At 57.5% G+C, this 167,178-nt stretch carries 148 protein-coding genes, 3 tRNA genes, 1 pseudogene and 2 riboswitches; of the genes and pseudogenes, 97 read left to right on the top strand and 55 right to left on the bottom strand.

Going from position 1 to position 167,178, the window contains the following annotated elements:
- Positions 1 to 319: 319 nt before the first annotated feature.
- From ACESYO_RS03140 to rpmH, 17 genes are all read right to left on the bottom strand, one after another.
- Positions 320 to 2,359 (bottom strand): KUP/HAK/KT family potassium transporter, encoded by a 2,040-nt coding sequence (locus ACESYO_RS03140; RefSeq protein ID WP_373209319.1) that lies wholly within the window; start codon positions 2,357 to 2,359, stop codon positions 320 to 322.
- Between the two features lie 173 nt (positions 2,360 to 2,532).
- Positions 2,533 to 3,375: a DUF368 domain-containing protein gene (locus ACESYO_RS03135; protein WP_373209320.1), complete on the bottom strand. Its 843-nt coding sequence runs from the start codon at positions 3,373 to 3,375 to the stop codon at positions 2,533 to 2,535.
- A gap of 99 nt (positions 3,376 to 3,474) precedes the next feature.
- Positions 3,475 to 3,549: transfer RNA gene (locus ACESYO_RS03130), tRNA-Glu, on the bottom strand.
- Positions 3,550 to 3,645: 96 nt separating this feature from the next.
- Positions 3,646 to 3,722 (bottom strand) — tRNA-Met (locus tag ACESYO_RS03125).
- A gap of 160 nt (positions 3,723 to 3,882) precedes the next feature.
- Positions 3,883 to 5,178 (bottom strand): serine--tRNA ligase, encoded by a 1,296-nt coding sequence (gene serS / locus ACESYO_RS03120; protein ID WP_058963445.1) that lies wholly within the window; start codon positions 5,176 to 5,178, stop codon positions 3,883 to 3,885.
- Between the two features lie 18 nt (positions 5,179 to 5,196).
- Positions 5,197 to 6,063 (bottom strand): ParB/RepB/Spo0J family partition protein, encoded by an 867-nt coding sequence (locus ACESYO_RS03115; protein ID WP_058963444.1) that lies wholly within the window; start codon positions 6,061 to 6,063, stop codon positions 5,197 to 5,199.
- Between the two features lie 14 nt (positions 6,064 to 6,077).
- Positions 6,078 to 6,839, bottom strand: coding sequence for a ParA family protein (locus tag ACESYO_RS03110; protein ID WP_058963548.1), 762 nt, complete (start codon positions 6,837 to 6,839; stop codon positions 6,078 to 6,080).
- Positions 6,840 to 7,166: 327 nt separating this feature from the next.
- Positions 7,167 to 7,976, bottom strand: a complete 810-nt coding sequence (locus ACESYO_RS03105) for a ParB/RepB/Spo0J family partition protein (RefSeq protein ID WP_283128946.1) — start codon at positions 7,974 to 7,976, stop codon at positions 7,167 to 7,169.
- Positions 7,977 to 8,271: 295 nt separating this feature from the next.
- The gene (gene rsmG, locus ACESYO_RS03100) at positions 8,272 to 8,979 is read right to left on the bottom strand and encodes a 16S rRNA (guanine(527)-N(7))-methyltransferase RsmG (RefSeq protein ID WP_373209321.1); all 708 of its coding nucleotides are present in this window, start codon (positions 8,977 to 8,979) and stop codon (positions 8,272 to 8,274) included.
- Complete coding sequence (gene mnmG, locus ACESYO_RS03095; protein WP_373209322.1) at positions 8,976 to 10,892, bottom strand: tRNA uridine-5-carboxymethylaminomethyl(34) synthesis enzyme MnmG; 1,917 nt, start codon at positions 10,890 to 10,892, stop codon at positions 8,976 to 8,978. Before mnmG ends, rsmG begins: the two co-directional genes overlap by 4 nt.
- A 19-nt stretch (positions 10,893 to 10,911) precedes the next feature.
- Positions 10,912 to 12,279: a tRNA uridine-5-carboxymethylaminomethyl(34) synthesis GTPase MnmE gene (gene mnmE / locus ACESYO_RS03090; protein WP_058963440.1), complete on the bottom strand. Its 1,368-nt coding sequence runs from the start codon at positions 12,277 to 12,279 to the stop codon at positions 10,912 to 10,914.
- 139 nt (positions 12,280 to 12,418) lie between these two features.
- Complete coding sequence (locus ACESYO_RS03085) at positions 12,419 to 12,988, bottom strand: GNAT family N-acetyltransferase (protein WP_373209323.1); 570 nt, start codon at positions 12,986 to 12,988, stop codon at positions 12,419 to 12,421.
- Positions 12,989 to 13,202: 214 nt separating this feature from the next.
- Positions 13,203 to 14,201 (bottom strand): RNA-binding cell elongation regulator Jag/EloR, encoded by a 999-nt coding sequence (gene jag, locus ACESYO_RS03080; protein ID WP_373209325.1) that lies wholly within the window; start codon positions 14,199 to 14,201, stop codon positions 13,203 to 13,205.
- A 3-nt stretch (positions 14,202 to 14,204) separates the two neighbouring features.
- The gene (locus ACESYO_RS03075) at positions 14,205 to 15,230 is read right to left on the bottom strand and encodes a YidC/Oxa1 family membrane protein insertase (protein ID WP_058963437.1); all 1,026 of its coding nucleotides are present in this window, start codon (positions 15,228 to 15,230) and stop codon (positions 14,205 to 14,207) included.
- Between the two features lie 128 nt (positions 15,231 to 15,358).
- Positions 15,359 to 15,619: a membrane protein insertion efficiency factor YidD gene (gene yidD / locus ACESYO_RS03070; RefSeq protein ID WP_058963436.1), complete on the bottom strand. Its 261-nt coding sequence runs from the start codon at positions 15,617 to 15,619 to the stop codon at positions 15,359 to 15,361.
- On the bottom strand, positions 15,616 to 15,948 hold the full coding sequence (rnpA, locus tag ACESYO_RS03065; protein WP_087181387.1) for a ribonuclease P protein component: 333 nt from the start codon (positions 15,946 to 15,948) through the stop codon (positions 15,616 to 15,618). Before rnpA ends, yidD begins: the two co-directional genes overlap by 4 nt.
- 93 nt (positions 15,949 to 16,041) lie before the next feature.
- Positions 16,042 to 16,176, bottom strand: a complete 135-nt coding sequence (gene rpmH, locus ACESYO_RS03060; RefSeq protein WP_058963434.1) for a 50S ribosomal protein L34 — start codon at positions 16,174 to 16,176, stop codon at positions 16,042 to 16,044.
- Between the two features lie 351 nt (positions 16,177 to 16,527).
- Between rpmH and dnaA the strand changes: the two genes are divergently transcribed.
- Positions 16,528 to 17,850, top strand: coding sequence for a chromosomal replication initiator protein DnaA (gene dnaA / locus ACESYO_RS03055; protein ID WP_058963433.1), 1,323 nt, complete (start codon positions 16,528 to 16,530; stop codon positions 17,848 to 17,850).
- 82 nt (positions 17,851 to 17,932) lie between these two features.
- Here the strand turns inward: dnaA and ACESYO_RS03050 are convergent, their stop codons facing one another.
- Positions 17,933 to 18,142 carry a hypothetical protein gene (locus ACESYO_RS03050; protein WP_346671937.1) on the bottom strand — a complete coding sequence of 70 codons (210 nt, stop codon included), beginning with the start codon at positions 18,140 to 18,142 and terminating at the stop codon, positions 17,933 to 17,935.
- 205 nt (positions 18,143 to 18,347) lie between these two features.
- On the opposite strand from ACESYO_RS03050, the gene dnaN reads away from it, so the two are divergent.
- From dnaN to ACESYO_RS02990, 12 genes are all read left to right on the top strand, one after another.
- Complete coding sequence (gene dnaN / locus ACESYO_RS03045) at positions 18,348 to 19,454, top strand: DNA polymerase III subunit beta (RefSeq protein ID WP_373209326.1); 1,107 nt, start codon at positions 18,348 to 18,350, stop codon at positions 19,452 to 19,454.
- Positions 19,455 to 19,752: 298 nt separating this feature from the next.
- Entirely contained in the window at positions 19,753 to 19,968 is a 216-nt protein-coding gene (locus tag ACESYO_RS03040; protein WP_058963431.1) for an RNA-binding S4 domain-containing protein, read from the top strand.
- 4 nt (positions 19,969 to 19,972) lie between these two features.
- Positions 19,973 to 21,061, top strand: coding sequence for a DNA replication/repair protein RecF (recF, locus tag ACESYO_RS03035; RefSeq protein WP_373209327.1), 1,089 nt, complete (start codon positions 19,973 to 19,975; stop codon positions 21,059 to 21,061).
- 432 nt (positions 21,062 to 21,493) lie between these two features.
- The gene (gene remB / locus ACESYO_RS03030) at positions 21,494 to 21,760 is read left to right on the top strand and encodes an extracellular matrix regulator RemB (RefSeq protein ID WP_373209328.1); all 267 of its coding nucleotides are present in this window, start codon (positions 21,494 to 21,496) and stop codon (positions 21,758 to 21,760) included.
- Between the two features lie 87 nt (positions 21,761 to 21,847).
- On the top strand, positions 21,848 to 23,791 hold the full coding sequence (gene gyrB, locus ACESYO_RS03025; protein ID WP_058963428.1) for a DNA topoisomerase (ATP-hydrolyzing) subunit B: 1,944 nt from the start codon (positions 21,848 to 21,850) through the stop codon (positions 23,789 to 23,791).
- Between the two features lie 19 nt (positions 23,792 to 23,810).
- Positions 23,811 to 26,366 carry a DNA gyrase subunit A gene (gyrA, locus tag ACESYO_RS03020; protein ID WP_373209330.1) on the top strand — a complete coding sequence of 852 codons (2,556 nt, stop codon included), beginning with the start codon at positions 23,811 to 23,813 and terminating at the stop codon, positions 26,364 to 26,366.
- A 251-nt stretch (positions 26,367 to 26,617) separates the two neighbouring features.
- On the top strand, positions 26,618 to 27,085 hold the full coding sequence (locus ACESYO_RS03015) for a DUF2975 domain-containing protein (RefSeq protein ID WP_058963426.1): 468 nt from the start codon (positions 26,618 to 26,620) through the stop codon (positions 27,083 to 27,085).
- A 16-nt stretch (positions 27,086 to 27,101) separates the two neighbouring features.
- The gene (locus ACESYO_RS03010; protein ID WP_058963425.1) at positions 27,102 to 27,320 is read left to right on the top strand and encodes a helix-turn-helix domain-containing protein; all 219 of its coding nucleotides are present in this window, start codon (positions 27,102 to 27,104) and stop codon (positions 27,318 to 27,320) included.
- A 32-nt stretch (positions 27,321 to 27,352) separates the two neighbouring features.
- On the top strand, positions 27,353 to 27,697 hold the full coding sequence (locus tag ACESYO_RS03005; RefSeq protein ID WP_346671935.1) for a hypothetical protein: 345 nt from the start codon (positions 27,353 to 27,355) through the stop codon (positions 27,695 to 27,697).
- A gap of 39 nt (positions 27,698 to 27,736) precedes the next feature.
- Positions 27,737 to 29,518 (top strand): DUF4153 domain-containing protein, encoded by a 1,782-nt coding sequence (locus ACESYO_RS03000; RefSeq protein WP_373209331.1) that lies wholly within the window; start codon positions 27,737 to 27,739, stop codon positions 29,516 to 29,518.
- A 232-nt stretch (positions 29,519 to 29,750) separates the two neighbouring features.
- The gene (locus ACESYO_RS02995; RefSeq protein WP_373209332.1) at positions 29,751 to 30,944 is read left to right on the top strand and encodes a hypothetical protein; all 1,194 of its coding nucleotides are present in this window, start codon (positions 29,751 to 29,753) and stop codon (positions 30,942 to 30,944) included.
- Between the two features lie 22 nt (positions 30,945 to 30,966).
- Positions 30,967 to 32,223, top strand: a complete 1,257-nt coding sequence (locus ACESYO_RS02990; protein WP_373209333.1) for a hypothetical protein — start codon at positions 30,967 to 30,969, stop codon at positions 32,221 to 32,223.
- A gap of 62 nt (positions 32,224 to 32,285) precedes the next feature.
- Here the strand turns inward: ACESYO_RS02990 and ACESYO_RS02985 are convergent, their stop codons facing one another.
- Positions 32,286 to 32,831: an NUDIX hydrolase gene (locus tag ACESYO_RS02985; protein ID WP_373209334.1), complete on the bottom strand. Its 546-nt coding sequence runs from the start codon at positions 32,829 to 32,831 to the stop codon at positions 32,286 to 32,288.
- Between the two features lie 3 nt (positions 32,832 to 32,834).
- Positions 32,835 to 33,827: a hemolysin family protein gene (locus ACESYO_RS02980; protein WP_346671930.1), complete on the bottom strand. Its 993-nt coding sequence runs from the start codon at positions 33,825 to 33,827 to the stop codon at positions 32,835 to 32,837.
- Between the two features lie 346 nt (positions 33,828 to 34,173).
- On the opposite strand from ACESYO_RS02980, the gene nifJ reads away from it, so the two are divergent.
- The 12 genes from nifJ to ACESYO_RS02920 all read left to right on the top strand — a co-directional run bounded on the left by nifJ (position 34,174) and on the right by ACESYO_RS02920 (position 45,583).
- Entirely contained in the window at positions 34,174 to 37,722 is a 3,549-nt protein-coding gene (gene nifJ / locus ACESYO_RS02975) for a pyruvate:ferredoxin (flavodoxin) oxidoreductase (protein WP_276870416.1), read from the top strand.
- A gap of 277 nt (positions 37,723 to 37,999) precedes the next feature.
- On the top strand, positions 38,000 to 38,863 hold the full coding sequence (locus ACESYO_RS02970; protein WP_242868315.1) for a YitT family protein: 864 nt from the start codon (positions 38,000 to 38,002) through the stop codon (positions 38,861 to 38,863).
- 251 nt (positions 38,864 to 39,114) lie between these two features.
- Positions 39,115 to 39,306, top strand: coding sequence for a hypothetical protein (locus ACESYO_RS02965; protein WP_373211192.1), 192 nt, complete (start codon positions 39,115 to 39,117; stop codon positions 39,304 to 39,306).
- Positions 39,307 to 39,338: 32 nt separating this feature from the next.
- Positions 39,339 to 39,989, top strand: a complete 651-nt coding sequence (locus ACESYO_RS02960; protein ID WP_346671947.1) for a rhomboid family intramembrane serine protease — start codon at positions 39,339 to 39,341, stop codon at positions 39,987 to 39,989.
- 138 nt (positions 39,990 to 40,127) lie between these two features.
- Complete coding sequence (locus ACESYO_RS02955) at positions 40,128 to 40,451, top strand: cyclic-di-AMP receptor (RefSeq protein ID WP_058963416.1); 324 nt, start codon at positions 40,128 to 40,130, stop codon at positions 40,449 to 40,451.
- Complete coding sequence (locus ACESYO_RS02950; RefSeq protein WP_373209335.1) at positions 40,451 to 41,350, top strand: hypothetical protein; 900 nt, start codon at positions 40,451 to 40,453, stop codon at positions 41,348 to 41,350. The genes ACESYO_RS02955 and ACESYO_RS02950 overlap by 1 nt, the downstream gene beginning before the upstream one ends.
- 101 nt (positions 41,351 to 41,451) lie before the next feature.
- Positions 41,452 to 42,300: a PSP1 domain-containing protein gene (locus ACESYO_RS02945; protein WP_058963414.1), complete on the top strand. Its 849-nt coding sequence runs from the start codon at positions 41,452 to 41,454 to the stop codon at positions 42,298 to 42,300.
- 156 nt (positions 42,301 to 42,456) lie between these two features.
- A complete protein-coding gene (locus tag ACESYO_RS02940) occupies positions 42,457 to 42,627 on the top strand; it encodes a DUF362 domain-containing protein (RefSeq protein ID WP_058963413.1) in 171 nt (56 codons plus the stop codon).
- A 162-nt stretch (positions 42,628 to 42,789) separates the two neighbouring features.
- The gene (locus tag ACESYO_RS02935) at positions 42,790 to 43,494 is read left to right on the top strand and encodes a tRNA1(Val) (adenine(37)-N6)-methyltransferase (protein WP_283128911.1); all 705 of its coding nucleotides are present in this window, start codon (positions 42,790 to 42,792) and stop codon (positions 43,492 to 43,494) included.
- 39 nt (positions 43,495 to 43,533) lie between these two features.
- Positions 43,534 to 44,379 carry a 16S rRNA (cytidine(1402)-2'-O)-methyltransferase gene (gene rsmI, locus ACESYO_RS02930; RefSeq protein WP_058963411.1) on the top strand — a complete coding sequence of 282 codons (846 nt, stop codon included), beginning with the start codon at positions 43,534 to 43,536 and terminating at the stop codon, positions 44,377 to 44,379.
- A complete protein-coding gene (locus ACESYO_RS02925; RefSeq protein ID WP_058963410.1) occupies positions 44,376 to 44,864 on the top strand; it encodes a metallophosphoesterase family protein in 489 nt (162 codons plus the stop codon). The genes rsmI and ACESYO_RS02925 overlap by 4 nt, the downstream gene beginning before the upstream one ends.
- Positions 44,858 to 45,583, top strand: coding sequence for a biotin--[acetyl-CoA-carboxylase] ligase (locus ACESYO_RS02920; RefSeq protein WP_373209336.1), 726 nt, complete (start codon positions 44,858 to 44,860; stop codon positions 45,581 to 45,583). Before ACESYO_RS02925 ends, ACESYO_RS02920 begins: the two co-directional genes overlap by 7 nt.
- A 680-nt stretch (positions 45,584 to 46,263) precedes the next feature.
- On the opposite strand, the gene ACESYO_RS02915 is transcribed toward ACESYO_RS02920, so the two are convergent.
- Both ACESYO_RS02915 and ACESYO_RS02910 read right to left on the bottom strand, forming a co-directional pair.
- The gene (locus ACESYO_RS02915; protein ID WP_373209337.1) at positions 46,264 to 46,884 is read right to left on the bottom strand and encodes a nuclease-related domain-containing protein; all 621 of its coding nucleotides are present in this window, start codon (positions 46,882 to 46,884) and stop codon (positions 46,264 to 46,266) included.
- Positions 46,885 to 47,044: 160 nt separating this feature from the next.
- Positions 47,045 to 47,121 (bottom strand) — tRNA-Arg (locus ACESYO_RS02910).
- Positions 47,122 to 47,829: 708 nt separating this feature from the next.
- Here ACESYO_RS02910 and ACESYO_RS02905 point away from each other — a divergent pair.
- From ACESYO_RS02905 to ACESYO_RS02865, 9 genes are all read left to right on the top strand, one after another.
- The gene (locus ACESYO_RS02905; RefSeq protein ID WP_058963407.1) at positions 47,830 to 48,747 is read left to right on the top strand and encodes an ABC transporter permease; all 918 of its coding nucleotides are present in this window, start codon (positions 47,830 to 47,832) and stop codon (positions 48,745 to 48,747) included.
- 15 nt (positions 48,748 to 48,762) lie between these two features.
- Positions 48,763 to 49,815 (top strand): ABC transporter permease, encoded by a 1,053-nt coding sequence (locus ACESYO_RS02900; RefSeq protein ID WP_443983735.1) that lies wholly within the window; start codon positions 48,763 to 48,765, stop codon positions 49,813 to 49,815.
- 18 nt (positions 49,816 to 49,833) lie between these two features.
- On the top strand, positions 49,834 to 50,838 hold the full coding sequence (locus ACESYO_RS02895; protein WP_058963406.1) for an ABC transporter ATP-binding protein: 1,005 nt from the start codon (positions 49,834 to 49,836) through the stop codon (positions 50,836 to 50,838).
- Positions 50,835 to 51,848, top strand: coding sequence for an ABC transporter ATP-binding protein (locus tag ACESYO_RS02890; RefSeq protein ID WP_058963405.1), 1,014 nt, complete (start codon positions 50,835 to 50,837; stop codon positions 51,846 to 51,848). The genes ACESYO_RS02895 and ACESYO_RS02890 overlap by 4 nt, the downstream gene beginning before the upstream one ends.
- A gap of 172 nt (positions 51,849 to 52,020) precedes the next feature.
- A complete protein-coding gene (locus ACESYO_RS02885) occupies positions 52,021 to 52,206 on the top strand; it encodes a hypothetical protein (RefSeq protein ID WP_373211190.1) in 186 nt (61 codons plus the stop codon).
- Entirely contained in the window at positions 52,203 to 53,876 is a 1,674-nt protein-coding gene (locus ACESYO_RS02880; protein WP_283129461.1) for a peptide ABC transporter substrate-binding protein, read from the top strand. The genes ACESYO_RS02885 and ACESYO_RS02880 overlap by 4 nt, the downstream gene beginning before the upstream one ends.
- Before the next feature lie 440 nt (positions 53,877 to 54,316).
- A complete protein-coding gene (locus ACESYO_RS02875; RefSeq protein ID WP_077138498.1) occupies positions 54,317 to 56,161 on the top strand; it encodes a peptide ABC transporter substrate-binding protein in 1,845 nt (614 codons plus the stop codon).
- Positions 56,162 to 56,317: 156 nt separating this feature from the next.
- Positions 56,318 to 56,563 (top strand): hypothetical protein, encoded by a 246-nt coding sequence (locus tag ACESYO_RS02870; protein WP_373211188.1) that lies wholly within the window; start codon positions 56,318 to 56,320, stop codon positions 56,561 to 56,563.
- Between the two features lie 16 nt (positions 56,564 to 56,579).
- Positions 56,580 to 58,388 carry a peptide ABC transporter substrate-binding protein gene (locus ACESYO_RS02865; protein ID WP_373209338.1) on the top strand — a complete coding sequence of 603 codons (1,809 nt, stop codon included), beginning with the start codon at positions 56,580 to 56,582 and terminating at the stop codon, positions 58,386 to 58,388.
- 66 nt (positions 58,389 to 58,454) lie between these two features.
- Here the strand turns inward: ACESYO_RS02865 and ACESYO_RS02860 are convergent, their stop codons facing one another.
- The 3 genes from ACESYO_RS02860 to ACESYO_RS02850 form a co-directional block, all read right to left on the bottom strand.
- Positions 58,455 to 59,498 (bottom strand): hypothetical protein, encoded by a 1,044-nt coding sequence (locus ACESYO_RS02860; protein ID WP_373209339.1) that lies wholly within the window; start codon positions 59,496 to 59,498, stop codon positions 58,455 to 58,457.
- The gene (locus ACESYO_RS02855; RefSeq protein ID WP_283129568.1) at positions 59,495 to 59,971 is read right to left on the bottom strand and encodes an RNA polymerase sigma factor; all 477 of its coding nucleotides are present in this window, start codon (positions 59,969 to 59,971) and stop codon (positions 59,495 to 59,497) included. Before ACESYO_RS02855 ends, ACESYO_RS02860 begins: the two co-directional genes overlap by 4 nt.
- Before the next feature lie 143 nt (positions 59,972 to 60,114).
- Positions 60,115 to 62,259 carry an N-acetylmuramoyl-L-alanine amidase gene (locus tag ACESYO_RS02850; RefSeq protein ID WP_373209340.1) on the bottom strand — a complete coding sequence of 715 codons (2,145 nt, stop codon included), beginning with the start codon at positions 62,257 to 62,259 and terminating at the stop codon, positions 60,115 to 60,117.
- Between the two features lie 350 nt (positions 62,260 to 62,609).
- On the opposite strand from ACESYO_RS02850, the gene ACESYO_RS02845 reads away from it, so the two are divergent.
- Genes ACESYO_RS02845 through ACESYO_RS02835 form a run of 3 tightly spaced genes read left to right on the top strand, consistent with a single transcriptional unit; the run spans position 62,610 to position 64,609 of the window.
- A complete protein-coding gene (locus ACESYO_RS02845; protein WP_373209384.1) occupies positions 62,610 to 63,434 on the top strand; it encodes an MYG1 family protein in 825 nt (274 codons plus the stop codon).
- Between the two features lie 27 nt (positions 63,435 to 63,461).
- The gene (locus ACESYO_RS02840) at positions 63,462 to 64,373 is read left to right on the top strand and encodes a GNAT family N-acetyltransferase (protein WP_058963399.1); all 912 of its coding nucleotides are present in this window, start codon (positions 63,462 to 63,464) and stop codon (positions 64,371 to 64,373) included.
- A gap of 5 nt (positions 64,374 to 64,378) precedes the next feature.
- On the top strand, positions 64,379 to 64,609 hold the full coding sequence (locus ACESYO_RS02835) for a DUF1653 domain-containing protein (protein WP_058963398.1): 231 nt from the start codon (positions 64,379 to 64,381) through the stop codon (positions 64,607 to 64,609).
- Between the two features lie 55 nt (positions 64,610 to 64,664).
- Here ACESYO_RS02835 and ACESYO_RS02830 read toward each other — a convergent pair whose 3' ends face one another.
- Positions 64,665 to 65,366, bottom strand: a complete 702-nt coding sequence (locus tag ACESYO_RS02830) for an ATP-binding protein (RefSeq protein ID WP_058963397.1) — start codon at positions 65,364 to 65,366, stop codon at positions 64,665 to 64,667.
- 313 nt (positions 65,367 to 65,679) lie between these two features.
- Between ACESYO_RS02830 and cysK the strand changes: the two genes are divergently transcribed.
- On the top strand, positions 65,680 to 66,618 hold the full coding sequence (cysK, locus tag ACESYO_RS02825; RefSeq protein ID WP_058963396.1) for a cysteine synthase A: 939 nt from the start codon (positions 65,680 to 65,682) through the stop codon (positions 66,616 to 66,618).
- Between the two features lie 142 nt (positions 66,619 to 66,760).
- Here cysK and ACESYO_RS02820 read toward each other — a convergent pair whose 3' ends face one another.
- On the bottom strand, positions 66,761 to 68,863 hold the full coding sequence (locus ACESYO_RS02820; protein ID WP_283129174.1) for a sodium-translocating pyrophosphatase: 2,103 nt from the start codon (positions 68,861 to 68,863) through the stop codon (positions 66,761 to 66,763).
- A 340-nt stretch (positions 68,864 to 69,203) separates the two neighbouring features.
- Here ACESYO_RS02820 and ACESYO_RS02815 point away from each other — a divergent pair, with 340 nt between their 5' ends.
- The 8 genes from ACESYO_RS02815 (at position 69,204) to ACESYO_RS02780 (ending at position 79,317) form a co-directional block, all read left to right on the top strand.
- Positions 69,204 to 70,367: a patatin-like phospholipase family protein gene (locus tag ACESYO_RS02815; protein WP_058963544.1), complete on the top strand. Its 1,164-nt coding sequence runs from the start codon at positions 69,204 to 69,206 to the stop codon at positions 70,365 to 70,367.
- Positions 70,364 to 71,992 carry a phosphoenolpyruvate--protein phosphotransferase gene (ptsP, locus tag ACESYO_RS02810; protein ID WP_373209341.1) on the top strand — a complete coding sequence of 543 codons (1,629 nt, stop codon included), beginning with the start codon at positions 70,364 to 70,366 and terminating at the stop codon, positions 71,990 to 71,992. The genes ACESYO_RS02815 and ptsP (ACESYO_RS02810) overlap by 4 nt, the downstream gene beginning before the upstream one ends.
- 210 nt (positions 71,993 to 72,202) lie before the next feature.
- Complete coding sequence (locus ACESYO_RS02805; RefSeq protein ID WP_373209342.1) at positions 72,203 to 72,958, top strand: DeoR/GlpR family DNA-binding transcription regulator; 756 nt, start codon at positions 72,203 to 72,205, stop codon at positions 72,956 to 72,958.
- The gene (gene pfkB / locus ACESYO_RS02800) at positions 72,955 to 73,857 is read left to right on the top strand and encodes a 1-phosphofructokinase (protein ID WP_058963392.1); all 903 of its coding nucleotides are present in this window, start codon (positions 72,955 to 72,957) and stop codon (positions 73,855 to 73,857) included. Before ACESYO_RS02805 ends, pfkB begins: the two co-directional genes overlap by 4 nt.
- Before the next feature lie 84 nt (positions 73,858 to 73,941).
- Positions 73,942 to 75,912 carry a PTS fructose transporter subunit IIABC gene (locus ACESYO_RS02795; protein WP_058963391.1) on the top strand — a complete coding sequence of 657 codons (1,971 nt, stop codon included), beginning with the start codon at positions 73,942 to 73,944 and terminating at the stop codon, positions 75,910 to 75,912.
- Positions 75,913 to 76,002: 90 nt separating this feature from the next.
- A complete protein-coding gene (locus ACESYO_RS02790; RefSeq protein ID WP_058963390.1) occupies positions 76,003 to 76,266 on the top strand; it encodes an HPr family phosphocarrier protein in 264 nt (87 codons plus the stop codon).
- An 89-nt stretch (positions 76,267 to 76,355) separates the two neighbouring features.
- Complete coding sequence (gene ptsP / locus ACESYO_RS02785) at positions 76,356 to 78,065, top strand: phosphoenolpyruvate--protein phosphotransferase (RefSeq protein WP_058963389.1); 1,710 nt, start codon at positions 76,356 to 76,358, stop codon at positions 78,063 to 78,065.
- 112 nt (positions 78,066 to 78,177) lie between these two features.
- The gene (locus ACESYO_RS02780) at positions 78,178 to 79,317 is read left to right on the top strand and encodes a pyridoxal phosphate-dependent aminotransferase (RefSeq protein WP_346672724.1); all 1,140 of its coding nucleotides are present in this window, start codon (positions 78,178 to 78,180) and stop codon (positions 79,315 to 79,317) included.
- A gap of 96 nt (positions 79,318 to 79,413) precedes the next feature.
- On the opposite strand, the gene ACESYO_RS02775 is transcribed toward ACESYO_RS02780, so the two are convergent.
- The 6 genes from ACESYO_RS02775 to ACESYO_RS02750 form a co-directional block, all read right to left on the bottom strand.
- Positions 79,414 to 80,346 carry an ABC transporter ATP-binding protein gene (locus ACESYO_RS02775; protein WP_058963387.1) on the bottom strand — a complete coding sequence of 311 codons (933 nt, stop codon included), beginning with the start codon at positions 80,344 to 80,346 and terminating at the stop codon, positions 79,414 to 79,416.
- 2 nt (positions 80,347 to 80,348) lie between these two features.
- A complete protein-coding gene (locus ACESYO_RS02770) occupies positions 80,349 to 81,428 on the bottom strand; it encodes an ABC transporter ATP-binding protein (RefSeq protein WP_346672723.1) in 1,080 nt (359 codons plus the stop codon).
- An 11-nt stretch (positions 81,429 to 81,439) separates the two neighbouring features.
- A complete protein-coding gene (locus ACESYO_RS02765) occupies positions 81,440 to 82,504 on the bottom strand; it encodes an ABC transporter permease (protein WP_058963385.1) in 1,065 nt (354 codons plus the stop codon).
- A complete protein-coding gene (locus ACESYO_RS02760; protein ID WP_132587361.1) occupies positions 82,501 to 83,499 on the bottom strand; it encodes an ABC transporter permease in 999 nt (332 codons plus the stop codon). Before ACESYO_RS02760 ends, ACESYO_RS02765 begins: the two co-directional genes overlap by 4 nt.
- A gap of 197 nt (positions 83,500 to 83,696) precedes the next feature.
- The gene (locus tag ACESYO_RS02755; protein ID WP_283128667.1) at positions 83,697 to 85,388 is read right to left on the bottom strand and encodes a peptide ABC transporter substrate-binding protein; all 1,692 of its coding nucleotides are present in this window, start codon (positions 85,386 to 85,388) and stop codon (positions 83,697 to 83,699) included.
- A 314-nt stretch (positions 85,389 to 85,702) separates the two neighbouring features.
- The gene (locus ACESYO_RS02750) at positions 85,703 to 86,806 is read right to left on the bottom strand and encodes an amidohydrolase (RefSeq protein ID WP_058963383.1); all 1,104 of its coding nucleotides are present in this window, start codon (positions 86,804 to 86,806) and stop codon (positions 85,703 to 85,705) included.
- Between the two features lie 137 nt (positions 86,807 to 86,943).
- Positions 86,944 to 87,114, top strand: a riboswitch (Lysine riboswitch).
- Between the two features lie 101 nt (positions 87,115 to 87,215).
- Here ACESYO_RS02750 and dapA point away from each other — a divergent pair.
- From dapA to ACESYO_RS02735, 3 genes are all read left to right on the top strand, one after another.
- On the top strand, positions 87,216 to 88,103 hold the full coding sequence (dapA, locus tag ACESYO_RS02745; RefSeq protein ID WP_373209343.1) for a 4-hydroxy-tetrahydrodipicolinate synthase: 888 nt from the start codon (positions 87,216 to 87,218) through the stop codon (positions 88,101 to 88,103).
- 77 nt (positions 88,104 to 88,180) lie between these two features.
- On the top strand, positions 88,181 to 88,873 hold the full coding sequence (gene dapD / locus ACESYO_RS02740) for a 2,3,4,5-tetrahydropyridine-2,6-dicarboxylate N-acetyltransferase (RefSeq protein ID WP_058963381.1): 693 nt from the start codon (positions 88,181 to 88,183) through the stop codon (positions 88,871 to 88,873).
- A gap of 86 nt (positions 88,874 to 88,959) precedes the next feature.
- The gene (locus ACESYO_RS02735) at positions 88,960 to 89,502 is read left to right on the top strand and encodes a flavodoxin family protein (protein ID WP_373209344.1); all 543 of its coding nucleotides are present in this window, start codon (positions 88,960 to 88,962) and stop codon (positions 89,500 to 89,502) included.
- A gap of 63 nt (positions 89,503 to 89,565) precedes the next feature.
- Here the strand turns inward: ACESYO_RS02735 and ACESYO_RS02730 are convergent, their stop codons facing one another.
- From ACESYO_RS02730 to pyrB, 5 genes are all read right to left on the bottom strand, one after another.
- On the bottom strand, positions 89,566 to 90,435 hold the full coding sequence (locus tag ACESYO_RS02730) for a DegV family protein (RefSeq protein ID WP_058963379.1): 870 nt from the start codon (positions 90,433 to 90,435) through the stop codon (positions 89,566 to 89,568).
- Positions 90,436 to 90,620: 185 nt separating this feature from the next.
- Complete coding sequence (locus ACESYO_RS02725; protein ID WP_058963378.1) at positions 90,621 to 91,322, bottom strand: TVP38/TMEM64 family protein; 702 nt, start codon at positions 91,320 to 91,322, stop codon at positions 90,621 to 90,623.
- Positions 91,323 to 91,355: 33 nt separating this feature from the next.
- The gene (locus tag ACESYO_RS02720; protein ID WP_058963377.1) at positions 91,356 to 92,078 is read right to left on the bottom strand and encodes an RsmE family RNA methyltransferase; all 723 of its coding nucleotides are present in this window, start codon (positions 92,076 to 92,078) and stop codon (positions 91,356 to 91,358) included.
- Between the two features lies 1 nt (position 92,079).
- Positions 92,080 to 93,003, bottom strand: coding sequence for a 50S ribosomal protein L11 methyltransferase (prmA, locus tag ACESYO_RS02715; protein WP_346671806.1), 924 nt, complete (start codon positions 93,001 to 93,003; stop codon positions 92,080 to 92,082).
- Positions 93,004 to 93,123: 120 nt separating this feature from the next.
- The gene (gene pyrB / locus ACESYO_RS02710) at positions 93,124 to 94,191 is read right to left on the bottom strand and encodes an aspartate carbamoyltransferase (RefSeq protein WP_082669522.1); all 1,068 of its coding nucleotides are present in this window, start codon (positions 94,189 to 94,191) and stop codon (positions 93,124 to 93,126) included.
- A gap of 153 nt (positions 94,192 to 94,344) precedes the next feature.
- Between pyrB and spoVAC the strand changes: the two genes are divergently transcribed.
- From spoVAC to ACESYO_RS02685, 5 genes are all read left to right on the top strand, one after another.
- Positions 94,345 to 94,791, top strand: a complete 447-nt coding sequence (spoVAC, locus tag ACESYO_RS02705; protein ID WP_373209345.1) for a stage V sporulation protein AC — start codon at positions 94,345 to 94,347, stop codon at positions 94,789 to 94,791.
- Positions 94,792 to 94,818: 27 nt separating this feature from the next.
- The gene (locus ACESYO_RS02700; protein WP_058963374.1) at positions 94,819 to 95,844 is read left to right on the top strand and encodes a stage V sporulation protein AD; all 1,026 of its coding nucleotides are present in this window, start codon (positions 94,819 to 94,821) and stop codon (positions 95,842 to 95,844) included.
- Entirely contained in the window at positions 95,844 to 96,200 is a 357-nt protein-coding gene (gene spoVAE / locus ACESYO_RS02695) for a stage V sporulation protein AE (RefSeq protein WP_058963373.1), read from the top strand. The genes ACESYO_RS02700 and spoVAE overlap by 1 nt, the downstream gene beginning before the upstream one ends.
- A 191-nt stretch (positions 96,201 to 96,391) precedes the next feature.
- Positions 96,392 to 98,014, top strand: coding sequence for a Na/Pi cotransporter family protein (locus tag ACESYO_RS02690; protein WP_058963372.1), 1,623 nt, complete (start codon positions 96,392 to 96,394; stop codon positions 98,012 to 98,014).
- Between the two features lie 150 nt (positions 98,015 to 98,164).
- On the top strand, positions 98,165 to 100,036 hold the full coding sequence (locus ACESYO_RS02685; RefSeq protein ID WP_373211186.1) for a leucine-rich repeat domain-containing protein: 1,872 nt from the start codon (positions 98,165 to 98,167) through the stop codon (positions 100,034 to 100,036).
- 126 nt (positions 100,037 to 100,162) lie between these two features.
- On the opposite strand, the gene rpsT is transcribed toward ACESYO_RS02685, so the two are convergent.
- Complete coding sequence (rpsT, locus tag ACESYO_RS02680) at positions 100,163 to 100,426, bottom strand: 30S ribosomal protein S20 (protein ID WP_058963370.1); 264 nt, start codon at positions 100,424 to 100,426, stop codon at positions 100,163 to 100,165.
- A 179-nt stretch (positions 100,427 to 100,605) separates the two neighbouring features.
- On the opposite strand from rpsT, the gene gpr reads away from it, so the two are divergent.
- The 7 genes from gpr (at position 100,606) to ACESYO_RS02645 (ending at position 110,752) form a co-directional block, all read left to right on the top strand.
- Positions 100,606 to 101,412, top strand: a complete 807-nt coding sequence (gpr, locus tag ACESYO_RS02675) for a GPR endopeptidase (protein WP_373209348.1) — start codon at positions 100,606 to 100,608, stop codon at positions 101,410 to 101,412.
- A gap of 66 nt (positions 101,413 to 101,478) precedes the next feature.
- Positions 101,479 to 102,630: a stage II sporulation protein P gene (spoIIP, locus tag ACESYO_RS02670; protein ID WP_373209349.1), complete on the top strand. Its 1,152-nt coding sequence runs from the start codon at positions 101,479 to 101,481 to the stop codon at positions 102,628 to 102,630.
- A 367-nt stretch (positions 102,631 to 102,997) separates the two neighbouring features.
- Positions 102,998 to 104,383, top strand: a complete 1,386-nt coding sequence (gene asnS / locus ACESYO_RS02665; protein WP_058963367.1) for an asparagine--tRNA ligase — start codon at positions 102,998 to 103,000, stop codon at positions 104,381 to 104,383.
- A gap of 256 nt (positions 104,384 to 104,639) precedes the next feature.
- Positions 104,640 to 106,235 carry a WD40/YVTN/BNR-like repeat-containing protein gene (locus tag ACESYO_RS02660; RefSeq protein ID WP_373209350.1) on the top strand — a complete coding sequence of 532 codons (1,596 nt, stop codon included), beginning with the start codon at positions 104,640 to 104,642 and terminating at the stop codon, positions 106,233 to 106,235.
- Positions 106,236 to 106,334: 99 nt separating this feature from the next.
- A riboswitch (Lysine riboswitch) is annotated at positions 106,335 to 106,513 on the top strand.
- A 136-nt stretch (positions 106,514 to 106,649) separates the two neighbouring features.
- The gene (locus tag ACESYO_RS02655) at positions 106,650 to 108,131 is read left to right on the top strand and encodes an alanine/glycine:cation symporter family protein (protein ID WP_283128931.1); all 1,482 of its coding nucleotides are present in this window, start codon (positions 106,650 to 106,652) and stop codon (positions 108,129 to 108,131) included.
- 73 nt (positions 108,132 to 108,204) lie between these two features.
- Positions 108,205 to 109,824, top strand: a complete 1,620-nt coding sequence (locus ACESYO_RS02650; protein WP_283128930.1) for an amidohydrolase — start codon at positions 108,205 to 108,207, stop codon at positions 109,822 to 109,824.
- A 103-nt stretch (positions 109,825 to 109,927) separates the two neighbouring features.
- Positions 109,928 to 110,752, top strand: a complete 825-nt coding sequence (locus ACESYO_RS02645) for a DUF4422 domain-containing protein (protein ID WP_373209351.1) — start codon at positions 109,928 to 109,930, stop codon at positions 110,750 to 110,752.
- Positions 110,753 to 110,812: 60 nt separating this feature from the next.
- Here the strand turns inward: ACESYO_RS02645 and ACESYO_RS02640 are convergent, their stop codons facing one another.
- The gene (locus ACESYO_RS02640) at positions 110,813 to 111,973 is read right to left on the bottom strand and encodes an MFS transporter (protein WP_373209352.1); all 1,161 of its coding nucleotides are present in this window, start codon (positions 111,971 to 111,973) and stop codon (positions 110,813 to 110,815) included.
- Positions 111,974 to 112,248: 275 nt separating this feature from the next.
- A complete protein-coding gene (locus ACESYO_RS02635; protein ID WP_058963362.1) occupies positions 112,249 to 113,043 on the bottom strand; it encodes a hypothetical protein in 795 nt (264 codons plus the stop codon).
- Positions 113,044 to 113,345: 302 nt separating this feature from the next.
- On the opposite strand from ACESYO_RS02635, the gene ACESYO_RS02630 reads away from it, so the two are divergent.
- The 20 genes from ACESYO_RS02630 (at position 113,346) to ACESYO_RS02535 (ending at position 133,716) form a co-directional block, all read left to right on the top strand.
- Positions 113,346 to 114,350: a LacI family DNA-binding transcriptional regulator gene (locus tag ACESYO_RS02630; RefSeq protein WP_373209353.1), complete on the top strand. Its 1,005-nt coding sequence runs from the start codon at positions 113,346 to 113,348 to the stop codon at positions 114,348 to 114,350.
- A 73-nt stretch (positions 114,351 to 114,423) separates the two neighbouring features.
- Positions 114,424 to 115,788, top strand: a complete 1,365-nt coding sequence (locus tag ACESYO_RS02625; RefSeq protein ID WP_346672336.1) for an ABC transporter substrate-binding protein — start codon at positions 114,424 to 114,426, stop codon at positions 115,786 to 115,788.
- 204 nt (positions 115,789 to 115,992) lie between these two features.
- The gene (locus tag ACESYO_RS02620) at positions 115,993 to 116,835 is read left to right on the top strand and encodes a carbohydrate ABC transporter permease (protein ID WP_058963359.1); all 843 of its coding nucleotides are present in this window, start codon (positions 115,993 to 115,995) and stop codon (positions 116,833 to 116,835) included.
- Positions 116,835 to 117,671 (top strand): carbohydrate ABC transporter permease, encoded by an 837-nt coding sequence (locus ACESYO_RS02615; RefSeq protein WP_283128187.1) that lies wholly within the window; start codon positions 116,835 to 116,837, stop codon positions 117,669 to 117,671. Before ACESYO_RS02620 ends, ACESYO_RS02615 begins: the two co-directional genes overlap by 1 nt.
- A gap of 24 nt (positions 117,672 to 117,695) precedes the next feature.
- A complete protein-coding gene (malQ, locus tag ACESYO_RS02610) occupies positions 117,696 to 119,162 on the top strand; it encodes a 4-alpha-glucanotransferase (protein ID WP_346672337.1) in 1,467 nt (488 codons plus the stop codon).
- Positions 119,163 to 119,332: 170 nt separating this feature from the next.
- Positions 119,333 to 120,067 carry a lysophospholipid acyltransferase family protein gene (locus tag ACESYO_RS02605; protein ID WP_242868312.1) on the top strand — a complete coding sequence of 245 codons (735 nt, stop codon included), beginning with the start codon at positions 119,333 to 119,335 and terminating at the stop codon, positions 120,065 to 120,067.
- 4 nt (positions 120,068 to 120,071) lie between these two features.
- A complete protein-coding gene (locus tag ACESYO_RS02600) occupies positions 120,072 to 120,875 on the top strand; it encodes a hypothetical protein (RefSeq protein ID WP_346672338.1) in 804 nt (267 codons plus the stop codon).
- On the top strand, positions 120,872 to 121,045 hold the full coding sequence (locus tag ACESYO_RS02595; RefSeq protein ID WP_346672339.1) for a hypothetical protein: 174 nt from the start codon (positions 120,872 to 120,874) through the stop codon (positions 121,043 to 121,045). The genes ACESYO_RS02600 and ACESYO_RS02595 overlap by 4 nt, the downstream gene beginning before the upstream one ends.
- Positions 121,046 to 121,153: 108 nt before the next feature.
- On the top strand, positions 121,154 to 122,215 hold the full coding sequence (locus ACESYO_RS02590; protein WP_373209354.1) for a prephenate dehydratase domain-containing protein: 1,062 nt from the start codon (positions 121,154 to 121,156) through the stop codon (positions 122,213 to 122,215).
- A gap of 29 nt (positions 122,216 to 122,244) precedes the next feature.
- A complete protein-coding gene (locus ACESYO_RS02585) occupies positions 122,245 to 123,267 on the top strand; it encodes a 3-dehydroquinate synthase (RefSeq protein ID WP_346672341.1) in 1,023 nt (340 codons plus the stop codon).
- 4 nt (positions 123,268 to 123,271) lie between these two features.
- A complete protein-coding gene (gene aroC, locus ACESYO_RS02580; RefSeq protein WP_373209355.1) occupies positions 123,272 to 124,405 on the top strand; it encodes a chorismate synthase in 1,134 nt (377 codons plus the stop codon).
- Positions 124,390 to 125,658: a shikimate kinase gene (locus tag ACESYO_RS02575; RefSeq protein WP_373209356.1), complete on the top strand. Its 1,269-nt coding sequence runs from the start codon at positions 124,390 to 124,392 to the stop codon at positions 125,656 to 125,658. The genes aroC and ACESYO_RS02575 overlap by 16 nt, the downstream gene beginning before the upstream one ends.
- Positions 125,624 to 126,073 carry a type II 3-dehydroquinate dehydratase gene (gene aroQ / locus ACESYO_RS02570; RefSeq protein WP_058963350.1) on the top strand — a complete coding sequence of 150 codons (450 nt, stop codon included), beginning with the start codon at positions 125,624 to 125,626 and terminating at the stop codon, positions 126,071 to 126,073. The genes ACESYO_RS02575 and aroQ overlap by 35 nt, the downstream gene beginning before the upstream one ends.
- A gap of 48 nt (positions 126,074 to 126,121) precedes the next feature.
- Positions 126,122 to 127,153 carry a 3-deoxy-7-phosphoheptulonate synthase gene (aroF, locus tag ACESYO_RS02565; RefSeq protein WP_058963349.1) on the top strand — a complete coding sequence of 344 codons (1,032 nt, stop codon included), beginning with the start codon at positions 126,122 to 126,124 and terminating at the stop codon, positions 127,151 to 127,153.
- A 24-nt stretch (positions 127,154 to 127,177) separates the two neighbouring features.
- Positions 127,178 to 128,452, top strand: a complete 1,275-nt coding sequence (aroA, locus tag ACESYO_RS02560; RefSeq protein WP_373209357.1) for a 3-phosphoshikimate 1-carboxyvinyltransferase — start codon at positions 127,178 to 127,180, stop codon at positions 128,450 to 128,452.
- Positions 128,445 to 129,311 carry a prephenate dehydrogenase gene (locus tag ACESYO_RS02555; RefSeq protein WP_058963347.1) on the top strand — a complete coding sequence of 289 codons (867 nt, stop codon included), beginning with the start codon at positions 128,445 to 128,447 and terminating at the stop codon, positions 129,309 to 129,311. The genes aroA and ACESYO_RS02555 overlap by 8 nt, the downstream gene beginning before the upstream one ends.
- Before the next feature lie 3 nt (positions 129,312 to 129,314).
- A complete protein-coding gene (locus tag ACESYO_RS02550; RefSeq protein WP_346672346.1) occupies positions 129,315 to 130,316 on the top strand; it encodes a helix-turn-helix transcriptional regulator in 1,002 nt (333 codons plus the stop codon).
- 252 nt (positions 130,317 to 130,568) lie between these two features.
- A complete protein-coding gene (locus tag ACESYO_RS02545; RefSeq protein WP_283128196.1) occupies positions 130,569 to 131,735 on the top strand; it encodes an efflux RND transporter periplasmic adaptor subunit in 1,167 nt (388 codons plus the stop codon).
- Positions 131,732 to 132,445, top strand: a complete 714-nt coding sequence (locus ACESYO_RS02540) for an ABC transporter ATP-binding protein (protein ID WP_283128197.1) — start codon at positions 131,732 to 131,734, stop codon at positions 132,443 to 132,445. The genes ACESYO_RS02545 and ACESYO_RS02540 overlap by 4 nt, the downstream gene beginning before the upstream one ends.
- Positions 132,442 to 133,716 (top strand): ABC transporter permease, encoded by a 1,275-nt coding sequence (locus ACESYO_RS02535; protein ID WP_283128198.1) that lies wholly within the window; start codon positions 132,442 to 132,444, stop codon positions 133,714 to 133,716. Before ACESYO_RS02540 ends, ACESYO_RS02535 begins: the two co-directional genes overlap by 4 nt.
- 59 nt (positions 133,717 to 133,775) lie before the next feature.
- Here ACESYO_RS02535 and ACESYO_RS02530 read toward each other — a convergent pair whose 3' ends face one another.
- On the bottom strand, positions 133,776 to 135,566 hold the full coding sequence (locus ACESYO_RS02530; protein WP_373209358.1) for a M56 family metallopeptidase: 1,791 nt from the start codon (positions 135,564 to 135,566) through the stop codon (positions 133,776 to 133,778).
- A gap of 11 nt (positions 135,567 to 135,577) precedes the next feature.
- On the bottom strand, positions 135,578 to 135,949 hold the full coding sequence (locus ACESYO_RS02525) for a BlaI/MecI/CopY family transcriptional regulator (RefSeq protein ID WP_373209359.1): 372 nt from the start codon (positions 135,947 to 135,949) through the stop codon (positions 135,578 to 135,580).
- A 186-nt stretch (positions 135,950 to 136,135) separates the two neighbouring features.
- Here ACESYO_RS02525 and ACESYO_RS02520 point away from each other — a divergent pair, with 186 nt between their 5' ends.
- Positions 136,136 to 136,888 (top strand): nitroreductase family protein, encoded by a 753-nt coding sequence (locus tag ACESYO_RS02520; RefSeq protein ID WP_373209360.1) that lies wholly within the window; start codon positions 136,136 to 136,138, stop codon positions 136,886 to 136,888.
- 76 nt (positions 136,889 to 136,964) lie between these two features.
- Here the strand turns inward: ACESYO_RS02520 and ACESYO_RS02515 are convergent, their stop codons facing one another.
- The 4 genes from ACESYO_RS02515 to pth form a co-directional block, all read right to left on the bottom strand.
- Positions 136,965 to 137,378, bottom strand: coding sequence for a hypothetical protein (locus ACESYO_RS02515; protein WP_373209361.1), 414 nt, complete (start codon positions 137,376 to 137,378; stop codon positions 136,965 to 136,967).
- Between the two features lie 204 nt (positions 137,379 to 137,582).
- A complete protein-coding gene (locus ACESYO_RS02510; RefSeq protein WP_373209362.1) occupies positions 137,583 to 138,956 on the bottom strand; it encodes a D-alanyl-D-alanine carboxypeptidase family protein in 1,374 nt (457 codons plus the stop codon).
- Between the two features lie 89 nt (positions 138,957 to 139,045).
- Complete coding sequence (locus ACESYO_RS02505; protein ID WP_283128201.1) at positions 139,046 to 140,050, bottom strand: WG repeat-containing protein; 1,005 nt, start codon at positions 140,048 to 140,050, stop codon at positions 139,046 to 139,048.
- A 64-nt stretch (positions 140,051 to 140,114) separates the two neighbouring features.
- Positions 140,115 to 140,705 (bottom strand): aminoacyl-tRNA hydrolase, encoded by a 591-nt coding sequence (gene pth / locus ACESYO_RS02500; RefSeq protein ID WP_283128202.1) that lies wholly within the window; start codon positions 140,703 to 140,705, stop codon positions 140,115 to 140,117.
- A 321-nt stretch (positions 140,706 to 141,026) separates the two neighbouring features.
- Between pth and ppdK the strand changes: the two genes are divergently transcribed.
- Positions 141,027 to 143,678: a pyruvate, phosphate dikinase gene (gene ppdK / locus ACESYO_RS02495; protein ID WP_373209385.1), complete on the top strand. Its 2,652-nt coding sequence runs from the start codon at positions 141,027 to 141,029 to the stop codon at positions 143,676 to 143,678.
- Positions 143,679 to 143,774: 96 nt separating this feature from the next.
- On the opposite strand, the gene ACESYO_RS02490 is transcribed toward ppdK, so the two are convergent.
- The 5 genes from ACESYO_RS02490 to ACESYO_RS02470 form a co-directional block, all read right to left on the bottom strand.
- A complete protein-coding gene (locus tag ACESYO_RS02490) occupies positions 143,775 to 145,553 on the bottom strand; it encodes a recombinase family protein (protein ID WP_373209363.1) in 1,779 nt (592 codons plus the stop codon).
- Positions 145,554 to 146,198: 645 nt separating this feature from the next.
- A complete protein-coding gene (locus ACESYO_RS02485; protein WP_373209364.1) occupies positions 146,199 to 146,576 on the bottom strand; it encodes a helix-turn-helix domain-containing protein in 378 nt (125 codons plus the stop codon).
- A gap of 89 nt (positions 146,577 to 146,665) precedes the next feature.
- Positions 146,666 to 147,730, bottom strand: a complete 1,065-nt coding sequence (locus ACESYO_RS02480) for a toprim domain-containing protein (RefSeq protein ID WP_373209365.1) — start codon at positions 147,728 to 147,730, stop codon at positions 146,666 to 146,668.
- A 21-nt stretch (positions 147,731 to 147,751) separates the two neighbouring features.
- The gene (locus ACESYO_RS02475) at positions 147,752 to 148,210 is read right to left on the bottom strand and encodes a single stranded DNA-binding domain-containing protein (protein WP_373209366.1); all 459 of its coding nucleotides are present in this window, start codon (positions 148,208 to 148,210) and stop codon (positions 147,752 to 147,754) included.
- Positions 148,211 to 148,371: 161 nt separating this feature from the next.
- Positions 148,372 to 148,545 carry a hypothetical protein gene (locus ACESYO_RS02470; RefSeq protein ID WP_373209367.1) on the bottom strand — a complete coding sequence of 58 codons (174 nt, stop codon included), beginning with the start codon at positions 148,543 to 148,545 and terminating at the stop codon, positions 148,372 to 148,374.
- Positions 148,546 to 148,936: 391 nt separating this feature from the next.
- On the opposite strand from ACESYO_RS02470, the gene ACESYO_RS02465 reads away from it, so the two are divergent.
- From ACESYO_RS02465 to ACESYO_RS02400, 14 genes are all read left to right on the top strand, one after another.
- Entirely contained in the window at positions 148,937 to 149,776 is an 840-nt protein-coding gene (locus tag ACESYO_RS02465; protein WP_373209368.1) for a tyrosine-type recombinase/integrase, read from the top strand.
- 363 nt (positions 149,777 to 150,139) lie between these two features.
- Entirely contained in the window at positions 150,140 to 152,452 is a 2,313-nt protein-coding gene (locus tag ACESYO_RS02460; RefSeq protein ID WP_373209369.1) for a Helicase associated domain protein, read from the top strand.
- 21 nt (positions 152,453 to 152,473) lie between these two features.
- Positions 152,474 to 153,265, top strand: a complete 792-nt coding sequence (locus tag ACESYO_RS02455) for a sugar transferase (RefSeq protein ID WP_373209370.1) — start codon at positions 152,474 to 152,476, stop codon at positions 153,263 to 153,265.
- Positions 153,266 to 153,278: 13 nt separating this feature from the next.
- Positions 153,279 to 154,391: a glycosyltransferase family 4 protein gene (locus tag ACESYO_RS02450; RefSeq protein WP_373209371.1), complete on the top strand. Its 1,113-nt coding sequence runs from the start codon at positions 153,279 to 153,281 to the stop codon at positions 154,389 to 154,391.
- Positions 154,392 to 154,418: 27 nt separating this feature from the next.
- Entirely contained in the window at positions 154,419 to 155,327 is a 909-nt protein-coding gene (locus ACESYO_RS02445; RefSeq protein ID WP_373209372.1) for an ATP-grasp fold amidoligase family protein, read from the top strand.
- On the top strand, positions 155,324 to 156,412 hold the full coding sequence (locus tag ACESYO_RS02440; RefSeq protein ID WP_373209373.1) for a CapA family protein: 1,089 nt from the start codon (positions 155,324 to 155,326) through the stop codon (positions 156,410 to 156,412). Before ACESYO_RS02445 ends, ACESYO_RS02440 begins: the two co-directional genes overlap by 4 nt.
- 65 nt (positions 156,413 to 156,477) lie before the next feature.
- Entirely contained in the window at positions 156,478 to 157,446 is a 969-nt protein-coding gene (locus ACESYO_RS02435; RefSeq protein ID WP_373209374.1) for a glycosyltransferase family 2 protein, read from the top strand.
- A gap of 16 nt (positions 157,447 to 157,462) precedes the next feature.
- Positions 157,463 to 158,359, top strand: coding sequence for a glycosyltransferase family 2 protein (locus ACESYO_RS02430; RefSeq protein ID WP_373209375.1), 897 nt, complete (start codon positions 157,463 to 157,465; stop codon positions 158,357 to 158,359).
- 18 nt (positions 158,360 to 158,377) lie between these two features.
- Positions 158,378 to 159,493, top strand: a complete 1,116-nt coding sequence (locus ACESYO_RS02425) for an EpsG family protein (protein WP_373209376.1) — start codon at positions 158,378 to 158,380, stop codon at positions 159,491 to 159,493.
- A 5-nt stretch (positions 159,494 to 159,498) separates the two neighbouring features.
- Complete coding sequence (locus tag ACESYO_RS02420) at positions 159,499 to 160,599, top strand: glycosyltransferase (protein ID WP_373209377.1); 1,101 nt, start codon at positions 159,499 to 159,501, stop codon at positions 160,597 to 160,599.
- Positions 160,596 to 161,132, top strand: coding sequence for an acyltransferase (locus ACESYO_RS02415; protein ID WP_373209378.1), 537 nt, complete (start codon positions 160,596 to 160,598; stop codon positions 161,130 to 161,132). The genes ACESYO_RS02420 and ACESYO_RS02415 overlap by 4 nt, the downstream gene beginning before the upstream one ends.
- Entirely contained in the window at positions 161,129 to 162,550 is a 1,422-nt protein-coding gene (locus tag ACESYO_RS02410) for a lipopolysaccharide biosynthesis protein (protein ID WP_373209379.1), read from the top strand. Before ACESYO_RS02415 ends, ACESYO_RS02410 begins: the two co-directional genes overlap by 4 nt.
- A 13-nt stretch (positions 162,551 to 162,563) precedes the next feature.
- Entirely contained in the window at positions 162,564 to 163,625 is a 1,062-nt protein-coding gene (locus ACESYO_RS02405; protein ID WP_373209380.1) for an NAD-dependent epimerase/dehydratase family protein, read from the top strand.
- Between the two features lie 2 nt (positions 163,626 to 163,627).
- Complete coding sequence (locus ACESYO_RS02400; protein ID WP_373209381.1) at positions 163,628 to 164,860, top strand: nucleotide sugar dehydrogenase; 1,233 nt, start codon at positions 163,628 to 163,630, stop codon at positions 164,858 to 164,860.
- 11 nt (positions 164,861 to 164,871) lie between these two features.
- On the opposite strand, the gene ACESYO_RS02395 is transcribed toward ACESYO_RS02400, so the two are convergent.
- The 3 genes and pseudogenes from ACESYO_RS02395 to ACESYO_RS02385 form a co-directional block, all read right to left on the bottom strand.
- Positions 164,872 to 166,389 carry a hypothetical protein gene (locus tag ACESYO_RS02395; protein WP_373211185.1) on the bottom strand — a complete coding sequence of 506 codons (1,518 nt, stop codon included), beginning with the start codon at positions 166,387 to 166,389 and terminating at the stop codon, positions 164,872 to 164,874.
- Positions 166,386 to 166,820 (bottom strand): DUF3846 domain-containing protein, encoded by a 435-nt coding sequence (locus ACESYO_RS02390; RefSeq protein WP_132587433.1) that lies wholly within the window; start codon positions 166,818 to 166,820, stop codon positions 166,386 to 166,388. Before ACESYO_RS02390 ends, ACESYO_RS02395 begins: the two co-directional genes overlap by 4 nt.
- A pseudogene (locus tag ACESYO_RS02385) lies at positions 166,813 to 167,178 on the bottom strand (VirB4-like conjugal transfer ATPase, CD1110 family); the annotation flags it as partial. The gene ACESYO_RS02390 and the pseudogene ACESYO_RS02385, both read right to left, overlap by 8 nt.

Here is a 167,178-nt window from a genome sequence, read left to right as displayed (position 1 = left end):
GTGATTTTCCATCACGATAAGGTTCCGTTCAAGCTTCGATATTGTTCAATTTTCAAGGTCCTGTGCCGCTCTCCCTCGCGGGACAGCTTGTTTATTATATCTCATCAAGTTCTTTTTGTCAAGCACTTTTTTGAAATATTTTTTATCAGCTTTTCAGCGGCTCGCTGTCTCTCGCGACAGCTTGATTATAATACCACACAAGGAAACACATGTCAACACTTTTTTCGAAATTTATTTCATATTTTCTTTCCCTCAAACAGCCTCTCTGCTCCCCTATATATAAAGGAAGGGACGGGGCGTTTCCCCCGTCCCTTCTTCTTTACATCTGCCCCGGCAGAGCGGATTCTTCTTTCCTGCCCCAACCTGCTTTTCTGCAAATGGGAGCTGTCTCCTTCATTCTCACAAACAGAGGCAGATACTCCACCGCCAGCACCGAGTTCTCCAGTCCGTACCAGCGGGCCGGAGATCCGGCCACATGGCGAATCGCATATTTCACAGTCAGAATCCCCTGATCGGAAGCCGGGAGATCACTTTCAGGCACAACACGCTTGCGGATGATACAGAACTTGAATCCGCCCACATCACCCGGTTCTTCCACCGCGTAACGCTGTTTTTGCAGGGGAAGTTCTCCATCCTCCATCAGCTCCTGCACAATCTGGCGCAGATACACATTGATCCGCTGGTTTTCCTTAAACCCCAGATTGAGCCGAACCCGGAAGATATAATCGGTTCCGAAGTTCTCCACCTCATATTCCCGTTTATAAGGCACATCCTCCACATGAATGCTCACAAACCAGTAGGCCTTCGCCCGCTTGGGTCCTTTTTCCAGAATGGAATACAGAATGTCCCGCTCCACGAAATTGTGGTAATGGCTCTTGGTCAGATAAATCAGATTATCCGTAAAACATGGAATGCTTTCGTCATCACGCAGCTGACCCAACACCTCTTTGTAGGTATCCACGTTCAGATAGATGGCCTGGGTATCCTCCACCTGTGTGCCCCGATGCCAGATGTACATGATGAAGAGCAGCACCGCTGCCAGTGCCACGGCCACATAACCGCCTTCCACAAACTTGGTCAGGCTGGACAGCAGGAACATCAGCTCCAGCCCGCCAAACAGGAGCAGAAATCCCCACGCAACAGGCCCACGGCGCTTTTTGTCATGCAGGAACACAAACAGCAGCATGGTGGTCATGAGCATGGTCACCGTAATGGCCAGACCATAGGCCGCCTCCATTCGATGGCTGGATCGGAAGTACAGCACCAGCAGCGAACAGCCTACCCACAGGCAGGTATTCACCAGCGGGATATACAGCTGCCCCATGGTACGAGACGGATAGATGATCTGCATGTGGGGCATCAGATCCAGCTTACAGGCTTCGGACACCATGGTGAATGCTCCGGTGATCAACGCCTGGGAAGCGATAATAGCTGCCAGTGTACCCAGCAGCACTGCCAGCAGCCGCAGCTGAGGCGGCACCATTTCAAAGAACGGATTCATATCCTGTATCCTGCCCAGCTCCTTGTCCTGCCGATGAGCAATGAGCCAGGCTCCCTGCCCCAGATAGTTCAGAATCAGGCAGATCTTTACAAAGGGCCAGCTGATATAGATATTGCCCTTGCCCACATGACCCATATCCGAATACAAAGCTTCTGCACCGGTGGTTGCCAGAAACACGCTGCCCAGAATGAAAAAGCCCATTCTGTTATAAGGACTCACCAGCACACGCAACGCCAGCATCGGATTCAGTGCCTGCAGCACCGTCCAATCTCCTGCCATGTGGTAAAGGCCCATTCCCCCGAGAAACAGAAACCAGATGGTCATAATTGGGCCGAACGCCTTGCCGATGGAACTGGTTCCTGCCCTCTGGATCAGGAACAGCACTGCCAGAATCACCAGTGTGATCTGTATGATCCTTCCCTGCCCCGGTCCCAACAGAATTTCCAGTGCCGGAATACTGCGCAGGCCCTCCACAGCGGTTGTTACGGTTACTGCAGGTGTGAGCACGCCGTCCGCCAGCAGCGCGGCCCCGCCCACCATCGCCAGCACCACCAGATGCTTTCGGCTGCGGCGCACAATGCTGTACAGCGAAAAGATACCACCTTCCCCATGGTTATCCGCCTGCATGGCCACCAGCACATATTTTACGGTGGTCAGAAGGGTCAGCGTCCAGATCACCAGCGACAGTGACCCCAGAATCAGCTGCGGGTCTGCATTCTGAATCCCTCCGTTGCCTGCTACAATGGATTTCATCACATACATGGGCGAGGTTCCAATATCGCCGTATACCACACCAATGGCCACCAGCGCCGCTGCGGGGCTGATCGGGATCGCTGGTCGTTTTTCTGCTGCCGTCATGTTGACTCCATTCTCCTCTGTCTTGATACTGTTTGGCCCCGGCTGAATCCTGTCAGCCGGGGCACCTGTTTGGGTCGTTCTTTCTATTTACACGCTTTTTCCTGCCTTGTCAACAGGTTTTTCCGTGTTTCCGCAAAAAAGCATTACTTTTATATGTTTTTGTGTCCTTTTTCTCACTCTTTGGGAAAACGGGCATTGAACCGGTCCAATGCAAGCGCCAGCACAATACCCACAGCCAGGCAGATGAGATCACTGAACAGCGCCGCAAACGAGGATGCCATATCCCGGAACGGAATAATGACCAGCGTAGCTGCTGATACCACACCCACAATGGCATGAAATGCAATGGAGTAGTGCCGTTCAAACAGCCGATCCACCGCCTTTGCCAGCAGCACAATGGTAACCACTGCGCCAAGCACCCCCGGCACCAGAACCGAAGGCCGCAGCCGGCCCAGCCCTTCCACAAAGGGCGTATAGAGACCCAGCGGCATCAGCAGAGTGGAAAAACTCATGCCCGGTGCAATCATGCTGAGGGCCAGGCAAAAGCCACAGAACAGATACCAGAGCACCGAAGGCGTTACCTGCACGGAGAACAGCTCCAGCCCAACCAGCAGCCCTAATACCACCGTAAACGCCACAAGCAGCGAGATCCAGGATCCTTTACTCCGTCCCTTTTCTCCTGCCTGTTTCATCAGCGAAGGAAGCATTCCGCCGATCAGGCCTACGAACAGACAGACCGACTGATTGGGATACCGCTCCAGAAAAAAGGCCAGCAGATTGGCTACACCCAGAAAGCCGATTCCCATGCCCAGAAAGACCGGGGCAAGCCTGGGCAGGTGGGTTTTATAATGTTTCTTCGGGTCAGACAGCAATTCCATCACCGGCCGGTAGATTCCAAAAATCACACAGAGCACCCCACCGGAAATTCCCGGCAGCACCGCGCCCAATCCGATGAGTGCTCCCTGCAGCAACCGCAGAAGCATCATGGCAGGCGACTGCTTTTGTTGTTTTTCCATATAATTATTCTCCTTGTTTTCTTACGTGGAACATCCATTTTTCTTAACCTGTTATAGTAAGAAAAAACCCGAACCTGCTGAAAAACAGATCCGGGCTTCTGGTGACCCATCCGGGAATCGAACCCGGGTTACCGCCGTGAAAGGGCGATGTCTTGACCGCTTGACCAATGGGCCTTATAAAAATACAAAGTTTAGCTAAAACAGCAAGCATACTTCATCACCCACTATTGCGGGTAACCCCCAAGTATTCTAGCTAAACCTTGTATTTGTTGGTAGCGGTAACTGGATTCGAACCGGTGACACTTCGGGTATGAACCGAATGCTCTAGCCAACTGAGCTATACCGCCATATAAAATTGCGCCGTATGTAGGGCGCTTTTATATTATATTAAACAGACAATGACTTGTCAACAGTTTTTTCATCTTTTTTTTAAAAAATTTCTTCCATTTTTTACCATTGCAAAAAACCAGCCTCCGAACCAGTGTCCGGAGGCTGCCTGATTGTTATTTACTTGCCGCGCTTGGGAACCAGCAGTTCCTTTCCGCCCATATAGGGACGCAGCACCTCGGGGATCTTCACGGTGCCGTCTGCCTGCAGGTTGTTCTCCAGGAAGGCGATCAGCATACGCGGAGGAGCCACACAGGTGTTGTTCAGGGTGTGGGGCAGATAGTTGCGGCCATCCTCGCCCTTCACACGGATCTTCAGGCGGCGGCTCTGAGCGTCGCCCAGGTTGGAGCAGCTGCATACCTCGAAGTACTTCTTCTGACGGGGGCTCCAGGCCTCGATGTCGCAGCTCTTGACCTTCAGGTCAGCCAGGTCGCCGGAGCAGCACTCCAGCTGACGCACGGGGATATCCAGGCTGCGGAACAGCTCCACGCTGTTATGCCACATCTTGTCGTACCACTCCATGCTGTCTTCCGGCTTGCAGACCACGATCATCTCCTGTTTCTCGAACTGATGGATGCGGTATACGCCGCGCTCCTCCAGACCGTGTGCGCCCTTCTCCTTGCGGAAGCAGGGGCTGTAGCTGGTCAGGGTCTGGGGCAGCTTGGCCTCGGGGATCAGCTGATCCACAAAGCGGCCGATCATGGTGTGCTCGCTGGTGCCGATCAGATAAAGATCCTCACCCTCGATCTTATACATCATGGCATCCATCTCAGGGAAGCTCATAACACCCTGCACCACGCTGCCGTGCATCATAAAGGGAGGAATCACATAGGTAAAGCCCTTGTTGATCATGAAGTCGCGGGCATAAGCCAGCACCGCCTCATGCAGACGGGCAATGTCGCCCAGCAGGTAGTAGAAGCCGTTGCCGGCCACGCGGCGGGCGCTGTCCAGATCGATGCCGTCGAAGCTCTCCATGATCTCGGTGTGGTAGGGAATCTCGAAATCCGGTACCACAGGCTCACCGAAGCGCTCCACTTCCACGTTGTGGCTGTCGTCCGGGCCAATGGGCACACTGGGATCGATCATGTTGGGGATGACCAGCATGATATTGCGGATCTTCTCCTCCAGCTCGGTCTCCTTGGCCTCCAGCTCCTTCAGACGGTCTGCCTGAGCGGCCACCTGAGCCTTCACGGCCTCGGCCTCCTCAAACTTCTTCTGACCCATCAGAGCGCCGATCTGCTTGGAGAGCTTGTTGCGCTCGCTGCGCAGATTGTTCGCCTCGGTAACGGTGTTGCGGTTCTCGGTATCCAGAGCGATAACCTCATCCACCAGAGGCAGCTTGGAATCCTGGAATTTCTTTTTGATGTTTTCCTTGACCAGCTCCGGGTTCTCCCGTACAAAACGCAAGTCCAGCATAAGTTTCTATCCCCTTTTTCAGATTGTTTCCTTTTGATAACCGCCCAGCAGATTGGCAAAGGCGGTAAGTTGCTCGTCCGAATAAAAATGAACCGTCAGGCTGCCCCGACCGTTTTTGTAGGCCACCTTGACCTCATTGCCCAGCACCTCGCGCAGGGCAAGCTCCACCTCGTCCGGCAAAGCAGGCCGCACCGGCTGGCTGGCCTGCGGCTTTTCCGGCCGGGAAAGCTTTTTGCACAGCGCCTCAGTCTGGCGCACGTTCAGCTCGTTTTCCACCACCATCTGGGCCGCCTGCTCCTGCAGTTCTTCATTTTCCAGACCCAGAATTACCTTGGCGTGGCCGGTGGTCAGATGACCGGTTTGCAGCCATTCCAGTGCCCGCTGGGGCAGATTCAACAGCCGCAGGCTGTTGGCCACTGAGCTTCTGCTCTTGCCCAACCGTTTTGCGGCCTGCTCCTGGGTCAGCCCACAGCGTTCCATCAGCTGTTTGTAGCCAAATGCTTCCTCCACCGGATCCAGATCCTCCCGCTGAAGGTTTTCGATGAGTGCCATTTCCATGGCTTCGCTCTCGGTCACATCCTTAATAATGACCGGAATCTCGGAAAGCCCCGCCAGACGGGCAGCACGCCAGCGCCGCTCACCGGCAATGATCTTGTAGCCGCCGCTGTTGCAGGGGCGCACCGTGATCGGTTGCAGCACACCATGCTCGGTAATACTGGCCGCCAACTCCGACAGGGGCTCCTCGGAAAAGTCCTTACGGGGCTGATCCTTATCAGGCTCAATGTCCCGCAGCGGGAGGGTACTCACCTCCCGGCCCACATCCCGGGCTGTTTCCTCAAACAGACTTTCCAGCCCGCGGCCAAGGCCGCCTTTTTTTTGTGCCATCTGCCGCCCTCCTTTTATCGGTTATTGCTCAGCAATTCTTTGGCCATGGCCTGATAGGCCTCGCAGCCCTTGCTGGCCGGGTCATAGTAATTGATGGGCTGCCCATAGCTGGGCGCCTCGGAAAGGCGCACATTTCGGGGCACAGTGGTCTTATAGACCTTGTCCCCGAAGAATTTTTTCACCTGATCCACCACCTGCAGGGTCAGATTCAGCCGGCCCGCATACATGGTGAACACCACGCCTTCAATTTCCAGATACCGGTTGTACATCTTGCGCACGGTTTTCAGGGTGCTCATCAGCTCGGAAAGGCCCTCCAGTGCGTAGTATTCACACTGGATGGGAATGAGCACCGAATCACTGGCGCACAGACCGTTCAAAGTGAGCAGGTCCAGACTGGGCGGGCAGTCAATAAAGATATAGTCGTAATTTCCGGCCACCGAAGCCAACGCCTGACGCAGCCGGCTTTCCCGCCGTTCCAGATTCACCAGCTCGATCACCGCGCCGGAAAGCTGAATGTTGGACGGGATCACATCCACCATAAACTCCGTGGGCACAATGGCCTGCTGGGCCTGTGCCTCGCCGATGATCAAATCGTACACGCTGGTTTCCACATTCCGTTTGGAAATTCCGTAGCCGCTGGTGGTGTTGCCCTGAGGGTCCAGATCCACAATCAGTACCCGTTTCCCCTCTGCCGCCACACAGGACGCCAGATTCACAGCGGTGGTGCTTTTCCCCACGCCGCCTTTCTGGTTTGCAACTGCGATTACTTTTCCCACCGCTTGTGCCTCCAATTCATCAGATCTGCATCCGCGAAACCCCTTCGCGGCAGGCATCGGTGTTATTATAGCATAGATTTCGACGTGATTACACCCATCTCACTGGATTTTCCTCAGATTTCTCTCTTTTCTGTACTTTTGAAAAGCAAAAATGTTCCACATGGAACATTTTTGCTTTTTCATTCTCAAAAACATCAGGGGGAATGTTCCACGTGGAACATTCCCCCTGACTCCCTTTTTCACGTTTTCCCCATATCGCTGAACCCAATCTCCGCACAAAACGGAGTGGAGAACTGGCATCTATTTTAAATGTTCCACGTGGAACATTTAGCCGGTCCTGCTCACCGGTCTTTCCTGCTCTGTGGGGATTCGCACCGTGTATTCCACAAAGCCATCCCCTTCCACCCGTCGAGTGGAGGCATTCACCCCCGCGTCCACCATCAGGCGCACCGCCTTATTGATGGTGTTCACAAAGATGCGCACATCCCGCACCATGGGAATGGATTTTTTTCTGGGTGTGCGCTGCACAAGGCGCTGTACATATTCATCCGCCTGGCGGGCATTCATTCCCTGCTTTGCAAATGCTTCCAGCGCCGGAAGACGCTGCGCCTCCTCCAGCCGCAACACCGCCCTGGCATGCCGTTCGGTCAGATGATTGTTCCGGCAGAAGGCCTGCTGTTCATCACTGAGCTGAAGCAACCGGAGCTTATTGTTCAAAGTAGGCTGCGCCATCCCCAGCCGGTTTGCCGCTTCCTCCTGGGTGCAACCCCACAATGCAATCACATCCTGAATGCCCCGGGCCTGTTCAAAGGCGTCCAGATCCTGCCTTTGCAGATTTTCCAAAAGCCCCAGTGCAGCAGTGGCCTGATCCTGATACTCGCAAAGAATCGCCGGAATTTCCTTCAGCTGCGCCAGCTTGCAGGCGCGAAGCCGACGTTCCCCTGCCACCAGCTGGTATCGATCTCCATAGCGGCGAACGGAAACCGGCTGCAGCAGACCGTTTTCCAGAATGCTTACCGCCAGCTGCGCGATCTCCTTTTCATCAAAATGCCTGCGCGCCTGAAAGGGCGACGGGTCGATCAGCTCTGTGGGAATGGCAAGCACCTTCCCCTTCACTTTCATTTTACGGGGCAGCATTCCGGTTTACCTCCTTTTTGTTGCGGAAAATTCTGCGGCCCCCAGCAGGCAGGAGCCCTGGGGCAGCACCCCGCCCAACAGCCCGGAAAACATTGCCGCCGCTTGCATGGCGGCTTTTGCCCTGTTATCTGTTTATGTATCCGAACCGGGCCGCAGAAATGATCCCATCCTTTTTGGAAAACAAAGAAGCGCGCCGTGCGGCTCCCTCTGCTTCCAGCAAAAGTATACCACAGGCGCGCTGCGTAATCCAGAAATTTCCATTTTCAAAATTCTCTGGATTCTTCTCTTTTTCTTCTTATTTCAACGGGGATTTTGCAATTTTTCCGCCGTTTCTGGGGTAAGCGGTCGGAGTTTGCGATATTTTTTCACACACCACCAGGCTGCGGGCATCGCCGCCGGGCAGCTGGAAGGAGCGGGTCTCCCGGTAGCTGCCACCCAGTTTGGCAATGGCCCCCTTGGCGCTGGCCAGCTCCTGCTCGGCGCCCGCTCCCTTCATGGCGATGAATACACCGCCTACCCGGGTCAGGGGCAAACAATACTCCGCCAGAATCTGCAAAGCTGCCACCGCACGGGCACTTACCACATCGGCAGTCTCCCTCCACTGCTTTCGGGCCGCTTCCTCCGCCCGCTCCTTGGCAAATTCCACGCCGGTCAGGCCCAGTTCCGCACAAACATATTTCAAAAACTCCATCCGCTTGCCAGTGGGCTCCATCAGGGTAAGCTCCAGCTCGGGCTTGTAGATCTTAGTCACAAGGCCCGGAAAGCCCGCACCACAGCCCACATCGATCATCTTCCCCGTCACTTCCGGCTGACTGGCAAAGAGCAGGCTGTCCAGAAAATGCTTGTCCTCAATGCCCTCCGGATCTGTGATGGCAGTCAGGTTCACCTTCTGGTTGTACTCCACCAGCAGCCGGGCATAGTGATTCAGCTGATCCAGCTGGATGCCAGTCAGCTCGATGCCCTGCCGGGCGCATTTTTCCTGCAAACGCTGTGTATCGATCATTCCGTCGCCTCCCTGTTCGCGGCTTTCTCACCGCCTGTTTTCCGGACCCGATTAGCAGCTTCCACCGCCACACTGAGCACCGCCATATCCGCCGGGCTCACACCGGGAATTCGGCCCGCCTGGGCCAGACTCACCGGCCGGATGCGTGCCAGCTTCTCCCGGGCTTCCAGCCGCAGACCGTTCAGCGGCGCGTAGTCAAAATCCTCCGGGATGGGGGTATTCTCCAGCCGCTTCACATCCTTGATGGCCCGCTGCTGCCGGGCAATGTATCCGGCATATTTGATCTCGGTGGTAATGCGGGCCGCCATTCGCCGGTCCACACCCTCGCCCCAGCCAATCACCTGGGCAAGAATGGAATAATCCAGCTCGGGCCGTCGCAGCAGCTCTGCCGCCGGGCCTCCCTTTTCCACCGGTGCAATTCCCTTTTCTTCCAGCACCCGGTTCAGCTCTGCCGCCTTTACGCTGGTCTGCTCCAATCGTCTGGTTTCCCGGGCCTTGATCTCCATGGCCTGTTCAAAGGCCTGCCAGCGGGCATCGTCCACCAGACCGGCCTTGCGGCCAATGGGGGTAAGCCGCTCGTCAGCGTTATCCTGCCGGAGGGTCAGCCGGTATTCACTGCGGCTGGTCATCATGCGATAGGGGTCCATGACGCCCTTGGTCACCAGATCATCCACCAGCGTACCCAGATAGGAGGAATGCCGGGGCAGGATCACCTGCTCTTTGCCCAGCACTGCCAGACCGGCATTCATGCCGGCCAGCAGCCCCTGGGCCGCCGCTTCCTCATAGCCGGAGGTACCGTTGAACTGGCCCGCACCATACAGTCCCTTCACCGCACGGGTCTCCAGTGTCAGCTGCAGGGCGGTGGGGTCGATGCAATCATATTCAATGGCATAGGCCGGCCGCAGGATCTCGATGTTCTCGAAACCTTTGATGGTCCGGTACATGGCATTCTGCACATCCTCCGGCAGGCTGCTGCTCATACCCTGCAGATACATCTCTTCGGTATCCAGCCCGCAGGGCTCCACGAAAATCTGATGGCGTTCCTTATCGGAAAAACGCACTACCTTATCCTCAATGCTGGGGCAGTACCGGGGGCCAACGCCTTCGATCATACCGCCATACAGGGGGGAACGATGCAGGTTGTCCAGAATGATCCGGTGAGTTTCCGGGTTGGTGTATGCGATGTGGCAGTCCACCTGATTTTTGATCCCACCCTCCGGGGTCAAAAAGCTGAAGGGCTCCGGCGGCTCCTCACCGGGCTGAGGTTCCAGCACCGAAAAATCAATGCTCCGCCGGTGCACCCGGGCCGGGGTACCGGTTTTGAACCGGCGCAGAGGCAGCCCCGCCTGACGCAGTCGTTCACTCAGCAGGTTTGCCGCCTGCTGACCGTCCGGGCCGCTCTCCACGCTGGCGTCGCCCACAAAAATTCGTCCGCCCAGATTGGTGCCGGTACACAGCACCACCGCCTGGGCCCCGTAAAAGCCGTTCAGTCGGGTGTATACGCCGGTCACCCGGCCATCCTCCAGCGCAAGATCCACGATCTCGCCCTGTTTAATGTCCAAGTTATCGGTCTTTTCCAGAAAATGCTTGGTGAAGTCATGGTAAGCCCGCCGATCAATCTGGGCCCGCAGAGAATGCACCGCCGGGCCCTTGCCCCGGTTGAGCATCCGGCTTTGCAGGGTGGTGGCGTCCGCCGCCAGACCCATCACGCCGCCCAGTGCATCCACCTCCCGCACCAGATGGCCCTTGGCGGTGCCGCCGATGCTGGGGTTACAGGGCATATTGCCGATGCCGTCCAGGCTGAGGGTAAACAGGGCGGTCTTTGCGCCCAGAGTTGCCGCCGCATGGGCCGCTTCAATGCCCGCGTGACCAGCACCCACCACAATCACCTGATAATCTCCCAAATGGTTCATGCTTTGTTGTTTCCTTCCTTTACTTACCCACACAGAACTTGGAGAACACTTCCTCGATCACGCTCTCGCTGGCATCCTCGCCGGTCAGTCGGCAGAGCGCCGCCAGCGCGTCGTCCACGCAGACGCTCACCGCGTCCAATCCGAAGCCGCCGTCCAGCGCCTGCATACCCTCCTGCAGGGCGTCTCGGGCAGATACCGCCGCCGCCAGCTGACGCTGACTCACCAGACAGGGGGCGCCCGGGTCCAGATTGGCCACACCCAGCAGCTCCCGTACCGCCTGCTCCAGCTCCGGCATTCCGCCACCCTGGCCCGCCGCAATGCGCAGCACCCGGAAGAATCTGCCCTCCAGAATGCCCTCATCAAACTGCTGCTCCAGATCGTTCTTGTTCACCAGCGCAATGGCCGGCCGCCCGGCGCACAGCTGCGCCAGCTCCTTATCCTCTTCGGTGGCGGGGGTGGAGCCGTCGAATACCGCCAGCACCAGCCCGGCCTCCTCCAGCTTGCGGCGGCTGCGGCGGATGCCCTCGGCCTCCACCACATCGCCGGTCTCCCGCAGGCCTGCGGTATCAAACAGGTTCACCCGCACGCCGCCCAGCATCACCGCCTGCTCCACCACGTCCCGGGTGGTTCCGGCAATGGGGGTCACGATGGCCCGGTCGAATCCGGCCAGCAGATTCATCAGGGTGCTTTTGCCCACGTTGGGGCTGCCCACAATGGCCGCGTCCACACCCTGCCGCAGCACCGCACCGCCGCCGTAGCTGCCGATCAGCCCACGCACGCCGGTGCATACCTGCTCCAGTGTACCGCGCAGCGTATTTTCTTCCAGGTCCGGCACATCCTCCTCGGGAAAATCCACCCAGGCGGCCAGATGCCCGGCCAGCGCCACCAGCTGATTTTTATATTCCTCGATCTGCCGGGCCAGTGCGCCGCTCAGCGCGCTCTCGGCCAGCGCCGCACCCTGGCGGCCTGCTGCGCCGATCAGATCCATCACCGCTTCCGCCTGGGTCAGGCTCATCCGGCCGTTCAAAAAAGCCCGCTTGGTGTATTCACCGGGCCCGGCCGGTTCCGCACCCGCCGCAATGCAGGCGGTGATCAGCTCCTGGGCGATCACCATACCGCCGTGGCAGCTCAGCTCCACCACATCCTCGCCGGTGTAGCTGCGGGGAGCCCGGAAGAAGAGGGCCACACCCTCGTCCAGCGTCTTCCCCCGGGCGATAAAATGCCCGAACATCGCAGTGTATCCCTTCGCTTCGCTCACCTTTTTCTCCGGATTCATCGGCCGGAATACCTGCCCGGTTACCCGGTAGCTTTCCGGGCCGGACAGACGCACCACTGCAATTCCGCCCGCGCCGGGCGGCGTTGCCAGCGCCACGATGGTGGTTTCCATCTTCACTCCCCCATTCTCAAAACAGCATAGTTCATTTTATTGTAGCACAAGGGCCCCGGCCAGGGCAAGGCAAGCCGGGCGCAGAGCAAAGGCCACCCGACTTCTTCCGGTCATCGGGCGGCCTTTGCTTATTATCCAATCAGTCGAATTTTAAAATATTCTCCCAATTGTTATTAAATTTTGCTTCGCTGTACTCCATCACCACGTCCCGCATAAAACGGCGGAAGCCCTGATAAACTTCTTCGCTGATCGGCTCCGGCCAGGTCATCACCACCAGCGGGTGGGGTACATCGTCTTTTTTGTAAGGAATATGCTGGTAATCGTAGGGGTTTGCACAGAAGCCGTTCCGCTCGTAAAAGCCCTTGCGGCGGATCGAAATCTCGTCCTCCGGCGGGTCAATTTCCAGCAGCACCGGCTGGCCCTTTTCCTTCAGGGCGGTCAGTACCCTGGAACCATAACCTTTGCCCCGCCCGCAGGGGAACACCGCAAAGTGCTCCACATACAGGTAGCCGTCCGCCTGCCAGTACATCACAAATCCCTGCCACTGATCCTCTTCGTAGATCAGGTCCACATGATAGCGCTCGTCCTCCATGGCCCGCTTCTGGTCCGGCAGGGTGCGGTTTTCGTATGCCGGGAAGCTGGCTTCATACAGCTCCCACAGCCCTTTAAATCGGGCATCCTGCCAACCGGTCATTCGTTCCAAACGCATTTTATCCTTCCTTTCCTGTCGGGAACAGTCTTGTGTTTCTATCCTAGCATGCGAAGTTTAAAAGTGCAACCGGCGGCTATGCCATCGCAGAATTTGTAATATTTCATCAATTATTACTTTCAGTATTTTATTCAGGCATTAAAAAACCGCGGCGCAGCTTCCCGAACAGGGCCGCACGCCGCGGTTTTTATGTATCAATCAGCTTGCGCCACGTTTACAGCTCAATCTTGCCATACAGGGCAAAGCCTTCGGCATCGTCAATCAGCTGCGTGCGCTTGGGGGCAACGGGCGCTGCACCCTCGCTGCGCTGCGCATTGGCAAACTCCCGGCCGGGCACACTGCTGCGCCGCTCGCCCTTGGGGCCGCCCTTGCGGTCACGGCCGCCGCGCTGACCGCGGCCACCACGCTGACCGCGGCCACGGCTGCGGTTCTGGGCGTTGGGGTCGGTGGAGTAGATCACCACGCGGCGATCTGCACCCTCACCCTTGGACTCACTGCGCAGACCCTCCATGGTGCTGATGGTGCTGTGAATGATGCGCCGCTCGTAGGGGTTCATGGGATCCATGGCGTAGCTGCGGCCGGTCTTGGCCACCTTAGCGCCCATACGGCGGGCCAGAGCTTCCAGATCCTTTTCCCGTTTGCCCCGGTAGCCGGCCACATCCAGGCCCAGCTTCAGGTAGTCGCCACCCAGGCGGTTTGCCGCAAGGCCCGCCAGATAGGAAAGGCTCTCCATGGTCTCGCCCCGATGGCCGATCAGAACGCCAACGTCCTCACCTTCCACCTTCACGATGTGGGCCTCGCCCTGCTTCTCCACATGGATCTCCACGTCGCCGGCGCCCATCAGGGTAAAGATCTCCTTCAGGTAGGCAACGGCGGCCGCCAGCTTTTCGTTGCTGTCAATCTCCACCTGCTCGACGGTTTCCGCCGACTGGGGCTGGGCAGTCTTTTCCTCTTCTTCGGTGGCCTTTTCGGGGGCAGCCGGCTCTTCCTTGGGCTCAGCTGCCTGCTCGGGTTTCACCTCAGGTTCAGCCGGGGTTTCCACCTCCGGCTCCTGCACGGTGGCACGCACCTTGGCAGGAATCTTTTTGAACAACCGGTGCACCGGCATCTCCAGAATTTCGATGCTCACTTCCTCCCGGGGAAGGCCCAGCTGGGCGCAGGCGGCCTCGGTGGCCTCCTCCACGGTTTTCCCGGTAACGATCACTTCACGCATGACTCATTCCTCCTTGTTCAGCTGGCTCAGGGGCACGGTCCGCTCGTCCTTGTATTTTTCCTCATCCAGCTTGCGGGCCATTTCCAGACGCAGCCGGTTCAGTTCCGCTTCATTGACCGAACGGGTGGTTTCCTTGCCGTTCTCCACAATGGTCACCTGTTTTTTTGCCTTGCGCTCCAGCTTCTTGGCCTCGATCTCCGCCGCAATTTCCACCTTCAGTTTCTCGGGGTCATACATCTTGCGAAGGATTACGCTCTGGATAAACATAAACAGGTTAGACACAGTGTAATACAAAGAGAAGCCCACAGGTACCTGGAAGGCGAACCAGACAAACATCAGGCTGGTGATCCAGGGCATCCACTTCATGCTGCCCTGCATCTGCTGGCCGCTCATCTTCATGGTGATCACGTTCAGCATGGCCATGGTGATGATGCTCAGGATGGGGAAGATCAGCAGGGTGTTCAGCGCAAAGCCGGGCTTATCCATCAGGTTGATGCCAAAGAAGTTCACATTGAAGTTCTGCATGGCTTCAATCTGCTCGGCGGTAAAGATGTTGCCGAACACATTGGGATCCAGCTGAACCTGCTTGATGATCTCGCTCTGGGCCATGTAGTTGTTGGCCGCCATGCCCAGCTGCTCGGCCGCGGCGTTCAGCGCCTCGGCAGGCAGGTGCATGATGTACTTCAGCGGGCGGTACACCACCTCGATGATGCCGAAGATCACCAGGAAGTTGATCAGCATGGGCGCACAGCCGGCGGCAGGGTTATAGCCGTACTCCTGCTGCATGCGCATCAGCTCTTCGTTCTGCTTTTCCTTGTCCTTGGCGTACTTTTTCTGGATCTCCTGGATCATCGGCTGGTACGCAGCCATCCGGGCGGTGCTCTTCTGCTGCTTGATCTGCAGCGGGAAGGACAGCAGGCGCACGATCACTGTGAACAGGATGATGGACCAGCCGTAGTTGCCCACAAACTGGTAGATCCACTGCAGCACATAACCAAGGGGCGTGCCGAGAATGCCTAAAATTCCCATAATTCTTGTTTCCTATCCGCCCCGTTTGCGCGCCAGGGCTTTTGTAGATTTTTTCGTAGGACACGTCCCCGGCGCAAAACGGGGCGCGTCACAAGGGGCAAAATAGAAGAAAGGTGTGCAGCCCGCAGTCAATGGCCGCGGAACAGGCGGCGGTCATCGTTTTTCCATCGGCCCTTCGGGGGAACCGGATCATAACCGCCTTTGCACAGAGGATTGCAGCGCAGAATGCGCCATGCCGCCAGAATGCTTCCCTTCACCGCGCCGTGGGTGAGCAGCGCCTCCATGGCATATTCGCTGCAGGTGGGAAGAAAGCGGCAATTGGTGCCCAGATGGGGCGAGATGTATTTCTTATACCACTTTATGGGTAGCACTAAAACGCGGGCGATCATCTGACCAGGCCCGCGTTTTTCAGCAGCTGTTCGGCAGCCTTCTGCACCTCGCCGCTTTTGCAGCGGGTGGTCTGGCCCCGGGCCACAAACACCAGGTCAAGCCCGCCCACATCATAGGGCAGCGTCTGGTACAAGGCGGCACGGATAACTCGCCGTGCCCGGTTCCGGTGCACGGCGTTGCCGATTTTTTTGGTTGCAGTAATGCCAACCCGGGTGTGCCCCAGGCGGTTTTTCATCACATACAACACCAGTTTAGGATGCACAAAGGCCTTTCCCCGGGCATAGGCCCGGGCAAACTCCTTGTTGCGGGTGATCGGCCGATAGCGCATGGATCTTCCCCCGTATGGAAAAACAAGGCCACTAACAACTCAGTGGCCTTGCAAGCTTGCCCGCTTAAAGAAAGCGGGGCTTTGTTTTAACACTCAGGCAGACAGCTTGGCGCGGCCCTTGGCACGACGGGCAGCGATCACCTTGCGGCCGTTCTTGCTGGCCATTCTCTTCAGAAAGCCGTGCACACCACTGCGCTGACGCTTCTTGGGCTGAAAAGTTCTTTTCATGACGATATCCTCCAAAAGGCCCCGCAATGGGGCAGATTTTATTGATTTTCTCTGTGTAGATACACAGATGACCTTGCATCATAAAAGTATAGCGGATGATTTCCGCCTTTGTCAACACTTTCCGCAAAGTTTTTTGCTTTACAGGCTGTTTTGGCCCTGTTTACCCTGTTTTGCCCTGTAAACGCCGCACCGGCGGGCCTTTGTGCCCCCTTTGCCCGCTGGCCGAAAAGCGTTTTTAGCCCCCTTCCAGCCCGTATTATAGCTATAGTATAATAAATAACATTGTAAAGGTCGTTTTTTTATGATATAATCAATCAGATACTAATTTTCAACAATGGAGCGTTTTTGCCTATGGATTCCTTTAACGACGTTTTAAGCGCAGCGAAGGCCTACTGCAAGGAGCGCCTGGTGGACGCCACCTACAACCTGTACATCGACGGGCTGGAGGCGGTGAGCTTCGAGGGCAGCGGCAAGGTTGTGCTGGCTGTGCGCAATGATTTTATCTGCACCATCGTGCGGGATCGCTATACGCCTCTGCTGAAGGAAGCTCTGGCCGCCGTGCTGGGCTTCGACGTGGAGGTGGAGCTCGTCGTGCCCGCAGCCGCCCCGGAAAAGCCTGCCCCGGAACCGGAAAAACCTGCTCCGGTAAGCGCACCCAGCGGCAAATACGACTTCACCTTCGAAAACTTCATCAAGGGCCCCTCCAACCAGTTCGCCTATGCGGCTGCTCAGGCCGTGGCCTCCAATCCCTCCGGGGCCTACAATCCCCTGTTCATCTACGGTCAGTCCGGCCTCGGTAAAACGCACCTGCTCAACGCCATCCAGGTGGAGATCAAGAAAAACCACCCGGACTTTAATATTGTATATGTGGACTGCGAAAAGTTCACCAACGAGATCATCACCGCCATCCGGGAGGGCAACACCGAGAGCTTCCGCCAGAAGTACCGTGCGGCAGACGTGCTTCTGGTGGACGATATCCAGTTCATTGCCGGTAAGGAAAGTACTCAGGAGGAGTTCTTCCACACCTTTAACACACTGCACAACGCCGGCAAGCAGATTGTGCTGGCCAGCGATCGCCCCGCCAAGGAGATCAAGAGCCTGGAGGAGCGGCTGCGCACCCGTTTCGAGTGGGGCCTCACCGCGGACATTCAGCCGCCGGACTTCGAGACCCGAGTAGCCATCATCCGCCGCAAGGCCGAGCTGTTCAATCTGGACATGCCGGACGACGTGGCCGAATTCATCGCAAACCATCTGAAAAACAACATCCGTCAGCTGGAAGGCGCGGTGAAAAAACTGAACGCCTACTACATGCTGGAGGGCATCCAGCCTGTGATCGGCGTGGCCCAGAACGCCATCAAGGATATTCTGAATGAAACCCAGCCGGTGCCGGTGACCATCGAGAAGATCATCGGCGAGGTTGGCCGCACCTATAACGTGACCCCCGCGGAGATCCGTGGCATGCGCCGCACCGCCAACATCTCCTCCGCCCGCCAGACCGCCATCTATGTGGTGCGCGAAATCACCGGCATGAGCATGGAGGACATCGGCAAGGAATTCGGCGGCCGGGATCACTCCACCATCGTGTACTCCCTGAAATCCATGGAGAACAATCTGAACAACGACCGCCACCTGAAGGAAACGGTGGAGGATATCATTAAAAACGTCCGCTCCTAAAGGCCATACGAGCGGGCCGCCCCTTTCGCACATCGGGTACAGCATGGCGCACCTGCCGGCTGTACCTGTTTTTGGCCGCTGCTTATCTTTCTTTTTTCATCTCTTTATAACGCTTCACCGCGCCCTGCGCCTTTTGCAAAAATTGGCTCTCTGCGCGGTTTTTCCCATACCTGCCGCGACACGTTTCGTGACTTTCTAAATTATACAAACTGCAATATTTCCTTAAAACAGTGCCCTGCGCAGGCAAAAAGTTTTTCTGTTTGTTTTCAACATTCAACAAAGGCTTTTTCACAGGGCCTGTGTAAAACTTTTCATTTTTCGCTTATCCACAATTTTTAAACAAAGCGGGCTCACCTTTCCACAGCCCACAAACCCGGTCTTCAAAAGGCTTCGCGCCGTTTTTCCACAGTTTTCACACCCCCTATTACTACGTCTACCTGAAACTATGCTATTTGAAGACCAAAATCACTTTTCCATCGCAAGAAAGGAGCATCTCCATGAACATTGTTTGCGACAAAGCCCTTCTGTCCAGTGCCATTGATGGTGTGTCGAAAGCCGTCACACTTCGATCCTCAATTCCCGCTCTGGAAGGCATCCTTCTGAAAGCGGAAGGTTTTCAGCTCACCCTTACCGGCTATGATCTGGAAATGGGCATCACCACCACCATCGAGGCCAACGTTCGCCAGGCCGGTGAAATCGTTCTGTCTGCAAAGCTGCTGAGAGACATGGTTCGCCGCCTGCCCAGCGGTGAGGTAAGCATCTATACCAATGAATCCGGCAATGCCACCATTAAGGGCGGCGTGGCGGAATTCGACATCTTAGCCATGAGCGCATCCGATTATCCGGATCTGCCCACCCCCGGTGCAGACCATACGCTGACCATCAAGGCCGGTATACTGCGGGGCATGATCGAAAAAACTCTTTACGCCGTAAGCCAGGACGACAAAAAACCTGCTCATACCGGCGAGCTGTTCGCCATTGAAGAAGACAAACTGACCGTCGTTGCACTGGACGGTTACCGGCTGGCCATTGTGGAGCGTCCGGTTCAGGCGGAAAAGCACATCCGCATCATCATTCCCGCCAAAACGCTCACCGAGGTGAACAAGCTGCTGGGTGATGACGAGGACGACGTGCGCATCTCCGCCAACCGTCGTTTTGTGGTCTTCAATTCCGGGAACTATACCATTCTCTCCCGCCTGATCGAGGGCGAATTCCTCAATTATGCCAATGTGATCCCGAACGGCTGCAAGACCCGGGTGGTTCTGGAGACCAGAGATTTCATCGATACCATCGAGCGCGCCAGCCTGATCATCACCGAGCGGCTGAAAAACCCGCTGCGCATCCTCTTCGATGCTTCCGGCAAGGTGACCGTGCGCTGCCAGACCAACCTGGGCAAGGTTGTGGACGAATTTTCCGCCCAGGTGGAAGGCGATCCGGTGGAGATCGGCTTCAACAACCGCTATCTGCTGGATGCCCTGCGCAACGCCCGCTGCGAAAAAGTGGTACTGGAGCTGAGCGGCCCGCTGAGTCCGGTGAAAATTCTGCCTGAGGAAGGCGAAGATTTCATCTATCTGGTATTGCCGGTACGCTTTAAAAATGACTGATCTGGACAATTGTTGCCTGCTGGATGAGACTGTGCATATCCGGATGTATAAATAAACGGTCTCGAAACAGCGTACGCTGCCAAGCCGGCAGGGTGTTTGAGGACTGCTGGCAAAACCGGGTCCCCAACGCATCCTCCGCTTCTGTGCGTATTCAAGCGGTTTTCGCTTCGATAAGGATTTTTCCCTTGAACAGGTCAAAAAACGTTTTTAGACCTGTTTGCAGGGCGCTGAAGCCTGAAAACAGGCAATGAGGCAAAAAACTCACACATTCAACCCAAAATGCAAAGGAACTGATACGATGGAACGAATTCTGATCCATACGGAATTTATCAAACTGGACGCGCTGCTCAAGCTGGCAGGTATGGTGGAAACCGGCGGTGAGGCCAAGGTGCTGATCCAGGCCGGCCAGGTGCTGGTGAACGGCGAGGTATGTGAAATGCGGGGCAAAAAGCTGCGCCCAGGCGATACCGTAACGCTGGAAGGCCGCACTGTAACCGTGGCCGACGGACAGTAAGCCCATGCGGCTGAAGGAGCTTTCGCTGCAGAATTACCGGAATATCCGGCAGGCGGATTTCACTCCATGCCCGGAGCTTACGGTGATCTGCGGCAAAAACGGTCAGGGCAAGACCAATCTGCTGGAGGCAGTGTGGCTGCTCACCGGCGGCAAGAGCTTCCGGGGTGCAAAGGACGCGGAGCTGATTGCCCGGGATCAGCCGTTTTCGGTGCTGCAGGCCCAAACCGAAACCAGTGAGGGGCAGGAAAACCAGATTTATCTGACCATCGGCGGGCGGGATACTCCCCGCCCGGGCCGGACGGCCAAACGCAACGGGGTGGATCTGGGCCGCGCCTCGGCACTGGCGGGCAGCTTTACGGCGGTGGTGTTCGAGCCGGGCAATCTGAGCCTGGTGAAGGGCAGCCCGGAGGGACGGCGGCGCTTTCTGGATGCGGCGCTGTGCCAGTTGTATCCGGGATATCTGGCAGCATGGCGGCGGTATGCCCGTCTGCTGACTCAGAAAAATGCCCTGCTCAAGCATTATGACCGCACACCGGGCGCCGCCCAGATGCTGGATGTGTTCGACGAGGAGCTGGCCCGCTACGGGCAGGAGCTTACGCTGCGCCGGATGGAGTATATGAAGCGGCTGCGGCCGCTGGTTACCGCCAATTACCGGGATATTTCCCAGGGCAGCGAGGAGCTGGAGCTGGTGTATCAGCCCAGCTTCGATGAAAAAGGCCTGCTGGAAACCCTGCGGGAAAGCCGGAAAGCTGATCTGAAGGCGGGCTTTTCCACGGCAGGCCCGCACCGGGAGGATTTCTCGGTGCTGATGGACGGTCAGCCGGCAAAGCTGTTTGCCAGCCAGGGCCAGCAGCGGAGTGCGGTGTTGAGTTTGAAGCTGGCAGAGGCCAGCTGCGCGCAGGAGATCACCGGGGAGCACCCGGTGATGCTGCTGGACGACGTGCTCAGCGAGCTGGACGCCACCCGGCAGGAATACCTGCTCACCCGGATGCGCCAGAAGCAGACTATCGTGACGGCCTGCGATTCCAGCCTGTTCCACAAAACCGAGGGCGAATTGTTCCGGATGGAGGGCGGCGTGCTGGAAAAGCTATAAAAAACGCACCTTTTACATCCAGCCGGAAAAATACCGGATGCTCTTCCCTGCTTCGCAGGCTTATCGAAAAAGCAGACAGAAAAGAATCTGCCGCGGCCTGATTGAGGCTGCCGGGGACGGATTCGAAAGAACATGACTCTGTGCCGAAGATCGGGGCAACAGGACGGTCAGCGGCCCTTGCTGAGAAGAATCGGGTGCGAAAGGATAAACGAATCGGTACAAGTGACCGGTCGGGTCCGCTAAAAAGGCAGCCGGCGTTTTTTGCTGAGGAAAACCGGGTGCGAAAGGATAAACGGATCAGTACGAGTATCCGGTCGGGTCCGCTAAAAAAGGCAGCCGGCGGTTTTTGCTGAGGAAAACCGGGTGCGAAAGGATAAACGGATCGGTACGAGTATCCGGTCGGGTCCGCTAAAAAAGTCGGGTAGGTAAAAAATGTATTTGCATTTAGGGCAGGACTATGTGGTCCATACAAGGGATATCATCGGGATTTTCGATCTCGAAACCACCTCGATCTCCAAGCATACGCGGGCGTTTTTGCGGCACGCGGAAACCGAGGGCGCGGTGGTCACTTTGAGCGACGAGCTTCCCAAGAGCTTCGTGGTAACGGACTTCCCGGACGAAACGGTATTTATCAGCCCCATCTCGTCCAAAACACTGGAAAAACGCTGCGGCCGGCTGGACCAGCTGGGCAGTGTGTGACGGGGCATTTTTCAAGCAAAAGGAACGAGCGCGCACGGCGCGCACCGGGCGACTGAAACCCGCCCAGAAACAACAGGAGGCAAAACAATGGCAGAAGAATTGAACAAGCAGCCGCAGGAGGGCGCCGACCAGTACGACGGCAGCCAGATCCAGGTGCTGGAAGGGCTGGAAGCGGTGCGCAAACGGCCGGGCATGTACATCGGCTCCACCGGCCCCAAGGGCCTGCACCATCTGGTCTACGAGATCGTGGACAACGCCATCGACGAGGCGCTGGCGGGCTTCTGCGACCACATCGAAGTCACCATCAAGAAGGGCGACGTGATCGAAGTCACCGATAACGGCCGCGGTATTCCCGTGGATATCCAGCCCAAGCTGGGCATCCCCGCCGTAACCGTTGTTCTCACCGTGCTGCACGCCGGCGGCAAGTTCGGCGGCGAAAATTCCGGCTATAAGGTGGCCGGCGGCCTGCACGGCGTGGGCTCCAGCGTGGTAAACGCCCTGAGCGAGTGGCTGGAGGTCATCGTCCGCAAGGATGGCTATGAATACTACCAGCGGTTCCAGCGGGGCGTGCCGGATGCACCCCTGAAAAAGCTGGGCCCCGCCGCCTCCACCGGCACCACCGTGCGCTTCAAGGCGGATCCGGTGATGTTCACCGAAACCACCGTCTATGATTACGAGACTCTGCTGATCCGCCTGCGGGAGGAGGCCTTCCTGAACGCGGGCGTCCGTATCACCTTCACCGACGAACGGGGCGACGAGGTGGTGCGCGAAAGCATGCACTACGAGGGCGGCATTGCCAGCTTCGTGGAATATCTGCAGAAGAAGCGGGACAATACCGTGCTGCATCCCCAGGTCATCCACCTGAAGGGCCAGAAGGACGACATTATCGCCGAGGTGGCCATGCAGTACAACGACAGCTTTAACGAGCTGATTCTGTCCTTTGCCAACAACGTGAACACTCCGGACGGCGGTACCCATGAGGAAGGCTTTAAAAATGCCCTCACCCGCGTGATCAATGATTTCGGCCGGGAAAAGGGCTATCTGAAGGACAAGGACGACAACCTGACCGGCAACGACGTGCGCGAGGGCCTGACCTGCGTGATCAGCGTCAAGCTCACCGAGGCCCAGTTCGAGGGCCAGACCAAGGCCAAGCTGGGCAACACCGAGGTGCGCAGCCTGGTTTCCGGCATGGTCTACGACAAGCTGAAGGAATTCCTGGAAGAGAACCCCGGCGTGGCCAAGGCTATCTACGAGAAGGCCACTCAGGCCGCCCGCGCCCGGGAAGCTGCCCGAAAAGCCCGGGATCTGGTTCGCCGCAAGAGTGCGCTGGAAACCAGCCGTATGCCCGGCAAGCTGGCCGACTGCCGGGAAAAGGACCCCTCCAAGACCGAAATCTTCATCGTCGAGGGTGATTCCGCCGGCGGCAGCGCCAAGATGGGCCGTGACTCCAACATTCAGGCCATCCTGCCGCTGTGGGGCAAGATGCTGAACGTGGAAAAGGCCCGCCTGGACAAGGTCTACGGCAACGAAAAGCTCATGCCCGTGGTCACCGCACTGGGCTGCGGCATCGGCGAGGAATTTGATATCGAGAAGCTGCGCTACCACAAGGTCTTTATCATGGCCGATGCGGACGTGGACGGCAGCCATATCTGCACCCTGATGCTCACCTTCTTCTTCCGGTTCATGCGCCCGCTGATTGAGGGCGGCTATGTGTACATCGCACAGCCTCCCCTGTTCAAGCTGACCAAGGGCAAGGACGTGCGCTATGCCTACAACGAGCCGGAAATGACCCAGATGAGCGCCGAGATGGGCCAGGGCGTGAAAATCAACCGCTATAAGGGCCTTGGTGAGATGAACCCCGAGCAGCTGTGGGAAACCACCATGAATCCGGACAACCGGGTCATCGTGCAGATCTCCATCGAGGACGCGGAAAAGGCCGACGAGGCCTTCACCATCCTGATGGGCGACAAGGTGGAGCCGCGCCGCCAGTTCATCGAAAAGAACGCGGAATACGCCAATCTGGATGTGTAATGGAAAGGAAACGGAAACTATGATCGAAAACAGCGTAACCCCGGGCACGCATCTCATCGTCCGGGACGTAAAAGACGAGATCGAACGGGCCTTTCTGGACTATTCCATGTCCGTTATCGTATCCCGTGCTCTGCCGGATGTGCGCGACGGCCTGAAGCCGGTGCACCGCCGCATCCTTTACACCATGTACGAGCGCGGCAACGACCCCAGCCACCCCTACCGCAAGAGTGCGGATACCGTGGGCGCCGTGCTGGGCTCCTATCACCCCCATGGTGACGCGTCGGTTTATGACGCCATGGTTCGTCTGGCGCAGGATTTCTCCATGCGCTATCCGCTGGTGGATGGCCAGGGTAACTTCGGTAGCGTGGATGGCGACCCCCCGGCTGCCTACCGTTACACCGAGGCCCGCATGAGCAAGATGGCGGTGGATCTGCTCACCGACATCGAGAAAGACACCGTGGACTTCGGTTTGAACTTCGACGAAACCAAGAAGGAGCCCACCGTGCTGCCCAGCCGGTTCCCCAACCTGCTGGTAAACGGTTCCACCGGTATTGCCGTGGGTATGGCCACCAACATCCCGCCCCATAACCTGACCGAGGTCATCGAGGGCGCGGTGGCCCTGATCGACGATCCGGACATCGACCTGGCCGGCCTGATGGAGCACATCAAGGGCCCCGACTTCCCCACCGGCGGCATCATCATGGGCCGCAGCGGCATCCGTGCCGCCTACGCCACCGGCCGCGGCAAGATCACCCTGCGCGGCCGCGCCGAGATCGAGGAGAAGAAGAACGGCCGGTTCCAGATCATCGTCACCGAGATCCCCTACATGGTCAACAAGGCCCGCCTGATCGAGAACATCGCGGACCTGGTGAAGGAAAAGCGCATCGAGGGCATCAGCGATCTGAACGACGAGTCCAACCGCCACGGCATGCGGATCGTCATCGAGCTGAAAAAGGACGCGAACCCTCAGGTGGTGCTGAACCAGCTGTACCGCTACACCCAGCTGCAGGACACCGTGGGTGTGCACCTGCTGGCGCTGGACGGCGGCGTGCCCAAGACCATGACACTGAAAACCATGCTGGAACGCTATGTGGCGTTCCAGGCGCAGGTCGTGCGCCGGCGCACCGCCTTTGATCTGAAGAAGGCCGAGGAGCGCGCCCACATTCTGGAAGGTCTGAAGCGTGCCACCGACATCGTGGACGAGATCATCGCCACCATCCGCGCCTGCAAGGGCGGCCAGGCCGAGGCCCGCGCCGCCATCATGGAGCAGTTCGGCTTTGATGAAGTGCAGGCTGCCGCCATCTGCGCCTTCCGTCTGGGCCAGTTGGCCGGTCTGGAAATTTTGAAGATCGAGAGCGAGCTGGCCGAGCTGCAGGGTCATATCACCGAGTGGCGCGCCATTCTGGCCAGCGACGAAAAGGTCTATGCCATTGTAAAAGAGGAGCTGACCGCCCTCAAGGAGAAGTATGGCGACGACCGCCGCACCGAGATCGCCCATGTGTCCGGCGAGGTGGATATCGAGGATCTGATCCCGGTGGAGCAGTGCGTGTTTACCCTCACCCACGAGGGCTACATCAAGCGCCAGCCTCAGGACACCTATCAGGTGCAGAAGCGCGGCGGCCGCGGTATTTCCGGCCTGTCCCACAAGGACGAGGACTTTGTGGAGGAGCTGTTCATCGGTTCCACCCACGACTTCGTGCTTTTCGTCACCGATCAGGGCCGCGTTTACCGGCTGAAGGGCTACCAGATCTACGAGGGCAGCCGCACCTCCCGCGGCACCAACATCGTGAACCTGCTGCCGCTGCAGAACGGCGAAAAGGTCACCAGCATGCTGCGTATGCCCGCCGAAAATGCCGAGGGCTATCTGGTCATGGTCACCCGTCAGGGCGTCATCAAGCGTACCCCCATCGAGGCCTACGCCAACATCCGCAAGAGCGGCCTGCTGGCGGTGAGCATGTACGAGGGCGACAGCCTGGCCTGGACCCAGATCACCACCGGTGAGGATGAGCTGATCGTGGCCACCCACGACGGCCTGGCCATCCGCTTCAACGAGCAGGACGCCCGCAGCATGGGCCGACTGGGCCATGGCGTGCGCGCCATCCGGCTGGACGAGGGCGACTACGTGGTGGGCGTTGGCGTGGTACATCCCGGCGCCACCGTGTTCACCGTGACCGAGAACGGCAAGGGCCGCCGCAGCCGCATCGATGACTACCGCCTGCAGAGCCGCGGCGGTAAGGGCATCCGCAACTACGGCAAGGGCGAGGTTGCCGGCATCAAGGTGCTGGAGGAAGAGGACGATATCATCCTCATCAGCCAGGAGGGTATCATCATCCGCATGCACGCGGCGGACATCAACATCCAGAGCCGCTATGGCAGCGGTGTGCGCGTGATGCGTCTGGGCGAAGGCGACCGGGTGGTCACCGTGGCCCGCACCGAGCATTCCGATGACGCTGAGGTGGAAAAGCCGGAGAATGAGCCGGAGGAAGCTCTGAGCGAGGAGGAGCTGGCCGCACTGGCCGCTGAGGAAGCCGCCCAGGCGGAGGAACCCGTTGCGGCAGACGACGAGGAAGAATAAGCCCTTCCCTGCTGTCTGATCTAATTTAATCGAAACACCCGTTTGCTGTTCAAAAGCAGACGGGTGTTTTTTTGCAGAAAATGCCGGAATAAGAAAAGAACATGTTCCACATGGAACACTGTTCTCTTGAAAAACAATTAAAAAATATCGAAAAACGATAAAAAAGACTTGAAAATCAATAAAACCTGTGGTAGAGTGGTAGCAACAAAACGGCCCCGGCTATTCGCCGGGCGAAATGGAGGAAACGGGATATGAAACAGCAAAACGACGCCGTGGGCAGTCTGGCCATCTCCCAGCTGCTGGTGAAGGTCTTTCTGGGTGTGCTGGTGGGCGTGGATGTGGCGGCCTACTGGCTGGTGGAATGGTTCTTGAGCTGGACCCGCTACCGGTTGACGGCTGATCTGCCCTGGCAGGCGCTGTTCCTGCTCACCCTTTACGCGGCCAGCATTCCGGCCTATTTCGCGCTGTACCGGCTGTACCGGCTGCTGGCCAATCTGGACAAGGGGCAGGTGTTTGTGGAGCAGAATGTCACCTGTCTTGCCGTGCTCAGCCGCTGCTGCTGGGTGGTGGCGGCCATCTGTCTGGCCAGCGCCCTCTATTATCTGCCCTATCTGCTGGTGATGGTGGCGGCAGCCTTTATGGCGTTGATTCTGCGCATTGTGCAGAACGTGTTCCGGCAGGCCTGCGAAATGAAGGACGAACTGGACCTGACGGTGTGAGGAGGCGAAGAAAGCAATGCCGATTGTGATCAATCTGGATGTGATGATGGCCAGGCGCAAGATCAGCGCGGGCGAGCTGGCCGAGCGGGTGGGCATCACCCCGGCCAACCTGTCCATCCTGAAAAACAACAAGGCCAAGGCGGTGCGGTTCTCCACGCTGGAGGCGCTGTGCAAGGCGCTGGACTGCCAGCCGGCGGACCTGCTGGAATATGTGCCGGAGGACGGCACGCAGTAACAAACACGATCACCGAGCAAAGGAGGAGCTTTATGCAGCATCCGGAATGGTGGAATTTGATGAGTATTTTCCTGGGATTGGCAGCACTGGTGCTTCCGCCGCTGGGCGGCGCACTGCTGGCCCGCAAAGGCAGGCGCTGGCACTGGTGCATCGCGGTCAGCCTGGCCGCCTGCGCGATCAGCCTTTACGGCTGGATTGCCTATACCCGATATCTGGTGGAGATTCAGAATTTCAGCGCCCTGCTGGATACCCAGCCCGCCGGGCAGATGGTTTCAGGGGCGCTGCTGCTGGCGGTGCTTCTGGTGAACGGCGTCACGGCGGCAATTCTGGAAACCCGCCCCGGGGCATCCAATGCCCCCAAACGGCCGGAGCTCTGAGCCCGGCGAAAACAAGAAACGAAACAGGAGGGATGATCCATGGAAGAACGGACCCGTCCGGAGGGCGCAGTGATGCCGGAACCCGGCACGGTGAACGGCCAGACCACCGACCGCCCCGTGGGCGTACAGCCCGTATACACAGCGAAACCGGTCCAGCCCTTCCGGGCAAGCCGGCTGCAGCTGGGCGCGGCGGTTTACAGCTATCTGCTGGGCTGGTTTTATTTCTGCGGCCTTGTGCTGGGAGCGCCGCTGATGCCCTTTTCCAACTGGCACGCGGGCGGAATGAACCCGGCCACGCTGGGGGTGTTCTGTGTGCTGTTTTTCGGCGGCGCGGAATTCTTTCTGCGCCGGGCGGGCCGTAAGGCCCCGGCGGAGAGCTGGTGGTGGCTGGGCTTTGCCGCCCTGCTGCTGGCGAACCTTCTGATTCTGCGCCCTCTGCTTTATGGCGCGGGCTACTGGCATGATTATGAATATGGCTACTACGGCTGGCAGGTTCTGGCGCTTCATCTGGGGGCCATGTACTGGCTGGTCTGCCGGGCGGGCCTGCTCATTGGCGGCGGACGCACCGGCTGCTTTGCCCCGCTGGACGCGGTTCTTTGCCTGCTGGGCCGCCCCTTCTTCTGGTTCTTTTTGCGCATTCGGGTAATGTGGTACGGCTGCCGGCGTGTCTGGGAAAAGCTGCGGGCGGCGCGGCAGCACAAAAAGCGGGATTTATTGGGCGCGGGGCTTGCGCTCTGCCTGCTGGTTCCCCTGTTTCTGCTGGCGCTCATGCTGCTGGCCGGGGCGGATGCGGGCTTTGCCTCTCTGCTGGAAAACTTCGCGCAGCTGCTCACAGTGCCGGAATGGGTGGCGGGCCGACTGCTGCTGTTTGCGGCCTCGCTGCCGGTGGGCGCTTATCTGTACGGCGCGCTGGGCAGCGTGCTGCGCCAGAAGCCGGACCCGGACAGGCAGAGCCGCTGGCTGGCGGCGCTGGAAAAACAGCGCTGTCTGCCCCAAAGCGCCATGACCTTGGGGCTGGTGGCCTTCTGCGTGCTGTATCTGCTCTTTTTCGCGGTGCAGGCGGGCTATCTGTTCGGAGCCTTCTTTGGGCACCTGCCTGAAGGGTTCACCGCTGCGGAATATGCCCGGCGGGGCTTCTTTGAGCTGTGCGCGGTGGCTGTGCTCAACTTCGGGCTGCTGCTGGCCGTTACTGCCCTGTGTAAGGGCAGGCCGGAGAGCAATCCCCTGCTGCGGGGCCTGACCGCCGCCCTGATGGCGGCAAACCTGCTGTTTGTGCTGGTGGGAGCCTCCAAGATGGGGCTGTATGTGACCCGTTTCGGGTTTACCGAAAAGCGCATCCTGTCCAGCTGGTTCATGCTGGTGCTGGTGGTGGTCAGTGTGCTGGCGCTGCTGGCGGTATTCCGCCGGCTGGACTGGATTCGTCTGGGCACCTTTGCGGCGGCAGGGCTGTTCCTGGCGCTGTGCCTGTGCCAGCACCAGCGCCTTGCCTACCGGGCGAATCTGGCGATGTATCAAAACGGCGTGATCACCCAGCTGGATCCCTGGACCCTGCATCTGCAGTCCGCCGGGATAAGCGAGTATGACCTGGCCGACGATCTGATCCGGGCAGGCTGGGGCGTGGGCGAAACGCCGGAGGATGTGATGCGTGCGGTGAAAGGCTATTCCGGCGACAATGCGCTGCACTATGGCCGGGACGGCGAGGGCAACCGACAGCTGTGGTTTTACCTTTACGACAAGGCGGAGGAGAATTCAGGCAGCCTGACCATGACGCTGGACGAAAACGGTGAAGCGGTTACCGCGCTGGAGCTGAATAAGAGATGAAACATCAGACGATCTCCCGAATGGAATTATCCGTCCGGGAGGTCGTTTTGTGTCTGTGCGATCAAAATCTTTTGACCGGATGGGGGCCAGGCAGGTATAATCAAAAGCGTACGATGGCTGAAGTCGGCCGGCAGGCGAAGAAAGTAGCCGCATGAAAAGTATAAAATTTAAAAAAATTACGAATTGTATTTTGAACGAGCGATAAATTCAGAAAATCGAAGGAGGGAGACGTTTGCCCGCATCCAAATCCTCATTTTCCCGGGCGCATGGGGCTGCGCTGGCCGGAACGCTGGCACTGTTTGCCTTTGCAATTTTGCTGTTCCATTCGCTGGCAGGGGGAACACTGCTGGCCCAGAATCCCTATGACAGTTACCTGCTTCAGGCGAAAAACTGGCTGCAGGGCAGCATGGCCATCCAGAATGGAGAACAATACCCATGGTTGGAACTTGCGATATTTAACAATCAGTATTATCTTTCCTTTCCACCGGTTCCCTCTGTTCTGGCATTGCCCTGGGCACTGTGGGGCGGTGCGGTGACCTCCAATCTGATTGCTGCCTGTTATGGGCTGGCTGTGGCGGCAGGTGTGTATCTGATGTTCTGGCAGGGAGGAAAAACACCGGAAACCTGTGCGTTTTTTGCCCTTTTTGTGAGCCTTGGCAGCAATACCTTCTGGCTGAGTACCAGCGGCGGAGTTTGGATGCTGGCCCAGCTGCTTGCGCTTGCCTTTTGCGTCTGGGGCTGTTTTTTCTGGTTGGCCGGGCGGGAGATTCCCGCCTTCTTTCTGCTGGCACTGGCGGTGGGCTGCAGGCCCTTTTCTGCTTTGCTGGCGGTACTTCTGTTTCTGCGGCCGCTGTGGGGAGCGGTGCGGCAGGGCCGGTGGAAGCATCTGGCGGCAGTGAGCGTACTGCCCGTACTGGTGGCACTGGCTCTGGGCTGGTACAACTGGGCGCGCTTCGGAAACCCTCTGGAATTCGGCCACAATTATCTGCCGGAATTCATGCGGGAGGAAAACGGCCAGTTCAGTCTGACCTACTTCTGGCCCAACCTGAAAAATCTGCTGCGTCCGGTGCTGCTGACCAAAGCGCTGGATCTTTCCTTCCCGGTGTTCAACGGCTTTCTTCCCTTTGTGGCAAATCCGCTGCTGCTGCTCTGGCTGCTGGCGCTGTTTGCCCGCCTGCGCAAAAAACAGCTGGAATGGGCGGACGGGATTCTGGTGGCCTGTTATCTCGCCACGGTGGTGGTGCTGTGCCTGCACCGCACGCTGGGCGGCTGGCAGTTCGGCGCCCGGTATCTGGTGGATCCCTTCCCCTTCTGCCTTTTATTTTTTGCCCGCCGTCACTTTGAGGCAGGCCCTGCTGCCCGGGGGCTTTTGCTGGCGGCAATCCTGTTTAATTTCTATGGCGCGGTATATATGCTGAGCGCATAAACCGTGCGGCAAGGAGGATACGATGGCTCAGATCATTGGCTGGCTGGGCGGCGGAGGAATGATCGCCTTTGTTCTGCTTCTGGCGGTTCGCTGCCTGGCGCTGCTGGGCTGGATGCCGGTTCGGCTGCCGGAATGGCGGATGTTCCACAGGGAGGATCCGCTGCCCCGCCCGGCCTGTTTTTCCCGGCGGGAGTACATTGCCGCCTTTTTTGCAATGCTGGCAGTGCAGTGGGCGGTGCTCTTTTTCGCCTGGCTCACCCTGAACCAGAGCGGAGGGGCAGAGGCTTTCCTTGCTCACTTCTGGCAGAGATTCACACAGGCAGGCGACAGCCCCCATTACCTGTTCATTGCCCAAAACGGTTATCTGCCCCAGGGGGAGGATGCCAAATGGATCGTCTTTTACCCGTTGTATCCCCTGTGCATCCGATTGGTGAGTCTGTTCACAGGAGGCGATTTTGCACTGGCAGGCCTTCTGGTCAGTCAGCTGTGCTGGGGTGGCTGCGGCGTTGTGGCACTGAGCCTTGCAGGGCGCTGGCTGCCCCGGGTGCAGGCTGTGTGGGCGGTGGCGTTTCTGGCAGTGTATCCCTTTTCCTTTTTCAGCATGGGCATCTATACCGAAAGCCTGTTTCTGCTGCTCTGCCTCTGCTGCATGCGAATGGCCCTGACCGGTCATTGGGGCTGGGCCGGGCTGCTGGGGGGGCTTGCAGCCCTTTGCCGTACCCAGGGAATGGTTCTGCTGCTGCCGGTGCTCTGGCTCTGGCTGCGGGCACGCCAGAGCGGCCGACAGGGGCTGAAAAGTTTCGGATTGCTGCTGATCCCGGCGGGCTGGGGCGGTTACCTGCTGTGCAACCGGCTGGTGTTCGGGGACTGGTTCGCCTTTCTGGAATTTCAGGCAGCGCCTCCCTGGTATCAGACCACCCGGTGGATCAGCGAGAATCTGACCCAGCACTGGAATCTGGCACTGCAGTATCCGGGGCTTGCGGGCTTTATTTACTGGCCGCAGATTCTGCTGTATTTCGCGGTGCTGGGGCTGCTGGCCTGGGGCCTGTTTGCCGGGGTGCGCACCGAGTGGCTCATCTGGGGCGGGGCCTATCTGGGCATGACCTATCTGGCGGGTTGGATGATCAGCGGCCCCCGGTATCTGTTTGCCTGCCTTCCGGCCTTTTTCCTCATGGCCCGTATTCGTGTGCTCTGGCTGCGGGTGGCACTGTGTGTGATAAGCGGAATGGCTCTGTGCGCCTACGCGGCGCTGTATCTGCAGGGGCAGGCCATTATGTAAAAAGAAAGCCGTATGTTCGAACCAACAACGAACATACGGCTTTTTGATGAATTGAAAACGCTTTACAGCTTGCCTGCATCCCGCAGGGCTTTGATCTTCAGCAGAGCAGCCACGGTTTTGCCGTCCCGGATCTCGCCGGAGAGCACCATTTCCACCGCCTTGTCGAAGGGAACCTTTTCCGGGGTGAGGAACTCGTCCTCGTCCAGATGCATGTCGCAGGGAGCAAGGCCGATGGCAGCCCAGCAGTAGATGATCTCGCTGCAGTAGCCCACGGTGGGATACACCGGGCCCAGATCCACAAAGTGCTCGGCGGTCAGGCCGCATTCCTCGCCCAGCTCCCGCCTGGCGGCGGCAAAGGGGTCCTCCCCTTTTTCCAGCTTGCCGGCGGGCAGCTCCCACAGCTCCTGCCCGAAGGCGTAGCGGAACTGCCGGACCAGATAGACCTCGTTCTCATCGGACAGAGCGGCGATGCAGGCGCCGCCGTGGTGATGCACCACCTCGCGGGTGGAGGTGCGGCCGTTTTCCAGCTCCACCTTGTCCACGGTCACGGTGAATACCCGGCCCTCAAACCGGGTCTCGCTGCTCAGGGTCTTTTCAAAATGTGCCACGATTCAACGCTCCTTTTCCTCGCTTTGTGCGTCGGGCTCTTCCAGCCGGGTGCAGCGCACCCGCTGGATGCGGCGGTCGCGTACCTCCAGGCAGGTGAAGCTCAGCCCGCCCCACTGGACGGTGGCCGGTTCACCGTTTTCCGGAATGCGGCCCAGCCGGTCGGCGATCAGGCCGCCCACCGTGTCGAATTCCTCCTCGTCGGTGCGCTCGGGGCACTCCATGCCGAAGGCCTCGAACACGTCCTCCAGATCCAGCGAACCTTCGACCAGAAAACCACCCTCGCAGGGGGTCAGTTCGGCTTCTTCGGTGTCGTACTCGTCCTGGATGTCGCCCACGATCTCCTCCAGAATGTCCTCCATGGTCACAAGACCGGCGGTGCCGCCGTACTCGTCCACCACGATGGCGATCATGGTGTGCTGTTTTTTGAAGTCCATCATCAGCTCACCGGCGGGGCGGCTTTCCGGCACATACATGGCCTTGCGGGCAAATTCACTCACCTGACGCTCCAGCACGCCGGGATCGTCGAACAGCCGCAGCAGATCCTTCACATACAGAATGCCGGTCACATTGTCCAGGCTTTTGCGGTACACCGGCAGCCGGCTGTTTCCGGTGGAAAGGGCCAGCTCCACCGCCTCCCGGCAGGAGGCGTGCTCGTTCACCGCGTTCACCTCGGTGCGGTGGGTCATCACATCACCGGCGCTCACATCCGAAAGGTCGAAGATATTGGTGATCATGGTTTTCTGGGCGGTGTCGATCAGATCCTGTTCGTCCGCGTCGTCCACCAGCTCGAACAGGTCCTCTTCGGTTACCGTCTCGTCATTGCCCAGCCCGGCGGGAGCAAGCAGGCGGGAAAGCCATCCGGGCAGCCGCATCTCCTTTTTGGCGGCAGCCCAGCCGCCCAGCAGGCCGGCGGCCAGAAGCAGAAGCCCCACCACACAGCAGACTGCAAGGGCGGCAAGGCTGGAAAAGCCGGGAAAAATACCCGGGGTGTCCATCGTTCAAAACTCCTTTTTTCGGGGCGGCTCCGAAGGGGTCGCAGCCCGGTTTTTCTGGCCGGCACAAAGGTGTGCAGACCGGTTAATTACCATATTAAAGCAATCAAAACCCCTTGTCAACGCGCACCGGACGGCGCCGGATAAAGCTTTTGTAAAAAAATGGGTGCACCGCCCTGTGCAGGGGGCTGAAAATGCAAGGATAAAAACCGAATCTGACCGAAAAAGCTGCCCGAAAACAGTTTACTTTGCCATTTTGATTTGCTAGAATATAGTTAAGTAATAGCGCCCATTCCCCCGATCCCCGGGGCCAGGACGTTAAATACTGAATTGTTATGGAGGAAGAAAAATGCCTAGAGCAAAACAGTCTATGGATGGCAACACCGCTGCCGCTCACGTAGCGTATGCGTTCAGCGAAGTTGCTGCTATCTACCCCATCACCCCGTCTAGCCCCATGGCCGACTACGTGGACCAGTGGTCCGCTGCCGGCCGCAAGAACATCTTCGGTACCCAGGTTAAGGTAATGGAGATGCAGTCCGAGGCCGGCGCCGCCGGCGCTGTGCACGGCAGCCTGGCTGCCGGCGCCATGACCACCACCTTCACCGCTTCTCAGGGCCTGCTGCTGATGATCCCCAACATGTACAAGATCGCCGGCGAGCTGCTGCCCAGTGTGTTCCATGTGTCTGCCCGTTGTGTGGCCAGCCACGCTCTGAACATCTTTGGTGATCACAGCGACGTTTACGCCTGCCGTCAGACCGGTTTCGCCATGCTGGCCGAGACCAATCCTCAGGAAGTTATGGACCTGGCCGCTGTAGCCCATCTGGCTGCCATCGAGGGCCGCGTTCCCTTCATCAACTTCTTCGACGGTTTCCGTACTTCTCACGAGATCCAGAAGATCGAGAAGTGGGACTACGCCGATCTGGCTGAGATGGTTAACTGGGACGCTATCAACGAGTTCCGCGCTCACGCTCTGAACCCCGAGCATCCCTCCATGCGCGGTTCTCACGAGAACGGCGACATCTTCTTCCAGCATCGTGAGGCCTGCAACAAGTACTACGACGCTCTGCCCGCTGTGGTTGAGAAGTACATGGCCAAGGTCAACGAGAAGCTGGGCACCGATTACCAGCTGTTCAACTACTACGGTGCTCCCGACGCTGAGCGCGTGATCGTAGCCATGGGCTCCATCTGCGACGTTGCCGAGGAAGTTATCGATTACCTGACCGCCAAGGGCGAGAAGGTTGGCCTGGTAAAGGTTCGCCTGTACCGTCCCTTCGTTGCCGAGAAGCTGCTGGCTGCCATCCCCGCTACCGCGAAGAAGATCGCTGTGCTGGATCGCACCAAGGAGCCCGGCAGCCTGGGCGAGCCCCTGTACCTGGACGTTGTTGCTGCTCTGCGTGAGGCCGGCAACACCGCTACCGTTGTGGGCGGCCGTTACGGTCTGGGTTCCAAGGATACTCCTCCTTCCAGCGTGTTCGCCGTATACGACGAGCTGGCTAAGGACGCTCCCAAGGCCCGCTTCACTCTGGGCATCGTGGACGACGTGACCAACCTGAGCCTGGAAGAGAAGCCCGCTCCCAACACCGCTGCAGAAGGCACCAAGGAGTGCAAGTTCTGGGGTCTGGGCGGCGACGGCACCGTTGGCGCTAACAAGAACAGCACCAAGATCATCGGTGACCACACCGACAAGTACATCCAGGCTTACTTCCAGTACGACTCCAAGAAGACCGGCGGCGTGACCATCAGCCACCTGCGCTTCGGCGACAAGCCCATCAAGAGCCCCTACTACATCAACAAGGCTGACTTCGTGGCCTGCCACAACCCCAGCTACGTTGTTAAGGGCTACAAGATGGTTCAGGACGTAAAGCCCGGCGGCGTGTTCATGATCAACTGCCAGTGGACCGATGAGGAGCTGGCTCACCACATGCCTGCTGAGTCCAAGCGCTACATCGCTCAGAACAACATCCAGCTGTACACCATCAACGCCATCGACAAGGCTGTTGAGATCGGTCTGGGCAAGCGCACCAACACCATCCTGCAGTCTGCTTTCTTCGCTCTGGCCGGTGTTCTGCCTCGCGAGGATGCCATCAAGTACATGAAGCAGGCCGCTGAGAAGACCTTCGCCAAGAAGGGCCAGGCCATCGTTGAGATGAACTGGAAGGCCATCGACGCCGGCTTCGACGCCTACCACAAGGTTGAGGTTCCCGCTGACTGGGCCAACGCTGTGGACGAGGCCAACGACGTTCAGCTGACCGGCAACGCCGACACCGTGAAGATGGTTAAGAACATCATGGAGCCCGTTGCCAAGATGGACGGCGACAGCCTGCCTGTTTCCGCCTTCGTGGATTACGTGGACGGCCAGTTCGCTCAGGGCGCTGCCGCTTACGAGAAGCGCGGTGTTGCCGTGATGGTTCCCGAGTGGAATCCCGACAACTGCATCCAGTGCAACCAGTGTGCTTACGTTTGCCCCCATGCCACCATCCGTCCCTTCGCTCTGACCGACGAGGAAGTTGCTAACGCTCCCGAGGCTCTGAAGAGCAAGAAGATGACCGGCAAGGGCTGCGAGAACTACAAGTTCGCCATGACCGTTTCTCCTCTGGACTGCATGGGCTGCGGCGTTTGTGTAAACGTCTGCCCCGCTCCCACCAAGGCTCTGACCATGGTGCCTCAGGAGAGCCAGGCCGCTCAGCAGGATGTGTTCAACTACTGTGTTGAGAACATCCGCAAGAAGGACGGCATGATGGCCGAGACCACCGTGAAGGGCAGCCAGTTCAACCAGCCCCTGCTGGAGTTCTCCGGCAGCTGCGCCGGCTGTGCCGAGACTGCTTACGGCCGCCTGATCACTCAGCTGTTCGGCGAGCGTATGTACATCTCCAACGCTACCGGTTGTTCCTCCATCTGGGGCGGCCCCGCTGCTACCTCTCCGTACACCACCAACAAGGAGTCCGGCTTCGGTCCCGCCTGGGCCAACAGCCTGTTCGAGGACAACGCCGAGCATGGTCTGGGCATGTACCTGGGCCAGAAGGTGATCCGCGAGTCTCTGGCTGCCAAGCTGCATGAGCTGGCTGAGGCTACCACCAACGCCGACAAGAAGGCTGCCATCGACGAGTACTTCGCCACCTACGAGGACGGCAAGGCCAACGCGGAAGCCACCAAGAAGCTGGTTGCTCTGCTGGAGGCTGAGCCCGACTGCCAGTACAGCCAGGCTATCCTGCCCAAGAAGAACTACCTCTCCAAGAAGAGCGTGTGGATCTTCGGTGGTGACGGCTGGGCTTACGACATCGGCTTCGGCGGTCTGGACCACGTTCTGGCTTCCGGTGAGGATGTCAACGTGATGGTATTCGACACCGAGGTTTACTCCAACACCGGCGGACAGGCTTCCAAGGCCAGCCAGATCGGTCAGGTTGCTCAGTTCGCAGCCGCCGGTAAGGCCATCGGCAAGAAGAGCCTGAGCGAGATCGCCATGAGCTACGGCTACGTTTACGTTGCTCAGATCGCTATGGGCGCCGACATGAACCAGACCATCAAGGCTCTGACCGAGGCCGAGAGCTACCATGGTCCTTCTCTGGTGATCGGCTACGCTCCCTGCGAGATGCACGGTGTTAAGGGCGGTATGACCAACTGCCAGGCCGAGATGAAGAAGGCTGTGGCTGCTGGCTACTGGAACATGTTCCGCTTCGATCCTCGCAAGAAGGCCGAAGGCAAGAACCCCTTCACTCTGGACTCCAAGCCCGCTACCGCGGATTACAAGGAGTTCATCTCCAACGAGACCCGTTACAGCCGCCTGAAGCTGGCCTTCCCCGAGCGTGCTGAAGAGCTGTTCGATCTGGCCGACAAGAAGGCTAAGGAGCGCTACGCTTACCTGCAGAAGCTGGTTAAGCTGTACTCCACCGAGGAGTAATTCTCCCCGCAAGGGTCACGGCATGATCTGCTGAACCTCGCGCCCCCGCACTGTGCGCACAGTGCGGGGGCGTTTTTTTTGCCTGTTTCCCATCTTTTTACAAAAGAATTTTTGCCTTTTGGCCCGGCTTCGGCTATAATAAAGGTAGGAAAAGATAACGGCTTTTTGAGCAAAGCGTTTGAGCAAAGCGTGTTGTGAAAAAAGCCGTTTTTGTTTTATCCGGTGTTCAGAGCGGACCGAAACATCTCTCTGTACCGGTTTAAAGGAGGAACTCAGTGTGACGGAAAAACGCAAGGAATTCTTGATGGATGTGCTTTTTGAAACGGTGGGCAGTATTCTGTTCGGCGTGGGTGTGTATACCTTTGCGGCGAAGGGCGGGTTCGCTCCCGGCGGGCTTTCGGGTCTGGCGCTGATCATCAACTTTCTTACCGGGTTACCCATTGGTACCATGACCCTGGTACTGAATATCCCCATCATCCTGTGTACCTTCCGGATTCTGGGCAGGCGTTTCTTTTTGAAAAGCCTGCGTACCATGATCATCAGTACCATCATCATCGACGGCATCCTGCCTCATTTTCCTGTTTATGACAGCAACCGGCTTCTGGCGGCGGTGTTCAGCGGCATTCTGATGGGCGCGGGCCTCGCCATCATCTATATGCGCAACTCCTCCACCGGCGGCGCCGACTTTTTGATTCACGCGGCCAAGCGGAAGGCTCCCCATTTCAGCTTCGGCCAGATCAGTATGATCATGGATGCGGTTATCATCTTTCTGGGTGTGCCCGCCTTCGGTGACATTGACTCGGCGCTGTACGGTATGATCTCGGTGTTTGCGCTTACCATTGTGATGGATAAGATCATGTACGGCGCCGGCAGCGGCAAGCTGGCCATGATCATCACCGATTATGGCCGGGAGGTGGCGAGAGAGATCGATCAGGCAGTGGAGCGCGGCGCCACGCTGGTGGATGTGACCGGCAGCTACTCCGGAGCCAAAAAGGATATGGTTCTGTGCGCCTGCTCCAATAACGAGGTGTTCAAGGTGCGCCAGGCGGCCCATCGGGTGGATCCCCGGGCCATGGTGATGATCTGTGAGGCAAACGAGGTCTTTGGTGAAGGTTTCCATGCCCTGGAGGAAAAGCACTGACCGGAAAGCGGCAGTGTTCCCGGTAAATCCGTGCTTTGCGGACTGCTTTTTTCGCGATTTTATGTGGAAAGAAGCAGTCCGCTTTTTTGTGCAAAAAAAATCGCCGCCATGCGCGAAAATGCGCGAAAAATCCATTCCATAAGACCGGAAACAGGATTTTCATCAAAGAATAAACATAGTTTTCCCCATGAGTTATACGAGGAGTTTTTCAATTGTATGTTGAAAAGTATGTTGAAAGTGTTTAAAACCCCGTGAAAAGCGGGAAGTTTTCAACAAATCGGGTGGAAAACGCCGTTGAGTTCAACGTTTCGTTGAATGGAGCGGTGAGGAATGTTGGGATCTCGGTGGAAAACGTTGAAAACTTTTCGACGCGCACCGAAACAACAAAAACAAATCATTCGCCGCAAAAGGCTTTTCAAATGGATTATTTTCTGGTAAAGTAAACGAAACTGAGCAAAAAGGAGCGTGCTGCGCGATGAACTGGCTTTATAAACTGGAGCGGCGGTTTGGCCGTTTCGGGATCCCGAATCTGATGTTATATGTGGCGGCCGGTCAGGCCATTGTCTGGCTGGTGGTCATGTTTGCATACTATCCGCTGTATTTCCTTCTGGATCTGAACCGGACCGGACTGTTTGCCGGGCAGGTGTGGCGGCTGGTAAGCTTTGTGTTCCTTCCCCCGCTGACCACCAGCCCCATCTATGTGGTACTGGAAATTTATCTGCTGTACTGGCTGGGTTCCGCACTGGAACGAACCTGGGGCAGCTTCAAATTCACCGTCTATTTTCTGCTGGGTATGATCGGCGCCTGGCTGGGCTGCCTGATCACCGGTTCGGCCGGAAATACGGCGCTGTATTATTCCCTCTTCTTCGCCTTTGCCTATCTTTATCCCGAAACTCAGCTGCTGCTGTTCTTTGTGCTGCCGGTCAAGGTGAAATGGCTGGGCTGGATCTCCGCGGCATTGTACCTGTTCCAGTGGATCACCGCGCCTCTTGGCCAGAAGCTGGCCATGCTGGCGGGCCTTCTGGGCTTCTGGGTGTTCTTCGGCAAGGGCGGCATCGGGCGGATTCGCCAGAAGATCACCGACTACCGCCGCCGCAAGGCCTGGCAGAACCAGTGGCGGCAATAAAAGCGGCAAAAACTGAGGCTGCTTTTGTGGTAATTTGAAAAACGTCGTGCTATAATTAGAAAAACAGGCCCATGTTTTATGCGCCGGGTGGAATCGCTGCCCAAACTGCGCGGGCCTGCCGAAAGGGGAACTGCTGTTATGAAAATGATCACTGCCATTGTAAATAAAGAGGACTCCAAGAACGTATGTAACGAGCTCATCAAGGCGGGCTTCTCCGTTACCCGTTTGTCCACCACCGGCGGATTTCTGATGGCTGGCAATATGACCCTGATGATCGGTACCGATGACGAAAAGGTGGACGAGTGCATCGGCCTGATCTCCAAGTGCTGCAAGCAGCGCACCGAGGTTGTGCCCAGCACCGCCAGCTATGGCATCGGCGTGGCCACTGCGTATCCGCTGCAGGTCACCGTGGGCGGCGCCACCGTCTTTGTGACCAACGTGGAGCGCTTCGAAAAGCTGTGATGCTGGATGCGTTTCGGGGCAATCAGGCCCTGAAAGAAAGTTTGCAGGCCGCCCTGCGCGCAGGGCGGCTTTCTCATAGTATTTTGCTGTGCGGCGAGGCGGGCTGCGGTGCGGGGTTTGCTGCCCGCTGCCTTGCTGCCGATTACCTCTACCCGGAGGGCGGTGCTCAGGCGGATGCCGTGCTGGAAGGCCGGGCCGCCGAGTGCATCGAGGTGCGGGGCGAAGGTGCTTCCGGCGAGATCCGCATCGATGCGGTGCGTCAGGTGCGCCGCAAGGTGTTCGAGACCGCGCTGTCTGCCAACGGGCGGGCGGTGATTTTTTACGGCGCGCAGAAGATGAACGCCTCCAGTGCCAATGCGCTGCTGAAGGTGCTGGAGGAACCCCCGGAGGGGGTGCTGTTTGTGCTCACCGCCACCAGTGCGGCGGCAGTGCTGCCCACCATCCGCAGCCGGTGCGCCATCTATCCCATCGCCCCGGTCACCCGGCAGGAATGTGTGAGCTGGCTGCAAGAGAACTGCCCGGACTGTAAGGACCCGGAGCTGCTGGCTGCCGTGTACGATGGCCACATCGGACGGGCCGCGGCTGCCGCCCGGGAGTCGCAGGCGGCCCAGAGCTTCGAGACTGCCTGCCAGCTGGCTCAGGCAGTGGCAAAGGGCGACCATTACCGGCTGATGCAGCTCCTGGCCGGATACGAAAAGGACAAACCTGCCGCTGCCCGCTTGCTGGCAGATCTGGCCAGCGTAGCCGCCGCCGAGCTGGCGGGGGCCGGGCGCTTTGGTATGAGCGCCCACCAGGCAGCCCGCACTGCCAGTCAGTGCGGGGAAGCGCTTCAGAATATGAACCGCAACCTGAATCAGAAGCTGCTGCTCACCCTGCTGGCGGCGCGCATCGCCCGGTGAGCTCTTCCCTACCCTTTTGAACCTTTTGCCCAAACCAAAGCCGCAGGCAAAAGACGTGACACCATCCGCCCGGCGCGGCAGGGCAAAGTGAGAAACCGACTATGAAAAAAGTGATCTCCGTTCGTTTTAAAGCAGGCGGAAAGGCCTACTATTTTGACCCGGCGGATCTGGATGTAAAGACCGGCGACCATGTGATCGTGGAAACTGCCCGCGGCATTGAATGCGGCGAGGTGGTGGCCGGCCCCAAGGATATTCCGGACAGCCAGGTGGTGCGGGAGCTGAAAACCGTCAAGCGCATGGCCGACGCGGTGGACATCCGCCGTATGGAGAAAAACCGGGCCGACGAAAAAACCGCCTTCGAGATCTGCACCCAGCGCATCGCCGCCCACAAGCTGGAGATGAAGCTGGTGGAAGCCGAGTACAATCTGGATCGCACCAAAATCGTATTTTATTTCACTGCGGACGGCCGCATTGATTTCCGGGATCTGGTCAAGGATCTGGCGGGCGTGTTCCACACCCGCATCGAGCTGCGCCAGATCGGCGTGCGTGACGAGAGCAAGATGCTGGGCGGTCTGGGCATCTGCGGCCAGCCTTTCTGCTGCAGCCGCTTTCTGAAGGATTTCCAGCCGGTGAGCATCAAGATGGCCAAGGAGCAGGGCCTGAGTCTGAATCCCACCAAGATCAGCGGCAGCTGCGGCCGGCTCATGTGCTGCCTGGCCTATGAGCAGAAGGCCTACGAATATCTGAACAGCATCACCCCCATGAACGGCAGCGTGGTGCGCACCCCGGAATTTGAGGGTGTTGTGGTGGAGGCAAACCCGGTGAGCGGTATGCTGAAGGTGCGGCCGCTGAACGAGTCGCTGGCGCCCAAGTATTTCCGGCGCAGCGAATGCGTCTATCTGCGGGGCGGAAAACGGGCTCCCAAGGCGCCGGATCCGGAGCAGGACTGAGTCTGAAAATCCAGGGCAACCACTTGAACTTTTGTAAATTTATGCTACAATAAACCCAAGAAAGAGTTCGCTCTTTCAGGGCCGCGCTGCATTCTCTGCACGGATGGGGCGCACCGCGCCTGAGGAAAAAGTGCAGAGATAAAGGAGAGATAAAACATGGCTTACTCTATCAACGATTCTTGCGTTTCTTGCGGCACCTGTGCCGGCGAGTGCCCTGTCAGCGCTATCAGCGAGGGCGACGGCAAGTACGTGATCGACGCTGACAGCTGCATTTCCTGCGGCACCTGCGCCGGCGCTTGCCCTGTTGGTGCGATCGAAGAGGGCTAATCTGCTCTTTTTGCACTGGCAAAGAACAAAAAGTGGCGTGGCTTTTTGGCCCGCCGCTTTTTTGTTGTGGGCCATGTTTTTAAAAAGCAGGGGAAAACCGCCGGCTTCATGTGTCGAACCGGCGTACACTCCCCTTATTTTTGTTTCAGGGAGCGTTTTTCTATGGCACATTCCGCCGAAACTTTGTATAATGGGACCAAGGTGTTTATCAGCGAAAATCATCGCTTCGGAACGGACGCCATGCTGCTGTCCGGCTTTTGCCGGCCCCGGCGGGCAGAACGGGCGGTGGATCTTTGCAGCGGCTGCGGCATCGTGGCGCTGCGCTGGCACGATCTGGGCCACCGGGGGGAATGCCTGTCGGTGGAGCTGGATGCCGAGGGCACCGATCTGCTGGAGCAGGCGGTGGCGGAGCAGCCGGAATGCGGCCATATCCGCCCGCTGAACCGGGATCTGAACGAGCTGAAGGCGGATGGCGGCTATCATCTGGTGGCGGCCAATCCTCCCTATTTCACCGGGGGCTATGTGAGCCCGGAGGCCGCCCGCGCCACGGCCCGTCATGAGGGTGGTTGTACGCTGGAGCAGGTGGCAGCCGCGGCGGCACGCCTTCTGCGGGATGGCGGGCGCTTTGCGCTGTGCAACCGGCCGGAGCATCTGGCCCGCACCTGTTGCATCCTCAGTGCGGCAGGGCTGGAGCCAAAGCGGCTGGTGTTTGCCAAGCAGACCCCGAAGGATGCCCCCTGGCTGTTCCTGCTGGAAGCACAGAAAAACCGAAAACCCGGCCTTCGTTTTGAGCCGGATATCTATATGGCGGACGAAACCGGCCGCCCCAGCCTGCAGCTGCAGGCCATCTACCGGCAGGGCATGTGATCACATCGCCGCCGGATGCAACCCAAGGAGGAGCCAGTTATGGCCGGAACACTGTATATTGTGGCAACGCCCATCGGAAATCTGAATGATATGACCCCTCGGGCGGCCGCTACCTTCGGCAGCGTGGATTTTGTTGCCGCCGAGGATACCCGCGTTACCCTGAAGCTGCTGAATCATCTGGGGCTGAAAAAGCCGCTGGTGAGCTATTATGAGCACAACAGCAAGGAAAAAGGCCAGTATATTCTGGATCGTATTGCCGCGGGCGAAAGCTGCGCCTTGTGCAGCGATGCGGGCATGCCTGCCATTTCGGACCCGGGCGAGGAGATCGTGCGGGACGCGCTGGCCCAGGGCATCCCGGTGGTGCCGGTCCCGGCGGCTTCCGCCTGTGTCACGGCGCTGGCGGTTTCCGGTCAGGATACCAGCCGCTTTGTGTTTGAGGGTTTTCTGCCGGTGGCGGCAAAGCCCCGCAAGCAGCGGCTGGAAAGCCTTGCGGGCGAGACGCGCACCATGATTTTTTACGAAGCGCCCCACAAGCTGCGGGGCACGCTGGAGGATCTGGAAAAGACCTTTGGCGGGCAGCGAAGCATTACCCTGACCCGGGAGCTGACCAAGCTGCATGAGGAGATCCGCAAGACTACGCTGGAGGAGGCCTGCGCCTACTATCAGGAGAATGCGCCCCGGGGTGAGTATGTGCTGGTGGTGGCAGGCGGTGAGGCCGAGACCACGCCGCAGGAGCAAATTACGCTGGAACAGGCCGCGCAGGCAGCGCGCAGACTGATGGAAGAAGGCATGCCCCCCAGCGCGGCGGCCAAAAAAGCAGCTCAGGGCACGGCCTTTTCCAAAAGCCAGGTCTATCGCCTGCTGATCAAGGAGGATGAGGAATGAAAGAGATTCTGATTTTATCCGACAGCCATGGCTGTTATCCGCTGGTACAGAAAGCGGTGGAGGCGCAGCCCCACGCCAGCGGAATCATTTTTCTGGGCGACGGGTTAAAGGATATTGAGCGCCTGCAGGCCGAGGGCTGTACGCTTCCGGTGTATGCGGTGCGGGGAAACTGTGATTTCTCTTCGCTTTACCCGGCGGAGGCACTGGAGGTATTTGAACACAACCTGATCTTCTTCTGCCATGGGCATCATTACGGGGTCAAGTATACGCTGGATGATTTTGCCCGGGCGGTGAAGGATCGGGGCGCGGCCATCGGTTTGTTCGGCCATACGCATCTGCCCACGCTGGAAGAGCGGGACGGCGTGACCCTGTTCAATCCGGGCAGCATTGGCGCACCCCGGTTTGGCGGGCCCAGCTACGGTCTGCTGCAGCTGTATGAAAACGGAGAAGTTAAACTTCAGCACAAGGAACTGATTATATGGTAACCGCTCCCCTCTTTGTTTCCCAGGCGGACAGCACCAACAGCTGGTGCCGCCGAAAGCTAGAGCAGCTGCCGGATGGCTTCGCGGTGTATACCACCTGTCAGACTGCCGGACGTGGCCGCCGCGGCCGGGCCTGGGCAAATGCGCCGGGCCAGGGGCTGTATTATACGGTGGTGTGCAAACGACCGATGGCAGACCCGGCGGCGCTTCCGCTTGCAGCCAGTCTGGCTGCAATGAATGCGCTGGAAGAACAGGTGGGAATACGCTGTCAGGTGAAATGGCCCAACGATCTGATCTGGCAGGGCAAAAAGCTGGGTGGCATTCTGTGCGAAGCGGCCCAAGGGGCGATTCTCTGTGGCATCGGGATCAACCTGATGCAGGATGAGGCGTATTTTGCCCAGAATGGCCTTGCTCACGGTGTTTCGGCGGTGCAGATTCCGGGATGCAGGATGAATGAGAACACCCCTGAGGCGCTGGCACAGGCGCTGAGCGAGGTGTTTTCCGATGGGATGGAACTGTTTTACCGACAGGGCTTTGCGGCGATCCGGCGGGAATATCTGGCCCGATGCGCCAATCTTGGCCGGCATGTGAATTTTGACGGCGGAGAAGGCCGGGCGGTGGATGTGGACGAAGCGGGCCGGCTGGTGGTAAAGACCGAAGCGGGCACCCAGGCGGTATTCACCGGCGAGGTGACCGTGCAGGGCATCTACGGCGCAGAATAAAGGAAAAAGACAGCCCATGGATGGGCAGCAGGAAAACGTGCTGCCCATCCATGGGCTGTTTTGTTTTTGGTATGAGGTTTGTATTTGTCGGCCCGAGGGGCGGAAAAGGCAACTGGAGGTGTTCGCTGAGGAAAACCGGGTGCGAACCAGCAAACGTGTGTAATTTCGCTGCCGGTCGGGTAGGCAAAAAGGGTGCTGGCGGTACTTGCTGAGGAAAACCGGGTGTCAATCAGCAAACATGTGTAATTCCGCTGCCGGTCGGGTGGGCAAAAAGGGTGCTGGTGATACTTGCTGAGGAAAACCGGGTGCGAATCAGCAAACGTGTGTAATTCCGCTGCCGGTCGGGTAGGCAAAAAGGGTGCAGGCGGTACTTGCTGAGGAAAACCGGGTGCGAATCAGCAACCGTGTGCGATTCCGCTGCCGGTCGGGTAGGCAAAAAAATTCCCCTCCGTGCTTGCGGACCACGGAGGGGTGTAAGGGGTATCGCTTTGGTGTGAGGAGGAATCATGTACAGAACATCGGTTGCGGCTCCGCTGTTCTGTGATTCTTAGTATACCCACAAGTTGCGGAAGAAGTTTTAAAGCACTATGAACATTTTGTAAATTGCGGTACAGCCAAAATTTGGGCAGAAAAAGAAAAGCCGGCACGCAACTGCGCACCGGCTGAAGGAGCTGCTGAACTTACTTTACGCTGAGCGCGGCGGCCACCGGCTCCACCTCGACCTTTTTGTCCTCTTCAAAATGAACGGACTTTAAATAGGTGGAGAACTGCTCGATGGTGTAATGCCCGCAGGACCGGGGCAGCGCCAGCTGGGTCTTTTTGCCGGTGAATACAACCACGGTCTCCACCGGAACATTCTTGATCTTTGCCTCAAACAGCGCCTGGCGCACAGCGCGGGCGCTCTGTTCGGCACGCTTCAGGGGGTTGGTAAATACCCGGCGCTGGCCGTTCATTTCCTGTACCCACTCGGAATCGGAAACCTGACCGTAAATGGTTCCGCCGTATCCCAGGCATTTCACACCCAGAACACCGAACCAACCTACCAGCAATGCGTCCAGATCTGCGCTGATCTTGTCGTTGCCGATCTGTACCGGCTCCACCACACGGAATTCATTGGTGGCTGCATACCGACGCAGCTGCCGCAGCACCGCCTCGGCGTTTTCGTGCTCATCGTCCGGAATGGGGCCGGCCTTGGCCGCTTTTTCGGTTTTGCGCGCGGGGCTCAGCAGATATACGGCAACGCCGAAAATCACCACTACCACCAACACCGCGGCGATCTGAATGATCAGTTCAGGGGTCATGATCGAAACACTCCTTTTTCATGGCACGGTTCGCCGCGCCTAATGTTTCTATTGTAGCAAAGCCGCGCCCCAATTGCAACGGCCCCTGTCCCCGGCGGATGTCTGCGCAATAACCGGAAAAACAAAAGAACCTGCAAGCTTTTCAGCCTGCAGGTTCTGATGGTGCGCTGGAAGGGATTCGAACCCCTGACCTTCTGATTCGTAGTCAGACACTCTATCCAACTGAGCTACCAGCGCATCTCGTTTGCAACCGTCTTGTGCGGTGCAAGAAATATATTATCAGATTCCTTTTCGATTGTCAACGCTTTTTTTGAAATTTTTTAAATTTTTTTGCGGGGTCTCAATTTGGGCCCTTTTGCTCTGCCCTTTCCTCTCTGTTTTCGGATCAACGGCCTCCTTATATCAGATCAAGAAAGCGGCCCCGGCCAAAACTGCTTCGGAAGTTTTTATGGAAGCGGGAGGGCTGAGAAAGAAAGGAATGTGGGTTTTCATCCTTTTTTCACATTTTTGCCCGTTCCGCGCGGCAGGAACTGTCGTCAGCAAGCAAACACCTCGCTTTTTGTGCAGAATGAAAAAATATGTACTTCACATGAATACAAATTCTGCTCTTATGCTACTATAATAAAGACAAAAAGATATGCAGTGGCTGGGAAAATGGCCTTGGAATGGGAAAAGAAGGCCTGATTTTCAAAGAAATACAGCGAAAATTTGAAAAAGAGCGTTGACAAATTTAGTAGAATAAAGTAGTATATATTTTGTATCTGTGTACGCGCAGTCCCCGAGATCATCGAACAAACAACACGGCGTTCTCAGCAAACGCACAGCCAAAAGGCTGTGTGCCGGGGGCGCTTGTTTTTGAGAGACGGTCAGTTCTGCGCGTATTTTGATTCGAGCGTTTACCCGCAGCGCGCGGGCAAAGGTTAAAGATGATAAGGAGTGAAAGAGATGGTAAAATACGCCATCAAGCGCATCGCCATGGGTCTTCTGAGCCTGTTCATCGTGGCGACCCTCACCTTTTTCCTCATGCAGGCCGTTCCCGGCGGTCCCTTCATGTCGGAAAAAGCCATCAGCGCCCAGGCTATGGCCGCGCTGGAAGCAAAATACGGCCTTGACCAACCGGTCATGGTGCAGTACAAGAATTACCTGGTCAACGCCCTGCATGGCGACTTCGGTCCCAGCCTGAAGCAGCGCGGCCGTGACGTGAGCGACATCATCGCCACCAAGTTCCCGGTCTCTGCCCGTCTGGGCGGCGCCGCTGTGGTGGTTGCTCTGGTTGTCGGCATCCCCATGGGCTGTCTGGCTGCCTATCACCGCGGCAAGTGGGCCGACAACCTGATCATTTTCTTTGCCACCTGCGGCATCGCGGTACCCAGCTTTGTTACCAGCTCGGTGCTGATCTATACATTCGGTTCAAAACTTAAGCTATTGCCAACCATCGGCCTGGACTCGCCGGCTTCTTACATCATGCCGGTGACCGCTCTGGCCTTCTATCCCACCGCCTACATCGCCCGCCTGATGCGTTCCAGCCTGCTGGATGTTATGGGCCAGGATTACATGCGTACCGCACGCGCCAAGGGTGTTTCCGGCTTCAAGACACTGTTCAAGCACGCTCTGCGTAACGCCATCCTGCCCGTTGTCACCTACGTGGGCCCCATGCTGGCCGGCCTGCTGGTTGGTTCCTTTGTTGTGGAAAAGATCTTCACCATCCCCGGTCTGGGCCGTGAGTTCGTTTCCGCCATCACCAACCGCGACTACATGATGATCATGGGCACCACCATCTTCCTGGCGGCTCTGGTCATCGCCATCAACGTGGTCGTCGATATCCTGTACAAGATCATCGACCCGCGCATCAAGCTGAAGTAAGGAGGATACAGAAAAATGGATATGAAAAAGAATCCTTTGAGCTTTCAGCTGGACCTGAAGCCGGAAGATTTTCTGCCCGCCTCCAAGGATGAGCAGGAAAGCCTGGTGGTCATGCGCGAAAGCGTGAGCTTCTGGAAGGACGGCCTGCGCCGTTTCCGCAAAAACAAGATCGCCATGGTAAGCCTGGTGGTCATCCTTATCATCATGTTCTTCGCCTTTATCGTGCCCATGTTCTACCCCTACAGCTACGAACAGCAGGTGCGCGGCAGCGAGAACCTGGCTCCCATGGAGTATTCTGCCCAGGAGCTGGAGCGCATCGCCGCCGGTGAGAGCGTGTTCCCCCACATCGCGGGTACCGACAAGCTGGGCCGTGACTACGCCATCCGGCTGATGATCGGCGCCCGGATCAGCCTGCTGGTTGGTATCGTGGCCAGTGCCATGATCCTGGTTATCGGCTCCATCTATGGCTCCATCTCCGCCTTCTTCGGCGGCTGGGTGGATATGATCATGATGCGTATCACCGATATCATCTACACCATCCCCGATATTCTGCTGATTATTCTGCTGGGCTTCGCCCTGAAAGCGCCTCTGGAGAGTCTGGCTGCGATGCCCGGCTTCGGCTGGCTGCAGACCCTGGGCCCCAACCTGGTCAGCATCTTCATCGTGTTTGCGCTGCTGTACTGGGTCAGCATGGCCCGTATCGTGCGCAGCCAGATCCTGACCCTGAAGGAAGCGGAATACGTCACCGCTGCCCGGGCTCTGGGCGCCTCCAATGGCCGCATCATCAAAAAGCACCTGCTCACCAACTGCATCGGTACCCTGATCGTTACCACCACCCTGCAGATCCCCTCGTCCATCTTCACCGAGAGCTTCATGAGCTTTTTGGGCATGGGCGTTGCGGTTCCCCTGCCCAGCCTGGGCAGCCTGGCTACTGATGCGCTGAAGGGCATGAACACCTATCCTCACCTGCTGTTCCTGCCTGCTGCCATCATCAGCATCATCATCCTGAGCTTCAACCTGCTGGGCGACGGCCTGCGTGACGCCTTCGACCCGAAGCTGAAAAACTAACGAAAGGAGAAGCGAACCATGAGTGATCTTTTGCTTGATATCAAAAACGAACGCCTCTCCTTCTTCACCCCCGCGGGCGAGGTGAAGGCACTGAACAATGTGTCCTTCTCCATGAAGCAGGGCGAGGTTCTGGGCATCGTGGGCGAGTCCGGTTCCGGTAAGTCCGTTACCGCTTACTCTCTGATGGGCCTGACCGCTTACCCCGGCAAGCTGATCGGCGGTGAGCTGCGTTTCAACGGCCACGAAGTGGAAAAGATGACCGAGAAGGATTTCCGCAAAATGCGTGGTGAAGAGATCTCCATCATCTTCCAGGACCCCATGACCAGCCTGAACCCGGTGTACACCATCGGCAATCAGATTGTGGAAATGGTGCGCCTGCACACCAACAAAAACAAGAAGGAAGCCTATGCCCGCGCCAAGGAGCTGCTGGAGCTGGTGGGTATCAACGAGCCCGAACGCCGCCTGAAGCAGTATCCGCACGAGCTGTCCGGTGGTATGCGTCAGCGCGTGATGATCGCCATCGCTCTGGCCTGTGAGCCCAAGCTGCTGATCGCCGACGAGCCCACCACCGCGCTGGACGTGACCATCCAGGCCCAGATTCTGGAGCTGATGATGGAGCTGCGCAAAAAGCTGGGCATGAGCATCATCATGATCACCCACGACCTGGGCGTCGTGGCCAGCATGTGCGAGAAGATCGCCGTTATGTACGCCGGTAAGATCGTGGAATACGGTACCACCGACGAGATCTTCTACAATCCCAAGCACGAGTACACCAAGGGCCTGATCAACTCCATTCCCAAGCTGAACCAGAAGGAGAAGGAGCGTCTGGTGCCCATCGAAGGCAGCCCTGTGGACCTGCTGAATCCTCCGGCCGGCTGCCCCTTCGCGCCCCGCTGCAAGAGCTGCATGAAGATCTGCCTGCGTCAGATGCCTCCGCGCACCGACCTGAGCGATACCCATTACACGCAGTGCTGGCTGCTGCAGAAGGCCGAGTTTGAAGCCAAAGGAGGGAAAGCCGAATGAGCGAGCAGAAAAAACTGGTTGAGGTTCAGCATCTCCAGCAGTACTTCAATGCCGGCGGCTTCGGTAAAAAGCGCCGTTACGTCCAGGCTGTGGACGATGTGAGCTTCTTCATCAACAAGGGCGAGACCCTGGGTCTGGTAGGTGAGTCCGGCTGCGGCAAGACCACCACCGGCCGTACCCTGCTGCGCCTGTATGAGCCCACCGATGGCCGTATCATCTATGACGGCAACGTGATCTACGATTCCGGCAAGCTGCCCGATTCTGAAAAGAAGATCGCGGTGGACATGCTGCCCTATCGCCGCAAGATGCAGATCGTGTTCCAGGATCCCTATGCTTCTCTGGACCCCCGTATGACCATCGGCGATATCGTGGGCGAAGCCATTGACATCCACAAGCTGGCTGCCAACGACAAGGATCGCCACGACCGCATCATCAGCATGCTGCAGCGCGTTGGCCTGAACTCTGAGCATGCCAACCGCTACCCGCACGAGTTCTCCGGCGGTCAGCGTCAGCGCGTGGGTATCGCCCGCGCTCTGGCGGTGAACCCTGAGTTCATCGTGTGTGACGAGCCTGTTTCTGCGCTGGACGTGTCCATCCAGGCTCAGGTTGTCAACATGTTCGAGGATCTGCAGAGCGAGATGGGTCTGACCTATCTGTTCATTGCCCACGATCTGAGCATCGTGAAGCACATTTCCAACCGCATCGGTGTTATGTATCTGGGCAAGCTGGTGGAGCTGGCCGACAGCTACGAGCTCACCTTCCACAGCGTGCATCCCTATACCCGCAGCCTGATTTCTGCCATTCCCATTGCGGACCCCAAGGCCGCACGGGAATCCAAGCGTATCGTGCTGGAGGGCGATGTGCCCAGCCCGCTGAATCCCCCTTCCGGCTGCCGTTTCCGCACCCGCTGCCCCTATGCGGATGAGCAGTGCGCCTGCGAGGTGCCCGAGTTCAAGGAGGTTTCCTCCGGCCACTGGGCTGCCTGCCACCACCTGGATCGGGTGAAATAAGTGCATTTCAAGAATCCCCACTGCATTTGCAGTGGGGATTCTTTTTTGTACCCGCGCTTATTGCGGCGAAAAAGTTACAAATGATTTTGCAAAAACCGGGAGTTTTTGTCCAAACAGGGAGAAACTGTCGCGCAATTGCTGCAAAAAGATGTGGCAATCCCGTGAAAAAATCATGAAAAAAGACAAAATTTTTACAAAGACAAAAATACACTTGCACTTTTTTGGGATAAAGTGCTACAATGTTACCAAGCCAATCGCAGCGGACACAATTGTTCGCAGTGAAAAAACACTTCGCTCCGGCCCTTGCGGGGCAGAGCGGAAAAGGGTAAAACCAAATTCAGGAGGAAAGCAACCATGAAAAAGATGTTAGCTCTCGTGCTGGCTGCCGTGATGGCGTTCAGCATGGCTGCCTGCGGCGGCGGCTCCGGCTCCACTGCAACCAGCGGCGCTACCAGCACCGATTCCACCGCGGCCAGCGGTTCTGCCACTGCCGCTACCGGCGTTACCGTTCAGGTAGGTCCCAACCCCGAGACTCTGGACCCCGCGCTGAACAGCGCCATTGACGGCGCCAACATGCTGATCACCGCTTTCGAGGGCCTGCTGATTGTGGACGAGAACAACCAGGTTCAGCCCGGCCAGGCCGAGAGCTATGAGGTCAGTGAGGATGGCCTGACCTGGACCTTCCACCTGCGTGAGGGCCTGAAGTGGTCTGACGGCACCGATCTGGATGCCAACGACTTCGTGTATACTTACAAGCGCGTTGCGGATCCCAACACCGCTGCTCCCTATTCCGCCACTGCCGTGGGCATGATCGCCGGCTATGAAGAGGCCATGAACGGCAATCCCGACGCTCTGCAGGTTGAAGCTCCCGATGCTCTGACCTTCGTGGTACACCTGAGCTACCCCTGCACCTACTTCGATAAGCTGGCTGCCTTCGCTACCCTGAGCCCCGTGCAGCAGGAGACCATCGAAGCCAATGGCGATTCCTGGGCCACCGCTCCCGAGACCTACGTCTCCAATGGCCCCTACTACATGACTGAGTGGACCGTTGGTCAGCAGATCGTGTTCAGCAAGAACCCCTACTACAAGGGCGGCTGGGACACCAGCAAGATCGTTTCCGAGACCATCACCTTCCTGCTGATGGAAGACTCCACCGCTGCTTACACTGCCTATACCACCGGCCAGGCCCAGCTGATCAAGGACGTTCCCACTGAGGAAATCCCCAGCCTGACCAAAGCCGAGGATGGCGGCGACTTCTATGTTGATCCCATCATGGGCACCTACTACCTGAGCATGAACGATCAGGTCGAGCCCTTCAACGATGTGAATGTACGTAAGGCTCTGAGCCTGGCCATCGACCGTGAGTATGTTGCCAACACCCTGATGCAGGGCACCTACTCCCCCGCTTACAAGCTGACCGGCCCTGGCATCACCGATGCTGACGGCAGCTCCTACATGGATAATTCCGATTACGATGTGATCCCCACCGATTACGAGGAAGCCAAGAAGCAGGCTCAGGAGGCTCTGGCTGAGGCCGGTTACCCGAACGGCGAAGGCTTCCCCACCATCACCTACTCCACCAACGATTCCGGCTACCACAAGGCCGTGGCTGAGTACCTGCAGCAGTGCTACAAGGATGTTCTGGGCATCAACCTGGAGGTTGAGGTTGTAGAATGGTCCTCCTTCACCCCGCAGCGTCGTGCTGGTGACTACCAGATGGCCCGTAACGGCTGGGTATTCGACTACAACGATCCCTCCAGCATGCTGGAGCTGTTCATGACCGGCAACGGCAACAACGATGGTAAGTACTCCAACGCCGAATACGACGAGATGATGGAGAACACCAAGATCGCCGATAAGGACGAGCGTTTTGCCAACCTGCACGCCGCTGAGAAGATCGCCATGGAAGATTACGCAATGATCCCCCTGGCCTTCTACAATGACTTCTGGCTGCAGAGCTCTTCCCTGAAGGGCAGCTGGCACAGCCCCTACGGCTACTGGTACCTGCAGTACGCCTACGTTGAGTAAGGCTGTATGAGCTTCGGCTCTTCCAGAGAGCAAAGTTTCTCTGTTCAACACACAGAAGAAAAAGACCCCGGATGCTTCCGGGGTCTTTTTCTGTTGTGAAGCAGGATTGTAGCCTTTGTCCATTTGGACAAAGGATTGTGAAAGGTGCATAAGTTAGAACATGTTCTGAAACATAGAAAATACAGGTTGACGAACAAAAGAAACAAAAAAGTTACAAACCGCACATACCCATTGCACTTTTTTGGGGTAAAGTGCTACAATCCGAATAAACACCCAAGAAATTTGAATATTTATTCAAACATTCAATGGGGAAAGGCTGCTGCCCGCATCTGGAATCTGCGGGAAAAACAGCAGCCCGCAGCCGGAAAACGAGCTTACCGCGGAGCGCGTAACCGGCCGCAGGAGAAACTTTGCAAACTGCTTGAGGAGGAATACCAATTATGAAAAAAGCCTTGTCTCTGGTGCTGGCTGCCGTGATGGCATTCAGCCTGGTGGCTTGCGGCGGCAGCAGCTCTTCCACTGCCAGCGCCGGCAACGCCGGCTCCGCTTCCGGAAGCGCCACCGCCAGCAATGTGACCGTACAGATCGGCCCCAACCCCGAATCCATCGACCCGGCGCTGAACAGCACCATCGATGGCGGCAATATGCTGATCACTGCCTTTGAGGGCCTGCTGATCGTGGACGAGAACAATCAGGTTCAGCCCGGTCAGGCCGAGAGCTGGGAGGTCAGTGAGGACGGTCTGACCTGGACCTTCCACCTGCGCGAGGGCCTGAAGTGGTCCGACGGCACGGATCTGGACGCCACCGATTTTGTGTATACTTATAAGCGCGTTGCCGATTCCGACACCGCTGCTCCCTACTCGCAGACCGCCGTGGGCATGATCGCCGGTTACGACGAAGCCATGGCCGGCAATCCGGATGCTCTGCAGGTGGAAGCGCCTGATGCCAACACCTTCATCGTGCACCTGAGTTACCCCTGCACCTACTTCGACAAGCTGGCTGCCTTCGCTACCTTGAGCCCCGTGCAGCAGGAGACCATTGAGGCCAACGGCGACGCCTGGGCCACCTCTCCCGAGACCTACATCTCCAACGGCCCCTACTACATGACCGAGTGGACTGTGGGCCAGCAGATCGTGTTCAGCAAGAACCCCTACTACAAGGGCGGCTGGGACAGCGATAAGATCGTGACCGATACCATCACCTTCCTGCTGATGGAGGACTCCACCGCTGCCTACACCGCTTACACCACCGGTCAGGCCCAGCTGATCAAGGATGTTCCCACCGAGGAAATCCCCAGCCTGACCAAGGCCGAGGATGGCGGTGAGTTCTATGTGGATCCGGTTATGGGCACCTACTATCTGACCATGAACGATTCCATCGAGCCCTTCAACGATGTGAATGTGCGTAAGGCTCTGAGCCTGGCCATCGATCGTGACTACATTGCCAATACCCTGATGCAGGGTACCTACTCCCCCGCTTACAAGCTGACCGGCCCCGGCATCACCGATGCGGACGGCAGCGCCTACATGGACAAGTCCAGCGGCGAGTGGATTCCTGAGGATTACGAGACCGCCAAGGCCATGGCTCAGCAGGCTCTGGCTGATGCCGGCTACCCGAACGGTGAGGGCTTCCCAACCATCACCTATTCCACCAACGATGCAGGTTACCACAAGGCTGTGGCCGAGTATCTGCAGCAGTGCTACAAGGAAGTTCTGGGCATCAACCTGGAGATCGAGATTGTGGAATGGTCCTCCTTCACCCCGATGCGCCGTGCCGGTGACTACGAGATGGCCCGTAACGGCTGGTCCTTCGACTACAACGATCCTTCCAGCATGCTGGAGCTGTTCATGACCGGCAATGCCAACAACGACGGTCAGTACTCCAACCCCGAGTTCGATGCGATGATGGAAAACACCAAGATCGCCGACAAGGAGCAGCGTTTTGCCAACCTGCACGCTGCTGAGGAGATTGTCATGGCGGATTACTCCATGATCCCCGTGGCCTACTACAACGACTTCTGGCTGCAGAGCCCGGATCTGCAGGGCACCTGGCACAGCCCCTACGGCTACTGGTACCTGCAGTACGCTTACATCGGCGAGCCCGCTGAGGACACCACTGCCGAGAGTGAGAGTGTAGCCGACAGCACCGCTGCTGAGAGCGTCGCTTCCGAGGCCGCTTCTTCTGAGGCTGCCGAGAGCGCCGTGAGCGAGACTGCCGAGAGCGCTGCTTCCACGGAAGCTGCTGCCAGCGAGGGTGCCGAAAGCGCCTCCGCCAGCGCCGCCTGATTGGGCACGGAATACAAACACCAAAAAGAGCCCCGCAAACGCGGGGCTCTTTTTTCATACCAGCTGGCCTGTTGGCAAAAATCAGCACTCCTCTTGTTCAAACAAACAACGAGTTGTGAAAACTATATAAAAGAGGTGTGAAAAAAGAATCTTTCGGTGGAGAACTTTTCCAGAAAAGAAAACAAATTTTTTACAATTTTACAAGAGTCATTGAGCTTTTTTGGGCTAAAGTGCTACAATGCGTTCAAGACACCCGCTGCGCGCCGTGTATTTTATGAACAGACAAACAGCGGGGCCGGGGTTTGTATCTGGAACCTGCAAACCCGAAAAACGGCATGTGTGTTTGCCGGTTCTGCCTCTTCCGGGGTTGAATCGGCGCAGAGAAACTTTGCTTATCTGTAAGAGGAGGAACCGCAACATGAAAAAAGTGTTAGCACTGGTGCTGGCCGCTGCCATGGCGTTCAGCATGGTCGCTTGCGGCGGCAACAAGACTGCCACCAGCGGCTCTGCCGAGGGCACTGCCACCGGCAGCAGCAATGTGACTGTTCAGCTGGGCCCCAACCCTGAAACCCTGGATCCCGCGCTGAACAGCGCCATCGACGGCGGCAACATGATCCTGACCGCTTTCGAGGGCCTGCTGATTCTGGACGAGAACAACGAGATCCAGCCCGGCCAGGCTGAGAGCTACGAAGTGAGCGAGGACGGCCTGACCTGGACCTTCCACCTGCGTGAGGGCCTGAAGTGGTCCGACGGCACCGACCTGGATGCCAACGATTTCGTTTACACCTATAAGCGTGTGGCCGATCCCGCCACTGCCGCTCCCTACTCCGCCACTGTGGTGGGCATGGTTGCCGGCTACGACGAGGCCATGGCCGGTAATCCGGACGCTCTGCAGGTGTCTGCTCCCGATGCCAACACCTTCGTGGTGACTCTGGCTCATCCCTGCACCTACTTCGACAAGCTGGCTGCTTTTGCCACCCTGAGCCCCGTGCAGCAGGAGACCATCGAGGCCAACGGCGATTCCTGGGCCACCTCTCCCGAGACCTATGTCTCCAACGGCCCCTACTACATGACTGAGTGGACCGTGGGCCAGCAGATCGTGTTCACCAAGAACCCCTACTACAACGGCGGCTGGGATACCAGCAAGATCGTTACCGACACCATCACCTTCCTGCTGATGGAGGACTCCACCGCGGCTTACACCGCGTTCCAGACCGGCCAGGCCTCTCTGGTGCGTGACGTTCCCACCGAGGAGATCCCCAGCCTGACCGGCACCCCCGAGTTCCATGTGGATCCCATCATGGGCACCTCCTACATGAGCATGAACCTGCAGAACGAGCTGTTCCAGGACGTGAACGTGCGTAAGGCCCTGAGCCTGGCTCTGGACCGCGATTACATCGCCAACACCGTGCAGCAGGGCACCTACCTGCCTGCTTACGAGCTGACCGGCCCCGGCATCACCGATGCGGACGGCACCACCCCCTACATGGACAACTCCAACAAGGAGTGGATCCCCACCGATTACGAGGAGTCCAAGAAGCAGGCTCAGCAGGCTCTGGCTGACGCCGGCTACCCCAATGGCGAGGGCTTCCCCACCATCACCTACACCACCAACGATTCCGGCTACAACAAGGCTGTTGCTGAGTACATGCAGCAGTGCTACAAGGAAGTTCTGGGCATCAACCTGGAGATCGAGATCGTGGAATGGTCTTCCTTTACCCCGCTGCGCCGCGCCGGTGACTACGAGATGGCCCGCAACGGCTGGGTATTCGACTACAACGATCCCTCCAACATCCTGGAGCTGTTCATGACCGAGAACGGCAACAACGACGGTAAGTACTCCAACCCCGAGTTCGACGAGCTGATGAACAACACCAACATCGCCGACGTGGAGCAGCGCTTTGCCAACCTGCACGCTGCTGAGGAGATGCTGATGGGCGACTACGCCATGATCCCCATCGCTCACAACAGCGACTTCTGGCTGCAGAGCACCGATCTGCAGGGCACCTGGCACAGCCCCTACGGCTACTGGTACCTGCAGTACGCCTACATTGGCGAGCCCACTGAGGACACCACTGCCGAGAGCGAGAGCGTAGCCGACAGCACCGCCGCCGAGAGCACCGCTTCCGAGACCGCTTCTTCTGAGGCTGCTGAGAGCGCCACCTCCGAGGCTGCTTCCTCCGAAGCTGCCGAGAGCGCTTCCGCCAGCACCTCTGCTGCCGCCTGATTTGGCATCAAAACAAATCAAAGGACCTGCCCAAACGGGCAGGTCCTTTTTTGTCTGTTCAGGGAATTATGAAGTGGTTACCGGGATGACTGCTTCCCCGATGGTGATGCTTTCGATGGTATCCAGCGGAAGGATTCGGTCAAATACGCCGCTGATCTCGCAGCGGGTGCTTTCCCCTTCCGGTCGAATACCGCCGCCAAAGCCGGTCAGATCGATTTGGCTGCCGTCGGTGAGGGTAAGATAGACCGGCTGCGGGGTAAGGGCGCTGTCCGGTGTGCCGGAGCTTTCGTTTTCGCGCTGCTGCAGCGGTGTGTTTACCGTGTAGTCGATTCGCAGAGACAGCGGCGAGATGGACACGCTGTTCAGCACGGCGGTTTCTCCGTTTACGGTGAAGCTCTGCCCGCCGGCCAGCTCCAGCGAACTGTCCTCAAAGGCAAAGTCGAACCGCAGCTCCCAGGTGCCCCGGGCCAGAAGTGCCGCATCCTCGCCGATTCCCTGCTTCAGGTCGGTCAGGCGCACGGTGGCGGTGCCCGGCTTCAGCGGGGCATCTGCGGTGAGCAGCTGCACGAACTGGACGGCATTGTCGGTGGGGTTCTCGTCAAAGAACCAGGCGGTGCCATGTGTGCCGCCCGTATGTCCCACGTCGCTGTCCCATTCTCCGAAGCGAAGCGCCAGCGCTCCATCCCGGTTGGGGTCCGGGTCCGCAGTGATGGGCGCACCGTCCTCCCGATAGAGGGAATAAACGATGGCGTAGCTGTAAGTGTCGCCGATGATGGCGTCGGCCTGGACGGTTACCCCGTCCACGGTGGTGCGGGCGTCCAGCGGGTGGCTGATCCGGTCGATGATTTCGGTCTGGGCAGGTGCAGTGCCGAACACTGCGCCAAAAGCGTCGGCTGCGGGTTTCAGAGCGCCACTGGCGGCCGCGCCCAGACAAAGGGCCCCGGCAAAAGCTGCCGCCGCACCCAGTGCGCAGACCCGACGCAGCGGGATGGCCCGCCCTTTGGAGGGCTGGGCCGATTGAGCGGATTGAGTCATCAGGCGATCAATCATTTCCTGTTTCTGCTGTGGGGAAAACCGCAGCTCGTTCATGGCGTCCTTATAGGTTTTCATGCCAGTTCCTCCTGTTCCAGCAGGGTACGCAGCCGCGCCCGGCCCCGGTTCAGCCGGGTGGAGATGGTGGCCGGGTTTTCTCCCAGCAGCCGGGCGATTTCCTTTGCGGCGTAACCCTCATAATAGTACAGATAGATTACCGCCCGGTACTTGGGCGGCAGCAGCTGCACGGCGGCCAGCAGGCTTCCCTCCTCCGCCGGTGGGGCGGGTACCGGTGCGGCCTCATCCATGGCCACGGTGGTGCGTCGCCAGTGGCTCTTCAAAAGATCTTTGCAGGCGTTGGCGGTGGCACGAATGATCCATGCTTTTTCATGTTCCGGGCTTTCAAAGCTCCGGGGGCTGGTGAGCAGCTTGAGAAAAACGGTCTGGCAGATGTCCTGTGCGTCGGCGGTGCTTTTCAGGTAGGTATAGCTCAGCCGGAGGATCAGGTCGGAATAGGTATTTACCAGCCGCTCTGCCTGGCGGCGGTCCATGGGAGGATTCGTATCGCTCACTTCCTTTGCTGTGGTGTGGAAAAGCGCTTTCACCGGGAATACGACTGAGAGGGCGCGGATCTTTCAGTAAAAATAAAAAAATGCCCACTGGATGTTCCAGTGGGCACAATTGGTTGAAGAAATCAGCCGGGCACGCTGTCCAGCACGGCCTGAGCGATGGCGCCGCCCTCGGACCAGAGCCCCTCCAGCGTGGCGCAGCTCTCGTACTCCGCCGGGTTGCTCACGAAGCCCAGCTCCAGCAGCACCGCGGGGCAGATGTTGGATCGGGTCACATAGAAGGCGGAATATTTCGGACCACGGTCGTTGCGGCCGGTGGTCAGGCTCACATTTGCCGAAAGAGCGGTGGCCAGCGGCTTGCCCTCGGTGTAGAACCAGTAGGCCTCGGTGCCGCCCACCTGATTCAGATCCGCGTTCATGGCGGCACTGTTGTGGTGGATGGCGATGAAGAAATCCGGTTTCTGGCTGTTGAGCATCTCCATCCGCTCGGCCAGCGTGTAGAACACATCGGTATCCCGGGTCATGGTCACGGTGGCGCCCAGCTGCTCCAGCCGGTATTTGGCGGCCAGTGCGGCGGAAAGGTTCAGCTCGCTCTCCTGGGGGAAATCCTCCACCGGCGAGCCGGGCGCGCCCATGTCGTCGCCGCCGTGGCCCGGGTCAAGCAGCACGGTCACACCGGCCAGCGGAAGAGCCGGGTCACTGCTGCGCACGGGCTGGTGTTTCAGGGCAATGCGGCTGCCGCCCTCCGCCGTGTAGTCCACAAAATAGCCCCACAGGGGATCGCTGTCCTGGAAGGTGAAGTGCAGAGAGAAGCCGTTTTCTTCCGGCTCCACGGTCACACTGGCGCCCTCAAAGCCAAAGTTCTGCGGAAGTTCACCGGAGAAGGTGGCGGAATAAAAATGCAGCGTAAACTCGTTGCCTTCCCAGATATGGGTGTAATAGGGCGTGCCGCTGCCCGTGAAGGTCAGATATTCGATTCCGTTCTCTTCGCTGGCAGAAAGGCCGGTGAAAGCGGCCTGCGCGGTGCCTTCCTCCAGCAGCTCACAGTCCGCCGCTTTTATGTAGTTGCCATCGGGCAGCTGATAGGCGTAGGTGCGTTTGCTGCCGCTCACAAAGGAAACGCTGTCTGTTACCTCTGCCACCGCGCCCTCATAGGCGGTCATGGCGATGGTGCTGGTATCCTGATAGTCGGGAAGGGCGCTGGCCAGCGCGGAGGTCACCCGCAGCAGCTGGCCGGGCTGTGCTGCCACCGAGCCATCGGAGACGATCTCCGGTGTACCGGAGCCGCCGGAACCACTGGTGGGTGCGGGCTTGGTCAGGGTGATGGAAACCGAGGATTCCCCCTGCTGGGCGGTGAACACATTGTCGCCCTCGGCAAGGCTCACTTCCAGGCCCCACATGCCGTAGGAGCCGTAGCGCTCCACATTCTGGCCGTTCATGGTCAGGGGCTGGTTGGGGTCGGAGGTGCCCATCAGAAAGATGGTGTCGGTGTAGACCTTGCTGGCCGGATCCGGGGAGACGATGGCCAGCGTCTGGGAAAACTGCTGCTGGGCAATTTCGGGCAGACCGTCACCGGAAAGGTATTGCAGGGTCACTGCGGCGCTTTCGGTGCCGTTCACAAGGCCGGAAAGGCTGCCCAGCACCACGCCGGTGCCCGGCTGCAGCTGGCATATCGCGGCGGCAAGAGCGGGGCTCTGCTGGGCCAGGGTCAGCTCCGGCTGGCCCTCGGCGGTGTAGCGGGCGGATACACCCTCGCCACTGGGCTCATACAGCGTCAGACCATACCGGTCGGCGGTTTCGGTCATCCAGTCCTTTGCAGCCAGCTCTTCCGGCCGGTACAAAGCCACCAGCATGCCCCGCTGGGAAGCCTGCTGCATCAGGATTCGGATGGGGTCGAAGGAGGAGAACAGGCTGTCCGACTCGCTCACCATGGGGGCAGGCTCGGCGGAGTCCAGCTTGCGGGCCAGCACACCGCCGCCGGGGGTCTGGCCGGTGAGCAGCCCCGTGTTGGCGCCCTGTGCGGCTGCCTCGTCCAGCGTGCTGGACAGGAAGGTCTCCTGCTCCTGACGGGTATGACTCTCGTCGAAATATGCGGCCCAGGCATCGTCCAGCAGAACGGCCCGGATCTGGTCCGGGGTCTGCATGTGGGGCATGGCCAGGCCGGCAACACCCCGGATCAAAAGAACGATGGCAAAAATCAGCGCCGCCAGCGCAGCAGCGGCAAGAACGATCATCCCCAGGGCAAAGGGGCGACGGGTTTTTACGGGCATAATGGTTCCCCCTCTCGTGGCTGCCCCGATTGGCGGGGCTTTGAACTCATTATAGCACGTTTGCGGAGGGCTGCACAGGAAAAGCATCTGCCAATTTTTGCGTCGGGGCTTGCGGGAATGTGGTATACTGAAAGGGATACTAGGGCAACCTCGCACAATTCACGCCTGCCGGCTCAGGCGGCGTATCACGCCAAAATTTTCCGTGCTATTTTGCAAAAATGCTCGCCAATCCACCAAGGATTGGCTGCGCTTTTTGGTTCATATCACAAAAAATTTTCTGGCGCACTCCACCACCTGGAATTGTGCGGGATTGCCCTGACAACAAGAGTGTGAGGATGGATTCCATGAGCATGCAAGTACCCAAAAACGGTTTTACCCACGGCGGCAAGTTCCACGCGGACGATGTGTTCAGCACCGCGCTGCTGCGCATCCTGCGGCCGGACTTCACCGTGACCCGTGGCTTCTCTGTGCCGGAGAACTTCGACGGCATTGTTTACGACATTGGCAACGGCCCCTTCGACCATCACGCGGCGGATCGGGCCGAGCGCCCCAACGGGGTGCCTTATGCGGCTTTCGGCTTGCTGTGGCGGGAGTTCGGCGCACAGCTGGTGGGGGAAAATCAGGCCCGTCTGCTGGACGAGAACTTTGTGCAGCCGCTGGATCTGAACGACAACACCGGCGAAAGCTGTCTGCTGGCGGATGCCATCGGCGGTTTCAATCCCCTGTGGGATCAGCCCCGGGATCCGGATGAGTGTTTTGCACGGGCAGTGGATTTTGCCCAGGTGATTCTGGAGAATAACATCGAAGCGGCCCGGGCGGTGAAGCGGGCGGACGCGCTGGTGCAGAAGGCCTATGCGGAAAGCAGGGATGGCATTGTGATTCTGCCCTGCTATGCCCCCTGGAAAAACGCCCTCTACCGCAGCGACGCGCTGTTTGTGGTGTATCCCAGCCAGCGGGGCGGCTGGTCGGCCCAGTGTGTGAACGACCGGTTGACCAAGCGGCCCAAGAAGCCCTTCCCCATGGGCTGGGCAGGCCAGCCGGAGGAGCATCTGCGCAAATCCTCCGGCATTGCCACCCTGCGTTTCTGCCACGCCAGCCGGTTTCTGATCACCGCCGAGACCAAAGAGGACGCCATCGCCGCCTGCTATTTTGTGCTGCGGGGCGGCAAAAAATAAGTTTGCAGAATAAGGACGGAACCTTCCATGGAACAGAACAATCTGCCGGCTCCCGCCTATGTGTATATGATGCGCTGCGCCAACGGTGCGCTGTACACCGGCTGGACCAATGACCTGCTGCGCCGGCTGCGGGCCCACGCCAGTGGTAAGGGGGCAAAATACACCCGGGGTTTCGGGGGCGAGACGCTGGCCTATGCCGAGCTGCTGGAGGATAAAACCGCCGCGCTGCGCCGGGAAGCAACCCTCAAAAAGTGCAGCAAGGAGGAAAAGGAGGCGCTTGCCTCCGGGTTCGATCCGGCCCGCTTTGTGCTGCTGCGGCCGGCTCGCCCGGCGGACGCCGAGGCGGTGCTGGGCATTTACAGCCACTATGTGCTGCACTCCACCGCATCCTTTTTGTATCAGCCGCCCAAACTGGAGGATTACCGACGGGAGATGCGAGCCCTCTGCCGCCGCCTGCCCTTTTTCCTGGCGGAGAACGCACTGGGGCAGGCGCTGGGTTACGCCTGTGCCCATCCCTGGCGCTACGGCACCGGCGCTTACGCGTGGGACACCGAGACCACCATCTACCTTGCCCCGGAGGCCCGGCGGCTGGGTGTGGGCAGTATGCTGTATCACGCGCTGCTGGCGGCGCTGTGCCGCCAGGGCTACTGGAACGCCTATGCGGTGCTGGCGGATCCCAACCCCGCCAGCGAAGCCTTTCATGAGCGGTTTGGCTTTGTGTGCGAGGGGCGGCAGGCCCGCTGCGGGCTGAAAAACGGCTGGCAGGGTGTGAGCTACTGGCTCATGGATCTGGCCCCCGGCCGCACCGACCCGCCCGCAGAAGAGCCCCGCGCTCCGCTGCCCGGAGAGCTGGCCGCGCTGGCTGCCGCCACCCGTCAGGGCGCGGACTGGAAGCAGCTGGCCGGGCTGGAGCCGGATGAGAAGAATAAGGAGCAGTGAATCGGATGGAACGGGAAATTACGCCGGGGCGTTACCGGCACTTCAAGGGCAATTATTATCAGGTGGAGGGCGTTGCCCGTCACAGTGAGACCGACGAGCGGCTGGTGGTATATCGGCCGCTGTACGGCGAGGGTGGCCTGTGGGTGCGCCCCTACGAAATGTTTGCAGGCCCGGTGGACCGGGAAAAATACCCGGACGCGGACCAGACCTGGCGCTTTGAGCGGGTTGGAGACTGAGCCCTGCCCGAAAATGAAAAAAGCGCAAAAGCCATTTTGGCTTTTGCGCTTTTTGTCAAACCGATTCCTTCAGGATGCGGCCGTCCGTGCTGATCACGGCAACCTTCACATCCAGTGCCTTGCCGCTGGCGGCCACCGCCCGCTGCACGGCGTATTCCATCCCGCCGCAGCAGGGCACCTCCATGCGCACTACGGTCAGGCTGCGGATGTTGTTGGCCGCCAGAATGGCGCCCAGCTTTTCGGAATAATCCACCATGTCCAGCTTGGGGCAGCCGATCAGGGTTACCCGGCCGGCCATGAACCGGCTGTGCAGGCCTGCGTAGGCGTAGGCGGTGCAGTCGGCGGCGATGAGCAGGTCGGCTCCTTCAAAATAGGGGGCGTTCACCGGAGCCAGCTTGATCTGTACCGGCCACTGGCGCAGGCAGCTGGCGGGCTCCTCACTGGGCACAGCGGCTGCGGGCTGCGGGTTCAGCGCCCGGCTGCGGCTGCCGGGGCAGCCGGTGTGGGCGGGGGTGCCGGTCTTTGCCTTGTTGGCCAGTACGGCGGCTTCGTCGTAAGCGGCGGCCTCCCGCTCTTCAAAGGAGATGGCCCCGGTGGGGCAGGCGGGCAGGCAATCGCCCAGGCCATCGCAGTAGTCGTCCCGCAGCAGGCGGGCCTTGCCGTTTACCATGCCGATGGCTCCCTCGTGGCAGGCCGCGGCGCAGGCGCCGCAGCCGTTACAGGCGGCTTCGTCGATTTTAATGATTCTACGGATCATAGCAGCAGTTCCTTCCTTTCACGCCCACCGGGCGCAGCTCACAATCAGATTCTGTACCCAGTATACCCGGTGGATGTCAAATATTCTGTTTGAAATCAAACAAAATGAAAAGAATATAATCCTATTGACAAGATGGGAAATATGGCGTATCATATCGCTATCCTGAATTTTCCACGGAAAGGCGGCGTGTGCAATGAATCGGATGTATCTTTGCCCGGCGGCCGGAGGTCTGGCCCGATGTTGAACCGGCCGGGCGCGGGGCCCGTACCGGATGCAGTCCAATCGAACCAGAAACAGAAAAGGAGAATGAACCATGTCCAAGATCTACACCGCGGCGGATCAGCTGATCGGCCGCACTCCCCTGCTCCGCCTTGTCCGCCTGGAACAGCAACTGGGCCTGAATGCCGTGCTGCTGGCAAAGCTGGAATCCTTCAATCCCGCCGGTTCGGTGAAGGACCGGGTGGCCAAGGCCATGCTGGATGATGCCGAGGCGAAGGGCCTGATCGGCCCGGGCGGCACCATTATTGAGCCCACCAGCGGCAACACCGGCATCGGCCTTGCCTCGGTGGCGGCGGCCCGGGGCTACCGGGTGATCATCGTCATGCCGGACACCATGTCGGTGGAGCGTCGCCAGCTGATGATGGCCTATGGGGCCGAGCTGGTGCTCACCCCCGGCGCCAGGGGGATGACCGGCGCCATCGAAAAGGCAAAGGAGCTGGCGAGCCAGACCCCCGGCAGCTTTATCCCCGGCCAGTTCGAAAATCCCGCCAACCCGGACGCCCACTACCGCACCACCGGCCCCGAGATCTGGGAGGATACCGACGGCAAGATCGACCTGTTTGTGGCCGGTGTGGGCACCGGCGGCACCATTACTGGTGTGAGCCGTTACCTGAAGGAACAGAATCCGGCCATCCATGTGGCCGCGGTGGAGCCGGCGGATTCGCCGGTGCTGTCCGGCGGGAAAGCCGGCCCCCACAAGCTGCAGGGCATCGGCGCGGGCTTTGTACCGGATGCTCTGGATCAGAACGCCTATGATGAGGTGCTTACCGTGACCACCGAGCAGGCCTTTGAGGCCAGCCGGGCCCTGGGCCGGGCAGAGGGCGTACTGGCGGGCATTTCTTCCGGCGCGGCGCTGGCGGGCGCCATCCGGCTGGCAAAGCTGCCGGAGAATGCGGGCAAGACCATCGTGACCCTTCTGCCGGACACCGGCGACCGGTATCTGTCCACCGGGCTGTTCACCGCAGAGGGATGAAAAACAGATTTTCCATAACAAAAAGGGAGGAGCGTTTTTAACGCTCCTCCCTTTTTGGTCCAAATGGCCCGCCACACACAAACGGCCAGGAGGTCTTATGGCGGGCCTTACGGCAGAGAAAGAGAAAATGGAGAACGACGGCTCACAGCAGATGCACCGCAACCACCAGACCGGCAAACACGATGGAAACCATGCTGGTGAGCTTGATCAGGATGTTGATGGAGGGGCCGCTGGTGTCCTTGAAGGGATCGCCCACGGTGTCGCCCACTACGGCGGCCTTGTGACAGTCGCTGCCCTTGCCGCCATGGGCGCCGCTCTCGATGTACTTTTTCGCGTTGTCCCACGCGCCGCCGGAGTTGGCCATCATCACGGCCAGCACAAAGCCGGTAACGGTGGTGCCTGCCAGCAGGCCGGCCACGCCTTCCACGCCCAGGATCAGGCCCACCACAACGGGTACGATCACTGCGATCAGGGCGGGAGCCAGCATCAGCTTCTGGGCGCTGCGGGTGCACATATCCACGCAGGAGGCATAGTCCGGTTCAGCCTTGCCTTCCATCAGGCCCTTGATTTCCTTGAACTGGCGGCGAACCTCCACCACGATGCTCTGGGCCGCCTTGCCCACCGCGTCCATGGTCAGGGCCGCGAACAGGAAGGGCAGCATGCCGCCGATGAACAGACCGATCAGGGTGGTGGGATTGGTGATGGACAGATCCAGCACAATGTCCGGATCAATCTGGTGAACCTTGTCGATGTAGGAGGCAATCAGCGCCAGTGCGGTCAGGGCCGCGGAACCGATGGCGAAGCCCTTGCCGGTGGCGGCGGTGGTGTTGCCCAGGCTGTCCAGCGCGTCGGTACGCTGGCGAACCTGTGCGGGCATGTGGGTCATCTCGGCAATGCCGCCCGCATTGTCCGCAATGGGGCCGTAGGCGTCGGTGGCCAGGGTGATGCCCAGGGTGCTCAGCATGCCAACGGCGGAAACGCCCACGCCATACAGGCCCATGTTGAAGTCCTCGGCGCCGCCGCTGCAGAAGTAGCTCAGCAGGACGGAAATGCCCACGATCACAACGGGAGCCACGGTGGAAAGCATGCCCAGAGACAGGCCGCTGATGATTACGGTGGCGCTGCCGGTCTCACTGGAGGCCGAGAGCTTTCGGGTGGGAGAATAGCTGTCCGAGGTGTAGTATTCGGTGAGCGCGCCGATGATCACACCGGCGGCCAGACCGCTGATCACCGCGATGAACACGCCGGTGGCGTGCTCGGCGGGCAGCAGCCAGTGGATGGCGAACCAGGCACAGATGGCGATCAGCACGCTGCTGATGTATGTACCGGTGCGCAGGGCGGTCAGCAGATTCTTCTGGCTGGCGCCCTCCTTGGTCTTTACGAAGAAGGTGCCCACGATGGAGCACAGCACGCCCAGCGCGGCCAGCAGCATGGGAACGCCCACGCCCTGCATGCCGAAGCCGGCAGCCACGGCCAGCGCGCTGGTGGAAACGATGGAGCCCACATAGGATTCATACAGGTCGGCGCCCATGCCGGCCACGTCGCCCACGTTGTCGCCCACGTTGTCTGCGATAACGGCGGGGTTGCGGGGGTCATCCTCCGGAATGCCCGCTTCCACCTTGCCCACCAGGTCGGCGCCAACGTCCGCCGCCTTGGTGAAGATGCCGCCGCCCACACGGGCGAACAGCGCCATGGAGGAAGCGCCCATGCCGAAGGTGAGCATGTTGGAGGTGATGTTCTGAATCAGGATCTCCTGGCTGGCCACCGGATCAATGGCGGTGTACCAGAAATGGAGGAAGAAATACCAGACGCTCAGGTCCAGCAGGCCCAGACCCACCACGGTGAAGCCCATGACCGAGCCGGCGCTGAAGGCCACCCGCAGGCCCTTGTTCAGGCTGTTCGAGGCGGCGTTGGCGGTGCGGCAGTTGGCCATGGTGGCGGTGCGCATGCCAATAAAACCGGACAGGCCGCTGAAGAAGCCGCCGGTCAGGAAGGCGAAGGGGGTAAAAAAGCTCAGAAAGCCCAGAGAAGCCATAATCAGCAGGATCACAAAGACCACCGCGAAGAAGATGGCCACGCCCTTGTACTGGCGTTTTAAGTAGGCGGTGGCACCGTTGCTCACCGCGGCCGAGATCTTTGCCATCTGGGCGGAGCCCTGAGGTTCTTTCTTTACCCGGGCAAACATGGCCGCCGCAAACAGCAGGGCAAGCACGGAGCCTGCCGTAACAAAGTACATCGCGCTCATGATCGAATGATCCCTCCTTGTTCAAAACACCGGCAAAGCCGGGGTGTACCACGCGAAAAACGCTTCAGGGGTAACGAAGCGAAAATTCCGCTGTTGCCTTCATTATAGAACGAAACCCCCGGAAAAACAAGAATGATGCACAAAATATTTTTTAAGCTATAAAATATTTTGTAAAAATAGTTGAAAACGTATTTCCTTTACTGCAGGAAAGGATTATAATAGACTAAACACAATGGACGACCATGCGATTCTGCCGTTTTTTACGGAAAAGCAGTTGCGTCCCCGGAAAGTTTTCTGCTACAATGTGTTAAAGCGAAAAAGTGAGCGAGGGCGAAAAGGCATGAAGCGAGGGCTAGTACTGGCGGGCGGCGGAGCCCGCGGCAGCTACCAGGTGGGGGTATATCAGGCGCTGACCGAGCTGGGCTGGCGGCCGGATGTGATTACCGGCACCTCGGTGGGCTGCCTGAACGGCGCCATGTTCGCCACCGGTCAGTGGGCCACCGCCCGGGACATGTGGCTCACCATCGACACCCGTCAGGTGATCACCGATCCGCCGGACCCGGAGCAGGGGGTGCTGAACTTCTGGCAGGAAACCATGCGCGGCGGCGGGCTGGATGTGACCCCACTGGAGAGCATCGTGGATCGGGTGCTGGACGAGGATGCGCTGCGCACCTCCCCCATTGAATTCGGTCTGGTCACCGTGAACAAGCGCAACCTGCGCCCGCTGGAGCTCACGGCGCAGCAGATCCCGCAGGGGCAGATGAAGGATTATCTTCTGGCTTCCGCCGCATGCTTTCCGGCCTTCCGGCCCCGGGCCATTGAGGGCGAGCAGTTCATCGACGGCGGCTATGCCGACAATATGCCTGTGGGCCTTGCCCGGCGTATGGGTGCGGAAGAAGTGGTGGCCGTGGATGTGGACGGCATCGGCATTACCCGCCGGATGCCGCCCCAGCTGCCGGTGATTCTGGTGCGCAGCCACTGGGAACTGGGCGCGATTCTTACCTTTGATCCCCAGCAGGCAAGGCAGAACATCGCCCTGGGCTACAACGATACCTACCGGGCCTTCGGCCGGATTCTGGGCATTGCATACAGCATACAGGCCGGCCAGGAGCGGGCGCTCACTGAGGGCTTTGTGCGCCCCTACGCAGAGCTGCTGCGGCGGGTGATGGGGGCGAACCCTGCCCTCACCTTTGCCGAACAGGCGGCACTGGGCGGGCTGGAAAAGCTGGCGGCCACCGCTGCCGCCCGGGCGCTTGCCCCTCTGGAGCGGGCCTGCGAGCTGGCGGGCGTTGCGCCGGAGCCGGTTTACACCGCCGGTGAGCTGTTTGAGGAATTTTTACAGCGGGTGGATCCCCAGATCTGCCTGCGTTTCGCACCGCTGTTCGAGGCGGATGCGGGCCTTTGTATCCGGGAGGCCGCTCAGGCGGCTGCCGCGCCCGGAGAGTTTTTGCAGGCACTTGTGGCGGCAAGCCTGCGCGGATCCCAGGGAGGTGAGGAGCCATGAGAAGATTTACAGGCATCAGTGCATCCAAGGGACTGGTCATGGGGCCGGTTCACCGGCTGCATCACGGCACTGCCGGTCTGGTGCGGGTGGTTGGTCTGCCGGTGCGCGAACAGGCTCTGTTCGATGCCGCTGTCATCCTGGCCAAGGAGGAGCTCCACGTTCTGGAGGAAAAGACCGACGGTACCCAGCAGGCCATTCTCATGTTCCAGCGGATGATGCTGGAGGATGCGGGCCTTCTGGCACAGGTGGCCCAGCGCATTGCCGATGGCAACGGCGCGGCCGCAGCCATGGAATGGGTGGGCCGGCATTACGCCGCCACCCTGGAAAATCTGGACGATGAATACATGAGCCAGCGGTCGGTGGATGTGCTGGACGTCTGCCGGCGGGTGGTGAACATTCTGGACGGTGAGCCCCGCAAGGCCCCCGAGCTGGAGGTTCCCTGCATTCTGGTGGGCGAGCGAATCTTCCCCAGCGACATCATCAGCATTGATCGGGCCAAGATTCTGGGCTTCGCCACCAGCGGGGGCAGCATCCAGAGCCACGCGGCCATCATGGCCCGCACCATGGACATTCCCGCTGTGGTGCAGCTGGGCAGCGAGATGCTGGCATACAGCGAGGGGCAGGCAGCCATTCTGGATGCCTACAACGGCGACATGATTATCAAACCGGACGCGGATGCGGTGCGCCATGCCCAGCGGCGGATTGTGGGCGAGGGCATGCTGAAGCGGCGTATGGCATTCCTGAAGGACCAGCCCTGTGTGACCAAGGACGGCACCACTGTTACCCTGCTGGCCAACTGCTCCAGCCCCACCGATATCCGGGCTGCGATGGATGCGGGCGCGGACGGCGTGGGCCTGCTGCGCAGCGAATTCGTGATCACCGGCGAGCACATTCCTGCCGAGGATGAGCAGTACTATTATTATATGACCTGCCTGGAGGCTGCTGCCGGCCACCCGGTAACCATCTGCACCTTCGACATCGGGGCGGACAAGCGGGTGGCCGGTCTGGAGGATACCACCAATTATTCCCCGCTGGGCATGCGGGGGGTACGGCTCCAGCTGAGCCATCCCGAGCTGTTCGTCACCCAGATGCGGGCACTGCTGCGCACTGCGCTCAAGGGCGATCTGCGCATCATGTTCCCCATGATCACCGGCCCGGCGGACTGGAAGGAAGCACTGGAGCTTGTGGAGGTAGCCAAGAGCCAGCTGCGCCGGGAGGGAGTTCCCTTCAATGAAAAGGTACCCATCGGCGCCATGATCGAGGTGCCCAGTGCCGCGCTGCTGGCGGACGAGATTCTGGCGGACCGGTGCTCCTTTGTGCACATTGGCACCAACGATCTGACCCAGTACACATACGCGGCGGACCGGCGCGACAGCCGGATGTCCGGCTATTTCACCGGCTGGCCCCACGCGGTGGGCCGCCTGATTGATATGGTGGTGGCGGCTGCCTGGAGCCAGGAGCTGCCGGTGACCATCTGCGGCGTGAGCGCCACCGACCCGGACACTGCCGAGCGGTTCATCCGTCAGGGCGTGCGTGGTCTGTGCATGGAGGCCCGCAGCCTGATGCAGATCAAAGCCCACCTGCTGGAGCTGGATCTGAACGAACCGCCCCGCTTCCAGCGATAAATATCGGAAACACCTCTCTCCCCTGCATCCGAAACCGGGTGTTGGGGAGATTTTTTTGCGCGTTTGAGCAGATTTGCGCGAAAATGCGCGGATGCAGGAAAAGAAAATGAAGAAATTTGATTATTTTTGATAGAAAATGCTTGAATTCGCCAAATATCTGTGTTATAGTGAAACCAGAACAAAAGAACGGAACAAAAAGGAGGCGGCGTGATGCTGGCAGAAAAACGGTTTGCGGTTATTCTGGAAGTGCTGGCCAAGCGCCGGGCGGCCACCGTCACCGAGCTGGCGCAGCGGCTGGATACCTCGGAATCCACGGTACGGCGGGATCTGATGATTCTGGCCGAGCAGGGCAAGCTGAACAAGGTGCACGGCGGCGCCACCGCAGTGGACGCCATGTTCGAGAGCACGGAGCCCACCATGAGCGCCAAGGAGCAGCTCAATCTGGACCAGAAGGACATGATTGCCCGCTATGCGGCGGCGCAGGTTCAGCCGGACGACGTGATTTTTCTGGATGCGGGCAGCACCACCCTGCGGATGCTGGAGTATCTGGAGCCTAGCGACGGGCTGCTGATCGTGACCAACGGTATCCTGCACGCCCAGCGGCTGGTGAACAAGGGCTTCAAGGCCTACATTCTGGGCGGCATGCTCAAGACCGGAACCGAGGCCATCGTAGGCTCCGGTGCGGTGCAGGCACTGGGGCACTACAACTTCACCAAGGCGTTTATCGGCATTAATGGTATCACCGTGGGCCAGGGCTACACCACCCCGGACGTGGAGGAGGCCGAGCTGAAGGCCACCGCGCTGCGTCAGGCCTACATCAAATATGTTCTGGCGGATTCGTCCAAGTTCGGGCGGGTATCGGCGGTCACCGTGGCCCTCATCGACCAGGCCTGCATTGTAACCGACCGCCTGCCGGACAAGAGTTATCGCAAGCACGCAGTGATCAAGGAGGTAGAAGGGTTATGATATACACCGTTACATTCAATCCCGCGCTGGATTATGTGGTGCGCATGGATGAGCTGGCCCTGGGCCAGGTGAACCGCACCGTCAGCGAGGATGTGCAGCTGGGCGGCAAGGGCATCAACGTGTCCTGGGTGCTGCGGGAGCTGGGCCACGAAAACGTGGCGCTGGGCTTTGTGGCCGGCTTCACCGGCAAGGCCATTGAGGACGGGCTGGCCGCCAAGGGCGTTGCCACCGACTTCATCCACCTGCCTGCCGGGCTCACCCGTATCAATGTGAAGCTGAAGGCCGGCGAGGAGACCGAGATCAACGGCAAGGGGCCGGACATCAGCGCCGAGGCGCTGGAGGAGCTGCTGCACAAGCTGGATGCCCTGGGCGAGGGCGATGTGCTGGTTCTGGCCGGCAGCATCCCCGCCAGCATGCCCAGCGATGTGTACGAGAGCATTCTGGCCCGGCTGGAGGGCAAAAAGGTGCTCTGTGCGGTGGACGCCACCCGGGATCTGCTGGTAAACGTGCTGAAATACCGGCCCTTCGTGATCAAGCCCAACAACCATGAGCTGGGCGAGATCTTCGGCCGCACCCTCACCACCGACGAGGAGATCCGGGAGTGCGCCGCCAAGCTGCAGGAGCAGGGCGCCCGCAACGTGCTGGTAAGCATGGCCGGCGACGGCGCGATGCTGCTGGACGAAAACGGCGTGTGCCACCGGCTGGCCGCCCACAAGGGCAAGGTGAAGAACTCGGTGGGCGCGGGCGACTCCATGGTGGCGGGCTTCCTGGCCGGCTATCTGGACAGCGGCGACTACGAGCAGGCCCTGCGCGTGGGCAGCGCCGCGGGCAGCGCCACTGCATTCTCGGATGTACTGGCCACCCGCCCCGAGATCGAGGCTCTTTTGAACAAGGCATAAGCGTGCGCCGCGGAACCACAGAACCGCACGCCTGCAAATAGATCGCACCCCTAGAAAAAAGAACGAGAGAAAGGATCGAGAATCATGCGTATTACGGATTTGCTCAGACCGGAAAGTGTGGAGCTGCACACCAGCGCAGCGAATAAGGAAGCGGCCATCGACAAGCTGATCGGCCTGCATGTGGCTGGCGACAATCTGGCAGATGTGGAGGCTTACAAGCAGGCCATTCTGGCTCGCGAGGCTCAGAGCAGCACCGCCATTGAGGCGGGCATCGCGGTGCCCCACGCCAAGAGCGAGGCGGTCAAGCGCCCCGGTCTGGCGGCCATGACCCTGGACACCGGCGTGGACTACGGCGCCATGGACAACAAGCCCAGCGACCTGTTCTTCATGATCGCCGCCCCCATGGACGGCAACCTGCATCTGGAAATCCTCAGCCGCCTGATGGTGCTGCTGATGGATGGCGACTTCACCGCCAGGCTGCGGGCCGCCACCACTGTGGAGGAGTTCATGAAGGCCATCGACGAGGCCGAAGGCGCCAAGTACGGCGAGCCCGCTGCGCAGGAGACCGCCGCTGAGGCTGCTCCCGCTGCCGAGGAAAAGGCCGCCGGTTACCGTGTGCTGGCTGTTACCGCCTGCCCCACCGGCATTGCGCACACCTACATGGCTGCCGAGGCTCTGGAGAAGGCCGGCAAGGCCATGGACATTCCCCTGAAGGCCGAGACCAACGGCTCCGGCGGCGCCAAGAACGTGCTGACCGCTGAGGAGATCGCCGCGGCCGACGGCATTATCGTTGCCGCCGACAAGAATGTGGAGACCGCCCGTTTTGACGGCAAGCGTGTGCTCTTTGTTCCCGTGAGCGAGGGTATCCATCATCCCGAAGAGCTGATCGGCAAGATCGTGGAGAAGCAGGTTCCCATCTACCACTACTCCGGCGCGGTGGAGACCACCGAGACTGCCAAGAACGAGAGCATCGGCCGTCAGCTGTACAAGCATCTGATGAACGGCGTTTCCCACATGCTGCCCTTCGTAATCGGCGGCGGCATTCTGATCGCCCTGGCTTTCCTGCTGGACGATTACTCCATCAACCCCGCAAACTTCGGCATGAACACCCCCGTGGCGGCCTTCTTCAAGACCGTTGGCGGCGTGGCCTTCAACTTCATGCTGCCCATCCTGGCGGGCTATATCGCCATGAGCATTGCCGACCGTCCGGGTCTGGCCGTTGGCTTTGTGGGCGGCAGCCTGGCCGCTGCCGGCACCAGCTTTGCCACCATTCTGGATCCCAACACCGCAGCCATTCCCGCCGGCTTCCTGGGCGCGCTGCTGGCCGGTTTTGTGGGCGGCTACTTCATGCTGGGCCTGCGCAAGGTCTGCGACAAGCTGCCGGACAGCCTGGAAGGCATTAAGCCCATTCTGCTCTACCCTGTAATCGGCGTGCTGTTCATGGGCCTGTTCATGTGCCTGGTAAACCCCATCATGGGCGCCATCAACAACGGTCTGATCGCTTTCCTGAACAGCCTGGGCGGCACCAGCAAGATCCTGCTGGGTGCGGTTCTGGCCGGCATGATGAGCATTGATATGGGCGGCCCCTTCAACAAGGCTGCCTATGTAACCGGTACCGGCGCCATTGCCACCGCCGCCGCTGCAGGCGCAGCGCAGGGCGCCATCGAATACCAGATGATGGCCGCCGTTATGGTGGGCGGCATGGTTCCCCCGCTGGCCATCGCTCTGTGCACCACCTTCTTCAAGAAGAAGTTCACTCAGGATGAACGCAAGTCCGGCGTGGTAAACTACATCATGGGCCTGTGCTTCATCACCGAGGGCGCGATTCCCTTCGCTGCCTCCGATCCCCTGCGCGTGATCCCCAGCTGCGTGGTTGGCAGCGCGGTGGCCGGCGCTCTAAGCATGTTCTTCGGCTGCAGCCTGATGGCTCCTCACGGCGGTATCTTCGTGTTCCCCGTGGTTACCAATGTGCTGGGCTATGTGATCAGCCTGGTTGTGGGCAGCCTGGTTGGCATGCTGCTGTTGGGTGTTCTGAAAAAGAACAAGGAGCAGTAATCCATTTGTTACAAAGCAGGCCCGCGTGCTGCGGTGCGCGGGCTCTTCAAAAACACAAACATAAAATAAAACAAAAGGAGAACAACTATTATGGTAAGCAAGATGACCAAGATCGTGAACCCCATGGGCATGCACATGCGTCCCGCCGGTATGTTTGCTCAGGAAATGATGAAGTTCAACAGCGACGTGGTGCTGGTGTTCAAGGATAAGGAGATCAACGCCAAGAGCATCATGAACCTGATGGCCGCCTGCATCAAGTGCGGCAGCGAGCTGGAAGTTCGCTGCACCGGCGACGACGAGCAGGCCGCTCTGGACAAGGCTGTGAGCCTGATCGAAAGTGGTCTGGGCGAGTAAGCAGCAGAACATACAACATGCGGCGCCCCGGTCCACCTGATGGGCCGGGGCGCGCCTGATAAAAAGCCGACGAGAGGGGCACAAAAACCATGTTAAAGGGTACAGGAGCGTCCGCCGGTGTGGGCATTGGCCATGCGCTGGTGGTAAAGGAACAGAATTTGGATTATTCCGCCGTGCAGTTTGCGGGGCAGCAGCAGGAGACCGAACGCCTGAAGGAGGCTGCAGCTGCCGTGAGCCAGCGGCTGAGCAACATGGCGGCCGAGATGACAGAAAAGGTGGGCGAGCATGCCGCCGAGATTCTGTCCGGCCAGATCATGATGCTGAACGACCCGTTCATGATGGGCCAGATGGAGGAGCAGATCGCTGCCGGCAACGTGGCCGAAGCTGCGGTGGATTCCGTCTGCCAGACCTTCATTGCCATGTTCAGCGGCATGGAGGATGAACTGATGCGCCAGCGCGCCACCGATATCGGTGACCTGCGCGCCCGGCTGCTCAAGCAGCTGCTGGGCCTGCCCGATGTGGATCTGGCCCACGCCCCCGCCGGCACCGTGATTGTGGCGCAGGACTTCACCCCCAGCATGACCGTGGGCATCAGCCGGGAGAATGTTGTGGGCATCATCACCGAGATCGGCGGCCGCACCAGCCATTCCGCCATTCTGGCCCGCGCGCTGGAGATTCCCGCCGTGCTGGGTGTGCCCGGTGCAGCCGACACCATCCAGAACGGTGATGAGATCGCCATGGACGGCGAGTTCGGCCATGTGTATGTGAACCCGGATGAGCGCACCTTGAAGGACTATGAGGAGCGCCGCGCCGAGTTTGAGCATCAGCGTCAGATGCTGAAGGCCTATCTGGGTAAACCCACCGTGAACGCGGACGGCCGCGCCGTGGGCCTGTATGCCAACATTGGTAAGCCCGAGGATGCCCAGGCTGCGCTGGAAAAGGGCGCCGAGGGCATCGGCCTGTTCCGCACCGAGTTTTTGTTCATGGACCGGGACAGCCTGCCCACCGAGGAGGAGCAGATGAACGCCTACCGTCAGGTGGCGGCGCTGTTCGCAGGCAAGGAGGTCATCATCCGCACCCTGGACGTAGGCGGCGACAAGGAGATCGACTACCTGCACATGAAGAAGGAGGAGAACCCCTTCCTGGGTCACCGGGCCATCCGCTACTGCCTGGATAACCCCGAGACCTACATGATCCAGCTGCGCGCTCTGCTGCGCGCTGGCGCGGACCACAAGAACATCAAGATCATGCTGCCACTGGTCACCGGCCTGGAGGAAATCCGCGCCGCCAAGGCCATGCTGGAAAAGGCCAAGAAGGAGCTGGCCGCCGAGGGCCTGCCTTTCGACGCCAACGCCCAGGTGGGTGTGATGATCGAGACCCCCGCCGCCAGCCAGATTGCTGATCTGCTGGCGCAGGAGGCCGCCTTCTTCAGCATCGGCACCAACGACCTGACCCAGTACACTCTGGCTGTGGACCGGGGCAACCCGGATGTGGCCTCTCTGTACACCCACTTCCATCCGGCTGTGCTGCGCAGCATCGCCAATGTGATCAAGGCTGCCAAGACCGCCGGCATCCCTGTGGGCATGTGCGGTGAGGCTGCCGCCGACCCGGCTCTGATTCCCCTGCTGCTCAGCTGGGGTCTGGATGAGTTCAGCGTGAGCGCCAGCGCCGTGCTGGCCACCCGCCGCACCATCAGCCTGTGGAGCCAGCAGGAGGCGGACGACGTGCGCGCCGAGGCCATGAACCTTTCCAGCGTGAAGGGCATTCAGGGCTACCTGGCTTCCATGATCAAGAAGTAACCATCTGAAATGCGGGCTCCGTTCGGGGCCTGCATTTTTTTGTGCCGCATCCGCCCTGTTGTGCTATACTGGTAACATGCAAAAGTAAACTGTCTGAAGGAGAATCCTGCCCATGCGCCTGCCCATGAATCCGGCCGTCACCGGCCTTACCCTTTCCGGCATTCGCCGGTTTACCGCTCTTGCCGCCCAGACCCCCGGCTGCGTGAAGCTGACGCTGGGCGAACCGGAGTTTGACACTCCCCTGCCCATCCGGCAGGCTGCCCAGCAGGCGCTGGAGCAGAGCGATACTCACTACCCGCCCAACAACGGCCGCCCGGAGCTGCTGGCCGCCCTTTCCGAATTCAGTAAAAAGCAGGGGCTGGACTATACGCCGGAGGAATTCGTGGTCACCTGCGGGGCCACCGAGGCGCTGTTGTGTGCCCTGTCCGGCGTGGTGGACGTGGGCGACGAGGTGCTGGTGCCCATCCCTGCCTTTGGTCTGTATGAGTCCCTGATCGGTCTGTGCCGGGGTGTATATAAGCCGGTGGACACCGAGCCCTGCGGCTTCCAGCTGAATGAGCAGGCCCTGAACGCCGCGGTGAGCGAGCGTACCAAGGCCATCATCCTGACCAGCCCCAACAACCCCACCGGCTGCGTTTATACGAAAGAGAGTCTGAACGCGGTGGCGGAGCTTGTCCGCCGCACCGGAATCTATGTGATCTGCGATGACGTGTACTGGCAGCTGAGCTACACCGATTCCTTTGCCCGCTTTGCCGCCCTTTACCCGGATCTGCGGGAGAACATCATCGTGGTGGAAAGCTTCTCCAAGCCCTATGCCATGACCGGCTGGCGGCTGGGCTGGCTGGCGGCGGATGCGCCGGTGAAGCAGCAGCTGCAGAAGGTGCACCAGTACAGCGTGGTCAGTGTAACCAGCTTTTCCCAGACTGCCTGCATCGCTGCATTGGAGAGCGATGTAAGCGCCATGCGCCGGAGCTACCGGCGGCGGCGGGATTTTGTCTATAAGCGGCTGTGCGAGATGGGCCTGCCGGTGAACAAGCCGGAGGGAGCGTTCTACATCTTCCCCTGCATAAAGCAGTTCGGCATGAGCAGCGAGGAGTTCTGCACCCGCCTGATTCAGGAAGGCGGGCTTGCGCTGGTGCCGGGCAGCTGCTTCGGCTCCGAGGGCTATGTGCGCCTTTCCTACTGCTGCGCGGATGATCAGCTGGAAGAGGGCCTTGACCGTCTGGAGGCATTTTTGAAAACGCTGGCCTGAAAACTGAATGAAAAAACGAAGGAACGGCCGGCCCCTTGCATGGGGTCGGCCGTTCCTTCGTTTGTATCAAAAGAGAGGATCGCAAAAGAATGAAAATCAGGCGCGGGCGGTCCAGCGGGCCAGCTCCTCGTCGGTGGCCAGCACATAGTGAGTACCGCCCAGATGCTGCTGTTTTCCCGCCAGATAATCCACGCCGGCAGTGCGGTAGTCGTAGCTCTTGGCCACCCGACCCCGCTCGGTGCGGGGGTCCGGCTGAGGAATGGCGCTGAGCAGGCTCTGGGTGTAGGGGTGCACCGGATTGGAGAAGATCTCCTCGGTGGTGCCGGTCTCCACCAGATGGCCCAGATGCAGCACGCCGATCCGGTCGGAAATGTATTTCACCATGGAAAGGTCATGGGCGATGAACAGATAGGCGGTGCCGGTCTCCTCCTGAAGATCCTTCATCAGGTTGACCACCTGCGCCTGAATGGAAACATCCAGCGCACTGATGCACTCGTCGGCAATGATCAGCTTGGGATCCATGATCAGAGCACGGGCAATGCCCACGCGCTGACGCTGGCCGCCGGAGAACTGGTGGGGATAACGATCCGCATGCTCGGGGGCCAGACCCACCTTTTTCAGAATCGCCGCCACCTTCTCCTGCCGCTCGGCGCGGCTGGAATACAGATGATGAATGTCCAGACCCTGGGCAATGATCTCCCCCACCTTTTTGCGGGGGTTCAGGCAGGCCATGGGATCCTGAAAGATCATCTGCATCTGGGTGCGCAGCTGCTGGTTCTGCTGGGCGTTCAGATCGCCGGAAATATCCATCCCGTTGAACAGAATCTGCCCGGCGGTGGGCTTGTACAGGCGGATCACGCTGCGGCCGATGGTGCTCTTGCCGCTGCCGCTCTCGCCCACCAGACCGTAGGTTTCGCCCGGGTAGATCACGAAGTCCACACCGTCCACCGCCTTCACGGTGAACTGGTGGCTGCCCTTGAAATACTGCTTCAGACCCTTGACTTCCAGAAGGGGTGTTCTTTCTTCCATTGTCAGATTCCCTCCTTCTTCATGCGTTCAATGCGGGCCTTCAGCTCCGGCGGCATCTCCACCTTGGGAGCCCGCTCATCCAGCAGCCAGGTGGCTGCGTAGTGGGTCTCGCTGATCTGGAACATGGGGGGATCCAGCCGTTCGTCGATGTTCAGCGCATAGGCGTTCCGGGGCGCAAAGGCGTCGCCGGGCACCGGATGCAGCAGGTTCGGAGGCGAGCCGGGAATGGTGTAAAGCCGGTCGTCCTCGGTATCCAGATCCGGCATGGCGCTGAGCAGGCCCCAGGTGTAGGGATGGCGGGGATCGTAGAAAATTTCGTCGATGGTGCCTGCCTCCACAATACGGCCCGCGTACATCACGTTTACAAAATCCGCTACCTTGGCCACAACGCCCAGGTCGTGGGTGATGTAGATGACGCTGATGCCGCGCTCGGCCTGAATGCGCTTGATCAGTTCCAGAATCTTGGCCTGAATGGTCACGTCCAGCGCGGTGGTGGGCTCGTCACAGATCAGCACATCCGGATCACAGGCCAGCGCGATGGCAATGACCACGCGCTGCCGCATGCCGCCGCTGAGCTGATGGGGATACTGACGCATCCGTTTTTCCGGCTCTTCGATGCCCACCTCGGTGAGCAGCCGAACGGCTTTTTCCCAGGCTTGCTGCTTGGGGGTCTTGTAGTGCCAGATCATGCCTTCCATGATCTGCTTGCCGATGGGCATGGTGGGATCCAGACTGGTCATGGGATCCTGAAAGATCATGGCGATCCGCTTGCCGTTGATGTGGCGGCGGATGTCACGGGTTTTCATGGTCAGAATGTCCACGGTGGCGGGGGTGCCGTCGTTGTGGCGGTAGTTGTACACGATGCTGCCGCTGTTCACCACGCTGTTGGAGGCCAGAATGCCCATGGCCGCCTTGAAGGTGACGGATTTGCCGCTGCCGCTCTCGCCCACCACCGCAAGGGTGGTGCCACGGGGCAGGTCGATGTTCACGCCGCGGATGGCGTTCACCGGACCTGCGCCGGTTTTAAAGGTGATGGACAGATCCCGAATGGACAATACGGTTTCTTTGGCATTGTTTTCCATGGTCTGTCACCTCACATTTCCTTCAGTTTGGGGTCAAAGGCTTCCCGCAGGCCGTCGGCCAGCATGTTGAAGCAGAGCATCAGCAGCGACATCACCACGATGGGAGGAACGATCTGATAGGGGTGGGTGGTGAAGCTGTTGAAGGTCTCGCTGATCAGGCTGCCCAGGCTGCACTGGGGAACGGGAATGCCCAGACCCACGAAGCTCAAAAAGGCCTCGGTAAAAATCGCGGTGGGAATGCTGAACATCAGCTGAGTGATGATCTGGCCGATGATGTTGGGCAGCACTTCCTTGAAGATGATCAGAAAGCTGCCGGCGCCCAGCGTACGGCTGGCCAGAACAAATTCCTGTTCCTTCAGTTTCAGCATCTCAGCACGGGCGATACGGCTCATGTTGATCCACTCGGTGATGACCAGCGCGATAACGATGGTGGTGAAGCCGGGCTTGACCACCAGAAGCAGCAGTGTCACGATCACCAGACGGGGAATGCCGTTGTTGATCTCCACGAACCGCTGCATGATGGTGTCCACCCAGCCGCCGAAATAGCCGCTGATCAGGCCGTAGCACATGCCGATGGTCATGTTGATTACCGCGGACACGATGGCGATGCCCAGGCTGACCCGGGTGCCTTCCCATACACGGGTAAAGATGTCGCGGCCCAGAGTGTCGCTGCCGAACCAGTAGTAGGTATCGGTCAGGCCCTTTTCCTCGTATTCGTTCACCACCCGGCTGCCGGTGGTGGTGGTAAGTACCTCGTCGCCGTTGAAAATACCCAGATTTTCAATTACCGGGATACGGGGTGCAAAGTTCTTTTCGCTCAGTGTCTGGCTGGAATAGCTTCGGCCGCTCAGGCTGGGGCCGATCACTGCCATGACCACAATGATGAGAATGAGAATCAGGGCAATTACAGCGCCCTTGTTGGAAACAAAGCGGTGCAGCACATCGTGCCAGTAGCCCTGGCTGGCGAAGTTGGTGTCCAGCTGATCTTCGTGGCTTCCCCGCAGGGTAAAGTCATCCGGCCGCAGGTCAGCGATTTCGACCCGGGAGCCGGCGGGAATGGTTTGAATCTGGTTCATGCCTTCGCCCCCTTCTTTTTACCGAACAAGACCAGCCGCCAGCGGGCAAAGAAGCCCATGTGACCGCCATCGCCGGTTACCCGGATGCGGGGATCGATCACGCCATAAAGCAGGTCCACCACCAGCATGATGCCGATGTACATGGCGCTGTAAATAAAGCTCAGAGCAATGACCACGTTGTAGTCGTTGGACTGAATGGCCGTGACCAGCAGACTGCCCACGCCGGGAATGGAGAAGATTTTTTCCACCACCAGGCTGCCGGTCATCAGATCCACGATCAGAGGAGCCAGCACGGTGATGATGGGAATCAGTGCATTGCGCAGTGCATGCCGCAGAATCAGCGGCGCCCCGTTGATGCCCTTGCTTTCCGCCAGCAGCATGTACTCGCTGCCCAGCACCTCCATCATCTCGTTGCGGGTGAAACGGGCAATGGAGGCCATGGTGAACATGCTCAGCGCAATGCTGGGCATCACGCTGGAGAGAAAGGGCGTGTTGGCGGAATACAGCATGGGCAGCCATTTCAGCCGGAAGCCCAGCGTGTAGCTTAATGCAAGTGCAAACACATAGCTGGGTACCGAAACACCCAGCACCGAAATGGCGGTGCACAGGCTGTCCAGCCAGGTGTTGTGGTTCAGCGCCGCGATCACGCCCAGAATCAGCCCCAGCACCGCGCCCAGTGCAACGGCCATGCCGCCCACCTGAATGCTGATGGGAAGCCGGGTCTGGATGAGCTGGCTGATGGGGGTATTTTTGCTGATGTTGTAGCTCACGCCGAAATCACCCTGCACCAGATTGGCCACATACCGCCCGAACTGAACCAGCACCGGCTGATCCAGACCATATTTTTCGTTCAGGACGATGCGCTGGTCATCGGTGAGCTTCTCGTCGTTGAAGGGGGAACCGGGCATGAGCTGCAGCAGGCAGAACAGCACCAGTGTAATGGCCAGCAGGGTGAATACCGAGATGAGCACTCGTTTCAGAATATAACTTTTCACAAGCGATCTCCCTCTTTTGATACAGTCTTTTGATACAGAAGCCCTGAAGAGGCAGGCGCCGCAATGCGCACTGCCGAATAGAAAAACCGCACAAGCTTCCCTTGCCTTGCAAAGCCAAGGGAAGCTGTGCGGCATAAAATTCAGGGGGTTATCGGAATTGTCCCGCCTGCGCAAAAGGCGGGTGGTTCAAAGGGCAATCAGCCCTTGGTGGCGCTCTTGAACACCCGGTTCAGAGCAACGGGGTGGAAGTCCACGCCGGTCACATTGGACTTGATCATGCAGGCGTCGGCCTTGGTGTAAACGGGCACGATAACGGCCTCGTCCATGATGATCTTTTCGGCGTCGTACAGGGCCTGCCAGCGGGCGGAAGCGTCGCTCACATACTGGCCGGTGGTGCAGTCGGCAATGATGGCGTCGTACTCGGCGTTGCTCCACTTGCCGTAGTTGTTGTTGTTATCGGTGATCCACATGTTCAGGTAGGTCATGGGATCGGCGTAGTCGGGGCCCCAGCGGGTCAGGCAGACTTCGTAGTTGCCTTCCTGAATGTCCTCGACGCGCTGCTTCTTGGGCTCAACCTTGATTTCCATGGTCACGCCGGGCAGGTTGGTCTCCACCTGCTCCTTGATAACGGCGGCCACGTTCTGGGACTCGGTGGTGTCCTCCACCAGCAGCTGGAAGGTGAAGGTATCCTGGCCCAGCTCCTCCTTGGCGGCCTCGAAGTACTCGGCAGCCTTGGCGGGATCGTCGCTGCATACATCCTGGAACATGGTCTGATCTTCCGAGAAGTCGCTGCCGTCCGGGCCGGTGGCGAACTGCGGGGGAACAGCGGTGTAGGTGGCCAGAGAGCCATCCTTCACAACGTCCTCAACAATGGAGGTACGGTCGATGGCGTGGGTCAGAGCCAGACGCAGGTTCTGGTTGGCCAGAGCGGGCACGCCGTCCATGTTCAGGGTCAGGTACCACAGGTAGCCGGCGCCGTGAACACTCAGTTCAGGATCGCCCTGAACCTGATCCACCTGGTCACCGCTCAGCTTGACGATGTCCAGATCGCCGTTCTGGTAGCTCATGAAGGCCTGCTGGCTGTCCTTGATGACCTGATAGTTCAGGCCGTCCAGAGAGACCTTGTCGGCATCATAGTAGTCGGGGTTCTTCACCAGGCTGAAGGACAGAGCCGCGGGCTCGTAGCTGTCCAGAATGAAGGCGCCGTTGCTCAGCACGGTGTCCGGGCTGGTGCCGAAGGTCCCTTCGGCCAGACCTTCATAGAAGGCCTGGTTGACCGGGTAGAAGGTGGGGAAATACATCAGATTCAGGAAGTAGGGAACGGGAACGGTCAGCTCCACCTGCAGGGTCTTATCGTCCACTGCGGTGACACCCAGCTCGCTCTTGTCCATCTCGCCGGCGATGATCTCGGCGGCGTTCTTGATCTGGCCGATGTCGCTCATCATGTAGCTGTATTCGGAGGCGGTGGCAGGATCAGCCGCACGCTGCCAGGCGAATACGAAGTCGTTGGCGGTCACGGGATCACCGTTGGACCAGTTGGCATCCTCCCGAAGATGGAAGGTGTAAGTGCAGCCGTCCTCGCTCACCTCGTAGCTTTCGGCAATGGCGGGAACGGGCTGACCGTCCGCATCCATCTGCATCAGGCCGTCGGTAAAGTCGGCAATTACCTCGAAGCTGGTGCCGTCGGTGGCCAGCTGGGGATCCAGCGAGGCAACCTCGACCTCGGTCATTACGTTCAGCACGTTGCTGCCGGTGGCAGCTGCGGCGCCGGAAGAGGACGCCGCGGTGGAAGTGCCGCTGGTGGCTGCGTTGCCGCCGCCGCAGGCGACCATGCTCAGCGCCAGCGCGCCGGCCAGAGCGGCGGCGCCCATGCGTTTCCAAAGTTTCATGTGTGTGTGCTCCTCTCTTTTTGGATTGGATCTTCGCAAACCCCTTGAAACGAAAAAAGATCAGCTGGCCTGGCGGGAATCCGCTGCCGGGCCCTGACCTTTCTGTCGTTGTTTAGCATTATACCGCGTCAAAGTGATAAGGTCAAACAGTGAGAAAGCATTTTGTGACAATGCACAGGAAAGAAAGTGAATAAAGTGTGAAATGCAGCGATTTGTCAGAGATTTGTCCTTGGTAGAAAAACAAAAAATCCCACAAAACCGCTTGCATTAAGAAAAACAAGCGGTTTTGTGGGAAATGCGAAAAAGAAGTGTCCTCAGTTCAGGAACAGAAGCAGTTCATCTGCCGCAAGGCCGGCGGCCAGAACGCTCTCGTCGAAGTCGAAGGTGTCGGCGTGCAGGGGGATGCCGGTGCCGGTGCCCAGCAGCAGGAACAGGCCGGGCAGCCGCTGCTGATAGAAGGAAAAATCCTCCGAAATCATCAGTGGGTTTTCCAGAACCTGAAGCTGCGGCAGTGCGGCGCGGGCGGTTTCAAAGAGAGTCGGGTCATTGCGCACCGGCGGATACCCGGCAGAAAAGGCGATTTCGAACCGGCAGCCGGTTTTACGCTCGATGGCGCCGGCCAGATCCCGCAGCATGGCTTCGGTGGCAGTGAACATCTCGTCGGAATAGACCCGCAGGGTGCCCAGCAGCAGGCTGGAATCGCTGATGGCGTTGCGGGCCTGACCGCTGGTCAGCTTGCCGAACTTCAGAAGGCGGGGTTCCTCCGGCCGACCCAGCAGCTCGATCAGCCGGTAGCTTTCGTACAAAAACGCCGAGGCGGCAAACAGGGCGTCCCTGCCCTCGTGGGGCTTGGCCACATGGCTGCTCTTGCCGGTTACCGTCACGGTTACCTCGCTGGAGCGGGCCAGCAGCGGGCCGGGGCGGCTGGCAATGGTGCCGGCGGGCAGATCCGGCCACAGGTGCCAGCCGAAAATCCGGTCGCAGCGGTATTTCTCGAATACCCCGCTTTCGCACACCAGCTTTGCGCCGCCGGTGGTCTCCTCGGCGGGCTGGAACACCAGCAGCACATTCCGGGGCAGCTTGTCCAGCATCTGGCTCACCCGGCCTGCCAGCGCCAGAACCATGGCCATGTGGCCGTCGTGGCCGCAGGCGTGCATCTTTCCTTCATGACGGGAGACATAGTCGCAGCTGCTGCGCTCGGCAATGGGCAGTGCGTCCATATCTGCCCGGAAAGCGGCGGTATGCGGTTTGCCCGCATCGAAATAGGCGCACAGGGTGCTTTTGCAGGGCGAAAACAGGGTGCAGGGATACTGCTCCAGCACCCGGCGCACATAGGCCAGGGTCTCGGGCAGGTCGAAGTCGGTTTCCGGGATCCTGTGCAGATCCCGCCGGTATTGGGTCAGCAGCTGCTGTGTCATAAAATTCTCTCCCCCTCTTTGTGGTTGCGTTTTGCTCCTATTATAAGCCAGCCGACGCGGATGCACAAGCGCGCCGGGATGCGGGAAAAGAAGGAAAAATCCGTTGACTTCACTGCAATAGAGTGCTATGATGCAGATATATGGATAGAGGCGCGGGCGCGATGAACCCCACAGGAGCCGGCAGGCACAGAGCGTGGGGCGGGGCAAGCCCGCCGAATCGGCACAGCCGGGCACGGCGGCGCCGATGGGGCCCCGGGAAAGACCCGCGGCACTGTCCGCGGAAGGACCGCGGGGGCGCTATCTTACCCGTAAGCGGTGGTGTTTTTTCCACGCGCCGGTAAGGCCGCAGCGCCCTTCCGGCGCGTTTTTTGTTGCCTGACAATCTGAAACAAAGAGAGGAGCAGCCGTTATGACCGCAAAGAATCTGAAGGGCTCCATCGTGGCCCTGATCACCCCCTTCCACGAGGATGGAAGCGTTAATTTTGAAAAACTGGCCCAGCTGGTGGATTTCCACCTGGAAAACGGCACCGATGGTCTGCTGATTCTGGGCACCACCGGCGAGAGCTCGGCCATGAGCCACGAGGAGGACGACGCGGTCTGCGAATTCGTGGTCAAGCGGGTGGCCGGCCGGGTACCGGTGATTGCCGGCAGCGGTTCCAACTGCACCCAGACCATGCTGGAAAAGAGCCTGAGCTTTGAAAAGCTGGGGGCGGACGACCTGCTGCTCATCACCCCCTATTACAACAAGACCAACGAAGAGGGTATGTACAACCACTTCAAGACGGTGGCAGACGCGGTGCATATCCCCTGCATCCTGTACAACGTGCCCGGCCGTACCGGCTGCGGTATCTCCGAGGATGTGGTGCGCCGGCTGTCGGTACATCCGAACATCATGGGCATCAAGGAGGCTTCCGGCAACCTGAGCTATACCGCAAAGATCGCCCGTTATGTGAACGAGGACTTTGCCCTGTATTCCGGCAACGACGACATGGTTCTGCCCATTCTGTCTCTGGGTGGCAGCGGCGTGATTTCGGTGCTGGCCAACATTCTGCCCCGCCAGACCCACGATATGGTCATGGATTATCTGAACGGCGACCGCCAGAAGGCGCTGGAAGCCCAGCTGGGTCTGCTGGACGTGATCAACGGCCTGTTCCTGGAGGTTAACCCCATCCCCGTGAAGGAGGCCATGAACCAGATGGGCATGGAAGTGGGCGGCTACCGCCAGCCTCTGGGCCCCATGGGCGAGGCTGCCAGGGCCAAGCTGACCGCCGCGCTGAAGGCTGCCGGTCTGGTGTAAGACCGGGGTTTGAAAAATGGTCGCGGATATGGCATAATAGAACGGCCAAAACAAAGCAATAAGGTGGGAAAAGAAACGTGAACGCAGAACAGATCATTCAGTACATCGCAAACGCAGAGAAAAAGACCCCGGTGAAGATCACCATTCAGGAAAAGGAGCCTCTGGATTACGGTTCCGCAAAGGTGTTCGGCACCGGCGCCAAGATCGTGTTTGGCGACTGGAAGGAGCTTGGCCCCATTCTGGAGGCCAATGCCGATAAGATCGAGGATATGGTGGTGGAGAACGACTGCCGCAACTCGGCCATTCCCCTGCTGGACATGAAGGGCATCAACGCCCGCATCGAGCCGGGCGCCATCATCCGCGAGCAGGTGGAGATCGGCGACGCGGCGGTGATCATGATGGGCGCCATCATCAACATCGGCGCGGTCATCGGTGACGGCACCATGATCGACATGGGCGCTGTGCTGGGCGGCCGTGCCACCGTGGGCAAGCATTGCCATGTGGGCGCTGGCGCGGTGCTGGCCGGTGTGATCGAGCCCGCCAGCGCAAAGCCCGTCATTCTGGAGGACGACGTTCTGGTGGGCGCCAATGCGGTGGTCATCGAGGGCGTGCATGTGGGCGAAGGCGCGGTTATCGCCGCCGGCAGCGTGGTCATCGAGGACGTACCCGCGGGCGCGGTGGTGGCCGGTGTTCCCGCCCGGGTCATCAAGCAGAAGGACGAAAAAACCACCCAGAAAACCGCTTTGCAGGACGCACTGCGCACCCTGTAAGCCAAAGGCCCGGCGTTGCCGGGCCTTTTTTATAAGATTAACAAAATGTATAATGAGGCGTGTCTTATACAGATAAGGAGGTCGTCATGAATAAGAAAGTGTTGGTGATCAGCGCCAGCCTGCGGCCGGGCAGCAATTCCCATGCACTGGCGGAGCAGTTTGCGGAAGGCGCGCGGGAGGCGGGCCATGAGGTGGAGCTGGTCAGCCTGCGGGGCAGGGAGATTCAGTTCTGCCGGGGCTGCACCGCCTGCCAGAAAACCGGCAGCTGCGTGATTCGGGACGATGTGGCCCCGCTGCTGGAAAAGCTGCGCGCCGCGCAGGTGGTGGCGTTTGCCACGCCCATCTATTATTATGAGCTGTGCGGTCAGCTGAAAACCTTTCTGGACCGCACCGAGCCGCTGTACGGCCGGGAAAATGCCTTCCGTCAGGTGTATCTGCTGAGCGCTGCCGCCGAGACCGAGGACTTTGTTCCCAAGCGGGCGGAGAGCGGCATTCAGGGCTGGATCGACTGTTATGAAAATCTGGAGCTGGCGGGCACCGTGTTTGCGGGCGGTGTGCAGGGGCCGGGCGAGATGGCCGGCCATCCGGCGCTGGAACAGGCCCGGGCCATGGGCGCGGCCATCCGGTAAAGAGAAAACAGGCGGGCGGGATCGAAAGATCCCGCCCGCCTGCTTATTTGATGAGAAATGAGCTTACCGTTTCTCTGCCCGGAAGAACAGAGCAACGGTGCCGGGGCCGGAATGGGCGCCGATCACCGGGCCAATGGTGGAGATGCACACCCGCTTGACGCCCAGCGCGGCGATCTTGTCGGCCACATACTGGCAGTCCTCGAGGCAGTCGCCGTGGCTCACAAAGACCACCTGCTCGCTGCGGTCGTAGGTGCTGGCGGCGAAGTGCTTCACCAGCGCGTCCAGGCTGGCGCGGCGGCCGCGCACCTTTTCCATGGGGATCAGCTTGCCTTCCTCGTCCACATGAAGCACCGGCTTGATGCCCAGCAGAGTGCCTGCCACTGCGGCAGCGCCGCTCACACGGCCGCCCCGCTTCAGGAACATCAGATCATCCACCGTGAACCAGGCGCAGATGGACTGGCGGTTTTCCACAAACCAGTCCGCCACTTCCCGCAGGCTCTTGCCTTCGTTCTTCAGGCAGGCGGCATAATACACCGCCAGGCCCTCGCCCATGCTGGCCTGCAGGGTGTCGATCACCTCGATGGTGCGTTCCGGGAACTGTTCCCGCAGATCCTCAGCGGCCAGCCGGGCCGAGTTGAAGGTGCCGGAAAGCCCGCTGGAAAAGGCCAGATACAAAATGTCTTTCCCCTGCTCCAGAACGGGGGTAAAGGTATCCAGAAAATCTGCCTGGTTAATCTGGCTTGTGGTGCTCACCTCGCCGGCCCGCAGCCGGTCGTAGAATTCTTTGGGGGAAAGCTCCCGGTTATCCGGATAATTGCGGTAATTTTTGCCGCCCAGCGTAAAGACCAGGGGCATCACTTCCACCTGCATCTCCTGCACCAGTTCCACCGGCAGATCGGTGGTGGAATCGGTGAACAACACATATTCTGCCATGAAAAACCACTCCATTTCCTGTTTGCGGGTATCTGCCCGCTGGTGACTTGCCCCGCCAAACGATGCAGAGGCAATCCGTCACTGTTAAAAAAATTGTAGCATACAGAAACGGAAATTTCCAGACCGAACACAAAACACGCCCTTCCCGGGAGGATGCCCCGGGAAGGGCGTGGATGCAATTGACGTCAGGATTCCCGGCGATGATGCAGCCGGTCCAGAATGCGCTGTTCACCATACAGGCAGGCCAGCCCAAGAGCGCCCATGACCACAAAGATCACGATGGGCACCAGCAGGCCGCCGTCCGCCAGGCTGCTGCCGGCAATGGTGCTGGTGACCACGCTGGGAATGCGGGCCAGCGTGCAGATGAAGAAGAATTCCCCCGGTTTCACCGGCAGAAACGGGCCGATATAGGTGAGCATATCCTTGGGGGTGCCGGGCAGGAAAAACAGCAGATACAGCGCCCGCCGCGCCCGCTGCTCATCCTGCAGAAAGCGATATTTGTGAAAGGCCTGGGCGGGAACGGCCTTTGCCCCAAGCAGCTTCATGGCGGCATAAATGAACATGCTGCCCAGCAGAATGCCCGCAAGGCAGATGAGCAAACCGCCCACCGGACCGAACAGAGCGCCGGCCATCAGCTCCACCGGCTCGCCGGGCAGAACGGCCACCACCACCTGCAGAATCTGCAGGGCAAGAAAGACCAGAATGCCCCAGATTCCCTTGCTCTGCACCCAGCCGATGAACTGGTCCCGGGCGGCCTGGCTGGTGAGGATGGCCCACAGCTCCTGGCGGAACGCAAGCACAGCCGCACCGCCCGCCACACAGACCAGCAACAGAGCCGCGGCAGCGGCCCAGCGGCGGGCGCGGGGGGATACAGAGGGGTGATTCATAAGGCACTGGTCTCCTTTCGCAAAGGGTACGGATTATTCCAGATCGCCGGTCAGAGTCATCACCGCAGCCAGTGCGGCAATGGGCGCGGTTTCACAGCGCAGAATGCGGGGTCCAAGGCCCACGGGGGTGGCGCCCGCAGCGATGAGCGCCTGGGCTTCCTCCTCCGAGAAGCCGCCTTCCGCCCCGGTGATCAGGGCGATGCGGCCGCCTTCGGCGGGGACACACTGACGCAGGGGCCGCCCGCCCTTTTCGTAGAAGAAAAGGATCGCGTCGAATTCCGAAAAGCGCCCGGGCAGCTGGCTGATGTTCAGCGGCAGCTCCACTTCGGGTAAAATACCCCGGCCGCACTGCTTGGCGGCCTCGGCGGCAATGCGGGCATAGCGCTGGTTTTTCTGGTCCTCCTTTTTGGGGGTGACCACGCAGAACCGGCTGAAGAAGGGTACAATGCGCTCGGCGCCCAGCTCCACCGATTTTTGCAGAATCAGCTCCAGCTTATCCTGCTTGGGGTAGCCCGCAAATACGGTCACCTTTGCCTTTGGCTCGGCGGTGCAGGGCCGTTTGTTCGCAACGGAAAACTGCACCTGATCCGGCTCGATGGCGGTGATTACACCGTCATAGTCAAAGCCTGACCCGTCGCACAGGATCACCTGCTCGCCGATTCTGGCCCGCATCACCTTGCCCAGATGATGGGCGTCCGCGCCGGTGAGGAGGGCGGTGTCGCCGGAGATCTCGCTGGTAAAATAGCGGTGCGGCATCTTACGCTTCTCCCCCGTTTTTGCACAGGATGGCAACCCATCCGTTCTGCTCGCGCACCTCCACCACGTTCAGGCCGGCGGCGCGCAGGCCCTCCACCACCTCGTCCCGGCGGGTATCGATGACGCCGCTGGCGATGAAGGTGGCGCCGGGAGCCATCAGGGCGGGCACATGGGGCGCAAGGCTCAGAATGGCGTTTGCCACGATGTTGGCGGTGATGATGTTGTAGGTGCCGGTGGCCTTGTCGGACAGATCGCCGATCAGCACCTTCAGCTTGTCGTCCACCCCGTTCAGGGAGGCGTTCTCACCGGCGGTGCGCACGCACATGGGGTCGATGTCCACGCCCTCGGCGCTGGCCGCGCCCAGCTTCAGGGCGGCAATGGCCAGAATGCCGCTGCCGGTGCCGATGTCCAGCATCCGCTCGCCGCCCTTCACCAGACTGTCCAGAACCTCCAGGCACAGAGCAGTGGTCTCATGGGTGCCGGTGCCGAAGGCCATGCCCGGATCCAGTTTGATGACGACCCGGTCGGTGTCGAACTCCTCCCAGCTGGGCACGATGGCCAGGCGGTTGCCGATGGTCAGGGCATGGTAATAGGCCTTCCAGCCGTTTTCCCAGTCGTCCTGCTCCACGCCTTCGGCGGCCAGGGTGTAGTCCACCTCGGCGGCGGCCAGGCGGCTGCGCACCAGCTCCACCACCTCGGCGGGGTTTTCGTCCGGAGCCAGATACAGATGCACGATCACTTTGGTGCGATCCTTATCCAGCAGATCCTGCTCGATCAGGTCCACATGGGCGATCTGCTCCACCTGGGTCTCCAGGTCGGAATAATCCTCGATGTAGATGCCGCCGCCGGAGATGCCGGTGGCGATGGCCTCGGCGGTGTCCGCCTGAGCCTTGGGTACGGTGATGCGGATGTCGGTCCACTGCATAGCTCAAAACCTCGGTTTCTTAATAGTATTCTATATTATAGCATTTTTTATGGCCGGTTCGTGAACAGCCGGTAAAAAAATACGCCTGCCCGGCCAACGCCGGGCAGGCGCGAAGGCGCGTCAGCCCTGATACTCGTGCTCACAGTACACGCAGCGGCACACACCCTTTTCGTTGCGGGTGTACAGCCGGGGCAGCGAATCCTCCATCTGCGTGATGCAGTGGGGGTTCTGGCAGTTGCCCAGCACTTCGGTGTTTTCCGGGATGACCCGGTTATCGGTTTTGCTTTCCAGCATGGTCAGAATCAGCGCCATGCGCACAAAGCGGCCGAAGTTGGCCTGCTTGAAGTAAGCTGCACGGGGGTCGTCGTCCACCTCGGTGGCAATCTCGTTTACGCGGGGCAGCGGATGCATCACGATCATATCGGGCTTTGCCAGCTTCATCTTGGCGGCGTCCAGAATGTAGCGATCCCGCAGGCGCAGGTATTCCTCCTGATCGGCAAAGCGTTCGCCCTGTACGCGGGTCATGTAAAGAATGTCCATTTCACCGATGGCGTCTTCCAGATTCTCCACTTCACGGAAGGGATATCCGGCGGCGATCATCTCTTCCCGCACATAGTCGGGGATCATCAGTTCCCTGGGGCTGACCAGAACGAACCGGATGCCCTCGTAGCGCATCATGGCACGGATCAGGCTGTGCACCGTGCGGCCGAATTTCAGATCGCCGCACAGGCCGATGGTCAGATTGTTCAGCCGGCCCTTCAGCCGATGGATGGTGAGCAGGTCGGTGAGGGTCTGGGTGGGGTGCTGATGGCCGCCGTCGCCCGCATTGATCAGCGGGCATTCAATCTTGGCGGCTGCGGCGGTAGCGGCGCCCTCGCGGGGGTGGCGCATGGCAATGATGTCCGCATAGCACTGCACCATGCGTGCGGTGTCGGCAACCGTTTCACCCTTGGCCGCGCTGGAGGCATTGGCCGAAGAAAAACCCAACACCTTACCCCCTAACCGGAGCATGGCGGATTCGAAGCTCAGGCGGGTACGGGTGCTGGGTTCAAAAAACAGGGTGGCGAGGATTTTGCCGTCACATTTGTGGGCATAGGCAGCAGGATCATCGATGATACGGTCGGCCAGAGCGAGCAGCTGGTCGATTTCGGTAGTGGAAAGATCCAGTGGGCTGATCAGTTTTTTCACAAGGTGGTCCCCCTTTGTTATTGTCGTTCCTATTCTACACCAGGCGACGGGCGCTGACAATAGCTCCCGGCCATTTTTGCCCGTTTTCCCGCATAGCTGAACCCGGCGAAGGAAATACTACCGGAAAGACCACCAGAAAAGGAGAAATCTGCCATGAAAATTACGCCCCGGGAATACGACGAAATGAACCGGCGGGCCAGCCCCCATTCCAAACTGGGAAAGGACTGCCTGTGGTCGTTTTTTGTGGGTGGAGGCATCTGCCTGGTGGGTGAGGTGTTGCGCCGGGCCTATCTTGCGAAGGGATTTGTGCTCAGCGACGCCTCGGCCATGACCAGCGTAACCTTGATTCTCATCAGTGCGGTGCTCACCTCGCTGGGCTGGTATCAGAAGCTGGCCGCAAGGGCCGGCGCGGGCACGCTGGTGCCCATTACCGGCTTTGCAAATTCGGTGGTGAGCAGCGCCATTGAGTACCGGTCGGAAGGGTTTGTGCTCGGCGTGGGCGCCAAGATGTTTGTGATTGCCGGGCCGGTGGTGGTTTACGGGCTGGCTGCCAGCGCGGTGTGGGGGCTTGTTTATCACCTGCTGCGGCCGTTTATATAAGAAGAGCAAGGGGAAGGAATGAGAATTATGACGAACGCCGTGCGTACCGGCGATACCATCTGTTTTCGCAACCCGCCCTCAGTGTCGGCCTTTGCAGCGGTGGGCGGCAAGCGGGAAAGCGAGGGCCCGCTGGCTGCAAAATTTGATCTGCTGTTTGAGGAGAACACCCTGGGAGAGCTCACCTGGGAAAAGGCCGAGAGCCGGCTGCAGCGCTATTGCCTGGATCTGGCGCTGAAAAAGGGCCGCTGCACGCCCGGAATGCTGGATCTGGTGCTGGGGGGTGATCTGCAGAACCAGTGCACCGCCACCGGCTACACCATGCGGGAGCTGGATGCGCCCCTTGCCGGGCTGTATGGCGCATGCAGCACCATGGCCGAGGCGGTGGGGCTGGCGGCCTGCCTTGCGGCGGGCGGCTGTGTAAACCGGGCGGCGGCCATGGCCAGCAGCCATTTCTGCGCGGCGGAGCGGCAGTTCCGCACCCCTCTTACCTACGGGGGCAAGCGCACCCCCACTGCCCAGTGGACCGCCACGGCCGCGGGCTGCTGCCTGGTGGAACCGGAAGGGAACGGACCCTTTGTGCGGGCGGTGACCTTCGGGCGGGTGCGGGATTACGAAATCTGCGACATCAATAATATGGGGGCGGCCATGGCGCCCGCCGCCGCCGAGACCATCCTGCGTTACTGCGAGGATACCGGCAATACCCCAGCCCGGTTCGACGCGGTGTACACCGGTGATCTGGGTATCGTGGGCACCCGCCTGTTGAAGGAGCTGCTGGAAAAGGAGGATGTGGACCTGAAAAACCACCGGGACTGCGGACTTACCTTATATGATGTGGAGCATCAGGATGTGCAGGCCGGAGGCAGCGGCGCGGGGTGCTCGGCCGGCGTGCTGTGCGCCAGTGTGCTGCCTGCACTGCAAAAGGGCGAAATGAAACGTGTGCTGTTTCTGTCCACCGGGGCGCTGATGAGCCAGATCACCTTTTTGCAGGGCGAGAGCATTCCCGGCGTGGCCCATCTGGTGGAATTGACTTCACAACGGGAGGAAACGATATGATGGGCTATTTGTGGGCGTTTCTGGTGGGGGGCGTGCTGTGTGTGATCGGTCAGGTGCTGATTGATCTGACCAGCCTGACCCCTGCCCGGATTCTGGTGCTCTATGTGGTGAGCGGTGTGGTGCTTTCCGCCCTGGGGCTTTACGGTCCACTGGTAGAGCTGGCGGGAGCCGGGGCCACCGTACCGCTCACCGGCTTCGGCCATCTGCTGGCTCAGGGGGTGATCGATGCGGTGGACCGGATGGGACTTCTGGGCATTCTGGCCGGCGGGTTTGCCGCTGCCGGCGCCGGGGTGACCGCCAGCCTGATCTGCGGGGTTGCGGCCGCTGCGCTGGGGCATCCAAAAGACCAGAACTGACAATTGTGCAAAGAAAACCCGCTTTTTTGCACTGGAATGAAAAATCTATGTAAAGTTTTGCCCCGGTCTGTTGACCGGGGCTTTTCATTTACGGTATTTATATTATGGCACCATAAAATCTAAGTAAAAAAATCGAGAAACAGCAGAGGGGGTAACGGCGGGACGCCCGCCCCAAAGCAGGAGGAGAAATCATGCAGCTTGCAAATGTTCTGAGCCTTCTGGGAGGCCTTGCGCTCTTCCTTTACGGCATGCACATGATGAGCGGCGGCCTGGAGGCTGCGGCCGGAAACCGGATGAAGAGCATCCTGGAAAAGCTCACCGCAAATCGTTTCCTGGGCGTTGCAGTGGGCGCCGGTATCACTGCGGTGATCCAGTCGTCCAGTGCCACCACTGTTATGGTGGTCGGCTTTGTAAACAGTGGCCTGATGAGCCTGCGCCAGGCGGTGTGGATCATCATGGGCGCCAACATCGGTACCACCATTACCGGTCAGCTGATCGCCCTGGATGTGGGCGCGCTGGCTCCGCTTATGGCCTTTGCCGGCGTGGCGCTGGTGGTGTTCTTCAAAAACCCCAAGCTGCATAACTACGGCAGCATCGTGGCCGGTCTGGGCGTGCTGTTCATCGGTATGGATATGATGAGCGCCGCCATGAAGCCTCTGGCGGATGAGCCGGCATTCGTTTCCCTGATGACCCGTTTCGAAAACCCGCTTCTGGGCATTCTGGCCGGTACGCTCTTCACCGCGCTGATCCAGTCCTCTTCCGCCAGCGTGGGTATTCTGCAGGCGCTGGCCGCCAGCGGCGCAATCAGCTTCTCCAGCGCGGTGTTTGTGCTGTTCGGTCAGAACATTGGTACCTGTATCACTGCGGTGCTGGCCAGCATCGGCACCAGCCGGAACGCCAAGCGCACTACCCTGATCCACCTGATGTTCAACATCATCGGTACCATTATTTTCACCATCGTGTGTGTGCTGTTCCCGCTGCCTGCGCTGGTGGCGTCGCTCTCGCCGGAGAATATCCCCAGCCAGATCGCCAACATGCACACCCTGTTCAATATCGTAACCACCCTTCTGCTGCTGCCTCTGGGTACTCAGATGGCCGCACTGGCCGAGCACATCCTGCCTGAGCCTCCGGAAAAGACCGAGGAGGAGAAGCGCGAGATGATGGGCCTTGCCTATCTGGACAAGACTACGCTTGGTTCCTCCGCTGTATGGCTGGGCAAGCTGCAGCAGGAGCTGGGCCGTATGCTGGATCTGGCCAGCGAAAACGTGGATGCCGCCTTCCAGGCCGTGATCAGCGGCCCGGACGAAAAGACCGAAAAGGCCATTCACACCGAAGAGCTGGTGGACCTGCTCAACAAGGAGATCAGCCACTATGTGGCCAAGGCCATGGTGCGCGAAACCAACGCCGAGGATTCGGCGGCAGTGGCCTCCGGCTTCCGCATTGCGGGCAACATCGAGCGCATCAGCGACCATGCCATGAACATTCTGGGCTATGGCCAGCGGCTGGAAAAGGAGAATATCCAGCTGTCCGACGAGGCACTCAAGGAGCTGATGGAGATGCGCGCGGTCTGTGCCAAGGCGCTGCGCTATCTGCACGGCGAGTCCCGGCTGGACAACGCCGCTCAGCTGGAACAGACCATTGACGATATGACCGGCCGCTTCCGGGAAAACCACATGCGCCGGATGAAAAACGGTGAGTGCAGCGACGAGGGCTGCATCCTCTATTCCGAGATTCTCACCGACTTTGAGCGCGTGGGCGACCATGTGCTGAACATCGCTCAGGAGCTGAGCCGCACCTCTCAGGTTCTGGCATAACCCAAAGAACGAAAAAGGGCCCCTGCCCGGCAATTGCCGGGCAGGGGCCCTTTTTCTGCCATCGGTTGGGCAGACAACCGATTTTAAACGCAAAGGAGCGTAGGATAGAAGATGTAAGAAATTTCCATTTCGATTTGAAATGAGGCGACTATGAAACAATTTTCCCGGATTAAACTTTTTCGATCGGCAGCAGCAATGGTTCTGGCGCTTGTGTTGACCGTGCCTGCGGGTGCGGCAAACCAGGATTCACCGGTGCAGTCTGCTCTTTCCGCCTATACCACAGTTACAGGGGAACTGCCGCTGGATGTGGCAACATTTCCCGACGCCGCATTCCTTGGCTATGTGAAAACGCTGGATCTCGACGCGAACGGCAGTCTGTCTGCCGAAGAGCGGGCGCAGGTGGTGCGGATGGATGTGCGCAATCGGGGCATTGCTTCCCTGCAGGGGCTGGAACAGTTCCCCAACCTGGAATATCTGAACTGCAACAACAATGCGCTGACTGAGCTGGACCTGGCGCTGGCACCCCGGTTGCAGACATTATTCTGCAACGACAATCAGCTGACCGCGCTGGATGTTTCCGCGGCGGCGTCGCTTCAGATACTGCATTGCCACGCAAATCAGCTGACCGCGCTGGATGTGAGCGGCAATCCGGAGCTGAGCGATCTTGCCTGTGGCGACAATCCCATCCAGGAGCTGGATCTGACAGCGAACAGGAAACTGGAGTATTTTACCTATCTGGGCGGGCCGCTGACCCGGCTGGAGCTGGGGAACAATGAATCCATGATCTACCTGTGGGTGGGGTATACCCCCATGACAGAGATCGACATGAGCGGGCTGCCCAATCTGCAGACGGTGGGGCTGGACCACAACGAGTTCACGTTTCTGGATCTGAGCGGTAATCCGCAGGTGATTGATCTTCTGGCCCGGGAGAACCGGCTGCTGGGCATCGAGATGGGCACGGCGGCGCCAACGGCAGACCTGAGCGATCAGCGGCCGGTGGCGATTCATCTGCCGGCCGGTTCGGATCACTATACCCTGACCGATCTGGGAATTCCCCTGCAGCTGGAAGAGATCAGCGGCCTGACCGGTGCACAGATGGAAAAAGGGGAATTGTATGAAATTGCAGCCAACGGCACAGTGGACTATGTGTACACCGATGAAGGCGCTGCACTGACCGCGCATCTGCAATTTGACTGGACCGGGGCTCCCCTGCCCACGGCAACGCCGGAGCCAACGGGAACCCCGGAGCCCACAGCAACGCCGGAGCCCACAGCAACGCCGGAGCCCACAGCAACGCCGAAGCCCACAGCAACCCCGGAGCCCACGGCCACGCCGGAGCCTACAGCAACGCCGGAGCCCACGGGAACCCCGGAACCTACAGCAACGCCGGAGCCTACGGGAACCCCGGAGCCCACGGCAACCCCGGAGCCTACGGGAACCCCGAAGCCCACGGCAACCCCGGAGCCTACAGCAACGCCGGAGCCCACAGCAACGCCGAAGCCTACGGGAACCCCGGAGCCCACGGCAGCGCCGGAGCCCACGGCAACACCGAAGCCTACGGGAACCCCGGAGCCCACGGCAACGCCGGAGCCTACGGGAACCCCGAAGCCCACGGCCACGCCGAAGCCTACGGCAACGCCGGAGCCTACCGCCACCCCAGAACCTGTAACGGAGGAAAAAGCAGAAGCGACCTCCAAACCCACCGGCATACCGGTGCCGCTGCCACCGACTCAGCCACCTTCCGGCCCGGCTTCGGGAGGAACCCTTCGTCCGGGCAGCACAGCGCCTACCGCCACCTCCTCTGCCACGGATTTGCCCTCTCCATCGCCTGCGGCAATTCCCACGGCGGAACCGACGCAGACCCCGACCCCTGTACCCGTCCAGGAACAGGAAAAGCAGGAAAAGGGCTGGCCCTGGTGGCTGCTGCTGGTTCTTCTGATCCTTTTGATTCTGGCCGCAGTGATTGGGATTCGCCGCGCGCTGGCGCAGGAACAGGCGGACAGGAGCACTTCTGAAAAGTAACCTTCACCTGAGCCCATAAAATAGAATACGCCCGCAGGGAAGTTTCCCTGCGGGCGTATTTGCTTGCAAAAAAGCAAAAACAAAAGGCCCGCTCAAATTGAGCCGGCCCTTCTGTTTTGTCGAAAATCAAGCATTCGCCTTGTTAGCGCGCTTCGCCATACGGCTGATCTTGCGGGAAGCGGTGTTCTTGTGCAGTACACCCTTGCTCTTAGCCTTATCAATAGCGGAGATAGCAGCAACAACGACGGCTTCCTTATCAGCTGCGTTCGCAGCGATGGCAGCGTCTGCCTTCTTCACGACTGTTTTCAGGTTGGACTTAATCGCCTTGTTGTGAAGGGCTTCCTTCTTGGACTGAACGACACGATCCTTCTGCGATTTAATGTTAGGCATTCGTACCACCTCCTTGTCACCCATAACAGTGCAACTTATAATATCACATTTGAGCGGGTGTTGCAAGCCTTTTTTCATACTTTTTCGGAGAATTTTTTGAAATCCGGTGGCCAACACTGAGAAAAGACCCTCCGCGGGCAAAATTTTCCGTCCGCGGCAGCAAAAAAGGAGGACTGAGCATGAACATATACACCGATATGGCCGACGAGCTGTTCCGTCCGGGCAGGGGCACGGTGCCCCCCGGCGTGCAGGTGCGCACCGCCAGCAGCGGGCCCATCCGGCTTACCCGGGTGCAGATCACCCGGCAGGGGCTGGCCCGCCCGGCGGGGCGGTATTCCACGCTGGAGACCCCCAGTCTGGCCGCGCTGGATCGGCGGGACGAACGGCTGATCAGCGCCGCAGCGGCAGAGCTGCGGGCCATGCTGCCCGCGGTGGGGCTGGTGCTGGTGGTGGGCGTGGGCAACCGGCGGGTCACGGTGGACGCGCTGGGCCCCCGAACTGCAGCGGGGGTTCTGGTGACCCGGGGCCTTGCAGCAGATTCCCGGGCCGACGGTCTGGGCCTGCGGGAGGTGGTCTGCGTGAGCCCCGGCGCGTCCGGAGCCACCGGTATCCCGCTGGCCCAGCTGCTGGCCGGGCTGGTGCGCACCCTGAAGCCTGCCGCGATTGTCTGTGTGGACAGCCTGTGCACCTCCGACCCGGCCCGGCTGGGCCGAACCATTCAGATCAGCGATACCGGCCTCTCCCCCGCCCGGCCGGATTCCGGCCGCTGTATCACCCGGGCCATGCTGGGGGTTCCGGTGCTGGCGGTGGGCGTGCCCACCCTGATGGAAGCGGACGAATGCGTGGAAGGGGCCAAAGGGCTGATTCTCACCTGCCGTCAGCTGGATGGAGTGATTCGCAGCGGCTCCGAGCTGCTCAGCGCAGCCATCAACAAGGCGCTGCAGCCCTCACTGAGCATCGCAGAGCTGTGTTATCTGGCCAATTAAGGCATAACCCTGCCGCCCGGGTGCATATCCTTTGAGCAGGACTCAAAAAGGAAAGGGGGCGTCGGAATGGGCCGATCAAGCTGGCTGCGCCGGGTGGGCGCGGGCGCTCTGGCGGCAGGCGTGAGTCTGCTGGCCTGGAACGCCGCCCGGCAGCTGGGCCCGCCCAGCGTCACCGCAAGCCTGACGGTGGCGGGCGCGGCGCTGGCCGACCCGGCGGCGGCATTGCAGGCGGTGCGGCAGCTGGCGCAGGGGGAACCATCCGCCCAACCGGCAGCGGCTCAGCCGATGCCAACCCCGCAGCCAACGCCGGCCCCGGCGGCCCAGAGCCAGGTGGCGGAACAGGCCGCTGCCTCCGAGCCGCAGCCTGCCGTCAGCGAAGAACCGGCCCCGGAACCCACGGTGCAGCCCCAGCCCCGGCCGGCAAATGCCGGCCAGATCGTGAACGAGCATTACGAGCAGGGCGAAGGGGAGCTGTATGTCCCCTGCGGGGCGGGTACCATCAAAAACTGCACCAGCCTTTCCGCCTCGCAGGTGGCCCAGGCGGCATCTGCCGGGCTTCCCTTTTCCATTGAGCCGGGCAGCAGCGAGCCGCAGGTGCTCATTATGCACACCCATGCCACCGAGACCTACGAGCTGGAGGAGAAGGACTGGTACGACCTATCCTTTACCTGCCGCAGCACCGATCTTTCGGTGAACATGGCGGCGGTGGGCGAGGAGATTGCCGCCCAGCTGAACGCGGCGGGCATCGTGACTTTGCACGACACCACCCTCCACGATTATCCCAGCTACAACGGCAGCTACGAGCGCAGCAACGAGACGGTGCGGGCGTATCTGGAGCAGTATCCCAGCATCAAGGTGGTGCTGGACGTTCACCGGGACGCCATCGAGCCGGCCAGCGGCCAGCGGGTGAGCGCGGTGGCTGAGATCGACGGCCAGACCGCCGCCCAGGTGATGATCATCTGCGGCGCGGACAACGGCGGCAACCTGCCCAATTTCCGGCAGAATCTGGCCTTTGCTGCTGCCTGGGAAAACGCCATGGAAAGCCGGTATCCGGGCCTGACGCGCCCGGTGCTGTTTGATTACCGGTATTACAATCAGGACCTGACCACCGGCAGCCTGCTCATCGAGATCGGCAGCCACGGCAACACGCTGGAGCAGGCCAAATATTCCGGCCGGCTGGTGGGGCAGGCGCTGGCGGCCCTGCTCAGTGGGCAATAGGTGCGGTTGGCCGTTGACAAACCCGCCCGGCGGGGGTAAAATACCAAGTACAATGGCTGAGAAAAAGAAAAGTAAGCGGGAGCCTTTGCCCCAGCGAGCGCGGGATGGTGCAAGCCGCGCGCACAAGACCCGCCGAACGAACCCTTTGGAGCTGCAGCCCCAACGCCTGCCCGCCGGATTCTGGCCGGGCAAATGGTCAGTAGGGTGAGCCGTGGGCGGCGCGTTAAGCCGCAGCGCTTGGCTTTGAGCGTGAAAAGTGGCCGCGATCAGGCGGCAAGTTAGGTGGCACCGCGGATCCGGCAGCGATTCGTCCTAAGAAAAGGACGGGATCGCTGCCGGATTTTTTCATTTTCAAAGGAGAGAAAACATGAAACGCATCGACATCAAGGCGCTGTTCAGCGCCCCCCCGGCGGACGGTACCGTTGTGACCGTGTGCGGCTGGGCCAAGACCGTGCGGGATTCCAAGAACATCGGCTTCATTGAGCTGAGCGACGGCACCTGCTTCAAGAACCTGCAGATCGTGTTCGAGGCTGCCAAGCTGGAAAACTACAAGGACGTGGCCAAGGCCGGCGTGGGCACCAGCATGCAGGTTGTGGGTCGTGTGGTACTGACCCCCGGCGCCAAGCAGCCTCTGGAGATCAACGCCGACAGCGTGGAGCTGCTGGACGTATGCCCCTCCGATTATCCCCTGCAGAAAAAGCGCCACAGCGTGGAATTTCTGCGCACCATGCCCCATCTGCGTCCCCGCACCAACACCTTTGCGGCGGCGTTCCGTGTGCGCAGCACCGCGGCTTATGCCATCCACAAGTTCTTCCAGGAGAACGGCTTTGTGTATGTGCACACCCCGCTGATCACCGGTTCCGACTGTGAGGGCGCCGGCGAGATGTTCCGCGTGACCACTCTGGACCTGAACAACCTGCCCCGCACCGAGGACGGCAAGGTGGATTTCAGCCAGGATTTCTTCGGCCGCAGCACCAACCTGACCGTGTCCGGTCAGCTGGAGGGCGAGGCTATGGCGCTGGCCTTCGGTAAGATCTACACCTTCGGCCCCACCTTCCGCGCCGAGAATTCCAACACCCCCCGCCACGCCGCCGAGTTCTGGATGATCGAGCCCGAGATGGCCTTTGCGGATCTGACCGATTACATGGACAACGCCGAAGCCATGGTGAAGTATGTGATCGGCTATGTGCTGGAGCAGTGCCCGGACGAGATGGCCTTCTTCAACCAGTTCTTTGACAAGGGTCTGCTGGAGCGGCTGAACGCTCTGGTGAACGCCGAGTTTGCCCGCGTCAGCTACACCGACGCCGTGGAGCTGCTGAAGCAGCACAACGACCAGTTCCAGTACAAGGTGGAATGGGGTGTGGATCTGCAGACCGAGCACGAGCGCTACCTCACCGAGCAGATTTTCAAGAAGCCCGTGTTCGTGACCGATTATCCCAAGGAGATCAAGAGCTTCTACATGCGCCAGAACGAGGACGGCAAGACCGTTGCTGCGGCGGATATGCTGGTGCCCGGTGTGGGCGAGCTGATCGGCGGCAGCCAGCGTGAGGAGCGCTACGATCTGCTGAAGGCCCGCATGGATGAGCTGGGCATGGACTGCACCGATTACACCTGGTACATGGATCTGCGCCGGTTCGGCAGCGCCAAGCATGCCGGTTACGGTCTGGGCTTCGAGCGCCTGATCATGTACTTGACCGGTATCCCCAACATCCGCGACGTTCTGCCCTTCCCCCGCACCGCCGGCGGCTTTTAACGACTCGACCGGTAGTCGGGTACGGTACGCAAACGGGTACGCACCGGGTTTTCCTCAGCGAGGTACGCTGACTGCTCTGACCGGACTTGGCGGAAAACGGGAAGAGCGGCACAACAAAAACCAATCAGGCCGGATGCACGCTGCGCGGTGTGCATCCGGCTTTTTGTGTGCGGCAAATCTGCCCTGGGGCTTGTCGGGGGTATCCGGTGCGCGGTATCATAACAGTGAAAAACAAAAACAGGGAGGGATTACGGAAATGAAACGATGGATGGCTGCGGCGCTCTGCATTCTTCTGGCATTCAGCCTGACCGGCTGTTCCCTGCTGGATCAGGCTTACGGTCGGGTCGGCGAGATACTGTGGCAGCTCCAGCAGACCTTTTCCGCTGCGGCACAGCCGGAGAACCAGCCGGAGCCCACGCCGGAGCCCCGCTGGGTGGAGCTGGAATCATACGATCTGGTGGAACAGGGATTTGATCCGTTCATCGCGGCCACAGAGGAGTGGCTGCGCCAGGGGCTGCAGGATGCGGAGAATCTGAGCTGGAACATTCACTCCCTGCATCTGACCCTGGGCACGGACGGTATGCCCCTCACGCTGACGGCGGATTTGTATGCCTATCGGGACGGCCAGTTCCGGCAGGGCTGCCGGATGGAATGGGATGCCGCCGTCGGCCGGCTGCATCAGGAGGTGAACAATGTGGGAACCCTGATGGAAAGCGATGCCGAATCCGGCGCGGATAACACCGAAAATCCCAATCTGCGGCCGGATCTTGTGGCCGAGCGGCTGCGCGCCTTGCCATGCGACGATCTGCAAACAGCGCTGGGCACGCCGCTGGCGGTGGAATTTTCCGCCTATTCCCGCCCGGAGGCAGGCCAGACCGTGGTGGATATGGCAAACGACCCCGGCGGCTTTGATCTGGCCCTCTATCAGGCGGGGCAATACGGCAAGGCGGACGGTTCCCCCGCCTGGATGATTACCGTGCGTCAGACGGAGGATGAGGACCGGGCAGGCACCCGAACCGCCCGCTTCTGCTTTGACCCGGTGGACGAAAGCTGCTGGGTGGGCAATCCGGAACTTTATGCACAAACCGACATTCAGGTTACAAACGAGGGCCACCTGTTCTACACCCGGGACTGGGGCGAAAACTGGAGCGCTCTGCCCAGCCGGTTTGAGGGGCAGCTGGCCGAGTGTATCGAAATCTGTACCGCGATCACCCACAGCAGCTGGTATGTTTCCCCCCAGCCGGACGGCCCGGTGGGCTTTGTGCTGGGCGGAAATCTGCCGGTGGTGGTGTACAGTATGGATGGCGGCGCCACCTGGCAGGAGCAGGATCTGGGCAGCTACCCCCATAAGCCGGACCGGCGTGCGCTGTGCGGCGCGCCGGATGGCTCCCTGTATGCGGCGGTGGGCTGCGACTGGAGCATGGGCGCCGGTGGTGGCACCGGGCTGTTCCGGTGTGCGCCCGGTGCCCAGAGCTTTGAAGCGCTTGCCCTGCCTGCCGAACTGGATGAACACTACCCCATCTGTGGTGTGACGGCTGGCGGATCGGGGGAAGTGATCATCTCGGCGGAGACCTCCAGCGAAAACAACTGGCCGGCGCTCTATTACACCGCCGATGAGGGCGGCAGCTGGCAGGCACTGGAGCTGCCCTGGGAGGATGTGCAGGCGGATGGCGTGAGTTTTCTGTATCGGGTTTCCTGGCTCCGGCAGCAGGAGGATGGAGCCTGGCAGCTCTGCCTGACCCAGGAGCCTACCGCCGTAAAAGGCTACGACTGGTGTGCGGTATTCACCGCGCCGCAGCCGGAAGGCCCCTGGAGTTTTCTGTCCACCGGGCAGGACCCGGCTTCTCTTTGAGCAAAAGCGGCTGAAAATGCACAAAAGGTGTATAAAAATAAGAAAAAAGCCGTTGACAATCGGACATCAGCGTTTTATTATAGGAAAGTAAATTGAATACCACACAATAGAGGCGCGAACCGTATGGTACCGCGAAGGGAGGCCTGCCGGCCGGGGATCTTTGCGGGAAGAGACGGTTCGCCGAAACAGGCTCTCTCGCGGCAGCGGGGTGCTTGTTGGGGTGCCGTCCAGCGGGCGGTGCACTCTCACTTGAACAAAGTGGTGGCGCTATTGGGGTTTTGTTCCGTTCTTTCGAGGGGCGGCGATGCAAATTCCAGCGTCGCGGCCCCTCTTTTTTATTTGTTTGCGGCGTCGGTGGGGCGTGACGGGTGGTTGTGATGGTATCCGATGGAAAACAGAGGAGGAATCACAATCATGTCGAACTTTCTGAACGCCCTGAACAACATCATCTGGGGCCCGCCGCTGATCATTCTGATGATCGTGACCGGCGTGTACTTCACCCTGCGCACAAAATTCTTCCAGGTGCGCCATCTGGGCTACATCTTCAGCCGTACGCTGGGCCGGCTGTTCCACCGCACCGATGAGAGCGCCGATGAAAAGGGCCTGCTCACCCCCTACGAAGCCATTGCCACCGCCGTGGGCGGCTCGGTGGGCTTCGGCAACATTGCCGGCGTGGCCACCGCGGTGACCACCGGCGGCCCCGGCGCAGTGTTCTGGATGTGGCTCACCGCCTTCCTGGGCATGCTGATCAAGCAGGTTGAGGTGACGCTGGCGGTGTACTACCGCCGCACCGATGAAAACGGTGTGCCCTACGGCGGCCCCACCTATTACATGGAGCGGGGCCTTGGCGAAGAGCGCCACTGGGGCAAGCTGTGGCTGCCGCTGGCCTTTGTGTTCGGCATCGGCATCTTCTCCACCTTCTTTATCAGCGCCTCCACCTTCACCACCTCTGAGGTGGTGGCCCAGTCTCTGGGCATTCCCCAGGCCATTGCGGCGCTGATCATGGTGGCGATCCTGTATTTCATGATCTGGGGTGGTGTGAAAAAGCTGGGCCAGATTCTCACCAAGCTGGTGCCTGTCATGAGCCTTTCCTACCTGATCCTGGGCATCGTGATCATTTTCATGCACCTGGATAACCTGCTGCCCACCCTGGCCTCCATCTTCGGGGAAGCCTTCACCGGTTCCGCGGCGCTGGGCGGTTTTGCGGGCGCCAGTGTTTCCAAGGTGATCTCCACCGGTATGGCACGCAGCGTGTATTCCAACGAGGCCGGCTGGGGCAGCAGCCCCATGATCCACGCCTCCAGCCAGACCCGCCACCCGGTGGAACAGGGTCTGTGGGGTTCCTTTGAGGTATTTGTGGACACCTTTGTGGTATGCACCATCACTGCGCTCACCGTGCTGGTTTCCGGCGAGTGGACCAGCGGCGCCACCAATGCCACTCTGGCGCTGAACGTGTTTACCCACAATTTCGGTGTGTTCGGCACCGTGGTTCTGACCCTGATCATGGTGGTATTCTCGGTGACCACCTCCGGCGGCTGGTATGCCTATTACGAAGTGGTGCTGCGCCATCTGGCAAAGAACCATCCGAAGGTCAAGAAGTATCTGCTGCTCATGTTCAAGTACTTCTATGCGGTGCCTCCCTTCTTCCTGACTCTCTACCTGATCTATGTGGGTGATCTGAGCATCTGGACTCTGGTGGACATCACCAGCGGTATTCCCACCTTTGTGAACGTGGCGGTAATCCTGATTCTGTCCGGCCAGTACTTCAAGCTGCTCAAGGACTACAAGGCCCGTTACATGCACATCGGCCAGGTGGATCCGGATATGGCCATCTTCTACGAGGACAAGCCCGAGGTCAGGGCGGCGCTGGAAAAGGAAAAAGCCGCCCAGAAATAATCGAAAGCAGAACAATGCAGGCCGGGGCCTTTTGAAAGAAGGCCCCGGCTTTTGACCAATGGAGGAACTTTTTATGCGTACTCTTTATGAAAACGGGCGGGTCTACACCGGCCAGCTGCCCCTGACCGAAGCCTTTGTGGTGGAGGACGGCCGGTTTGTGTTCGCGGGCGGCGCGGAGCAGGCCCGCCTGGCGGCAGGGCCGGACGCCCAGGTGGTGGATCTGGAGGGAGCTTTTGTCTGCGCAGGTTTCAACGATTCTCACATGCACCTGCTCAACTACGGCTATGCGCTGCAGGTGGCGGATCTGTCCAGCCATACCGGTTCTCTGGCCGAGGTGCTGGATACCATGCGCGCCTTTTTGAAGGAAAAGAACTTCGCCCCCGGCCAGTGGGTGCGGGGCCGTGGCTGGAACCATGATTACTTCACCGATGAGCAGCGCTTCCCCACCCGCCAGGATCTGGATCAGGTGAGCCGGGAGCATCCGGTGTGCATCGTTCGCACCTGCGGCCACACCTGCGTGGTGAACACCAAAGCGCTGGAAATGATCGGCGTTACCGCCGCCACCCCCCAGCCGGAAGGCGGCTGCTTTGAGCTCGGGCCGGACGGTGAACCCAACGGCGTATTCCGGGAAAACGGCATGGAGCTGGTGTATTCCAGGCTGCCCAAGCCCAGCGTGGAGGATCTGAAAACCATGCTGCTGGATGCGCAGAAGCATCTGAACGCCTACGGCGTGACCTCCTGCCAGACCGATGACTTCGACGCCTTCGCCACCGTGGACTGGCGGGAGGTGATGGAAGCCTATGCCCAGTTGGAGGCCGAGGGAAAGATGACCGTTCGCATGTACCAGCAGGCCCAGCTCACCAGCGTGAAGGCGCTGGAGGAGTTCTTTGCAGAGGGCTACAACACCGGCTGGGGCGACGAATGGGTCAAGGTGGGCCCGCTGAAGATTCTGGGCGATGGTTCTCTGGGCGCCCGCAGCGCCTACCTGAGCCGGGATTATGCAGACAAGCCCGGTTACCGGGGCATTGCCATCTACACCCAGCAGCAGTTCGATGACCTGATCGGCTGCGCCAACAATCACGGCATGCAGGTGGCAGTGCACACCATCGGTGACGGCATTCTGGACCGGGTGCTGGAATCCTACGAAAAGGCGCTGGCGGAGCATCCCCGGGCCGACCACCGCCATGGCGTGGTGCACTGTCAGATCACCCGCCCCGACCAGCTGAAAAAGATCGAGGAGCTGGGCCTGCATGTGTATGCCCAGCCCATCTTCCTGGATTACGACATCCACATGGTCACCGACCGGGTGGGCGAGGAGCTGGCTTCCACCAGCTATGCCTTCCGCACCCTGATGGACGCGGGGGTCTGGGTGTCCAGCGGCACCGACTGCCCGGTGGAGCTGCCCCGGGCGCTGGCCTGCATCCAGTGTGCCGTGACCCGCAGTACTCTGAAGGGCGACGCGGGCCCCTACCGGCCGGAGGAGGCCTTCACCGTGCAGCAGGCCATCGACAGCTACACCATTCACGCGGCCCACGCTTCTTTTGAAGAGAACGAAAAGGGCCGCATCGCCCCGGGTTATCTGGCGGACTTTGTGGTGCTGGGGCAGGACCCCTTCGCCGTCGACCCCACCGCCATTCAGAACATCCCGGTGAAGGCCGTGTATGTGGGCGGTAGATGCGTGCACCGGGCATAAGCAACCCGCGCCCCAGCTGGCAATTCGGGCCGGGCTGTGTTATAATTGGCGGGATATGAAGGCATCCAATGGCAGCAGGTCAGGATGAGAAAGGAACCGCATCATGGAAAAGGTTGTTGTTTTAACAGCGGCGCACAAAAGCTTTGATCAGCTGGGGCTGGAGGGCTATCTTCCGGTGCAGGTGGGCGCGGCGCTGGCCGCGCAGGATCTGGGCTTTCAGCGGGATGATGAGGGCGACAATATCTCGGAAAAGAATCCCCAGTACTGTGAGCTCACGGCCCAGTACTGGGCGTGGAAGAACCTGACCGATGCTCAGATTATGGGTCTGGTGCATTATCGCCGCTATTTTACCACCGACCTGTATGCGAAAAACTGGAAGGATGCGATTCTCACCGCGGACCAGATCCGGCAGCTGCTGAGGCAGTATACGATCGTTCTGCCAAAGCCTGTTTACAAGCTGCCCCACAACGGCACGCTGTATCACGACCGGCCCCGACAGGGGCAAAACCGGCATCTGCTGCTGCTGGAGGAAATTCTCCAGCGCCGGTGCCCGGAATATATGCCCTCCTTTGAAAAGTTCGCCTATGGGCGCAGAGTGAGCTTCGGCAACATGCTCCTGTGCTCCCGGGAGGTGTTCTGTGCGTACAGTGCATGGATGTTCCCCCTGCTGGAGGAATTTGAACAGCTGGGCGAACAGGAGGGTATCCTGATCCCCCGCCTGTGCGGCTTTATGTCGGAGTATCTGCTGTGCATCTGGGCCGACCACAATATCCCGGCGGAAAAAATCCTGTTTCTGGACGTGGTGAACACCGAGGAGAATCGTTCCTCCCGCGGCTTCCTGCTGCGCAAGCTGCTGGTTAAGCTGGGGATTTTTGAACCGGTTGCCCGGGTGGGATTTGCCCTCTATTACAAGCTGAAGGGCTGCTGATTTGAAAAGAAAAGGCACGGATATTCGTCTGGAATATCCGTGCCTTTTTGCGTGTATGGATCAGTCTGCCCGCTGGCTGCCCCTCTGACTGTAAAGATACAGCACCAGCCCGGTGGCGCACAGCGCGAAGCCGAAGCCCATGGCCAGCGGCAGGGCGAAATCCGCCGCCCGGCCGAACACCAGATTGGTGAACACCGCCACCAGATCCATGAGCAGGGCGTTCAGGCTCAGGGCGGTGGCCCGGTCAGCAGTGCGAACCTGCCGGTTTTGCAGGGTGGTCTGCAGGGGTGTGAACAGGCTGTGGCAGACCCGCAGCAAAAGGATTGCCGCCACCGAGAGCACCGGCCCGCAGGTGAGGGTGAGCGTCAGGCAGGCCACCGCCGCCAGCGCCAGCAGCACCGCACCGGTGCGCTTCTCCCCCAGCCAGCCGGTGAGCCGGGCGGAGAATCCGCCGCAAAGGCCCAGCAGCGTCATGACCACATAGATGACGGCGATGACGCTGGCGGAAAGACCCGCCCGGGTGTATTGCACCTGATTCAGAAAGGTGGTGATGGTCTGGTGCGCCTCGTTCAGGAATGCCGCCCCCAGCACCAGAAACAGCAGACGCGGGTTTCGCACCAGCTGCCCCAGCAGCACCTTGAATTCTGCCAGCTGGCGGCCTGCCGGCCGGGGCTGGCTGGAGCGGACCTCCCGCAGAAAGAGCGCCAGCAATGCCGCAGCCCCGTAGCTGAACACGGTGAGCAGGCCCGCCAGCCGGTAGTTTTCGCCCACGAACACCGCGTAAACGGCGCTGGCCGCCAGCAGGCCGGCCATGCCCAGATTGTTATAAATACCAAAGACCCGGTGGCTCTCCTCCTCCGGGCAGGAAAGATACAGAATGCTCACATCCAGGCCGGAAAGCCCGGCGCAGACCACGCTCAGCATCAGACGCTCGGCCAGAAAGCCGCCGAAGCTGTCTGCCTGCCAGAACACGATCTTGGACACAAAATAAAGCCCGCAGCACAGGATCATGGACCGGCGATAACCGATCCGATCCGCCAGAATGCCCCAGGGTACCTCCAGCGCCAGTGCCAGCGCCAGCGAGATGCTCTCGATCAGAGTGATCTGAAAGACGCTCACCCCCGCCGCCTGGCGGTAAAGGGTGGCGATCGGCCCGTAGAACACCATGCCCTGCAAAAGAGCAATGGCGTACATCAGCCGGATGTTCCGATTGTTTTTCATAGCAGCAAAAAAACCGTCCTTTGTCTGAAAATACCGCACAGCAAACACCCGCCCCGCGCGTTTGCGCAAAGCGGCCGTCAGCCTGTGTGGTGTTTTCAGATGGGACGGTTCATGGCGGATTCTCCTGATTGCAGGCCAAAAGCAGCCTTTGAATTTACTTTATTCTAGCACAGTGAAAAATTGTTTGCAAGGCTCTTTTCCGTATGTGGGAATTGACAGGAAAACGAAAAATGCCCCGGTCTTAGCCGGGGCATTTTCAGTATCAGAGGGAAAAATCAGTCCTCGCGGTTCTCCGCATCCCGCTGGGCCTGCTGCTGGCGGAAGCGCTCCTCCAGACCGAAGCATTTGTCCATTGCGGGATAGATGATCATCAGCACGATCAGCTCCACCAGCGCGAAGCCGAACAGCACCACCCACAGCGCGGTGTAGGGCAAAAACGAGATGATCACGATCCAGTATATGATCTGAATCAGCGCCGCTGCAATGGAGCGGGGCGCAAAGGAAAGCGCCAGAAGCAGGCTGTTCTTCACCAGCGTGCCCAGAGGCAGATCCATCAGCACCAGCTGGCTGAACAGATAGGGGAAGATCATGGCGGTGAGCAGCACATTCATGCAAATCAGCGCTGCGCTTATCACATCGGTCTGGCCGCCGGCCAGCAGGAAGTAGCCCATGAACAGCTGGCTTGCCAGCAGAAAGCCCAGCACTGCGCCGGGAATCAGGCTCTGGCGCCAGTTGCGGCGAAAGGCCTTTTTGTAAACATGCCACCAGTAGCCCGGCTCATCCCGCATGGCACGCAGGATGGTGTCGTGCAGGCCTGCATAGCAGGGCCCCAGAAGAATACCGCCCAGAATACCGCCCGCTGCGGCCAGCAGTACCGTACGGCCCAGAATGCCCAGGAAAATCAGAATCAGTGCAGGCAGAAAGCCCAGAGTGCACAGCAGATTTGCCCGGAACAGATCGCCCATGTCCCGGCCAAGGATTTCGAAAAAGCGGGCCGGTCCCTTTTTGCGGGGTTCATCCTTGCGCACACCGGGGCCGGGTGTGTTGTAGTTGGGGTGAAAAAGACCCATGTTGAATCAACGCTCCTTTTGATGATGGGGGCACGGCGCGCCCCGTTTCTCTGCTTCTATTTGTAACATATTTTGAGGCGGATTACAAACACCGGCGGCCGGTTTGGCGCATGAATCATGGAAACGTTTCCGGGAATTTCACACAAAATGCAAGCAAAGCGCACAAAACTTTTTCCGTGGGAAGGTGAATATCGATGAAAATAACGAAAGATGGTTGAAAGTGCAAAAAATCAAGCATATAATATAAGCGTCGGAAACGTTTCCGGCAACGTTTTCGAAAATCTGCGGAAGGGGTGGCGAGCGTGACCATCAAGGACATTGCCCGGGAAAGCGGTTATGCGATCAGCACCGTATCCCGTGCGCTGAACGACCACCCGGACGTGAGCGAGGAGGCCAAGGCCCGCATCCGTCAGGTGGTGGAGGCTCGGGGCTTTGTTCCCAATGCCAACGCCCGCAAACTCAAGCAGACCGAAGCAAAAACCATTGTGTTCCTGGTCAAAAGCACCACGAACATGTTCTTCGCAGGCATGCTGGTTCAGCTGCAGCAGCTGGTGAGCCGGGCCGGTTACGACGGCGTGGTTCAGTACCTGGATGAGGACGGCGACGAGGTGGTGCTGGCTCAGCGCTTGAGCCGGGAGCTCAAGCCCCGGGGAATTATCTTTCTGGGCGGCAGCGCCGAGCATTTCCGCAAGGGGTTTTCCTCCATCCGCCTTCCCTGCGTGCTGGCAACGGTGGTCAGCGAGGAGCTGGCCTTCGACAATCTCTCCATGGTCGGTGTGGATGACCGCAAGGGCGGCGCCGCCGCCATCGATCACCTGCTGGCCAACGGCCATAAGGACATTCTGATCCTGGGCGCGGATCCCGCTTACAGCAATCCCAGCTACAAACGGCTGCAGGGCTGCAACGACAGCTTCACCGCCCATGGCATGGAGCTGGCCCCCCGGCGGTATCTGAAAACCAGCTTCAGCTTTGAGGCCGCTTATCAGGCAATGGACGCCTGGCTGAAGGAAGGCCAGCGGCCCCAGGCGGTGTTTGCCATGAGCGATACCACCGCCATCGGCGCCATCCGGGCGCTGAACGACCATGGGCTTCGGGTGCCGGAGGATGTGTCGGTGATCGGTTTCGACGGCATGGAGCTGTCGAACTTCTACACTCCCCGGCTGTGCACCATGCGTCAGCCCTCCGAGCGCATTGCTCAGGCCAGTGTGGAACTGCTGCTGGGCTGCATCGAAAAAAAGCAGCCGGCCCGCACCCTCATGCTGGAGGCGGAGCTGGTGTTCGGTGAATCGGTGGCCGAACGCAAATGAATCTGTATCCCGGGCGGGAGCGACCCGCCCTTCAATCGACAACCATTAAGCATCAAAAAAGGAGAAACACACTATGAAAAAGGCACTTGCACTTGTGCTTGCAGCGGCCATGGCGCTGAGCTTTGTGGCCTGCGGCGGCTCCGGAACGACGACCAGTACATCCCAGACCGGCGAAAGCACCTCCACCGGTGCAGCCTCCACCACCGGAAACGCTTCCGGCGGCAGAGTCTACTATCTGAACTTCAAGCCCGAGCAGGCAGACCAGTGGGTGGAGCTGGCTGCCAAGTACACCGAGGAGACCGGCGTTCCCGTGGACGTGGTCACCGCCGCCTCCGGCACCTACGAGTCCACCCTGAAGGCCGATATGGCCAAGACCGACGCACCCACCCTGTTCCAGGTGAACGGCCCCGTTGGCCTGGCTGCCTGGAAGGACTACTGCTATGATCTGTCCGACACTGAGCTGTACAAGCAGCTGACCAGCGATTCCTTCGCCCTGAAGGATGGCGACAAGGTTGCCGGCGTTGCATACGTAATCGAGACCTACGGCCTGATCTACAACAAGGCGCTGCTGAACGAGTACATCGCCAAGGATTACGCGGTGATCGAGGATGCCGCCGAGATCAACAACTTCGACACCCTGAAGGCTGTGGCCGAGGACATCACCGCCCATAAGGATGATCTGGGCTTTGCCGCCTTCACCAGCGCCGGCATGGATTCCTCTTCCGACTGGCGCTTCAAGACCCATCTGGCCAACCTGCCCGTTTACTACGAGTACCAGGCCGACGGCATCACCTCCACTGAGGCCATCAAGGGCACCTACCTGGAGAACTACAAGAACGTGTGGGATCTGTACATCAATAACGCCACCTGTGAGCCTGCCATGATTGGCTCCAAGACCGGCGACGACGCAGCCGCCGAGTTCGCCATGGGCGAAGCCGTGTTCTACCAGAACGGCACCTGGGGCTACGGCCAGGTAACCGGTTACGAAGTGGCCGACGAGGACATGGGCATGATGCCCATCTACATCGGTGTTGAGGGCGAAGAGAATCAGGGCCTGTGCACCGGTTCCGAGAACTACTGGTGCATCAACGCCAAGGCCAGCGAGGAAGACATCCAGGCCACCATCGACTTTGTGGAATGGTGCATCACCAGCGAGACCGGCAAGACCGGTATGAAGGACATGGGCTTTGTGTGCCCGTTCACCGGCTTCACCGATGAATACCTGCCCGAGAACCCGCTGGTTCTGGCCGCCAACGAGGACGTGGCTGCCGGCCACAAGACCGTGGACTGGTGCTTCACCACCATGCCTTCCGAAGAGTGGAAGAACGGCGTGGGTGCCGCCCTGCTGGAGTACGCTCAGGGTACCGGCGACTGGAGCGGTGTTGAGACCGCTTTCGTGGACGGCTGGGCCACCGAGTATGCAGCTGCCAACGGCTGAGCCGCACAGCACTGAATTGTATCCGTAAAACCGAAGGGGGCGGGCAGGTTCTGCCCGCCCCCGCTGCGGTTTTTGCGCATGCCTGCCGGTCTGCTTCCGGCCCGGCGCAGTGCCGTCCCCTGCGGGGGGCGGACCGGCGGGCATGACGGCCCCGGGCGGGCCCGATCCGATTTTTCATCCATCACAACAAGGAGGGAACTGTTTATGGAACGCGCGGTCAAAAAATACTTCCCCATCTTCGCGCTGCCCACCCTGCTGGCCTTTGTCATCGGCTTTATTGCCCCCTTCATTGAGGGCGTGTATCTTTCGTTCTGTGAATTCACCACCATCTCGGATGCCCGGTTCGTGGGGCTGAAAAACTACGGCCGCATCTGGTCCGACCCCACCTTCCTGCATTCGCTGTGGTTCACTGCTCTGTTCACGGTGGTCACGGTAATCCTGATCAACGTGCTGGCCTTTGCGGTGGCACTGCTGCTCACCAAGAGCTTCAAGGGCACCAACCTGTTCCGGGGCGTGTTCTTCATGCCCAACCTGATTGGCGGCATCGTGCTGGGCTATACCTGGCAGCTGATTCTGAACGGCATCTTCGGGCTGTTCGGCCGCACCCTTACTTACAGCGCATCCTACGGCTTCTGGGGTCTGGTGATCCTGATGTGCTGGCAGCAGGTGGGCTATATGATGATCATCTACATCGCCGGCCTGCAGAGCATTCCCGGCGATCTGTACGAGGCGGCCCGCATCGACGGCGCCAGCTCCCGCCAGTGCCTGTGGCGCATCACCCTGCCCATGAGCATGCCCTCCATCACCATCTGTACCTTTCTGACGCTGACCAACGGCTTCAAGCTGTATGACCAGAACCTGGCCCTCACCAACGGCCAGCCCTCGGATATGACCGAGATGCTGGCGCTGAATATTGTGAACACCTTCTACGGCCGCAACGGCTGGGAGGGCGTCGGCCAGGCAAAGGCTGTGATCTTTACCATTCTGGTGGCGATCCTGGCGCTGGCCCAGAACCGCCTGACCCGTTCGAAGGAGGTGCAGCAGTAATGACCGACAAGACAAAACATGGCTGGATTTACACGCTGGTGTTTTCCATCGTGAGCCTTGTTTACATCTCGCCCATCCTGATGATCTTCATGAACAGCTTCAAGAAAAAGGCATACATCAACCGGATGCCCTTCGCGCTGCCCAATGAAAAGACCTTTGTGGGGCTGGAAAACTATGTGGAGGGTCTGCGCAAGACCGGTTTCTTCAGTGCCTTCGGCTACAGCCTGTTCATTACCGTGGCCAGCGTGGCGGTGATTCTGCTGTGCACTTCCATGTGCGCCTGGTATATCAGCCGGGTTCACACCTGGTACACCAGGGCCATCTACATGCTGTGCCTGATCTCCATGGTGGTGCCCTTCCAGATGGTCATGTATCCCCTGTCCAAGATCAGCGACTCCATGCACCTGGGCAACCCGGTGGGCATTATCCTGATTTATCTGGGCTTCGGTGCCGGTCTGGCGGTGTTCATGTTCACCGGCTTCATGCGCAGCGTGCCCATCGAGGTGGAGGAAGCCGCCATGATCGACGGCTGCAATCCCCTGCAGACCTTCTTCCGGGTGGTTCTGGCCATGCTCAAGCCCACACTGGTGAGCGTTGGCATTCTGGAGACCATGTGGATCTGGAACGACTATCTGCTGCCCAGTCTGGTGCTGGATCTGCGCAAGTACAAAACCATCCCCATCGCCATTCAGTATCTGAAGGGCGGCTACGGCTCGGTGGACTGGGGCGCCATGATGGCCATGCTGGTGCTGGCCATTGTGCCCATCATCCTGTTCTATCTGGCCTGCCAGAAGCACATCATCAAGGGCGTGGCCGCGGGTGCGGTCAAGGGTTGATCCAACGGGAAAGGAGCGATCGTGTTGAAGCGAGCAAGCGGCATCCTGCTGCCGGTTTCCAGCCTGCCGGGCCCCTGGGGGATCGGCACGCTGGGCAAAGAGGCCAGGCAGTTTGTGGATTTTCTTGCTGCCGCGGGCCAGACCTACTGGCAGATTCTGCCGGTGGGGCCCACCGGCTACGGCGACAGCCCCTATCAGAGCTTTTCTGCCTTTGCGGCAAACCCTTATTTCATTGATCCGGACACCCTGATCGCCCGGGGCCTGCTCACCGAAGAGGAAGCCGGAGCGGACTGGGGCGAAAATCCGGCCCGGGTGGACTATGGTGCGCTGTATGCCCACCGCCACGCGCTGCTGCAAAAAGCGGCGGACCGGCTTCCGGCCGGGGATGCAGGCTTTGCCCACTGGCAGAAAAAACAGAGCGCTTGGCTGGAGGACTACGCCCTCTTCATGGCACTCAAGGAGGAAAACGATCAGCAGAGCTGGACCTGCTGGCCGGATGAGGTGCGTCTGCGCCGCCCCGATGCACTGGAGCGGGCCCGAAAGCGGCTGGCCGGACGGGTGGACTACTGGAGGAAGATCCAGTATCTGTTCTACTGCCAGTGGGCCGCGCTTCTGGAATATGCCCATGGGAAGGGCGTGCAGATCATCGGAGACATTCCCATCTATGTTTCGCCGGATTCCTCGGACATCTGGGCTGCGCCGGAGCTGTTCCAGACCGATGGGGACCGGCGGCTCACCCGGGTGGCGGGCTGCCCGCCGGATGCCTTCGCCGCCGACGGTCAGCTGTGGGGCAATCCCCTGTACGACTGGCCCCGCCACAAGGCCACCGGTTACGCCTGGTGGCTGCGGCGGCTGCGCCATGCGCTTACCATTTACGATGTGGTGCGCATCGACCATTTCCGGGGCTTCGAAAGCTATTATTCCATCCCCGCCCGGGACACCACCGCCCAGAACGGCAGCTGGCAGCCCGGCCCGGGCATGGATTTCATCGGGGCCATCCACGCAGAGATGCCCGGTGCACAGATCATTGCCGAGGATCTGGGATATCTGACCCCGCAGGTGAAGGAGCTGCTGGAAGGCAGCGGCTACCCGGGGATGAAGGTGCTTCAATTTGCCTTCGACCGGCGGGAAGCCGGGGACTATCTGCCCCACAACTATCTGCACAACTCGGTGGTCTACACCGGCACCCACGACAACACCACCACCGCAGCCTGGGAAACCGACGCCCACCCGGAGGATGTGGCCCGCGCTCGCGCCTATCTGCACGCCGAGGGCGAGCCACTGGTGGAGGGCTTTATCCGGGCTGCAATGGCCAGCGTGAGCGCCACCGCCATCATCCCCATGCAGGACTGGCTGGGGCTGGGCGCAGAGGCCCGGATGAACGTGCCCAGCCGCCCCTGGGGCAACTGGCAGTGGAGGCTGGAACCCGGCGCACTGACCTCGGCCCTTGCTCAGCGCATCGCGGCTCTCACCGAGCTGTACGGCCGGTAAACTGGAAAATTATCCAAACACCTTCCAGACGCCTCTCCGAATGGAGAGGCGTTTTTGTTAGTTTTAGGCAAAGAATGGGGTGGCAAGCTTTTTCTTTTGGGCCGATTATGGTACAATAAGCCGTAATGACGCAGCCCGTCCGGCTGCCCGAAACTGCAAGGAGAACTGTTATGCGCACCATTGTTTGGTTTATCTATTTCTGGCTGTATCTGCTGTTCAAGCTGCCCCTTCTGCGCAGGGGCCTGAAGGCGCTGGATGCAGGCGACTGGGCCACCGCCGACGCACTGGCCGCCCGCTGGGTGCCGGACTGGGCGGGCAAGCTGCTGCGGCTGGCCGGTGTGACCGTTACTGTAACCGGCAGGGAGAACATCCCCGAGGGACGGCCCTGCGTGTTTGTGGGCAACCACCGCAGCTATTACGATATTCCCCTCGTGCTCACCCAGCTGGACGCGCCCCACGCGCTGGTTTCCAAAAAAGAGGTGGGCAAAATCCCGCTGGTGCGGGGCTGGATGCGCCTTCTGCACTGCGTTTTTCTGGACCGGGAGGATCCCCGCAAGGCCATGGAGGCGCTGAACGAAGCCATTGCCAACGTGAAAAAGGGTTACTCGGTAACCATCTTTCCGGAAGGCACCCGCAACAAGGGCGAAGAGGGCAGCCTGCTGGAATTCAAGGGCGGAGCCTTCCGCATTGCCACCAAGACAAAGGCTCCGCTGGTGCCCATCGCCATCCTGCACAGCCGGGACATCATGGAAAACAACGGCGGCTGGATGAAGCCTGCTCATGTGACCATTCATATTCTGCCCCCCATCGAGACCGGGGATCTGAGCCGGGAAGAGCTGAAGGAACTGCCCCAGCGCACCGCGGCCCTGATCGGAGCTGCACTGAAGGAAGAAAAGGAGGCATAAAGCCATGGCAAGCGCACGTTATACCCTGAACATCGATCCGGAGGATCTGAAACCGGACGAACCCATTGAATACACCAAAAAACAGAAGGCTGCCAACTGGTGGCACTATAACTGGAAGATCGTGGCGGTGATTGCCGTCGTGGTGGCTGTGGTGGGCTATTATGCCTGGAAGGCGCTGACCGCTGTGCATCCGGATCAGCAGATCGCGCTGGTCAGTGCCGAAGCTCTGCCCGAAGAGGTGAGCGATGCCCTGGGGCGGGCGCTGAGCGGTCTTATGGAGGATGCCAACGGCGACGGTCAGGCACTGGCGCAGGTTCGTTCCTACCAGCTGGACCTGGAGGGACTGGACGCCAGCATCAATGCCGGCAGCACCGGCACCAGTACAAGCACCAGCACTGTGCAGGATGTGGGCGGGGCCATGAACGAGCTGACCAACGGTTATATGCAGATGGCCCAGTCTACCGTGCTGAATGCGGACCTGACCACCGGCGAAGCGGTGATCTTCCTGGTGGATGAGCCGGAGGCATTCCAGAGGACCTACGGCGTGCTCAGCGCGGCAGATGGTACCACGGTTTCCGAAGAGGATCCTCTGAACGGGGTGGAATGGTTTGCCTGGAGCGACTGCCCGGTGCTGGCCTCGCTGGATCTGGGCGAATACACCACCGCCACCGGTGAGACTATGGACTGCCAGGAATACATGAGCCGCTTTGTGGTGGCCCGCCGCGGATATGGCGACAAAACGCCCCCCTATCTGGATGCCGGTGTGGCGCTGTTTGAGACCATCACCGAAGGGGCAACCGCCCAGTGAAAAAGATTCTGATCCGGCTGAAGGAACGGCTTTCCGGCAAAAAGAAGGCGGATACTCCGCCACGGCCTCCGCTGGAAAACCCCTACCGGCGTTTTTATACCCCGGAGCGCAGCTTTGAGCAGCTGGCGCGGCAGGCCCGGGAGCAGCAAAAGCGGGAGCCGAAGGGCTGACCGCAGCGGAAAAAGCCGAACCGGGCCGAAAAAAGAGACCCGGAACGGTTGTGCCGAACCACGGGATATGGTATACTTTATCACATTAATGTGGCAGGAGGGTGTTGCATGGAATCGGAACAGAGCATCGCACAGTCCGCAGAGGAATTGGACCGGCAGCTGGCCCGGCTGTTTTACCGCCGGATGGAGCTGGCGGCCCTTAAGGCCCGGGAGCAGGGCGAGGCCTGCCCCGTTTTTGAAAGCGAGCAGGAGCCGGCGCTGCCGGCGGAGCTGGCCGGGCAGGATCCGGCGCTGGAGCGGTATTACCGGGCCTTCCGGCAGACCGGGCGGCAGCTGGCGGCCCAGTATCAGCTGGAGGTGCTGGGGCGTGATCGGGTGGCCTATCAGGGCGTGGAGGGAGCCTTTTCCCACATTGCGCTGCGGAAGCTGTTTCCTCTGGCCAAAGCCAGAAGCTACCCCACCTGGGCGGCGGTGTTCGATGCGGTGGAAAGCGGCGAGGCAGCATACGGTGTGCTGCCCTTTGAAAACAGCAACGCGGGGGATGTGTCCGCGGTGCTGGATCTCTGCTTTGCCCACCCGGAGCTGCACGTCTGCAGGGTGTATGATCTGCCGGTGCGCCAGAATCTGCTGGCGCTGCCGGGGGCAAGGCTGGCGGACATCCGCCGGGTGGTCAGCCACCCCCAGGCCATTGCCCAGAGCGCCCGGTTTTTGAACAGCCTGGGCCTTGCCGCTACTGAGTGCCTGAACACTGCGGTGGCGGCCAAACAGGTGGCCGAAAGCGGCGACCTTACGCTGGCGGCCATCGCCAGCGCCGAGACTGCCGAGCTTTACGGATTGCAGGTTCTGGCGGCGGGCGTCAACTCGGACGGCGACAACACCACCCGGTTTATTGTAATTACCCGGGAAAATCCCGCCGAGGGCGACCGGTTCAGCCTGCTGTTTACGGTGGATCACAAGGCCGGGCAGCTGGCCCGGGTGATTCAGGCCATCGGCGCGGCCGGGTTCAATATGGAATGCATCAAAAGCCGGCCGATGCCCGGCGTACCCTTTGAATACTATTTTTATGTGGAACTGGAAGGCCAGCCCGGCAGACAGGAAAGCAAGACCCTGCTGGAGGCGCTGGGGCAAATCTGCAACACACTGCGGGTATTGGGGGTCTATACAAAATGAGCAACGAGCAGACAAGGAGTACCGACGGAATGAAACTGACCATGCGGCTGGGCGAGCGCAGCTACGACATTATCTTAAAGCGCGGCGCGCTGCACAACCTGGGCCTTCTGGCCAATCTGAACCGGAGGGTGCTCATCGTGACCGACAGCGGCGTGCCCGCCGAATACGCCGAGATCGTGCGCGCCCAGTGCAGGGAGGGCCACATTGAAACCGTGCCCCAGGGCGAGGGCAGCAAATGCCTGAAGGTGTATGAGGGCCTGCTGCGCCGGATGCTGGAGCTGGGCTTTGACCGGGGCGATCTGGTGGTGGCCGTGGGCGGCGGCGTTGTGGGCGATCTGGCCGGCTTTGTGGCCGCCACCTACATGCGCGGTGTGGACTTTATCAACTGCCCCACCACCACCCTTTCCCAGATCGATTCCTCCATCGGCGGCAAGGTGGCGGTGGATCTGGGCGCGGCGAAGAACATCGTGGGCGCCTTCTGGCAGCCCCGGCTGGTGGTGGTGGACCCGGATACCCTGTCCACCCTGCCCCGCCGCCATTTCATCAACGGTCTGGCCGAGGCGGTGAAAATGAGCCTGACCAGCGATGCCGAGCTGTTCGAGATGTTCGAGAAGCTGGACGTGGACGCCGAGATCGAGACCATTATCTACCGCAGCCTGCTGATCAAAAAGCAGGTGGTGGAAAAGGACGAGACGGAAAAAGGCATGCGGGCCATTCTGAACCTGGGCCACACGCTGGGCCACGGCATCGAGGCGGTGAAGGGCATCTCCGGCCGCCGCACCAACGGCCTGTACCACGGCGAGTGCGTGGCGCTGGGCCTGCTGCCCATGATCGAGGATCGGCAGCTGGCCAAACGGGTGCGGGCCGTGTACCGCAAGCTGGGTCTGCCCGCCCGCACCGCCTACAACAAGGAAAAGGTGTGGGCCTACATGCTCCACGACAAAAAATTCCGCGACGGGCGCATCACGGTGGTGAAGGTGCCCGGCCTGGGCTGCTGGCGGCTGGACAAGCTGGACGAAGCCGGGCTGAAGGCGATCCTGATGGGGAAGTGATTGGGTGAAAAACACATACGGCAGTGCCATTGCGCTGACCATCTTCGGCGAGAGCCACGGCGCGGCCATCGGCGCGGTGCTGGACGGTCTGGCCGCGGGCATTCCGGCGGATGAGGAATTCATCGCCGCCCAGATGGAAAAGCGGCGGGCGAAAAAGGGCGGTCTTTCCACCAGCCGCGTCGAGGCGGACAAGGTGCGTTTTTTGAGCGGCGTGTACAATGGCCGCACCACCGGCACCGCCATTACCATGGTGATCGAAAACACCAACACCCGCTCGGGTGATTACGCAAAGACCCTGGGCCTGTGCCGCCCGGGCCATGCGGACTACACCGCCCATGTGAAATACGGCGGCTTTGAGGACTTCCGGGGCGGCGGGCATTTTTCCGGCCGCATTACCGCGGCGCTGTGCGCGGCGGGTGCGCTGTGCCAGAGCATCCTGCTGACAAAGGGCATCCGGGTGGCCACCCACGCGGCGCGCATCGCGGGCGTGGAGGACGAGGCCTTTGCTCTGGAGGAAGAGAAGCTGAACGCACAGCTGGCTGCGCTGGACGCCTGCACCGGCCTGCCGGTGCTGAGCGAGGCCGCCGGCGAAGCAATGCAGCAGGCCATCCGGGCCGCCGCCTCTGAGGGCGACAGCGTGGGCGGCGTGCTGGAAACGGCGGTCACCGGCCTGCCTGCGGGCGCGGGCGAGCCCTTCTTCGACAGCGTGGAAAGCCAGCTGGCCCACCTGCTGTTCAGCATTCCCGCCGTGAAGGGCGTGGAGTTCGGCGCGGGCTTTGCCATGGCCGGGCTGCGGGGCAGCGTGGCCAACGACCCCATGACCATAAAGGACGGCCGGGTGGTAACCACCACCAACAACAACGGCGGCGTGAACGGCGGCATCACCAACGGCATGCCGCTGGTGGTGCGCACCGCGGTGAAGCCCACCCCCAGCATTTACAAGCCCCAGCAGACGGTGGACATGGGTTCGATGCAGCCCGTCGAGCTGCAGATTCAGGGCCGCCACGACCCCTGCATCGCCCACCGGGCTGCTATTGTGCAGACGGCGGCGGTGGCCTTCGGTCTGGTGGACCTGCTCACCCAGCGCTGGGGGCCACTGTGGCAGGCAGAGGAGGAAGCACCATGGAATACGGACTGATCGGCGCAAAGCTGGGCCACAGCTACTCCAAGGCCATCCACGAGGCACTGTGCAGCTATCGCTATGAGTTGTGCAGCCTGCCCACCGAGCAGCAGGCACGGGAATTTTTGCAGAAAAAGGCCTTCAGGGCCATCAATGTGACCATCCCCTACAAGCAGCTGGTTATCCCCTACTGCACCTGGCTGGAACCGCGGGCCAAAGCCATCGGCGCGGTGAACACGGTGGTGAACCGGGATGGCATCCTCCATGGCTACAACACCGACTACGACGGCTTTCTGTATCTGGCCAATCAGCACGGGGTGGACTTCAAGGGCAAGAGCGTGCTGATTCTGGGCACCGGCGGCACCAGCCGCACGGTGCACGCGGTGGCGAAGGATCAGGGCGCGGCGGAAATTCTGTTTGCCAGCCGCACCGGCAAAGACGGTGCGCTCACCTACGAGCAGGCGCAGGTCCAGAGTCAGGTGCAGATTCTGATCAACACCAGCCCGGCGGGTATGTACCCGAACACCGGCGAATGCCACATCCAGCCCGCGGGCCTGCCCCGGCTGGAGGCGGTGCTGGATGTGGTCTACAACCCCTTTAAAACCGAGCTGATTCTGCGGGCCGAGGAGGCGGGCATCCCCTGTGCCAGCGGCCTGGAAATGCTGGTGGCGCAGGCGCTGTATGCGGCCCGCCAGTTCACCGGTCGGCGTATCCCCTCCTCGAAAATTCAGCCCATCGTGCGCAGCATCCGGGCCCAGCGGTTGAATGTCTGTCTGGTGGGCATGCCCAGCTGCGGCAAATCCACCATCGGCCGCCAGCTGGCCAGGGCACTGAACCGGCCCTTTGTGGATCTGGACGCCGAGATTGAAAAGGCGGCGGGCAAATCTATCCCCCAGATCTTTGAGGAGCGGGGCGAGAATGGCTTCCGCGCGCTGGAGACCGAAACCGCGGCCCGCTTCGGCATGGGCAGCGGCCAGATCATCAGCTGCGGCGGCGGCGTGGTCAAGCGGCCGGAAAACGTGCGGGCGCTGCGCCAGAACGGCGTGATTGTGTTCATCGACCGGCCGGTGGAGCTGCTGAAGGTGGGCGGAAACCGTCCCCTCTCCACCAGTATGGACGGATTGAAACAGATGGAGGCCGAACGCCGGCCCCTGTACGAGGGTGCGGCGGACCTTTGTGTGAAAAACAGCGGCGAGCCCTTCAGCCGGGCGACAAAGGCCGCGCAGGAGGCGTTGTATGAAGCTTTTGGTATTGAACGGGCCCAACCTTAACCTGCTGGGTGTGCGGGAGCCGGGCCTGTACGGCACGGTGGATTACCAGGGCCTGCTGGATCTGATCCAGAAAAAATGCGACGAGCGGGGCGTGGAGGTGCGATTCTACCAGTCCAACCACGAGGGGGATCTGGTGGACGCCATTCAGCAGGCCCGCTTTGACTGCGACGGCATTGTGATCAACCCGGGGGCCTACACCCACACCAGCGTGGCCATTCTGGACGCGCTGAAGGCGGTGGCGCTGCCCGCGGCGGAGGTGCATATCACCGATGTGACCAAGCGGGAGCCCTTCCGCCAGATCAGCTATGCGGGTATGGCCTGTCAGGGGCATTTCATCGGTCAGGGGCTGCAGGGCTACCTGAACGCGGTGGATTTCCTCATTGAGACAGTCGAAAACAGCGAACAGAAGCAGTAAACCTGCAAAGGGAAACAAATACATACAGGGAAAGGGAAAGAACAGATTATGATTATCTCCACCAAGCGCGGCACCCCTCAGGAGGAGCTGCAGAAAATTATTTCGGAATTCGAAAGCCAGGGCCTTGAGGTCACTCTGATCCGCGGTACCGACTACAACGTGTTCGGGCTGGTGGGCGACACCACCAAGATCAACGAGAAGGTTGTGGCCGCCAACCCCTGGGTGGACAGCGTGACCCGTGTGTCCGCTCCTTACAAGAAGGCAAACCGCCTGTTCCATGAAGCCGACACCATTGTGGATGTGAACGGCATCAAGATCGGCGGCAACGAGCCGCTGGTGGTCATCGGCGGCCCCTGCAGCGTGGAGGGCGACGAGTCCACCCTGAAGATCGCCCAGGCCGTGAAGGCGGCGGGCGGCTGCATGCTGCGCGGCGGCGCTTACAAGCCCCGCACTTCCCCCTATGCCTTCCAGGGCCTGGGTACCGAGGGTATTCTGGCCATGGTGAAGGCCCGCGAGGCCACCGGCCTGCCCATCGTGAGCGAGCTGATGAGCGAGGATCGGATCGAGGAGTTCGAAGAATATGTGGACGTGGTGCAGATCGGCGCCCGCAACATGCAGAACTTCCAGCTGCTGAAGGCGGTGGGCAAGATGAAAAAGCCGGTGCTGCTCAAGCGCGGCCTTGCCAACACCATCGAGGAGTGGATCATGAGCGCCGAGTACATCATGGCCGGCGGCAACGAGAACGTGATTTTCTGCGAGCGCGGCATCCGCACCTTCGAGAAGTACACCCGCAACACGCTGGATCTTTCCGTTGTGCCCATCATCAAGCAGAAAACCCACCTGCCCATCATCATCGACCCCAGCCATGCCACCGGCGACTGGCGTCTGGTGGAGAGCATGAGCCGGGCCGCCGTGGCCGCCGGTGCCGACGGCCTGATCATCGAGGTACACACTGACCCCGAGCATGCCTGGAGCGACGGCGCCCAGACCCTGAAACCGGATAAATTCCGCGAGACCATCGACCAGTGCCGCCAGATCGCGCAGGTGCTGGGCCGTGGTGTGCGCCAGCCTCTTGACTGAGCAGACCCAAAAGGAGGAACTTCCATGATCGCCCACATCCAAGCCCCGGCCGCCATCGGCGGCCGGATCACCGCGCCGCCCTCCAAGAGCATGGCCCACCGGGCGGTGCTCAGCGCCGCGCTGGCCCGGGGATGCTCCCGGGTGGAGAATCTGGAATTCAGCCAGGACGTGGACGCCACCCTCACCGCCGCTGCCCGGCTGGGCGCGCAGGTGGAGCGGGGGGAAGGCTGGGCGCGGATTACCGGCCATGGCTGTGTGGCCTGCCCGGACGGCCCGGTGGATTGCTGCGAAAGCGGCAGCACCCTGCGTTTTCTGATCCCGGTGTTCAGCCTGTGCGGCGGTCGGGTGGAATTTTCCGGCCGGGGGCGGCTGCTCCAGCGGCCCATGGGCGTGTATGAAAACCTGTTCCGGGCCCAGGGCCTGGAATTTGACCAGAGCGAAGGGGGCCTTGCCATCCGCGGGCCCCTTGCCGCCGGCGACTACACCATTCCGGGGGATGTGTCCAGCCAGTTCATCAGCGGGCTGCTGTTTGCGCTGCCCCTGCTGGAGGGCGACAGCACCCTCACCATCACCCCGCCCTTTGAAAGCCGCAGCTATGTGGAGCTGACGCTGGCGGCCCTGCGGGATTTCGGCGTGCAGGTGAACTGGGCGGACGAGACGCGCATGAAGCTGCTGATTCCCGGCGGCCAGTGCGGTCACGGCCGGGATTACCGGGTAGAGGGCGATTACAGCCAGGCGGCCTTCTTCGCCGTGCTGGGCGCGGTGCTGGGCGGCGTGACCATCGAGGATCTTCGCCCGGATTCCCTGCAGGGCGACGGGGCCATTCTGCCCATTCTGGAGGGCTGCGGCGCCCGCTTTGTGCGGAATGGCAGCAGCGTGCGCTTTGAAAAGGCTCCCCTTTCCGGCACGGTCATTGATCTGGCCGATTGCCCGGATCTGGGGCCCATCCTGATGACGCTGGCCCTCTTCTGCGAGGGGGAAACAACGATCATCAATGCCGGGCGGCTGCGCATCAAGGAGAGCGACCGCATTGCCGCCATGGAAGAGGAGCTGCGCAAGTTCGGCGCGGACATTGAAAGCACACAGGATACCGTGACCATCCGCCCGGCGGCGCTGCATGCCCCGGCGGAGCTGGACAGCCACAACGACCACCGGGTGGTGATGAGCCTTGCCATGGCGGGCCTGTGCGCCGGGGTACCGGTGACCATCCGGGACGCGGGCGCGGTGGCCAAAAGCTGGCCGGACTTTTTCCGGGTACTGGAGCGCGTGGGTGCACGAATCGAGGTGCGGGATGAATAAGAACGACCGTTTTCTCATTGTGGGCCTGGGCCTGCTGGGCGGCAGCTACGCCCGGGGCCTTGCCCGCGCGGGTTTTGCGCAGGTATACGCCATCGACACAAACCCCGAAGCCATCCGGTTTGCCAAAGAAAAGGGCTATATTGCGGATGGCGCAAGCGAAAATTTTGAAGAGCTGGTGCGAATGGAGGATCGGGTGATCTTCGCCCTTTACCCCACCGCGCTGGAAGAATGGGTGGCCCGGTATGGCGGCCTGCTGCGGCCGGGCTGCATCTGCACCGATGTGTCCGGCGTGAAGGCCGGCCTTGTGGAAACGGTGCAGACCGCCCTGCCCGAGGGGGTGGAGTTCATTGCCAGCCACCCCATGGCGGGCAAGGAGGTCAGCGGTGTGGAGAATTCCCATCTGGTGGACTTCTCCCCCGCCAATTTCCTGATTACCCCCACCGACCGCAACACCCCCGAAGGGGTGGAGTTTGCCCGCTGGCTGGGCCGGACGCTGGGCTTTGCCCACATCCGGGTGCTCAGCTGCGCCGAGCACGACCGGATGATCGGCTATGTGAGCCAGCTGACCCACGCCATTGCGGTGAGCCTGATGTGCGCGCCGGGGGCGGAGCAGTTTGCCGACTACACCGGCGATTCCTTCCGGGATCTGACCCGGATCGCCCGCATCAACGAGACCATGTGGGCGGAGCTGTTTTTGTGGAACCGGGAAAACCTGATCGACGAAATCGACGGCTTTACCGCCCGGCTGCAGGCTTTGAAGGGATACCTGCAGCAGGGGGACCGGGCCGCGCTGGAGGAAATGTTCCGCCAGTCCACCCGGGCGCGGGCCGCCTTTGACAAGAAGGAAAAGGAGGAGTGAGCCATGCCCCGCAGCGAAGGTCAGAAGGGCAAGCTGGTGTGGCTGCTGCGCATTCTTGCCCGCTATACCGATGAGGAACACCTGATCAATGTGCCCCGCATTCTGGAGCTGCTGGCCGCCGAGGGCATCGCCGCCGAGCGCAAGAGCGTTTACGACGACATTGCCACCCTGCGGGCGCTGGGCTACGATATTGTGCAGCACCGGGGCCGGGGCGGCGGCTATTATCTGGCCAGTCGGCCCTTCCAGCTGCCCGAGCTCAAGCTGCTGGCAGATTCGGTGCAGGCCTCCCGTTTCATCACCCGCAAAAAAAGCGACCAGCTGATCCGCGCCCTGAGCCAGTTTGCCAGCCAGTGGGAGGCAAACGAGCTGCAGCGGCAGGTGTTCGCCTCCAGCCGGGTGAAGAGCATGAACGAGAGCATCTATTACAACGTGGATGCGCTGCACCGGGCCATCGCCTCGGACCGGCAGGTCCGTTTTGTGTACCAGGAGTGGAATCTGGACAAGAAAAAGGTGGCCCGCCGGGGTGGCGGAGCCTATCAGGTGAGTCCCTGGGCCCTTTTGTGGGAAGAGGAGAACTACTATCTGGTGGCCTTCGAGGAGGGCAAGGGCATGCGCCATTACCGGGTGGACAAGATGACCTCCATCACCACGCTGGAGCAGCCCCGCCTTGGCCGGGAGGAGTTCGACCCCCAGAAGATGCGCAACTACGCAAAACCCATGTTCGGCATGTTCGGCGGGCCGGTCAGCCGGGTGGAGCTGCGGTGCGAAAACAGCGTCATCGGCCCCATGCTGGATCGGTTCGGCACCGGTGTGACCATCATGCCCCAGCCGGACGGCCGGTTTACTCTGTATGCGGATGTGGTGGTCAGCCCGCCCTTTTTCGGCTGGCTGTGCGGCTTTGGCGGCCGGGTGGAGCTTGTGGCTCCGGCAGATGCCCGCCAGCAGCTGCGCCAGATGCTGGAAACTATCTCAAAAGCCTATCAGACAAAAGAGCCTGCACAATAAAATGCTGCAACCAGAGCCCCTCGAAAAAGATGGGCTCTGGTTTTTTATGAAAAAATTTCCCTCAAAATGAAGAAAGGCCCGGTCATGATTCGTCTTTACGTTTGTAAAGAAAACGCCCGGCGCAAATTTTTTGAACGGTTTGTCCGCTGGCGACGAAAAACGGCAGAGGGCTGTTTTCCGTGCCCGGGTGTTTGGAACAGCAGCGGCCCTGCGGGGCCGCCATACAGATGAAATAAGAGGAGTCGATGAGGGATGAGCAGGATAACATCGTTTTTGGGCCGGCACAAAAAGGCGCTGATTGTGCTGGCGGTGCTGGCTGTGGCCGGCGCTGTGGGCTGGACGCGGATGAATCAGGCGGCCGCGGCCGCACAAAAGGCGGCAGCCCAGCAGGTACAGACCTTCACGCTGGAAAAGGGCGATCTGAGCCGGACCCTGAGCGTGAGCGGAAGCATCCAGTCTGCCCAGGTGACCCAGGTGGCCGCGGCCCAGACCTACCCGGTGGCCGAGGTGCTGGTAAGCGAAGGTGATGTGGTGGCCGAGGGCGATGTGCTCGCCACGCTGGATACCACCGATCTGGATGCCCAGATCAAGGTTCAGCAGGAGGCGGTGGCCGCCGAAAAGCAGCAGAACGACCTGAGCATTTCTCAGGCGCAGCGCCGGCTGGAGGATGCCCGCAACCAGAAAACCATCGACGAGGATGTGACTGCTGACTGGGATCAGACTGAGCGGGATGCCAAGCTCCGGCAGGACAGTCTGGCCATTGAGGATGCACAGGATGTGCTGGTGAACGCGGTGACCGCGGCGGATGCCCCCAGCGCGGCGGCCCAGCAGCTGAAAACCCTGCAGAATGCCAAAAAGCAGTGCACCATCACCGCGCCCTGCGCCGGAACCATCACGCAGGTAAAGGCTGTGGTGGGCGGCGCCGCAGGCGAGATCGCCACCATCGAGAACCAGAGCGCGCTGGAGGCACTGCTCAGCGTGCGGGAATACGATGTGAACCAGCTGAGCGTGGGCCAGAGTGTGACCCTGACCTCCGGCGCAAAGGATGTGTTCCACGGTTCCATCAGCTGGATCGCCCCCAAGGCCACCGTGAACGAGAATGGCGAAGCCAGCTATGCAGTGAAGGTTTCAGTGGACGACGCCACCGGCGCGCTGCGTCTGGGCATGACTGCCAAGGCCAAGGTTCTGCTGGAAGAGAAAAAGGGCGTGTTCAGTGTGCCGCTGGACGCGGTGGGCACCGATGAAGACGGCGAAGCTGTGGTTTACCAGAAGAACACCGACGCCGAGGGCAACGTGACCTTCACCCCCGTCCCGGTGACCACCGGCATGGAGACGGATCTGTCGGTGGAGGTGAGCGGCGAGGGCCTGACCGAGGGCATGGAGCTGCGCAGCCTGGCTGACCCGGAGGCAATGCAATGAGCGACGAAAAGAAGCCCATCATCCAGCTGAGGGGCATCGTGAAGAAATTTTACATCGGCCAGCCCAACGAGCTGGAGATTCTGCATGGCATTGATCTGGATGTGTATGAGGGCGAGTTCGTGGCCATCGTGGGCGAGTCCGGCAGCGGCAAGTCCACCTTGATGAACATTGTGGGCGCGCTGGACAAACCCACCCAGGGCAGCTATTTCCTGGATGGCATCGACATGACTGCCGCAAAGGACAGCGAGCTTTCCGCGCTGCGCTGCCGCAAAATCGGATTTGTGTTCCAGACCTTCAACCTGATCGGCCGCACCAGCGCTTTGAAAAATGTGGAGCTGCCCATGCTGTACAACGGCATCGGCGCGGCAAAGCGCACCGCCCGGGCAAAGGAGCTGCTGGAGTTGGTGGGCATGGAAAAGCGGATGGCGCACCAGCCCAACGAGCTTTCCGGCGGTCAGAAGCAGCGTGTGGCCATTGCCCGGGCAATGGCAAACGACCCGGCGGTGCTGCTGGCAGACGAACCCACCGGCGCGCTGGATTCCGCCACCGGCCGGGTGGTGATGGATCTGTTCCACAAGCTGCACAAGGAGCAGGGCAAAACCATCCTGCTCATCACCCACTCCCGGGAGCTGGCCGCCGAATGCGAGCGGATCATCACCATTCGGGACGGGCGTATTACCGGCGAAGTGAAAGGGGGCGCGGCGCTGTGATCTGGGAAAACATCAAGCTGGCCCTGGGCGGGCTGCGCAGCAACAAGATGCGTGCCCTGCTCACCATGCTGGGCATCATCATCGGCATCGGTTCGGTGATTGCCATCGTCACCGTGGGTAATTCTCTCACCAGTACGGTGAGCGAAAGTCTGGTGGCCATGGGCGGAAACAACCTGCAATTGAGTGTGGATCCCCGGCCGGATGAAAACGGTGACTACCCGAACAGTTACAGCTATCAGGAGAGCGACCTGCTGAGTGACGAGATGCTGCAGGCCTACGAGGAGCGGTTTGCCCAGCAGATCAAGGCGGTGGTGCTCACCGAAAGCGGCGGTGCGGGTAAGATCCAGATTGGCGCGAACACCGCAAAGGTGAATATCACCGGTGTGAATCAGGGCTACTTCGACGCGGAAAAATGCGAGCTGGTGGCGGGCCGCGCCCTGAACGAAAAGGATCAGGAGGGCGTGCGTCAGGTGGCACTGGTGAGTGACGTACTGGTGGATAACCTGTTCGGCGGCGACGATCAGGCCGCGCTGGGCCAGACCATAGAGGTGACGGAATCCGGCGGTGCGGTGCACGAACTGTCCATCGTGGGCGTTTATGCCTACCAGACCATGAGCCCGCTGCTGGGCGGCAGTGCCACCGTGAACAAAAACACCACCACCGATCTGTATCTGCCCCTCACCACCCTGCACGACATGAACGGCATTGCGGGCGGCAGTTATTTCTGGTGTGAGGTGGTGCCCGCCGCCGGTGTGGACGCGGATGCGTTCCAGCTGCGCAGTGAGCAGTTCTTTGAGGAGCGTTATTACAAGAACAACGAGCAGTTTCTGGTTACCGTGTACAATCTGCAAAACGAGATGAGCTCCATCACCAGCGTGCTGGATACCATCTCGCTGGCCATCGGGGTGATTGCGGGCATCAGCCTACTGGTGGGCGGCATCGGCGTGATGAATATCATGCTGGTGAGCATCACCGAGCGCACCCGGGAGATCGGTGTGCGCAAGGCGCTGGGCGCCACCAACGGGGCCATCCGCACCCAGTTTATCGTGGAGTCGGTGGTCATCTGTCTGGTGGGCGGCGCACTGGGCATTCTGGTGGGCTTCGGTCTGGGCAGTCTGGGCGCATCCCTGATCGGTGCACCCGCCCGGGTGGATCTGGGCACCGTGCTGGTGGCGGTGGGCTTCTCCATGGCCATCGGGGTGTTCTTCGGCTATTACCCGGCCAACAAGGCCGCCAAGCTGGACCCCATCGAGGCACTTCGTTACGAGTAAGATGATATATAGAACAGGAGCGGCATGGCTATGGTCATGCCGCTCCTGTTTTGTGTAGTTTATGCAAGGGTGATGGTTCGGGCAAGCGCAGTCAGTTCCGTCTGGGAGAAGAGCCCCGGGGCCAGCTGCAGCTCCACGAAATAGGGCATGACGCTCCAGTCGTAAGCCAGGATGCAGTTCTGTGTCTGCCAGGCAGTGGAGGCAGCCGAGCCGCCGGAGGAAAGGTCCTGCCAGACAAATTCCGCTGTGGCCACGGCCCCGGTGGCATTGTGGCTGCACACCCGATAGCTCTCATATCCGACATGGTTGGAGAGCGCCACGGTGGAGAAGACGGACATGGGCAGCGCGTCTTCCGCCGGATCGATTTCCTGCAGGCTTTGTGCATCGGCGGTGCCGAAGGGGTACAGCGTAACAGTGCCCACGGTTTCTCCGTTCCGGGTGATCAGAAGCTGCTCCTCCCCTTCCGTAATCGTGACAGACTGCGGGAGCTGTACCGACAAAACCGGGGTGCTGCCGTCGGGCAGGGTGTAATGCAGCAGGGTGGCTTCCGCCGTCTGGCTGAGCTGCACCGAAGGAGCAGTGTAGCCCGCGGGAGTATCGTAGTGGAAAGGCGCGGGGAGCTCCACGCTGCCCTTTGCGTAGACGTCGTAGGCGTTGGTGTCCACTTCCGTCAGATAGAAAACGCCCAGAAAAACATCGGTCAGCTCCCCTTTGCCGGTATCCAGCGAAAGCCGGGGCTGTTCGCCGCCCTGCCAGCCGGTTTCGCTGTCCAGCAGCGCCTGTACAGAAAAGCTGCCGGGAGCGTCGGAAAAGGTGGCATTCAGCGAGATGGCCAGTTCGGTTTTGCCGTCCTCTGCGACCGGGAGAATCTGGGGCAAAGAAAAGGAAACGGTGTGGTCGCTGTGGATGGTCAGGGTGGCCAGAATTTGGGCGATGGTCTCTTCGGCGTTCTGCCGGGTCAGCGCGGGCATGGTTTCCGGCTGCGGTTCTTCTGCGCTGGAAGCCACGGTCTGGGCAGGCGGCGCAGCATCGGGTTCGGTACTGCTGTCCACGGGGTCAGTCAGAAAACAGACGGCAGCGGCAGCACAGGCGGCGAGAGAGACGGCAACCAGTGCCTGAGTATAGGCCGCGCACCCAGCGCGGGACAGTCCACGGATTACCCGCTCATCGCAGGCCAGCTCGATGTCGCGGCACAGCAGCGTATAGGAGAGCCACAGCAGCGGGTTGAACCAATGCACCGCCAGCAAAAGAAAGCCCAGCGGCTTCCACCAGTGGTCCTTCCGTTGAATGTGGGCCTGCTCGTGAGCGGTCACGTAAGGCAGTGCCTCTTCTTCCAGGCGGAATGGCAGATAGATCTTCGGGCGCACAATACCTAGAACAAAGGGGGATGCGATGCCGTCACTCTGATAAAGGTTGTCCCGCAGTGGGATGGCCGTGCGCAGGGTTTGCCGCAGCCGCCAGCAGTTGATGGCCGCATAAAGCAGCATGGCGGCGGTCCCGGCGGCCCAGAAAAAAGCAAGTAGCGTCATCCGCTCAGTGCCGCTGCTTGCCGGTACGGTGACACCCTCAAAATAACGGTCTGCCAGATACCCGTTCACCTGCTGGTCCACCGGCGCAAACCCGGTGTGAATGTGGAAGCTGGGGCCGGACAAAATCTCGCAGGTAAGCGTCTCGGCGCTGGGAATCAGGCTTAGTACGCTTTGGACCGAGAACGGCAGTACAAGCCGCAGCGCTACAATGCCCCAAAGCAGAACGGAAATCCATTTGGGTGCCCTTCGCAGCAAAAAACGCAGGAGCAGCACGGCCAGAACCAGCCAGCTTGCCGAAATGCTGGTGTTCAGAACTTTCAAAAACAGCCCGTTCATGATGTGGTTCCCTTTCTGATGTGATCGATCATCTGTTGCACCTCGTCCAACTCCTTCTCGGAAAGCTTCTGGTGCCGGGTGAATGCGGCAAGAAAGGAGGGCAGCGAACCGCCGAAGCGCTTTTCCACCAGCTCCTCAATCTCGGAGGCCTGCGCATCCTCTTTGGAAATCAGGGAGGTGATCACGCCGTCCTCGTTTTGCAGTACCCCTCGTTCTGACAGCCGCTTGATTACGGTGTAGGTGGTGGTGCGCTTCCATTCCAGCTGCTGCTGGCACAGCTTCACCAGCTCGACGGTGGTGACCGGTTCGTGCTCCCATAAAATGAGGCAGAATCGGTACTCACTTTCGTGGATCTTGGGTGTGTTCATGGGAAAACCTCCTCTTGTCTAATGCTGTAGACTCTCTAACTTTAGTCTACTCTGTTAGACAAAGGAAGTCAAGGGGGGTGGATGGGGCTGTACCGGGCTGAGTGAGGCGTGTTTTTTGTGTGGGAACGTGCTATAATCAGAAAAAAGCGGGCCCTGCCCGGCCCGCCGCAAAAGGAGGCATTCCCCATGAACCCTACCCAACAGGGAATTCAGGACCGCAAGAGTGTGCGGGTCTTTCTGGATCAGCCGGTCACCCCTGCCATGAAGGAGCAGCTGCTGGAAGCAGCATTCCAGGCGCCCACCGCCGGCTGCCAGCAGCTGTATACCATTCTGGACATCACCGATCCGGAGCGTAAGGCCCGGCTGGCCGAGCTGTGCGATCATCAGCCCTTTATCGCCACCGCTCCGGTGGTGCTGGTTTTTCTGGCGGACTGCGCCCGCTGGCCCGGCGTCTACCGGGAAGCGGGCTGTGCGCCCCGACCTGCCGGCGCGGGGGATCTTTTCCTGGCGGTGGCGGATGCCTGCATTGCCGCCCAGAATGTGGTGGTGGCCGCCCATAGCCTGGGGCTGGGCAGCTGCTACATCGGCGATATTTTGGAAAACTGCGAGCAGGTGCGCGAGGAACTGGCTCTGCCCGCTCAGGTAGTGCCGGCGGCCATGCTGGTGATCGGCTGGCCCACCCGCCAACAGCAGCAGCGCAAAAAGCCCGCCCGATTTGCCCGCAATTACATTGTGGCGGAAAATCAGTACCCGGAATACACCGGTGAGCAGCACCGGCAGGCGCTGGAGGAGCGGGCCGCCCGGGGTGGAAATGAAACCTTCGATTTCGATCAGTGGGTCAAGGCCTTTGAGCAGCGCAAATACGGCAGCGACTTCTCCCGCGAAATGAGCCGCAGCGCCGCGGAGTACCTAAAGGATTTTCTGAACGAAACGGAATAAGAGCAAAAACGCCCGGGGCTATATCAGCGGCCCCGGGCGTTTTCGTCTGAGGAAGGAGAAAGCAGTTCTGATTTCATCAGCAGGCGGAGCGAAGGCGGTAATAGTTGCGCCCGAACAGCAGGCCTGCCAGCAGCAGCGAAGCGCCCAGACCGGAATAGAACACCGCGATAAACACCTCCGGCCCCACGCCGGAAGCCCGCAGCCAGATGCCGCCGGTCATCATCACCGCCATAATGGCGAAGGAGCGCAGGTCGAAAAACTTCAAAAAGAAGTGCCGTTCGGCCTCGTAACCGGTGATCCGGCCGGTGTGCTTTTTCACCAGTGGCCCGAAAATGAACCGCTGAAAGACCGCGAACACCACCGCGGACAGCACCAGATTCAGAACCGACAGATAGGCTGGATAGGCAGCCAGACCAATGCGAAGAATATTTGCCCCGGCACAGCCCCATACCAGGCAGGCGATGAGCAGAAGAGTGGAGCGTTTTACCATAAAAAGCCCATCCTTTCAAAAGAGTTAACAATGAACGATGTTCATGAATTCGGAAAAGAAAGTGCGGCACACCGCACTGAACGATGTTCATTATATGCCGGTGAATGTATTCTGTCAACCCCGGCGGCAAAATATTCATAAAAAGAGCACCCCTTCCCGCCACAAAAAGCGGAAAGGGGTGTTTTGCTTGTATGAATCAGGATGTTATGGGTTTTCCCGGCTGCGGGGCGGGGCTACCCGCAGGGCCTTGCGTCGGCGGCGAACCGCTGTCTTATGGGCAAGCAGACGGGCCAGCAGTACCAGCCCGATCAGCAGGGCAATCCCCACAGCGGCCAGAAGAGGCAGCCAGGGGCGCACCAGATCCTTGGCGTAAAGCCAGAAGCTGCGTTCATAGTCCTGCAGAACCACCAGCTCGGTGGAGCCCACGGTCTCGCCGTTCACCTGAACGGTCAGCCGCCCCAGCACCGTGCCGGCCTGCACCGGAGCGGAGAGGGAATCCACCGTGGTTTCGATGCGGGTTTCCAGCGTGCTGGAATCGGTCTCCGCCAGAACCACCAGCGGATCTCTGGCATACAGCCCCACCGTGTCGGCTTCGGTGCACCAGCGCAGCGGAAGCTGGGTGGCCGGGGTCTCGGTGTTCACGGCGGCGGTGGGTGCCAGCGCTTCCAGCGCCCAGTCGTACAGATCTGCCGTGGTGTGGAAGGCGTAGTTCACGCCGTCCTCCGCAAGGCCATCCTGTGCACCCATCACCACCAACAGCCAGTTGGCCCCGCCCTGCTGCGCGCCGGACACAAAGCACCGGCCCGCCTCGTCGGTAAAGCCGGTTTTCATGCCCCGAATATAGTCCCGATACAGGGGGGAGTCCGGGTTCTGCATCACCACGGTGCTGCGAATCCGGTAGCTCTTCCCTTCCGGCGCGCCGGCGTCGGCCTGAGTGTGCAGCTCGGTCAGGGGCATCCAGTATTCGGTGGAGCACATGACCTCCATCAATGTTTCGTTTTCCATGCAGGCCCGGGCAATCCGGAACATGTCCTGCGCGGTGCTGTAATTTCCCTGATCCATGCTGTCCAGCCCATGGGGACAGCTGAAGTGGGTGTCGGTGCAGCCAAGTTCGGCGGCCCGCCGGTTTATCTGATCCAGAAAGGCAGCCTCGTCTCCGTCGCCCAGATACCAGGCGATGGCGCTGGCCGCGTCGTTACCGCTGGGCAGAAGGCAGCCGTAGAGCAGATCCTGCAGGGTTACGGTCTCGCCGCAGAGCAGCCCCGCCCGGGTGCCGTAATTCGCCAGAATTTCATTGAACTCCGGCTGCAGCCCGTCGGGAATGGTGAACGGTGTGTCCAGCGGTTGGCCGCTCTCCACCAGAAGCAGTGCGGTCATCAGCTTGGTCAGGCTGGCCGGGGCCCGCCGTTCATTCTCGTTTTTTGCATAGACCAGGGTCTCGGTGTCCAGCTGATACAGGTACACTGCCTGCGCCTTGTCCGTTGTGCCCTGGGGCGGATCCCACTGGGCGGCGGCGGGCATCGCCAGGCCGATGGCCAGCGCCAGCAGCATCACCGCGCACAAAAGTCTGGTTTTCAACCACGTTCCTCCCTTGTTGTTGAATTCTTTCCGCGACTATTATACCGGCTGTTGCCTGCCGTTGTAAACGGTGTGGGAAGAAATACAGCTCAGGAATCGGAAACCGGCCGCAGCAGCCCCCACAGACCGCCTTCTTCTGCCCAGACAAGGCCGCCCGGCGCCGGGGCCAGTGCCTGATAGGCGCCGAAGCCGATCTGTTTCTGGCCGTCGCTGCTCAGCAGAGCGTATTCCCCGCCTTTGCGTACCACCACGCCTGCTTCGAGGCAGGGCGCGGGCCACACCCGCTGCCAGACGGCGCTGTTGTTGCCCTGAACGTCCCGGTCGGTGCTCTGGCCCCATACACCGTCGTATTTGCAGGGGATCACCAGCTGGCCCTGTTCGTTCAGATAGCCCCATTTCCCCTTTTTCTCCACCGCAATCAGTCCGTCGCTGCCGGGCCGGGCCTGTTCATAAACAAAATCTGTGAGCAGGGTTCCGTCTGCTGTGGCCACGGCGTAAAGGCTTTTTGGCTGCGCTTCCATCACCTGGGCGCCCTCCAGCTGGTTATATTTCCAGCTGCCCTGTCGGATCGGGAGCAGCTCGCCGTTCCCGGCGGACGGGTCCAGGAGCGGGCTTTGCGCACCGCTCTCGTTCCAGCTGTGGCGGCGCACCTGACCGGCTTCACCGTCCCACACATATTCCACACCAAGGCCTCCGTGGCCCGGCTCCAGGCGAAGCGCCGGAGCATAGGCGGTCAGCTGCCGGTCCAGTTCCGGGTCGTCAATCAGTGTGCCGTCCGGCCCGGTGGCAAGCAGGTGCCCGGCGGGACACAGGGCGGGAGCCTGAGAAAAACAGGGCTCCACCACCCACTCGCCGGTCTGACCGTCCACAAGGCCCCACAGCTCGCCCTGCTGGGCCGCGCAGAGGGTACGCAGTGCCTCGTCCTCCGGCAGGCTGCCTTCCAGAATACCGCCGCCGCTTACGGCCAGCGGTTCGATTTTATCTGCCTTCAGCCGGGGCTCCACCGCCCATTCATACCCGCCGCGCCCGGCACCGCAGCCGGCCAGCGCCGCCAGCAGCAGCCCGGCGGCGATCACTCTGCACACCGCTTTCATGCCGTTCCCTCCTTTTCGCTTTCGAGAAAAACAAAACGGGCCCGGAAATACCGGGCCCGCTGGCTCAATTGAATCGATTCTGCGCCTCGCTCAGCTTGCCCGCAAGAATCAGCCGCACCGCGGCTTCCACATCGTTCAGACGGCTCTCGAAGGCCTTTCGATCCTCGCCGCCCAGTTTGCCCAGCACCCAGTTGGCCAGGTCGTAGTCCGGGCTGGGCTTTTCGCCCACGCCCAGCCGCACCCGGGCAAAACCATCGGTGCCAAGGCAGGCGATGATGTCTTTCAGGCCGTTGTGACCACCGGCCGAACCGCTGGGCCGGATGCGAATTTTGCCCGGCTTCTGGGTCACATCATCGCACAGGATGATCACATGCTCCGGCGGAATCTTGAAAAACTCCGCCGCCGCCTGTACGCTGTGGCCGGAAAGATTCATAAAGGTCTGGGGCTTGAGCAGCAGAACCTTGCCTTCGGCCAGCGCCGCCTGCCCGTACAACCCTTCAAACTTGGCCTTGGTCACGCTTACGCCCCATTCTTTGGCCAGATGGTCGATGGCGTCAAAGCCCACATTGTGGCGGGTGCCATCATATTTTTTGCCCGGATTGCCCAGGCCCACCACCAGCCAGTCGGCTCCGGTGGTCTGTTTTTTGAAAAACATAAATGATCCTCATCACCCCGGCTTTTGCAGAACGTGTTCTAATATATGAAGCGCAGCCGGAAAATCTAAAAATTACACCAATTATAAGCATACCAACTTTTTGAAAAATTTCAAGTGCAGGAACGAATCTTACTATGCCTGCAAACCGGCTTTTCACCGTATTTTGTCGAATTTTACAGTGATTTGACACAAAAAGTTTCCAAATTCTGAAAAAAGTTCTGGTATTTTTTTCTCGAATCTGTTATAATGTGTTCATCACAAACGGAATATCGGCATCGCCCGAGGCTCTGCCCCGCCCGGTGCTACCATTGGAGGTTGAAGATTTTGAACAAGAAAAAATACCTTTATCTGTTCAGCGAGGGTAACCGCGACATGCGCGACATCCTCGGCGGCAAAGGCGCCAACCTGGCCGAAATGACCAACGCTGGTATGCCTGTTCCCCAGGGCTTCACCATTTCCACCGAAGCCTGCACTCAGTACTACAAAGACGGCCGTCAGATCAACCATGAGATCATGGCCGACATTTACGAATACATCGGCAAGATGGAAGACATCACCGGCAAGAAGTTCGGCAACGTTGCCAACCCCCTGCTGGTATCCGTCCGTTCCGGCGCCCGTGCTTCCATGCCCGGCATGATGGACACCATCCTGAACCTGGGCCTGAACGACGAAGTGGTTGAGGGCCTGGCCGCCAAGACCGGCAACCCCCGCTTCGCATACGACAGCTACCGCCGTTTTGTGCAGATGTTCAGCGACGTTGTTATGGAGCTGCCCAAGTCTGAGTTCGAAGAGATCATCGACCAGATGAAGGCTGAAAAGGGTGTCAAGATGGACACCGAGCTGGACGAGAACGATATGAAGGCTCTGGTATTCAAGTTCAAGAGCCTGTACAAGAGCCACATGGGCACCGACTTCCCCACCGATCCCCGCGTTCAGCTGATCGAGGCAGTCAAGGCCGTGTTCCGCAGCTGGGATAACCCCCGCGCCAACGTATACCGCCGCATGAACGAGATCCCCTACGAGTGGGGTACCGCCGTTAACGTGCAGGCCATGGTATTTGGCAACACCGGCCCCAACAGTGGCACCGGCGTGGCCTTCACCCGTAACCCCGCCACCGGCGAAAAGGCTCTGTTCGGCGAGTACCTGATCAATGCGCAGGGCGAGGACGTTGTGGCCGGTATCCGTACGCCTTCTCCCATCGCACATCTGCAGGAGCAGATGCCCGAGGTTTATGCCCAGTTCGTGGACATTGCCAACCGTCTGGAAAATCATTATAAGGACATGCAGGATATGGAGTTCACCATCGAGGATGGCAAGCTCTACATGCTGCAGACCCGTAACGGCAAGCGCACCGCTGCCGCCGCTCTGAAGATCGCTGTCGACCTGGTGGACGAGGGCATGATCGACGAGAAGGAAGCGGTTCTGCGCGTTGATCCCAAGCAGCTGGACAGCCTGCTGCATCCCCAGTTTGACCCCGAGGCCCTGAAGAATGCCGAAGTCATCGGCAAGGGCCTGGCTGCCTCCCCCGGCGCTGCCTGCGGCCAGGTGGTATTCACCGCTGAGGACGCCAAGAACGCCGTGGAGAGCGGTGAGATGAAGAAGGTTATCCTGGTTCGTCTGGAGACCAGCCCTGAGGACATCGAGGGCATGGCCGTTGCACAGGGCATCCTGACCGTGCGCGGCGGTATGACCAGCCACGCTGCCGTTGTGGCCCGCGGCATGGGCACCTGCTGCGTATCCGGCTGCGGCGAGATCGTTGTGGAATACGACAAACAGCAGTTCACTCTGGGCGGCGTGACCTATAAGCGCGGCGACTGGATCAGCCTGAACGGCTCCACCGGTAACATCTACGGCAAGGCTCTGCCCACCGTGGACGCTTCCATCAGCGGCGACTTTGGCCGCTTCATGAGCTGGGCCGATGCTGCCCGTCAGCTGAAGGTCTTCACCAACGCCGACAACCCCCGCGACGCCAAGCAGGCTGTGGAGTTCGGCGCCGAAGGCATCGGCCTGTGCCGTACCGAGCACATGTTCTTCGAGGCTGACCGCATCAAGGCCGTTCGCGAGATGATCGTGGCCGAGAACGTGGTGGACCGCAAGAAGGCTCTGGCCAAGATCATGCCCTATCAACAGGGTGACTTCGAGGCCATGTATAAGGTTCTGGGCGAGCGTCCCATGACCATCCGTTATCTGGATCCGCCTCTGCACGAGTTCCTGCCCACCAAGGAAGAGGATATCGTGGAGCTGGCCGCAGATCTGGGCATCACCGTTGAGCATCTGCACAACGTGATCGACAGCCTGCATGAGTTCAACCCCATGATGGGCCATCGTGGCTGCCGTCTGGCCGTTTCCTATCCTGAAATTGCCGAGATGCAGACCACCGCTGTGATCAACGCTGCCATCAACGTAAGCCGTGAAACCGGCGTGAAGATTGTTCCCCACATCATGATCCCCTTGGTAGGCGAGGTCAAGGAGCTGAAGTTCGTTAAGGACGTGGTGGTTGCTACCGCCGATAAGCTGATCAAGGCTGCCGGTGTGGACATGAAGTATGAAGTGGGCACCATGATCGAGATTCCTCGCGCTGCTCTGACCGCAGACGAGATCGCCAAGGAAGCCGAGTTCTTCAGCTTCGGCACCAACGACCTGACCCAGATGACCTTCGGCTTCAGCCGTGACGATGCCGGCAAGTTCCTGAACTACTACTACGACAACAAGATCTACGAGAACGATCCGTTCGCTCACCTGGATCAGAACGGCGTAGGCAAGCTGGTTGAAATGGCTGTAACTCTGGGCCGCAAGACCCGCCCCGAACTGGGTCTGGGCATCTGCGGCGAGCACGGCGGCGACCCCACCAGCGTGGAGTTCTGCCACAAGGTTGGCCTGGACTATGTGTCCTGCTCTCCCTTCCGTGTACCCATCGCCCGTCTGGCAGCCGCTCAGGCTGCTATTAAAGCACCCCGTGCGATGGAGAAATAAACCGCATAACTGTGCGGAAAAAACCACTTTTGAAGAAGCAAGCGCACCGTCATAGACGGTGCGCTTGTTTTTTTATTTTGTGCACAGTTGCGTGTATCACAAGTACACTTCGACGATCAAATTATTCCAGTCTCGCCTGCGAAATTGAGACGGTAGGCCGTTTGCATACCGGAATTCACGAGCGGTTTCAAAGTCTATTGTGAAGGATAGAACCGGAGAATTGTCGGGGTTCAGGAGATTACATCGTTCTTGTGGTGTTTTGGGTTCGTCGAAGTTCAACTTCCAACGGTAATGATGGTTTTCCACTGGTGTAATCACTTCAACAAATTCCTCAATCAGTTCTTCGGAAATTTTCGGTGTGGAGATGTCTACCATTTGTGACAGACCCTTTTTAATCTTATCCAGATCAAACCTACTTGAATGTTCCGGTTCATTCGCTTGATCGTCTATTTTACCTTGTAGAGTTTCCAACTCTTTTGTTGTCTGAGTATATAGCTTTTGAAATTGCTCTTTTGTCAGCTCGCCATCGGCTCTCATTTGCCCTAAGTTTAAAATCCTTTGTTCCAACATGGCCGCTTTTCGATGAAGTTCTGTAATTGCAGCATCAGATTGCATAGCCACAGTCATCATGCATGATTCGACCATCTGACAGGCCTTCAGAACGGACTCTTTCTGATCGCCCCAGAGCTGGTCAAAGATTTGCTTAGCCATCAAGTCGAGCTTCCATTCGCAAATAGAAATAGCATCGCAACTCTTCTGGTCGATGAGATGGTTCTTCTTAACGAAGCTTTTTGAGGGGCTTTGTGTGCGGTAATTACATTGGTATCCATAGATGGGAGTTCCATCTTGAAGAACTCTCCATTTGAACCGGTTATATCCCGAACCACAGCGACATCGGAGTTTCTTTACCCATAAGTGTTGCGGAATTCTTGTGCCCTTTCTCCGCTCCTCGCCGGAAGGCATTTGGTATGTTTGGATTCTACCTTTTCGAATACGCTCACATTGCCGCCAAAGGGACTCTGAAACAATTGGCTCAAAATTTCCCTTTATGAGAACAAAGCTATCCTCGTCCAAGTTCTTGATGCGCTTTTTTTCCAGAAAGTTGTTAACTTTTGATTTGTTGTAGCCAATATATCCCATATAAGTGGCGTTGCGAAGTATTCGACTGATTTTGACACAAGACCATTTCACATTGCCGTTGCCATCCTTATAGCCGCGTCGCGTAAGCTCGTTCACGATTTCCTTTTGACCAAAACCTTGGGCATACAGCTCAAAGACTGTTCGAATGGTTGTAGCCTGTTCAGGATTGATGACATAGGTTCCGCCCACACGGTCGTAGCCGATGATATTGCCATTTCCGTACAAGACACCATTCTGGCGACTAACAGCCTGTCCAGCTCGAACCCGTTCCGATATTTTGCGGCTTTCTTCCTGGGCCAGCGTAGCCATGATTGTCAGCCGAAGCTCTCCATCGCCGTCCATTGTCCAGATATTGTCCGAGACAAAGTAAACTTCAACCCCATAGTTTTTTAGCTCTCGGGTCAGCACCAACGTGTCTACGGTATTCCGGGCAAACCGGCACACTTCACGAGTGACGATAAGATCAAATCTTTTTTTCTTTGCATCCTCGATCATCTGCATAAAAGCAGGGCGCTTTTTTGCCAGTGTCCCTGTAATACCTTCGTCAATGTAACGACCGACAACGATCCAGTTCGAGTGGTATTTAGTCTGGTCTTCATACCATTGCATCTGCTTTTCGAGTGCCTCTAACTGTGCCTCGTGTTCGGTTGAAACGCGGCCATAATAAACGATTCGGCGCTGTCGATTCGGATCTAGGGATATATTCCCAAAGTACATTTGTTGAATATGGTTCATAGTATTGCCTCCTTCTGACTTGAGTATAAAGAGGAAGGCTACATTTGTTTAGGATGTGGATGTGTCCATCGATACACTTGACTTTTTAAGTATAGCGGTTCAAGATTTGGTGATATACGGAACTGCTGATTAGGCCCTTGCAAAACATCATATGAACTAGTTTCAGTGCGATTATGTCTGTGCTGTATTTCATAATGTTAGCTCCTCTAGTATAAATTAGTGGATGTACTGGAGAATTCTCCAGTGCATCTTATAGATCATCATGTAATGGATAATTCATAGAGTCCTGCGGTTCGTGGCTGGCGAACCCATAGAATTACTCTCGCGGCATTCCTGTGCCGGGCCGGTCGATGCCTGATGCGTCCAAACCGGATGTACCATTATAGCCTTCTGCGTCATCGCGTTACATGGACGCCATCCATATATCAGTGCGTCCCTCTTGCAGTGAAAGGGATAGGCCGCTCGTCAGAAGGGATGTTAACAGGACTCCTGATTCAGTTGTCAAGGTGCGAGAAGAGAGTTCGGCAGTGTGAAAAATGGACTCTATAATAGTGAAAATGGCCATGCTGATGGAGTAGCATGACCGGAAGGGAGAAGTTCTTTGATGCGGAATTTGTGGACGGAAAACTTTGTCAACGTGGGAAATCAGATATGGAAATCGTATGCAGAATAGCTGTCAGTGGACTGGCTGCCTGGAAGTTTCTCTACGAGCTTGATCAGATCGCGGATCATTGCGCAAACCGCGTGTTTGGTTGACGCAGGAAATTGCTTCAATTGTTTCTCCACATCATGGAGATGTATGATCTCCGGATGATGCAAAGATTCCAAAACAAGAAGGTCAATACTGACACAGAGGGCATTTGCAATCCGGACGGTCATCTCCAGACTGGGAATTCCTCTTGCATTTTCAATCTGTCCGATGTGACTGCTGGTACAGCCCACAAGTTCGGCAAGTTCTTCTTGGTTGAGTCCTTTTTCCTGCCGGTACTTGCGAATGTTTTTTCCCAATGCACGATAATTCATTGTTTCACTCCCTTCGACTTTTATTGTAAGCAAAAGAGAATGAAGGCGGAAGAAACCAGCCGTTGTAGAGTCGCACCATAAATTGGATTTTATGGAATATTGTCGAAAACAGGAGGGGCGACAGGAGTTGGGAACGAATTCGGACGAAAATTTTGCAGATAGTCATCAAGGCCTTTGTAATGCGGGTCCCAAAGGTAGGTGCCGTAGCAAAAACCAAGGGTGGACAGCAGTTTGGTTAAATGACAGTATCCGGTTTGTACATGAGGATTGGATAAGAAGTCCATATCAAAAGCAATCATGATTTTTCGGGTTCCACGTTGCTGAAGATCTGCCAGTACCTCTTCCAGATGGGAAAGCGCGTTGATTCCGGCCACCGCAATCACAGTCTGACCTGTGAATGAGTGGATGATGTCCGCTTTCATGGCTCCTTCCGTGAGCAGAACCATATCTTTCGGTGCACCAGACATATGAACCCAGCTTTCTGCTTTGCAGCCGCTTTTCCGATTGATGCTGGATAACCAGCGGAACTTTCGATGGGATGTGCTGTCGCAACGAATCTGAAGCCCCTGAATTCTGCCGTGCAGATCGCGGACAGGAATTAGAATACCACGCTGTTGCGGAATGAGCGTCCAACCGGCTGCAGTCTGATAAAAACCGGGAACTCCTTGCAAACAATATCCGTTGGAGAGAAGATGGCTTGCCAGTAGTTTGGTGTTTCCTGAAGAGGTTGTTTTGTAGCCAAGGCGAAGGATCTCTTCTGGGGACAATCCTCTGGACAAAAGAGACTCCCAATGATCTGATGCCAGCGACAGATGCGAAAGGAGGGCTTGATAGGTTTCATTTCGTTGCTCAATAGGGCAAAGAGGCGCTTCGTTGCTGGCAACAGGTTGTTTTGGAAGATTGTTGGTGGAAAAAGGCAGTCGGGACAAAAGGGTGGAGTAAGCACCGTGTCGCGGAGTACCTGTATAATAGGAATAAAGATCGAAAATTCCGCCGGCAAAACCACATCGTGGACAACGGAATACATCCTTTTCCAGATTGATGTTCAGGTGGCGCTTGCGTGGCGCATGGTCGCAACAGGGGCAGGGAATATTGTAGTTTTTGGCACCCGGTGGTGGTTGAGCAATATCAATCAACGGCAGGATATCCAACATGTGAAGTGTGTGCATAAAGTTTTATCCTTTCGATGCGTCGAAAATTTCATATCCCGTAAAAGTACCGGTTGGTTTGCTGGCAGGGCGGGATGAAACTTGTGTAGAGGAATGCGATTCAGTTTTTCTGTGTTCGCGCGGGGAGAAATGCGCGGAAGAGCAGTACTCGATCTCCTCCACGATAATGACCATTGCCCGGTGCTTTTCATGCGTCTGGGGATCGCTCCATACATCCTCATCCAGGCGGCCCATGAGATTGATGCAGGCACTCTCTTTCAGCTGCATTTTTTTGATGCGTTCGCATACGGAACCGAAGGCTTTCACGGAAAAATTGATCCAATGCTGGCCGCTTTCCGTTCGAGCATCATAGGTTTTCTTGCCGATCCGGAAACGGACGGTGCTCCCGTTTTCGGAAAAATGGAGAGCGGGGGCGCCGTTGTAGCCTTTGGAGACGAGTACATCGGTTGCAATGACTTTTAACATTTTTTCTCCTTCCTGCAGGTCAGACCTGCATAACAAAATGAACCGTCGATATAGAGGGATTTCCACACTCAACATACGGACGGCGTAAAAAAGTGCCAATGAGCAGATAAATGCTCATTGGCACTTTAATACCGGTAGATGATGAGGGAATTGCCGGAAGATCAGTCGGCAGCAGAGGTTTCGTCGGGTTTCTGTTCAATCTCAAATTTCACAAGCTCCAATGCCAGTTTGACCTTAATCGGGTCAAAGAGGCAGTGGCCGTCCGGGGTAATGTTTGCTTGGAGCAGGGGGAGGATTTCTTCAGCCAGAGTGAGGATTTCATTTGTGGGATTCATGAGTGTCTCCTTTGTGATTCAATATTTCCGCTGGAAAACGAAAGAAAATGATGCTGTGTTGCTTATTATTAAAAAATTGGTTGCGATATACAAAAGAGATGACCAATGGACATTCCAAACGAAATGCAAAGCAGATGAAATATTGTGAGTGCGTCCGGGATTCAAGGGGGGACGCTATTATTATAGCAGGATGCGATTTTTCCGTCATCGGCATGAACCCTGCCATTGGTGTGCCATTTTATAGGCATTTGTTGTTTTTCAAATGAGGAAATGGCGGTGGTATAATTTGAACTATTCAGAGCGCAATAACAGGCATTTGACAGAGACAAAAGCGCGTTGTGAAAATTAAAGGAAAGGAAAGTCGAGATAATCTGCTCGGCAGACATGTGCTATGGAGTATAGAATTCAGGAAACTGCAATATGCCGCTTTGGTCGAGAGCTGTTCGAACAGGAGAGGGCAAAGAAAACGATTGAGAGGTATCAGCACCAGTTGCGTGCTTTTGCCCAGTGGACAGAGGGGAGAACGGTTACAAAGGAACTGACAGTGCGTTATAAACAGTGGCTCATGGAACGCTATTCTCCAGCCAGTGTGAATGTGACACTGGCAGCACTCAATGGCTTCTTTAAGTTTATGGGGTGGCAGGAATGCCGAGTGCGGCCAGTCCGAGTACAGCGCAGGCATTATGCGGAACCCAGTCGGGAATTGAGTCGGGAGGAATATTATCGGCTGCTGAAAATAGCCCGCCAGAAAGGAAATATGAGATTGTTTCATTTGCTTGAAACAATCTGCTCTACCGGAATTCGAGTGAGTGAGCTTCGCTTCATTACAGTACAGGCGGTGAAACGCGGGAGGGCAGATATCTGTAATAAGGGGAAATATCGTACCATTCTGCTGCCGCGAAAGCTTTGCGAAAAACTTCTGGAATATTGCCGGGAGCGAGGGATTTGGCAGGGAAGTGTATTTGTGACTCGCTCCGGTAGACCTATCGACCGAACCAATGTGTGGGCCATGATGAAGGCTTTGTGTACACAGGCCCATGTGGATGCCAAAAAGGTGTTTCCACACAATTTGCGTAATCTATTTGCCCGCTGCTTCTATCAAAAGCAGCGGGATTTGGAACACCTGGCAACACTTTTGGGACACAGCAGCATAAATACAACACGCATCTATACCAGAACCAGCGGAGAAGAGCATCTCAGGCAGATTGAGCGACTGGGGTTGCTTTTATAATGTAAGAGAAGTTACAGAGAAGGAAGGCCGTCCGCTTGTCGGATAGCCTTTTTTGCTGTGTCTGAACGTAATGGAATCCGTATAAAAACAAAGGAAAAAGAAGGAAAATGCGCGGTGCACTTCCGAAAGGAAGAGAGCCGGGCATTTTTTTATAACAGAAGAAGCAATATGTTTTGTCTTTTAGGACAGTAATTCGGGCAAATAACTGAATTACATGGAGAAATATCGAATTTCATTGAAAAAAACTGCAAAATAAGTTATGATTAAAATAATCTTGTGTACCCTGTTCTAAATGCATTAATCTTTTATCTGAAAATTCAGTACTGAATGCTTCTTACGTTGTAAACCGCGGAGAGGGAGGCGATGCATGTGGCGGTGAAGTTGTTTGAGCACAACCAGAAGGCATATCTTTCCGCTGTCGCTATGCTGGAACAAGAAGGCAAAGCGGCCATCGTCCACCCCACCGGAACCGGAAAAAGCTTCATTGCATTTCAACTCGCTCTGGACCAGGCGGAAAAACAGATCCTTTGGCTTGGTCCCAGCGAGTATATCTATGCCACTCAGCTGGAAAGTCTAGCACGCTGCGGCGGGCCGGACAAGCTTTCTAATGTAACCTTCCGTACCTACGCCAAGCTGCTGCTCCTCAGCGAGGAAGAATTGGCCGTGAATGCAGATTACATCATTCTGGACGAGTTCCACCGGTGCGGTGCGGAACAGTGGGGCAATGCGGTACAGCGTACCATTGCAGCCAACCCCGACGCAAAGCTGCTAGGCCTTTCCGCAACCAATGTGAGGTATCTGGATAATATGCGGGATATGGCAGAGGAACTGTTCGAGGGCCATATCGCAAGTGAAATTTCCCTGGGAGAGGCGATCGTCCGGGGAATTTTGCCTGCTCCGAAGTATGTGACCACCGTGTTCAGATACCAGAACGAGATGGAGCGATACCAGAAACAGGTACGCACCATGCGGCCGGCTGCGCTGCGGGATGTGAATCAGAAATATCTGGACGCCCTGCGCCGGGCGCTGGAACAGGCAGACGGTTTGGAGCAGGTATTTGCCCGTCACATGACGAGCAAAAGTGGGAAATACATCGTGTTCTGCTCCGGCATGGAGCACATGCGCGAGATGATGGAGCAGTCCCGCGCCTGGTTTGCCGGAGTGAATCCGGACATCCATTTCTACATGGCCTATTCCGAAGATCCGGGTACCAGCAAGGCGTTTGCGGAATTCAAGGCAGACTCCAGCGGTGCCCTGAAGCTGCTCTTCTGCATTGACATGCTCAATGAGGGTGTGCATGTGGATGGAATCTCGGGAGTGATCCTGTTCCGGCCCACGATCAGCCCGATCATCTACAAGCAGCAGATTGGCCGGGCCCTGACTGCAGGCGACAGTGCAGTGCCTCTGATTCTGGACGTGGTGAATAACTTCGAGGGACTGTGCAGCATCGATACACTCAAGGAGGAGATGGCCACCGCCGTACAACACATGTATGTGGTGGGCGAAGGCGATAAAATCGTCACCGAACGCTTCCAGGTGGTGGAACAGGTGCAGGACTGCCGCGCTCTGTTTGAGACGCTGCGTAACAGCCTGAGCGGAACGTGGGAACAGTACTTCGCGGCAGCGAAAGAGTATGTAGCGGAATATGGCGATTTAAAGGTGCCGAAAAAATATAAAACGGCGGCAGGGCTTTCTCTGGGAAGCTGGATCGGGGTACAGCGTTCCGTGTATGCAGGAAACCGTGCGGGGGCTTTAAGCGAAAGCCAGATCGAGCGGCTGAACAGCATCGGAATGATTTGGGAGAACCGGTTGGAAAGTGCTTGGGAAAACGGATTTGAGCATGCCAAAGCCTACTACGAAGAGTTTGGGGACTTGCTTGTTCCGGCCCGGTATAAATCTCCTGATGGATTCCTGCTTGGAAGCTGGATTAGCAATCTTAGACAAAGGCGACTTAATGGAGAGCAAAGCGAGCTTCTAGATGAAGAGAGGATTGCACGATTGGATTCCATTGGAATGGCATGGGATGCAAGCAGTGTTCGGTGGGAAAAGAACTACTGTGCAGCACTAGAATATTACAACGTGCATGGAGATCTGCTGGTGCCTTTTGACTATAAGACTCCGGATGGATTGGCGCTCGGAACGTGGGTTCGATCTCTGCGCCAGGCCAGAAAAGGAGAGTTTAAGCGAAAACCGCCAACGCAGGAGCAGATTGAGCGATTAGATAAAATCGGCATGTACTGGGGCAACTGTAACGAAAACCAGTGGATGCAAGGATATGAAGCGGCGAAACAGTACTTCCAAGCACACGGAAATCTGGATGTGCCGACGATGTATAAGACCAATGACGGTGTTTTGCTGGGCAAATGGGTTGCTAGGCAACGGTATGTCTATCAGAATCCAGAAAAAAGCACGAAGCCGCTGACGCAGGATAGGATTGATTTGCTGGAGGGCATCGGAATGATTTGGCAAAAAGCAGATTCGTGGCAGCATCGCTATGAGTTGGCTCAGAAATATCTGGAAGAACACGGGAATCTGAACATCCCAGCAACGTATAAAACGGATGATGGGATTTGGTTGGGCCGATGGATTTATGAGCAGAGGAGAGCTCTGCAGCCCGGGGCGAAAAAGCCTTTGTCTATAGAGAAACGAGAAAAATTGCAGCTATTGGGAATTTGAAACGCATAAGGGGATAAAAGGATGGAGACAGAATTGAAGCGAAAGACTATGCGGGGGATCATGCGGGAGCATCGCATCCCGCTAACCTCTGCACAGGAAAAATATCTAAAAAGAAAACGGGTGTTTGATGTTTTGATTTCCGGCATGGCTCTGATCGTGCTGGCAATCCCATTTTTGTTTGTGGCGATACTGCAAAAACTGAGCAGCCCGAACGAGCCTGTTTTCTTTCGCCAGAAGCGAGTAGGACAGGGGAGTCATGTGTTCTATATCACAAAATTTCGGACGATGAAAAGCACTGCGCCCAAATATTCCTCTACTGGAAACTTGCAGAATGCAGACAGCTATATTTCCAAGCTGGGTCGGTTTCTGCGGGATACAAGTATCGACGAATTGCCCCAGTTGTGGAATGTGCTAAAAGGTGATATGAGCTTGATCGGTCCCCGCCCTCTGATTCGGCAGGAGCGTAGCGTACATTTTCTGCGCCGGTACTACGGCGTAGATCAGTTGAAGCCGGGGATCACCGGTTGGGCGCAGATTAACGGCCGTGATCTGCTGAACGACTACGACAAAGTATTCTACGATCGGGAGTACTTAAAAAATGTGAGCATGGCCTTCGATGCGAAAGTGTTTTTCGACAGTGTACTGAAGGTGCTGGGCCGCCAGGACATCAAAGAAGGTGTAACTGCACACCATCATCGGGATGAGGTGCGTCACCAACAGGAACAGCTGATTCAGAAGGGAAAAGAGCAGTGTGAATTTACACAGTTCCAGGAAGAAACTCAGGTGTTGCGTCAGCAGCGCCGGGCGATGTAAGAGGGGAAATATCGTGAATAAGAAAAAAGTGCTTTTGGCCGGCAATAGTGAAATGGTGATTTTTCGCTTCCGCAAAGAGCTAGTGGAGCAACTCGTTGAAGCGGGTCATGAGGTGTATGTTTCTTTCCCTCAAAGTCAGTTTGGCGATGGTTACACCACTGCTGAAAAGATGGGATGCCATTATATTGATACGCCGATTTCCAGTCATGGAACCAATCCGGTGACGGATTTAAAGCTGATGCAGAATTACAAAAAAATTCTGCGGCAGATTCGTCCGGATATGATGTTTACTTACACAATCAAACCAAATATTTACGGGGGTATGGCTGCGGCCAGTTGTGGGGTTCCGTGCGTAATGAATGTATCCGGATTGGGTACAGCAGTGGAAAATTCCGGCCCACTTCAGTTTGTGACGCTTATGTTATATCAGTTGGCGACGCGTAAAGCACAAAAGGTGTTTTTTCAGAATACCGAAAATCAGGAGTTTTTCCGTAAGCATGGAATTGCGTTGGATAAACAAGGACTGCTGCCTGGTTCAGGTGTAAACACAAGCCAGTACCATGTGTTGCCGTATCCTCACGATGCGCAGGTCAACTTCCTGTTTATGGCCCGGATTTTAAAAGAGAAGGGGATTGATCAGTATACCGAGGCAGCACGAATCATTCGTCAGAAACATCCGGAGGCGGTGTTTCATGTGCTGGGGGTTTGCGATGATGCTGAGTATCAGAAAAAACTGGATGAACTGACCCGTGAGGGTGTGATCCAGTATCACGGACAGCAAAAGGACTTGCTGCCGTATCAGATGCAGAGCAGCTGTACGATCCACCCCACTTATTACCCGGAAGGAATGAGCAATGTTCTGCTGGAAAGTGCAGCCTGTGGCCGTCCGCTGATCACAACGGACCGCAGTGGATGCCGGGAAATCATTGACGATGGTGTAAATGGATTTATCTGCAAACAAAAAGATACGCAGGATCTGGTAAAGCAGATTGAAAAATTTCTTGCCTTGAGCTGGGAACAGCGGCGAGATATGGGTCTTGCGGGTCGAACTAAGATTGAACGGGAATTTGACCGCCAGATTGTGGTGGATGCGTATTTGAATGAGCTGAATCAGACTGAAAAGTAAATGATTCATATCTGAGGAAATTTGAAGATGGATTATAAAAAGCTGATTAAAAGCAGAACAGTCCGCATTAAGTTGATGCGGATTTTGAGCTTTGTGCCGGATGCTTGGATGGTACAGCTCCAGTACCGATTGAAGACCGGACGCAAGTTAAATTTGAAAAATCCGCAGCGTTATACAGAAAAACTTCAGTGGTACAAACTCAATTACCGCGATCCACTGATGGCAAAATGTGTAGATAAATACGAAGTGCGGGAATATGTGAAACAGGTTGGATTGGAGAATATTCTGAATCCGATCTATGGTGTGTACAGTAGCCCGGAGGAAGTAGATTGGGATCAACTGCCGGATCAGTTCGTTGCGAAAGACACACTGGGCGGCGGCGGAAATGACGTGTTGATTTGTAAAGATAAGAGCAAGCTGAACAAAGCAGAATTTTATGAATTTCTTGCACGCTGGACTCAACCGGTAAAGGGGAAACATCCTGGCAGAGAATGGGTGTATGACAATGCAAAACATCGAATTTTGATTGAAAAATATATCCCTTCTAGTCCACAGGACGGAGGATTGATTGACTATAAGTTCTTTTGCTTTTCAGGGAAAGCAAAATTTTTATATGTAATTGCAGACCGAGACTTGGGTAACGGAGCTGGTTTAGGGATTTTTGATAAAGAATTCTCTCGTCTGCCCTATGAACGGGCAGACGAGAGGCCATTAAAGCGCGATATACAGCGGCCAATAAATTACGAGCAAATGATTGAGTGTGCCGAAAAGCTAGCTAAACCGTTTCCTCATGCACGTATTGATTTGTATAACCAGAATGGATGTATCGTTTTTGGCGAAATCACTTTTTTTGACGGAAGCGGATACATGAAGTTTGAACCAGATGGGTTTGATGAGATGATGGGAAAGAAATTTGAGAAATGTGGGGATAAATGATGAGAATTGCTTTTCTAGGTGATACTGCGCTAATTGGTAAGTTTGATATTACAAAAAATAGCGAAGAAAAGATTTTGGAATCGTTTTCTGAGATTACAGAAATATTACAGGAGTGCGACTATGTGGTTGCAAATTTGGAAACACCTTTAACAAATTGTGAAGTTTCAAAAGAATTCAAAACTTTGACTTTAAAGAGTTCGCCTTTAAATATTCAAATTCTGAAGAAAATAGGTGTCAATGTTGTTACGATAGCCAATAACCATATTTATGACTATGGTACAAAAGGGCTTGAGGAGACAGTGAAAGTATTGAAGGACTACAATGTTACATATTGTGGTATTGATAATAAAGGGGTTGTTCTAAAAGGAGATGTAGCAGATGTATACTTAGATGCGTTTTGTTGCTTTAGTACAAATGCATGGCACTATAAGGGGCTAATGAGAAAAGGAAAATTAAATACTTTGATTCCTGAAAATTGTTTGAGATGTATTAAAATGGGGGAGATAAATAATGCGTACCCTATTATTTGTGTTCATTGGGGAGAGGAAAATACTCACTACCCTAAATATGAGCATTTCAAATTTGCAAAAGAATTCTTGAATCAATATGAAGCTACAATTATAGGGCATCATCCACATGTAATACAAGGTATATGTGATTTTCAAAAGGGAAGTGTAGCATTTAGTTTAGGGAATTTTTGCTTTGATGATTGTAGTTCTAAAAAATATGGGGTTTCGGTGAAACAAACTGAGGCTAATAGAAAAGGGTACATTTACATTATTGAGATAGATGAAAAGAGAAATTGCAAGCGTAAAGTGGTTTTCTATGAAGAGAAAAATGGAAGATTAACTATTTGCAAAAATTCTGTAGACGCTGTAAATGAGTATAGCAATAGACTGAAGAAAATTGAAAATCCGTTGGATTACGAGAAGTTAAGACAGAAAGAAATAGATAAAGCTAAACATGAACGATTAGGAAAAAGAGATTTAAATTGGTTTATCAAACACTTCAACTTGGTATCTATTGTAGCTGTTATTCAAAGAAAAATTAATAGAAAGATGTATTTGAAGTATTGGGTAAGATAGTTGAACTTTCAAGAACAATAGAGTCATAAAAAACTTGAATGTGTTAGATTTGAGGGAGAGGACAGATGAATCCTGTAGTATCGATAATTATTCCAGCGTATAATTCGGGAACGTATATTAAACGTTGTGTTGAAAGTGTTCTTGCTCAGACATTCAAATCAATAGAAATAATAATTATTGATGATGGTTCAGAAAAAAGTTCAAATGAAATTTATAAGTGTGTCGCTCAATGGGATGAGAGAATCTTTTTGTATGAACAAAATAATCTAGGAGCTGCAGTAGCAAGAAATTCTGGGTTAGTCAGAGCAAAAGGCGAGTATGTGGTGTTTTTAGATTCTGATGATTATTGGAATGATGACAGATTCCTTGAAGATGCCATTAATCAAATTAAGAAGACAAACTGCGATATCATGCTATTTGAATTTATTAGGAATCACAATCAAAAGTTTGAAAAAACGCAAAAACAATTAGATGTTGAGAAGATTAGAGGGAAAATGGATGCCAATAAATTGAATTATATTATGGCAAATGTATATAATATCATTTCTCCCTGTTCGAAAATTATTAAAAGAGAATTAATGGTTGAAAATGATATTTATTTTCCAGAGGGGAGACTTCACGAAGACATTGATTGGGCAATGAGTTTAATGAGCGTTTGTGGAACAGTCGATATATTAAATAAAGCTCCATACATTAGGACGATCAGAGAAAACTCTGCGAGCAAAAAGAGAACATATAAAGATTGTGATGATTTATTATGGGTTTTGGAGAAATGGACAGCAAGAAATGATATTGATCAAAATATAAAAATGGCATTTTATGGTCAACTTTGCTTTCAATTGTTTATAACTATGGGGATGTGTGATAGTATAGCGGATCCAAAACAGAGAAGTCAACTGTTAAAAAGAATTAAACAATACTACTGGTTAAGAAAATATCCAAACAATAAAAAGACTAGAACGGCAGCTGCTCTAACCCGCGTGTTCCCCTTTTTTATATGCTGCAAAATTTTTGGTGCATACATAAATAGATGATATTGGAGAATCAGCAATGACGAATTTTCAGATAACAATTGTTACTCCAACATATAATAGGGCTGATTGTATAGAAAAAAATGTATATCCTAAGCTTCGAAGTCAAAGCAATCAATCCTTTAAATGGCTGATTGTTGATGATGGAAGTACAGATAATACAAGAGATATTGTGAATAAACTAAAAGAGAAAGCAGAGTTTCAAATTGAATATCATTGGAAAGAAAATGGGGGGAAACACACAGCGTTAAATTATTCATATCAATATATCCAAACAGAATTTTTTTTGATTTTGGATAGTGATGAATATCTTTATGAAGATGCAGTTGAAAATATTATTTTAAAATGTAAAAAATATATCGGAAATAGTCAAGTAGGTGCACTAGTTTGGCAAAAAAACACACAAAATCAGTTGTTTTCAGGAAAGCCATTTCCTGAAGATGAATTTATTTCAAACCAAATTGAATGTATAGTTAATGGAGGAATTGGTGGAGAACATTTTACGGTTTTTCGAAAAAAGATAGCCGAAGAATATCCATTTAGTGTTTTTCAAAATGAAAAATTTATTCCTGAGACAGATTTATGGATTGGATCATCGCGGAAGTATAAATTTGTGTTTTTTAATACTGCATTAGGAGAATTCGAATATTTATCCGATGGATTAACAAGTGCAGGCCGTAAGTTGAGACTTAGTAATCCGAAAGGATGTGCACATGCTGCCAATTTAATGACACTCAATGATATAAAATTGAAAATTAGATTTAAAAAATCTATTTTATATGTTGCGTATTCTTTATGGGCTGGAAACACTGTTTTTGAGATTTTTAAAAACTCGGAAAATAGAACATTAACAATGCTTACGTTTGCTTTTGGTTTTTTGCTTGTAAAATATTGGACATTTGTCTATCGCAAGTAACGGGGAGGAAAAAGGTAAGTGGTTTTTTACTACATCGTTTTTATTTTGTCGATTGTACTATCTTTGTTCCTTTCAAAAAAGAAAATTGAAAATGGATGTAAATATATAAAAATCGACAGTATCCCTCGAATGATGATAGCAATGATGCCAATTGCTATCATATTTCTATTTAGGTGGGGTGTAGGTATAGATGCCAATTGGTATAAGGGAACATACCCGATTGGATATATGACCTTACTCAATAATCCATCAGCAACATTTGGAACAGATATTTTATTTTCAATTATAGCAAAAATCTTTTGTTACTTAAGAATCCCATATTTTTGGTGGACATTTTTTTTAGCAGCTATCTATATTAGTTCAGTTAGTTTGTTTTTTAGAAAATGGTCAACAAATCTTCCCGTTAGCATATTTATGTTTTTTACAACAGATATGTTCTTTATGGGATTTGGTGCACTCCGGCAGGTGCTAGCTATTAGTTTTTTACTTTTAGCGTATTGTGAATTGAAGAATCAAAAAAAAATTACTATCAATTACAAGATTGTAATCATGTTTGTGTGTGCAGTACTTTCACATTCATCCGCATTATTGGCGATATTGGTTTTTGCACTTTCAATAATTAAGGTTCCCAAAAAAGTTCTTATCAAATTATCAGTATTGGGTACTGTGTTATATCCGGTGACAGTGTATTTGATTAGAAAAATTGTTTCTTTCAGTGAATACGGCATAGAGTTTTTGGGAACAGAATTTGCAGAACAACAAGGATCTATAACGCAAATAGCCTTGTCGCTTGTTTCGCTGTCATTGATGATCTTTTTTTACGACAAGCTACTTAATGAAAACCCTAATAATTATTTTTGGATTAACAATATTTTCTTTTACTATATTTTAATGATTAACTCGGTTGCCTTGATACAGACTTATAGAATCGTTTTCTATTTTATGCCTGCTCTAATTATTTCGGTGTCTTTGCTTATAACTACAGTGAAGAAGCTCACAAATCGACTTGCTGCAATTTGTTTAGTAGTAGGAGTAAGTGTATTTATATTTTGGAATTCCTATTACAATTACAATGCAAAAGATAACTATGATCCGTATATGTGGGTTTTTTCCTATAGTGAATTTTTGAGGTAAATACTATGATAAAAGTGTTACATATAGTGAATAGTATGAATATAGGTGGATTGGAAAATGTTGTAAGAAGCATACTGTTGAATTCAGATAAAAAAGAAGTGGTATGTGACTGCTTAATTTGCGGAGAAGAGCACTCGTATTATGAAAAAGAATTAATGAATTCAGGAGTAATAGTTTACAAATTAAAATCGAAAAGTCCTTCAAAATTAGAGTTATATAAAGAGCTGCTGAAATTTTTTCGTGCACATAAAGAGTATACTGTTGTACATGCCCATATGGCATTTACAAATGGAATTATAGCAGCGGCCGCATCCACTTCAGGAATTAAGAACATAATAGTTCATTCGCATGGGGTTAAGTTGCCAAAAGAAGGAACGATGGTTCGAATACCGTATGAAATGACAATGAGGTTTCTAATGGGGAGGTATTCAACCAGGCTTATTGGATGCAGTGAAATGGCAGGGAAATATTTGTTTGGGGAAAAATGGTTCAAGAAGAAAGGTGAAGTTTTTTTAAATAGTATTCTTGTAGAACAATATAAATTTTCAAATGAAATGAGAATAAAAACAAGAATACAATTGAATGTTGAAAATAAAATTATTTTAGGAACAGTAGGATCTATATCTGCTGCAAAAAACCAAATTCACTTGTTGAAAATTTTAAATTTAATTAAGGACAAAGAGTATGCAGTCCTAATAGTCGGAGATGGTCCAGGAAAAGCAGAACTGTTAAAATACACTGAACAAAATAGGATTGGAAATAAACTTATTTTAACAGGAAAAAGAGATAACGTTATTCCTTACTTGAATGCAATGGATGTGTTTGTGTTTCCGTCATTAAGTGAAGGCTTTGGAGTCGCACTGTTAGAGGCACAAGCTAATGGATTACCGTGTGTTGTTTCAGATAGGATACAAAATGAAGCAAAAATAGCCCCTAATATTTATACAGTTTCTTTAGATGCTCCTGTCGATGAGTGGATTTCAACAATCCAAAAAGCTCTAAAAACAGGAAGATCAGATAACATGAAGTTATTGAAAGAGCGCGGGCTTGATGCACAGGATAGCTGTGAAAATATCACCGCTTTCTATAAGAGGATTGTAAAATGAGGTTAATGTTTAAAGTTCTTTATAAAGTTGTAGCAAGTCATCTGCCAGAATCAGGAGTAAAGATTGCAGGAATACCAGTGGGCCAGTGGTCCAGACGATTTCGACGATTTACGTATCAAATGTGGACTGGAAGAAAGTTTGATAAAACGATTAATATTGAAAAGGGGGTAAGCATTGCGCAAGACACAATAATTGGAAAATGTTCTGGAATTGGGAAAGATTCGATTATTAGTCCAAGAGTAACAATTGGAGACAATGTGATGATTGGGCCGTATTTAATTTGCTATACTCAAAATCATGAATTTAGTAGTTTGGAACGCCCTATGATTGCTCAAGGCTTTGGTGAAGAAAAAACAATTGAAATTCAAGATGATGTTTGGATTGGTGCTCGGGTAATTATTTTGCCAGGAGTTGTAATAGGTACAGGAAGCATAATAGGGGCAGGCACAGTGGTAACAAAAAATGTTCCACCTTACACAATTTTTGCAGGTAATCCCGGAAAAGTAGTAAAATATAGAAAGACGGGCATATGATTAAAAAAATTTTCATCAATTTTGTATATGCTTTTGGTTCGAATATAATAACTTTGATTGTTTCTGTTATTGTAACACTCATTTTGCCTAAAGCAATCAGTGTTAATGAATATGCATTAATACAATTGTACACATTTTATAGCGTATATATAGGGGTGTTTGGGTTTGGTTTACCTGAAGGAATGTTGATTAATTATGCGGGAACAGATTATTCTCGTGTCGATAAATCTTTTTTAGGTAAACAAGTTCAACTTCTCACGGCTTTGGAATGTGTTTTAGTGATAATAGGTATGCTGGGTTGCATAATGTGCATAAAAGATCCAGACAAACGGATTGTTTTTAGTTTGTGCACAATTTCATTCTTGGCAATCATTCCAAGACTGTTGATTTTAAATGTTTTACAGGCGACTAGCCGATTTAAAGAATATGCAAAAGCAATTGTAATAGAAAAATCTGCTTATCTTATAATATCAGTTGTTTTGATCCTGATGGGAGTAAGTCGATTCTATTGGTATGTAGTTGCTATTATAATAGGATATATTTTATCTACTATCTATTGTGTTTATCAAACGATAGATTTGTTTCAGTGCTTAGAAAAGATTTCATTGTTAGAGCGGAGAGTAATTAAGGAATGTCTACTTAATATGAGAGTAGGTATTAAAATCCTATTTGCTACACTATCTAGCAGTCTTGTGGTTGGAATTGTACGAATTGGAATTGAAGTAGAATGGGATGTAGAGACTTTTGGAAAACTTTCATTAACTATTTCAATTGCCAACTTATTAATGGTTTTTGTTAGTGCTGTGGCAACTATTATGTTGCCAACTTTAAGAAAAACCGATGTCAGCATTTATGAAAAGGTATATAATATGTCAAGGTGCTGTATAATGACAGTTCTTTTAAGCGCATTATTAGCTTATTATCCAATAAAAGAATTGCTTTCAGCATGGCTTCCAGAGTATTCAGAGAGCTTGAGATATATGGCATTGCTATTTCCGATGTGTGTGTATTCAAGTAAAAGCAGCATGTTGATAGAACCGTATTTAAAAAATTTCCATAAAGAAAAGTGGCTATTACTGATCAATGTAATAACGGTTTTATTAAGTGCTATTACTACCTTTTTGACAACATTTTGGCTACACAATTTGGACTTGGCGGTCGTATCAATTGTATTCTTGCTGGCATTCCGCTGTGTATTTGCAGAACTTATGTTGTCTAAGGTTATGGATATCAATGTAAAAACAGATATTGTTTTGGAACTCTGTCTAACCATTATATTTATTGGTGCCAGCTGGTATGTGGGTGGTATGGTAGGCCTTTCTATTTATGCTGTGGCTTATCTGGCGTATCTATTCATCAAACGTAAGGATGTTGCCTTTGTAGCAAATACGGCGCTTCGGTTATTGCGTCGGAGTTAAAAAGGAGACTACTATGAAAAAACAGACAATCTTCATCACGGGTGTAGCTGGTTTTATCGGTTCCAATCTAGCTAAACGGATTCTGCAACAAGGTGGAAATACTCAAGTTGTTGGCTTAGATAATCTAAACGATTACTATGATGTGCGCATTAAGGAAGCTCGTTTAGAGGAACTTCGCCAGCATTTTGAATTTACCTTTGTAAAAGGTGATTTGACCAATAAAGATCTGATTAATTTTATTTTTGATCAGTATCAGCCTCAGGTGGTAGTAAATCTGGCGGCCCAGGCTGGTGTCCGCTATTCGATCACAAATCCGGATGCGTATGTCGAAAGCAATCTGATTGGTTTTTACAACATTCTGGAAGCCTGCCGTCATTCCTATGATAACGGGCGTCCGGGTGTACAGCATTTAGTATATGCCAGTTCTTCCAGCGTGTACGGAACCAACAAAAAAGTTCCATATTCTACGGAAGATAAAGTGGACAACCCCGTCAGCTTGTATGCGGCGACCAAAAAGAGCAACGAGCTAATGGCGCATGCTTATTCCAAACTTTATAATATTCCGTCCACCGGTTTGCGGTTCTTTACGGTGTACGGTCCGGCTGGCCGGCCTGATATGGCTTATTTCGGATTTACCAACAAGCTGCGGGCAGGGCAGAAGATTCAGATCTTCAATTACGGAAACTGCAAGCGAGATTTTACTTATATCGACGATATCGTGGAAGGCGTTGAGCGTATCATGAAGCGCCCGCCCCAGCGCCAGACCGGTGAGGATGGTCTGCCGATTCCCCCTTATGCAGTGTACAACATCGGTAACAATCAGCCGGAAAACCTGCTGGATTTCGTGGACATTCTGCAACAGGAATTGATTCGTGCAGGAGTGCTGCCCAAAGATTATGATTTTGAAGCACACAAAGAGTTGGTTCCGATGCAGCCTGGCGATGTTCCGGTAACCTACGCGGATACTAGTGCGCTGGAACGAGACTTTGGTTTCAAACCGGCCACTCCGCTGCGTGAGGGACTTCGCAAATTTGCTGAATGGTACAAAGAATTCTATATGGGAAAAGAGGAATAAAAATGAAAGTCGCAGTAGCCGGAACTGGCTATGTCGGTCTGTCCATTGCAGTGTTGCTGGCGCAGCATCACACCGTTACCGCAGTGGATATCATCCCGGAAAAAGTAGACCTGATCAACAGCCGGAAATCACCCATTCAGGATGAGTACATTGAAAAATATCTGGCAGAAAAGCAGCTGAATCTGACTGCCACATTGGATGCAAAATCGGCATATAGCGATGCAGATTTTGTGGTCATTGCGGCTCCTACCAATTACGACAGCAAGAAGAACTACTTCGATACCTCTGCGGTGGAGAATGTGATCCAACTGGTGATGGAGTATAACCCCAACGCCATTATGGTGATCAAATCCACCATTCCCGTGGGTTACACCGAGTCCATTCGTAAAAAGACCGGCAGCGCAAATATCTTGTTCAGCCCTGAATTTCTTCGCGAGAGCAAGGCTCTCTATGATAACCTTTATCCCAGCCGCATTATTGTGGGTACGGACTTGAATGACAATCGCCTGGTTCAGGCGGCGCATACTTTTGCTGGTCTGCTGCAGGAAGGTGCTCTGAAAGAGAATATCGACACCTTGTTTATGGGCTTCACCGAAGCGGAGGCAGTTAAGCTGTTTGCTAACACCTATTTGGCTCTGCGTGTCAGCTATTTCAATGAGTTGGATACATATGCGGAAATGAAAGGGTTGGACACCAAGCAGATTATCAATGGTGTGTGCCTTGATCCTCGCATTGGCAGCCATTACAACAACCCCAGTTTTGGTTATGGTGGGTACTGTCTGCCGAAGGATACCAAGCAGCTGCTGGCCAATTATCAGGATGTACCAGAAAATTTGATTGAGGCGATTGTAGAGTCCAACCGAACCCGCAAAGACTTCATTGCGGACCGTGTGTTGGAAATCGCTGGTGCTTACGAAGCCAATGACAGCTGGGATGAGAGCAAGGAAAAAGAAGTTGTGGTAGGCGTATACCGTTTGACCATGAAGTCCAATTCCGATAATTTCCGCCAGAGCTCCATTCAGGGTGTCATGAAACGCATTAAGGCAAAAGGCGCTACAGTAATCATTTATGAACCCACTTTGAAAGACGGCGAAACCTTCTTTGGCAGCCGAGTCGTAAATGATCTGGAGCAGTTTAAAAATCAGGCTCAGGCAATCATTGCCAACCGATATGATAGCTGCTTGGACGATGTACAGAGTAAGGTCTATACCCGAGATATCTTCCGCAGAGACTAATCTTTTCCATATTAGGAAAGAGTGGGTTCACCGGAGCAATTGTTACCACAAAGCCCGATCAGATAACCCCTCAGCTCATCAGAAAGCAGCTGCTGCATGATGGCGAGTTCATCAGATGAAAACTCCATTTCATGTGCAAGCTCCCCCACTGATCGGCTGCTGACTGTAATTTCAAGTGTATATCTGTATTCCGGCGCTGGGGGATCGGGAGTAATGGATGTGGCAGGATCGGGCGTTGGAGCAGGCTGAGGAATTTCCTCTTCATCAACCTCCCATTCAATACTGTGCATACGCCAGAAAATCTCCTGAATCTGCTCTTTTTTGGCTTCGTCTATCACAATCACATCACTGTCGCTGCGCAGGTTTGCGTTTACGGCGAAAAGGGCAAGAATTTCAGGCCAGTAGCTTGACCAGGTGTACCCGTCAGGGTAATCGTAGAAGATTTCGATGTCACTGCACTCTGGGTGATCCTCGATCAGCGAGTTGATTTCATCTTCAAATTCCTGGTTGGTTTCCGATACAATTTCTCGAATGGGAATCGAGGTGGGGTCATTGCTCTCATCGGCAAACAGAATGCTGATGGGTGAACAGAGGACAACAGCGATGATGCCGATAAAGAGTACCACAATGATTGTGGCTACCACTGGCCCGCACAAAGCGATCAGTGCGCTACTGATAGTTTTTGCTGCGGCAATAAGTGCTACTCGAATTTTGTCCCAGACAGCTGCCGCGATTCTCTGGAATTGCTCCAAAACAGCTACACTACCTTTTTGCGCGGGCGATTTCCAAGATTTAGAAGCAAAGGCCACCGAGTGTTCGGTGGCCTTTTTTGCATTCTGCTCCAGACGTTTCTGGATAGCTCGTTTTTGAATCATGTTGTTTTTCAGTTGAGCCATCCGCTTTTGATAGATTACCTGTTGTTTTTTTGACTGCGGGAGAATTTTCGGATGCGGCGCTGATTTGTCTGAATGGATTTCAACTACCCGATTACCTTTTGACACAGGAATACTTGAGGAGGAAGTGGCAAAGGGAGATCGTACCGCAGGAGAGGTGTTCTTCTGTTTAATGTGTTTTTGAGCAGCATTTGTATGAAAGGAACCGCCTTTGTGCTGGGCGGATGTCGTTTCAGAAAATCCGGATTCTTTTTGCGAGCGGATTTCGGTATGGCTTGCCTGAAAGGGGGATGTTCGTTCATCAGGAGACGCAGTGTCTGAAGGAATAGCACACGGCTCTTCTTGGAAGAGGTTGGCCTGTCGAGCCATCTGCTTTTCACGTATAGTTTTGAACTTTATGTAGGAGACCCGCGCGCTGTCAAAGGCTACATCTCCTGTGGTTTCAACGAGATCAGAAGTGGTATGTTGAATTTTCTGTTCGGCATACTCGGTAGATTCGCTGGAGGAAGTATCCGATGAGACATCGGTGCTGATATCCTGCTGGAATCGTCGGGTACGGGTTACAGTATGACGCGCCAAATACTTTTGAATCGCTTTCAGTTTTACAACAGAGAATCTATCTTTCTGGAGCATCATCGTTCCTCGTTTCTCATGGTTGTTTTATCAGGTGTGGAGGGGTTCATGAAACGTGCATATTCCTGTGGAGTACAGGTGTCCGTATACAGACCAAACGACGTGGAAAGGAAAATCTGCGGGTCATGATACAGTTTTTCATACCGGGAAATCTGTGTGTCCGTCAGACTGCAAAAGTCATCGTCCCGGATGCCGCAGATGAAAAAATCCCCCGCCAGCACATCGTAGTCGCCCAAGGTTCGATTGAAGGGCTTTCCCTTAAGCTTTCCTTCGTCATCGCAGACAATACAGACCCGGTCCGGCCAGGGGGAAACAGTTTCAATATCACCGCCCACCAGTTTTTGCAGGGCGGGCAGGGTATTGTCTACCATGCGTTCTTCCGGATATTGACCGGGACGTACAAGAAGAACACGGATTTGTTTTTCCTTATTCATCGGAATCTCCTTCTGATTTGTTTTCCAGCTCTCCGGGTTTTGTGGTAAGCAGGCGGTAGCTTTTGGTGTTTTTGGGGTAATCGTTCACGAAGGGAATCAAAGCGTTCCCCATTTTCAGGATGCCCTGGCCGGGGCGGGCTTTCAGCAGATAATTTCGCTGAATATCGGACAGACCGTAGAGTTCCACAACGTGATCGATGTCTTTGGTTTGGCGCAGCATACACACAAATTCGCTGTTGGCCAACATGGCGTAAGCAGTACTGTTGGACAGGCAGTCTTCAATGTTCTGGGTAATTCCTGTGGCAAAGGCGTTGTATTTGCGGAAGCGTTTCCAGCTGGTGAAGAGGAATTGTGCGCT

Source organism: Allofournierella massiliensis, from assembly GCF_964241245.1.
Lineage (GTDB): Bacteria > Bacillota > Clostridia > Oscillospirales > Ruminococcaceae > Allofournierella > Allofournierella massiliensis.
The sequence above is the reverse complement of the archived record's forward strand: the minus strand, read 5'-3'. Positions and strand labels throughout refer to the sequence as shown.

Coding starts and splice junctions, on each gene's coding strand:
- ACESYO_RS03140 (WP_373209319.1), bottom strand. CDS start 2,359: ATGACGGCAGCAGAAAAACGACCAGCGATCCCGATCAGCCCCGCAGCG.
- ACESYO_RS03135 (WP_373209320.1), bottom strand. CDS start 3,375: ATGGAAAAACAACAAAAGCAGTCGCCTGCCATGATGCTTCTGCGGTTG.
- serS (WP_058963445.1), bottom strand. CDS start 5,178: ATGCTGGACTTGCGTTTTGTACGGGAGAACCCGGAGCTGGTCAAGGAA.
- ACESYO_RS03115 (WP_058963444.1), bottom strand. CDS start 6,063: ATGGCACAAAAAAAAGGCGGCCTTGGCCGCGGGCTGGAAAGTCTGTTT.
- ACESYO_RS03105 (WP_283128946.1), bottom strand. CDS start 7,976: ATGCTGCCCCGTAAAATGAAAGTGAAGGGGAAGGTGCTTGCCATTCCC.
- rsmG (WP_373209321.1), bottom strand. CDS start 8,979: ATGATCGATACACAGCGTTTGCAGGAAAAATGCGCCCGGCAGGGCATC.
- mnmG (WP_373209322.1), bottom strand. CDS start 10,892: ATGAACCATTTGGGAGATTATCAGGTGATTGTGGTGGGTGCTGGTCAC.
- mnmE (WP_058963440.1), bottom strand. CDS start 12,279: ATGGAAACCACCATCGTGGCGCTGGCAACGCCGCCCGGCGCGGGCGGA.
- ACESYO_RS03085 (WP_373209323.1), bottom strand. CDS start 12,988: ATGCGTTTGGAACGAATGACCGGTTGGCAGGATGCCCGATTTAAAGGG.
- jag (WP_373209325.1), bottom strand. CDS start 14,201: ATGCGTGAAGTGATCGTTACCGGGAAAACCGTGGAGGAGGCCACCGAG.
- ACESYO_RS03075 (WP_058963437.1), bottom strand. CDS start 15,230: ATGGGAATTTTAGGCATTCTCGGCACGCCCCTTGGTTATGTGCTGCAG.
- yidD (WP_058963436.1), bottom strand. CDS start 15,619: ATGATCGCCCGCGTTTTAGTGCTACCCATAAAGTGGTATAAGAAATAC.
- rnpA (WP_087181387.1), bottom strand. CDS start 15,948: ATGCGCTATCGGCCGATCACCCGCAACAAGGAGTTTGCCCGGGCCTAT.
- rpmH (WP_058963434.1), bottom strand. CDS start 16,176: ATGAAAAGAACTTTTCAGCCCAAGAAGCGTCAGCGCAGTGGTGTGCAC.
- dnaA (WP_058963433.1), top strand. CDS start 16,528: ATGGATTCCTTTAACGACGTTTTAAGCGCAGCGAAGGCCTACTGCAAG.
- dnaN (WP_373209326.1), top strand. CDS start 18,348: ATGAACATTGTTTGCGACAAAGCCCTTCTGTCCAGTGCCATTGATGGT.
- ACESYO_RS03040 (WP_058963431.1), top strand. CDS start 19,753: ATGGAACGAATTCTGATCCATACGGAATTTATCAAACTGGACGCGCTG.
- recF (WP_373209327.1), top strand. CDS start 19,973: ATGCGGCTGAAGGAGCTTTCGCTGCAGAATTACCGGAATATCCGGCAG.
- remB (WP_373209328.1), top strand. CDS start 21,494: ATGTATTTGCATTTAGGGCAGGACTATGTGGTCCATACAAGGGATATC.
- gyrB (WP_058963428.1), top strand. CDS start 21,848: ATGGCAGAAGAATTGAACAAGCAGCCGCAGGAGGGCGCCGACCAGTAC.
- gyrA (WP_373209330.1), top strand. CDS start 23,811: ATGATCGAAAACAGCGTAACCCCGGGCACGCATCTCATCGTCCGGGAC.
- ACESYO_RS03015 (WP_058963426.1), top strand. CDS start 26,618: ATGAAACAGCAAAACGACGCCGTGGGCAGTCTGGCCATCTCCCAGCTG.
- ACESYO_RS03010 (WP_058963425.1), top strand. CDS start 27,102: ATGCCGATTGTGATCAATCTGGATGTGATGATGGCCAGGCGCAAGATC.
- ACESYO_RS03005 (WP_346671935.1), top strand. CDS start 27,353: ATGCAGCATCCGGAATGGTGGAATTTGATGAGTATTTTCCTGGGATTG.
- ACESYO_RS03000 (WP_373209331.1), top strand. CDS start 27,737: ATGGAAGAACGGACCCGTCCGGAGGGCGCAGTGATGCCGGAACCCGGC.
- ACESYO_RS02990 (WP_373209333.1), top strand. CDS start 30,967: ATGGCTCAGATCATTGGCTGGCTGGGCGGCGGAGGAATGATCGCCTTT.
- ACESYO_RS02980 (WP_346671930.1), bottom strand. CDS start 33,827: ATGGACACCCCGGGTATTTTTCCCGGCTTTTCCAGCCTTGCCGCCCTT.
- nifJ (WP_276870416.1), top strand. CDS start 34,174: ATGCCTAGAGCAAAACAGTCTATGGATGGCAACACCGCTGCCGCTCAC.
- ACESYO_RS02960 (WP_346671947.1), top strand. CDS start 39,339: ATGAACTGGCTTTATAAACTGGAGCGGCGGTTTGGCCGTTTCGGGATC.
- ACESYO_RS02955 (WP_058963416.1), top strand. CDS start 40,128: ATGAAAATGATCACTGCCATTGTAAATAAAGAGGACTCCAAGAACGTA.
- ACESYO_RS02950 (WP_373209335.1), top strand. CDS start 40,451: ATGCTGGATGCGTTTCGGGGCAATCAGGCCCTGAAAGAAAGTTTGCAG.
- ACESYO_RS02945 (WP_058963414.1), top strand. CDS start 41,452: ATGAAAAAAGTGATCTCCGTTCGTTTTAAAGCAGGCGGAAAGGCCTAC.
- ACESYO_RS02940 (WP_058963413.1), top strand. CDS start 42,457: ATGGCTTACTCTATCAACGATTCTTGCGTTTCTTGCGGCACCTGTGCC.
- ACESYO_RS02935 (WP_283128911.1), top strand. CDS start 42,790: ATGGCACATTCCGCCGAAACTTTGTATAATGGGACCAAGGTGTTTATC.
- rsmI (WP_058963411.1), top strand. CDS start 43,534: ATGGCCGGAACACTGTATATTGTGGCAACGCCCATCGGAAATCTGAAT.
- ACESYO_RS02925 (WP_058963410.1), top strand. CDS start 44,376: ATGAAAGAGATTCTGATTTTATCCGACAGCCATGGCTGTTATCCGCTG.
- ACESYO_RS02920 (WP_373209336.1), top strand. CDS start 44,858: ATGGTAACCGCTCCCCTCTTTGTTTCCCAGGCGGACAGCACCAACAGC.
- ACESYO_RS02915 (WP_373209337.1), bottom strand. CDS start 46,884: ATGACCCCTGAACTGATCATTCAGATCGCCGCGGTGTTGGTGGTAGTG.
- ACESYO_RS02905 (WP_058963407.1), top strand. CDS start 47,830: ATGGTAAAATACGCCATCAAGCGCATCGCCATGGGTCTTCTGAGCCTG.
- ACESYO_RS02900 (WP_443983735.1), top strand. CDS start 48,763: ATGGATATGAAAAAGAATCCTTTGAGCTTTCAGCTGGACCTGAAGCCG.
- ACESYO_RS02895 (WP_058963406.1), top strand. CDS start 49,834: ATGAGTGATCTTTTGCTTGATATCAAAAACGAACGCCTCTCCTTCTTC.
- ACESYO_RS02890 (WP_058963405.1), top strand. CDS start 50,835: ATGAGCGAGCAGAAAAAACTGGTTGAGGTTCAGCATCTCCAGCAGTAC.
- ACESYO_RS02885 (WP_373211190.1), top strand. CDS start 52,021: ATGAAAAAAGACAAAATTTTTACAAAGACAAAAATACACTTGCACTTT.
- ACESYO_RS02880 (WP_283129461.1), top strand. CDS start 52,203: ATGAAAAAGATGTTAGCTCTCGTGCTGGCTGCCGTGATGGCGTTCAGC.
- ACESYO_RS02875 (WP_077138498.1), top strand. CDS start 54,317: ATGAAAAAAGCCTTGTCTCTGGTGCTGGCTGCCGTGATGGCATTCAGC.
- ACESYO_RS02865 (WP_373209338.1), top strand. CDS start 56,580: ATGAAAAAAGTGTTAGCACTGGTGCTGGCCGCTGCCATGGCGTTCAGC.
- ACESYO_RS02860 (WP_373209339.1), bottom strand. CDS start 59,498: ATGAAAACCTATAAGGACGCCATGAACGAGCTGCGGTTTTCCCCACAG.
- ACESYO_RS02855 (WP_283129568.1), bottom strand. CDS start 59,971: ATGGACCGCCGCCAGGCAGAGCGGCTGGTAAATACCTATTCCGACCTG.
- ACESYO_RS02850 (WP_373209340.1), bottom strand. CDS start 62,259: ATGCCCGTAAAAACCCGTCGCCCCTTTGCCCTGGGGATGATCGTTCTT.
- ACESYO_RS02845 (WP_373209384.1), top strand. CDS start 62,610: ATGCAAGTACCCAAAAACGGTTTTACCCACGGCGGCAAGTTCCACGCG.
- ACESYO_RS02840 (WP_058963399.1), top strand. CDS start 63,462: ATGGAACAGAACAATCTGCCGGCTCCCGCCTATGTGTATATGATGCGC.
- ACESYO_RS02835 (WP_058963398.1), top strand. CDS start 64,379: ATGGAACGGGAAATTACGCCGGGGCGTTACCGGCACTTCAAGGGCAAT.
- ACESYO_RS02830 (WP_058963397.1), bottom strand. CDS start 65,366: ATGATCCGTAGAATCATTAAAATCGACGAAGCCGCCTGTAACGGCTGC.
- cysK (WP_058963396.1), top strand. CDS start 65,680: ATGTCCAAGATCTACACCGCGGCGGATCAGCTGATCGGCCGCACTCCC.
- ACESYO_RS02820 (WP_283129174.1), bottom strand. CDS start 68,863: ATGAGCGCGATGTACTTTGTTACGGCAGGCTCCGTGCTTGCCCTGCTG.
- ACESYO_RS02815 (WP_058963544.1), top strand. CDS start 69,204: ATGAAGCGAGGGCTAGTACTGGCGGGCGGCGGAGCCCGCGGCAGCTAC.
- ptsP (WP_373209341.1), top strand. CDS start 70,364: ATGAGAAGATTTACAGGCATCAGTGCATCCAAGGGACTGGTCATGGGG.
- ACESYO_RS02805 (WP_373209342.1), top strand. CDS start 72,203: ATGCTGGCAGAAAAACGGTTTGCGGTTATTCTGGAAGTGCTGGCCAAG.
- pfkB (WP_058963392.1), top strand. CDS start 72,955: ATGATATACACCGTTACATTCAATCCCGCGCTGGATTATGTGGTGCGC.
- ACESYO_RS02795 (WP_058963391.1), top strand. CDS start 73,942: ATGCGTATTACGGATTTGCTCAGACCGGAAAGTGTGGAGCTGCACACC.
- ACESYO_RS02790 (WP_058963390.1), top strand. CDS start 76,003: ATGGTAAGCAAGATGACCAAGATCGTGAACCCCATGGGCATGCACATG.
- ptsP (WP_058963389.1), top strand. CDS start 76,356: ATGTTAAAGGGTACAGGAGCGTCCGCCGGTGTGGGCATTGGCCATGCG.
- ACESYO_RS02780 (WP_346672724.1), top strand. CDS start 78,178: ATGCGCCTGCCCATGAATCCGGCCGTCACCGGCCTTACCCTTTCCGGC.
- ACESYO_RS02775 (WP_058963387.1), bottom strand. CDS start 80,346: ATGGAAGAAAGAACACCCCTTCTGGAAGTCAAGGGTCTGAAGCAGTAT.
- ACESYO_RS02770 (WP_346672723.1), bottom strand. CDS start 81,428: ATGGAAAACAATGCCAAAGAAACCGTATTGTCCATTCGGGATCTGTCC.
- ACESYO_RS02765 (WP_058963385.1), bottom strand. CDS start 82,504: ATGAACCAGATTCAAACCATTCCCGCCGGCTCCCGGGTCGAAATCGCT.
- ACESYO_RS02755 (WP_283128667.1), bottom strand. CDS start 85,388: ATGAAACTTTGGAAACGCATGGGCGCCGCCGCTCTGGCCGGCGCGCTG.
- ACESYO_RS02750 (WP_058963383.1), bottom strand. CDS start 86,806: ATGACACAGCAGCTGCTGACCCAATACCGGCGGGATCTGCACAGGATC.
- dapA (WP_373209343.1), top strand. CDS start 87,216: ATGACCGCAAAGAATCTGAAGGGCTCCATCGTGGCCCTGATCACCCCC.
- ACESYO_RS02735 (WP_373209344.1), top strand. CDS start 88,960: ATGAATAAGAAAGTGTTGGTGATCAGCGCCAGCCTGCGGCCGGGCAGC.
- ACESYO_RS02730 (WP_058963379.1), bottom strand. CDS start 90,435: ATGGCAGAATATGTGTTGTTCACCGATTCCACCACCGATCTGCCGGTG.
- ACESYO_RS02725 (WP_058963378.1), bottom strand. CDS start 91,322: ATGAATCACCCCTCTGTATCCCCCCGCGCCCGCCGCTGGGCCGCTGCC.
- ACESYO_RS02720 (WP_058963377.1), bottom strand. CDS start 92,078: ATGCCGCACCGCTATTTTACCAGCGAGATCTCCGGCGACACCGCCCTC.
- prmA (WP_346671806.1), bottom strand. CDS start 93,003: ATGCAGTGGACCGACATCCGCATCACCGTACCCAAGGCTCAGGCGGAC.
- spoVAC (WP_373209345.1), top strand. CDS start 94,345: ATGAAAATTACGCCCCGGGAATACGACGAAATGAACCGGCGGGCCAGC.
- ACESYO_RS02700 (WP_058963374.1), top strand. CDS start 94,819: ATGACGAACGCCGTGCGTACCGGCGATACCATCTGTTTTCGCAACCCG.
- spoVAE (WP_058963373.1), top strand. CDS start 95,844: ATGGGCTATTTGTGGGCGTTTCTGGTGGGGGGCGTGCTGTGTGTGATC.
- ACESYO_RS02690 (WP_058963372.1), top strand. CDS start 96,392: ATGCAGCTTGCAAATGTTCTGAGCCTTCTGGGAGGCCTTGCGCTCTTC.
- ACESYO_RS02685 (WP_373211186.1), top strand. CDS start 98,165: ATGAAACAATTTTCCCGGATTAAACTTTTTCGATCGGCAGCAGCAATG.
- rpsT (WP_058963370.1), bottom strand. CDS start 100,426: ATGCCTAACATTAAATCGCAGAAGGATCGTGTCGTTCAGTCCAAGAAG.
- gpr (WP_373209348.1), top strand. CDS start 100,606: ATGAACATATACACCGATATGGCCGACGAGCTGTTCCGTCCGGGCAGG.
- spoIIP (WP_373209349.1), top strand. CDS start 101,479: ATGGGCCGATCAAGCTGGCTGCGCCGGGTGGGCGCGGGCGCTCTGGCG.
- asnS (WP_058963367.1), top strand. CDS start 102,998: ATGAAACGCATCGACATCAAGGCGCTGTTCAGCGCCCCCCCGGCGGAC.
- ACESYO_RS02660 (WP_373209350.1), top strand. CDS start 104,640: ATGAAACGATGGATGGCTGCGGCGCTCTGCATTCTTCTGGCATTCAGC.
- ACESYO_RS02655 (WP_283128931.1), top strand. CDS start 106,650: ATGTCGAACTTTCTGAACGCCCTGAACAACATCATCTGGGGCCCGCCG.
- ACESYO_RS02650 (WP_283128930.1), top strand. CDS start 108,205: ATGCGTACTCTTTATGAAAACGGGCGGGTCTACACCGGCCAGCTGCCC.
- ACESYO_RS02645 (WP_373209351.1), top strand. CDS start 109,928: ATGGAAAAGGTTGTTGTTTTAACAGCGGCGCACAAAAGCTTTGATCAG.
- ACESYO_RS02640 (WP_373209352.1), bottom strand. CDS start 111,973: ATGAAAAACAATCGGAACATCCGGCTGATGTACGCCATTGCTCTTTTG.
- ACESYO_RS02635 (WP_058963362.1), bottom strand. CDS start 113,043: ATGGGTCTTTTTCACCCCAACTACAACACACCCGGCCCCGGTGTGCGC.
- ACESYO_RS02625 (WP_346672336.1), top strand. CDS start 114,424: ATGAAAAAGGCACTTGCACTTGTGCTTGCAGCGGCCATGGCGCTGAGC.
- ACESYO_RS02620 (WP_058963359.1), top strand. CDS start 115,993: ATGGAACGCGCGGTCAAAAAATACTTCCCCATCTTCGCGCTGCCCACC.
- ACESYO_RS02615 (WP_283128187.1), top strand. CDS start 116,835: ATGACCGACAAGACAAAACATGGCTGGATTTACACGCTGGTGTTTTCC.
- ACESYO_RS02605 (WP_242868312.1), top strand. CDS start 119,333: ATGCGCACCATTGTTTGGTTTATCTATTTCTGGCTGTATCTGCTGTTC.
- ACESYO_RS02600 (WP_346672338.1), top strand. CDS start 120,072: ATGGCAAGCGCACGTTATACCCTGAACATCGATCCGGAGGATCTGAAA.
- ACESYO_RS02590 (WP_373209354.1), top strand. CDS start 121,154: ATGGAATCGGAACAGAGCATCGCACAGTCCGCAGAGGAATTGGACCGG.
- ACESYO_RS02585 (WP_346672341.1), top strand. CDS start 122,245: ATGAAACTGACCATGCGGCTGGGCGAGCGCAGCTACGACATTATCTTA.
- ACESYO_RS02575 (WP_373209356.1), top strand. CDS start 124,390: ATGGAATACGGACTGATCGGCGCAAAGCTGGGCCACAGCTACTCCAAG.
- aroQ (WP_058963350.1), top strand. CDS start 125,624: ATGAAGCTTTTGGTATTGAACGGGCCCAACCTTAACCTGCTGGGTGTG.
- aroF (WP_058963349.1), top strand. CDS start 126,122: ATGATTATCTCCACCAAGCGCGGCACCCCTCAGGAGGAGCTGCAGAAA.
- aroA (WP_373209357.1), top strand. CDS start 127,178: ATGATCGCCCACATCCAAGCCCCGGCCGCCATCGGCGGCCGGATCACC.
- ACESYO_RS02555 (WP_058963347.1), top strand. CDS start 128,445: ATGAATAAGAACGACCGTTTTCTCATTGTGGGCCTGGGCCTGCTGGGC.
- ACESYO_RS02550 (WP_346672346.1), top strand. CDS start 129,315: ATGCCCCGCAGCGAAGGTCAGAAGGGCAAGCTGGTGTGGCTGCTGCGC.
- ACESYO_RS02545 (WP_283128196.1), top strand. CDS start 130,569: ATGAGCAGGATAACATCGTTTTTGGGCCGGCACAAAAAGGCGCTGATT.
- ACESYO_RS02540 (WP_283128197.1), top strand. CDS start 131,732: ATGAGCGACGAAAAGAAGCCCATCATCCAGCTGAGGGGCATCGTGAAG.
- ACESYO_RS02525 (WP_373209359.1), bottom strand. CDS start 135,949: ATGAACACACCCAAGATCCACGAAAGTGAGTACCGATTCTGCCTCATT.
- ACESYO_RS02520 (WP_373209360.1), top strand. CDS start 136,136: ATGAACCCTACCCAACAGGGAATTCAGGACCGCAAGAGTGTGCGGGTC.
- ACESYO_RS02515 (WP_373209361.1), bottom strand. CDS start 137,378: ATGGTAAAACGCTCCACTCTTCTGCTCATCGCCTGCCTGGTATGGGGC.
- ACESYO_RS02505 (WP_283128201.1), bottom strand. CDS start 140,050: ATGAAAGCGGTGTGCAGAGTGATCGCCGCCGGGCTGCTGCTGGCGGCG.
- pth (WP_283128202.1), bottom strand. CDS start 140,705: ATGTTTTTCAAAAAACAGACCACCGGAGCCGACTGGCTGGTGGTGGGC.
- ACESYO_RS02490 (WP_373209363.1), bottom strand. CDS start 145,553: ATGAACCATATTCAACAAATGTACTTTGGGAATATATCCCTAGATCCG.
- ACESYO_RS02485 (WP_373209364.1), bottom strand. CDS start 146,576: ATGAATTATCGTGCATTGGGAAAAAACATTCGCAAGTACCGGCAGGAA.
- ACESYO_RS02480 (WP_373209365.1), bottom strand. CDS start 147,730: ATGTTGGATATCCTGCCGTTGATTGATATTGCTCAACCACCACCGGGT.
- ACESYO_RS02475 (WP_373209366.1), bottom strand. CDS start 148,210: ATGTTAAAAGTCATTGCAACCGATGTACTCGTCTCCAAAGGCTACAAC.
- ACESYO_RS02470 (WP_373209367.1), bottom strand. CDS start 148,545: ATGAATCCCACAAATGAAATCCTCACTCTGGCTGAAGAAATCCTCCCC.
- ACESYO_RS02465 (WP_373209368.1), top strand. CDS start 148,937: ATGGAGTATAGAATTCAGGAAACTGCAATATGCCGCTTTGGTCGAGAG.
- ACESYO_RS02460 (WP_373209369.1), top strand. CDS start 150,140: ATGCATGTGGCGGTGAAGTTGTTTGAGCACAACCAGAAGGCATATCTT.
- ACESYO_RS02455 (WP_373209370.1), top strand. CDS start 152,474: ATGGAGACAGAATTGAAGCGAAAGACTATGCGGGGGATCATGCGGGAG.
- ACESYO_RS02445 (WP_373209372.1), top strand. CDS start 154,419: ATGGATTATAAAAAGCTGATTAAAAGCAGAACAGTCCGCATTAAGTTG.
- ACESYO_RS02440 (WP_373209373.1), top strand. CDS start 155,324: ATGATGAGAATTGCTTTTCTAGGTGATACTGCGCTAATTGGTAAGTTT.
- ACESYO_RS02435 (WP_373209374.1), top strand. CDS start 156,478: ATGAATCCTGTAGTATCGATAATTATTCCAGCGTATAATTCGGGAACG.
- ACESYO_RS02430 (WP_373209375.1), top strand. CDS start 157,463: ATGACGAATTTTCAGATAACAATTGTTACTCCAACATATAATAGGGCT.
- ACESYO_RS02420 (WP_373209377.1), top strand. CDS start 159,499: ATGATAAAAGTGTTACATATAGTGAATAGTATGAATATAGGTGGATTG.
- ACESYO_RS02415 (WP_373209378.1), top strand. CDS start 160,596: ATGAGGTTAATGTTTAAAGTTCTTTATAAAGTTGTAGCAAGTCATCTG.
- ACESYO_RS02410 (WP_373209379.1), top strand. CDS start 161,129: ATGATTAAAAAAATTTTCATCAATTTTGTATATGCTTTTGGTTCGAAT.
- ACESYO_RS02405 (WP_373209380.1), top strand. CDS start 162,564: ATGAAAAAACAGACAATCTTCATCACGGGTGTAGCTGGTTTTATCGGT.
- ACESYO_RS02400 (WP_373209381.1), top strand. CDS start 163,628: ATGAAAGTCGCAGTAGCCGGAACTGGCTATGTCGGTCTGTCCATTGCA.
- ACESYO_RS02395 (WP_373211185.1), bottom strand. CDS start 166,389: ATGATGCTCCAGAAAGATAGATTCTCTGTTGTAAAACTGAAAGCGATT.
- ACESYO_RS02390 (WP_132587433.1), bottom strand. CDS start 166,820: ATGAATAAGGAAAAACAAATCCGTGTTCTTCTTGTACGTCCCGGTCAA.